Here is a 208,866-nt window from a genome sequence, read left to right as displayed (position 1 = left end):
ACAGGTGCAATCGTTGGTTACCAACCATTTGGTGGCTTCAACATGTCAGGTACAGATTCAAAAGCAGGTGGCCCAGACTACCTACAACTGCATATGCAAGCAAAAACAACTTCAGAAATGCTTTAATATTTACTTCAATAAAATGCCGTACATTGTTTCTTAGTAAGCAATGTACGGCATTATTTTTTGGGGTAACACAAATGACATATATAATAGAAGAAACTCATATAAATTTCGGTTCACTTTCCTTCCCCTATTCAAAACTAACTCTCACATCAAATTATAAAAGCATACTTATTGCCTATAAAACGCTGGTATATTTTATGGTATTTCTAACATTTGACCCTTATCTTGATTGTGTAACTTTGTTAAAATGATATCAGTTTAGGAGGGTAAAACTATGAAAAAACTATCAATTTTTATGTTGCTCATGATGCTTGTTAGTCTAGTCATTTGGCAGCCTCAATCTGTCTATGCAGACGAGCTATCAGGACATATGCATGAAAGTGGTCTACGCTATTTAATTCAGAAAGATGCATTACTGAAGGATGCAAATGGAAGCTATCGTCCAAATGCTACGGTTACACGCGGTGAATTCGCCACATACATAGCAAAAGCGTTAAATTTGGACACAAAGAGCAAGATAACGTTTACAGATGTGTCAGACACATATTTATTTGCAAATGAAATTAAGCTTGCCGCTACTGCTGGAATTATTACTGGTTATACGGATGGCTCATTTAAGCCAGATGACCGTATTTCAAGAGAGCATATGGCAGTGATGCTAATCAGAGCAGTTGATTATTTAAAAATACCAAAAGGTACTTCTTCTATTACCTTCAAAGACAATGCAACTATTTTTAAAGATTTCCGTCAGGATGTTGCAATCGGTGCACAATTAGGACTTATTAAAGGAAGCTCCAATGGCATGTTTTTACCAAGAGACAATGCCACAATTGGTGAGGCATCGACATTTATTCTACGATTAATTCTTCTTGCTGATCAGGTTGACGCTGGTAAAAATGAAAACAATGGTAACTCCGAAAATAACGGTAATACTACTAATAATGGGAACAACAATAATACTGGTAATAACGGTAATACTACCGCATATATCGTCAAAGAAGTTTCCAATGGTAACTTGGTAGACAAACAAACCTTTACTAGCTTTGAAGCAGCTGAAAAGGCGATGACGACTAGTTCATTAGTGATTACTCAAAATGATAAAATTATTAAAATGACTTCAGGCTATGTGGTAACGAATAATTATGTTGCTCTAAATTCTGAAACGATTAAGGATCAAATCGCAGTTGCTGGTAATACAGAAATGGAGTATCTAGGTAGTGATGCCACACAAGTAAAAGTACGCTTAGCTGGTCATACTGGCTATTTAAAGCAGGCTGACGTTACCTTAATTCCTTCTGCTCTAGTAAAAGGTCGTTCTTATTACACAAATGAGTACGGTGAAATAAAACATACCTTATATGATTATAAAACTAATAAATATTCTGCTAGTTACGTGTATGGCAAGGCCCCTGGCTTTATGAAGCAGGGTGAGAAATACTTTAGCTGGGATGGCATCAACTTTACCAATGCTGATGGTTCTTCAAAAGGAGAAGCCTATAACTACTATCAATTCTTACCAGCTCGTGCAACAACTCAATATACAGCAGATGAGCTAGATCAATATATTGTGGGAAAATTAGCAGAGGTTGAAAGCTCAGGTGCTTCGATTTATAAAAATGCCACAACTAAAAGTAAACTACTTGGTTTAGGCTCTGTATTAAAAGAAGTGGAAGCAAATTCTCATATCAATGCTATGCTTATTTTATCCCTAGCACAGCATGAGAGTGCCTATGGTATGAGTGATCACGCTCAAAATCTAAACAATCTATTTGGTTTATATGTCTATGATACAAATCCACTAAATAAGAAGTTTGAGAGTGTGGAAGCCAATATTAATGAGCTAGTTGAAAAATTCCTTCAGCCAAATTATATTACGCCAGGTGGACGTTATACGAATGGCGCAGTTGTCGGTTCTAAGGCTATCGGCTTCAACGTAAAATACGCTTCAGATCCATTCTGGGGCGCAAAAATTGCAGGACATTACTATCGTGCAGAAAAAGCTTTAGGCTTTAAAGATGCAAATAATCCTTATAAAATCGCTCTCACAACAACTGCTGGACTAAATGTTCGTGCAGATGCATCAACAAGTCAAAGTCCACTCTTCACATTTAGTAAAAGTAATATGCCTGTCATCGTTACAGATACAAGCTCAAATGGTTGGTATCAAATTGTTTCAGATAAACTATACACTGAACCTGGATATATAAGTAAGGATTATATTAAATTCATCAATACCGTGAAATAACGTAAATGGCTGTCTCTTATAGATGAGACAGCCATTTACTGTTATTGAAAAATATAAAGTCACTAGCAGAAAAATGCCTTTTCATAAGGCAGGAGGTTTTTTCCGTTCCGCCAGTGTCCTTTCCAGGGGACGTCCGATGAGCCGCTTCACTCTTTCGTTCGCTCCAGGGTCTCATCTGTGACGCTGGCTCCACTCCAATCATATTTGCAAAAGTGTCTTTTCCTTATCTTTCATACTAGCTAGCCGTAGCAATCAATTTAGCTATTATTTGTACGATTAGAGGAAATTTTATAGCCATTTCTATCAATTAGTTTGTCTTTTTCTTATATGGGTATATAGAGAATAAGAAAAACGATCCCAAAGGCTAGTACACCTTTGGAATCGTCTCTTAATCAATTATTGTTTTTTATAGTATTGCAAAATACCATTATAAATAGATTCTGCAAATAATTTAACGTATTGATCATTTGTCATTTTACTGTTATCCTCTGCATTCGTTAAGAAACCAAGTTCTACTAGAATAGATGGGATCACCATATTACGAATCACGTAGTATTGCTCTTGCTTAACACCACGATTTTTCATATTTAAATTGTTGACAATTTGATTATTAACATATGTCGCTAAATCTATGTCTTCCTGATACATATCTCCTGTAGATATTGCATAATATGTTTCAGTACCAGACGCTGACGTATTAGCAGCAGAGTTGACATGGACACTTACAAAAATTTCACCATAGTTTGCTTGAGTAAAGTCTACGCGATCTTGTAATGATGGATACGTATCACCAGTACGTGTCATATAAACTTTTGCACCAGCATTCTCTAGTAATTGTTTCACTTGTGTGCTGACTTTTAATGTAATGTTCTTTTCAGAAGCAGAGCCCTTTACTGTACCTGGATCTTTACCACCATGACCTGGGTCTAGGATGATAATACGATTTTGTAAAGGTTTAGCTGTTTGATTTAATAGCTTCAAATAAGACTTGTGGACATAGCCTGATTGGCCATTATATGTGATTTCTGCCCAGTAACCATTGATGTTATTAACTTGGACATACTCTCCTTTATTCAGCTTAAATAACACGGCTGATGTAGAGTTACTTTGACTGCGAACATTTAAATTAGCAACTGTGACTCTACCTAGCACATCACCAGAAACTGGTGGTGTTGGATCTGGATTTGGGTTTGGATTTGGCTTTTCTTCTTCCACAATATCCGTAGTGCTATTCGCTACAATATAACCTGGTAAACCATTTACTTGTGTTAAGTAGTAGCCACCAATTGTTTTGTAAACAGGAAGTTTTTCGTTCGCTTTAATCGATGAAATGACTTTTGCTGAAGATGTAGGCTTCACATATAAATTGACAGCATTTTTTGTCGTTACTTCTTTTTCGACTGTTCCTAACGCATTGCCATCTGCATCTACAAATTCTGCATATTGCTTATAGATATAGGCATATGAGCCTTTATAAGTAACCTTTAGCCAATTACTTTCAACAGCGTAGACTGATAATTTACCGCCTGTATTGACTTTGCCTACAATGTTCGTGCTTGAAGTAGAATCTTTTGTCTTACGGATGTTTAACCCATCTGTAGTGACCTTCACTAAGCCAATGACTTGTGATGTATCTGGAACTTGTACACCTTTTACTGGAAGCTCTAATCGATATTTTTCACTGTTTGCACGTGCAACGAATAATGAGAATTGAGAACGTGTTACAGTGCTATTAGGTAAATACGTATTACCTGTTCCGTTTGTTATGCCATTATAATAGATGGTATTGATGTATTTCACATATTCATGTGTGATTCCTACATCAGTAAAAGGAGAGTCGATTCCCTCATACTCACTAGTATCTAAATTAAAAGCCTTTGTTAATACATAACTCATTTCTCCACGAGTTAGAGGCTTATTTGGTAAGAATTGACCTTTTATATTTTTGTCGAAAAATCCTAGCTGTACAGCACGTTCTATATAACCTGACATTTCAGTGCCAACTGTAACATCTGAAAAGCTAGATTTATTTACAACTAATGGTTTATTACCAGAGGCAACAACAACCATTTTAGCTGCTTGTCCTCTTGTTACACTATTATTTGGGCCAAAGACTCTCTTACCATTCACAAAGTAACCTTGAATTACCCCCAAATTTACTAAATAATTGATTTCTTCATAGGCTGGGTGATTTTTAGTAACATCTTCAAATGTTATATTTGAATTGTTAGCTGCACTGACACTTGCACTATGTATCGTAAACATAGAAGCCGAAATGAATAAGACGCACAAGATAAGACTAATTTTTTTGATGTTCAATGTCTTATTTCCTCCCTTCTTGTTCTCTTAACGTGTCCATTTTAACAAAATTAGCTAAATAAAGCATCATACAATAGAACTGTTAAACTTTAATTTTCCAATTCACATCCTTTCCTACAAAATTATCATAAAAATAGAAGAGTCTGCTATTGCAAACCCTTCTTCCATTATACGCTATTCAAAAGATCATTTCTTGCAATCTATGACACCATTAAAGTGTTAACTTTATGAACTTATTGTTGGATTCTTTCAATAAAAACTTTTAATTGTTCGATTTTTAGTAATTCATCAGAACCGAAGCTACCGTCTCCGTCACCATTTGTAATGCCATTAGATGCTAGAGTAGAAACATATTCATTAGCCCAGCTCTTTTGAGGCACATCACTAAATGCTACACTTCTACCATTATTTTCAAGACCAAATGCTAGCACTAATACTTTAGCAATTTGTGCACGCGTAATTGGTGAAGACGGGTTGAATTTACCATTTGCATCGCCTTCAAAGATACCTAATTTTGCTACAGCTGCAATAGCACCTGCATGAGCATATGTAGGTTTTACATCTACGAAACTAGTAGTAGTATCAGATGTATCTAAGTTTAAAGCTTTTGCAATTTGTACTGCTACCTCTGCACGAGAAGCATATACGGAAAAGTCAATAGCTGCTTGCTTTACTTCAGCTTGTTGTTGAGCATCAAATGTTGCCACACGTTTAGCACCTACATAACGATCGCCCCAATAATATGGGTCATTAACATTTGAGTAGCTTACACCTTGACCAGTTTGAGAGTGGATCATTTTATCATCACCTATGTATATCCCCACATGTGAAATACCACTACCACTTGTATTGAAAAATACTAAATCGCCAACTTGAAGATCACTCTTGGCAACTGCAGTACCTTGTTGATATTGAGACCCTGACGTACGGTTTAATTGAATACCTAAGTCTGAAAATACTTTAGAAGTAAAGCCAGAGCAATCAAAACCGCTAGTTGTAGTACCGCCGTATTTATATGGAACACCTAAATATTTAGAAGCTGTATCAGTTAAATCTGCTTTAGACGCTGCTTCAGCAGTATTAATATTAGTAGTTGAAAATAACATAAATGATGCAAAAATCGGTAATAACCATTTCTTATTCATACTTTTGTTATACCCCTCTCAAAACTTTTTTGCCTATACATAGACTATCACAAAAGAGGCGAATGTTATTTTTCAATTGTGTAACGGTTTTAGACAGCAAAAAAACGCTGTAATACCAACGTTTGGTGGTATTTCCAGCGTTAAAAAGGGGATTTTTTTATCGTAATTTGGAACTTTCGTAACATTTCTGTAATATTAGCGATTCTTTGTTACACAACAACTTATTGACTAGAGAACATTTGGACCCAATAGTAATTTCCTTTGCTATCCTGTGCTATTCCAACACCTGTATTCGTATAGTGCTCTTTTAAAATATTATCTCGATGGCTAGGTGAAGCCATCCATGCCTTAACAGCAATTTCAGGTGTTTTAATATTTCTAGCAATATTCTCTCCAAAACTTGTATAGTTGTAATCAAATAATGTCGCTAAATCCCAAGGTGCCCCATAAAATGGGGAAACGTGTTCAAAATAATGGCGATTTACCATGTCCTGTGCTTTGATAATGGCAATTTGTGTCAGCTCCGAATCATAAGCAACAGGTTCTAGCTTATTCTTCTGTCTTTCAACATTTATTAATTCAATTACCTTTTTAGACCACTCAGAAGAAAGGTTAACAGTTGGGATATAATCCTTTGCTAAATAGTCATAGGCTACTTCCAATGCCTTAATTTTTTGCTGAAAAGCCATGCTTCGCTCAACAAATACAGCAAACTGTGCACGTGTTACCAATTGGTCAGGAGCAAAATGTTTAGCATCCACCCCACCAATAATGCCGATATCTGATAAGGATTCGATATAATCTTTTGCCCAATGCATACGTGTAATATCCGCAAATTGACTGTTATTTTTGCTATCTACCCTTATTTGATACGCAAGAGCTAGCATTTTTGCCACCTGCATACGCTTTAAAGGCTCTTCTGGATGAAAGGCATCACTCTTCTGAATGATTCCCAGTTTAACAAGCTGGCAAATTTCCTTATAATATGGATGTGTTGTAGGAACATCCTTGAATTTTAAAGGGTTCTCAATGTCCAGGTTTGTTTGAAGAGAACGAGCAATGGCAGCAGCAGCCTCTGCCCTTGTAATAGCTTGCTCTGGCTTAAAAGTGTTGTCGTTATATGTAGTCATAAATTGTTTTGTGAGCATATGTTGAATTGAGGCATTTGCCCAGTATGAATTTGTCACATCTACTGCCTTAGTAGATGCTGCTTCTGCTTGACTAAAACTAGTTAAACTTCCTACGGTTGCAGCTATTGAAAGTACCATTATACTCAATAATTTTTTCAACAGGGCGACCTCCTCACGTTGGCAAAATGAAAATGTATGAAATGGTACCTCCCAATCAAAGCGACCATTTATACTATAAGATACGAATTTCAGATGATATAGTTTCACTTTTTTGGAAATTAATATTAGGATTCATTTTTTCTTACTTATAAAAGGAGTTTTCCCGTTATATTGATTGGGAAAACTCCTTTTTTATCATACTATTGAATCATTTTAAGATAGTCTTCTAGAATGCGGTAATTATACACTAAGCCCTGTTGCTCAATTGACAAATTACTATAATCTTTTTGAGCAGCTAACACTTTTTTCTCGAATGAGGAGCTGTCTGGATCAATATTTCCAATCGCTTGAACAACTTTGAGAACGGCAGCCACATCTTTTTCAGCCTGCTTTAAGACATCCTCATTAATGACCTGTCCTTTAATTTTAGAGTCCAATGCCTTATAGGCAGCAACGGCATTCGCCACATCTTCAATATACGTTGAAGAGCTTGGAGACAGTCCCGCTATGATCTCCACAACCTTCTTCACATCAGCTAAACTTTTCTCTGCTTCGAGTAAAAGAGCATAATTGGAGATACGTTGTTTATCTGTCGTATTCAAACTATCATATTCTTTACGCGCCGCTTCCACCATACCAAAGTAATATTTATCCTTTGGATTCAATTTAGCAATATTATTATAAACCTTTATAACATTATCTAGTGAAAGCAATAGCTGGTCGTTATAAACATAGCGTCGTTGATCAGCATTGAGCTTATCATAGGCTTTTAAAATCTTTTGGTATTGGCTATTCATATCTTTTGCCGTTAGTAATCGGTCTATATCTTCTACAATACTCATTACAGGCTTTATTAGCTTTTCCTGATCTTGTAGCACTTTATAATTTTGAACAGCTCGTTGCTGATCCTTTGGTAAAGCATTGTAAGCAGCACGGATTTCTTGGATACGTTTCACATATTGCTTTGGATCAACGGATGGTAAGTCATTAATCATTTGCATGACATTACCAGCACCTAAAATACTAGACTCCGCTGCTTGCAATAAGTAGTAGTTTGTCACATATTGCTTCATATCGCCAGGTAGTGCATCGTAAAGTGAGCGTGCTCGCGATGTATCTTGAAGGAATGTGTTACTTGAAGATTTTAGTTTACTAATCAATTCCATCACACTTGAGACAGGCTCAAATTTTAAGAGAATATTAATATTATCGATGTATTTTTTTTGATCCTTCGATAGTTTATCATACGCTTTACGAGCTGAGTTTACCTTACTAACAAAGCTTGTTGATTCTGGATCTAGTTCATTTATTTGAACCATCACACTTAAAATTGGTTTCACTGCTTTTTCACGTGTTGTTAAATCTTTAATATTCGTCACTAATTTCTTCTGGTCAGATGACAGCTTATCGTATGCTACACGCGCATTCATCAGCTTCGTTAAATAGTCAGCATCTTGCACTTCTGTTAATTTAATTAGCTCGACGACACTCTGTGCTAATCCCTGTTCATTTTCTGCTGCTACCAGTGCATCATAGTTTACGATCGCTTGCTGCTTCTCTGCTGGCAAGGCATCATAAAGCTCACGCGCTGTTTTCATATCTTGATAGAAAGTTTTACTTGTTGGCTTCAACGACGCAATGAGACCAATTAAGGAAGCAACATCCTCTACAGCAGTGAGATTAGCATAGTTTGTCACTCGCTTTTGGGAAACTTGATCAAGTGCATTATAGGCTTTACGTGCATCAAGAACCTTTTTTGTATAATCCTTATTTGTTGGATTTAAGGCATCAATCATTTGGATAACCTTGATTACTGCTTTGTTATCCTTTTCATAGGAGCTTAACATTTTGGCTTGCTCCACTAGCTTCTGCGCGTTCTTATCCATTGCTTTATATTCTAATGTAAGCTCGGCTACCTTTTTGACAAATGTGTCAGGGCCTTCATTTGCTAATGCTATAATACGGTCATCAAATGCTTTGGCCGTATTGATATAGCCTTGTGCTTTTGTTAGATCCTCGCTGTTTACTACCTTTGCCTTAAGAGATTCACCCAATTTATTAAACGCCTCATCTGCTTTTACCACATCATCTTTATACGTTTTTTTAGAAGGGCTTAATGCACTAATTTGCACCATTACGTCAATTGCAGGAATTACATCTTTTAAATCTTTATAATTTTGGACAAATATTTTATTTTTATCATCTAGCTTCGCATAAGCCGTATAAGCTGATTTTGCTTTAGAAATATAGCTTTTAGAGGAAGGATCCAATTTTTCAAATTGAGAGATAACATTAACAACCGATTTATAGGATTTCTCTAAATCTGTTAACACTTTAATATTTGTCACACGCTTTTTAGCTGTTGATGATAACGCATTATAGTGAGCTCGTGCATCCAATATTTTTTCAATAGCTATATTGCTATTTAACATATCAATTTCCGTTGTAACAGCCTGTACCGCTTCTTCCTCTTTAACTAAAGCATCTATTTTGTTTTGCAGCTGTGTTTTCAAATTAGTAAGAGCTGTTTCATGCCCTTGCAAAGTCGTATCTAATTTCTCCACTGTCTCTTTCAACTTGGTAAGCTGTGTACCGTAGTCAGTTGTCGGCTTTAATGTATTAATCGTTTTCGATGCTTCTGCGTATGTTTGAAACAGTATTAACTTTGTTGCTCCCTGCACTAACTTTTTATCATTTTCACTTAGCTTGTTAAAGGCAGTCCAAGCTGAAAGCGTCTTACTTTCAAAGGTTTTTGCAGTTGGATCAAGGCTATCAATTAGCTTATCTACCTTTAAGGCAGCACCTAAATTTTTCTCCCACGCTGTGAGCTCTGCTAGATTATTGACGATTTTCTTAACATTGGACGCATTGATATTTGTGCCTGAAGGATTATTATAGGCTTCGCGTGCAGCTTTAATAGCAGCTACTTTATTAGCTTCTTCTACAACATTAATGGCTTTAATCTTTCCTTCAATATCCTCTGCATATGCAATATTTGCTAACGCCAGATCTAGGTCTCCTATGTTTTTAACAAAACCTTTACCTTCCGTTAAGAGATCGTATTCCGCTTTTATGTCTTTGACTGTTGTACGATATACATCTTCTTTGGATACACGCAACCCTGAAATGCTTTTCGAAATATTTGCTGCTTTAAGATATTGTGCAATACTTTCATATTCCGTTTTTAATAATTGTTTGGAGGCTGCATCCAGACTATTGTAGGCTTTCTCAACAGCCGTCACAGCACTAATAAAGCTTGAGGCTGAAGTGAAATCTGCAGGCTGCTTACCTTTTAACTGTACAATGCTGGAAGTCACTTTATCTAAAGCAGATAAACCTGACAAGGCATCCTTATACTTCTTAAAAGGTGTGATTTTATCATCATTTGGATTATAAGCTTCGACCACTTTCTTTTGCTCTGCTGTCAGCGCATTATAATTCGTGGTAAAACTATTCATTCCAGGAGAAATAGCTGAATAATCCGTAGATTTCTCCAATAACTCAACTAACTGATCTAATTCTGTAATGACCGGTTCTACTTTTGCTACGTCCACTTTCAGCTTACTTAACTTGTCAACATCCATTCCCTTGCCTTTAAAATAGACATTGCGTGCTGCTTCATCATAGCCATATTGCAACACTGTGCCACGAACTGTTGAGGCAATATCCTTCGCCCCATTATTAAGTGCAGCAAGAACAACTTGGTTGAATTGGTCTTGCACATATTGATAAGATGTCGCTGTTGATTCATCTCCTAAAAATGTTTCATATTGGCTTTGTACATTTTTCACATCGTGTATAAATGTTTTGCTGGTATATGAAATAGTACCCATCTTATCGCTAATTTCCTTAAGCTTCTTTAACAGTAGTCGTTGCTTAACTACATAGTCATATTTCGCTTGTATAAAAGCTTTTTCATCGGCATTAAAATCAGCTGAATTTTGTACAATCGTTATATCACCATCTGCAATAACCATTTCATTATCTGATGAATTCTCTGATAGCTTGCCAAATTGTGCAATAAGTTGTTCCCTTGCTATAGTTGCTGCAACCTCATTTGCATAAGCTACCTTTTCTGATTGTATTGAGATGTGCGACTGTCCTTCGTTGTCCTGTGCGTGTGCGTTCGCTATAGCCGTAGGTACCAATAAGAGACCCGTTATGACCCCTGCTGTCAATTTTCGATTCAATCGAACCACCCTTTCATCGTTTATGTATAGGAAAATGATTGTATTCATTTTCATTTAGAATTTATGACTTTAGTATCGGTGTAAATTGCTTGATTTCAAGCCATTCTAATATATTTACAAAATGAGACATATCAAAAGTAATTTTTCTAAATTACTAGCTAGAAAAACAGGAAGTTATTTCAATTATACTATACAATGGTGTTATATAAGGTTTTCACCAATTGACATATAATAAGAGATTATGTTTTTTCAATGAATTTATTGGAAAAAAACAGCTATTTTCATATGTCATAATATCTTTACAAGGTGTATACTACAACTTTGATATCCTATTTTGGAAGAAAGGACGCTGTTTTATGTTTTACCATTATAAGTTCTGGCATAGCTTAAAAAATCCTACCTACTTTACTAGCATCGTAGAGGAAGGCGAGGTCATCGGATATAAAAAAAGAGTATTAACGGTGTTCATTCTTTTCATCCTGTTGTTTGCTGCTCGCGAATATTGGGGAATGGGGACAGAAAATTTAACGTCCTTATTCGCAAAGGATTTACAAAATGAATACTATGTAGCACGTATACTTTCGATGCTTGGTGCCGTTTTATGGGCAATCGTCTATTTTGGCTTCCACTATTATGGTGTTACCTATCTTTTACATCTATTAACGGACATTCCTTATACTTGGATAAAAAGAGTACAGCTTTATGTTGTAGCCTTTCTATTAATTGAAAAAGCAATCCTCTTTGCTGTTTTCTATGCAGTAGGCTATACAACCATGTTTTCTTTCTTCTCCTTAGCTCCTGCTGCCTTACAGGTGATTGAAACAGATTTCGTGTTATTTACCCTCAATCAATTGACGGTAACAACTGTTTTAATCATTATTGTACAGTATCTCTTCCTATCAAAATGGGAGGAAGAGGCTAGTAGAAAAATGTTAGTAGTCAAATTGATTGGTGTACAGCTATTTATGGCCCTTTTTGTTGGCTTGATCAGTGTACTACCAATTAAAGAATGGATTGCTAGGGGGTTAGGATGATGGCATTTATCAAAACAAGACCATGGACAACTACGACCATCGTGTTAGCATTGCTAGTAATCGGCATAAATGCTTATTTTGTCTTTAAAGATAATAGCAACGTGACACGATCCTACTTTATCGATGAATTTCAAAAAGCTTATATCGGCACGAATACAGAGCGTGTTCATAAAGAAACCATTGTAGCACCTGCTGAGACATACACGATTACTGCTGATGCAACTAACTTATCAGCTGTGAATGTAAAGCGTGGCCAAGAAGTGATGATGAATGATGTACTTGCTACCTATAAAACGGATGAGGTGGATGAGGAGTTAACAAAGCTTGAATCTGAACGCACAGCCTATGAAACAGAATTACAAGATTTACAGGATGCACTTGATCAAATTGAGGATGAATATGGAGACGATTCTAATCCAAAAAGCTCCATTAATACGGATCAAATCAATGACAAGCTATCTGTAACGCTAAAATTAGAGCTTGCTCAACAAAATTCGGCATCTACAGCAGTTGCCCTGTTAAATCGACATATTGCTGAAACAAATCGCCAAATTGCGTTACTTGAAGCCCAAATTACACAAATTCAATCTCGTCAGGGAATTATCAGCCCTATTGATGGTGTGGTGGCAGCGATTAAGGAAGAAGCTGGTGCGCTAACTTTTGAAATCTATTCGAATGAAAAAGCAATGTATGCCTATTTATCAGAAAAGGAATGGCGAAAGGTGGAGGAAGGACAAACTGTAGATTTCAAGGTGAAACATGTCAAGGATGATCTATCTGGCATCGTATTAGAAAAACAAACGATTGCTACTGACGATCAGACAGTTTGGGCAAATGAGCTAGCCAAAACGGCTGCCTTGCCACAACCAACTAATTATGAAGTAACCTTACAGCAGGATGCCCCACTCGAGGACATCCCATTTTCGACAACTGGTAAGGCCTCTATTATTGTCAACGAAGCATTCGATTCTTATAAAGTTGATAAATCGTGGCTAACCACAGCTAAAAAAGGGAACAAAAAGCTGTATATCATCAATCAGGACGGTAAAATACAGCTAATTGATGTCAATGTACAATTTAAAACGGCTAAGTCAGCTATTTTTATGGATGATCTTGATGAAGGTACGCCAATGCTCTCGAATGAGAAACGTAATCTCGAAGCCTATACCTTCAGAACATTACCTGTTGAGAAAATCCAATGGAGCCATTTTAAAGAGCTAACTTGGAAGCAATATGTGAAATATATCGTTTTCTAATCTAAATCCGCCTCGTCTTTTTATGGACAAGGCGGATTTTTTGTTAGAAAAGAAGATAACACTAAAAAATCATTTAGCAAAGCGAGCGATGGGTTGATTTCCGTTCCGCCAGCGTCCTTTCCATGGGGCGTCCGATGAGCCGCTTCACTCACTTACGTTCACTCCAAGGTCTCATCTGTGACGCTAAATCCCCTAGGAGTGACGCTGACTCCACTCCAATCAACCTCTCTGAAAAGGTGTCTTTTCCTTTTCTTTCATACTAACAGTAGTGAAAAATGTGGAGAAATGTTGAGTGACAGCACTCCTCAATAAAATGATTAGTGAAAACCTTTATAAAAAGTTGTGGGTTGTTGTGCTTATCGCTAGCCCACAGGTAAGCAAGCAACGAATATCCACTTCACCTTCCACAAAAATTCTGTTAATTGTTTTGTTTTGCAAGACAACATAAAGAATCCTCTGTAGCTGTTACAGAGGATTTGTCTTCTTTATTTTAATGATAAACATCTATTTAAGAAGCTTGCAAATTGGGCACGTGTAATTTGTGCATCGGGTCTAAATGTGTTATCTGGGAAGCCGCCAGTTAAATCATTTGCGACAAGTGCTTGGATATGGCTGTATGCCCAATGTGTTGATTTAACATCTGAGAAGCTTACTTTGCTTGTACCTGTTAATTTATAGGCTCTTGTTAAAATGGCAGACATTTCTGCACGTGAAAGCTGTCCGTTTGGATTAAACTTCCCTGCCTCTTGCCCTTTAATAATGCCCGCCTGCTCAACTGCGGCAATGGCACTGTATGCATAATGGCTCTTACTCACATCTTTAAAGCTAGAATCCTTCGTTGTAGTTAGATTTAAAGCTCTAGCTATGATCGTAGCTGCCTCGGCACGTGTAATGGATGCCTCAGGTTTGAACGTTCCATTTGAGTATCCTTTAATAAGAGATTGATCGTATAAGCTTTGGATTTCGGAAAATGCCCAATGCCCTTTTGTTACATCTGTATAAACTAATTCCACATGATTGTCTTTATATACTGCTTGTAATTGATCGAAATACAGCTGTCCTTTCTTTTGAAGAGAAGCTGTTGGCTGAGCAACATACAGACGTTCGAATTTTAGTGGCTGTGGTAGATCACTTGGAATATCTGCCGTCACGTATTTCCAACCACTCCAGTCTAAACCGCCCTGACTTGTGAAATCAATTGTATGCTTCGCTCCAGCACCATCAATCACAACGCCTCTTAGCCAATGCTTACCAGCATCGCCAAATACCCAAAGACCGATATTTTTAGGCTGCCCTGAAATAGCAATTGGTGTTTTCGCAACCATATAGGCAGCTTTTGTGCCTGTGCCACTAGTTGTGAAATCATAGTTTAATTGTAAGCTAGCAGTCCCCTGTCTAGCATACTCTTTAGAGCTTGCTAATGAAGCATTGGCTTTCGCTGTTTCTGTTGTCCAAGAAGAAGTATTATCAAAGCTATCTAGTACAATTGGTTTCTCTGCTAGATCTACTACTTTCACAGCTGTAGACGTACGAATTCCTTCATACTCGCCAATAATTTTTCCTTCACCCTTTTGTGTTGCTGTGAAGGTTGCACCGTCCATTTTGCCGATATTTCCTTCAACTGTCCAGTTCATATTTGCTGGGTTGATGGTCATTGGATTCAAGTATTGATCATAGGCACTTGCAACTTGCATATCTACAGAAGATCCTTTCATTACCTGACCAACACTACTTAACGTAATTGATTTTACTTTCCCTGGTGGCGCTGTATTCACTACCTGTAAAATGGCAGATACACGACGTTCACTTCCCTCTGACGGTCTATTCACTAGATTAGCGAAATAACCTCCTGGATTACGCGCCACCATTGCTGTAGAGCCGCCTCCATCTAGGTTAATAGCCGAAGAAGCACCCACTGAAATTAAATGAGCAGCTAAATCTGATAAATTAACACCATTACTATGACCACTTATGCGTCCATCAATCGTTACAAGAGATACCTTTGTACCTGTAGCATCTATAGCTACTGCTGTACGTGGACTACGTGTAGAAGCAAACCCTGAATTCGTTGGCATAGAAATATCCACTTTGCCGTTACGCACAAGCATTGGTCCAGCAGCTAAGATGAACTGTGCATCCATCCATTTTTGATCGATCGATAAGCTGACATCCACGCTTGTACCTGCTGTAATGCTACTTAATTCAGCGGCTAACTCTTTATTTTGGACAGAGATAACAAAGCCATCTGCTGGTACAGAAGAGTTACCTTCTGCTCCATATGCTGTTACATGAGATACTGTACCAGAGAACTGGTCACCAAAATGCAAGGTGCTTGTATCTTGACTAGCGCCCGACACAACGAGTTCTACACCCCATGTATTTGTCCCTGTTGATCTTTTTTCCGGTGTATATAAAACGTTTTTATTTGTTCCTCGTTCACTATTAATAAGATCGATAGGATAGCTTTTGCCATTCACTTGGAAAGTTAGATTCGTAGAATAATAGTCTGCAATCGCTTTCCCTGATTTCGATAAACCAAATGCAACTGGCTTTTGTGTTGGGCTATCATATGTATCTCCCAAAATACCATAGTTCACAATTTCATTATTTTCTGCTAACAAGTTCGCAGGCATACCATTTCCTAAAAAGTAAGAGGCATTGACAGCCCCAACAACACGATGCCCATCATATGTGTTTTGCTTGGCCATCGCTGATGTTGTTTTTAATGAATTAATAGGATTGGGCATACCAATTTCTAGTTTTGTATATGTATTATTTAAATTGACATCTAAAACATTTACAAACTGACGTATCGAACCTGACGTATAGTTTTGCTGTGAATGTATTACCTGTGGTGAAACCTCTGTTTTAACTTCACTGACTTTATTGCCTAAACCAGCAGCTTGTCCATTGATAGGGCTAACTGTTAGTGTAAGCATGAAAAGGACTACAATAATCGTTATTAGTTTTCTTGCCATTTTTCACTCCGAATTAATTCAAAGTATGGCACGTACCATGTCACATGACCCGTGCCAGTGACTTTTTTATTTTGTTTCTACGTAAATCGCTACTGGAAGGTTGACACCACCAGCATGTATTAGTTCTAATTCAATCGTTTCTTTTGAACCCTTCATCTTGAAATCTGGTAATTCAACATACTCTGCCCCAACTCTTAAAGAAGGCACTAAATACACTTTGCCATTCACCTTAATCGCTCCGCTGTATAATCCTCCTCGACCAGCCAACTTCAGCTTAATCGTTTTTGTAGAGCCTGTTGGATTGACAACAGGAATGGATACTTTATAGTTCATACCGAAGTGACCTGGGTTTCCTACAGCACCATTGATTTGAGAAAATGAATTTTCAGCCGTTTGTAAATGGTCTGTACGGCCATTAGAAATGTTATAGCCTACCTCAGGAGTATCTACTGTATAGGCTGGTAGCTCTGCTAGAATTGTCGCACTAGGCCACGCACCCCTTGGATGCTTCGCATACTCATCAACCGCAACCTGTTCCGATTGGATAGTTGTTAAATCTGTATTATCTTTCGAAAGCACTGTACGAATCGTATACTCTGGCTTTCCACCATTGACTGCTTGAATATCTAAATCATGTAAAAAACCGATAATATAATCATAGTGTAAATCGTATGTTTCAATGACCTTTGTTTCCCCTGGTGCAATGACAATACCACTACTTTCTGATTTTTGAAGCTTGTTATTTAAAGTAGCGTCCGCAATTGTCAAGCCAAGGTCATGACCTACCCAGCTATTACCCGTTTTTTGGCTAATGCCCTTCGAGTCAGTTACTTTAATGCTCTCTGTCGTTGACTTGTTTTGAACGGTAATCCCAAGATTGACATCCGTACCTAATGTGTTGTAATGCCAGCCAAAGATGCGATGCTTATTCGTTGCCGCAGTTGGTTTCACATCATATTGTGCGAGCGTAGCATTATTCATTGGTACAAGCTTACGTGTTAACGTTTCAGGATTATCACTAATAAATAAATCACGATCCCCCTCTAAACGAGCAGAAGGAACAGCCTCGGGTGATGACGTCGTGCCATATGATTTATCAAGGAAGGGGCTTGTGAACATATAACGGTAAACATAAATATACATTTCTTTTTTCTCTGTGATATAACGTAAATTTCCGCCTAGTGCATCCACAAGAAACTTAGCAGGAATGTACATTTTGCCCTTTTGTATAAATGGCTTTTCGATCATTGTCACTGCTTCGTTATTAACCAAAGCCTGATTGCTATTATCATTGAAAATAAAGCTCATCCCACCAATTAACAATTCAAAAGAACCATCAGGTTGCCAAGTACCAGATGAATCATCTAAATAATCATAAATATAGCTAGCAGGTAAATAGGTTCTTCCATCCTTTGAAACAATCGGATCTTTCATGACAATACGCTTGTTATTGATATGTAAGATATATGGGTCTTCCTGCGGTGGTGCTGTTGTTTCATCTGATAATGTAATATCTACTGATTGGGTAGCCTCATCCCAATTTACAACACCATCAAAGTTTTCGCTGACGAAACGTAATGGCATGTAGGTACGATCTTTATACATAAATGGCGCAACATCCATTGCAACCTCTTCTCCGTCTATTAAAGCAGTCATCGAATCGATCGTTAAATCAACCATCTTACCATTGCGAATTGCCGATGCCGTCAACGTTTCCTTATCCCAATCCACACTTGCACCAACCGCTTCATACAATGCACGCATTGGTAATAATAAGAAATCCGATTTATTTAAAATAGGATCGTTGACTTGAATCGTCTCTCCATTAATCGTAATCGAAACATTGTTTTTTATCTGAATTCCATTATTACTAGTAGCTGATGCAGACCCTTGTCCTGGCAAAATCGTAGCCAACGCAACTGCTGATACAATACATGTAGTCCTTAGTTTCTTAAACATCTTAATCTCCTTTTTCCTCTTACAATAGTCTTTATCATCTTAACACGAAAAACCCCTAAAATGTGGGATTTATATCGAAAAGAGTAGAATTCGGTACTAGAGTGCTAGCCTTTCTCCTTCGAAAGCTTCATATAAAGAAAGGGGTTTTTCCAATTTGCACGAACAATTTCTATAAAACTCTTTTGGTTCTAGGCATGAATTGTTTATTTTTTATAAGTACCCCAAACTTTTCTTTAAAGTAGACTTATTATCGAATAAAAAAGTTACAAAACTGTTAAACACTTTTTGAAAAAGTTAATTTCTTAGATGACATAATGTGACAGGCTTTTCTTCATCATTTATACTGAATCTTAAGATTGGAGGACTTACAGTATGGATAATATTACTTTACATATTTTAGAAGGAATATATAATCATGAAGAACCTAAATTTTACGATTTTGATATAGATAAAGATACGTTCGGAGAGATAGTGGAAGAAATGCAACATGAAGGTCTTATTTCTGGAGCAAAAATTTCTCGTGTGGGGTTAGAGAATAGAGTAGCAGTAGTTGCTCTTCAAGATGTTAAGATTGAATTAAAGGGGCAAAATTACATGAACAATAGTAAGAAAATCTCATCTTTATAATGCTTTAAATTGATATTTATAGAAGATCTATACATCCCATGGGTTACTTTTTGCTCCTATAGTTTTTAAATATAAATAACAAATAGCGTCTCTAAGTATAAAAGAGACGCTATTTATAGTAAAAGAGTTTTAAATAGCAGTTAAAATAACATCAATAACTTTTTGCTGCTCTTCAATAGTCATTTTAGTATCTGATGGTAAACAAATTCCATTAGCAAATAATTCTTCACTTACAATTTGATCTTCACTATGAGGGTAGAAATCACATTCAGCAAATAACGGTTGCATATGGAGCGGTTTCCATACAGGGCGCGCTTCAATATTTGCTTTAGCAAGTAAATCAATTAATTCATAGGGTGTTATTTTGACTTTCTCAGTATTCAATGTCATTGTTGATAGCCAGCGATTAGAAAAGGTACCTTCTAGTTCTGGCATCATCATAATCCCATCAACACTAGAGAAAGCTTTTTCATAGCGGTTAAATATTTCACGTTTTTGCGTAATACGTTGATCTAACACTTCAAGCTGTCCACGACCTATCCCTGCGACAACATTACTCATTCGGTAGTTATAGCCAACAACACTGTGTTGATAATGTTTGGCTGCATCACGTGCTTGGGTTGCTAAAAAGCGTGAATGCGTTATCAACTGTTCATCTTCTGAGACAAGCATACCACCACCAGAAGTAGTAATGATTTTATTTCCATTAAAAGAATATATACCTAATTTACCAAATGTACCACTATACTTTCCTTTATATAAAGAACCTAATGATTCTGCCGCATCTTCTATAATTGGAACATCATATTCGTTACATATTGCCATTAACTCGTCCATACGTGCACATTGGCCATATAAATTTACGATAATCACAGCTTTAGGCAATGTATCATTTTCTTTTGCTTTATTTAATGCTCGTCCAAGTGCCTGTGGCGACATATTCCATGTAGATTCCTCTGAATCGATAAAGACTGGTGTCGCACCTAAATAAAGAATTGGATTGGCACTAGCGATAAACGTAAGTGTTGAACAAAATACTGTATCACCAGCTTGAACACCCAATATATCTAACGCAAGGTGAATTGCTCCTGTGCCTGAGCTTGTTGCGGAAGCTGCTTTTGCATTTACATATGTAGCTAATTCTTGCTCAAAACCATCGACATTTGCTCCAAGTGGTGCGATCCAATTGGTATCAAATGCCTCTTGAATATACTTTTGCTCAGTTCCACCCATATGTGGAGAAGAAAGTAGTATACGATTATTCACCAAAAGTCCTTCTTTCTTTTATTATCTTAGCAGGCACTCCAACTGCTGTTACATAATCAGGGATATCGTTAATAACAGCACTTCCTGCACCAATTGTAGTCCATTTACCAATTTGTATTGATGGATTAACAGAAGAACGTGCTCCTATTTGTGTACCCTCATCTACCGAAACCCCACCCGTTAATACTGCACTTGGAGATATATGTGCAAAATCATGTACAATACAATCATGTTCAATAATGCAACTTGTATTTAAAATAACGTGATTTCCGACTATACAATCTGCATTAATTACTACATTTGGCATAACTACTGTACCATTAGCAATGGTAGAAGATGAGCTAACAATAGCCCTTGGATGAACTACAGTACCGTAACATGCTGATGTTAACTGTAATCGTTCTACAATTTTTTTTCTAATCTGATTATGGCCAATGGAAATAACGACTTTTGTTTCTTCATCAAGTATATTTTCAACTGCAGAAATTGGTCCTTTTGTATAGATATCTTCTTGAAAGATCGATTGATATTTATCATCTAATTTTGCTATAACTTGATGACCATTTGCACGAATGCAGTCCTCTATAACTTTCCCATGACCACTATCTCCTATTAAAATATACTTCACTTTTTACATGCCTCCCATTTATTTAGAACCAGTAAATTTCTCCATTGTCGCTTGACCTTCTTGCGAAATACCTTCGCTAACAAACACCTTTTTCGCGGTCAAAAATAAGATTTTCATATCTAACCAGAAAGATTGATTTTCTACATACCATACATCATACTCGAACTTCTGCTCCCATGAGATTGCATTGCGACCATTTACTTGAGCCCATCCTGTAATTCCTGGACGAATTTTGTGTCTTTGAGCTTGCCTTTCATTGTATAATGGTAAATATTCCACTAAAAGTGGACGTGGACCAACAAAGCTCATATCTCCTTTTAGTACATTCAATAATTGAGGTAGTTCATCTAAGCTTAATTTCCTCAATAATTTACCAAATGGTGTCAAACGTTCAGAATCTGGTAGTAATTCACCATTTTCACTTCGCTCATCAGTCATAGTACGGAATTTATAAACATAAAACACCTCACCGTTTAAACCAGGGCGAGGTTGTTTAAAGATTGCTGGGGAGCCCAAGTTCAATCGGACTAGAAGCCATGTAACAAGTATCACAAAACTTAAAACAAAAATCATACAAAAACTCGCCATAAAATCGAAAATTCTTTTCATTTTACACTAAGTGCCCCTCTTGTTTGATACCATCTCCACGAATCTTTACACATATCCTCTAGATGATACTTGGCTTTCCATCCTAGAGCAGTTTCAGCCTTCTGTACATCTGCTATGCTGACAACAATATCTCCTTCTCGACGATCGACTATTTCATAAGGAACCTTTTCACCTGTTACTTTTTCAAAAGTATGAATTAGATTTAAAACTGAATAACCCCTACCTGTACCAAGATTAAATGCCTCACAACCCAAGTTTTTCTCAATATACTCCAATGCTTTCACATGTCCATCCGCTAAATCCATTATATGAATAAAATCTCGAATACAACTACCATCTTTAGTATCATAATCTCCACCAAATATTTTTAAACTATTCTTCTCTCCACTAGCCACTTTTAATATATGAGGCATTAAATTATTAGGTACACCAAATGGTAATTCTCCTAGTTTGCCGCTTTTATGAGCACCGATTGGATTAAAGTACCGCATTAATGCAACACTCCAACCAAAATTGGCTGCAACAAAATCACATAATATTTCTTCAAGCATAAGCTTCGTACGGCCATAAGGATTCGGTGCAGAGAGTGGTAAGTCCTCTTTTAAAGGTGGCCAATTTTCGTCACCATATACAGTTGCTGAAGAGCTAAAAACAAGTTTTTTCACCTTGAATTCTTGCATTATATCTAATAGATTTAGTGTGCTAATAATATTGTTTTGGTAATACAAGAGCGGTCTCTCTATTGACTCACCAACTGATTTATATCCTGCGAAATGAATAACTGACGAAATATTATATACCATAAAGACATCTCTTAAAGCCTCTTTATCTAACATCTCTACTTGTAGAAAAGGTACTTTTTTTTGTACAACCGTTTCTATTCTTTGAACTACTTCTACAGACGATTTGGATAAATTGTCGATAATTAAGCAGTCATTTCCTTGCTCTATTAGTTCAACTATTGTATGGCTCCCTATAAACCCTAATCCACCAGTTACCAAAATTGTCATCTCTTCACCTGCTTTACTAATTGACTGTAAATAGTTGTATACTCTTCAATGACATTATCTAATAAAAACGGCTCTATAAGCTGCTTCGAACGTAACCCCATCTTCTTTCTTAATGATTTGTGACTAAGTTCATTAAAGGCTTTGACTAATTCTGTATCATCGCTATGATTTACAACAAAGCCGCTGTCATTTGATTTAACTAAATCTCTTAAACCACGCGTATTTGTTACGATGCATGGAATTGATTCAACCATTGCCTCCATTATACTTTTAGGCAACCCTTCACGATAAGAAAGTAATGCTACTACATCTGATACTTTTAATAAGGCTGGTACATCTCTTCGGTAGCCTAAAAAATGAATGCCTTCAAGCTGTTCATTAACTACAAAATCCTTTAATTGACGCTCCTTGTCACCTGTCCCAATAATTAAGAGTTCAAACTGTGGAGTATTAGCTTTAATTTTTCGCCAGTTTCTAAGTAAAAATTGATGATTTTTATTTTCATTTAACTCAGCTATGTAGGCAATAGTTATAGCATTATTATCTAAGTCTAATGTGGCTCTTAATTTCTGCTTTTCTTCATCCGTTAGACAATGCTGTACAGTTTCTACACCTACACCATGGACAAGAGAGATTTTTTCTTTCGGCAATAATTTTTGAGCATTTTTAAAATCTTCTTCATTAATCGTAATTAAATGATCTGTCCACTTCGCAGCTAATTTTTCTACTGGATAATAAATGAGCCAGTTTAACATTGGTGCACCTGAAAAAAAATGAAATCCATGTGCAGTATAAACCATTTTCCCATGTTTGTTTTTACGAAAAGCTGCTCTTGTTAATAATGCTGCAACAGGTGTATGCACATGTACTAAATCAAACTTCTCATTTAAGAACAACTGCTGAAGTTGTTTATAGGCCGCAATATTTTGAAAGTTTAATGGGCTTCTTGAAAATGGAATATCAATACAAGTTACATTAATTTTTTCTAAGTTCTTTTTATCTTCGTCTCCAGTACCTGCTGCATACACTGAATAGCCCTTCTTTTGAAAATATTGTATATAAGGAATATGAAATGCTGTAATGTGACGGTATACAGAAGCAACAAAAAGTATGTTCATCTTCTTCATTCCTTTAATCTTTCTTTATATATATTTATATATTTTTGAACTGTGGTTTGAATTGCGTAGTTTGAAACGTTATAGTCACCTTTTTCGTTATTTATAGCTTCTATAATTTTCTTAGCTAACTCCTCTTCATTAAATGGTTCGAAAACTTGCCCACCGATCGTATTCACTACCTCTCTTAAACCCTCTACATCAGAAGCAACAACAGGTAAACCAGTAGCTGCAGCTTCAACAGCCACTAACCCAAAACCTTCCCATTTGGAGGAAAGTACAAAAACATCAGAGGCTTTCATAATAGCTGGTACATCAGTCCGTCTACCTAAAAATAGAATGGTATTACTTCCGTATTTTAAAGCGTATTGCTTAACTTGCTCCATACGTTCTCCATCACCAACAAAAATCACTCGATAGCTAGATGGTAAAAGTTTACTTGCTCTTATCAAGGTTTCATGGTCTTTTTGGTCTCGCATGGCAGCAACCATTAGTATTAATTTTTCATTGTCAGCTATTTTAGGTGATAACTGATGTTTATCAATAGCAGTAGATTTAGAATACTGTAATACATCTATACCATTTTCTATTACTACTGTTTTATTTACTGTATTTGATAGATAATCATTCAGATTTTTTTTAGTATCTTTTGTAATAGCTATTATTTTGTCATACTGAAGATAAAGCCAATAATCTAACCAATACAAAACTTTTTTTTCTCTTCTTTTATTATGCGTGCTGTGTTCAGTTGTTATTAACTGTACTTGTTTGTTTGTTAGTTTTAAAGCAATAGGCATAAATAACTGGGATGCAAATAAGTGTGTATGAATACAATTATAATTTTGTTTAGTAATTAAATTTTTTAACCAAAAAATATTTTTAATGGAGTATACTTTAGATGTAGGACCATAATAAACAGGGATATTAAGTTTTTCAAATTGTTTTCCGAAGAAATTTTGTGTCTTTGTTAATACTGCTACCTCACAAGAAATACCTTGTATCTTCATTTCGTTTACAATGTCCACTAACATTTTCTCAGCGCCACCACTATTTAATGTAGTTATAACATGTAGTACTTTCATAAGAAATATCCCTACTTTAATTTCTATATTTACGCAACATTCTAGCAATATACTTTTTAGGTAATACAAAAAGAGGAAAGAAAGCAAACTGCTTCTTAGAATATTTTAAAGATTTTACCATGTATTCCATTGCTGATTTTCTATTTCCTTCTAGTAGGGAATATACAATTGCCCCTCTATATTTTGTAAGTAAATGATTTATATTTCCTACTTGCAGAATATCTTTCTCAAACTCACATATTATATCTCTTTGATACTGTGCAAATAAATCTACTTTTGTAATCTCTTTATTAGCATTTGTAAGCCTATTACTAGCGTCTTCCAGTACTTTAACGATTACTTTATTAACTACTGAATAACCATGTTCAATTATTATCTTGTACCACAGCATTAATTCCGCACCAATTTTAGAGTCTGGAAAAGCATAATTATATTTTTCACAAAATACTTTTTTATTAATTACATGTACAGTGTCTCCAGTAATTATTCCATCTAAGTATTCTTTAAAATTATACTTCCGATATTCTATGTGATCGTTTAGTTTTGTAGTGGTACATAAGAAATGATATACTGGTTCATCTAAATCTTTATGCTCATAAAAAAAAGTATTTATCTTCTCAAAAGCATCCTCAACAAATACATCATCATCATCCATGATAATTACATGGTTAAATCTTGCTTCTTGTATGCCTTTATTTCTCGCTATACCCGGACCTGTATTCTTTTCTTGGTAAATATATTTGATATCCTTATACTTACTTAAAATGTTGTCTTTATAGTTCAGACTAGAATGATCATCTACAATAATAATCTCATAATTTGCATATTCTTGTTTAATTATAGAGTTAATACATCTACATAATTCATCTTCACGATTATAGGTTGTAATCACAATACTTAAAGGCATTGTCATTTTAAATTCTCACCTCTACTTTGAAAATATCCTCTATAATAGTAGTAACAATATGTTAAAGGTAACATAAATGTAATCCATTCAGATAATTCGGTACTATAAGGATGGAATAAACCGTTTCCTATAAAGTATAGCAACATCAATACAGAACTACTTACTAATATATTTTCTTTTTCATTTTTATTTATTTGAATTTTCATCATAATCTTTGGTAAAAATGCAACCCATCCGAGATAAATAAAGCACATTCCTAACAAACCTAATATTCCAAAGTCCCCCCATAGTTGTAAATAAGTATTATGAACAACCATACTACTCCCATCTTCATAATACCCAACTGTTGTGAATGCTCCTGTACCAATAAAAGGATTATCATATATCTTTTGAATAGCAGTTTTGAACATCATAAATCTAGCCGAGTCTACTAATTCTAACCCGCTTGAAATAGTTGGTGAGTTTAATAAATTTAAAAAACTAACGCCAATCCTAGATTTTAAAATAGAAGGTATTGCTATTACAATTCCAACTGTAAGTATAAAAAACACAATTAAAGGGAATATAATTGCCTTTAGTTTATTTCTATAATTAAATAAAACATAAAATACCACTATAAAAACCGATGTTAAAGCAATAAGTAACATACCTGTTCTTGATCCATCCATATAAATTACAAATAAGCTTAATAATATAAATAAACAATGTTTTAATTTTTGTTTTTTAGGCAACAACAACAAAGCCATTACATTAAAATAAAATCCATAAGTACCTATTTTAACTAACGAACCTGGGAAAGCTAATACAGTTCCCCATCTTCCATCACTAGTCATTAGACTAGCAAAACTTTGAGCTCCCAATAATCCTAAAACTAATAATATAACGTTTACAACTATAGCCGAATTAAGAGCAATATTAATTTCATTCCATCCGAGTTTAGAATAATATATAAAATAATATATAGTTATTAGAATTAAAAATAATTTTATACTTTGGATAAAATTTTCAATCCCTGCGCCTTGAAAAAAACTACCAAAAACCCCTAGCATTACTAGAAGAAAAGCAATGCCAAACATAGGACTAATAATTAACTTTTCTTTTAAAAAACCTCTTATCATAAAAGGAAAAATAAAAAGGAGCCAAGTAATCCAATGAATATATGGAAATAGAGTTATTTTTAAATCCGCACTAAGGGCTAAAAAAATAAATATTACTATAGCTAGTTTTTTCATTTATTCTTCCCTCCCTAAAATGCTAAAAATATGAATATAATAAAAATAGAAATAAATAAATTTACAATTAGAGTAGTCAAAAGTTTTAACAGCTTGAGTTCTTTTAATACTAAATAATCCATAATAAAACTATTGATAAATTGACTCCCCCCCCAAGCTATTCCTATTGAATAGAAATTAAAAGAAGGTAGACCTAAATAGAAAACGGTAATCATACAAACAATAGTTGAACAACTTGTTACAATTACTTCCTTTAATCTTGAAGCAGCCTGTAAAAGTTCATAACTAAGGTTTGTATGAGCATTTAAGCATACCCCATATAACAGCAGTAAAAATAGCTTTAAATCCTTAATCATCAAGAAATTAGATAAAATTGGTGATAAATAATATGCAATTATAAACATTAAATTATAAGCTATCCAACTTACATTAAGATAAGGGGGAATTTTATTTAGTAATTCAAATTTTGTCTCTTTATTTTTTAGCAGAGCTGAAAATCTTGGGAAAACTACCATTCCTAAACTATTCGAAAAAAACCAAACTTTTGTAGCTAAATCAAACATAGATTTATATATTCCTACTTCTTTTAAAGAGAAATTTTTATTCATTAGAAAAGTTCCTAATGCTAAAATAGTGATTTGTGTTAATTGTGCTGCAGATAATAAGGTTGATTGCTGTAAAATTCTCTTGAATTCGCCTTTTTCATATTTGGGTTTCCAACTTCCCGTAGGTAAGGGCTCTAATAATTTTTTAGCATATATAATATCAAAAATCCTTCTAAGTAAAATTATACATATTAAAATAAGAACTGATTGTGTTAATACAACTGTAGAAATTAGAAATAAATGTTTAGAAAGACCCGAGAACAGATTATATTTTGATACTTTTTCAAACTTTTCTTTCCCTATATTAAATGTTATAAGAATTGTTGTAGGTATAGAAAGCAAATAATCTAAGGATACTAGAATAACAATAACACTAATAAAAAAATTACTATTAGTAGGAAAAATAAATGTTGGTACTACAAAAGATAGAATTGGTGTTATAATTAATAGTAAAATAGCTATCCGTATATAAATCCCAATAGCAACCTGCATATTATCACGTTGTTCTTCGATATCTACAGTCTGAGCTATTGTTCTTGTAAAATATTTTGCTACTCCCATTTCTATAAAATATATATAGGAAGAAAGGATAACAAATATTGAATATATGCCATATCCTTCAGCACCTAAAGATTTAACTGCCAAAGGAATAAAGGCTATACCTGCAATGCCATTAATTAAATTTACACCATATACATAGAATAGATTTCTCTTCATATATGATATTCCTTTATAAATTTATTATTGGCAATTTCTATTAACTTTTTCTTTGTACATTCATCCATAGATAATGCTATTTCTTCTAAAAAATTATTTAAATAATAACTAGATAACGGTAATGCAAGACCTATGTGAATGCCTGGAAAAACATGTTCCTTTTGAATCTCTTCTTTATTCAATAATTCCTCATACATTTTCTCACCAGGTCGTAAACCACTAAACTCAATTTTAATCTCATCTTCGTTAAAGCCAGATAGTTGAATTAAATTTCGAGCTAAGTCTACAATTTTAACTGGTTCACCCATATCGAGTACAAAAATTTCTCCATTACCGCCTAATGTTCCAGCTTGTAAAACTAAACGAGAGGCTTCGGGTATAGTCATAAAGTATCTTGTCATATCAGGATGTGTAACGGTTACCGGTCCTCCAGCAACAATTTGCTTTTTAAATAAAGGGATGACGGATCCACGTGAGCCTAGTACATTTCCAAATCTTACAGCTGCAAACTTTGTCTTACTTTTTTTCGCTAAATTTTGCACAACCATTTCTGCTATTCGTTTAGTAGCCCCCATAACATTTGGTGGGTTTACTGCCTTATCTGTAGAAATCATAACAAAATTGTTAACATCAAATTCATGAGCAGCCTCTGCAACATTTTTTGTCCCAAATATATTATTCTTTACAGCCTCATGAGGATTATACTCCATCAATGGGACATGCTTATGAGCTGCTGCATGGTAAATAACATCTGGTTGATATTGTTCTACTACTTCAAAAATTCTCTCTCTATCCTGAATATCTGCAATAATTGGAATCAATTCTGTACCAGTACTTCTTTGTAGTAGTTCCATATGAATTGTATAAATGGAGTTTTCGCCATGTCCTAATAGTATCAGTTTTTTAGGTCGAAAACTCATCACCTGTCGGCAAATTTCAGAACCAATTGATCCTCCCGCACCTGTCACTAGTATCACTTTGTCCGTTAGTTTTTTAGAAATGGCGATCATATCTAGTTTTACTTCATCACGTCCAAGCAAATCCTCAATCTGAACCTCTTTCATTTCATTAACAGCTACTTTCCCCGTCATTACATCTTCAATGCTCGGCATGACTTTTACAGGTAGATCTGTTTTTGCACAATCTTTATAAATGCTTTGTATACCAATACGCCCGAGAGAAGGTATAGCAATAATAATTTCATCTATTCCATAGTTAGCAACAAGTTTAGGAATATTCTTTGTTGTGCCAGCTACTGTTAGATTCATCACTTTAAGCTGTTGTTTACTTTGGTCATCATCTACAAAAACAATTGGTAACCGATCTGGATTAGGTGCATGAAGCAAATTCTTAGCAAGCATTATACCGCCTTGTCCTGCACCAACGATTAACACACGCTTTAAATTAGCCGTATTTCGAAAAGATTCTCGATCATTTAAAACTCGTAATAGAAAGCGTGAACCACCAATCATAATAATGTGAAGCATCCAAGTAATTGCCATCACTCGAAAATAAACATCATTTTTAATGATATATTGAATACAACTAGCTGTAACAATAGAAATTGTAACAGCATATGTAATTGTTAATAGCTCTCGAACTGATGCAACACTCCATATTCGATCGTATAGATGAAAAAAGTATGCAGCTATATGATGACTAACCAATAACGTTACAGCACTTATTAAAATAACTTTATCTGAATAGCCATTAATTGTTGGATGTAATAGCCAGTAACTCATATATATCGCTGATAGTACGATACAAGAGTCAATGATAAAAAATAGCATGTAACGCATTCGATAATTCATATAATGCTTCCCTCACTTATTTCTATTTCACAACTGTACTGTTTCTCCAATAATGTCTAAAAAAAACTGCACACAACCCAAGCATAACTCCAATTACTAAGCCAATAACTAAATTCAACAATTTATTTGGAGAAGATGCATCCTCAGGTAAAGTAGGCTCTGCAATCACTCGAATGAATGGATCTGGTTTGAAGCTATCTAATCCTGTTTTAACTGATTGGTAATTAGCAAGTGTTTTACGATATTCTTCTGATTTTGTTTGAACTTGTGATTGTAGCTGTAGCAGTTTATTTTGTAAATTACCATTAACACTTGATAAAGATGCTGCTTGTTCCTCTGAAATATTTATAACCATTTCTGTATTTAGGATTGTTTGCAATATCAACAGCTTAGGTAGATTGTTGTCACGTATTATTTTATTATATTGCTCGATAATTACCTCAATTTCTTTTGTTAAAGCTTCAGCTTCCATTTTATAAGTAGATTCTAAATTTTGTAATGTACTTTGAACAGACTCATTCATTTTTTGCTTTGTTGCTTCCATTAAAATTTGCAATTGTTGCTGTGCTTTTTTTGGTGAACTAGATGTAAACTTTAATTCAACTAAATTTTTAGTAGGATCAGCATTAACTGTTGCAACTAAATTCTTTTCATTATATTTAGCTTCAACACCTTCATCTTTTAATGCTTGTTGCATAATCGGTTTGTTCTTAATACGTTGTGCATAAATTGCAGGTGTAAATTCAGTCGCTACATAGTTAGACATAATACCTGTATCTTGGACAGCGCTTGCAACTTGTACAATAGCCTTCGATTCATATTTTTCTTCTAATACGTACCAGCTTACAATTCCTGCTAAAAGCATACATACAATTGTCGCTATTGCGATAAAGGCTTTTCCTTTCCAAACAATCTCTAATAATTTTCTTAATTCAATCGTTTCTTCCATTTAGCTGCTCCTTACTTTTAAAAGTCAACGCTAACAAAATCCCGGCAATTACCCACATTACCGCTGAAGTTCCTGGTAAGCTATCATTAAATAAAGATTGTATTAAATAAGCTCCCCAAGCTATCCCTAATATCCAAGAAAATGATTGATTTTGATTAATTGCCCCTTTCAATGAATTTACTAAAGTCATAAATACGATGACAAGTGAGCACAGAAGACCTATTACCCCTGTACCATATAACCAACCAATATACATATTATGTGGTTTATCTATAATCATAGTTTCATCATACATTCCAGCGCGTGCATCAATGCTAAAGTGCGGAAAATTATACATAAATGTATCTAGTCCATAACCGAATAGTGGACGCTGCTCTACCAAATCTATACTTTTACTCCAAATGTATAAACGTCCTGACCCTGCTGATGTATCCCTCTCCGGCAATACAGGCAATTCAAATTTTTCAGCAGCATAAGCCTTTGTAATTACTAGAACTTCTTCTTTATTAAACTTATAAGAAGTAGTTCCAGGTTCAACATAGACATCGTATGGATTATATTTAAATACCAGACCAATAGTTTCATACCATACTTTCGGCACTTGTAAAGCAAGAGTATGAAAAATTGGAACGGTCAATATTAAAAATGTTAAAAAAAGTAGAATACTTTTTTTTGTTGCTTCAGTTTTAAATAAATAAAAAATTAACAGTGGTAATAACACAACTATAGTAATAAATCCACTCGAAGATAAAGACATAAAGACAATCGAGAGTGATGATAAAGCTATTATTATATGCACTATGCTTCTTACTAAACTTTTTTCAAAAAGTGCAGCTGCTATAAACAACACCGTCATTATAGCAAACATTCCACTCATATAGTTCCATTGGTTCAACGTACCAACCAGAGTGGAACCTTCACCAATGTTTGCACCTGCAGGCAAGAATAACATTATTAATTTTTTCACTACTGCATTTTGTAATAGATCATTACCATAAAAATTCATAGTAATAATGAATAGATTAATAATTACAAAAGGATACAATGCATATAAAATGTAGTTTAATACCTTTTTAGGATATTCAATATTCAACGCAATAAAGAACAAGGCTAAATAACATAACCAACTAATAGCGCCATCTGCTCGGTTATATTGGCCATGTAAAGCTATAGAAATATTTGGTGAAAAAATTGTCGATAACACAATTGCTACAGCAAATGCTCCTATTGCATAGTTTAATTTTGTTTTCCGTATCTCACCGTTCATAAATAAAATTTTTGCTACAAACACTACGACAGCTAATATAGTAATAATTAAAATAGTTAAAGCTTTATAGTGCGTAAAAAGGTCACCCTTTGTCCCACCTGTTAGTGCACTTACATTAGTAATCAGCGGTGATTGTACTTCTGTTACACTTGCCATTACGATTAATGGAACAAAACCTATTATTATAAGAAGTAACCCAAAAATCCATTTGTCTGCGGATTTTTGGGATTGTATATCTTCTTCAACATCACGATAGGTAACTTTCTCGTAAAACTTACTCATTGTTCGTACCTTCCTTTAGTTGTAAATTTTCTATTTGAGCTAATAGTGTATTAATATGCTCTTGATAATTTGGAAAATCTTCTAATGTCCATTGTGATTCTTGACAACGCAATAATACTATTTTTGCCTCTTCAAATTTTTCAGCACCAACAAAAATTTCACCCAATTGAATCATGAACCTTGGATCTTCCACTTTATTTGGGTTAATGTCTAATACCTTTTGCATATATATTGCAGCTTTTTTCAGATTACCATTTTGAGCAGTTATTAGACCTGCTACATAATTGGCTACTTCTGAATGAGGATGCTTCTTTAAAACTTCTGAAATCATTAACTCTGCACTATCTAAATCACCATTACCTTGGAACTCTAAAGCTTGATTATATAAAGACTCAGACATCATAAACTCTTCATCTTGTTTACCTGCTAAAACATTTGCCACAATCAGTCCAACAACTATCAATGCGACAATACCTGACAAAATATATTTTTTTCCGGATTCTACTAATGTCATTGTAAGTCTACCCTCCTCGAATTATGTATTTTTGCACATAAGGTCATTATACTATAAAATGACAACCACATGTAGGATGCATTACCAATTATCAATTAAAAACCCCATATATTATTTATAAATACATCAAAATTATAAATAATCTTTCTCTTAGAGTCTTATATCCTATCAGAAAAATTTATTAAACCACTCTATCTAAGTTCTTAGTTTTGATACCTTTTATATATTGCCCATTTATTATTCATTCTTCAAAAGGTTTATTTTATATTAAACTCAATAAAAATATATTGTAGTGTATTTAAAAAAGACTTTATGGATAAATCCACAAAGTCTTTTAAATGTTATATTTAATTATTATTGTGTAAAAGTTGATGGTACAATAGCTAAATTTATCACCCATTTTAATAGAAACCTGAAATGAAATGACATCTAGTAGTAAGTTTAACAACTACATATGTCTTATCAGATTCTACAGAAACTACAGTAACTGACTGTTGTTGAACCTTTTACTGTAACTTTATTGTCAGTAACTTTTTTGAATCTTTCACCACAAAAAAATAATCACACAATTTTAAATGTTATTTTACTTTCTGAGTTATGAACTTAGCATTTTTAAATAAAATAGCTTTTTTTACCATCAAACGCTATAGATTTTTGCATAAACAATCTTACAAATGTGATGCTTCATTGGATTCAATAAATGCTGCTGTTTCTTTTTAGCAGTAAATCCATATCTTTTTTAAAATTTTTTAATAACAAATAGAAGTAGGAAGTATACATATAGATCTAATAGTTCCAGAACATAATACTGTATGGAAATATTAATTTCTCATTACTTAAACATTACATATAAAAAAGACTTTGCGGAAAATTCCACAAAGTCTTTTTTAATAAAATTATTAACGAGTTAAAGTCACAGAACCTACTGTTACTGTATTGCCTTTGTTATCAGTACCAGAAGCACCATTAGTAACTGTGAATGAAGTAACTGTAGTACCAGTTAATCCAAGAGCTGAGAATTTCACAACTACAGTTTTCTTAGCGTTAGATACAGAAGCTACAGTACCTTGTAGACCATTAACTGTTACTTTATCTCCTGTAGCAATGTTTAATGCATCAGAGAAAGTAAATGTTACTTGTTGATCTTGACCAACAACACCTACAGTACTTGTAAGTTGAGTACCACCGTTTACAGCATAATTGAATGTACCATCTTTATCTTCAGATAAGTTAAGAGTTGTACCTGTTGCAGAAGCTTTAACTTTTACTGTTGAGTTTAGATTAATTTTGTACACTAAATCTGCTAAACCTGTGAATAAGTTTGCATCACTTGGTCTTGCATCAGCATGATACGTAAATGTAACACCGTTAACTGTAATTGTATTACCGTATGCAGCAGTGATTAGGGCTGAGTCAACTGTAGCAACTGCAGGAGTTGTAGCAGAACCTGCTACAGTTACAGCAGCAGTAGTTAATGTAGAATTAAATGCATCAACAGTAACTGCACCACCAGTAGTAGCTGCACGTACAATTTTAAATGTTACAACACCATCTGCATCTTTGCTGTAGTGTACTTCAGCACTATTAGCATACTTTTTCAATTCTGCAATAAATGCGTCTGCATCAGCAAGTGGAGCATTGTTTTCAGCTACAAATTTAGCATCTTTATAAGAAATTGGTTTCTTACCATCGAATGTTAAAGTTTTATCTGTAGTATTTACTGAACCAATTCGACCAACATGATTATTTGCTACTTCACTTGATGAAGTAAATGTTGCTGTTGCTTCTTTAGCAGTAAATGCATAATCTTTACTGTCAGCAGGATTAATAGCAATACCAGTAGCAATTACGCGTACAGATGAAGGTTTACCATCAATAGCTTTTACTTGTAAATCAGATGATGATAACTCACCTGGGTACGATAATGTAATACTACGATTTGGTGAAACTACTTTACCTGCTACATCAATATCATTTGAACCTGTGTTCCATACTGTATAAGACACTGATTTAATAGTTGCAGAGATAACTTTATCACTTTGGTTAACTAATTGTGCTTTAAATGTTGCTACTGCACCATCTTCGAACTTAGTTTCTTTCTTACCTGCTGTATTATAAGACTTGATAGATGCACCATCAAGGTAAGCTTTTTGGAAGTAAGAAATTGGAGCAACTGCTTTTGGTTCACCCTCATCAAGAGTAGCTTCTTTTGCATTAGAAGTGTTGATGTCAATCCAAGCAACTGGAGTTGCATAGTCGTTTACTTTATCAGAACCAATAACAAATGTAGCTTCACCTTTTTCATCTGTTTTCACAGTGATTTGCTTAGCTTTTGTTCCAGTGTAATAAACTTCATTATCAGCATCGATAAATTTCGCATCAGTAACTGTAGAAATAACGCGATCTAAATCTTCGTTAAATGCTACGTTTACCACTTCGTTTTTAGCTAATTTGCCATCTTTATCTTTTACAACAACTTTATATTCGCGACCGTTATCTTGGCCAGTTGCTGCAACTTCTCCACCTGTACGAGTTAACTCAAGTGTGTAATCTGCTTGTACTGCAGCAAATTTCACTTTAGATGCAGTTACTTGTAAAGCAGATGTTTTGTAAGCTTTAGCATTTTCACCAGCAGTAGTGTTTACTGCATAAACAACAGGAGTTACCTCTGCATTTGTACCAGAAACTGTGAATGTTGCTTCACCTTTAGAATCAGTTGTAACTTGAGCAGCATCTAAAGCTGTGTTGTTACTTAATTGTAACGCTTTAACACCATTAACTGTAGCGTTTGCTACTTTGTCAGATGTTACATTCATGTTTTCTACAAAACCAACGTTGAATGTTTTATTAGCTTCTGGTTTACCAGTTTTAGGGTTTTTGTACGTAACTTTGTATGTTTTGTTAGCGCCGTTGTTAATTGTAGCACCTGTAGTTACTTCTTGGATTGATAGAATTGTATCTACGCCCCAGAATACATAACCAAGTGAGAATTTAGAACGGTCACCAGTTGCATAAGCAGTTACTTCATCAGTAGTATCTTTATAACGAGTATAAGAATATGTTGCAATACCCTCTTCGTTAGTTACAGCTTCTCCTACTAAAGTTGGCTTAACTGCATCATTGTCCCCTGGTACATTGAATGTAACAGGAATACCAGCTTTAGATTGACCTTCAGCTACAGTTACTTTAGCTTGAACTTTAACTTCTTGACCAAGTTTACCTTGAACTGCAGAAGATACTAATTCAACTTTAGTTGGAATTACAGCTGCAATACCTTTAAATGAACCAAGTTTTTCGTCATCCAAAGTTACAGCGTATTCTTTACCAGCTTCTTGAGCTGCAGTAGTTAAAACTACAACTTTTTTGTTAGATTGCTTTACAGAAGCATTTTTAATTTCTAATCCATCAATTTTGAAGTTTAGAGCTTGAACATTCTCAACTTCTTCGTCGAATGTTACTTCAACAGTTGTGTTGTTGATTGCTTTGATAGCTGCATCAACTGGAGTTTCAGTATCAACTAAATCAAGCGTACGAGCGAATACTACTGCGAAATCTTGACGAGTGATAGCTGCGTTTGGTTTTAAGTTTAATTTACCGTTTTCTTCAGAACCAGTGAAGATTCCGTTTGCTACAGCAGTTTCTAGAGCAGTTTTAGCCCAAGGTTTAACTTGAGAAGCGTCAGCGAATTGGCCTAGGCTTTCGCTACCTTCTAAACCGAAAGCATCTACAAGAACTTTAGCAGCTTCAGAACGAGTTAAAGATTTGTTTGGTGCAAATTCAGTTGCACTAACACCTTCAAAAATGCCGTTAGCTACAACAGCAGCGATTGAGTTGTAGTACCAAGCGCCTGCTTTCACATCTTTGAAGTTTACTTCGCCGTCAGCTTCTAATTCTAGAGCTTTCGTGAAGATTTCTGCAGCTTGTGCACGAGTTACTGTGTTAAGTGGGTTGAAGTTCCCGTTAGTATCACCTTGGATTACACCAGCGTCAACTAAAGATTGAACTGCTTCTTTAGCGTATCCAGAGATTTTGTTATAGTCGTTTACTTGCGCAGCAGATGCTACAGGAACGATTGCTGATGCAACTAATGCAGCTGTTGCTGATGCCGCGAAAAACTTACGGCCTTTGTTTTGCTTTGCCATTAATGTATTCCTCCCTAAAATTCCTTAAATTGATATTAATCCAACGAAAACTATAGTACCGCCTAGTTACCTAAATGTATGTATTATAGCTTTCTTGAATAATACAAAACTAAAGCAAATTTGTTAGTAAATTTACTAGAAAAAGCGTAGTAGAATACCATTCTAGTAAGTTTATTCACTTTCTACAATAATATAACACTATCTTTTCCGAAATTCAAGCATTGGGACATAAATTTAGTTATAGAAGATTTTTTTACCATACCTAATATGGTATTTAATAGAAACCATTAAAATTACAACTAATTATATCCTCATTTGGATTGGTAACATATAGTTCCGTTACCTATTATACCTTACTCTCAATAATAACCAAGCATTTTCTGGAATGGTTACTAAATTGTCAAAAATTAAAGACTCCCGTAATATTTTAGTTATAATTGTAAAGAAACAGAAATATAGAAGGCGTTTCATAGCGAATTCTGCCTCTTCCTCACCAACTTTATGAGTTTCTTCTTTATTAAGTAAAAAGCTAAATCTATCTGTCCCCATGTTGTAATAATAGATTGCCACTTTTTATGCTACACTTTTGATAGTTTGATAGAACATATCAGCTATTGAAGGGAGCTTAAAAAATGAAACGTAAATTTCCTCTTTACGGGGCCGTGCTGGCAGGCATGTTATATCTTGCGCCAACTTCCGCTTCAGCAGAAGATATTTCGAAGCACTGGGCCTACCATGAAATGAACTATCTTATTACCAACGATTTAATGAAGGGCGATGAATTCGGCCATTATCGTCCGAATGATGCTGTCACTCGTGCTGAATTTGCAGCCTTTCTTGTTAGAACACTGAACTTGCCAGCAGCTTCTAGTCAGACAACCTTTACAGATGTAAAAAAAGGTGACTGGTATTATGGGGTAGTCGAGCAAGCAAGCTATCATGGGCTAATTAAAGGTGACGAGCAAGGCAAATTCCATCCGAATAATCACATTAATCGTCAGGAAATGGCCGCTATGTTAAAAAGAGCTCTTACTTATCAAAACATCAATACATCTTCCTCCCCTATTGCTTTTAGTGATAATGCGCGCATTGCCAAATGGGCCTATGCAGATGTACAAGCTGTCGTCACAACAGGACTACTTGTTGGGAAGCCAAATAATCAATTTGCCCCTCTTGCTCAAACAACTCGTGCTGAGGCAGCTACCGTGCTCTATCGTTTAATCCATCTAGAGGCTCCTGGGACGGGTGGTAAGCAATACATGACGACGAATTACTCACATGATTACTCCTCTGTAGTGAGTAAACAAACAATGAATAATCCAAAGGTCGATGGTGCTGGCATTTTCACGGCTAGCGAGGCACTAGTGTCATACTATGTACACCCAAAAAGCTTTATGCAGGATAGCCCATCTTATTATCAATTCCTAAAATTATCTACTGTCGTCAATAATCTGAGTGCAAAAGAGCTAAATGATAAAGTACTTACCAATAAAGGAAGCTTAGCAGGTACAGCGGATGCCTTTATTCAAGCTGGTGTAGACAATAAGATCAATGCTATTTATTTAGTCTCCCATGCCTTGCATGAAACAGCCAATGGTGGTTCTGCACTTATTAAAGGGATCGAGGTTGGCTTAGATACAAATGGCAAGCCGATGGTAGCAACACCAGAAAATCGTGATAAATTAACTGCTATTAAGACAACCTACAATGCTTACGGTATTGGCGCTATTGATGCTGATGCTAATAAGTATGGTGCGGAGCGCGCTTATACAAATGGTTGGTTTACTGTTCAGGATGCCATTATCGGAGGTGCCCAATTTGTAAAGGATCAGTATATTAGCAGGGGGCAGGATACGCTCTATAAAATGCGTTGGAATCCTGATAATCCGACAGTCCACCAGTATGCAACACATGTGATGTGGGCTGTCATTCAAGCGAAAAAGATCTATGATATTTATGAATTAATTGGTGCTCATACGACAACAAACCTAGTGTTTGATGTGCCTGCCTATCAAAGTCAATCTTCCGCTCCTTCATTACCGAGTCCATCGAAGCAATACGCATTGGATTTAGGGTTAGCTGGTGCAACAGGGAAAACGACGATTAATCTCAATATGAGAACGTATCCGAATACAGCAGATAATGCTTCGATTATGACGAATTTGCCAAAGGATACCTCCTTTAAAATTCTTGGTGAAAATGGTGGTTGGTTGAAAGTAAGTGTCAATGGACAAGAGGGCTGGGTGATTGATGATTATGTGAGTCTTGAAAATGGCTTACAAATTGTTAATATGAACATTACACTTAATGTTCGAAGCGAACCATCTACTACAAGTGCTATTTTAGGTACTGTTAAACCGAATGGCTTTATTATCGGTGTTGTAGACGATAAAGGTGAGTTTATAAAAAATGGTGCCTGGTATCAGGTGCTTTACAACGGAAAAACAGGCTGGGTACATGGCGATTATATTGTAAAAAAATGATTTTAATAGGAGGCGCAAAAGAAGAGTGCGATGATGATTCGCACTCTTTTTGTTAGTCATTTATTATCACCGAGATGAAAGCGCTATATAATAGAAGAAACTCGAAATTTTAGGATATAATTTTCATACTATCCCCCTAAAATTTAGTAAATTCTATGTCAAAATAGGGTCCTAAAAAAGCTTAATAGGACGATTGCTATTCCATGTAAAAATCGTTACTGAACAGAGCTATACTTTAGGTAATCATCGTTAAACCCATTATCGAAAATTTCCTGTCAATATTGCTTTTGTGGTATGATAGATTGCAGTGAAAATGGAATTACAGAAAGGTTTGAACACTATATGAGGCATGTAACGATTATGGGCGTACCCTTTTTACATATTGGTCAGCAAGGGTTTGTTGATTTACTCGTTAATCGTATTGAACAGCAAGAAAAAACTTTCGTTGTGACAGCCAATCCTGAAGTTGTCATGCAGGCAAATGAAAATCCAACTGTCATGAATTACTTAAAGCAGGCAACTTACATTTGTGCGGATGGCATTGGCGTCGTTAAGGCTGCACAAATTCTTGGTGATTCACTTCCAGAGCGTGTAACTGGCTATGATACGATGGTACGTCTGTTGGAAGTTGGTCAGCAAAAGCATTTTAAAATTTATTTACTAGGTGCTCAAAAGGAAACCATCGAAAAGACGGTTGCCAATATTCATGAAAACTATCCAAATGTTGATGTCGTTGGCTATCATGATGGCTACTTCGACTGGAATAATAATGATTTTGCAAATGAAATTGCAACTTTACAGCCTGATCTAGTATTTGTGGCATTAGGTGTACCAAGACAGGAAAAATGGATAACGGAAAACCTTGAAAAATTTTCAAAGGGTGTATTTATCGGCGTAGGTGGCTCCTTCGATGTCATCGCTGGTACTGTAAAACGTGCTCCAGTAATTTGGCAAAAATTAAATCTTGAATGGCTCTATCGACTGTTACGCCAGCCAAGTCGATTTGGAAGAATGCTTGTACTCCCTCGCTTTGCTTTAAAAGTATTTGCATTAAAGCTTAAAGGTCAGGGCAAAACAAAATGAGTCAGTCAACATTTGTTAAAAGCACACTCATCCTAACGATTGCCACCTTACTTTCAAAAGTAATCGGTAGTATCTTCCGTATACCACTTCAAAATATTGCTGGTGATGAAGTACTCGGTATTTTTAGTCTTGTCTATCCTGTTTATATGGTAGCACTTTATTTATCCGTTGCGGGTATCCCTATTGCTATTTCTAAGCTAATAGCCGAAGCTAGGACGAGTCAGGATACTGCCAAAATTAAGAAAATTTATGTGACTGCAAGAATCCTTGCATTATCCTTTGGCGTCATTAGTTTTACAATCATTTACGGCTTTTCAGAGCAGATAGCGAATGCACTTGGTGGGCCCTCAACAGAGATTGCCTTAATTATTGTTGCCCTTACTTTACTGGTAGCTCCTTATATGGCTGTCTATCGTGGATTTTTCCAAGGTTTTGGAGATATGCGCCCTACTGCCATCTCTCAAGTGATTGAGCAGTTAGTACGTGTTGCGTTAATTTTAATTGTTGCGTATTTCCTAGTAGCAATGGATTATTCAAATGATATCGTAGCTGGTGGAATTATGGCAGGCTCTGTGTTAGGAGCCCTCGGGTCACTTTTCTATTTACTCTTTAAATATTTCCGTTCTTCGGTAAAAGTGACGAGTAAGGAGAAATATTCTGGTAAGGATTTCTCTAAATACAGTAAAACCATTTTAAAAATTTCGATTCCCATTGCGATCGGTTCTGTGACAATGGCACTCTTTAACTTTGTTGATTCCTTTACGGTTACATATGGCTTAAGAAGTGCTGGTGCAGATGCGAGTGAAATTAGCTACCTTTATGGTATTTATGGTCGAGGACTAACATTAGTTCAAATTACGACTGTTTTTGCTTCTTCAATTATCTTGCCCCTTGTGCCGTTGATTACAACGAAGCTAGCTGAGCGTAAATTGGATGAAACACGCACTATTATTGAGCAAACTCATCGTATGACACACCTTATTTCATGGCCAGCTGCGATTGGGTTACTAGCCCTAACCTTACCTTTAAATCTAGCTCTTTTTAAAGACTTAGAGGGAAGCTTAATGTTAGCTATCATCAATCTAAGCTCTGTCTTTACATCACTAACTTTGCTTGGAACAGGAATTCTACAGGGTATGAATGCTGCCAAAAAAGGAGCTCTCATTATTTTGAGTGGTGTTGTCCTTAAGGTGTTTTCTAACATCTTCCTTATTCAAGCATTTGGTTTAGATGGTGCTGCCTATGCAACTTTGCTAGTGTATTTTGTGTTATTTATTGTGAATTCTGTCTTTATTTATCGTATGATTCGCTTTACTGTCCTTGGAAAAGATACGGTGAAAATGATTGTGTCTTCCATTGTAATGGGAGCAGCAGTTGGATTACCAACACTTTGGCTTGACTTTACACATTGGTCAAGAATGTCGGCAATGGGCTATCTAACTGTCGCAATCGTAGTTGGTGGGGCTCTTTACTTCCTTCTACTATGGCTGATGAAAGCTATTCATAAACAAGATTTAAAGAAAATCCCTGTTATTGGAAAAAGATTTTCATAAATAAGAGAGGTAGGACACTTATGTCAAAACAGAAATGGCTTTGGGGGATCATTGTTCTTTTACTCGTCGTTTCCTCTACAGGTATCATGAAGAGGTGGAATGCGGAGCAATCGAATGATGCTTATGAGATTGTTATTCCCTATGATGAAATACAAACCGCAGAAAAAAATAGCGACCTAACAATGGATGAAATTCTTTCCTCCTTAAAGGATGCTGGGCTGAATACTGTGAGTCTAGAGCCCTTAACATTAAAGGAAATGGAAAAGCAAAACTTAATTACCGTTTATAAAGAAAGTGAGTTAGCAGCACAATTATTGTTTACACCTTATAAAGATGCTGTTGATATCTCTAATAGCGGCTATTATATTCGAGTGCCTGAAAATGAAAGCTACCAAAAGCTGATCATGGAGAGCGTTGAACCAGAGGAAGTACAAATAGGAGAAGAGCCTTTTTATTTCCTTCCTACTTCTAACCACAATTTTGATTTAAAAACACCAATTGGCTATGATCAACCTGCTATTGACATGATTAGTAAGCATGGACTAGCCCACATCTTTAAGGTGGAAAATGCAGATAATGAAGTAGCTAATGGAAAGTTGGTGAATCAATTAGTCGCTTTAAAAGAAGCTTCAGCAGGCCGCTTACTTGGTCAAGGTGATGAAGCTATTGGTTTTGGACAAGAAGACGGCAATCAATTAGTTGAAAAATTAAATGATGCTGGCTATTACTTCTACACAATTGAAAGTAACCCACTCAAAGGCGAAAGTAAAATCGCTCAAATGACGGATTACAATATGATTCGTTTGCATAGTATCAATGTCAACAGAGAGACTAAATTAAAGCTAAATGCAAGTATTGATCGTACAACACGAGCTGTCAAAGAGCGTAATATTCGCTCCATCTTCTATCATATTAAAACAACAGGTAATGCCAAAGAAAATGTAGAAGAAACGATTGATTATTTAAATGGTGTGCATGACACAATGCCAGATCATTTCAAAGCAGGTGAACCAAAGCTATTTGATAAAGTAGTCGTGCCAGCTTGGGTCACAGCAGCCGTATTAGTAGCAGGTATTTTATTTACCTTTATCATTTCAGAATTAGTAAAATGGATGCCTCTTCGTATCGCGGCAGCTGGCTTTATGGCTGTACTAGCAATTGCGTACTTTATTCTGAAAAGTACTCTATTTTTACAAGCATTTGCACTCATTATTGCAGTCCTTGCCCCAACCTATGCAGTCATCAAATCAGCGCAAGGTTCTACGAAGGTGTCTAACATATTGCTCCAATACTTAAAGGCAGTAGCAATTAGCGTTATTGGCATTGTAATTGTTATTGGCTTATTGAATGGTAATGCCTTTATGACAGGGTTTGCTGTATTTAAAGGGGTTAAGCTTGTTTATCTTATTCCAATTATGGGTGTTTTACTATTTACAGTGATTGAGATTAACCGACTAGCTGATCAAAACATTAAGAACTCTTTATCGAATACGGTAACATTGTTAAATAAAGAGTTGAAATATTGGCATGTGCTACTACTCGTTGTGTTGGCAGGTGTCGGATTATTTTACATTAGCCGAACAGGGAACTCTGGCTCTGTAAGTGATATGGAATTAGCCTTTAGACAATGGCTAGAAAATACATTGTATGTTCGACCAAGAACAAAGGAATTTTTAATTGGTTTCCCATTCTTCATTTTAGCGTTATATGTAATGGGTATTAATCGCAAATGGGGAAGTATTCTCCTAGTACCAGGTGTTATCGGTTTCTTATCCATCATGAATACATTTACTCATCTACACATCCCAGTAGCTGTTTCTGTATTACGTACACTATACAGTGTATCTCTAGGTCTTGTAGTAGGATTGGTGTTTATCCTAATCTTCAAAATCGGTTATCGTTGGGTTTCTAAGGCAATCGCGAGGTGGTCATAATGCACGTTGTTTTATCTGGCTATTATGGATTTGATAATGTCGGAGATGATGCCATTCTACTGTCCATTATCCAATCTCTCAAAAAGTGGCAAAGTGATATAGAGATCACGGTATTATCTAATAATCCAGCAGCTACTGAGCAAACATATGGTGTCAAAGCCATTAACCGATGGAAAATGAAAGAAATTCGCCAATTACTTAAAACAGCGGATGGACTTATTAGTGGTGGTGGTAGTCTCATGCAGGATCAAACAGGCATGAAAACGATTCCTTACTATGCGGGCGTTATTCAAATCGCAAAATGGTTGAAAAAACCAGTATTTGTTTACGCCCAAGGCATGGGTCCGATTAATCATCCGCTTAGTAAATTTATTGTTCGTACAGTTTTTAATAAGGTCGAGCAAATAACAGTCAGAGATAGAGCCTCTTTAGCTCTTTTAACAGAGATCGGTGTACGAAAAGAAACAAAAATCGTGCCAGATCCTGTTATGGGATTGAACGGTAATGACTTTCATTGTGATTGGCTAGAAAATGTCTCTTTGTCAGCCGATAGCTATATTTCTGTAAGCGTTCGAGATTGGCCTTCCGCTGTTGCCTACAAAGAAAAAATTGCACACAGCCTAGATGAATTAGTACGTCAGGGTGAGCAAATCGTCTTCCTCCCTATGCATGGTGAGCATGATTTTACTACTTCACAGGAAGTAGCAGCACTTATGAAGGAAAAGAGCTTGATTGCTCCTGCTGATTTATCTATTGAGGAAAAAATCGCAGTGATTGGTCAATCTCAACTATTGATAGGTATGCGACTACACTCCTTAATTTTCTCGGCAATCTATGCAACACCGTTTATTGCCATTTCGTATGATCCGAAAATTGATGCTTTTGCTGATATCGTTGATCAGCCTGTCATCGGTCATGTCGAGGTTGATGATTGGAATGGTGTAACATTGTTTGAACAAGCTGTAGCAATTCTTGAATCCTATACAACAGTTCAAGAAAAAATGCGCCAGGCCGTCATCCCATTGCAAGAGGAAGCAACTGCAACTGCTAAATTAGCAATTGATGCTTTGTCAAAATAAACATTAAAAAATGATGAATTTCAATTAACATTGAAATTCATCATTTTTTTCCTACTTCTAATAATTTTAAAATGGATTGTGCCTGTTGCATATGCATCGCTAAAACATATTGACCTGCTTGCATTAAAATCTGCGCCTTCACCATAGTCATCATCTCTTTTGCGATATCCGCATCTCGAATACGAGACTCTGCTGCTTGTAAATTCTCAGCCGTGTTCACATTGGCATTATAGGCATGTTCCAAGCGGTTCTGATAGGCACCAAGACGTGAGCGCTCATTGGAAACTTGTTTTAAGGCTTCATCCATCGAAGACATGGCTTTTTCCGCTTCCTCACGAGTAGCAATAGAAGCATCCTTCAACCCAAGTTTCTCAGACCCCATCCCATTGATAAATAATTCGATACTCTGTCCTGCATTGGCGCCTGCTTGAATCTTGATGCCATTTGTTTCATAATCCCCGTTAAGTAATGTCTTCGTATTAAATTCTGTATCGGTTGATGTGCGCTGGATTTCCTTTTTTAATTCCTGAAATTCCAAATCTAATTTTTTACGATCATCATCTGTTAATGTATCATTGGCTGCCTCCACTGCTAACTCACGCATACGCTGAATCATGGCATGTGTCTCATTCAGTGCCCCCTCTGCCGTCTGCACAAGCGAAATACCATCCTGTATATTCTTAGCTGCCATATTCAAGCCACGAATTTGAGCACGCATTTTTTCAGAAATCGCCAGTCCAGCTGGATCGTCCGCTGCACTATTAATTCGATATCCGGAAGAAATTCGTAGCATGGCTTTACTCATCGCCCCATAATGACGATTCATATTATTGAGGATTGCCATCCCTGTTGCAGACCACTTACCAAGCATGATTTCACCACCTTCTTGTTTTTATATCGGTCCAACATCTCATCTATTGACCTTAATATTGGAAATGGTTTCTAATTTTTTATGTGTTTTTAACATTTTATAGTTGATTACCTACATAATAAAAGCACCTGCTTGTCATTTATGATAAGTAGGTGCTTACTGGACATTCCATCTATTCAATTTTGAAACCCCCAAGTTGATGGCTCTTTTGCTGTAGCAATTCGAAAAAGAGTTCTTTATCATTCTCTAGTAATGCCTGATCAATCAAATGATCCAAATTTTTCTCCTCTAGCTCTGCAATAAGCTGATCGATTTCGCCAACCGTCACAGTAGAAACCATTGGAATTTGTTGCTTTGGTGTAGCGCTTTCAAGTATTGGTGCTAAATGCTCATGAACATTGGTAATAAGCAATAGTTGATAAAGTGGTAACCGAATAAAGCGATTTCCTTTTTGGAAAACAAAAACCTCAGATAAATTTTCAATCTGCTGTGTCTTCATATTGATGATCATCTCTTTACCTTCTATGGGAATGAAATGGAAAATCTCATTCTCTTTTAAAATAGAGAAATATTGATAAGCAAATACGAGACGTAATTTATCTCCAGTAACTTTTGTGTAAAACGGCTTCATGTATTGAACTTGCATCATCCTTCATCCCTCCCTAGTTATCTGATTATTCAGATTTTAACACAAATCAAAAGCCTTGTTAACTATCTTTAACTCATTTTTTTCTTTCTGATCATTCAGCTTATCATTACTGCATTTTAATCGTATAATGGAAGGACAGTCTTTTTTTCCTTTTTACAATTAACAATGTTAACTATAGCCATACAAGATGAAAGGAGTGAGGTTATGGCATTGTCTATATCGCAATTAGCTAAGGAACATCAAGCATTTGTGCTGACTAAATTAAAAGAAGCTGAACAAGAGTTACATCCTTCCTCTACCGAAGATGAGGAACTAGTGCGCCGTGCTGTCTTTTCAGTAAGGAATAAATCCATTGTTTTTGAACGATTTAATGGAGCAAGTTCTATATTATATGCAAGTGTTCAAGATGTCAGACCCGCTTCTGTTGAAATTGATTTTTCAAAGGAAGAGCTACATTGTAGCTGTCCTCAAGCAAAATGGTGTCGACATCAAGTAGGTGCTTTACTCGCTCTCTACCAATATTTTGATTCGGTTCAAAATTGGTCGAGTGCTTGGCGTGCACAAAAATCAGTTCAATTAAAATCTTTAGCAGATGAACGCAGCCCGCAAAGCTGGTCGATGATGGTGGATGAGGTGATGAAACGATTATTACCACCTGGGCGCATACTCGAAGGCTATGGGCTTTCCGCTGTAAGAACCGATGCTTTGGAGCGTCTTCGTCGACATATGCCCTTTGAGCGTGAATGGCAACCCCTTTATAAGCTTTATATGGAGTTAGCCATTTTTAATTCAATATGGCGGCATTTAAATGAAACACCTGGACATTCGTTAGATTCACCTTATATGAAATATTTTATCGAGCAAAGCACGCAATCTTTTGAGAGCATTCTTACAGAGCTTTCTAATCGATCACGACTATTTGCGACAGATCCATTTTATGATGCCATCCAAGAGCTAGTAAGAGAATTTTTATTAGAAAGACAAGGGCTTTTCGCCAATCGCCTTCGTCTATACATGCTACTATGGGCAGTGCTTTTTTATGAGAAGCCTCGTCGTGAACAGGAATTGGCATTTATAGATAATCTTGATAAACCTTCAACAGAAATTTCTCTACAATCGTTAAAATTATTATTTTATGTGCTATTACAGAAAGAGGATTTATTGCTTGAAAATTTGGCACAGATTGATTTACCACAAATGCAGGATTTGTTTGAACTAGCTACTTTTGCTCAACGTGCTGGAGAGTCCTATTCATTAGCAATCATTTTACGAGCAATTTTACCTTTGACAGAAGTATTTCTACAGGAGGTCGTTCCAGTCGTTCAGCGTGCCCAATACGTAAGGCAATTTCAACTTTTATTTGACGAGATTCAGCTTACGGAGGAAGAGGAAGCAATGCTTTATAGTGCCTTTGGTGTATATGGACTACAGCCGTTCTCAAGTTTTTTAATTAAAAAAGGTCACTATCGGGAATGGGCAGCTCTACATCAACTAAACCCATCATCCCTCTCCTACTTAGAAATGTGTGGATTAAAGGATGTATTACAGGTTGAACCTGCAACTGTTTTACCTTTATATCATGTCTATGCAATAGCTGAAATTGCGCAAAAATCACGCTTAAATTATAAACAGGCTGTGCGCATTTGGAAAAGTATGCGTAGCGCTGCAAAGCGAGCTGGCAAAACAGCTTATTTTGAAACATATATGCAAACCATTCGTGCAGAATATAAACGACTACGTGCGTTACAAGAAGAAATTGAGAAAGGAAATTTAGTATGATGACAATAAATGCTCCTTCCCCTTTTTCCAAAACACAACAGCTCCGTATCGAAGTAGCTCGGGAAGGATATTTTACGTTGCAGGGTTTTACTGCAAATGGTACAACAATCGATGTAGATACATTAATTTCTTCGCTATTCTTTACTTATGAGGCAAATGTTTATGGATTAGTAACAAATCGGGCTGATTTTACGATTGAAGTTTCTTCAGCTGAGTTACTAGATATTTTTTCAACAAGCTTCCAGCACCCCTTCATCAATTGGATTGGTGCAAATGAAGAAAGTATAAAATGGTTAAATAAAGTTTATGCATTACAAGCATACTGGCAAGAGCCATCACTTTGGTCACATGCTGTGATTGCAGATGATTTTTCATCATTAACTTTCCCTATTGATCATATAGATTCAGCATTATTGGAAACGGCTGTACAGCAGAAGCTTTCACAGGTTGGGCTAATACTAGCTGATTTACCAAAGTTACTACCCTTTTTCCTACGTGGCGGCTGGCCTTTGGATCAAGCTCGTCAAGCTGGAGCTGTTTCCGTCTCTTTACGATTAAGTGAGCCAGAAGAAGATGCCGATGTATGGTTATTAGAAACGGTCCTAAGCACTGCTACAACCAAAAACTATTGGACACCTGCTATACGTAAACAATCCTTACCTATTGAAGAAGCACTACCTACAAAGTGGCGAATGTTCGCGACTGAAATTACGCAGCAACAACAGCAAATTGTAGAACTTCTATCCATCGATACAATTAATAGTGATATCTTTATTCGTGTGACACTGGAAGATTTAGAAGTTCGCTCTTTTTTACGTGAGGATCTTGCTAGATTGCAGGCACTTGGTTTTGATGTTGTATTGCCAGCATGGCTAAAGGATTTAAAACAATCTAAAATTCGAGTACGCGTTACAACCAGTAATGTTTCCACAAGGAAGGTAGCAGGTTTAGATGATATTTTAACGTTTAAATGGCAGTTTTCTATGAACGGACAAACGATTTCAGCTGAGCAATTTAAAAAACTTGTGGATGAGAAACGTGAATTTATTCGTATTGGTACTGAATGGTTCCGAGTAGATGCCAATTGGATGCAAGAAATGCGTGAATTGATGCAACAAGCAGAAGATGAAAGTTGGACTGTTCGAGAATTATTATTTAGAGAGTTACCAGAAGACTTGTCTGCCCCTCTTGAGGAAGAAGATGCAGATGATGCACTGAGAGATGATCCAATCTTTGCATTGGAAATACAACAATCATTAAAAGCATACATGGAGCAACTTTTGGAGAAGAAAGGCTTGCCTGCCGTCCCGATTCCCTTGTCTCTACAAACCGAATTACGCCCTTATCAATTAGAGGGCTTTGAATGGTTAGTCTTTATGCGCCAACAAGGTTTCGGTGCATGTCTGGCGGATGATATGGGACTTGGAAAAACGGTTCAGTTGATTACCTATTTGCTTCATATTTATGAGTCATCAACTGATTACACAAAGCCATCTATCATTATTTGTCCCACTTCAGTGCTTGGGAACTGGCAAAAAGAACTTGCTCGATTTGCTCCTTCCCTGATTGTGCATACGCATTATCAAGCAAATCGAGCAAAGGATGAAGAGTTTAAACAGCTAGTGACAGAAGAAAGACCACATGTCATTTTATCAACCTATGGTACTGTGTCACAGGATACTGAATTTTTACAGAATATTGATTGGGCAACGGTGGTACTCGATGAAGCCCAAAATATAAAAAATATGCAAACATTACAATCAAAAGCCATTCGTAAATTGCTAGGTGACCATCACATTGCTCTCACTGGGACACCTGTAGAAAATCGTTTATCTGAGTTATGGGCTATTTTTGATTTCATTCATAAGGGCTTTCTAGGTAGCTTCGGTCGCTTCAATGAAGAATTTATTTTGCCTATTGAACGGGACGAATCAGAGTCGCATAAGCAGAAGCTTCGAGCTAAAATTCAGCCATTCTTATTGCGTCGTACAAAGCGTGATCCACATTTACAGCTTAACTTACCAGATAAGCTAGAATCGAATGAATATTGTCCATTAACAACAGAGCAAGCTTCACTTTATGAGGGCTATATTTTAGAGACGCTTGATCAGCTGGAGCAGTTAACAGGCTTTCAAAAAAAGGGTCGCGTCTTAAAGATGCTCAGTAAATTAAAGCAACTATGTAATCATCCTGCCTTATATTTAAAGGAACCTTTCGAGGATGCCGAAACAATGCTTGCACGTTCGACTAAGCTAGAGCGCATTGTACAAATGGCAGCTGAGATTGTGGACAATGGCGAGCAATGTCTCATTTTTACACAATATATTGGAATGGGACAATTGCTACAACATTGCTTTAGTGAAATATATAATGTAGATGCACCATTTTTAACTGGTGCCATGCCTAAGCAGCAGCGAGACCGCTTAGTAGAGGCTTTCCAGGCAGGAGATTTCCCTATATTTATCCTTTCTTTGAAAGCTGGTGGAACAGGACTTAATTTAACAGCAGCTAATCATGTTTTACATGCAGATCGCTGGTGGAATCCTGCTGTTGAAAACCAAGCGACCGATCGAGCATATCGAATCGGACAGACACAATTTGTGCAGGTCCATAAGTTTGTGACAATTGGCACGATCGAGGAAAAAATTGATAAGATGCTGGTGCAGAAATCTGCATTATCTGAAGAGCTTATTCAATCAAGCCAGTGGTTGACCGAGTTAGAAGATCAAGAACTCCGCGATTTAATAACATTAGATATATAATAATGAGATGCGCCAAGAGCAAATAGTTCTTGGCGCTCTTTTAGTGGAACTTGCTACTTCTTTTCCCTACTTACTTCATCATTTGTATTTAGTTGTGTTGAAAATTCCATTGCTGTGCGGTCTTCAGCAATGTTTTTTATTTGTGTTCCACATCATTCCTTTCTGTTTGTTACGGTGCAAGAAATATAAGGAGAATGGCGGATCAGACAATGAATGTTCTCTTGCCCCGTATGTAAGCTATTCTTGCTAAGGTAAAACAAAATCCTTTAAGTGTTCCTGTTCATTCGGTGGCTGTGGCGGTACAGTAACTGCTTCGTCACTATCTCTTTGTTTCAGTTGATAAAATCTAACATCCTCAACCACTATCTCTGTCATAAAAATCTTAGTGCTTTCCTCATTTACAAATGACCTTGTTTGAATACGGCCAGTGGCACCGATTAATGAACCTTTACCGCAATATTTAACGATATTCTCTGCAAGCCTTCCCCAAGCTGTACAGAAAACAAAATCTGTATCTACTTCCCCTTGATTGTTTTTAAAATTACGATTAATGGCTAGTGAGAAATGAGTTTGCACACGATTTCCAGATAAGTAACGTAACACCGGGTCTTTTGTAAACCTTCCAACCAATCCGACTTGATTCATTCATTCACCTCCTTTGCTTTTGATTGCTCTCATCTTACAAAATGATTCGGGTATTCGCAAAAATCAATATTGTTAATTTCCTTCAGTTTTTGTGCATAAATTGGGTAAATCGGCATTTTTATTTTTCTATTTTTTATTAATTTTCTAGCTGAATGCGTTAGGCTGTAATGGCAAATGCTATTCCATGAAATCTGCAATTTCGCAGTTTTTGAAAAACCGTCACAGGTGCGCATCACAAACAACAGCTGTCTCATGTGTTATACTAAAAGAATGACAGACTTAGGAGGAATATACATATTGAAAACCTTTAAAATGCTTTCCTTTGACCTTGTCACGAAAGATGGCGTGCAACCATTCCCTTTAATCGATGGCATCATTATTAATCAGGAAAATAGCCATCAATCTTGGGTACTTGAATTGTTTATGGAAAAACAATATCGCTCAACCTTTGATGAGCTCTTAGCGAATCCTACAGTTTTCAATGTACGTGCAGTTATTTCATTCCCAGATAATGAACCCGCTCCTTTTCAGGTGATCGTACATACTGTTGAAGATATCGGTGATCATGTTTCAGTACTATTAAAAGGTACGCTTAAAATTAAACGATCAAAATATGCAGAACAATTACTTTCCGAGCTACTTGCTGAGGGTGTTTCTTTAGAGGATTTACTGGATCGCTTTACACAAGATATGAAAAAGCGACCAAAATTAAAAAATGACTAGCGATGCTAATTTTTGCATCGCTTTTTTTGTTGGACAAGCAGTAATTTTTTTGTACAATACAATTTAAAAAAGGAGGGTTACATTTGGTGGTTGCAATAAGGAAGAAGCCTTTAAAATTAATATGGCTTGAGGCTTTGATGAGGCGCCTTTTAAAGGATGATGTAGAATTTCATTATTATCAAGAGCAGTATCGTCGACTAGATGCAGGGTTTGCTGGCGAACAAAAAGTTGATCGCGTATGGCATGAATTAATATACCCAAATACCTTTTTTGTCTTACATAATTTATGTCTTATGAACTCGGCTCAACATCTGCATCAGATTGATACGCTTTTTATTTGTCCTCATTTTATGTTGGTTGTAGAAATCAAAAACATACATGGTCGTCTTGAATTTGATCAACACACACATCAATGCATACGCACAAAGGTTGATGGTACTGTTGAAGGATTTCCAAATGCTCTTACTCAAACTGAGCGTCATAGGGGATTTCTTAAAAATCTTATTGCAAGTTATTCCCTTCCTGTTGAAGGGGCTGTTGTTATAGCAAATCCTTCCACAATCATCGTCAATTCAACTAGTACTCTCCCCATTTTTCATGCGTCCGGTCTTCATAAGTATCTCCAGTCGCTTTTTAAAAAGCACCCTAAAAAATTAATGACGGATAATCATTTAACCCAATTAGTGAACGCGCTACTTTCTAAACAGATGATTCCTCAAATTCATACATCGATTTCCCCATCACGATTTCGACACGGTGTTCTTTGTCCAAAATGTACCTATCAAAATAATATGTACTTTCATCGTGGCATTTGGAAATGTTCATTTTGTCATTATAGAAGTATAGAAATTTTCGCAGAGGCTATGCTTGATTATCGGTTATTGATTAGTCATTCTATTACCAATAAACAGTTACGAGCGTTTTTTAGAATTAATTCTAGCGATGCAGCTACTCGATTGCTACGGAAGTTTCAGTTTCCATATACCGGTACCTATAAGAATCGTGTTTACCATTTACCTGAAAACTTACTGGAGCATATGAAGAATTTTTTTTGATGGGGGTTTTGCTTAGCTTGCAGGTATTCACTTTGCTTTCGCGGGTATTCACTTCGCTTTCGCGGGTATTCACTCTGCTTTCGCGGGTATTCACTTCGCTTTCGCGGGTATTCACTCTGCTTTCGCGGGTATTCACTTCGCTTTCCTCTAAATTGAAAAAAGAGTGTTTTCCAAAGAGGAAACACTCTTTTTATGTTATCGGTTGTTCATACCATCACGGTATTTTTCAGTGTTGTTTACTTTATCGTCGACAACATCATTATTATTGTTACCGTTCATGTTGTCATTACGTTCAACACCATTTACACCGTTTGCATTTGGTGTGTTGTCATAGCCGTTTGTGCCGTTCATATCGGCATTTGAACCAGGTGTTGTTGCTTCAGGTAATGTTGTATTATCGTTAACAGTACCTCGATCTACACCATTCCCATTTACATTATTGCGATCGTATGCATCGTCACGATTATTCGGATCTAATGCATCCTCGACATTGTCGACTCCTCGACGTACGTCATTCTCGACTTCTCGAACAGGGTGATCTTCTACTGCATTATTTCCCCAGTTACAACCTCCAAGGAATGCAGTTGCAAGAATAATGGTTAAAAATGACATTTTCCACATAGTAAAAAACCTCCTTTCTTGGGTACTATGTCATCAAATACATCTACTGTATTTGTGATCCTACATAGATTGCCCGAGAAAGGAGGGAACTATCCGATTTTTGTACAAACTATTTTTGTTTTTCTTTTAATAACTGTTCAATATATGCTGCCTCTGCTTTACAGTCGTAGCTATAGTTTGTGCCTAGCTCTTTTTGCAATGCCTCGATTGTTTCGACTTGCTGTGCTGTTGGTTCTTCATTTAAAATTTTGGCAATAACCTCATCGATTTTTTGTGCCATTTCTTCATGAAACTGTGCGCTCATCAATGTATCAGAAGGGATTTTTTCGATCCACGCGGCATTCTCCTGAAAATAAGTCTGCCAGTTTGCAATGAAGTCTTCCATGGAAAAGCGCTCTTCATCCCAACCAATACTTGCTAAGTATGTTTCAAAAGATGTTGAAATCGAACGAGTAATGCTAATTTTAATACCTGAAGACAATTCCTTATACATCTTAATAATCCTCCTACGTTTGTAAAACCTAAAAATTACATCTATTTCAATTCACAATCGCTTATTTACCATCGCAATTTAAGAACCTACTAATCAATTTTTGACTTGACTTTATCTATTTTATATCTTTTGGTCTACAAATGCAAATTAAGCTTGTTTAGGCTGTTCAGGCCCAATGGCAAATAGAATATCGGCTTCACATACAAGTTCTCCATCTACCGTTGCTACACCATGACCTTTACCCATTGCGCCACGAAGTTTTACAAATTCTACTTCCAATTTAAGTTGGTCGCCAGGTACGACTTGACGCTTGAAACGACAATTATCAACACCCGTTAAAAATGCTAAACGACCCTTAAATTCTTCAGCATTTAATAAAGCCACTCCACCTACTTGAGCTAAAGCTTCCACAATTAACACACCCGGCATAACTGGATAACCTGGGAAGTGCCCATTAAAAAAATCTTCGTTGATTGAAACGTTTTTTAATCCTACTGCACGCTTCCCTTCTTCTAATTCAATGATGCGATCTACGAATAAAAAAGGATAGCGGTGTGGTAAAATTGCTTGAATTTGTTCTGCAGATAACATGTCATTTCCCCCTCAAAAATTAAGTATGTATACACAAAGTAAGGTAAAGAATAATGTTATTCTTTACCATTCATAATATCAAATATATGCTGCCATGTTTCTCGTTTAAAAATATCCATAGCATTGCCTTCTCCAATAACGCTAAAGCCAAACATTGCGCCTAATGCTGCGGCAACAACGACTAAAATGAGAACAATTACAATGCGTAACCAAATCGGAATCAGTCGGATTTGCACCCATCGAACCTCGCGTTGCTCTCCAGTCGAGCGGCGTTCTTTCTTTTCTGGTTGCGGTTGCGTATCGGTTTCTTGTGTCGGCACAGAACGTCGACGTGAATCGTTTGTCATAGATTGTACTCCTCTTCATTCCTTACTATGCGTTTTTGGATAACTTGCTATCGAATGCCATTAATTAGTCCAAGCATTTGATCTGCTAATGTCACCGCTCTTGCGTTGAATTGATAAGAACGTTGTGTTTGAATGAGTTCTGTCATTTCTTTCGAGAGGTTAACATTGGACATTTCTAGTGTACCACTTTGCATGCCAATTTGCTGACGGTTGGCTCCCACAAGCTCTGTCAAAACTTCCGCCTGCGTATAGCCAAGTTCAGCTAAATTATTAGGTAATCCCATATAAGAACCGGCAACATGCTCCATTAATTGCGGCTTTTGGAATTCTGTTACAGCTAAATTAGTACGAATTATATCTCCATTTGGATAAGCTGCTTCTAATACGCCACCATCTCGAACAGCAAACTTTTGAACCGTGTCGGGTAATGTAATAGCTTGTCCTGCAGCATTAGCTACTGGATAACCCTCTGCTGTTACAAGCATAACTGTTCCATTATTCAATGGAGATAAATAAAAGTCACCTTGTCGAGTATACACTGTTTCAGTTCCATTTTCACCATCTGGCATCAAAATATTGAAATATTGTTTCGCTTTTGTGAAAGCTAAGTCTAAATCACGATTAGTTGTTTGTAATGAACCTTGCTTTTCATTGGATTTAATTTGGCCGACCATTGCACCAGATCCATAGCGAATACCAACAGGTGTTTGTCGTTCTGCGCGATCCTGCTTATCATTATTAAATTGCTGATAAAGTAATTCATTAAAGGATGCTTCCTTTGTTTTATAGCCCGTTGTATTACTGTTAGCAATGTTATTACTAATTGTATCCAGTTTGTTTTGTAATTGCCCCATTGTGTTTGTAGCTGTAATCATTGTACGTAGCATTGATAAAAGCCTCCTGTTCGCCCATTAAATTTTTCCGATTTCATTCACAGCCTTCTCCATGCTACGATCATAAGCTTGTAATACTTTTTGGTTTGCTTCAAATGCACGGTAGGCAGTCATTAAATCTGTCATTGTGCGACTAGAATCTACGTTTGACCCTTCTAAAAAGTTTTGACGTAGTGTAAAGGAAACACCATTCGCTCCATAAGCTGTTGGCAAGTTCTCACCATTTTCTGTACGAATAAGGCCATTATCTTGTTTTTGTAGCATGTTCGGGTTAGCAGCAAATGATACACCAACACGAGCTACTTGTTGATTATTTACAAAGATAGCGCCACTTTCATCTAATCGGAAATCATCATTTGGTAGCTGGATACGTTGCCCAGCATCATTTAGTACATATAATCCTTGACCGTTAACTAAATAGCCTTGCCCATCTAATGTGAAATTACCATTACGTGTGTAAGCCTCACCACCAGCAGGATGTTCTAGTCGGAAGAAAATTGAACCCGTAACACCATCTTCATTTTGTGGTAAGTTTCCATTAATCAATGCCATATCTGTTGTAAAATCAGTGTTATAGATTTGGCCTTGTATGTAATTTGGTAATGTTTCTTGTAAATATGTCCCTGTATTTAAAGCTCCTACTTGACTCATATATTCAGCGCCGGCTTGTTGGTGAGCAGGAGCATTTGTTTTTCCAATGCTAGACATTAGCATATCTGGAAATGAGCGAATCGTAGATTGATCTGCCTTAAATCCTGGTGTATTCGCATTTGATAAATTATTGGTAAGTAATTCTGTTCTTCTTTGTTGCGTGATCATACCTGTTGCAACTGTATAAAATCCTTTAAACAAAGAAATCACCTCATTTTATTTTTATAAGGATGCTGGCACACGATCAATATTTTCAAGCATGATACCTGTACCAATGGCTACACAATCCATAGGTCTCTCTGCAATGAAAACAGGTACCTTTAGCTCTTCTATTAATAGCTGGTCCATTCCATGTAATAATGCACCACCACCAGTTATAATCACTCCACGATCAATGATATCGGCTGATAGTTCAGGTGGTGTTTTTTCTAAGACATTTTTAGCTGACTGGACAATCATGGCTACTGATTCATGTAGTGCACGTTCAATTTCTTCAGACTCAATTGTAATTGTACGTGGTAAACCCGTTACCATATCACGGCCACGAATATCCATTGTATCATTGCGACTACCTTTGAAAACTGTACCAATTGTCATTTTGATTGCCTCTGCAGTACGTTCCCCAATTAGCAATTTATATTCTTTTTTAATATATTGCAAAATATCGTTATCAAACACATCGCCTGCTACTTTAATGGATTCACTTGTTACGATATCACCCATTGATAGAACTGCGATATCTGTTGTTCCGCCCCCGATATCGACTACCATATTTCCACTTGGTTGGAAGATATCCATTCCAGCACCTATTGCTGCTACTTTTGGCTCTTCCTCTAAATATACTTTTTTACCACCGGATTTTTCAGCAGCTTCACGAATTGCCTTTTGTTCAACACTTGTAATATTCGTTGGACAACAAATTAATATGCGTGGTTTCGCCAAAAATCCTTTTACGTTTAATTTATTGATGAAATGTCTTAACATCGCCTCTGTCACATCAAAATCTGCAATGACTCCGTCTCTTAGTGGACGAATAGCTGTGATATTACCTGGCGTTCTCCCTACCATTTGGCGGGCTTCTTCCCCTACCGCTAATACTTTATTTGTCTTTTTATCGATCGCCACAACAGATGGTTCATTGAGGACAATCCCTTTCCCTTTAACGTGGATTAATACGTTCGCAGTCCCTAAGTCAATGCCAATATCTTTCGAAAACATTTTATAATTTCTCCTTCCCGCCAGTTCCAACTACATAACGTTCATTTTATCTCTTTATCTAGAATATTTTATCATATTCTATTGGTAATTTCACCTAAATTTAGTGAATAAGACTGTTTTCTTTTTACGCAGTGAACGGCTATAATATAGAATTACTATTCCTTAGAAAATCATCACTTATGCTTGTCCAACACAACAAAAAAGAACGAATCATTCTTGACTCGCTCTTTCTTTCCACTTGTTTTTCGTTGCTTCTCCTCCGCGAATATGACGTACGGCCTTATGGTAGGCGAGTATTTCTTTCACTTGGTCAGCTAATCCTTCATGAATTGTTGGTAATCGCTCTGTTAAATCCTTGTGCACCGTACTTTTTGAATAACCAGTCATTTTCGCGAGGACACGCACAGTCTCACGCGTCTCAATCAGTAATTCACCGAGGCGTATGCAGCGCTTCCGAATGTGCTCATGCACGTTCTTCGTCCTTTCCACACAATTTCACAAAATGCTTTGGCAATCAGATGCACATTTGCGCATTTCTTCACCTTATGTGAGGACAAAGCTATTCAGAACACGTTTTGCATTTTCTTGATAAAATGCTGACTTTTTATGCGTTACTAGCTTTTCTCATTAAAAAGCTAGTAATTTTTTCGGATTGATATATTTTCCGTTTTCAAGAATTTCGAAATGCATGTGGACGCCAGCCGCTTGATTCCACTCGTTGTCAGTCGCTTTTCCTAATGCTTGACCTTGTGTAACCTCATCGCCTTCTTTAACAGCGATATCCTTCACAGAACTATAATGTGTCTGCATACCATTTGGATGCTCGATCACGATCTTATTCCCTGTAAATGCGTCTAGTTTTACCTCTAGTACTTTACCACTCATTGCAGCTAGTACTTCAAATTCTTCTCCATTCATAGCAATAGAGATTCCAGAAGATGTAGTAAATGTTTGATTAAATACCATTAGTGCATTTTCGCGAGACTCTTCATTTGCTTCTAACTCGTAAAATTCTTGTAAGACTTGTACTTTACTAAAATTCTCTTCTTTGAATGGATACATCATGTTTTCTGTACGTGCATTCGTTTCCACTACAGGACCTGGATCAACTTCAGCTAAATCTGGTAAAGGAGCCTCTTCTACTTTTGATACGAGACTATTGTAACCAAATAACAATCCTGCTAGAACAAGTGCACCACCTGTGTAAACTACTGGCCAAAACCACGGTTTCTTTTGTAATTGGCCATTTTCCTTTTGATTTGGATCTTGGTTTTGAGAAGCTTTATTATTTTTATCCTCTCTCATTTTCATCACCTCTAGTTGCAGTGTGAACAACTAGAAGTTATTTTAAACATGCATCTATTTTTTTTATTTCAATATCTTGATAATAATAGTGTAAAATTTCGACAGCTGTTTTCCCTTCATTTGCCATTGCCTCAGCTCCATATTGACTCATGCCCACTCCATGTCCATAACCTTGAGTTTTCACTTGAACCTTTCTTTTATTGGCATTAAAGATGATTGTGAAATCAGTTGATGGAATACCAAGGAGCGTTCTTACCTCTCTCCCTGTCCAGACGTTATTCCCTAGCTGTAAACGTTCTACTCGCCCAGAATCATTATAAAATAACTGAATACGATTAAAATCACTAGGTTGCCATTGTATAGGCCAGAGCTTATTCCATTGAGCTAAAGTCCATTCTTGTTCAGCCTCAAACTTAGGAGATGCTTGATCAGATATACTTGCAACACTTTGCAAATATGGTATATCATTTCCACCATATCCATAAGCGCTTTCTGTTTTACCATTGCTTGTTGAATGAAACATAGCTGTAATCAATTCATTATTATAAAGAATAACTTGTCCTTCTGTTTCATTGATAGCTTCGACAATTTTCTTTTCATTTCCCAGGAAATTGCTAGCCCAATTCGCCTTTCTTTGTTCTTCATCATAGAAGACTTGCTTTGCCACAGTTGGGGCGATCGCAATTTTACCGTAATTTGTCGTTTTCAACGCATATGTGCGTGCTGCAATAGCTTGTGCCTTCAGTGCCTCTTTTTTAAAAGAAACGGGCATTTCTGCAGCAACTACCCCTGTAATATACGTTTCCAAAGGGATTTTTTCTTCTTGCCCCTCCACTTCTATAAATATTTCACAAGCATTCTTATCACTAGCTTGAGGTATGATAGCCTCTTGTCTTTCACTAAACCCTACTAAAGGAAGCATATATAATGCCCCAATCAAGCAAATGACACCTATACTAATCATCCATTTTTTCATAAGGAATAATATGCTAAATTTCTTGTAGTTATGAGAAAACAAAAACCCTCTGCATAAAAAGCAAAGGGTTTTAAAATCTATTTAGTTTGTAGGCAATTCAACTGTTACATCTTCAATTGTCACTACTTCTTCTGTAATACGTTCAATATTAGCACCAAGAGATGCTAACTTTCCATGGAAATCAACATAACCACGATCTAAATGATGAAGTTTTGTGACACGTGTCATTCCTTCAGATACAAGACCCGCTAAAATTAATGCAGCCGCAGCTCGTAAATCCGTTGCCATTACCTCAGCTCCCTGAAGATTCACAGGCCCCTCGATAAACACAGAACGTCCCTCTATTTTAGCACCAGCATTCATGCGACGGAACTCCTCAACATGCATAAAACGGTTTTCGAATACCGTTTCTGTAATAATACTCGTACCTTCAGCAGTAAGCATTAACGCCATCATTTGTGATTGCATATCTGTTGGGAAACCAGGATGTGGCATTGTTTTGATATCAACTGCTTTTAGTGTTTGAGGAACTCGTACACGGATACCTTCATCCAACTCAGTAATTTCTACGCCCATCTCACGCATTTTAGCTATTAAAGCAGTCATATGCTCAGGAACTGCGTTTTCAATCACCACATCTCCTCTAGTAATAGCTGCTGCTACCATAAATGTACCAGCTTCAATACGGTCAGGAATAATATGATGCTCTACTCCATATAATGTATCGACTCCTTCGATACGAATCGTATTTGTCCCCGCACCGATTACACGGCCACCCATACTATTAATAAAGTTTGCAAGATCCACGATTTCAGGCTCTTTCGCTGCATTCTCAATTACAGTTGTCCCTTCAGCTAAAGATGCAGCTGTCATAATATTTTCAGTCGCCCCAACACTTGGGAAATCCAAATACACATTAGCCCCTTTTAAGCGACCCTCTGTCTTCGCCTCAACATAGCCATGGCCAAATGAAATTTTTGCACCCATTGCTTCAAAGCCTTTTAAGTGTAATTCAATCGGACGTGATCCAATTGCACAGCCTCCAGGAAGTGCTACACGTGCATAGCCATTACGAGCAAGTAGAGATCCCATTACTAAAATAGATGCACGCATTTTACTAACAAATTCAAATTGTGCTTCACTTGAAAGTTCTTTTGTTGCATCTATATATACGGCATTATCTTCAGGTATATATGTAACTGCTGCGTTTAAACTTTTAAGTACTTCATTTATTGTAAAGACGTCTGCTAAATTAGGGACTTCTTTAATTACATTTTCTCCTTTTGAAGCAAGTAAAGCTGCTGCAAGGATTGGTAACACTGCATTTTTTGCGCCCTCTACACGTACTTTTCCCTGTAGTTTTTGGCCGCCAGTCACTATTATTTTATCCACCCTATGTCCCTCCGAATTCAATCTATTAACCTACCAAATTTTTATTTTAATAAAGAAGTATAATGTCATAATCAGTAAACAAACAACTCTATAGTACAACTTTTCTAACGCTCGTTCAAGCGTCCAAATCACTATTTTAAGCTATTATTAGATTTTTTGCTATTTATTTATTGTACGCTGCTAATTTTTTTTTGTGAATGACCAATAACCCGTTCGCTTCTAATACATACCCAAAGATATATGAATAAAAAACAACTTTTCATTTTTTTCTATAAAAAATAAAGTGGTGGGCACCTATTATCGTACATTTATCAATGGGTATCTTGGTAGCTAATAGCGTGAAATTCATAAGAATTTAATGTATTAGCGTCTTTTTACATAGTTCAAAGGGCCACACAAATGGTATTATAAAGTCCTTTGAAGCATGTAGACCTATAAATTTATGAAAGAAAGAAAAAAATTCTTTAAAATAAATAAGGGAGTTTGCCTGACCAGCTAGATATTTGAAGAAAGAAATTTGATACTGCTGAGCCTATCGCAATACTAAGTAAAATATAAATGAGCTGAATTTGAAAAACTCGATTCTTTTTAAATAGTTTTTCGATCATAAAAGCTTGTAAGGCGTAAAAAGTAATAGCAATAAAAAACAGGTGAGATAAAATACCCAATAAAGCTTCTTGGCCAATCGCTTCATATATTTCCATGTAGCATCCTCCATTTCTCTATATTTATTCACCTTAAAAAACGGGCAGATGCGATATCTGCCCGTTAAAAATGAATTAGATATTACCCTCATGAACGTTGATACGATTCAACGCACGTTTTAATGCTAGGTCAGCACGTTTGAAATCAATGTTGTCTTGTTTACTTTGAAGACGTCCTTCAGCACGTTTAACGGCTTCTTTAGCACGTTGAACATCGATGCTTTCAGCAATTTCAGCAGACGGCGCTAAAATTGAGATTTTTTCTGGACGAACTTCAATGAAACCACCGCTTACAGCAACAATATCAGTCGAACCGTTTTCTTTTTTAAGCTTCACTGCACCAATTGCAAGTGGAGCAACCATTGGAATATGGCCTGCAAGAACACCGATTTCTCCTGAAGTTGTTTTAGCGATTACCATTGATACTTCAGAATCGTATACTGGGCCGTCGGGAGTGACAATATTGACTAGAACTGTCTTCATATTTTTTCCTCCTCGTCCCTAGTATTAAACCTCTACGCCCATGCTTTTCGCTTTTTCAACTACTTCATCAATTGAACCAACTAGACGGAAAGCATCTTCTGGTAGGTGATCCCATTTGCCATCAAGGATTTCCTTGAATGAACGAACAGTTTCTTTTACAGGTACATAAGAACCTTTTTGACCAGTGAATTGTTCCGCAACGTGGAAGTTTTGTGATAAGAAGAATTGAATACGACGAGCACGTTCTACTGTTTGTTTATCTTCATCAGATAACTCATCCATACCTAAGATTGCAATGATATCTTGTAATTCACGGTAACGTTGGATTGTACGTTGTACACCAGTAGCAATTGCGTAGTGCTCAGCGCCTACGATTTCAGGTGATAATGCACGAGAAGTCGAAGCTAATGGGTCAACCGCAGGGTAGATACCCATTTCAGATAATTTACGCTCAAGGTTAGTTGTTGCATCTAAGTGGGCGAAAGTTGTAGCCGGAGCCGGGTCAGTATAGTCATCGGCTGGTACATAAATCGCTTGAATAGAAGTTACAGATCCTTTGTTCGTAGATGTGATACGCTCTTGTAGTTTACCCATTTCAGTTGCAAGTGTTGGTTGGTAACCTACCGCAGAAGGCATACGACCTAATAGGGCAGAAACCTCAGAACCTGCTTGTGTGAAACGGAAGATATTGTCGATGAATAAAAGTACGTCTTGACCTTGCTCATCACGGAAGTATTCCGCCATTGTAAGACCAGTTAAAGCAACACGCATACGTGCACCAGGTGGCTCGTTCATTTGACCGAATACCATCGCTGTTTGCTTGATAACGCCTGAATCGCTCATTTCGAAGAATAAGTCGTTCCCTTCACGAGTACGCTCACCTACACCAGCGAATACAGAGATACCAGAGTGCTCTTGTGCGATATTGTTGATTAATTCTTGGATTAATACAGTTTTACCTACACCGGCACCACCGAATAGACCGATTTTACCACCTTTGATATATGGTGCAAGTAAGTCTACTACTTTGATACCTGTTTCAAGAATTTCAACTGTAGTTGAAAGATTCTCGAAAGTTGGTGCTTCACGGTGAATTGAATCACGACGTGCGTCTGCTGGAATCTCTTCACCTAAGTCAATTACTTCTCCAAGTACGTTGAATACACGACCTAGTGTAACTTCACCAACTGGTACTGAGATAGCTTTTCCTAAGTCTGTTACTTCTGCTCCACGTTGTAAGCCATCAGTAGATGACATCGCAATTGTACGAACAGAATCATCACCTAAATGAAGCGCAACTTCTAATGCAAGAATTGTTGGTTCTTCATTAGGACGTTCAATCTTAACTGTTAAAGCGTTATAGATTGCTGGTAATTGGCCATTGTCGAATTTAACGTCAACAACTGGACCCATTACTTGAATAACATGTCCTTTATTCATTACTGTGTACCCTCCTATCGTATTCTTATACGACATTGGGAAGCTGCTTGCCTATTCTAAGGCTGCAGCTCCACCAACGATTTCTGTAATTTCTTGTGTAATCGCCGCTTGACGTGCACGGTTATATTGCAAAGAAAGGTCTGAAATAAGATCAGTTGCGTTATCTGTTGCATTTTTCATAGCCGTCATACGAGAAGCATGTTCACTTGCTTTTCCATCTAATAATGCGCCATAAACTAAGCTTTCCGCATATTGTGGAAGTAACACTTCTAGAATTGCTTCGCCAGATGGCTCGAATTCATAAGAAGCAGTACCGCTTGCAGGGGCAATATCTGTTAATGGAAGAAGTTTTTTCTCTGTCACTTCGCTAGCAATAGCGCTGACAAAGTGATTATAGTACATATAAAGTTCGTCATACGTACCATCAATGAACATACCAACAGCATTACGAGCGATTTCTTTAATATCAGCAAATGTTGGTTGGTCAGGTAGACCGACAACATTACTGATGACATTATGATCACGTTTCACAAAGTAGTCACGAACAACACGACCTACTGCTAAAATAACGTATTCGTCTTTTGATTTATGACGCTCGTTAATCGTACGTTGTACTTGACGTAGGATACTTGAATTGTAAGCACCTGCAAGACCACGGTCAGAACCAATGACTAAGTAAGCCGTTTTCTTAACAGGACGAGCAGTTAACATTGGATGTCCGCTGTCTTTTGTCCCTGAAGCGATCGCGCCTACTACGTCCTGAATTTTTTCCATGTAAGGAACGTAAGCTTTAGCATTTTGCTCTGCACGACGTAACTTAGAAGAAGAAACCATCTGCATTGCTTTTGTAATTTGCTTCGTACTCTTTGTTGAAGTAATACGACCTTTAATTTCGCGTAAGTTTACCACTGGTATTTCACCACCTTCTGTTTTTTAATCAAGTGACTAGCTAAGACTTATTCTGATTTAGCGAAAGTTTTTTTGAATGCATTGATTGCTGCTTCATAATCCGCATCAGGAGCAAGCTCTTTAGTAGTACGAACATGATCTAAAACGTTTGTGTGGTTTGAATCTAACCAGCTTAAGAATTCTGATTCGAAGCGAACGATATCTTGTACTGGAATATCATCTAAATGACCTTTAGTTAATGCGTAAAGGATTGCAACTTGTTTTTCAACTTTTAGTGGTTTGTTAAGGTCTTGTTTAAGAACTTCAACCGTACGTTTACCACGCTCAAGTTTAGCAAGTGTTACTTTATCTAAATCTGAACCAAATTGAGCAAATGATTCAAGCTCACGGAATGCAGCTAAGTCAAGACGTAGTGTACCCGCAACTTTTTTCATTGCTTTAATTTGAGCAGATCCACCTACACGTGATACAGAAAGACCGGCGTTAATCGCTGGACGTACACCTGAGTTGAATAAGTCAGATTGTAAGAAGATTTGTCCATCAGTGATTGAGATTACGTTAGTTGGGATGTATGCAGAGATATCCCCAGCTTGTGTCTCAACGAATGGAAGAGCTGTAATTGAACCATTTTGATATGTTTCATTTAACTTCGCAGCACGTTCAAGTAAGCGGCTGTGTAAGTAGAAAACGTCACCAGGATATGCTTCACGACCTGGAGGACGGCGAAGAAGAAGTGAAAGTTCACGGTAAGCTGATGCTTGTTTAGAAAGATCATCATACACGATTAAAACGTGTTTACCTTGTAACATGAATTCTTCAGCCATAGATACACCAGCAAATGGTGCTAAGAATAATAATGGAGCTGGTTGAGAAGCAGAAGCTGTCACAACGATTGTGTAATCTAAAGCGCCATGTTTACGAAGAGTTTCTACAACACCACGTACAGTAGATTCTTTTTGACCGATTGCTACGTAGATACAAATCATGTTTTGGTCATTTTGGTTAAGAATTGTATCGATAGCTACAGATGTTTTACCAGTTTGACGGTCACCGATGATTAACTCACGTTGACCACGACCGATTGGTACTAATGCGTCAATCGCTTTAATACCAGTTTGTAGTGGTTCGTGTACTGATTTACGAGCCATTACACCGAAAGCTGGACTTTCGATTGGACGAGATTTTGTAGTGTTGATAGGACCTTGTCCATCCACTGGTTGTCCAAGTGGGTTTACAACACGACCAATTAGTTCTTCACCAACTGGTACTTCCATGATACGACCTGTACGACGAACTTCATCGCCTTCTTTGATGTCAGTGTATGGACCTAAGATTACGATACCAACGTTACCTTCTTCTAGGTTTTGAGCCATACCCATAACACCATTAGAGAACTCTAGTAGTTCTCCAGCCATGGCGTTGTCGAGGCCATGAGCAAGAGCAATACCGTCACCAATACGGATAACTGTACCAACTTCGCTTACTTTAAGTTCAGATTCATAATTCTCAATCTGTTGTTTAATCAGACTGCTGATTTCTTCAGCCTTGATGCCCATGTATGTCACCTCTCACATTTCTAAATTATTAACCGATTAATTCACGTTTTAGACGCTCTAGTTTGTTTGCTACTGAGCTATCATAAATATGGTTACCGATTTGAACACGAATACCACCAAGTAAAGATGGATCAACTTCGTTTGTAATATTTAAAGATTGTTTTCCAACAAGTTTCGCGAACGCTGCTGAAATATTAGCGCTTTCTTCTGCAGAAAGTGCACGTGTTGAAAATACTGTTGCATCTGCAGTGCCTTGTGCTTGCGCAGCAAGTTCAGCATATGCCTTAGCAATTTGTGTCATCTCGTTTACACGTTTTTTCTCAACTAGAAGTTGAACAGTGTGTAAAACTTCTGGTGTTGCACCATTAAAGATATCAGCTACCATTTGTTTTTTTCGTTCGACGGAGAACTTAGGTGCATTTAAAAGCGTTAAAAAATCAGGAGATTCTTTTACTACTTTTGTTAGTTCACTTAAGTCTGCTCCAACTTCAGTAAGAATATTTTTTTGTTGCGCCAATTCAAAAAGCGCTTGAGCGTAACGTTTTGCTACAGTTGAATTACTCATCGAGCTTCCCCTGCCTTCGCAATCGTCTCTTCAATTAGAGCACGGTTGTCTGCCTCAGAAATCTCTTTGCTAAGGACTTTAGATGCTGCAAGTACAGATAATGAAACGACTTCATCACGTACAGCTGCAATAGCTTTTTCTTTTTCAGACTCAATTTCACGTAAAGCCGATTCTTTTAAGCGGTTTGCTTCATTACGAGCTACAGTAAGAATTTCTTCTTTTTGTAATTCGCCTTGCTTTTTAGCGCCCTCAACAATCGATTGTGCTTCTGTACGAGCTTCCTTAAGAAGGCTCTTTTGTTCTTCTAAAAATTGGTGCGATTCTTTGCGCGCTTTTTCAGCTGCTTCGATTTCACTCGCTACTAATTCTTCACGTTGTTGCATGATGCCCATAAGTGGACCCCAAGCGAATTTCCTAAGTAGTAACATTAATCCGATGAAAATAACTAATGTTGCGATGATATCTCCACTATTAAATCCAGCGCCTGCACCTAGTACAAGATTATCTAAAAACACGATTGTTTCACTCCCTTCAAGAGCTTTAACTTCAACATAATTTAGTTACTTAAAAAACTACCTATTTTAAAAAGCTATATTTGCACATAGCTTTTATCTGTTCCAAAATGAAGGGCGAAGTTTCATCTGGAGAATCCTGCTTCGCCACTAGTAAAATTCAGTGTTCAACTGAATTATTTGTTCATAACGATGAATGCTACTACTACTGCGATGATCGGTAGGGCCTCAACTAATGCAACCCCGATGAACATTGTAGTTTGAAGAACGCCACGAGCTTCTGGTTGACGAGCGATACCTTCTACTGTTTTTGATACGATAAGACCGTTACCAATACCTGCACCAAGTGCACCTAAACCGATTGCGATTGCTGCTGCTAATAAACCTAATGAACCTGTCATTTGAAAATTTCCTCCTTGGAATTGTTTGTTTTTGTAGTTCAAGCATAGTATATATGCTTTATATTAATGGTCATCGCTCACTTTATGAGCCATGTAAACCATTGTTAACATTGTGAAGATAAAGGCTTGGATAAAGCCGATGAAAATTGAGAAACCTTGCCATGCCATCATAGGAACGATTGCTCCGATGAATCCCATGGCACCTGATGATGCTAAACCTGCAAGTAAGGCTAGTAAAATCTCACCTGCGTAAATGTTACCGTAAAGACGTAGACCTAATGTTAATGTGTTTGCAAATTCTTCTACTATTTTAAGTGGGAACATGAATGACATTGGTTTAAAGAATGTACCAACATAATGACCTGAACCCTTCATTTTTACACCATAGAAGTGCGTTAAGACTAATATCATTGCTGCTAACGTCATTGTTACTGTAGGGTCAGCTGTTGGTGATTTCCACCATAGCGTGTGGTCATAGATGATAGAAAAAGGAAGACCCAATAAGTTAGATACTGCGATAAACATAATTAACGTAATACCTAAAACATGGAATCGTCCACCAGTTTTCCAATCCATGTTGCTTTTGATGATATTCTTTACGAAATCCATAATCCATTCCATAAAGTTTTGCATACCAGTTGGTTTTAGTTTTAGACTTCTAGTTGAAATAAAGGCAATTAAAAATACGATAATTGCTGCAACTAGTAACATCATAACTGTTGATAAGTTAAATGTTAAAAAACCGACTTCTAGTAACGGAGCTTTGTGATCCATTGTTATTTTTTCACCTCTCTTTCTAATTTAAAGCACATTAGCGGTTCCTTACATGTGACACAATTCTCTCGACAAAGAGAAAAACGTACGGAATCATTAGCCCTATAACCGTGCTAATTAAGTGAAAATAGTTTGGCAACGAAATGGCTATTGCGACTGCCGCAACACCTGATCCAAAGCGAAGCGCTGTACCAAGTGAGCCTATTTTCTTCCCTTCACTAATGGATCTGTCAAACTTCTCCATACGCCGAACTAAAATCCAAAAATTATACGTACCAAAGAATGCACCGACTGCGATGCCCGCAAAAACAGTTTGATAGGGGGTAAATCCCCAGCCTAATGCGCAGAGTGCAAGCAAAAAAAATAACGCCCTCTTCTGCACAGCAAAAATGTGATGCAAATCTAGCATTGGTTGTAATCTCCTGAATCATTTTTTCGAGTAATGAAAACGTTTGCTGACCACTATGTGAAATCAGAAAAGAGCAGTGAAAAGCACTACTCACAGCGGAATAGTAATGGGAGAGTCATTTCAATTACAGGTGTAAATGCCCAAAAAAATAACTTACACCCCTTACCGACTCGGTAAAAACCGAAACGCACAAAACGTTGCAAATCGACAGTTTTATTTTGAACTGTCAATTTAGTAGAAAGTTGATATAACAAGTGTTTCAACGTCCTATTTATGAACAGAAACCCTTATCATTCTTACCCTTTGTAAGCATACAATAGGTGATATTTGAAGTCAATTGGTAAAGGAGAAAAACTTCACAGCCTCTATACTCTTGTCAAATTGTTGACAAATTTGTGTATGAAATTTCATAGTTTCAAAATTTCTCAACCTTCTCACGCATAAAAAAAGCTAATTTACGACAAGATTATGCTCGTAAATTAGCTTACCCATTTCAACAGGTACATTAGACTTATTTTTAATATAAAATATAGTATATTAATTAGTTTTTTGTAAAAATCCTAGCAATGCTTCAACAATACGCTTAGATGCATGTCCATCCCCATATGGATTTGATGCTTTAGCCATTGCTTCATAGGCATTATTATCTGTTAGTAATTCCTTTGCTAAGGCGTAAATTGTTTCTTCTTCTGTTCCTGCTAGCTTTAATGTTCCTGCTGCAATCCCCTCTGGGCGTTCTGTCGTATCTCTAAGAACAAGCACTGGCTTCCCTAATGAAGGTGCCTCTTCTTGTACACCGCCCGAATCTGTTAAGATCATATATGAATTTGCTGCAAAGTTATGGAAATCAAATACTTCAAGAGGCTCAATTAAATGCACTCGTTTATTATTCCCTAAAATTTCATTAGCAATTTCTCTTACAGCCGGATTCATATGAACAGGATAAACAACTTGAACATCCTCATGTTCTGCGAGTATTCTGGTAATCGCTTTAAACATATGGCGCATTGGTTCACCAAGATTTTCGCGACGATGTGCCGTTAATAAAATCATGCGATCCTCGCCAATTTTATCTAGTACAGGATGCGTGTAGTGTTCACTGACTGTTGTTGCTAATGCATCTATTGCTGTATTACCTGTAACAAAAATCGTCGCTGGATTTTTATTCTCATCTAAAAGATTCTTTTTAGATACTTCAGTTGGCGCAAAATGCAAATCAGCCATCACGCCTGTTAGTTGGCGATTCATTTCCTCTGGATATGGTGAATATTTGTTCCATGTTCGCAGTCCCGCTTCTACATGTCCTATAGCAATTTGGTTATAGAACGCAGCGAGACTTGCAATGAAAGTAGTTGCTGTATCACCATGTACCAAAACGATATCTGGTTGTGCTTCCTTCATTACTTTATCTAAACCCTGTAATGCATTTGTCGTTACATCTATTAATGTTTGGCGATCCTTCATTATATTTAAATCATAGTTTGGTGTAATACTAAACGTCTCTAATACTTGATCGAGCATTTGGCGATGCTGTGCTGTTACAGTTACAATAGATTCTATTTGCTTAGGATACTTTTGTAACTCCAAAACAAGAGGAGCCATTTTAATTGCTTCTGGTCTTGTACCAAAAATCGTCATTACTTTCCATTTTTTTGTCAAAACGATCTGCACCGTCCTTTTTGTTATTGTATGGTAAGGTAAATCTCCCATCGACGAGAGATTACTTACCTACACATACTATGAAACGCCCTTCAATTTGAAGGACGCTTTCACAAGTTATTAGTTTCCTAAATGAGGAAATTTCATGTATGGATGTTTATTTTGTACCGAATAGACGGTCTCCGGCATCACCTAAGCCTGGTACAATATAACCATGGTCATTTAATTTTTCATCAAGTGCAGCAATGTAAATATCTACATCCGAATGTTCTTCTTGAATAGCTTTTACACCCTCTGGTGCAGCGATTAAGCACATGAATTTAATGTTTTTAGCTCCACGTTTTTTCAGTGAATGAATTGCCTCCACTGCAGAACCACCAGTTGCAAGCATTGGATCTACAATGATGAAATCACGTTCTTCAACATCAGCAGGAAGTTTTGCGTAATATTCAACTGGTTTTAATGTTTCTGGATCACGATAAAGACCAATATGACCAACTTTTGCAGCAGGGATAAGCTTTAATACACCATCTACCATACCGATACCTGCACGTAGAATCGGTACGATTGCAAGTTTTTTACCAGAAAGTACTTTTGTTTTTGCAATTGTTACAGGTGTTTCAATTTCAATTTCCTCTACTGGCATATCACGTGTAATTTCAAATGCCATTAGTGTTGCCACTTCGTCTACTAACTCACGAAATTCTTTTGTTCCTGTATTCTTGTCGCGAATATAAGTTAATTTGTGTTGGATTAGTGGATGATCAAATACATAGACTTTGCTCAAAGGGATTCTCTCCTCACCGTTCGGATTCATTTTTATCTCAACTAGTATAACAGAAAAAAGGAGTCGCCTCAAAAATAAATTTAAGCGAACTCCATTTGTCATCTATTCTTTTGTCAAAACTATGTTACTGATCAAGGATTATATCTAATTGTTCAATTGGCATTGGCTTGAAATAGAAGTATCCTTGTCCTACTGTGCATCCTAGCGCACGTAGAATCTCAACCTGTTCCTCTGTCTCTATGCCCTCTGCCACTGAAATCATTCCTAAATTTAATGCTAACTGAATGATAGAGCGAACAATAGCCAGTGTTGCTGGATCTTCTATAGCATTGATGAAGCTACGATCAATCTTTAGTTCAGCAAACGGTAGTTGTTGCAAATAGCTTAACGAAGAAAAGCCTGTGCCAAAATCATCTACGGATGTTTTAAAGCCATAGCTCTTTAGCTCTTGAATGATCTTATAGGCTGATTGAAAATCTACTAAACCAATATTTTCTGTCACCTCTAAGATAATATAGCTAGGGTCAATATTATACTTCCGCACAAGTTTCAGTGTATCCTGAACAAAGTGCGTGTAGTAAAAATGATCGGGTGAAATATTGACTGCTATTTTCACTAATTTCTTTCCTAGGCGTTGTCGTTCTGAAAGCCATGAGAGTACCGTCTCTAAAATAAGTACATCAATTTCTCGAACCTTACCAGCACTCTCTGCTACTGGAATAAAGACTGCTGGTGAAACAAAACCCAATTTTGGGGAAATCCACCTTGCAAGTGCTTCAATACTTTGAATATCCCCATTGCGTAAATCTACTTTAGGCTGTAAGTGTACTGTTATTTCTTTATTTTTAATGGCTTCTGACAAATGATTTAAGACTGTCATCTTCTGTACAAGCACATCATTTTTCTCTGTTGTAAATATTTCAGTATGTGTACCTGGCCTATCGATTGCAAAGGATAACGCATTATCTGCAAAACGAATCGCATCATTAATATTAATGTCATCACTATAGGAAGCAATTCCTGTTTTTAATGTAATATAGATTTGCTTTCCTCCTATAATAAATGGTTGGCGAATCGTTTCTTTTATTCTCATCTCATAATCATGTAAATCTTCATGAAGTGACATTGTAGTCATAATCAAACTAGAGCTTGTAAATCTAGCAACATACTCATTACTTTCTGACTTGTCTTGCTCAAGACGTTTCGCAAGTTGTCTTAAAAGTTCATCACCAATTTCACGGCCATACAATTCAACTACTTGATGAAATTCACTCGGTTTTAATATTTTAATAAAGCCGCTTTGACCCTGCTGAACTTCTCTTTCAATCGTATTAACAAAGCTGTGACGATTAGGTAGACCTGTTGTAATGTCTGTATAGGCTAAATCCCAAATTTTTTTCTGCGTCCTTGCATATGAATAAGCCAATGCAACAAGAGCACCCATTTTTCGAAACAAATTTTTAAGCATTTGGTCACTTTGAGTTTTTTGGCTAAATATCGAGAAAACACCTATTACTTGCCGCTGTTGATTACGTATAGGGATAAACCATCCATGCGGCTTTTTAGCTAGCGAAGCATATTGCTTATGTTCTTCAGGAATATTCACTTCATCTAAATTCTCTATGAAAGTAGAGGTTTCTGATTGCATGACCTTATTAAAGAAATCATTGTTTGCACAACATCTTGGTACGCTCTTTGTTTGATTATCTCCTATGAAAACTTGTAATTGGTTTACTTCTGTTTTTATAAGCACCATACTTGCAATATTTGGCATGAAAAATTCATCAAGGCCTTGACAAATAAGCTTCATCTTTTGCTCGAAAGTAAACTCCTTCTCAATTGCCCTGTACATATCATTTTCTAAACGCATTAAGAAGTCTTCCGTATGATAATATGTAACATCCTTCACAAATACTAAAACAAATTGCGTTATATTTGCCTCATTGCAAAATGGTAATGCTTGTATTTCTGCCCAAAAGGGAGGTTTATCGATGCCATTATGATATAGCTTCGCCTGCACCATTATGCCGTTATGTATTTTTTCTTTAATCATTTCAATGGTTGTCTTTTTTTCATCCATTGATAGCCATGAAAAATAATCAGTATTGAGAATTTGTGAACGTGCAGCATTAGTAAGCATACAAAAAGAATCATTACACTCTACTATGCAATGATGCTTCGTCGCATCAAAAATAACGTAGCTTTCTTTCGAATTATTCCCTAATTTGCGAATGCTGTTTAATAATACATCATAATCTGTGTTTAACGATTTAGTGACCATCTAACCCCTCCTTTTCTATCCCTTCATCTCATTTCCATTGTACATAAAATTTAATTAAATTTTCACTTTTATTAAAAAAAACTTCTTTTCTAGGACACTATCTGTCCTCTGCCTACTATAATATATCCCTTTATACCGTTTTTATGTAAATTTATTCAAAAATAAGGGGATTATTCTACTTTGTTAGAAAAAAGATGTTTTTTACAGTTTAATCCTCTATTTCCAAAATAAAAAGCTGTATTTAAAGTAAATTTTGTACTTTAAACACAGCTAATATTCTATTGATTATACATATAATGGATGCTTATCAGTTAATGCCTTCACACGATCTTTTGCATCTGCTTTAACTGTTTCATCTTCAGGGTTTTTAAGAACAGCTGCTATAATTGCTCCTACTTCTTTCATATCTTCCTCTTTAAAGCCACGAGAAGTGACCGCTGGAGTACCAATACGAATTCCAGAAGTGACAAATGGAGATTCAGTATCGTAAGGGATTGTATTTTTATTTGTAGTAATACCCACTTCATCTAGTGCGTGCTCTGCTACTTTACCTGTTAAACCAAGAGATTTAACATTTAGCAGTAATAAATGGTTATCTGTACCACCAGAAACAATTTCAACACCCTCAGCAATTAATACTTCTGCTAAAGCCTTTGCATTGGCTTTAATTTGTTTTGCATAGTCTTTAAATTCTGGTTGTAAAGCTTCTCCAAATGCTACAGCTTTTGCAGCGATAACATGCATTAATGGGCCACCTTGAATTCCTGGGAATACAGATTTATTTAGCTTTTGCTCCCACTCTTTTGAAGCAAGAATTAATCCACCACGTGGTCCACGTAATGTTTTATGTGTAGTTGATGTAACAAAATCAGCATATGGCACTGGTGATTGATGTTCGCCAGCAGCTACAAGTCCAGCAATGTGTGCCATATCCACCATGAAATAGGCTCCGACTTCGTCTGCAATTTCACGGAATTTAGAGAAGTCAATTTCACGTGGATAAGCAGATGCACCTGCAACAATCAGTTTCGGTTTATGCTCTAAAGCCTTTTGTCGTACATCTTCATAATCAATCACTTGAGTATCTTGTGTTACACCATATTCTACAAAATTATATAGAATACCAGAGAAGTTTACTGGAGAACCATGTGTTAAGTGACCACCATGTGAAAGGTTCATACCAAGAACTGTGTCACCTGGTTCTAGGATAGTATGGTAAACAGCCATGTTTGCTTGTGCACCTGAGTGTGGTTGTACATTTGCATATTCTGCTCCGAAGAGTTCTTTTACACGATCACGTGCAATATCTTCTACTACGTCTACATGCTCACAGCCACCATAATAGCGTTTACCAGGATAACCTTCAGCGTATTTATTTGTCAGTACTGATCCTTGCGCTTCCATCACTGCCTCGGATACAAAGTTTTCGGATGCAATCAATTCAATATTTGCTTGCTGACGTGTTTTTTCTGCAAGAATTCCATCTAATACTGCTTTGTCTTGTACTGCTAATTTTTCATATGCCATGTTTGAAAAAGCCTCCTAAAGTATCGTTATTCATCTCTACCACTAGGGTGGTAATTATTTATATACTGCACGTTCTCCGCCAATTAGCTTAGGACGTGTTGTTGCAATCGTCACAACAGCTTCTCCTACCATTTTTACCGATGTTCGAACAGGTACAGCTACTGCTTTCAAATGCATACCGATTAATGTTTGTCCAATATCAATACCTGCATGTGCCTGTATTGTTTCAACAATCACTGGATTATCAAATTGCGTATAGGCATATGCTGACATTGAGCCGCCTGCCGTACGTACTGGGACAACTGCTACTGGATCATAGCCAAATTTTTCAGCTGTTGATGCTTCCATAGTAATGGCACGATTTATATGCTCACAACCTTGGAATGCTAAAAGCAATTGATGCTTTGCTGCAAATTCTTGTAGCGGCTCTAAAATGGCTTCTGCTATCTCCAATGCTCCCGCTGTGCCAATTTTCTGACCAATCACTTCAGATGTAGAGCACCCTACTACAAAAATTGTATGGGGTCGTAATATTACCTGCTCTTCAAATTCACTGAGTAACTGAGTCAAATGTGTTCGTATTTGTTTTACAACCATTAAGCTCAGCTCCTTCATCTATATCCATTAAAATCATGCCATATATGACATCCTATACGAATGCCATATATGGAATAACAAAACTACTATTGCTCTAGTTCAGTAATTTTTTCAATACGGCGTACATGCCGGCCACCTTCAAAATCGGTTTCTAGCCATGCTTGTACGATTTCACGTGCAAGGCCAGGGCCAATTACACGTTCGCCCATTGCTAAAATATTTGAATCATTATGGCAACGCGTTGCCTTGGCACTAAATACATCATGTACTAATGCACAACGTATGCCCTTGACCTTATTAGCGGCAATGGACATACCAATTCCTGTGCCACAAATTAAAATGCCTTTATCAAATTCTCCGTTAGCAACACCCTCAGATACAGGTTTTGCATAGTCTGGATAGTCTACTGAATCCGCAGATTGTGGACCAAAATCTTCGTAGCTAATTTGAAGTTCATCTAATAGCTGCATAATCTCACGACGTAAGTTATTGCCTCCGTGATCAGAAGAAATTGCTATTCTCACTGGGTTCCCTCTTTTCGAATTATAGTCAACCTTAGTGTACCACTTCTTTCTGAAGAATAACACGATTTTTCTTGTATTTTTACGCTGATTTTTCCCGAAAGACGAACATTAATTGTATGTTAACATAAAATCATTCACTTTTAAACTTATTTTTTTGTGGATAATGTGAATATCATGTTAATAAGTTCGGATAATGGTCTTTTGTTGTAATATTCCATCTTCTGAAGTTTTTTTAGCTTTTTACTTACAGTGGACATAAATTGTCCTTTAATAAAAAAGGTTATACATAAATCCGATTTTTCACGGGATTTATGTATAACCTTCAGGACTACGCTTGTCTATCAAATTGTTGAATCATTTTATGCAATGCTTCTGATTGCTTTTTCAAACTTTGAGCCAGATGCTCGACTTGTTCAATTGCATAGGCTTGCTCTTCAGCTGCACTACGAACTTCCTGTGCACCTGCTGACGTTTGTTCCGCAATGGCAGCAACTTCCTGTGATTGTCGAGCTGTCGTTTCAATATTATGCATTTGCTGTTCGATTAAAGAAGAAATCTCAACAATTGATGTTGCCATTTCATGTACATTAGAAGCCATATTTTCTACTGCTGTCGTTGTTTCAGAAACTCGATCGGCTTCCTTTGTTGCAAAGGCAACTTGTTCGTTCATTTGTTTCACAACTACTTCTACGTTTTGCTGCATGGTTTGAATTAAAGCTGTAATTCCTTGCACTGCTTTTGCACTTTCATCAGCCAAACCACGGACTTCTTCAGCTACTACTGCAAAGCCCTTTCCATGTTCTCCTGCCCGAGCAGCTTCTATAGAAGCGTTTAGTGCCAACAGATTGGTTTGTGCTGCAATGTCACCAACTAAGCTAATTATTCGTTCTACCTGTCCAGCATTCTCTTCTAGCGCATGAATGCTTTTTAATGCCTCATTATTGCCTGTCGCAATTTGTTGAATACTATTCACTAATGTTTCAATGGCTTTTGTTGTTGTCGATAAATTATGTAGAATCTCTTTAGTTTGTGATGCTGATGCCTCTGCCCTACTATTTACCTCTGTTGCAAGCGTTCTTACATCTTCAATCGCTTCAGCAGTATCTTGTACAGCTGTCGCAGATGCTTCTGCTCCTGTAGAAATATGCTTTACGGTAGACGCAATGCCTTCTGCCTTTCTTGTTGCCACTCCTGCTTCATCTGAAAGCTGGATAATCGATTGATTCGTTTGTTGGAAGTTATGATCAATACTTTCCACCATTTGACGTAAGTTTAACACCATTTGTTGGAATGCCTCTGCAACAGATCGAATCTCATCATTTGTATTAGGCATTTGTACATCCTGTCCTATTTTTCCTTCCGCCACAAGTGTTGCTGAATGCTCAAGCTGCTGTAAAGGCTTGATGAGGATTACACTTAAAAAGGCAGCTAATATCCCTGACCAAGTTATGCCTAACGCATACGTAATCACTTCAAAAACTTTTCGATTTGTGTCAGGGAAGAAGGTAGGTTGTAAAAACTCAATGAATATAAAGCTGACACTGTAGGTGATTAGTGCAAGAACACTAACAAATAACACCAATTTTAGTCGTAAACCAAATTGTTTTTTCATAGGACCCCTCAATTCTTTTCTAGTTTTTGTATTAATTGATCGATCAGTTCTTTTAATTCTACAAATGTTGCTTCGTAAATTGCGCTATTACCACCATAAGGGTCCACTACATTTTCTAAACTGCCCTCATTTGTATACTCTTTCAATGTAAATACTTTATGCTCAGCTTCTGGATAATTGGAAATGACGGTATCTTTGTGAGCAGTCGTCATTGTTAAAACTAAGTCTGCCCATGCCATTTCAGCTTGTGATAATTGCGTCGCAAAATGTTGATGGGACATTTGGGCTTCATTTAACACTTGTTGTGCATGTGCTGACATTTGTGCATTAGGCATCGCATAAATCCCCGCTGAGCGCACTTCTACATTGTTTATTTGTTTATGTTTTAAAATAGCTTCTGCCATCGGACTGCGACAAGTATTGCCTGTACAAACAAATAATATTTTCACACTTATCACTCTCCAATTTTATCTATTGTTGAATAGCTAGAATACTCATGATTATAAATATAATGCCAGCAACTACTTGAATTTTATTGCCAAAAAAGACTTGGCTTCTACGTGCTATAACTAATGACCCATAAGCACACATTAATGCACTTAAGCCTGCACTCATAATAAAAATCGTTTTTTCTAAGTTAAGCATACCAAAAGAAACACTAACTGAAAAGGTGTCTAGGCTTGCAGTCACAGCTAAAAGTACAGGTGAAATCGTTACTTTTTCATCTCTGTGAGAAAATAATAATAAATGCATACCGATACAAAATAATAAAATACTTGAAATCCATTGTCCCCATTCTAATAGAAATCGGACTAAATAATTTCCTAATTCAAACCCTAATAAAGGAAAAAGCATATGTAATGCAGCCGTCCATAATGATAAAAATAATCGATATCTAACATTTGGCAGCAAAACATATAGACCAATCACATCAACAGACGTTAATATACCTGCAAGAATTCCCTGCAAGAATGCACTCCTTCGCTCCCTAATATTTTATCATTTTATGCTCGAAAATACATTATTATCATAACTGTTTACTATTGTTTTTCATTTTTAACATATAATAATTGGACAAAAAAAGACAAAAAACATGTGTTTCTTCAATGTCTTTTGCCTATAATTGTTCGATTATTATTTACAATGAATACCATTTACCTCCAGAGGCTTTTTCAAGTCTATTCATAATAGCTGCACCTACTCCTTCTATTGAAGTAGTTGTTGCTAATATTACGGTAGCGGTAGTTTTATCACATGCTCTAAGTGCATTATATAAGGCCGCACCCATTTCTTCTTTACTTCCTGCTTCACCAATAGAGAAGTAAAAATCCACTTTAATTTCTTCAAAGTTCTCAGGTGCAAGTAGTGCTACACGATGTCCCTGTCTCTGTAAATGTAGAACAGCTTCGTTGACTTTCTCAACATCACAGTCTATTAAATACACGGGGGCATTTGGTGCATAATGCGTATATTTCATTCCCGGTGCCTTAGGCGTTGCGTCTAGCTTCTGTTCTATTTTAGTTGGTTGAATCACTGGGCCAATCTTAGCCTCAAGCATTTCCTTCGTAATGCCACCTGGACGTAAAATTACTGGAGGTTCATGTGTCACATCTAATACAGTAGACTCAAGCCCTATGCCTGTAGAACCTCCATCTAAAATATAAGGTATGTACCCTTCTAAATCATCTAAAACATGAACGGCTTCTGTAGGACTTGGCTTTCCACTACGATTAGCGCTTGGTGCAGCAAGTGGTTTTTGGAGCTGTTGTAGTAAGGCGAGCGCTACTGGATGATCAGGCATTCGAATGCCTACTGTTGATAACCCAGCTGTGACACTTTTAGCTAATACATCTGGCTTCGCTGGCATCACCAGTGTTAATGGACCTGGCCAAAATAAATCCATGCATTGTTTAGCTATGTCAGAAATATGGTCGATATAGATCGCTACTTCCTCTTTTGTACCAACGTGGACAATTAAAGGATTATCTGAAGGTCGACCTTTTGCTTCAAATATCTTTTTAACTGCCAGATCATTTGTGGCAATCGCTCCTAAGCCATAAACCGTCTCTGTTGGAAATGCGACTACCTCTCCTGCATTTAAGATATCCACAGCTTGTGTATAATTAATCTGACTATTCACATTACTGTCCACAACCTTACAAACAGTTTTCATGATTAATACCTACCTTCAATTATTCGTTTTCACTGAATTATCCACAAATTGTTTATAACTTATTAAAAAATGTGTATAAGTTGTCTGAATTTGTGCACAATTCATTCAAAAAGTCCTTTAATCCATTCCCATATAAAGAATGTAACTTGTTCTTTTTCTTCTTCTACTTCTACTTCTTCTTTTACCTCTTCTTTATCAGGCTCACATATCGATGGGAAGATACTGCACCACCAGTTATCTCCACGTGCATCACCAATCTTTACAACAATTGATTGATAGACATTTTGTGGATAAAGTACAGCACCTTGTCTTTTTGGTGGGAACAAATTATCCCCAACAACAACCTGTGTATCCAATTGTGGATAATTTTCGCTCAGTTCAGCTTCAATTTGTTGTTTTAACGAAAGTATTTGCTCATTCCCAGCAAATCCAGCAGTACCTACTTGTAGAAAGTATGGCTTTAAATCTTGAACAAGCTGCTGTTTCTCTAGCTGATCTTGTGCAGTATTACTGTTTGCAATAACACGTATACGAAAATCTTTTTCTTGCACATCAACGGAAGATTCCTTCGCCAAACCTACTAATGTTGGAATATATAAAACACATAACTGTAAAACAATCGCAATTAATACTAGTCTAGCAAAAGCTAGAAAGATATTTTGTTTAGGTAATCTAATAATCTTGTATTCGTTCAACATAAAAATCCCTCCTTGCTCAACATTGTTGGCAAGATTAAGAAACTTTATACATGTAACTCACAAAAAATCATTCGAGGTTTACCATTAATATCTTTTTCTACTGAAACTGTCGCCTGTGGAAAACTATCTTGAAAGAATTTGGCTACTTTCTCCCCCTGTGTATAACCGATTTCTAATCCAATCAACGCTGGCCTATTCATATAAGCTGGTAATTGTTCAGCTAATTTTCTATATAAAATAAGACCATCTTCCTCTGCAAAGAGGGCGCTATGCGGCTCATGCTCTAGCACAACGCTTGACATTGCTTGTGCCTCATTAAATGCAATATACGGTGGGTTCGATAAAACAATATCAAATTTTTCTCCTGCAAGTGGAGCAGCTAAATCTCCCAATCTAAAATCAATATCTGCCTCTAATCGCTGTGCATTTTTTTGAGCAGTTGCTAGTGCAGCTTCTGATAAATCGGTAGCTATGACCGTTAATGCTGGACAATCCAGCTTCATTGAAATAGCAATGGCTCCACTACCTGTACCGATATCAGCCAGCTTCAATTTTTGCTTTGTAAATAATTTAGGTAGTCGATTAATTGTTCCAAGTACCAATTCCTCTGTTTCAGGTCGGGGTATTAAGACAGATTCATCGACTAAGAATGAACGACCATAAAACTCCTCATACCCAACACAGTATTGGACAGGGCGTCCATTGGCATGTTCTTCTATGAGCTCATTAAATCTCATTTGCTGTGCTGCTGTTAATTCATCCTGCAAATGCAACATAACTTCTCCATAACTAGTACCAAGCACATGTTGCATAACAATCCGCGCTGCTGTTTGTTCACAACCATTATCCACTAAAAAAGAAGAAGCCCACTCAAGGGCCTCCATCACATTTTTATAAGTCATCATTTAAACGCTCTAACTTCGATGCTTGTTCTTCTAAAATAAGAGCATCGATAATCTCGTCTAGTCTGCCTTCAACGATTTGATCTAGCTTTTGAATCGTTAAGCCGATACGGTGGTCGGTTACGCGGTTTTGTGGATAATTGTATGTGCGAATTCGCTCAGAGCGATCACCAGATCCAACAGCTGATTTACGTGTAGCATCAATCTCTTTTTGCGCTTCCTGCATATACATATCTGCAACACGAGCACGAAGAATTTTCATTGCTTTTTCACGGTTTTTAATTTGTGAACGTTCATCCTGCATCGAAACAACAACACCTGTTGGTAAATGGGTCATACGAACAGCAGACATCGTTGTATTTACAGATTGACCACCCGCACCAGAAGATGCGAATGTATCTACACGGATATCTTTTTCATGGATTTCAACATCCACTTCCTCAACCTCAGGTAAGCAAGCAACTGTTGCTGTTGATGTATGAATTCGGCCTTGTGATTCTGTAGCAGGGACACGTTGTACACGATGTGCGCCATTTTCAAATTTGAATTTTGAATAGGCTCCTTGTCCATTAATCATAAAGATTACCTCTTTATAGCCGCCCATTGGGTTTGGTGTAGCTTCCATAATATCAATTTTCCAGCCTTGCGTTTCTGCATAGCGAGAATACATACGGAACAAGTCACCTGCAAAAATATTAGCCTCATCACCACCAGCTGCCCCACGGATTTCCATAATTACGTTTTTATTATCATTCGGATCTTTTGGAATTAATAAAATACGTAATCGCTCTTCTAGCTCTTCCTGCTGTGCTTTTAAAAGGTTAAATTCTTCCTTTACCATTTCGTGCATATCAGGATCTTTTTCGCTATCTAACATTTCTCGTGTATCGACTAGCTGTTCTTTCACACTTTTATATTCACGATAAGTATCTACTGTCTCTTGGATATCTGATTGTTCCTTAGAATATTCGCGTAATTTCTTACTATCATTAACAATATCCGGATCGCTCAAAAGCTCAGTAAGCCTTTCATAACGATCTTCCACTGCCTGTAATCGATCAAACATGGATTTCACCTCTATTTAGTTTTTTAAGTTGCTCCTTTTTTATAGAGAAGCCGCTTTCATCAAAATTACGCTAAGGCGTAATGGTTTTTTCATTTCTTATTTCCACTACTTAGTATAAGGAAATTTTCACATGTATGCTACTTTTTCTTAGTGCTATAACAAGCTACTTAGCTTTAAAGCGGTGGATTTGCATGACATTTTCGGCAAACAGGGTAATACGAATCATTGCCACCGATTTGAATTTGATCTCCTGTGTAAACTGGCTTTCCACTTTCATCTACTCGCAAATTCATTGTTGCTTTTTTATGACAGAACCAGCAAATTGTTTTCATTTCCTCAATTTTATCTGCATATGTAAGCATGTACTGGCTACCTTCAAATAGCTCATTTTGAAAATCATTTTTTAAACCAAAGCCCATTACGGGAATGTCCAATTTATCTACAATGTTAGCTAGCTGTAAAACATGTGCTTTTTTTAGAAATTGAACTTCATCCACAAGCACACAATAAGGTTTGACAGCATTAGTTTTCACTATTTCAAAAATATTTGTATCTTCATAAACAGGAATGGCTTGTTGTCGTAAACCTACTCGACTGGAAACAAAGCCCACCTCATCACGAGTATCTAGACCTGAAGTAAACATCATTACAGGTTTTTGTTGTTCTTCATAATTATGGGCAACTTTTAGAATTTCTATTGACTTCCCACTATTCATTGCACCATGTTTAAAATATAGCTGTGCCATTTTGTCTTCTCCCTTTCTTTGTGTCAATCTGGATTTTGAAAAGACTTGCATCAACGTGTATTATTTACTGAAAAAAATACCTGCCAAGCGCATGCTTGGCAGGTATTAAACTAACATTAGTTTTTAAGACCGTATTTTTTGTTGAAACGATCCACGCGACCATCAGCAGACGCGAATTTTTGACGGCCAGTGTAGAATGGGTGACATTCGTTGCAGAACTCGACAACGATGTTTTCTTTTACTGAACCAGTTTTGAAAGTGTTCCCACAAGAGCAAGTTACTGTTGCTTCTTTGTAGTCTGGATGAATTCCTTGTTTCATATTCGTTTTCTCCTCTCGCCCTGAACCATCTGGAACAGAGTATTATCGAACTGTACCTTACATAGCCCGAATATGTCGACTACAAAATTTGTGTCGAAGTGGAACGTCAGCTACATATGTACACGTTGCATACTTTTGAAGTATAGCATAGGCATTTTATTTTTTTCAAGTAAAAAATATTAAAAACAAACTATCCCTAATACCTAACCTCGAACTTCACGATAATCATTGTCTACTAACCCAATTTTCTCATTTCGCTCTTTAAAGCGAATATTATGTGAAGATACATAGGCTACTTTCGGTGCATCTGGCTCCAAGTATAGTTTTGCACTATTTAATGCTAGTATTCCATCGGTAAATGCACCAGCTATTAATCTAACTTTACTAGGGTGATCAATAAAATCGCCAGCTCCATAGATACCTGCTACGTTCGTTTCCCGATTCTCATTAACAATCGCTACGCCATCCTGGATGTTTAATCCCCATTCTTCAAGCGCACCGTAATCACATTTTAAGCCATGATTGACAATGACAGCATCTACCTTCACTCGTTCCATTTCATCGGTATCTTTATTGACAATGGATACATATTGAATTAAATCACCGTCCCCATGCAATTGAACGACTTCATAGGGCGTTTTTACATGGACTGAGGATTCTTTCATACGTAAGACATTTTTTTCATGTCCACCAAAATCATCTCGACGATGAACAATTGTGACGCTTGCGGCAATTGACTCTAGCTCGTTTGCCCAATCAACCGCTGAATTACCACCACCTGAAATCAACACATGCTTGTCTCGGAAGATTTCTAATTCCTGAATTGTATAATGTAAATTCGTTACTTCGTAGCGATCCGCTCCTTCAATTTCAAGCTTTTGCATAGAAAGGACGCCATAGCCTACTGCTAAAATAACCGTTTTGGAATAATGCTTTTCTCCTGTAGAGGATGTTAAAATAAATGTTCCATCCTGTTGCTTATCTAATTTTTCCACTTTTTGATTTAAGACAACCGTTGGATCAAAGGTTTCAGCTTGCTCCACAAGTTGTTTGATAAGCTGATCACCTAAAATAGGTGTTACTCCACCTACATCCCAAATCATTTTTTCAGGATATATTAGCATACGACCACCTAGTTGTGAGCTATACTCGATAATTTTCGTTTTTAAATCTCGCATTCCACTATAAAAGGCAGTATAAAGCCCTGCTGGACCACCACCAACAATCGTTACATCATATAGTTCCTCTGACATCTCCTCTTCTCCATCCCCTTCTAATCTATTCAAACGTAAATTGTTTGACAAGAATTAATCTAATAACCGTCTATTCTTTCCCCTCATGGAGAAAGGGAAAAGTGCTATTTACTCTTTTAATCGTGCTAGTAAATACAAGAAATAGGGTGCTCCTAAAACTGCTACCACAATCCCTGCTGGAATTTCTGAAGGTTCTAAAATGGAACGACCAATTGTATCAGCCATTAACACTAAAAACCCTCCTAATAATGCTGCAGTTGGCAATAAAAACTGGTGTTTGGCCCCAACAAGCTGTCGAGCTAAGTGTGGCGCAACAAGTCCTACGAAACCAATACCACCACTTACAGAAACACTAGCTCCAGCCAAACCAACAGCAGCAGCCAACAACCAGCGTCGCTCTTTTTCAATCGAGGCACCTAGTCCTACTGCTGTTAATTCACCTAAATTCAATATGTTTAATACACGTGATTTTGAATAGACGAATGGCAATAAGATAACTAACCATGGTAATAACGACAGAACAAATCTCCAATTTGAGCCCCAAATGCTACCTGCTAACCATGTTGCTACAAATTGATAATTCTCTGGTGATAGACGTAGTGTTAGCACAATCATAGCCGAGCTAATCCCTGCTGCCACAGCTACCCCAGTTAAAATTAAACGCATTGGTGTAATCCCCTCATGACGTCGATAAGAAAGTGAATAAATCAGTACAGCTGTCAAACCTGCTCCTACAAAAGCCAGTATCGGCAGTAAATAAACAGGTGCTGCTTTCGTAGTGGGGAAAAATGACACATAGAGCATAACGGCTAGACCTGCTCCCGCATTAATACCTAGGATTCCTGGGTCTGCTAAGGCATTTTTAGAAATGCCCTGTAAAATAGCGCCTGATATAGCTAAACCCATACCTACTAATACAGCAATCACAATTCTAGGAAGTCTGAATTCATATAAGATAAGCTGCTGTTGTGCGTCACCTTGACCAAAAAGAGTCCAAAGAACCTCCATTGGTGTCAGTTTAATGACACCTGTATTCATACTTATGACAAAGGTAATAACGATTAACACAATGAGCGTAGCAAGGATGGAAAAATTTTTCCTTTTCGCCTTCAGCTGACTTGGTGTTAAATAGCTGTTACTCATAGTTCTTTCCCTCCTTTTCGAGCTAAATAAAGGAAGAATGGTACTCCAATAAAGGCTATAAGCGCACCAATGGGTGTTTCATAAGGTGGATTAATAACACGTGCTACTAAATCAGCTAACACAACAAGCAATGCTCCATATACCAAGGAACAAATGATGATCCAGCGATAATCATGACCAACTATGTATCTGGTTAAATGAGGGATAATTAATCCTACAAAACCAACCGCACCGACAACAGAAACTGCTGCACCCGCTAAAACTAAAACAATGATCATTCCCCATACTTTAACCACAGCAGTACGTTGCCCTAGCCCGACTGCAATTTCTTCACCTAAGCTCAGTACGGTGATGGAACGCGATAGGATAAGAGCTCCTATCATCGCAACAAGTATCCATGGAGATAAGATTTGTAGATGGCTCCATTTTGTACCCGAAACACCACCCGCATACCAAAATGCGAGGTCTTGTCCGATACGAAAATAAAGAGCAATCCCTTCTCCGAGCGCTCCAAGTAATGCACTAACAGCAGCTCCTGCTAAAACTAGTCGCATAGGTGTTAAGCCACCTTTAGAAAGCGAGCCAATACCATAAACGATGGCCACACCAAGACCTGCACCTACAAAGGACCATAAAATTAAATACATATAGGGTAGCCCAGGGAAAAAGGCAAAACATACGGCTAACATAAAGGCAGCTCCTGAGTTCAAGCCTAATAACCCTGAGTCAGCTAAAGGGTTCCGTGTCATCCCCTGCATAATCGCACCCGCTACCGCGAAGCTTGCACCGACTAACGCTGCTCCAAGTACCCGTGGTAAGCGAATATCATGGATAATTTGATGTGTTGTTAATTCTGGTGAAAAATGGGTAACTGCTGTCCAAACAGTACCCAATGAAATATCTGCTGCACCAAAAGAAATTGATAAGCCAATGGCAAATAATAATCCAATTACTCCTATGATTAAAGCCACTACTCCACGGATCGGATGAGATCGCTTCTGTAGCTCTTCTAAATCGTGGAGCTCTCCTACTCCTGTCGACGTAGTCATTTTATTTCCTCCTCATAACTTCCAACTAGCTTTTATTTTTTCATATCGTACAGCTGATAAGATAGGCAGATTGGATTTTCACTATAGGGACATACTGCCATTTCTGCATCGATATTAAATACCCTTTGTAAATTTTCTTTTGTCATCACTTCTTTTGGACTGCCATTCACCATTAAATTGCCGTCTCTCATGGCCATCATAAAATGAGAGAAGCGTGATGCATGATTTAAATCATGTAAAACCATGATAATTGTTCGCCCTTCTTCTTTATTTAGCTTTTGTAGCAACAATAAAATATCGAGCTGATGTGCTAAATCTAAATAAGTTGTTGGTTCATCCAGTACTAAAATATCTGTGCCTTGCGCCAATGCCATAGCAATCCACACTCTCTGACGCTGACCACCTGATAATGCTTCGATTGGTCGATCACTAAATTCTCTTAGCCCCGTAACATCAATAGCCCAATGGATATATTCATAGTCTTCCTTTTGCAATGTACCAAACCCTACTTGATGAGGAAAACGACCATAGGATACCAGTTCAAAAACCGTTAATCCTCCTGGTGCAGTTGCTGTTTGAGGTAAAATAGCCATTCTTTTGGCCACTTCTTTTGTTTTTAATTGATGTATAGCTTTGCCATCTAAATAGACAGCTCCATTTTGTGTGCGTAATACACGTGCAACAGCCTTTAATAAAGTAGATTTGCCACAACCATTTGGACCAATAATCGTGGAGATCTGGCCTTTCGGAATCTCCACACTTAAATCATTGACGATGAGCGCTGAGGAATAACCAATCGCAACATGATCTATTTCTAGTACTGACATTTTTAACTTCCTTTCACTTTTGAGAATGCTATTACTTTTACATTTGTAAACCAAATTGGGCTGTATACAAGCCATAGTAAGCATTTTGGCGTTCCATTAATTGCTCATGTGTGCCTTCTTCAATAATGCCCTTTTTCGATACCACAACAATTCTGTCTGCATCCTTAATCGTTGCTAAACGGTGGGCAATCACTAATGTAGTACGACCGATAGAAAGCTCGTTTAAGGCTTGTTGGATAGCTTGTTCTGTTTCTGTATCCAATGCAGATGTTGCTTCATCTAGTATTAAGATTTTTGGATTTTTCAAGAAAATACGTGCAATTGATAATCTTTGTTTTTGTCCGCCTGATAATTTGACACCACGTTCACCAATGAGTGTATCCATGCCCTCTGGTAAAGCATTGATTACATCCGTCAGTTGTGCTCGTTGTGCGGCATACCAAATATCTTCTTCGCTGGCATTTAAATCCCCATAGGCTATGTTTTCACGAATGGTACCATCGAATAAAAAGACATCTTGCTGGACAATCCCGATATGCGAACGTAAAGATTGCAATTTAAAATCTCGTATATCAACACCATCAATCTTAATGGAGCCTTCATTCACCTCATAAAAACGTGGCAATAGGCTACAGATCGTAGATTTCCCTGCACCAGAAGGTCCTACTAAGGCAACCGTTTCACCAGGACGTACCTTTAAATTAATTTGATGTAAGGCACGATTATTGGCAGCGTAGCCAAACGATACATTAGAAAAAGTAATTTCACCATCAATTTCATCGATTGTTTTCGCTTCTGGACGGTCTGCAATTTCGGGCTCCGTTTCGAGGAATTCAATATAGCGCCTAAATCCTGCCATGCCCTTTGGATAGCTTTCTATAAACATATTGATTTTGTTAATTGGTCCTAAGAGAATACCTGAAAGTAAAATAAATGCGATAAAATCACCATTTGTTAAATGCCCATTTAATACAAAATAAGCCCCAACAAATAAAGTAAAGAGTGATAATACCTTCGTGAGTATGCCTGAAATTGCTTCATTCCAAGCCATTACTTTATAGGAAAAAAGCTTTGTCATACGGAATCTTTCATTATTTACTTTAAAGCGTTTAATTTCATGATCTTCATTTGTAAAAGCTTGTACAACACGAATACCACTTACATTGTTTTCAACACGTGCATTGAAATCTGCGATATCTCCAAACATTTGACGGAATGCCTTGGACATTAATTTTCCGAAAATAATAGTTAAGATTAAGATAATCGGTACAAGTAAGAAAATAAGAATCGTAAAGGTTGGATCAATATAGTACATGACACCAAATGTTCCAATGATCGTCATAGCTGCAATAAAGATATCCTCTGGACCATGGTGAGCAAGTTCACCAATATCCATCAAATCATTTGTTAAACGAGAAACAAGATGCCCTGTTTTGTTGTTATCAAAATATCTAAAGGATAACTTTTGCACATGACTAAAGGATTCTTTTCTCATATCTGTTTCAATATTAATGCCCAGCATATGTCCCCAATACGAAACGATAAAATGTAGAATGGAGTTAAAAATATATAATGCAAACAGCAATAAGCTTGCCATAATAATCCACTTTAATTCCCCATCTGGCAGAATATCATCAATTACTTTATTTAAAACAATCGGAAACGCAAGCTCTATTAATGCCACTAATATGGCACAGCTAAAATCTAAAATAAATAAACCTTTATAGGGCTTATAATATGAAAAAAAACGCCGTAATAACATGGTGTAGCCTCCTATTATGATCTCGTTTTACGTATCTATAAATGAGCTATCAACAATAGCTCTCCTGTTATCTCAGTTATTGTTGATGAGCCTTTGTAAATTCAACGATTTTGTCAGCTAGTTCTTCAGCTTGGTGTAAGCCAGAGAGTGGGTCAGAGGCAAAATAATATTCAGATGGAAGCTCTAATACTTGATTATTTTTAACGACATCTAAGTTTGTCCATGTTACTGGTAACTGGCCATCTTTGTTAAAGAAATTAATCATGAAGTTATAGTCACCTACATAGTCCTCTACTACCTCATAGGAAATCTCATAGCGTCCATTATTTCCTTCCTTTGTATCAAACAGCTCCTGCACCTTTTCTTGAGGCAACATGTCTAAAATTTGATAGAGTGCTCTACCGCCCGAAACACTAGATTTCCCTATAATCGTTGCATTTTTTTCAAACATTTCATAAATAGTAAATGTAGATCCTTTTGGAATCACATCCATGATTTTTTCTTTAGCTTTGGCGATCCGATCTTCAAATTCTTTTGTAAAAGCCTCAGCCTCTGCTTGTCTTCCTAAGTAATTTCCCATTGCCTTAATCTCCTCAGTCGCTGATCGATGGGCATCTTCAGCGAAAACAATTGTGGGAGCAATTTTTTCATACTTTGCTACATCTTCCACATTCCAAGTAATAATCAAATCTGGCTTTAACTCTAAAACTTTTTCTAATGACACCTTACCATCTGTACCAATATTCGTAATTTCTCCATCCTTATAGTGTCGCTTTAAGAAAGCAGCATAATCAAGGTTAGCCGTTACGCCTCCGACTGGTACAACATCTAACGCTAAAATTTGTCCCAGATACCAATCAGTTACGACTCTCTCTGCCTTCATTGGAATTTCTACTTCACGTCCACTATCATCTGTTACGGTTCTAGTCTCTGCCTTCTCGGGCGAAGTTGGTTCATCAACCTTAGATTGGCTTGTCTCTTCATTACACGCTGCTAGTAAAACGAACAGGCTTAATAAAAAAGGAAGCTTTATATGGTGAATCATCTTCTTCATCATGATTTCATTTTCTCCATTCTCAAATCGTTTTGCTTGCGCGAGCTGATTATTATTGTATTGAAAATGATTCTCATTTGTAATGGCAATTTCGGACATATTAGATGCATATTTCAGCCTAAAGCTACTTGGAGCCAGATTTGTTGCTTTTTTAAAAGCACGACTAAAATAATATTCATCTTCAAATCCAAGAGATATGGCAATTTCTTTTATGCCATATTGATTGGTTAATAAATACTGCTTAGCCTGCTCTATTCTCAATTGTTGTAAATATATTTGTGGGCCTATTTCATAGCGTGCTTTAAAGATGCGTAATAAATGCCGTGTACTAATCTGAAGCATATCTGCTAATGTCTGGATAGATAATGGTTGATGAATGTGTTGCTTTATAAATAATCGTGCGGCTTCCGCCTTATCAATTTCATGTGGTTTCCCTTGTCCTTCTACTAATTCTCGAAAGACATGATAGATAATTTCATAGAAGGACGCCCTTACAGATAAATGCTCCTGTATAGAGCCAGATTGCCATTTGCTATACATATCTTGAAGGATGCCGTGAATGACTATCGGATTTGCGGGTACACAAGAGAAATGTGTTTGAAATGGTTGATAGTGCATGTGCAAATGCTGTATAAAGGCATCTTTGTACATGACATCTCCCTTATAGCTAATGAGAAAATAGCTAACACTTTGCTGTACCCTAATGTGAAGATATTGAGATTTTCCTATATGAAAAATACTGAAGCGCTGCACATGATAAGATTGATCATCAATGACAATCTGTGCATCGCCTGCTGTGACAATAAGAAACGAGCTATATGTTAAAACCTTTGACACATGAATGTCTGATTTATTTATGTAATCGATTTGCTTCAACTGGATAAATGCATTTTGCCAAAGAAGCATATAGGTATCATAATTCATCTTCGTCTCCTTCAGAACATATTTACTTACCATTATATTGATAATGATTATCAATTTCAATATACATATATAAAATAAACATATACAAAAAAAATCACCATTGACAATTTGTTTGTCAATGGTGATGCCATTTATAAAAGTCCCTTACCCTTTGTTGCTTTTTTCATATCTTCATTTAGCTTTTCAAAAAATTCTTCATTTGATTTTGTTGTACGTATTTTTTTCAGGAAGCGCTCTGCAAAATCTGGTGCATCAGAAAATGTTTTACGAATCGCCCATAGCTTTTCAAGTTGTTCTGGCTCCAGAAGAAGCTCTTCTTTACGTGTACCCGAACGACGAATGTCAAGTGCAGGGAATATACGGCGTTCTGCTAACTGACGATCAAGATGAAGCTCTAAGTTCCCTGTTCCCTTAAATTCTTCATAGATAACTTCATCCATACGAGATCCTGTATCTACTAAAGCCGTCGCTAAAATTGTTAAACTACCGCCTTCTTCAATATTACGAGCTGAACCAAAGAAACGTTTTGGTCTATGGAACGCAGCAGGATCAATACCACCAGAAAGTGTACGTCCACTCGGTGGAATCACTAAGTTATAAGCACGAGCTAAACGTGTAATGGAGTCCATTAAAATGATTACATCACGCTTATGTTCCACTAAACGTCGCGCACGTTCTAATACTATTTCAGCCACTTTGACGTGGTTCTCAGGTACTTCATCAAATGTTGAGCTGACAACATCTGCATTGACAGAACGTTCAATATCCGTCACTTCCTCAGGTCGTTCATCAATCAGTAGGACAATTAACTCTGCTTGTGGATGATTGGTTGTAATAGCGTTTGCAATCTCTTTTAGTAAAGACGTTTTCCCTGCCTTTGGTGGAGCAACAATTAATCCACGTTGTCCAAAGCCTACAGGTGCCACTAAATCCATTATACGTGTGGATAAATTGCGTTGTGTTGTTTCTAGTTTAATTTGTCGATTTGGATATAAAGGTGTTAGTGCTGGGAAATGAACTCGTTCTTTCGCTACTTCAGGATCTTCGCCATTGACAGCATCTACTTGTAATAGGCCATAATAGCGCTCATTTTCCTTCGGTGGACGCACCTTTCCTGAAACCTTGTCCCCATTACGCAAATCAAAGCGACGGATTTGGGATGCAGAAATATAAATATCTTCTTTACTCGGTGAGTAGTTGATTGGTCGAAGGAAGCCGAAGCCCTCTTGCGAAACAATTTCTAGTACGCCTTCCATAAAGAAATAGCCCTCTTGCTCTGAACGCGTTTTCAAAATAGCAAATATCAATTCTTTTTTCGTTAGCTTGCTATAATAAGAAATTTTATATTGGCGTGCAAGGGCGTAAAGCTCTTTTAACGTCATGTTTTCTAATTGAGCGATTGTCAATGCAGACATATGCACAACTCCAGTCTTTTTCAAAATATAATTCAATTTAATGGGGTTATCATTGAAGTTTACGCTTGGCTCTGCTAACGCTTATATGGTTGCCTTTAATAATATCTTTTGGAATACTTTCCACCATATAACTAAACATTGCCTTAAAAATATGGGATGGTTATTTAAAGAAGAAGGTACCTAGCACAAGAGATGTACTAGGTATATTTTAGAAGAAAATAACATTAATATCTAGGTTTTTTCTCAAGAGCGTGACGGCCTTCAACAAAGCGAACTGTACCAGATTTAGCACGCATAACTACTGAATGAGTTAAGGCATAAGCACCTTTATATTGAACACCCTTTAAAAGCTCGCAATCTGTTACAGCTGTCGCTGCAAAAATAGCATCGTCACCTTTTACTAGGTCATCTAAATAAAGTACTTTTTCAACATCCACACCCATTTTTGTGCAGCGTTCTAATTGCTCTTCATCTTCTGGTACTAGTTTTGCTTGGAAGTCGCCACCAAGACATTTTAAAGCTACTGCCGCAATAACACCCTCAGGTGCACCGCCTGTTCCAAACATAATATCAATGCCTGTTTCATCAAAGGCCGTATTGATTGCAGCACCAACATCGCCATCTTGGATAAATTTAATACGTGCACCAGCCTCACGAATTTCATCAACAATCGCTTGGTGACGTGGTCGATCTAAAAGAGTAGCTACAACATCCGAAATATCTTTATTTTTAGCTTTTGCTACTTGTAATAAGTTATAAGTGACCGAAGCATTGATATCCACTTTGCCCGCTGCTTCTGGTCCTACAGCAATTTTCTCCATGTACATATCTGGTGCATTTAACAGATTCCCTTTATCTGCAATAGCAAGAACTGTCATAGCACCATTTGTACCTTTTGCTACAATATTTGTACCTTCTAAAGGATCCACTGCAATATCTACTTTAGGACCACCATTTCGTAAACCAAGTTCTTCACCAATATAAAGCATTGGTGCTTCATCCATTTCGCCTTCACCAATTACTACTGTAGCATGCATTGGAATTGTATCGAACATTTTGCGCATCGCTGTTGTTGCTGCATCATCTGCCTCAATTTTCAAACCGCGCCCCATCCATTTCCCGGATGCGATTGCTGCTGCTTCTGTTACTCGTACTACTTCCATCGATAAACTACGTTCCATTGTTGCTTTGCCTCCCGTTATGGGCACCTTTTCGTGCCAAAACATTCAAATTACCTCTATTGTAACATAATTGGTTGAAAACTTTTAGCTCTCATTATTCCTTTGTCTCAGCTACACGTGCCACAATTGTTTCACGTCGAATATCCGCGCCTAAATCACGTAATTTCTCAATAAGTGAGCTATAACCACGTTCGATATGATAGATATCCTGAATCTCAGTTTCTCCTTCTGCTAAGAGTCCAGCTAACACTAAAGCTGCTCCAGCACGAAGATCTGTAGCTGTTACAGTTGAGCCATGTAATCTACTTGGCCCTTTAATAATTGCTGTGTTTCCTTCTACACGAGCATCTGCATTCATACGACGAAGCTCATCAATATGCTTGAAACGAGCTGTGTAAATAGTATCTGTTACTTTTGAGGAACCAAATGCTTGTGACATTAACACGGCAAGCGGTTGTTGAATATCCGTTGGGAATCCAGGGTATACCAATGTTTTAACATCCACTGCCTGTAATGTTGAGAGGTCTGTTTTTGGCACATAAATACTTTCTTCACCAATCTCAATTTTCACACCCATTTCACGAAGCTTGGCAATAATTGCTTCTAAATGCAGTGGAATAACGTTATCGATCGTTATACCATCACCAACTGCTGCAGCCATAATTAAAAATGTGGAGGCCTCAATGCGATCAGGTATAATCGTATGTTCAGTACCATGTAGCTCTTCTACGCCTTCGATACGAATGACACTTGTACCTGCACCTTTAATATTGGCACCCATATTTGTTAGAAGTGTCGCAACATCAATTATCTCAGGTTCTTTTGCAGCATTTTCAATGACAGTACGTCCCTTAGCAAGGACTGCAGCAAGCATGATATTAATCGTAGCCCCAACACTTGCTACATCTAAATAAATTTTTGCCCCAATTAACTCATCTGCACGTAAATAAATGGCTCCATGTTCATTCGTAATTTTAGCTCCTAAAGCCTCAAAGCCCTTTATATGTTGATCAATAGGTCGAGGTCCTAAAAAACAACCTCCAGGTAAACCAATAACTGCTTTTTTGAAACGTCCAAGCATAGCACCCATTAAATAATAAGAAGCACGTAACTTTTTAACGTTGCCGTTTGGTAAGGGCAATGCAATCATCTCTGTTGGATCGATTGTCATTTTCCCATTCTCAAATGAAACTTCCCCACCAATTTCCTCTAATAGAGCCTTTAACGTCCAAGCATCTGAAATTTCGGGTATCCCTCCAATAGTCACTGGAGAGTTCGCCAAAATTGATGCAGGAATTAAGGCGACTGCACTATTTTTTGCACCACTAACTTTAATTGTACCTTGTAGACGATTTTCGCCAGTAATTTTATAAACATCCATTTTGCGTTCTCCCTCATGATTGGAAAGTAGTATTTTTGCAATTTGCACACTTTATAATCTTATTATTCGCCTTTTCTCTTATTCCAATCCGCTAAAAATCCTTCAATTCCTTTTTCAGTTAATGGATGGTGGAAAAGCTGTTTTAATACTTTAAACGGGGTAGTTGAAATATGTGCACCTGCTAAAGCTGCTGCTGTAACGTGTTGAGGGTGACGGACAGAGGCAGCGATAATTTGTGTATCGATATTATGGATTGTAAAAATATCTGCAATTGTTTCAATTAACTCAACACCATTTTGACCAATGTCATCTAAACGACCGATAAATGGTGATACGTATGTAGCACCTGCACGCGCAGCCATTAATGCTTGGTTAGCACTAAAAATTAATGTTACGTTAGTTTTAATACCTTTGTTTGCAAAGAAACGACATGCCTCTAATCCAGCTGGTGTCATAGGTAGCTTTACTGTGATGTTTGGCGCAATAGCAGCTAACTCCAAACCTTCTTTAATCATTCCTTCTGCATCAAGTGCAATAACTTCCCCACTTACAGAGCCATCAACAAGCTCAGCGATTTCGCGAAGACGATCATGGAAAGAAACATTCTCTTCTTTAGCCACTAACGATGGGTTTGTTGTCACTCCTGATAAAATACCCCATGCATGTGCCTCTTTAATCTCTTCAAAGTTTGCTGTATCAATGAAAAATTTCATATTATTATTTCCTCCTGATCATTTTTCTTATATTATTAAATATTTTCCAAAATTTCTTTATTTCAAAAACAAGAGAAGGTCGATTGAAAGCATCAACACTTCTCTTATTATGTGTATTTATCTATGCTTTTGTAACATATTAAATGCAAAAATTATGCTTTTTGTGCACTTCCAAATTCACGAATTTTACCAATAACCGTAGCTTTGATGGCTTCACGTGCTGGACCAAGGAATTTACGAGGGTCGTAAACAACTTTGTCGTTGTCAAGAATTTCACGAATTACTTTTGTTGCTTCAATTTGATTTTCAGTATTGACGTTGATTTTAGCCGTACCTAATGAAATAGAACGTTGGATATCTTTTGTTGGGATACCTGTACCACCATGTAAAACAAGTGGAAGGTCTGCCAATTTAGAGATTTCCTCCATTTCTTTAAAGCCTAAGTTTGGCTCTCCTTTGTAAGGACCGTGTACAGAGCCAAGTGCTGGCGCTAAGCAGTCAATGTCAGTTAGTTCAACCATTTTGCGACATTCTTCTGGATCAGCGTAAATAATACCACCGATTACGCCATCTTCATCTCCACCAACAGTTCCTAATTCTGCTTCCACAGAAACGCCTTTAGCATGTGCGTATTCTACTACTTCTGAAGTAATTTTCACATTTTCCTCAAATGGGTGATGTGATGCATCAATCATCACGGAAGTAAAGCCTGCATCAATTGCTTCTTTACATTTTGCAAAGCTAGAACCATGGTCAAGGTGAATTGCTACAGGAACTGTAGTACCGTAAGATTCCATTAAACCTTTTACCATATGAACAACAGAAATAAATCCGCCCATATATTTACCTGCACCTTCAGAAACACCAAGAATCACTGGAGATTTTTCTTCTTCAGCTGCTTGTAAAATTGCTTGAGTCCATTCAAGGTTATTAATGTTGAATTGACCAACAGCATAACCTTCTGCTTTTGCTTTAATTAACATCTCTTTCATAGATACTAATGCCATACTAAAAATCCTCCTCATAGGACTATTCTTTCTACATAAACATGCTCCTCAATCATAGCAAAAATAATAGCCCCTGAAAAGCAGGGGCTATTATTTTCTACCCGAAAGCGGAGTGTAACGGAGCGGCAGGGTGACGAAGTGAAGAGTAAAGCAACGAAGTCCTACTCCCCTGAAAAGCACGGGCTATTATTTTCTACCCGAAAGCGGAGTGTAACGGAGCGGCAGGGTGACGAAGTGAAGAGTAAAGCAACGAAGTCCTACTCCCCTGAAAAGCACGGGCTATTATTTTCTACCCGAAAGCGGAGGGTAACGTAGCGGCAGGGTTGACGAAGTGAAGGGTAACGCAACGAAGTCCTAGCCCCTGAAAAGCAGGGGCTATTATTTTCTACCCGAAAGCGGAGGGTAACGTAGCGGCAGGGTTGACGAAGTGAAGGGTAACGCAACGAAGTCCTAGCCCCTGAAAAGCAGGGGCTATTATTTTCTACCCGAAAGCGGAGCGTAACGGAGCGGCTGAAGGGTAACGCAACGAAGTCCTCTCACCTGAAATGCAGAGGCTATTAATCAACATAAAAAAACAGGCCGTGTGTCCACTGCCTGCTTTTTAAACTTGTAAAGCTTTATTTACTTCATCACGCACTTCGAAAATATCAAACGGTTTTGTAAAGTAACGAATGGCTCCTAATTCTAACGCTTCTTGCACAACATCCAATTCTCCGTATGCTGTCATCATAAAAACAGGCAGCTTCGGAAATTTCTTTTTTAAACGTCTCAAAATTTCAATACCATCCATTCCTGGAATTTTCATGTCCAGTAAAACACAATCCATCTCTTGTTCGTCTGCATACTTTAATGCCTCTGAACCATTCGCTGCTAAATATGTAATATATCCTTCCTTTTTCAGCACTTCATTTAAAAGTAAACGAATTCCCTGCTGATCATCGACAATTAGTAATCGTTTCACATCGCATTCCGCCCTTTTTAGTTTTATTCTTACACAAAAACTTTCTTTATTATGTATAATTCTCCTTTTTCAGCTTAATACCTTCTAGTATTATAAATTATCTGCTTTTGCTTTCTACCTTTTACCCTCTATAATATGAATAGAGGTGGGAACATGTCAAAAATTCTAACAACACAATTAAGTGGATTATTACAAAGAATTACACAAAATGAAGAAGTTGCTATCGAGGAGACAGCAAGGTTATTAGCACAAGCCGCAATCGGCGAAGGAAACGTCTATTTTGCTTGCTTTGGAGAAATGCAGGTTGTGGAATTAAATGCACTTCAAGCAGTCGAAACCTTTAGCAAGTTAGCACCTTGGACTACAGACACAAGCTTAACAGAAGCTGATCGGGTTTGCATTTTTACTCGTAGTGCATATGATGAAGAAGCACTCGTCTTAGCCCAAAAATTAAATACACAATTTATTCCCTTTGCTGCTATAGCTAGTGAAGCAGCTAGTGGAGATAACCCTCTTGCAGATTTAGCCTATACGTATGTTTCTACGCGCATTAAAGGCGGTTTAATACCAAATGATCTAGGTCAACGTATTGTTGTACCACATGCACTTGCAGGACTCTTTGTATATGAAGCTGTCAAAATTGCTTATGATGAAATGCTTGGGTTGGATGAAGAAGAATTGTAGTGATCAACTTAAAAAGAGTTGTCTCGTGTATAACGAGACAACTCTTTTTGATTATTTAAATGTTGAGCCGATAAAGTCGCGGAACAATGGTTGTGGACGATTAGGACGTGACACTAGCTCTGGGTGGAATTGACAGGCTACAAAGAAATTGTTTTCTGGTAGCTCAATAATTTCAACTAATTTGCCATCAGGGCTTGTACCTGAGAAGACAAGGCCAGCTGCTTCCATTGCCTCACGATATTCATTGTTAAATTCATAGCGGTGACGATGACGCTCATAAACAAGCTCTTTACCATAAGCTTTGCTTGCTTTTGAACCATCCTTTAATTTACATGGATATAAACCTAAACGTAAAGTACCACCGATATCTACAGTATCATTTTGATCTGGTAAGAAGTCGATAATTGGATACTCTGTATTTGCATCAAGTTCTGTAGAATGAGCACCTTTTAGGCCAAGAACATTACGTGCAAATTCTACTGTTGCTAATTGCATACCTAAACAAATGCCAAGGAAAGGAACATTATTTTCACGTGCATATTGTGTTGCTAAAATTTTACCTTCAACACCACGATCACCAAAGCCACCTGGTACTAAAATAGCGTCAGCACCTTTTAATAGCGCGGCAACATTGTCAGCATCAACGTGTTCTGCATTAATCCAGTCAATTTCAATATCAGAATTATATGCATATCCAGCATGCTTTAATGCCTCAACTACAGAAATGTAAGCATCTTGTAGTTCTACGTATTTCCCGACTAATGCTACCTTTCTTTTATTTGGTAAGTTCTTCACTTTTTCTACAAGCTCACGCCATTCTTCCATATCTGCTTCTGGAGCTTCCATACCAAAATGATCCAAAACGATATCATCTATATCTTGCGCATGTAGGTTTAATGGTACTTCGTATAAATGCTCAGCATCACGAGATTCAATAATTTCATGTGGTTGAACATCACAGAATAACGCTAATTTCTCTTTCATTTCTTGTGGTACTTCTTGTTCAGTACGAACTACGATAATATTTGGCTGAATACCTAAAGAGCGTAATTCTTTAACAGAATGCTGTGTAGGTTTTGTTTTAAGTTCACCAGCTGCTTTAATATAGGGAATAAGTGTACAGTGAATATACATTACATTGTTATGCCCTAAATTTGTTTTCATTTGGCGAATGGCTTCTAGGAATGGCAATGATTCAATATCACCTACTGTTCCACCAACCTCTGTGATCACAACGTCTGCGTTTGTTTCACGACCAGCACGTTGAATACGATCTTTGATTTCGTTTGTAATATGAGGAATTACTTGGACAGTTCCACCGTTATAATCTCCACGACGTTCTTTCTGTAATACAGATTGGTAAACACGACCAGAAGTTACTGTAGAATGTTTCCCTAGGTTAATATCAATAAAACGTTCATAGTGTCCTAAGTCTAAATCTGCTTCAGCACCATCATCTGTTACAAAAACCTCACCATGTTGATAAGGACTCATCGTACCTGGGTCAATATTGATATACGGGTCAAATTTTTGAATCGTCACTTCTAACCCACGATTTTTTAATAAACGGCCTAAAGATGCTGCAACAATCCCTTTTCCAAGTGATGATACAACCCCACCTGTTACAAAAATATACTTCGTCATGAATAAATTCCTCCTTATGATGTTCTAAAATATTAGTGCGTTTAGGGGGGATCAGAACCATTTACATTCTAATACCCTAAAAAAAGAAAAGCCGAGAATGTCTACAAAATGTAGTCGATTCGAAGCTGTAATCGGTTCTATCTCTTTTCCACTTTCCTTTAAACCATAAAACTCTAATAGCTATTCAGTCACCGTTTACTATACATCATGAATAATTAAAAACATTTATATTCATATCGATATTAAAAGTATGGGAGAACTAAAATGATTAAAGTTAAAAACAAAAAAACGCTCCTCCTGCATAGGTTTGCAGGGGGAGCGTATTATATACACGGTCTTTCTCCTTCTTTTAAGGAGCCCAAGTAAAAGATTAAACGTAACCGTGATAGAAGTCAAGATTTTTTGCTTCTAGCTTAAAAGAAAGAAAATTCTAAGAGTACTGTATTAGATCTCTTCCTCTTCTTCTTCAAATTCTTCTTCCTCTTCATCGATAAACTCTTCATCAATTTCTTCATCAATTTCTTCTAGCTCTTCATCATCAAAGTCGATGTCTTCTTTATCGTCATCTTCTTCTTCAAGATCTTCTTCATCAATGAACTCTTCAAAATCTTCATCAAAGTCGATATCTTCTTCATCTAAGTCTACATCTTCATCAAGATCCTCTTCATCAAAGGCAGCTTTAGATTTTTTCTTTTGAGTCTTAACAGAAGGCGCTGTTTCTTCTTCGATTTGCTCTACTTTAAACCATTCACGTAAGCCCCAGCCTGCTTCTTGATTATATAAGAAGCGACCATCAATATTGATGTCTGTATAAAATTGTAACAGACGGGATTTCATTTCTGCATCACTATAGCCCACAAGCTCTTGAATTAATTTTAATAAATCATTAAAAGACACTGAGGCACGTTTTTCATTTAAAATTGCATAAGCTAAGTTAATTAACGATTCTTCTGTTAATTGTTCCTTTGTCATTTCACGAAAATTCAATTCGTGCACTTCCTTTCCCTCATCACAATGGACGTTTTAAAATTACATGGTGCTTTATTCTCCAAGCGCAGCAAAAAAGGCCACGCAAAAGGTACTTTCCATACAATAAGCATAATACCCATTATATACAAAGTTTTAGCCCCTTTGCTAGCTTCAATTACTGTTTTTTATATTACGCATTTTTTTTATTCCAAGATAAAACAAATAGACAGATAATAGTAGTAAAGGAATAGCGCCAATTTGCTTATTATACAGGAAAAAGGCTCCCAATACTAAAGCTAATATAATTATGTAGTGAATAGCTGATTTCATCCTCTACTGCGCCTCCCCTTTTTTTACATTTCTATTATAACGAAAATAAAAAGAAGTGCCTAATCTTAAGACTAGACACTAGAAATTAGAGAAGCATGATACTTGAAATAGAAAACAAGAAGTTTTGAACAACCTTGCTTACATATTACGACGATATTGTCCGCCAACTTCATATAAAGCTTTTGTAATTTGTCCTAAACTTGCTACTTTTACTGACTCCATCAGCTCCGCAAAAATATTGCCATTATTGACGGCCACTTCTTGTAGACGTGCAATCGCAGCTTCACTTTCCTCTTCATTTGCTTTCCAAAAAGCTTGTAAATTACGAATTTGCGTCTCTTTTTCTTCTGTCGATGCACGCGCAATTTCCATATTATCTATATCAGCATCTGAAGGTGGATTTGGGTTCAAGTAAGTATTAACACCAATGATTGGTAACTCCCCTGAATGTTTTAACATTTCGTAGTACATAGATTCTTCTTGAATTTTACCACGTTGGTATTGTGTTTCCATAGCACCTAACACACCGCCACGATCATTAATACGATCAAACTCTTCAAGAACTGCTTCTTCCACAAGATCTGTTAATTCTTCAACAATAAATGCGCCTTGTAGTGGGTTTTCATTTTTTGCTAGACCATGCTCTTTTGTAATAATCATTTGAATTGCCATAGCACGTCTTACAGATTCCTCCGTAGGTGTAGTAATGGCCTCATCGTAGGCGTTTGTATGCAATGAGTTACAGTTATCTTGTAATGCCATTAAAGCCTGTAATGTTGTACGAATATCATTAAAATCAATCTCTTGTGCGTGTAAACTGCGCCCTGACGTTTGAATATGATACTTTAGCTTTTGAGCGCGCTCATTAGCACCATATTTATCACGCATTACAATAGCCCAAATACGTCGTGCCACACGGCCGATTACTGTATACTCTGGATCTAGTCCATTTGAGAAGAAGAATGATAAATTTGGTGCAAAGTCATTGATATTCATGCCACGACTTAAATAATACTCTACATACGTAAAGCCATTAGCTAAGGTGAAGGCTAATTGGGAAATAGGGTTTGCTCCAGCTTCCGCAATATGATAACCCGAAATGGAAACAGAATAATAGTTACGTACTTTATGGTCTATAAAGTATTGCTGAATATCACCCATCATACGTAAGGCAAACTCTGTTGAGAAAATGCATGTATTCTGTCCTTGATCTTCCTTTAAAATATCAGCTTGTACTGTTCCACGTACAACTTGCAATGTTTTTTCGCGTGTCTCGGTAAACTCTTCAACTGTCAAAGTTCGTCCTAGCTCTTGCTCACGTAATTGAACTTGTTGATCGATTGCTGTATTCATAAACATCGCTAAAATAATAGGTGCTGGTCCATTAATAGTCATTGATACAGATGTAGACGGTGCACATAAATCAAAGCCTGCGTAAAGCTTTTTCATATCTTCTAGTGTACAGATCGATACACCTGATTCTCCAACCTTACCGTAAATATCTGGACGGTAATCTGGGTCTTCCCCATACAATGTTACAGAGTCAAATGCTGTAGATAAACGTTTTGCATCATCATCCTTTGATAAATAGTGGAAGCGTTTATTTGTCCGTTCTGGTGTTCCCTCGCCAGCAAATTGACGCTTCGGATCTTCACCCTCACGTTTGAATTGGAAAACCCCCGCCGTATATGGGAATTCGCCAGGAACATTTTCTTTATAAACCCAACGCAAAATTTCCCCATAGTCTTCAAACTTCGGTAAGGCTACTTTTGGAATTTTCGTGCCAGAAAGACTAGTTGTTTTTAAGATGGTACGAATTTCTTTATCACGAACTTTAGTCACAAACTCATCACCAGCATAAGCTTCTTTTAATGCCTGCCAATTATCCAATATACGCTTAGATTCTGCTGTTAATTCATCTCTAACACCTTCTGCTAAAGAAGTAAGCGATGCCACAAGCACATCATCTGGCGCTTTTTCTTGAACGGCTGCAATAGCACCTTCTAATTGGAACAGTCGACGAGCAAATGCCACCTGCTGCTCTGTTTTTTTATGATAGCCACGGACAGTGTCCGTAATCTCACGTAAATAATAACGGCGATCGTTTGGAATAATAACATCTTGCTTTTGCGTTTTCGCAAATTGCTCATAGCTTGTTTCCCAATTAAAACCTGTTTTTTCGTTAATTATTTTAACAAGGGCAGCGAATAATGCATTTGTTCCTTTGTCATTAAATTGGCTAGCTATTGTACCATAGACTGGCATGTTATCAAGTGATTCATCCCAAAGCTCGCGTGAACGTTGATATTGTTTTTGTACTTGTCGTAGGGCGTCCTCTGAGCCTTTTCGCTCAAATTTATTGATCGCAATAACATCTGCAAAGTCAATCATATCAATTTTCTCAAGTTGTGTAGGTGCACCGAATTCGCTTGTCATGACATACATGGATAGATCCGTGTATTTAGTAATTTCGGCATCACCTTGACCAATTCCACTTGTTTCTACGATGATTAAGTCATAACCCGCTACACGTACTACATCTAGCACATCACCAATTGATGCAGATAATTCAGTACGTGAGCCACGTGTTGCTAAACTACGCATATAAACACGATTATTAAAAATAGCGTTCATGCGAATACGATCCCCAAGCAAAGCTCCACCCGTTTTTTGCTTTGTTGGATCGACTGATAGAATGGCTACACGTTTATCTGGGAATTCTTTTAGGAAGCGGCGAATTAGTTCATCCGTTAAGGATGATTTCCCTGCACCACCTGTTCCCGTAATCCCCATTACAGGCGTACCTTTTGAAAGCTTTCTTGCCTCTGCTAGCATTTCTTTCGTAGCTTCATCGTCATTTGACTCAGCTGCTGTTATTAGATTGGCTAAAATTTCAGGCGTCTCTGTCGTTAAAGCCTTTAATTTCTCTAAATAATTACCTGTTGCAGTAGGAAAATCTGTTCCTTTAATTTGTTCATTAATCATTCCCTGTAGCCCTAAAACACGGCCATCCTCTGGTGAGAATATACCTGCAATGCCATACGTATGAAGCTCTTTAATTTCACGAGGTAAAATAACTCCTCCACCACCGCCATAAATTTTAATATGTGGTGCTCCTTTTTCACGCAGTAAATCATACATATATTTAAAGTATTCCATATGTCCGCCTTGATAAGAAGAAACAGCAATCCCTTGTGCATCTTCTTGTATCGCAGCATTCACGACTTCTTCAACAGAACGGTTATGACCTAAATGGATTACCTCTACACCGCTCGATTGTAAAATGCGTCGCATAATATTGACTGAAGCATCATGTCCATCAAAAAGACTCGATGCTGTCACAAAACGTACGTGATTTTTTGGACGATATACTTCTACCTTTGTCATATGAAATCCCCACTCTCTCCCATATTGAATAAAAAAAGCCGGCAATTGCAATATCGCTATATGCAATTGCCGACAAACCCCTTACAAAATATTAAAACCCCTTTATGCCTGAAATGAACAAGGTGATTTGCATGTCAATGAATTCGTCAATAGAATGCTGACGATGTAAAGCCCATTTGCGAAACGCCCAGCTTTGTCCTGAAACAACTAAGTTATTGGCTGCTAAATGGATTTGCTTATCTGTCATTGTTAGTTCGCCAGACTGCACACATCGCTGTAACAAGCGTTCAAATGTGGCAACCATTTCAAACTCTTTACTAAAAACATAGCGTTGTGCTTCTTTCGACAATGATTTTGTTTCTTGATACATGATTGTTAGCTCATCAACCATACTATCGATTTGCAGAAAGTATTCCCGAATCATTTCTTTTAACTCATCAATTGTTCCTGCTTTAATCTCATAACTTGAAAGACGCTCCATCGCATGGTGATAGATACTGTCACAAACAAGGTATAGAACGTCTTCTTTCGTTCGGATGTATTCATACAAAGTACCGATACTAAAGCCTGCAGCTTTTGCAATCTCTCTCGTCGTGGCACGGTGAAAGCCTTTTTCTTTAAATAGCTTAATAGCTCCTTGAATCATTTGTTCACGACGAATGGCGATTAGATTTTCATCTTTTACGGTTGACTGTACTTGGGGCCTTTTATCTTTATCAGTCATCAATTATTTCGTTAGCATACGCGAGATAACAAGACGTTGAATCTCCTGCGTACCTTCGTAAATTTGTGTAATTTTAGCATCACGCATAAAGCGCTCTACAGGGTAATCTTTTGTATAACCATAACCACCAAATACTTGAACCGCCTCTGTCGTTACACTCATCGCTGTATCGCCAGCCATTAATTTCGCCATTGCAGATGCCTTACCATATGGTAGGTTATTAGATTCTAACCATGCCGCTTGGTATGTAAGAAGTCGAGAAGCCTCTATTTGCGTTGCCATATCAGCTAATTTAAAGGAAATGCCTTGATTTGCAGTGAGCGGTTTACCAAATTGCACACGTTCTTTGGCATAGTCAACTGCTGCATCGAGTGCTCCTTGTGCAATTCCTACTGCTTGAGCTGCAATACCATTACGTCCACCATCTAGTGTCGTCATGGCAATCTTAAAGCCTTCCCCTTCAGCCCCTAATAGATTTTCCTTTGGAACACGACAGTTATCAAAAATAATCTCTGTTGTTGGAGATGAACGAATTCCTAATTTCTTTTCTTTCTTCCCTACAGAGAAACCTTCAAATCCAGCTTCCACGATAAATGCGGATGTGCCATGTTTTGCTTCTGGATCTGTTACTGCAAATACAATATATGTATCTGCTACTCCACCGTTCGTAATAAAGATTTTTGAGCCGTTTAAAATATAATCATCGCCATCACGTTTTGCATAAGTTTTCATGCCACCCGCATCAGAGCCAGAGCCAGGTTCTGTTAAACCATACGCACCAATATGTTTGCCTTCAGCCATGGGACGAAGGTATTTTTGTTTTTGTTCTTCTGTACCGAACTTGTAAAGTGGCCAACCTGCCAGTGAAGTATGTGCAGATAAAGTTACACCAGTCGAAGCACAAACACGTGAAAGTTCCTCAACAGCTATGACATATGCAAGGTAATCAAATCCTGCACCACCATATTCCTCAGGCCATGGAATACCAGTAAGCCCAAGCTCCGCCATTTTGTCGAAAATCGCACGGTCAAATTCTTCATTTTCGTCACGTTCAGCAGCTGTTGGCGCCACTTCATTTATAGCAAAATCACGAATCATTTCACGTAATTGTTCATGCTCTTCTGTTAACTGAAAGTTCATTGTCCATTTCCCCTTTTTAGTTAGACTCTGTTTTGTATTACCTGATTATGGTTAGTTTAGATTAGGAGCGTTTTTCCCTTACTCTGGAACGGTACACATCACTTTGTACCATTCGCAATATCAGGCTTTATTTCAGTAAATGTTTACTAATGACTAGTCGTTGAATCTCACTTGTACCTTCATAGATTTCTGTCACCTTTGCATCGCGGAAATAGCGCTCTACTGGATAATCTTCCGTATAGCCATAGCCGCCAAATATTTGAACAGCCTCTATTGCCGTTTGTACCGCTGTTCGTGATGAGAAAAGTTTAGCCATTGAAGCTTCTGCTCCACATGATAAACCTTTTGCTCGTAAATCGGCTGCACGATAGACTAACAGTTTTGCAGATTCAACTGCCGTTGCCATATCCGCAATCTTAAATCCAACACCTTGTTGCGTGGCAATCGGCTTGCCAAATTGAATGCGTTCTTTAGCATAGGCAGTAGACGCTTCTAGTGCCGCCTCAGCAATTCCTAACGCTTGTGCTGCAATGCCGATTCGTCCAACATCTAAATTGGCCATCGCAATTTTAAAGCCTTCTCCCTCTTCCCCAAGTAGGTTGTCAGCTGGAATGCGACAATTATCGAATGTCAGCTGAACTGTACGTGAGCCGTGTAAGCCCATCTTATGCTCATCTTTTCCGATGATTAAACCAGGCGTTCCCTTTTCAACAATAAATGCTGAGATACCCTTTGTTTTTTCAGCTGGGTTAGTTGAGGCGAATACAATATACACATCAGCTTCTCCACCATTTGTAATAAATACTTTGGAGCCGTTAATCACATAATCATCGCCATCACGCACTGCCTTAGACTGTAAAGAGCCAGCGTCTGAGCCTGCACTTGGTTCTGTTAAACAAAATGCGCCTAAATATTCGCCTGTTGCAAGCTTTGGTACATAACGTTTCTTTTGTTCGTCATTCCCAAAGTAAATAATTGGATTCGTTCCAACTGAAGTATGGACGGATAAAATAACACCCATTACAGCGCTTACTTTTGATAGTTCATTAATCGCAATAATATAAGATGTAAAATCCATGCCAGAGCCACCTAAGTCTTCTGGCGTCGTAATCCCCATTAAGCCAAGTTCACCCATTTGCTGTAGAAGTTCACGTGGAAATTCTCCCGCTTCCATTCGCGCCACCCATGGTTGAATTTTTTCCTGAGCAAATTGACGAACCATATCGCGCATCATAATTTGCTCATCTGTAAATTGCAAATGCATCTATAATGTCACCCCTCTAAGTTGTCCCGAAACATCTAAATAACCCCATCCCCATAGGATTACTCGTAAACGTAAAAACCTCTTCCTGATTTCTTACCTAGCCAGCCAGCTGCAACGTATTTACGTAGCAGTGGGCAAGGGCGATATTTACTGTCTCCAAGACCCTCATGTAAAATTTCCATGATGTAAAGACAAGTATCTAATCCAATGAAATCTGCCAATGTTAATGGCCCCATTGGATGATTCATACCAAGCTTCATCACATCATCAATTGCTTCTTTTGTCGCCACACCTTCGTAAAGTGCATAAATTGCTTCATTAATCATCGGTAGTAGGATTCGGTTTGAAATAAATCCTGGGAAATCATTCACTTCTACTGGTGTTTTCGATAATTTAACCGTCATCTCTTCAACAGCTTTGTACACTTCATCTGTTGTTGCTAAACCTCGAATGATTTCAACAAGTTTCATAACTGGTACAGGATTCATAAAGTGCATACCAATTACTTGCTCTGGACGTTTTGTTACTGCTGCAATTTCTGTAATAGGCAGTGAAGATGTATTCGTAGCTAAAATAGCATGGGCTGGCGCAATGCCATCAAGTTGCTTAAAAATGGATTGCTTAATTTCCATATTTTCCACAGCTGCTTCAATGATAATATCTACATCACTAGCATCCTGTAAATCTAGTGACATACTAATTCGACTTAGAACAGCAGCCTTCTCATCTTCTGTTTTACGCCCTTTTTCTACATCACGTGATAAATTTTTGGTAATAACCCCTAAACCACGCTCAAAAAATTCTTGTTTGATATCGTTCAATTTCACATCAAAGCCTGCTTGTGCACAAACTTGGGCAATACCAGAGCCCATTTGCCCTGCACCAATGACCATTACCTTTTGAATTCCCATTAGTTCAGTCCCCCTGTTTTTGGTACTTCAATCATAATTGCATCACCTTGGCCGCCGCCTGAACAAATTGCGGCAATGCCAATGCCACCGCCACGACGCTTCAATTCCTGTGCAAGTGTTAATATGATACGTGCTCCAGATGCCCCAATAGGATGACCTAAAGCAACTGCACCGCCATTAACATTCACTTTTTCTGCATCTAAATCTGCCAACTGCTTGCTGACTAAAGCTACCGCTGCAAAGGCTTCATTGATTTCAATTAAATCAATATCTGCTAATGATTTATTAGTCTTTTTCAGTAATTTATTAATAACAAGACCTGGTGTTTGTGGGAAGTTTTCTGGCTCAAGCGCAAGTTCTTCGTGACCAACGATTACTGCCAATGGTTCTCTACCTTCACGTTTTGCACGTTCCTCACTCATGACAACAAGTGCACATGCACCGTCGTTAACCCCAGGTGCATTACCTGCTGTAATCGTGCCATCTTTGTCAAAGGCTGGTTTTAGCTTCGCCAGTACCTCCAAAGATGTTCCTGCTCTTGGTGCCTCATCTGTATCAACAATAAGTGGATCACCTTTCCGTTGAGGAATCTCTACTGGTACGATTTCTTCAGCAAAGTAACCTTTTTCAATTGCGGCTAGCGCACGTTCATGACTGCGTACTGACCAAGTGTCCTGTTCTTCTCGACTTAGCGAGAACTCTTTAGCTGTTGCATTACCATAGCTACCCATATGCGGTCTTTCTTTATCGAAAGCACATGTTAAGCCGTCATATAGCATGCCATCTACCATTGTAGAATCTCCCATACGCAAACCATTTCGACCATTCAGAAGATAATATGGTGCATTGGACATAGATTCCATGCCACCCGCAATAATCACTTCTTCGTCCCCTAAACGAATCAATTGATCTGCTAATGTCACGGCACGCATCCCTGAAGCACAAACTTTATTGATTGTTTCTGTTTTTACTGCTGTTGGTAAATTTGCCTTCAGAGCAGCCTGTCGAGAAGGAATTTGCCCCTGTCCCCCTTGTAAAACAGAACCTAAAATTACCTCATCCACTTGCCCAGGTGCAAGATTTGCTTTCTCTAATGCCCCTTTAATTGCAATCGCACCTAAATCACTTGCATGTAATGCTGATAATGAACCTCCAAATTTACCAAATGCAGTTCTTGCCCCTGCTAAAATTACAGCTCTATTCAAGTAAAACACCCCTTTTGTTTTACGTTCTCGATGAAGCTGCAAAGCATTATTGACTGAACGCTCGCTCGACTTCTATCGAGGAAAAATGGGAGTTTATTATCTCAACTCCCATTCCCATTTAATCTTATTCTACAAAACAATTTTTTATTGTGCAATTTATATTTTTCAGATAACTAAAATATTTCTGCAATAGCAATCATTTTTCTGCGTTCGCTTCCGTATTCTCGTCTTGTCGAGCATTTTCTATAGACGCTACCACTTCTTCGTATGTTTCTTCTGTTTCTTCGGAAGAAGGATTAACTGCCTTTACTTTTTCACCAAACACTGAACGTTCTAGTAATTCTGCAACATCAAATGTTCCAATAGAGTCTTCAACCTCTTTTGCCTTTGTACCATCTTCTAGCATTGTTAGGCAGTAAGGACAGCCCGATGAAATAACTGATGCATTTGTTGCAAGAGCCTGTTCTGTTCGAGCTACGTTAATGCGATTTCCTACATGCTCTTCCATCCACATTAATCCACCACCAGCTCCACAGCACATCGCTGTTTCGCGGTTACGTTCCATTTCAACAAGCTTCACGCCAGGGATTCCTCGAAGGATCTCACGTGGGGCATCATATACATCATTGTAGCGGCCTAAATAACAAGAATCATGGAAAACAATCGTTTCATGAACCTCATAGTTTAGCGCTAGACGATTTTCCTCAATCAACTGATTTAATAACTCAGTGTGATGATACACTTCACCTTTCCAACCAAAGTCTTGATATTCATTTTTAAAGATATTGTAGGCGTGAGGATCGATTGTTACAATTTTCTTCACGTCATTTTTCTCAAACTCATCAATATTTGCTGTAGCTAGCTCTTGGAATAAGAATTCATTCCCTAAACGACGAGGTGTATCCCCAGAGTTTTTCTCTTTATTACCTAAGATTGCAAACTTCACACCAGCTTCGTTTAATAGACGGCAGAATGCTAAAGCGATTTTTTGAGAGCGATTGTCGAAAGCTCCCATCGAACCAACCCAGAATAAATACTCCATTTCCTCGCCAGATTTTTTCAGCTCTTTTACAGTTGGAATTTGGATTGTTGGATCTAGATCACGCCAATTTTCTTTTTCCTTGCGGTTCAAGCCCCAAGGATTACCTTGTCGTTCGATATTCGTCATTGCACGTTGAGCATCAGGATTTACTTTCCCTTCAGTCATTGTTAGATAACGACGTAGATCAATAATTTTATCAACATGCTCATTCATTACAGGGCATTGATCCTCACAGTTACGACATGTCGTACAAGCCCAAATTTCCTCTTCTGTAATGACATCGCCAATTAAAGATGGACTGTAGATATCCTCAATTACAGCACCTTCAGCACCAGCTGCCATTGCAAGCTGATTACCCTTTGTATTGGCAAAGAATTGATAAGGAACCCATGGTTTTTGCTTTGTTACGACTGCTCCCGTAAATGTTAAATGGTCACGCAATTTTACGATTAAATCCATAGGAGACAGCATTTTTCCTGTTCCTGTTGCTGGACACATGTTTGTACAACGTCCGCATTCTACACAAGAATATAGATCGAGCATTTGCTTTTGTGTGAAGTCCTGTATGCGTCCTACCCCAATAGAAGGCATATCCTCTTCGCTTTCAGCATTTTCTAAGGCCTCAAAATCAATTGGTGTTAATGTCCCCGTACGATCTAAGCGATTCATGTAAACATTAAGCGGACTGACAATTAAATGGAAATGTTTAGACTGCGGTACATATACAAGGAATGTTAATAAAATTACAAGGTGTGCCCACCACATTACATAAAACACACCTGCGGCAACTGATGTAGGTAAGAAGCCAAAAATAGCAGCAATACTTGAAGCAACTGGCTCCGTATAAGTTAATCCCTCACCATGCCAAATTAATCCCATACCATTAGCGATTAATGTAGAAACCATTAACCCCCCAATGAAAATTAATACAAGGCCGTTTTTCCATCCTCGTTTTAGACGCACTAGCTTTTCAACATAGCGGCGGTAAAATGCCCACACTACCGCGATTAAAATCATTAAAACTACTAGTTCCTGGAAGAATGTAAAGACACCATAGAAAATGCCTAGTGGCAGATGTGACTCTGGTGCTAGTCCTTTCCAAATTAAATCAATGGCCCCTAACTGTACCATCAAAAATCCATAGAAAAACATAACATGTATTAAACCACTCTTTGGATCCTTTAATAGCTTATTTTGACCAAATACATTGACCATAATATAACGAAGTCGTTCTTTAACACTTTCATCAAACTCAACCTTTTTCCCCAATTGCACATACTTATAGCGTGTTTTCAACAGGTAGAAGAACAATCCTACTGCATAAAGCACAACCACGACTGTTAAGACAATGTTAGCAATTAATAATGGACTCATGGTTGGTCCCCCCTTTAGTTTGTCGTAATTTTCTCTCTTTGTGACGAATTTGCTAGTTCATACAGAAATGTACTTCACTTTATCATTATATTCCTATTCTAATAAATGAGTGAGCATTCAGTCAACATAAAACGGAAATATTTCTGATAATTTTATATTCTTACATTTTACAAGAAAAAAAGCCACCCTGAATTTTTTCAAAGTAGCAATTTTTACTTTCCTTACCTTTTGTACTTAGTTGGATGTCGCATATTCAGTAGACATTTGAACATCTGCTAAAAATGCATACAAATCTATACCGCCCCGTAGCTTAATACCTGGCAATTCATTTTTTGTACAAAAACATTTACTAAATCAAACTTTATTTTTTAAAAACATTCCCACTGCGGATATATTCAACATCTGCAACGTTTAAGCGAGCATTTACAACACGTGCAGCTGCAAATAAATAATCCGATAAGCGATTTAAATATTTTTGTACAACCTTTGGTACATCTTCAACTTCTTTCATGAGGGTCACCATCTCACGCTCTGCTCGACGTGCAACCGTGCGTGCAATGTGTAAAGTTGCCGCTGCTGGTGCACCTCCTGGTAAAATAAAACGTTGTAAAGGTGGTGCTTCGTCTGATAAAGCATCTATACGAGCTTCAAGTACTTCAATCGGTTGCTCTGTTAATTTATAATGACGTTCTTTCATCACATTAGCAAGGTCTCCACCAGCATCGAACAGCTCATGCTGAATTGTCTCTAAGTCTGTTAAAATATCCTTAAAAAGCGCTTGATCTAATTCACTTACAGCCTTCCCAATAAAGGAATTTAATTCATCAATTGCCCCATATGTTTCCACACGTAAACTATCTTTATCAACCCGTCCTCCAATAAGACTTGTTTTCCCCGTATCGCCTGTTTTCGTGTAAAGCTTCATTTCTCTCATCTCCTAAAATTGATTTTTGTAATTCCTAATCGCCTGAACTGTTGTTTCATAGACACCCTTTGCAATCATTTTACCAACTTCTGTAATTGGGCCACCATACAGCATTTCTTCCCCTTTTTGAGTTGCAGCAATTAACAGACTATCTGTAGCAGTACCTGTTGCAATAGTTCCACTCCGTTCATCACGAATATTTTCTGATTGCAACGCCTTTGTTTTTGCCTCAGTTGCTGTCATCAATGCCTGAAAAAATGCCTCTTCCGATAAACAGCCATTAATGATAACCCATGTATTAATAGTACCAATATATGGATCATCTTGTCTTTCATGGACTCGAGATACATCAACTGCATTGCCTACGCCAGCAGTTACAGCTACGATTATACTGCCAAAAGGTGCTGAAAATTCATTGATGGCCACTAGAGCTGTTGGTACTGCGGTTAGCATAACAACAGTATTGGTAGGTGAAAAATTTTCCTTTTTTAAAAATTCTTTAACTTCTCGTTTCACATCGCTGATGACATAATCCCCAGGAACTGAGCGATTTAATAAGCAATTATGCCAGCCTATACCCGGGTTATGAACTGCCGAAGATACGGTCTTCAAAGGAAGCTCTGATTGAAGTTGGATATATTGTTCAGTTATCATAAAATGCTCTTTTTTGATGATAGCTCGCTGTTGGTAGTCTGTAGCTGCGGGCATCATTGTAATTTGAGGTTTTGGTATTTCAGGATGAGCATATGTAGTCACCCGTGCTTGATAAACTTCTTCAATTTGGGAGGCAATTAATACTTCATGTGGTGCACCAAGTGCTCTCATTCGTCCGCTTTCCATCAGCAATAATTCATCACAATAAAGAGAGGCTAAATTCATATCGTGTAGTACCATAACAACCGTTAAACCACACTCCATCGCTTCCTTCCGAACCATATCTAAAATTTGACGTTGGTGGGCAATATCTAAATGATTAGTTGGTTCATCCAGTAATAGTATTTCTGCAGTTTGAGCTAAGGCTTGTGCTACAAATACTCTTTGTTGTTCACCACCAGATAAAAATTCCATTGGTGTATGCTCATATCGCTTTACACCTGTTTGTAGCATAGCATGTTGTACAGCCTGTTCGTCCTGTTCAGACCAACTCGAGAAAAAGCCTGTTTGATGCGGATAGCGCCCCAGTGAAACTGCCTCTCTCACACTGTTTGAGAAAGCATTTGCATGAAGCTGTGGTAATACAGCCATTTTTTTTGCCAAAGCACGAGCATTATAAGAAAGAATATTTTGTCCATCAATCGAAATGGTTCCAGCAGTAGCTGGTAAAATACCACTCATTACTTTTAATAATGTAGATTTCCCGCTACCATTCGGCCCTAGAATACCAAGAATTTTTCCTTTTTCAACAGTAAAACTAATGTCCTTGACGATTGGTACATCTTCATAGCCACCTGATAGCTGTTCAACAATAATCATGCCCGTACCCCCTTACTTCTTCGCTGCTTATAAAAAATATAGGAGAAAACAGGAGCTCCAATAAATGCCGTAATAACACCAATTGGTAGCTCTCTTGGCACAATGATTGTTCGTGCTACTAGGTCGCAAATAATGAGTAATGTTGCACCATTGAAAAAAGATAATGGTAATAAATGGCGATGATCAGAACCCCAAATCATCCTTGTCATATGCGGCACCACTAATCCTACAAAGCCAATTGTGCCAGAAACCGCTACAGCCGCTCCAGTGAGCATGGAGCCACCTGCTAATATCAAATATTTACTGCGCTTCACATTAACACCTAAATGTTTTGCCCGTTCTTCACCATACAACAAAACATTTAGTTCTCTTCTTTGTGTCCATAGCATAATTGAACCTACAATCACAAATGGAATGATCATTTGGACATATGGCCAACCACGCATCGAAACAGAACCAAGTAGCCAGCCTATTACCTGACGTAATTCTTCACCAGATAAGGCAATCATTAATGAAATAAGGGAACCTAAAAATGAACTAAAAATAACACCTGTTAATATCAACGTTTCCATTTTCAATGAGCGGTCTACGAGTCTAGCAAAGCTCATAACAACTACCATCGTGATGATAGCACCAATCATACTGAAGGTTGGCAGCGCATACAAACCGACAACAGGTATAGAAATACTAAAAAAGATCGTTAAAACAGCACCAACAGATGCCCCTGATGAAACCCCTAGTGTATATGGATCTGCTAATGGATTTTTTAATAAACCTTGGAATGCTGCTCCAGCAATAGCTAGAGATGCGCCTACTAGTCCCGCTAATAACACGCGAGGCAAACGAATTTTCCAAAAAATATTGGCGGCTGTTTCATCAACCGCCTTATTCCATAATACTTCTAATGGAATATGAACTGAGCCTATCGCTACGCCACACCAGATGCTAATAAGAAGAAGCGTACATGTTAGTGTATAGGCTAGTGCTATTTTTTTCACTTAAATACCTCAGGATAGATTGCTTTTGCTAATTCTTCTAGACCTTCTGCTAAACGTGGCCCTTGACGACTTGTTGTACTTTCATCTACCTGCACAATCGCATTATTTTTTACGGCATTAATCGTATCAAAGCCCGCCCGTTTTGGTATTTTCGTTAAAATATCTGGTACATAATGATATGTCACCACGATGACATCTGGATTTTTTGCGATAATTTGTTCTGCATCAATTTTATACCAATTATCGCCATCTACAGCTACATTCTCTGCATTGATCATTTCAAGCATCGCGTTCATAAACGTACCATTGCCAGCTGTATAAATATCTGGCTCATCTGATGCTTCAACTAACACTTTTTTGGGTTCAACATCCTTGACTTTAGACAAAACTTCTTCTACTTTCGCCTTCATATTAGCAACAATTTTTTCTGCCTCTGGTAATTTCCCTGTAGCACGTCCAAGTTGCTCAATTGTTGTATATGTTTCATTAAAGTCTTGTGCATTTCTTACTACAAAAACTTTCAAACCTGCTGATTCAAGCTGTGCAATAGCCTCTTCTGAAAGAGACATGCTAGATTCGTGTGAAAAAACGATATCTGGTTTTAAGGCAATAATTTTTTCAATATCGTACTCCATACCGCCAACCTTATCCTTCTCAGCTGCCTCTGGCGGATAATCGTCGTTGTCAGTAACACCAACTATTTCATCATTTAAACCTAGTCCAAAAAGGATTTCAGTATTACTCGGAATAAGTGAAACAATTTTCTCAGGAGGTGCTTCAAGTGTAATGTCCTTACCAAGGGCATCTGTTATCGTCATTGGGAATGTTGCTTCATCCACCTGTGCTGTTTCTTGCTGTGTTTGCTGCTCGTTAGATGACTTGTTATCTTTTGCTTCCTGCCCACAAGCAGCTAGCAAGCCTACTGCTAAAAATGCTGATAATCCTATTTTCCAAAATTTCTTCATGTGAATCCTCCTTCGTTGGTCCATGCGACATTTCGCTTTATTTTGCATCAAAATAAAACCCCTCATCTTTGAACGATGAGGGGGCAAAATCGCACCAAAAAACTGATACAAAATCCACCACCCTATCCTCGTAGGTTGTCATGTCGTTATAAAGGCAGGTCTCCTGGCTAGTGCTACTTGCGATTTTTCAAGCCTTCCCGAAATCTTCAGTGGCATCATTTGAAAAAACTCACACTTACAGTGGCGGGACCGCATCGGAATTACACCGATTTCCCTTTTCACTTTACTTAAGTAAAGAACCTTTATAATATTCAGTTGATTTCATTATACATGAAAATGAAAGAAGTCGCCTCCATTCAAGACGACTCCCCGGCCATTATACAATTTCAGAAAAGTATTGGACTGTTTTCATTTGAGCACCCATTTCTCTTAATGACCATGTCTGTTCTAAATAAACGTCCGCTAGTTTTTCATATTTTCCACCAAATTTATGTGCCCACTCAACCGCTATGACACTTTCATAAAGGTGAGCCATTTTTTCAGCCATACCTTTTGCTTCAAAAGTTTTCGTTGCCTCGTCTAAAGCGCTAAAAATTTGCAGTTTTATAGAAATATTCGCCAATTGTTCTTTAACGATTTGTACTAGTGAGCTTTCAGCTAATTTCTCTAATCGTTCCTCCATCTCACAGACAAACAGTTCATGTGCATGAAACTTATTCACTAAACGAATGAGTTCTAAGGCCAAAATATTAGCCGTCCCCTCCCACACCGTCAACACTTGCGCGTCTCTTAATAAGCGGGGCGTTACAAAGTCTTCTATATAGCCATTACCCCCGTGTAATTCAATTGCCTCACTAGCATAGTGAACAGCTTGCTCTGCCGTTTCCTTTTTCATAATGGCAATATATAAACGATTCATAATAAGGTCTTGCTGTGTTCCCTGTCCACTTGTCACTTTATCGTATAATTGAATAAGATCAAAAACTGTCGCTACTTCCACGTGCAACTTAGCTGCAAATTTCCCTAAAGTATCCTGAATCATAGGGTATTGTGTTAAGGGCTTGCCAAATGCATGTCGATTGCTTACATAATGTTTTGCCTCTAAGAAGCCACGACGCATAATACCAATAGAAGCGACTGCATTACAAATTCTTGAGAGATTTAGTGCTTCTAGCATATAATAAATCCCTTTATTTTGCTCCCCTACAACATAGGCAAGTGCACCATCAAATTCTACCTCACCAGAGGGAACTGCCCGAACGCCTAATTTATCTTTCAATCGACGAATACGTAGATGATTTGTTGTACCATCTTCTTTACGCCAAGGAACTGCAAACAACGTTAAGCCTTTGGAACCTGCTGGCGCCCCTTCTATTCGTGCCAATACCATCGCTACACCACACATGCCCGCATTGGATGCAAAGTATTTTTCACCATATAGACGATACGCAGTGCCATCCTTTCTCGCCTCCACCACATTTGCACCGACGTCAGAGCCTCCTTGACGTTCTGTTAAAAAGGTCGCACCTTCATATAAATCTGTGTCACCTGTTGCACAAACATGTGGTAAAAAACGTTGCTTTACCTCTTCATCTGCATAATGATCTAATAGATAGGCAGTAGCCATCGTCAATGTTACAGGACAATAAAATCCTGGCTCTGCATGTGATAGCAAATAACCTTGTGCAAAGCTATAAACATAATTCCCCTTGTGACCTAGCTGCGGAATATGCTTGTGTACATAACCTACAATCCCAGTATTATATGTCTCTTCAATCGTTTTTTTATAGCCATCATTAACCCAAACCTCTGATATCTCTTCACCATAGGCATCATATCTTTGAAGGCGAGGTTCACTCTGTCGATCTGTATGCTTTGCCCTCGTATCAATATCACCTGCACATAGCTCACCAAAATCTGTTAACTCTCGTTGGGCATATGATAGAAACTCTTTATCTAACATCATTCCTACTATTTTTTGAAGCGTGTCATCTTCCGTAAAAAAGTTCGTAGTACGCATTGCTTCTTTTTGTAATACTTTCATGCTATCTCACCTCTTGTCCCTTCAAATTTTGTTTTAATATTTTGCCTGATGCATTGCGTGGTAGCGCTTCCACTTTTTCAAAAATACGTGGTATTTTAAATTTTGCAAGATGTTCCTCTAAATAAGCTTTCAAAGCTTCCTCATCGATGTCTTGTTTAGCAGAATACACCGCCTTTACCGTTTCGCCCCATTGCGGATGTGGCACACCAATTACCGCAACCTCGAATATTCCTTCAAAGCTCAATAAACAATCTTCAATTTCTTTCGGATAAATGTTGACACCACCCGAAATAATGACATCCTTTTTACGATCTACAATCCAAATAAAACCATCTTCGTCCTTACGAGCTAGATCTCCTGTTTTTAACCAACCGTCAATAAAGGCTTCATTAGTTGCTACTTCATCCTTATAGTAGCCAAGCATGTTACCCTCACCCAACAAGACAATTTCCCCCACTTCGCCTACATTTACATCTTCTCCACTGTTATTCACAATACGCAATTCTGTACCAAGTGGCGCCCGCTGACCAATACTTCCTGCCTTTGCTTCATGCTCCTTGCCAAATAATAATGAACCACTTGGACCTGCCTCTGTTAATCCATATACACAAGTTAAGTTATTTGTGCGGAATGCCTGCTGAATGAATCGAACCTCACTTTGAGATAACGGTGCCCCACCATAGACCCACCATTTCATAGAAGACAAATCTGCCGAATGTAGCCTTGGCATCTGTGCCGTTAATAAATAAGCAACAGGTGCACCAAAGAAATGTGTTGTTTTCTCCTTTTCAATGGAATCAATGAATAAATCGGGTGTAAAAGTTGGTGTTAATACATTTGTTGAGCCTACCAATACACCCGCCATTAAAAATAAATGTAATGGTGCAGAGTGTGTTAATGGCATCATGAGCAAAATACGGCTCTCGGGCTTTACCTCCATTTCAACAGCTATCATTTGCGCCACTGTTAAAATATTACGGTAGCTAAATAACACACCCTTTGGTTTTCCTGTCGTACCAGATGTATATAAAATCGTGGAAGGGTCATCCTCTTGTAACTGACAATCAATTGTTTGTGTACTAGCATTTTGAAGCATTATTTCATATTGATGCCATCCCACTTTTTCTTGACCTGTTTTAATTTTTAACGGAATTCCAGCTAGCTGTTCAACTGCTGCAAAAATAGTCTCATCTACGACAATTGCCTTCGCTTCGGCATGCTGCGCCACGTACTCTACTTCTTGCAATGTAAATTTCGCATTGACTGGCACAACGATCGCTCCGATACGCTGAATAGCAAAGTAACTGACTACAAACTCTAAAACGTTTGGCATAAAAATTAAAACCTTATCCCTCTGCTTTACTCCCTGCTCTAGTAAAGCATGACTAAAACGTGTCACCTGCTTATCTAAATCTTGGTAGGTTACTCTTCTGCCATGACAAATAACGGCTTCATTTTTCGGATACTTACGGGCATTACGTGCTAACAAATTGGAACTATTCATCTTGCATCTCTCCCTTTAAAGTCGCTAATTTTTCACTAAACATGCCATGCATTTGCTGTAACTCATGCTTCATCTGCGTCAGCTCAGCTATTTTACTCTCAATCTCTTGAATTTTTTGATCACCGTATTCAACCGTTCGCTCTAATTGCTGAATTCCTGAGCGATCAAAATCAAATAGTAAAACCATCTCTTTGATTTCCTCCAACGAAAAACCGTAACGCTTGCCTCTGAAAATAAGCTTGAGCTTCGCCAATTCTTTTTTTGAAAAGGTTCGTTGGTTGGTAAATGAACGATGGGGGCAAAGAAGCCCAAGTTCCTCATAATAACGAATTGTCCGCGTAGACACATTAAACTCCTTTGCTACCTCCTGAATCGTCTTCAAAACCATCTCCCCTTTCCTAATTGGCAACAGTATACCATTGACGTTAACGTAAACTACAACAGAATTTTCGTAATTAACAGAAAAACAAAGTTTGAAACAGCTAATTTCCCACGGTTTATCCGTTTCTTTTGTCTTTCTATCCGTCACATTTGGAACTTTATCTCTCATATTCAGCCTTCTATCCATTAAAAAAGCCCCTAACCCTTTTCAGGTTAGGAGCTTAAAGTTTAATTACATTTTTTCAGGTGCAGATACGCCGATTAAGCGTAGTGCATTTGCAATTGTTGTGCGGACAGCCGTAATTAATGCTAAACGAGCCTCTGTTAACTCTTTGTTTGAAGCATCTAATACTTTTTCTGCATTATAGAAGCTGTGGAATGCAGCTGCTGTTTCTTGAATATAGTTTGCGATACGGTGCGGTGTGCGGTGTTTCGCTGCTTCCGCTACCACTTTCGGGAAATCACCAATCTTTTTCAGTAAATCGATTTCCTTTTCTGCTGTTAACAAATTGAGATGTTCTGTTGTAGCAGCAAAGCCTTGTTCATTTGCTGAACGTAAAATAGATGAAATACGTGCATGCGCATATTGTGCATAGTACACAGGGTTTTCATTAGATTGTGATACTGCAAGGTCAAGATCAAAGTCCATATGAGAATCGCCAGCTGTTTTTACAAAGAAGTAACGAACTGCGTCAAGGCCAACCTCTTCTACAAGCTCACGCATTGTTACTGCATTTCCTGTACGCTTAGACATCTTGAATTTTTCACCGTTTTTATAAAGCTGAACCATTTGAATAACTTCCACTTCTAACGTATCACGATCATAACCAAGCGCTTGAATCGCTGCTTTCATACGTGGAATATATCCGTGATGATCAGCTCCCCAAATATTGATTAATTTATCGAAGCCACGGACAATTTTGTCTTCGTGGTAAGCAATATCTGGTGTTAAATATGTGAATGACCCATCATTTTTAATTAGCACACGATCTTTATCATCACCAAATGTTGTAGAGCGGAACCAAGTAGCACCATCCTCTTCAAACACATGTCCATTGGCTTTTAATTTATCTAAAGCTACTTCGATTTTTCCGTTTTCATATAGAGACGTTTCAGAATACCAGACATCAAAATTTACACGGAAGTTTGCTAGGTCTGTTTTTAATTTATCTAATTCTAAAGCTAAACCGTGCTGACGGAAGAAGGCAAAACGCTCATCATCTGATTTTGCTAAAATTGCATCACCATGCTCTTTTGCTAATTTACCTGCAATATCAATAATATCTTGCCCATGATAGCCGTCTTCTGGCATTTCAGCTTCCATTCCTAATGCTTGTTTATAACGCGCTTCTAATGAATAAGCTAAGTTATTAATTTGATTACCTGCATCATTAATATAATATTCACGAGAAACACTGTAACCAGCCATATCCAACACATTACATAAGGAATCACCAACAGAAGCGCCACGAGCATGTCCTAGGTGAAGATCTCCCGTAGGATTTGCTGAAACGAACTCCACTTGAACCTTTTCCCCAGCGCCAGCATTTGAGCGGCCATAGTCCGTACCTTGCTCAAGCACCTGTGTCACTACCTCTGTTAGGAAATCTTTACGCACTGTGATATTCAGGAAGCCTGGGCCTGCAATATCGATCTTTTCAATATCTGTGCCTGTTGTATCAAGATTTTCTAAAATAGCTTCGGCGATAACACGAGGTGGCTTTTTAGCTAACTTTGTTAATTGCATCGCAATGTTTGTTGCATAGTCACCATTTGCTTTATCCTTTGGTGTTTCTAGGTGAATCGATAATTCTGTGCCAGCCTCAACTAGACCAGCTTTTTCAACAGCCTGCACGATCGCTGCTTTAATAGCCTGTTGTACTTGTTCTACTGCGTTCATCATTGTACCTCCGTAAATGTAATATCTAATGTATAGTTGCCAACGGATTGCCCACCCATTAGTAAATCGTACTGTACATGGAAATCTCCGCTTGTTGCCAGTTTTGTAAACGTCATATTTTTCGTATCAATCACGAGTGGCATAGCACCGAACTCACTTTCATAATGCCCTTTTTGTTGTTCAATTATGTTCAGCGGTAATCGCATATTAACCGCTCCAGCACGCATAATTAGTGCCTTCTCATGACCTAACTTCATCGTTGTGCGGATGGTTTTATCCTCCTGCACCTCATCATATTTCAAATACAAGCTTCCTGCTTTTTCAAGTAGCTGCCCTTTGAGCCACATTTCATAACTTTCGGACTCCCCATCACTTGGACGAATGGTAGAAATGAGCTTTATGTTCACTTGCGATCTTACATCGTTCGCCATAACGGATGCCCCTTTTTAGTCTTTTACTATAACCTTTTTATTATAGGATGAATACTTATGGTTTTTCAAGATAGAAGTGAAGTAAAGCTCCTCAACAAGTTTATTCGAGAAAATATAAACCCTCTCCTTCCATTAACGGAAAGAGAGGGTTTCATTTTATCTATACCATTTTTTTATAATCAACTGTTGAACTATTAACAATAAAGCACTAACAGCCCAATAGATCGGGATAATCGCTGGATTGAACAGACTAAAAATGAGGATCATGATTGGATTAATAAATACCATTATCTTCATATTTAATGGTTGACTTTTCTCTAGGGCTATACAACTTTGAATGAAATAAATCAAACAAGCAATCATCGAAACCCCAATATCAATCGTTCCTAAATTCATCCAAAGGAAATTTTCACTGGCAATCACTAAATCTAGTTTAATAGCGTAGTACAGTGAAAATAATATCGGTAGTTGAATAAGGATTGGTAAACAACCTAGTAAAGAGCTTTTCAATGAAGCTGAAGTTAGCTCTTGGATTTGTTGCTGTACCATTCTTTTTTCAGATTCGCTTTGACTATTCTTATATTTGTCTGTAAGCGCATCTAACTCAGGCTTAATGGTAGTCATTAATTCTTTTGAGCGCTTTTGGTGTTTTGCCGATCGAATAAATAACGGCATAAGAATTAATCTGACTGCAATCGTAATAGCAATGACACTAAGTGCGTAGCTACCTGTAAAAGAATGGATGAAATGAATGAGGTTAATAATAGGTTGTGCTAAAAATGTTAACAATGGTTGTCCTCCTAGTTTTAAAGTTTAAATCAAACTAGGAGATACACTTTCTTCCTCATTGTCTTCGGACATTCTAATACACAGAACAAACCACGTTAGCATAGGTGGAGTCCAAGTATTCGTGATAGTATAGTCAACTTCAAACTCCTCGTCCTTCACATCTTGAACGGTTATTTTATTGACGAGATACAGATGCAAATGAACACTTAGTACAGTTAAAACCAAAGATGCTAATAGCCAAAAGTATTCCATTGTACTGACAAAAATGAATAAATCATTAATGAGAAGTGACCAAATCATAATACTCCTCCTTCCTTTATTAAAATTGAAGAAACATACATTTTACTAACCAAAAGATGACATTGTTTTCATCAATCTTTCTCTCTTTGTAATATAAACTATTACCTAACTTATCTACGCTATAAAGTAAAATAAGTTTCAATTTTATGCTAAGGCTCATTCTTCATTTCAGAAATATAAAATGGGGCTAGCTCATAGCTCACCCCATTCAACCAATCTTATTTATTTTACCCAGCCTAAGATCATTTCTCGTAATAATTTTGAGGCTGTGTTTGCTGTCATCTCTGAAGAATCGTAGATCGGTGCTACTTCAACTAAGTCGAAACCTACTACATTTACACCACTTGCTGCAATAGCATGGATGGAAGCGAGTAATTCTTTCGAAGTAATACCACCACAGTCTACTGTACCAGTGCCTGGTGCGTGTGCTGGATCTAAAACATCAATATCAATTGTTACATACACATTGCGTCCAGCTAGTGTTGGTAGGACCTCTTTTAACGGTTCAAGCACTTCAAATTTTGATATGTGCATGCCGTTCTCCTTTGCCCATTCAAATTCCTCTTTCATACCTGAACGAATACCAAATGAATAGACATTTTTTGGTCCTATATGTTCCGCAATTTTACGAATTGGTGTAGAGTGCGAAAGTGGCTCTCCCTCATATTCTACTCGTAAATCTGTGTGAGCATCAAAGTGAATGATAGCTAGGTCATCATATTTAGCAGATACTGCTTTCATGACAGGCCAAGACACTAAATGTTCTCCCCCCATACCAACAGGGATTTTGCCATCAGCTAGTAATTTTTCAATAAATTTTTCAATTTCATCTAATGAACGTTGTGCATTCCCAAATGGTAGTGGAATATCACCTGCATCAAAGTACTTTACTTCCTCAAGCTCACGATCTAGATATGGACTGTACTCTTCAAGACCAATGGATACCTCGCGGATACGCTGTGGACCGAAACGTGATCCTGGACGATAACTCACTGTCCAATCCATTGGCATGCCATAAATTACTGCCTGTGCATCGTCATATGTAGGATGACTTTTTATAAAAACATTTCCTGAATAAGCTTCATCAAATCTCATTGCTAGCCCTCCATATAATTAATCATCATTTTTCGTCTTCTTCTATTATGGCTTACAGGATTGTAATGAAACCTGTATCCTTTTATCCTCGTATACATTATTGGAACGTCTAGCAAATTTCGATTAAAATCTACAAGGTGCGATTTTTTTGTCGAATGCCAGCATTTCAAGTAGTACAAAAAAAGTATAGATGTTTTTGAATAAAGTGCAATAGTTTTTAGTTAGAATTTAGATTAAAGATGAATGTTCGAACACATACTAAAGCTAAGTTCGAAGTTGTGAGAAAACGAGGTGAAGTCGGATGAAACGAAAAAGCTATCATCGAAAGCAGCAACGTGTAAAGCGCACACGCAAAAGCCTTACGTTATTTGTGGCCTTTACATCTGCAATTGTCGTAGCGTTTGTCGCACTCCGCATCTATGTTCAAGTGGCTGGTGCACCGCCTTTAACCGTACCAAAGGCTTCTATTTTCTTAGATGAAAATGAGAACCAAATTGGGGATCACTTTACAAATCAACGACGATATTGGGTCGGCCTCGATGAGATGTCACCTTATTTAAAGGAAGCAGTTGTTGCTGTTGAAGATAAAGATTTTTATCAACATGGCGGTTTCGACTATTCACGTATTGCTGGTGCCATTTTAGTGGACATTAAAGCTGGCGGTAAGGTTCAAGGAGCTAGTACTATTACGCAACAATATGCTCGTAATCTTTATCTTTCCCACGAAAAGTCTTGGACACGTAAATTAAACGAAGCCCTGTATGCTTATAGATTAGAAGTTTTTTATGACAAGGACGAAATACTAGAGGGCTATTTGAATACGGTATATTACGGTCATGGCATGTATGGAGTAGAAGCTGCCAGTCGTTTTTATTTCGGAAAATCTGCCAGTGATTTAACACTTGCTGAAGCAGCAATGCTAACAGGCGTACCAAAAGGACCTAGTATCTACTCACCAATTGCCAATTTAGATAAGGCTACCAATCGTCAACACGTTATTTTAAAACTTATGGCAGACCAAGGTGCCATTACACAAGAGGAAAAAACGCGTGCGGAAAATGAACAGCTCGTCTTAAAAAATGATAGCTGGGTTGCAACCAAATCTGTTGCCCCTTATTTCCTGGATGTGGCTTGGCAAGAAGCCAGTGAAATCTTAAAATCAAAAAACCTTGATATTAGTGAAGGTGGCTGGACGATTCAAACAACGCTGAATCTGGAACATCAAAAAGCGGCTGAAGAAGCAGTAGCCAAAAATATGCCTGCCAATGATTTGCAATCTGCGTTTGTAAGTATGGAATCTAAAACAGGAGCTGTCACTGCACTAGTTGGTGGTCGTGATTATTCAGTAAGCTCATTTAACCGAGTTACACAAGCCAAACGTCAACCAGGCTCTACTATCAAGCCGATCTTATATGCAGCGGCACTAGAAAATGGTTACACGCCACTAACTTTTTTAGATGTTGGGGAAACAACTTTTACGTATGATAATGGGCGTGGCACCTATGCACCTAAAAACGTCAACGGTCAATTTGCAGATCATGATATGACGATGGCACAAGCAATTGCTATCTCAGACAATATTTACGCAGTAAAAACCTTAGAGGACATTGGCTTCAAAGAGTTTCATGATATGGCAAACCGTTTTAATGTAGGAATTGGCGCGAAGGATAATTTATCAATTGCACTGGGAACGATTGAAACGACATTATACGAAATGACAAATGCATATAATATTTTGGCATCGCAAGGACAGCAAACAACACCAACAACCATTGTATCCATTAAAAATGCACATGGAGATGTTATTTATGAAAACAAAGATGTAGCAAGCAAAGCTGAAACAGCCATTTCTAAAGAAAATGCATACATCTTAACAGAAATGATGACAGGTATTTTTGATCCGGTTTTCAGTGACTATTCACCCGCTACAGGAATCAGTATTCGTTCACGTATGACACACACATATGCTGCTAAATCAGGTTCTACGAATAGTGATCAATGGTTAATTGGTTTTACACCAAGACTAACTGCTGGTGTATGGAATGGCTATGATCAGGGTAAAAACCTTACCACGAAGGAAGATACTGCTGCAACAAAGCAAATCTGGATTGACTTTATGGAAACGGTCAACAAAGGTACAAAAAATGAGGATTTCAAAAAACCTAAAGGTGTAGAGGGCGTTGTCATTGATATTGAAACAGGTAAATTAGCGACTGACGCTTGTCCTAAACAACGTCTAGTCTATGTAGAGTCGAAGGATGTACCAACTGAAAAATGTACAAACTTCGATATTCTCGACAGTAATACATGGGGAGAATTTTGGAATATGCTACCATTCTCTATATTTAAGGACTAAAACGAGGTAATTTCGGAAACCTTTTTAATCCTAATACGTTTTAAGCTACGAAGGCTCTCGACAAAGTAACTGATATACGAAAAATAAGAAAAGCTTTCTCTTCCCCGGAGACGTGTCCGTGGGAACAGAAAGCTTTTCTTTTTTATGGTCCGCGAAGTATGAGCATCATGGGGCATTTGGCTTGGGTTTGGGTTGTTCAAATGCCGCATAGCGCTCATCACATTCGCGATACCAAGTGTCCTAGCTTACTAAAATGTAAGCTCTGCCTCAAGTGTACTTTGTTTCAAACACACTTTCAACCTAATATCGAAAGCGATTGCAAAATGTCACAGATTGTTCAATCATTACGAGTCTATTCGACAAATAAGTCTTGACGCAATTGCTCCTCACTACGTTCCCACAATTCTGGATTAAGTTGCTTAAGGAAAGAAGCTAACACTTTTTTAGACGGTGCATCCATATGCTCTACAATAATATGACGTTTCATGGACTTATCCATTTTATTTACATGATCAGCTAGAATTTTATAGCCACGTCGTTTTTCACGATTTACAACCATCTCACAGGCTGTAACCCCTGCATAATATGGCCCATTTTCTTTATGGTCTATCGTCACCCACACGAGCCAATACGGTTTCCCGCCCTCTGAATCAGCACGGTCCATTGTAAATTTAATTCCACGCTCTACGTCACTTCTTGCATGCATGGCACCAATTTCAACCGAAGCCGTCCCCTCTTCTACATCAACTATTACGGGCGATACATTCTCTAATGAAAGTGAACCGATACCAAACCCTTTATGTCCATCTGTTGGATCATTTTTTATAATGGTAAAACCCATTTTTTGTTTTGGTTTTTCTTCATTTGTCATACTTAAATATCCTCCATTCTGCTATTATAAAGGAAAGCATATCAACGCATGTTTTATCGAAACAATCACTATTTTCGCCATTGCGTATATGCCTCAAATGCAAGTAAGAAGTTTATACTTTCTTATAAACTAACTATACAACATTATTCTATAAAGGAGGCAATATTATGCCATATGTAACAGTGAAAATGCTTGAAGGTCGTACAGAGGAACAAAAACGTGCTCTTGTAAAAGAAGTAACAGAAGCAGTATCTCGCACAGTTAATGCACCTGCAGAAAATGTAACAGTTTTTATTGAAGAAATGTCTAAAAACCATTACGGCGTTGCAGGCGTTCGTTTTAGCGACAAATAATAGTAAGTTGGATAGAGCAAGCATCTTAACGCTCTATCCATTTTTTTGAAATGGTCATAAGTTAACCATCTTTTGCTGGAATAAAACCTTCTATTTCAAAAACAAGGATGTGATCTACGACATGAATAAACTGAAGATAATATTGCTCATCACTATGCTCGTCCTTGGCCTAATACTTGTATTTATCAGCCCCATTCAAAATGCGATCATTGCCCATTTAAGCCATCAATTAAATACTACTGAAATCACTGTAGAAGAGATTGAAAAGAATAATCAGGTTAATGCAGATTATGTATTTGAGGATGTACAATCGCTGTCCATAGCGGAGGTCTTAAAGGCTCAAACAAAGGCGAATAAAATGCCCATAATTGGTAGTATCGCCATACCAAGTGTTGACATGCAACTTCCGATTGTCAAAGGTGTTGGAAATGCTGCACTGGCCGTAGGGGCAGGTACCATGAAGCCAAATCAAAGCCTCGGGCAGGGAAACTATGCCTTAGCAGGACATTATTTTGAAGAAAAGGATATCTTATTTAGTCCTCTATATAAAGCAAGTATAGGAGATACAGTCTATATAACGGATTTAACGAATATTTATGAATATCAATTAGCTTCTAAGAAAGTCATTGCGGCAACAGATATTTATGTAATCGATGATATTCCAAATAAAACTGTTTTAACACTCATTACTTGTGCTGATAATGGATCAAAGCGTCTTGCCATACAAGCTGATTTTGTTCAACAATATCCATTTGATGAAGCACCTGAAGAGCTATCAGAAGCATTTTAAAAATAGGTGCAGCCCCTAAGATTTAAGAGTCTTAGGGGCTTCTTTTAAATAATTATTTAACTTCAGCGTTGCGGCGACGTAAGAAGAATAATGCACCAAGAATAAGTGCTACTCCAATCAGAGTTAGTGCTGTTTGATCGGCACCATCTGTCTGAGGTAATTTACCTTGTGCTTTTAATTGAGCTTCTAACCGTTTTGCATCCGATTTAATTTTGTTAATATCAAGTGATTCTGCAACAGCTTCCTGTTCCTCTTTAGTTAATTGACTATACTTATTCAAGAAATCCTTATAAGCATCTAGTGTATCTTTTGTAGCTTTAGTTGGATTATAAGGCGGTAAGTTTTTCCCTTGATCAATGACACCTTGAACAGAAGGTTTAGATCCCTCAGTTTTTCCAGGATTGGCCGAATTGTTTGAATCTGGATTTGGTTTGTTTGGTTCTACTGGATTCTCAGGATCTGGGTTGTTCGGATCCTCCGGTTTCTCTGGATCTGGATTTGGGTTGTTCGGATCCACCGGTTTCTCTGGATCTGAATTTGGTTTATTCGGATCCACTGGTTTCTCTGGATCTGGATTTGGTTTGTTCGGATCCACCGGTTTCTCTGGATCTGGATTTGGTTTGTTCGGATCTACCGGTTTCTCTGGATCTGGATTTGGTTTGTTCGGATCTACTGGTTTTTCTGGGTCTGGATTTGGTTTGTTCGGATCTACTGGTTTTTCTGGGTCTGGATCTGGATTTCCAGGATTAGGTGTAGGAGGTGTTACTGGTAGATTTGGCTGAATTTTAGCCTCGCATGTATTACCCACGATAACTGTACCAATAATTGTCTTACCATTCTCTCTTACAATATACTTACCTGGTTTGATAATTGAATTACTGATTGTAATTTGACCCTTACTATCTGTTATAAACTCTGTTGAACCATTATCTTCAACCTCTATACCATCTTCACCTGTAATTGTTACTTTTACGCCTACACGTGGTTGACCAAACATATTGTTAATTGTCAATGTAAAGGCTGGACAAACTGGTGCAATTGATAATGTAATTTCACAAGGAACACTCGCATAAGAAACTTCAATCTCACCTAAGTAAAGATTTTTATCATATACTTCATATTTACCCGCAGGTGTTGTTTTAGATACAAATGTTAAATTTCCATCTTTATCTTTATTCGTTGTGATTACTTTTCCAGATTTATCTTTAATAATGACATCGTTACCTGGCTTGATGATACCATTATTATCTTTGATCATTACTGTGAAGTTTTCACATTTTGGTGTTGGTTGAACGCTCTCTTTACAATCGATATTGCTTTCAAACTCATCAATTTCTTCACCATCAACTACAACTGTGTAAACCCCTGGCTCTAAATCGCTTAATTCAATTACACCGTCTTTTGTAGTTTTTGTCGCTATAATGTTACCTGTATCTTTATTTTTAACCGTTACTGAAGTACCATCAGCAACTAAATTACCATCAACATCATAGACAGTTAATTCAAACGTTTCACATTTTGGTGCTAACTGTACTTCACTCTGACAATTATCATTGTGATACGTAACATTTACTTCCCCTAAATATTGGATACCCTCATATAGCTTATATTTTCCTGCTGGAGTTGTTTGATCAATGATGAATTGACCATCACTATTTGTTGTGCCAGTAGCTATAACAGTATTACTTAGATCTTTAAGTGTAACTGTTACATTTGGACGTGGATTTCCATTCTCATTTTTCACGGTAATTGTAAAGTTAGGACAAGAATTTGTAGGTTGGATAGTATCTTGACATTCTCCCGTACCATACTTCACGGTAACAGTACCTAATGGGATATCATTTTCATCCACTACTGTATACACGCCTGCTTGGACTTCTTTACCACCTGTACCAGGTCGCTTAATATCTGATACTTGCCCCGCAGCATTTGTTGTACCCGTGTATTTTGCATTGCCGTTGCTATCAATTAATTTAATATTTTTATTAGCAATAGCTTTACCATCAATATCTTTCACAGTTAATGTGAATGCTGGACAGGCATTTGTTAAATTAACATCCTCAATGTTATCAATAACATATGCTTTACCATCCACACCTGGAGTAATATCTATATTTGCTCCCATTGTAATCGTGATTGGTGCAATCGCAATATAGCCCGCTGGTGATTCCTCTCTTAACGTATACTTTCCGTAACGCACTTGTTCAAATGTCAATGTACCATCTGCATCTGTTGTTCCTTCATCAAGTTTGATTGTGTTATTTTTATTCCATAATTCAAACTTAACACCAGCAAACTCTTCACGTTTACCTGTTAAAGGATTTACTTTATATTTTTTTAATTGCAATGTTCCCTTAACACCTGATGCACTTGTATCAGATGAGCTATACTTAAATGTTTTGCTATCGCCCCCGTGGTCACTTGTACCTGCAGCTGTTGCTCCAGCGTAACCAATAGAGGCACTATTAGAAATTGTTTCACCCGCGTTACCATCCCCCATAAAGAATGTGGAATACGTAACAACATAACCTTTGCCATTTAATTCTCCCAAATTAAGACTAAAACTACCATCTTGATTGAAGACGATTTCGCTAGCATCCACAGTAATAGGGGATCCTATATTTTGAGAAGTCCCATTTGTATTTAGTTTAATCTCTTGTTTCTTGAACGTGTTTGTTAATATTTTTTGGTTACTTGATGGTTTGTCTGTTAATGTAATATTTCCTAATTTTGAATTAGAAGCATTCACTGTAACTGTCCAATTAATAATATCGCTGGCTGGAACAGGTGTCGCTGATTTTTTAATTAACTCATTTGCAAGATTACTAATTTTTGCTGTTGCATTATAATTATAGCTTCCATTGTGTGGTGTATCTAAAGTCGCTGTATTTGTGTAATCTCTTGAAGCAGTAGTTGAGTTTTGACCATAAATATCGTCAGCATCTTTTGTTTTGTATTCAATTAAATACGCTTCGTTGTTATCAGTAATTGGATCTAGGTTAATAAACGTAATTTCAAAACCTGTAACCTTGTTATCTGTTAGTGTTTCTGTAACAGTCCATTTAGCAGGATCTAATGTACCATTTTTTGTTCCCTCTTCTGTTGTTAAGTTTAGCTTAGAAATGGTAATTTGATCTTTTAATGTTTGACCATCTGGAACAGGAATATAATGACCCGCACCTAATGTATCTGTTAAGGTAGCACTGTTTATATCTTGTTTATTGATATTAACCCCAATACGCCAAGAAAACTCTTGTGTCTGGTTATCTACGACAACTTTTTTGTAACCATTATTGTTTGTTGGAGAAGTAGAATCTGGCGTATAATTAGCAGTTCTATCTAATGCTTGGTTATGAGAATCTATTGCGCCATCCCATGTTGCATCAGCCGTATTAATATACGCTGTTGCTACACCTCCGTTTGGCTTAATATCGTACTTTGTTTTGTATCGAATAGTTACTGTGCGGTCTTTTGGAATGTCACTTGAAAATTCCATTTTAAAACCTTCGTTGCCTATAGTTGGGGCACTCCCCCCCTTATCTGTAATCGTGTACGTTAAAGCATTTGCACCAGTAACCTCATAGAAGTCAGTACCGTTCCATGGTGTTAAAGTGTGTTTTAACGTTTCCCCAGCTTTATTTGTGGTTGTAAAGTCATCTTCTATTACAAAGTTTTTCAAATCTTTCTCAGCATTAATGGTTAAAGTCCATGTAATTGTTTTGTTTACATAGTCAATTGCCCCGCGTGCTTTATTAAAGATGTTTGAAGCCAGGTCTAGAGTTGCTGTGTCTGAACCACTATCTCCTCTTGTTACAGTATTTGTAATCGTGCCCGTATTTGCATCTGTAACAAATTCATCTTCCAACTCTGTATCATAAACGATTTTAAAGGCAGATGTTACTTCACCATTTGGACCTGAGGTGTTAGTTGATTTATCAAAGTCAATCTCAAAATCATAGTCATGTTCAGTTAAAGCATAGTCTGTGTCTTTAGTTAAAAGAGTTGAAGATTGTTCACTTTGACCATCACTTGATAATATTACACGATATACTTTAAAACTACTGTAATCAATTTTATGCTTACCAGTTGTTGGCGACGAGCCTGTTAGTGTATCTGTTAGTTTCGCTTTATCAGCAGGTATTTTTTGACCTAGCCAGTTATACTTGATTGTCCATGTCGAATTATATTTATCGCCACTTCTTGTTTTATCTAAGCTTGGTCCATACTGTACAGTTTGTGTTCCATTGGCTGTTGTGTTAGCAGGGATATTTGTCCCTGTCAAAGTAGCTACGTTTGTATATGGCATACTTGATGCAGTTGGATCTGCTGTTACAACAGTGTTATATGTTACTTTGTATGCATAGTATCCATCTGTCAATGAGATAGGGAATGAGGTTTCATTGCTTGTATCGTCTACAGCACCTGGGCTGTTTGGATTAAACCCATTCAATCCTATTTTGTATCGCTCAACTGTAATATTTCCTGCCAGCTCATGCTTTATATCTGGTACATCATTCAAACTTGCACTTTCAAGTTTTTGCCCACCAGTATTCACCCAAACTGTCCATGGAATCGTTACTTCACCACTTGCGTCACGTGTAATAGAACCAGCATTTTTAGTTAGTAATTGCCCATTACCTGTAGGTGCAAATTCAAAGTCTAGTTGAACATCCGCTCCTCCAAGCACAGGGATTATTAATGATTGTTCAAGTTCACTTTCATCAGCAAAATTACCAAATTTCGCCATAAACTCAAAGTTCATACTACCTGATTGCCCTTGTTCTAATTCACTATCTATTGTGACTGTTACTGTTTTTGTAGCACTGTTATAGCTTGCCGAATAGGCTAACCAATCACCAGTCTCCGTTAATGTTCTTGATTGATTAAAAGAACCTGCTGTGTATTCTTCAATCATATTGGCAGGTAATTGGAATGTGAATGTAGAACCTATTCCATAATCAATTGTTGGATCCAAAGAGAATGTGTAGTTTAAATATACTTCATCACCCTTTTTGGGTTTTGGCCCTGAATAATTTGCTAAATCTGTAGCATTTGTAATTAATGTTCCACCTTGTGAAAAGAGCTTTAAGCCACTAAATGACATCGTCACATCTGCTTGCATATTTTCAACAGGGTAACCTACTGGCGCACCTAATGGCATTATTAGCTGTGGCTGATTTTCTGGTTTTGTTTCCTCTCCTGGAATCGTCACTTCAGCAGTATCTTCACTTGTTATATTTTGGTTTCCTTCTTCTCCATCAGAATCAATCACAGCATTTTCGCTAGGTTCATTTTGAGGAGTCACAGGAGGTTGACTCTCGTCGGCAAACACTGAAATTGGTGAAAGTACTGTTTGAAATACAAGTAGCAATATAATAATCGCTATATTTAATTTTTTCATGTTTCTCTCCTTTTTTAGTTAGAGAGCTAACTGATACTGTTTGCTACAAAGATTGATCCTTTCGTGTTTAGGAAAGGAATGAACAAACAATAGGTCACTCTCTCTTTCCTTTAATTTTTATGGAAACATCGCAAATAAAATTCAATCATTAACTTAATATAGGTCATTAGAATTATTTACAAATGTCCCCACACATCTTCACAGCACTTTTGTATGACAACAATCAATAGGAACCACCTCCATTTCAAAATTATTGATTAATTATATCTAATTCAACTTAACAGTTTCTAAACAATTATCTAAAAATAATAAAGCAGTAAACAACCTCCTACTGGAATGTGTTTACTGCTTTATTATTTTTAAAATTTATATTTTATTTATTGTCTTTCCTTAATAGCATTAATATTTGTTTTTTTACAGTTGAGTTTGTTGAATCGTCCTCTAAGAAATCTAATGGGAAATAGATTTTATGATCTCGTTTCATACGCCCTGAGATGGCATCCACAATAATGGACTCACGTGAAAGCTCCCGTAGCTCACCATTTTTCATTTCTAAAAAAATTGGTACACGCACTTCTTCCTCTCCTGGTCTGTAAAAATCATATGGTAGATCTGCCGTTGTATCATGTACAAGATAATATTCGGGGTCTAATCCAGCCTTTTTGAAAAGCTCTTGAAGTTTTTGATATTTATTGAGCTCTACTCCAGGGTCTAAATCAATGTATTGAAATAGCTTACGATTCACAAAGCGGCGGCTTAAATCACTTAGAATTGCATCCTCCTCTTGCATCCATAACTGAAAATATGTAAAAAGTATACTCTCGTCTAACGCAAGATAATCCTCTAATGTAATAACATTTCGGAAAAATGCTAGGAAATGAGTAGGCTCATGCTTAAATGTATAGCCCTCTAAGCTTAATTGTTTTACTCTTTTTAATATATTATTTAAAATTACCTCTGCACTTCGTGAAACAGGATGGAAATAAATTTGTAAGTACATTTGATAGCGACTCATTATATAGTCTTCAACCGCATGCATGCCTGTTGCTTTGATTACTACTTGGTTTTTTCTTGGACGCATTACTCTTAAAATCCGCTCCATATCAAAATGACCGTAGCTTACACCTGTAAAATAAGCATCACGTTGTAAGTAATCCATACGATCTGCATCAATTTGGCTCGAAATTAAACTAATTACTTGCTTATTTGGATATGTCTTTTCAATTACTTGGGATACCTTTTCAGGAAAATCAGCTGCCACTTTTTTTAAGATCGCATTTACTTCCGTATCTCCCAATAAAATTTGCCTTGTAAAATATTCATGATCAAGCTCAAATACATTTTCAAAGGCATGGGAAAATGGGCCATGACCCAAATCATGTAAAAGGGCTGCACATAACACTAATAATCTTTCACTTTCATCCCAATCTGGACGCCCTACAAAGATATCATCTACTATGCGGCGTACAATTTCGTAAACCCCCAGAGAATGACTAAAGCGACTATGTTCTGCTCCATGAAATACTAAAAATGTGGTACCTAGTTGACGAATTCTACGTAAACGCTGAAATTCCCTTGTACCCACTAAATCCCATATTACTTGATCTCGAACATGTACATAACGGTGTACTGGATCTTTAAATACCTTTTCTTCTTCTAATTTAGCGTTTGCATATGTCATTTGGATAGCACCCCCATTTTGTTATAGCTCTATTATATGCGATAAATCTAGGACTAGCATACTTATTGCCATTTTTCTATAGATATTAACAACCTATTTCAATTACCTTTAACATTATTTTTATATTTATATTGGTCTAATTTCTCAACATATAAAAAAGCAAAACAAAAACTATCCCCCAAGTAGAGATAGCTTTTAGTTTTACTTTTTTAATTTTGCTAAAACCTTTTCCATTAGTTCATCTTCTGTTAATGCAGCAACAGGTCGGCTATTTACAAAGGTAAATGTCTTTTTGCGTCCTGGACCACAGTAAGAATGACAGCCAATTTCGATGGTTGCATCAGGATCGATTTCCTTTAATTTTGGAATTAACGTCTTTAAGTTAACGGCCTGACATTCATCGCAAACTTTAAATTCGTTTGCCATTTTGTCAACAACCCTTTCTATATAGTATTTTTCAAACATAATTTCGCTCTATTGCACACATGACCTTCACATATTTAAGTATGCAGCATGTGCACAAACCTACATCGGGTATTGTATCGTACTTTTCCCCTTCTATTCAAGCATAATTCCTTCTACATAGATGAATAAAAGGTTAAAAGATTGGTCATGCTAGTCTTAAATAACAAGTTCCAGATAAAGGTGGGAGGATTTTAATATGAGTAAAGTAAGACAAGATGCTTGGTTAAAAGAAAACGATGAATTACTAGCAGAGGCTGTAATCCGTCATGTAACAGAAGGAAGCACACAGCTTAATGCCTTTGAAGAAGCGGGTGATGCATTAAATCGTACTGCGGCAGCCTGTGGTTTTCGTTGGAATGCCGTTGTTCGTAAAGAATACGAGGAACAATTAGCAGAAGCTAAAAAGGAAAGAAAAGAGAGAATGCGAGTGTTGGGAGCGCCAGCAAGACGCCGTGCTTCTAGTATGTTTACCGTAAATAATAGTGCTGCAGAAGGAAAATCAATTCCGCTATCTGCCCTTTCTCTTGATATTGTCATAGCTTATTTACTACGTTTACAGCATTCTGGTGAAGTAGGAAATGAATCTTCAAAATGGCGACAACTTGTACATGTAACATCTGAGAAAAATAAAAAACTAGAGAAAACCATTACAAAACTAGAAGAGGAAAATCGAGCGATTCGCAAAGATTACGAGCAATTTGTTCAAATTATGAATCGTGCTAGACGTCTTGTTACGCTTGATGAAGAGGAAGAGCGAATTGCACCTGTTTTTAAAATGGAGAAGAACGGAAATCTTGTAACTAGCAGTTCTATTTATCAACCAGAAAATGGCGATGCGCTAAATTAGCCGCATCGCTTTTTCTGTTTCATATAATCAACTTACTTACGTTCAAGCATTTTGGTGTTGCGCTCAAAAACACGCTGTAAATAAAAACCATACAATGTTAATTCTTCGTCGTAAAAGGACTGTGGACGTACTTCCTCGGCCAACTGATTAAGTAGTTGCTGTAGACGAATAACGACCGCTTCTACCGTTAAATTGGGGTCTACAAGCTCCGCTAGCGAAGCCATGACTTCAGGCACGATTTGAGGGTAAGCGAATTTTGTTTCCTCTTGTTGCAAGCTTTCTTCATAAAAGTCACGGATAAGTGCCGCGCGTTGCGAGCCACTCCCCTCAATACATAAATAAATTTGCACTGCCACCCCTTGACGCAGGCGTCTTTGTGAAATACCAGCAAATTTTTTCCCATCAATACTTAAATCATAAGAACCTGGGCAATAAGAGCCCACTATTTCATAAGCCTCAATTTTTTCAGCTATTTCTGGGAACAACCCCTTCACAAGTTCCACCATTACATCATAGCCATCATTTATACTGAGCGACTCTTTTTGTTCAGACAATACAATGGATATATTAAGAACCCCTTCATCTAGCACAACCGCTAGTCCGCCAGAATTACGAACAATAGGATGATAGCCTCTAGATTCTAGTAATTCCATACCTTGCTGAACATAAGGTAAACGATGGTCTTGAATACCTAGCACAACAGATGCCTCATGAACCCATGTACGAATTGTTGGCGGAGACATCAATTGGCCAACTAATTGGCACAATGTATCGTCTGTCGCAAAAGATTCAAGCGGTGATCTTTGCTTCGCACTAATGGATTGATCATAATAACGCCAAATTGGCTGTTGTAAAATATGTTTCATATTGGTACTCCTCTTATTACATCTCTACTCTTTAGAATACCTTATCTTTAGATGGTGTCAAATTCGTGAATTACTATCATGAACTTAGGGATTTTGTGCAAACTATGATAAACTAATTTTTGAATGGTATTCACTTATAAAGGAGTGTTTTCAATAATGAATGAAGCAGCAATTACGTTAGATGGTTGGTACGCTTTACATGATTTCCGCTCAATTGATTGGGCATCTTGGAAGCTTGTTTCTGCTGAGGAACGTCAAGCAGCAGTAGAGGAATTTATTGCTTATTTAGAAAAACTAAACGAAGCAGACGTAGCTAAAACAGGTGCTCATGCTTTCTATGCAATCGTTGGTCAAAAAGCTGACTTTATGATTATGACATTGCGTGAAACAATGGATGAGTTACAAGAGCTTGAAGCAGAATTCAATAAATTAGCTATTGCAGATTTTACAATTCCTACATATTCTTATGTATCTGTTGTAGAGCTTTCAAACTATTTAGCTGGCGAGTCAAATGAAGACCCTTACCAAAATCCACATGTACGTGCACGTCTATATCCTGAACTTCCACGTGCTAAATATGTATGCTTCTATCCAATGGACAAACGCCGTCAAGGGAATGACAACTGGTACATGCTATCAATGGACGAGCGTAAATCATTAATGCGTTCACATGGAATGATTGGTCGCGGCTATGCTGGTAAAGTAAAACAAATTATCACTGGCTCTGTAGGCTTCGATGATCACGAATGGGGCGTAACTTTATTTGCTGATGACGTACTGCAATTCAAAAAATTAGTATATGAAATGCGCTTTGACGAAGTGTCAGCACGCTATGGCGAATTCGGGGAATTTTTCGTCGGAAACCTTCTTGATCAAGATAAATTGGTTAAATTCTTAACTGTTTAATATCTAATTAAAAATGCGAGTCCGTCAATATGGACTCGCATTTTTAAATTTCGTTTTCTTCTGCATTCTCGGATTCGAATATTAAAATTATAATATGGATAAAAATCCCGGTTAGAATCATAAGAAAAACTAAATACCAATTATATGGTTGATGATAATATTCTGCTATTCCAACTGCCAGAAAAGCGCTGATGATAATCGCTACAAACATACTAAAAACACGCATGGAAACGCTCCTTCATAAAAGCAAAAATAAAGTCATTTTTAGTATGTCACGCTATATTTTTAATATACTTACTAGGCAACATTAATTATGTCTTATTGAAATAGCAGCTAAAACAAGTATTCATCGCCTATTAAGGTAAAGGCATTTTTCCTGATGCTCTGCTTTCCACACTAGCAAATTTAGAGTCACAATATAAAAAAGTGCCATCTTTTAGCGATGACACTTTCTTAACCCCAACACGTTTCTTCTACATCCTTCATTAAGAGCTCTCGTTCTTTACTTTTAAAATTAAGATAACCGTTTGAATAAAAAAACCAATCACTATAATGACAATAAAGAGATACCAATGGAGCGGCTGTCCATAAAACTCCCCTAATAGAAAAGCCAGTACTGCACTTAATAAGATCCCAAACCAAACGCCAATTTCCATAAGCCATCACCTCACATGTATTAGATACACATGCAATTCATTGATCTCACGTTCCCCTAAATCTATTTTTTTCTATTTACCCTTTTTGCTATAAAAACTATCGGGCCATGCAGGATTCGATGTATTTTCTACGTACTTGTCGTTATTACTACTATATGCATAGTAACTTTAATATGTGATTGTCTTTCTTAACAAAATTGAACATGACTACTATACCTTCATGCATATACTGTCTGCGAGGAGGTATGAAAATCGCTGTTATTAAGACGAATGATGCGCAGACAGCCCTACTCGCAAGACTAATGCGTGCCGAAGCAGAAGGCGAAGGAGAGTTAGGCATGCTGATGGTTGGGAATGTTGGCGTTAATCGTGTAAGAGGTGATTGTTTAGATTTTGGTGATATTCGAACGATTGAACAAATGGTTTATCAGCGTCCGGGAGGCTTTGAGGCAACACAAAAGGGTTATTTTTATCAACGAGCACGTGATCAAGATATTCGGTTAGCTAAAAGGGTGATTCAGGGTGAAAGATTTCATCCAGCTACCCGCTCTTTGTGGTTTTTCATGCCAGCAGGTGATTGTCCTGCACAATGGTATGGTCAATGGAATACTGGCAGGTTCAAATCCCATTGTTTTTTCTCGCCAACTGAACAAGATTGTCCTCAAATTTAAAAAGAAAGTAGGTTGATAATTGATGATGCCTTATTATTGGACACCAACAACGCAACAACAAATGACTCCTCCTCCAGTCACACTTCCGAGCGGACGACCACCTGGCCGTGAGGAGTCCTATATAGAAAATATTTTACGTTTGAACCGTGGAAAACCAGCTACCTTCCATTTTTCTTTTGAGCACGCAGTAGAGCAGGGAAAAAACACAAAAACTGTTCGTGGTGTGGTAGAAGCAGCTGGTCGAGATCATGTCATTATTCGTGAACTCAAGTCTAATCATCGTTTCCTTTTCCCTATGATTTATTTCGATTTTGCAGAGTATGATGAGGAAATGGCTTACTTTAATCAAAATCCATAATTCTATCTCTAAGTAAAAATCCGCAATACACTCACTGACCAAAAGTCGTTGGGCGTATGCGGATTTTTATCATTCTCTATGTTCAATTTTCTTTTAAATACGTTAAGGTTGCTTTACCTAAGGTTTTTGCTGCAATTAGCATGGCACGTTCATCAAAATCAAAGCGTGCATGATGATGCGGATAGGCCGTTTCCCATTCTGGCTTTTTAGCTCCTGTGAAGAAAAATGTGCCTGGTACTTTTTCTAAATAATACGCAAAATCTTCCCCAATCATAAATGGCGGACATGTTATTACTTGATCTACCCCTGGTACAGTCGGCGCCAATTGTGCCAAAAACTCAGTTTCTCTCTGATGGTTATACACAGGTGGATAACCCCTTGTGTAACGATATTCGTAACTTGCCCCAAATGCCAGACAAGTCGCATTTAATATTGCTTCTAGCTCTTGTTCCATTTGTATGCGTACTTCTTCTTCAAATGTACGAATTGTCCCCGCTAAAACTACCCGATCAGCTATAACGTTAAACGGATTAATTGCCTCAAAATGACCGATTGTTAAAACAGCTGATTTCAATGGGTCAATCCTTCTTGAAACAAGCTGTTGAGCATTGACGACAAATTGAGAGGCTAGGGTAACAGCATCAATAGAATGATGAGGCTCTGCGCCATGACCACCCTTTCCTTGAACCGTTATTTCTACTTTATCCGCGGCAGCCATGATGGCTCCATCTTTCACTAATATTTCTCCTAATGGTGTAGGTGCCCATAAATGTGTACCAAAAATAACATCTACACCTTCTAAACAACCATCCTCAATCATCGGCTTAGCTCCACCTGGCGCCACTTCCTCTGCATGCTGATGAATGAATACGACATTCCCCTCAATTTGGTCCCTCATTGCATTCAATGCCTTAGCTAGCCCAAGCAATGTAGCTGTATGTCCATCATGTCCACATGCATGCATTTTTCCAGCTATTTTAGATTTGTAAGGTACATCATTTTCTTCTTGTATCGCTAATGCATCAAAGTCAGCTCGTAATGCCACCGTTTTGCCCGGCTTACCGCCACGTAGTATCGCTACGACGCCACGTCCTCCCACTCCTTCTCGAACCACATGCCCCAATTCTCTATGAAAAGTAGCTATATAGGATGGCGTTTCGACTTCTTCAAAGGATAATTCAGGGTATTCATGTAAATAGCGACGAATCCCTACCATCTCATTATAGTTAGCATCCAGTAATGTAAATAGTTTTTCCATACTATGTAACCTCACTTTTGGTATTTTCGAAATATTGCAAGTAATATTAGTAGTGTACTATAAATTCTTACAAAATGGATAGGGATTTAAATCCCTATCTTTGAAAGATGACTGATAACAAAGAAAAACCCTCCTACAAATAATGTAAGAGAGTCAACTTAAAATTAACGAGCATGCTTGAGAGCAGTTAAAATAATAAGTAGCCATCCAGCTAAAAATAGTACGCCACCAATTGGTGTAATAGCCCCTAATACTTTAATACCACTTATTGCAAGAACATATAAGCTCCCAGAAAAGAAAACAATACCAAGGTTAAAGAAAATACCTGCTAGATTTAATTGTTTCACTTCACCTAATAGTTTAGAGCTCATTAACAGACCAATGAATAGTAATCCTGTAGCGTGGAACATTTGATATTGAACAGCCGTTTCCCAAATACCTCGACTGTATTCATCTAAAATTTCCTTTAAAGCATGTGCACCAAATGCACCCAATGCTACTGCTAATAGGCCATGAAGAGCACCAGTCACGATAAATCTTTTCATTTTCATTACCCTACCTTTAAAATGGATTAAAAATCAAAAATGGAATCTCCATTTGCCCCATCTTCTTCAATCTTTGCTGTATATAAAGTGGATGGTTTTGACTCTGACACAAGCATTTGCGGTACATGCTTATGAGGAGTGATTGATGGTGCATCACTTGAAGAATCTAAAACCACATCACATAATGCTCGAATGGCTGTAAGCGTCTCACGAATTTGCTGATCATTCCCCGCATTTTTTGCGTTAGATAATTGTTTTTCAAGTTGCTGTATAACGGCTTGATAAGAAATCATTACATTCTCCCACTTTCTACTTTTGGTACGAATTTTAAACAATCCACACCCGAGGATTGCTTCACAACAACGGATGGTATTTGCTTTGTTTTAAAGCCATAAGCTGCACATGCTCGTGGGTTTTGAGGGTCCCAGGTTACTTTAAAAAATTGACACTTAAAACAATTCACCTTCATCAATGTCCCTCACTTTCTTCTATATTAAATGTAACATGATTGCTAAAGCGTATAAAGCAAACGATTTGTGCCAATCTATTCTAAACACCAATCAATCGGCTGCTTGCCCCACTCCACTAATTGTTGATTAATCTTTGAATAAGGTTTACTGCCAAAGAATCCTCGATAAGCACTTAAGGGACTTGGGTGTGGCGCTTCCAGTATGACATGAGGTGTTTTATATTTTCGGATTAATTGCTTTTTGCGTTGCGCTGGTTTACCCCACAATACAAAAATTAGTGGTTCTTCCCTTGCAGCTAATAGATCGATAACAGCATCGGTAAATTGCTCCCATCCTTGTTCTTTATGGGAGTTCGCTTGTCCTGCTCGAACCGTAAGCACCGTATTTAATAGCATAACACCCTGTTCAGCCCACTTTGTTAGCGTTCCATTTTGAGGAATTGGACAGCCTAAATCATCCTGTAGCTCTTGAAACATATTCCGTAAGCTAGGAGGATGTGGAATACCTGGTTTAACAGAAAAGCTTAGCCCATGCGCTTGATTAGGCCCATGATAAGGGTCTTGTCCCAAAATAACAACCTTCACATCATGATATGCTGTTGTATAGAATGCGTTCATCACATCATTCATTGGTGGATAAATAGTTTGTGTCGAATATTCATTTGCGACAAATTGACGTAGGTGTTGATAATATGGTTTTTCTAATTCTTCTTTGAGTACTGCTTGCCAATCATTCGGGAATACTTGTTTCATCGTTCTTTAAGCCCCTTTCTCTTCTTACAACGGTACAAAAAATTAAAGATGAATTCAAGCTTCAGTTGAAACTGACCATATAAAAATATAGTATTCTGGCTATTTTTATAGAATCAGAATCGGACTATACTAGATGTTAATTTTATAACTCTTAACGATAAAGGAGATCCTTTACATGACTCTAAAAAAAACATTAACAATTGCTGGTTCAGATACATCAGGCGGTGCAGGAATGCAAGCTGACCTTAAAACATTCCAAGAGCACGGTACATATGGTATGGTGGCATTAACAGTTGTCGTAACAATGGACCCTAATGGCTGGACACATAACGTCACGCCTTTGCCAACTGATTTACTACAAAAACAAATTGACACAGCACTTTCCACAGGAATTGATGCCATTAAGACAGGAATGCTCTCAACAGAAGAAATTATTCGTATTGCTGGAAAGGCTATAGCAAATTCAGGGACTTCAAATGTTGTCATCGACCCTGTTATGGTATGTAAAGGGGACGATGAAGTACTGAATCCCGGTAACACAGATGCCATGATTCAGCATCTTTTACCACTAGCAGCGGTAACAACACCAAACCTTTTTGAAGCTGGACAATTAGCTGGCACAGGTACACCAAAAAACATTGACGACATGAAGATTGCCGCTCGTAAAATCCATGAACTAGGAGCTAAAGCTGTTGTCATTAAAGGTGGAAAAGCACTGGCTACTGAAAAAGCAACAGACTTATTCTTTGATGGTGAAACATTCTACTTATTAGAATCTGAAAAAGTCGCATCTACAAATAACCACGGTGCAGGCTGTACATTTGCTGCTTCTGTGACAGCCAATCTTGCAAATGGTCTTACTATTAAAGATTCTGTCATTGAAGCAAAAGAGTTTGTATCCGCAGCTATTGCACATGGCTGGGCGTTAAATGAATATGTAGGTCCTGTCATGCATGGAGCGAAATCTCGCTTTGGTGCTCCACACGTAACAGTAACAGAGATATAAGGATGAAAGGGATGTCTCAAAGTCATTTGAGACATCCCTCTTTTTTTACATATAATTCTCCATCATTTCTAGCCGATAATCCCATGGATCATTCATAGATATAAATTGTGCTAATGCTTTACTTTCCTTTTTACGTTCAGCACGCGCCTTCGCTCGTTCTGAAGCTGTTTCATGCAATTTTGTCTCTTCTACTGTTTCAGGAATTACTCGTGGGACCAGTGCTGGTTTGTTATTTTCATCCAATGCCACGAAAGTTAATAATGCAGTCGCTGCCACCTTCCTCTCCCCAGTTTTCAAGTTTTCAGAAATAACTTTGACAAAAACCTCCATAGAGGATCTTCCCGTCCAAGTTACATAGGATTCGAAATAAACCGAATCTGTTGGGCGAATGGGATGTAGGAAATCGACTGAATCAGTTGAGGCTGTAACACAATCTCTTCTGCTATGCTTTGCAGCTGAAATGGAAGCAACTTGATCAATATCGCTCATCAACCGTCCGCCAAATAATGTATTATGATTATTCACATCGTTTGGAAATACACGACTTGTACGCATCACTCTTGATTCCTTACAATATTTAAAGTCCTTATTCACACCTATTCCCCCTCTAAACGTCTTGTTTATTCCTACTATAATGCTATATTTAAATGGAAAAATCAATATAATTATTAGAAAATTACAAACATTAAACAATTCGTTAATGATGAGTATTTATCCAATAAAGATTAAAATAGGACAAGATACCTTAATGCCTCATACCCCATATATTAGCTGTATGGGAGGGGAAAAAATGAAAAAAAACAAGGTAGAAGACTTAACGGAAGAATCAGGTTTACTAGCTGGAGAAATCACCTCTTCAAAAGTTGAAGTAATTGCCTCCATCATATTAACACTTGGTTATTCATTATCCACCCTTGCCACAATATTAGCTCTGCAGGAGGAGGAAGAATTGGCACAAGCCAAAACCACTGAAACCCAAGATCAAAACCTTTATTTGAAGCAAATGTTTAAACAATTACAAAATGTTAATAATCGTTTAGATACAATTGAACGAAAACTTAATCGATACTAACAAATACATAGCCTACACGAATGTACAAAAAAACCGCGACTCCCTGTCATAAAAGAGAGTCGCGGTTTTTATTATACTATGATAATGAGCTTCATTTTTCTTCCCTTTTTCACAGCTACCTTGCATAACCTGTTCAAGGAACGTCATCTATTGTACCAAGATAGAATTCATTATTTCTGAAATAATACTACCTTTAACAGGTGGAGCTGTCTAACACACACGAAATTAGGAAGAAGTCATGGTTGCAATATCTTTTCAGATGTGAAAACGGATACAATGTGAAACGACACAGTTTGTACATATTTATTTTCACACTCCCTATATTGATACATTACAATAATTTTTTCAAGAATATTGCTTAAGAACTTGTCATAGATTTAGAGGTGGTGATTTATTTCCTTGGATGCTAGGATTCATTTTCACACTCTCAAATAAATTTGGACCAAAATGCGGTAAGGTTTATAAATATAAATCATCACTTTTTTTATCAAAGCAATCAATTTCCCTTTGCGAATTTTTTTTACTATACTTAAAGGAGAAATGATCGAGAGGAGTGTTAAGATGCAAGAAGTACAAGTAGAGACGTTGCAAAAATTGCTGAATTCTTTCGCCAACAAAGACGTTTATATTCATCTTGAGACGACAAACGGATCTTATGCAGCACACTATGATGAACAGTTTTTTAATGCAGGTGCTTTTATTCGCAATGCTAAAATTAACTATGAGCTTGCTAAGGTTGTAGATAATGCACCTCATCGTGTGGGTTTAAAATTACCTCATGGCTGGGTTTATGCTCAAGGCATTACACATTTTGAATTAGATGATTTAGGCCGTTTATTAATGGCTGGACTAGACTACTCTGGAAAATTGGCGATTGCGCTTGAAATTAGTGAAACGCCATTTACTTACTAAGGGGGACGACTATTTGAATTTACAACCACAACGTCATATTTTAATTGTGTACCCTCACCCAGATGACGAGGCTTTCTCAGTTGCGGGGACCATTGCCTACTATACGAAGAAAATGAATACACCTGTTACATATGCCTGTTTAACATTAGGCGAAATGGGACGTAATTTAGGTAATCCACCCTTTGCTACACGCGAGTCTTTACCTGAAATCCGTCGTAAGGAATTGGTTGCAGCAGCAGAGGCAATGGGTATTCAAGATTTACGTATGCTTGGTCTACGGGATAAAACAATTGAATTTGAAGATGATGAGAAAATGGTAAAACTAGTGGAAGGGCTAATTGAAGAACTAATGCCTTCTTTAATTTTCACATTCTTACCTGGCTTTGCTGTCCACCCAGACCATGAAGCAACAGCACGTGCTGTTGTTGAAGCTGTACGTCGTATGCCAAAGGCTGCTCGTCCACAAATATTCGGTTGTGCCTTCGCCAATGATACGATTGAAAAAAATGGTGAACCACATGTGGTCCATGATATTCATGAAATGCGAATGGACAAATTAAAAGCATTACAAGCCCATGCATCTCAGACTGGTTGGATGATGCAGGAGACTGAAAAACGTATTGATGACGGGGAACCAATGAGCGAGAGTTGGCTTAATGTTGAAAAATTCTATATTGTTGATCCAGATAAATATGTAAAATAAATAAAAGTACTGTTCTCATTTTTGGAGAACAGTACTTTTTAATTAAGCAGCTCTTACTCTCTTCATCATATGCACAATAATTGTAATAGAAAAAGCAATCACTAAGAAAAGGAAGAATAAATAATGAGGGATGTGGATATTGAAAACACTCACTAACATTTTTAAGCCGATGACGCCTATAATAATGAAGGCTGTTGCTTCAAGCTCTGGTATTTTTTCAATGATGATTAAAAAAACACCTGCAATCGTCCTCATCATTAATATTCCTAACATCCCTCCGATTAAAAGCACCCAGACTTGATCTGATATCGCAAAGGCGGCAAAGATTGAGTCAATTGAAAAAGCAATATCCATTAGCTCAACAGAAATGACAGTTGCCCAAAACGTGCCGAAAAGACGCACCATCCATCCTGACCTTTTTACCTCTTTTACACTATCCTCATTCCCTATGTGAAGGAAATGAGCAACACAAAGCCAACCTAAATACAAAGCACCTAATACTTTAATAAACCAAAATTCTACTAGATAAACACCTATGCCAATAAATAAAAATCTAAAAAAATAGGCACCTAGCATACCATACATTAATGCCCGCTTGCGCTGTTTATCTGGTAAATGTTTCACTAGTACTGCTAATACCAATGCATTATCTGCCGACAGCAAACCTTCTATAATAATTAATGAGGATATTAGTCCCCAGGAGACAGGGTCCATTAGTACTTCTTGCCACATCGCCAAATCAAAAAACTTCCAATATGTTGATAAAATCCCTTGAATGATTTCCACTACATACCCTCCTACTTGTCCTAAGCTAATCTAGTATATGCTTGACCATTTTTGTTATGAGAGTAGTATTTTTTAGATTTGAGACAACAGATTTTCTCCACTTAAATTGAGGTAATTCTAGGTCTGACACATTGCTTTTTTATAAAAGAATTAGCTATATCAAGATAAAACGCTTACATCTCAAAATAGACACGGAAAATTTAGAATTTACTAAAAATTAATCACAAAAAGCAAATAAAGTGTGCTATCATAGATAAATGTTTTAAACGTATAACGGAGGATGAATACTATGGAAGTTGCTGATACTAGAACCGTGCAAGTGGAGAATGTCCTGATTGCACATCATTTTTTAAAAGATGTAGTTGTGCACACACCACTACAAAAAAACGACTATTTATCCGAGAAATACGGAGCTAATATTTATATTAAACGCGAAGATTTACAGCATGTACGCTCATTCAAGCTTCGTGGTGCCTATTATAAAATTAAAAAAATCGAGGATGAAGCGCGCAATGCTGGGGTTGTCTGTGCAAGTGCAGGCAATCATGCCCAAGGTGTAGCATATGCCTGTGCCCAATTAAAAATTCAAGCAAGCATTTTTATGCCACAAACAACGCCGAAGCAAAAAATAGACCAAGTACGTATGTTTGGACGTGAATATGTGGAAATTATTTTAGCAGGAGATACATTCGATGACTCTGCTGAAAGCGCGTTGAGCTATTGTGAAGAGCATGATAAAATCTTCATTCATCCATTTGATGATTTCGATGTCATTGCTGGCCAAGGTACAGTAGCGGTAGAAATTATGAATGATATGGAGGAACCAATCGACTACGTATTCGGTAGTATTGGTGGTGGTGGCTTAATGTCAGGCGTGTCTGCCTACATTAAAAATCTCTCTCCTACTAGCAAAATTATTGGTGTGGAGCCAGCAGGTGCAGGTAGTATGAAGGCTGCCTTTGCTGAAGGTGGCGCAGTTGCCCTTGATTGGATTGATAAATTCGTTGATGGTGCTGCAGTAAAATGCGTTGGTCACCACACTTATGATGTTTGTCGTCGCTATTTAGACGATATTGTTCTGGTACCTGAAGGCAAGGTATGTACGACCATTCTAGATCTATATAATAAACATGCGATTATTGCTGAGCCTGCTGGAGCATTATCAGTAGCAGCCCTTGATTTTTATAAAGAAGAAATTAAAGGTAAGTCAGTCGTTGTCATCATCAGTGGTGGGAATAATGACATTGGAAGGATGCAGGAGATTAAAGAAAAGTCACTTATTCATGAAGGCTTACTTTACTATTTCATCGTCAGCTTCCCTCAGCGTGCCGGAGCATTACGTCAATTCCTCACGAGTGTACTTGGACCAAACGATGATATTACTACCTTTGAATATACTAAGAAAAACAATAAAGAAAGTGGCCCTGCACTAGTCGGCATTGAGCTAGGTGATCGTGCTGAATATGAAGGACTACTTGCCCGAATGGATGAATTCGGCTTCAAATACAAAGAAGTAAACAACGATATTCAACTATTTGGCTTACTCGTTTAAAATGAAGAGTCTCACTTCTCTGAAAGTGAGGCTTTTTTTATGTAATAAAGTTTATCGATCCTTTAATATCCCCAAATAAAAATTATTCAAACTAGTGCATAAGCGTTTTATATGAAGTTGAAAAAATAATATCGTCTGCGGAAAGAAACATTCTGGCAAGACGAGGGTTGACCTCCGTTCCGCCAGCGTTCAGGGGGCGTCTGATGAGCCGCTAAATCCCCTAGGAGTGAGGCTGGCTCCTCTTCAATCAACCATTTTGAAAATATGTCTTTTCATTTTCTTTCATACTAGCAGTAGAGAACAATGTGGAAAAACGATGTGTGACAACGCCTCTCCCATAGGATAGATCGGCACCCCCTACACATGGATTTAGGGAACCTGCAACAGACATTCATTTTCACCATTCATAAAAAACACTATTGAAGAAATTTTTTAACACTATAAAAAACGCCCATACAAGTGTATGAGCGTTTCGATATTAACCTAATAGAGCACGGTCTGAATTCATTTTTTCCCCACGAATACGTTCAAACTCAGACATTAAATCAGGGATTGTTAATTCATGTTTTCGATCTTCACCAACTTCTAAAATGATTTGGCCTTTATCCATCATAATCAGACGATTCCCTAAATCTAATGCTTGCTGCATATTGTGCGTTACCATTAATGTGGTTAAATTATCTTTTTCCACTAAGTACTTCGTAATACGAGTAATTAACTCTGCACGTGATGGATCTAGTGCAGCTGTATGCTCATCCAGCAATAAAATAGATGGCTTTGTGAAGGTAGCCATTAAGAGCGACAAAGCTTGACGTTCCCCACCTGAAAGTAAACCTACCTTAGCAGAAAGACGATTCTCAAGATTTAAACCAAGCATCTCTAGCGATTCTTTAAAAAATTCACGACGCTTTTTGTCCACACCATTGCGTAGCCCTCTATGCTTATTTCGAGAGTATGCTAATGCTAGATTTTCTTCAATTGTCATCGTAGGTGCCGTTCCTGCCATTGGGTCCTGGAAGACACGACCAATGTATTGAGAGCGTTTATATTCAGGCAAACTTGTCACATCATTACCATCAATCAATACTGTACCGAAATCGGGTGTTAAAGCACCTGAAATCATATTCATCATCGTTGATTTACCTGCACCATTACTACCTATAATTGTCACAAAATCACCTGGCTTTAAATGTAGGTTTATCTCCGCAAGTGCAATCTTCTCATCAGGTGTTCCTTCATTAAATACCTTATTAATACCATGTAATTTAAGCAAGGCCATTTCCTCCCTGCTCTACTTTTTTTACTTGTGAAAGTTCTGCAGCTCGTTTAGCTTTACGTTTACGTTCTTTACTCTTATTGATAAATTGAGGTAAGATCAGTGCCAAAATAACGATGATCGCCGTAATTAATTTCATGTCCCCTGAATCAAGGAAATCTACACGTAATGCTAAAGCTAATATAATTCGATAAATGATGGCTCCTGCAATGACTGCAAACGTTGTACGGATAATGGTTTTAGTCCCAAAAATAGCTTCACCAATAATAACGGATGCGAGACCGATCACAATCATACCAATCCCCATACTAACATCAGAGAACTTCGAGTATTGTGCGATTAAAGCTCCAGAAAATGCGACAAGCGCATTGGAAAGTCCTAGCCCCAAAATGATAAGTGTATCTGTATTTGCAGAGAAGCTGCGAATCATTCGTTTATTATCACCAGTTGCTCGGATAGCTAGCCCAACCTCTGTCTTTAAGAACCAGTCTGCTATTAACTTAATTAAAATCGTGATGATTAATACAACAATCAGCACACTCCATGTACCTGGTACATGCTGAAAGCCTATGCTTTTTAATAGGTTATTGATAGCATCATCGATCCCTAAATTACTCCAGAAAGATTGAAACTTTGAAAAGATTGTTTCAGAGTTTAGTAGTGGAATATTCGGGCGACCTATCGTATTTTCTGCAGTTAACCCCATGATACGTAGATTAATCGAGTATAAAGCAATCATCATTAAAATTCCTGATAAAAGCGGATTAATCTTTCCTTTCGTGTGAAGAATTCCTGTCATACATCCAGCAATAAATCCAGCAACAATTGCCACTAAAGTCGCTAAGATTGGGTGGTAGCCAAGCAAAACCATTGTTGCTGCAGTTGCCGCCCCTGTTACAAAGCTTCCATCAACCGTTAAATCCGGAAAATCTAACACCCGAAATGTTAAATATACACCAAGTGCCATAATTGCATAGATGATTCCTTGCTCCACTGCGCCAAATAATGCTAAAAACATCGTTGAATCATCTCCTAAATCTCTTTATTATTTATATCGCTTGTAAAATGAAGATAAAGCGGGGATAGTTCACCCCGCTTCGTTTTACTGTTCTAGAATTTCGGCACCCCAAGAATCTTTAATTTCGATTCCTAAATCATCTGCAACTTTTTTATTGATTAATAATTTCAGATTTTGTGGGTATTGTGCAGGTGTATCGGCAGGTGTCGCTTCACCTTTTAAAATTTTCACAGCCATTTGACCTGCTTCATAACCGATATCGAAATATTCAAACCCATAAGCAGCTAAACCGCCACGTGCTACAGAATCTAGTTCTCCTACGATTAATGGTAATTTATTCGTATTGGCAACATCAATTACCGACTCTAATGCAGAAACTACTGTGTTATCAGTAATAATATAGAAAGCGTCTACTTTACCAATTAGAGATTCTGTCGCTTGTTTTACATCTGCTGAAGTAGATGCTGATGCTTCTACCACCGCTAAACCTTGTTCGTCCATAACCTTTTTCACTTCTGAAACTTGTGCAACTGAGTTTTGCTCACCGGCATTGTAGACCATCCCTACTTTTTTCGCGCCAAGTTCTTTTAGGAATGCTACAGTTTTAGAAATCGTTTCAGGATGTAAATCGATTGTGCCTGTAATATTTTTCCCTGGCTTCTCCATTGAGTCAATTAACTGTGCACCAACAGCATCTGTAACAGATGTAAAAATAATTGGAATATCACTTGTTGCTGTTGCAGCGGCTTGAGCAGAAGGTGTAGAGTTTGCAAAAATCAAATCTACGTTTGCACTTACTAGATTGTTAGCAATTGTTGTGTTAAGGCTATTATCTCCCTGTGCAATTTGTGAATCGTATTCAACTTTTAAGTCAGCATCTTCAATTGCTTTTTTAAAGCCTTCCGTTGCTGCGTTTAACGATGGATGCTCAACAATTTGAGTAATCCCGATTTTATATGTTTTATCGTCTGCATTTCCGCTCTCACTAGCATTGTTTGTTTCATTTCCTTTTGAATCTGTTGTACCAGAGCCACCGCTACCACAAGCAGCAAGAAGCAACACTAATCCAAAAAGAAGGAATGACAACTTCTTTACATTGCTTTTCACAAATAATCCCCCCGATTATATTCTCGAATATCTATCGCACTTTATCCAAACAAAGTGTGAATGTATCGCTATATTATCGTTATTATCGAGCTCCGTCAACAACATTATGAATGTTCTGACTTTTAAAATTGACAAAATATTTTAGTTTTTCATTTAATTTGGCGCTTTAAACCGCTAAACTACGCTGTTTTAGTTATTCTAGTTCCTTTTTCAACATAGTAAAAAATATTTATGACAATTTTGCGGCGATAGGACATTATAGACAAAGTCTGACATTTGACTTCTACTAGATATCTATAATAGAATATTTACTTGTGTGAAAGCACCGTGGTTCGTAACCATCCCACGAAAAAAAACTAAGGAGAAATGAATATGAAGATAAAATTTTTAGCAGCAAGTGGTATCATTGCGGCTCTCTATATAGCTGTAACCATGCTTGTTGCACCATTTGGTTTTACAGAGGTTCAGTTCCGAGTATCTGAGATGTTTAACCATTTAGTGGCCTTTAATCCACGCTTTGCCGTAGGGATTATTATTGGAGTATTGATCTCTAATCTCTTTTCACCACTTGGCATTTACGATTTAGTGTTTGGTGTAGGTCATTCAATGATTACACTCGGCCTGTTTATTTTAATCTGTAAATTTGTCAAAAATATTTGGGCACGTTTAATTATTAATACATTGCTCTTTACATGTACTATGTTTATCATTGCCTTTGAGCTGAACTTGGCTTTAGAGTTGCCATTTTTCTGGACTTGGCTAACAGTCGCGGCGGGTGAATTTGTTGTATTAGCTGTAGGTGCACCGATTATGTATGTATTAAACAAACGCCTTCACTTTAAAAATTTGATTTAACTGACGGATCTTTTTAGATTCGTCTTTTTTCTTGACACTATTTTGAAAATACTCTACAATTCTTTCTAATAAATGCAAGGAAGAAGAGTAGTAGCAAGCATTGTTACTTTAAGAGAGCTGGTGGTTGGTGCAAACCAGTAGTACAGACTTGTGAATGGACTTCAGAGCAGCCTTATCAAATGTAAGGCCGATTCGCTCCCCGTTACCGGAGCAGGAAAGCGCGCAAAAATTGCGAATGAAGGTGGCACCACGGTTACTCGTCCTTTTTATGAGGGATTGGAGTGGCTTTTTTTTTGGAAAAATTAGCATAGAGGAGTCGAGTTAAGATGAGTACAGTAGTAGAAAAAAAGGGATATTTCGGTGAATTTGGTGGAAGCTTTGTTCCAAAGGAGCTTCAAAATGTTTTAAATAGACTAGATGAGAATTTTCAAAAGTATAAAGAGGATGATGATTTTAAGCAAGAATTAGATTACTATTTCCGTGAATATGTCGGGCGTAAATCCCCTCTTTATTTTGCAGAAAATTTAACACAGCAATTAGGTGGCGCAAAAATCTATTTAAAACGTGAAGACCTTAACCATACAGGCTCACATAAAATCAATAATGTATTAGGACAAATTTTACTAGCTAAACGTATGGGAGCAAATCGCGTAATTGCCGAAACAGGTGCAGGACAACATGGAGTAGCAACAGCTACAGCGTGTGCCATGTTTGGAATGGATTGCACGATTTATATGGGCTTGGAAGATACAAAACGTCAGGCATTGAACGTATTTCGCATGGAACTTCTCGGAGCGAAAGTTGTTGCTGTCGATAAAGGGCAAGGCCGCTTAAAGGATGCTGTAGATGAAGCATTCGCTGACTTAGTAGAAAACTATGAAACAACCTTCTATTTATTAGGCTCAGCAGTTGGACCACACCCCTTCCCATCAATGGTTAAACATTTTCAATCAGTGATTAGCCGTGAAAGTCGTGAACAGATTTTAAAAAAGGAAGGAAAGCTGCCAACAGCTGTTCTTGCCTGCGTAGGAGGCGGTAGTAATGCTATTGGGGCATTTGCTGACTATATTGCAGACGAGGATGTTCGTCTTATTGGAATAGAGCCAGACAAAGCTGCTACCTTAAACGAAGGAACACCAGGAGAGCTACACGGCTTCAAATGTTTAGTACTTCAGGACGCAGAAGGTAACCCACTCCCTACCTATTCAATAGCAGCTGGTTTAGATTATCCAGGTGCAGGGCCTGAGCATAGCCATTTGAAAACAATCGGTCGTGCTGAGTATGTGACCGTGACAAATGAAGAAGTTTTAGATGCCTTCCAAGTACTTTCTAAGGTCGAAGGTATTATTCCTGCTCTTGAAAGCTCACATGCAGTCGCACATGCTCTAAAATTAGCACCAACTTTATCACCTGAGGAAAGCATTATTATTAATATATCAGGTCGTGGCGATAAAGACGTTGAACAAGTCTTCCACATGTTAACTAAATAACTCAAAAAAGAGCGACTTCCGTTTATAGAAGTCGCTCTTTTACCTATACCAATGATTTAGGATAAATTTCTGCTACATTATCTCGCAGCTTCGCTTTCAGGAATTTTCCGACAGATGTCTTTGGAATTTCTTCTAGAAAGACGACTGCATCTGGTACCCACCACTTGGCAAATTGATTTTCTAAAAAAGCAAGAAGCTCTGGTTCAGTTACTGATTGTCCCTCTTTCAATACAACACAAGCTAATGGACGCTCCTGCCATTTTGCATGGGGCATGGCAATGACAGCCGCTTCTAAAACGGCATCATGCGTCATCAGTGCATTTTCCAAATCAACAGAGGAAATCCACTCCCCACCTGATTTAATAAGATCCTTCGTACGGTCTGTTATTTTAATAAAGCCATCTGCTGTTCGTACAGCAATATCACCAGTATATAACCAACCATCTCGATAGGCATCTGCTGTTCGCTCATCACGATAGTATTCGTTGGAAATCCATGGGCCTTTTAAACGTAATTCCCCCATTGTTTCGCCATCCCAAGGTACCTCACCCGCCTCATTAATAATACTAGATTCGATACCTGCCATTGTCATCCCTTGCATCGCTCGAGCTTCAATACGTTTTTCAATCGGCCAATCTTCCATCCATGACATATAGTTGGACAATGCCACGATTGGTGTAGTTTCCGTCATGCCGTAGACAACAATATAAGGAATACCATACTTTTCTTCAAATGTCCGAATGAGTCGAGTTGGTGAAGCCGATCCACCACAGCATATCGCTCTTAAAGAGCTAATATCTCGCTCTTTCTTTTCCTGCTCCTGTAAGGCGCCTATCCAAATGGTTGGTACACCAGCAGTTAATGTAACTTTTTCTTGCTCGATTAAATCCATTATTAATGCTGAAGTAAATTGCGGACCTGGTAGAACTTGTGTAGCACCCACATTGACACTAGCAAAAGGTAAGCCCCATGCATTTGCATGAAACATGGGTACAATCGGCATCACCACATCCCTTTCCGCAATACCCATAGAGTCAGACATACTCAGCATGATACTGTGTAAAACTAAACCCCGATGGGAATAGACAACCCCCTTTGGATTCCCTGTCGTAGCACTTGTATAGCACATACCAGCAGGTGCTTCTTCGTCAATATCCTCTGGAAATTGAAAATTTTCATCAGCCGAAGCTAATATGTCCTCATAGGATAAAACATTTTGTAGTGTAGTCTTCGGCAAAGCTGGTTCATCCGTCATAATGATATAGTGTTTCACTGTCTTAAGTTTTGGCGCAATATTTTCAATGATCGGCAATAAATCTACATCGACCATTAAAATCTCATCTTCTGCATGATTAATAATATAGATTAAGTGTTCTTCTGATAACCGAATATTTACCATGTGCAAGATTGCCCCTGAGCAAGGCACAGCAAAATAAGCTTCTAAATGCCGATGCTGATTCCACGCAAAGGAGCCGACTTTTGTTCCTCTTGTCATCCCTAGCTTTGTAAGGGCATCTGCTAAACGACGCGTTCTTTTTGCCCACTCCCCATATGTTAAACGATGTATTTTGTGTGGGCTTGTCCGTGAAATAATTGATTTTCTTGCAAAATAGCTCTCTGCTCGCTTGAAAAAACTAGTTAAAACTAATGGTGCTTGCATCATAAAACCCATCATCCCTTCATTTGTGAATTTCCCCTTGTGAAATTGTTATAGCATTAATTAAACTGAATACTATTAATATTCCGAATATTATTATATTTTAATTTCATAATTTAATCTATATATTCCAATAATTTTCTTTTATATATAAAAAAAACGGATGAAGTTTAGATCTTCACCCGTTGCCCATCTTTTATGAAATGGCTTTTTTATGCAGTTTGATTTTCAATTTTTCTAACATATCTACTGTCATTTTAGCTAAATCATATTCTGCTTTGAAGCCCCACTCTTTTTGAGCCGCTTCAATATTTAAAGAGTTTGGCCAGCTATCTGCAATGGCCTGACGAACTGGATCTACCTGATAGCTCATTGTGAAATTTGGTAAGTGTTTCTTGATTTCAGCCGCGATTTGCGAAGGTTCGAAGCTCATGGCTGTAATATTAAAAGCATTGCGATGAACAAGCTTACTACCGTCTGCTTCCATTAAATCCACAATAGCTTGTAAGGCATCTGGCATGTACATCATATCCATAAATGTACCTTCCTGAATATACGATGTATATTTGCCTTGTTCGATGGCTTCATAGAAAATTTCTACTGCATAATCTGTTGTACCACCACCTGGAGGTGTTACATAAGAAATTAGTCCTGGGAAGCGTACGCCACGTGTATCAACACCAAAACGATTGAAGTAATAATCGCATAATAACTCACCCGCTACCTTATTTACCCCATACATAGTTGTTGGTCTTTGCAAAGTATCCTGTGGTGTATCTTCCTTAGGTGTAGACGGACCAAACGCACCAATTGAGCTTGGCGTGAAAAATTGCATATTTAACTCACGTGAAACCTCCAACGCATTCATTAATCCACCCATATTTAAATTCCAAGCTAACAATGGATTTCTTTCTGCTGTAGCTGATAATAATGCTGCTAAATGCATCATTGTATCTGCACCGAAGTCCTTTGCTAAATCATGCATTCTTTGTCCATCTGTCACGTCCAATATTTCAAATGGGCCCTTAGTATGTTCAAGCTTTCTAATGTCTGTAGCAAGTATATTGTCCTCTCCATAAATACCACGAAGTTTTTCTACAAGCTCAGAACCAATTTGACCAAGTGCTCCAGTAACAATAATCTTTTTCATTTCCCAAAACCTCCACATGTGAACAATTGTACTTTCCGAAAGTACAAAAATACATTAATAAACATTGATTTAATAACACTTTCAATGGAATTCATTATAATGTGTTCGTTTTGAAAATACAACAATTATATTAATAATATTCCTTACAAAGAACATACAATCCCTTATTAACAGTATATGAGAACATGAAAAATATTGTGCTACAAAAATATATAAAACACATTTGTACATCTCAAAAACACAAAAAATTTATACTTTCATAAGCTAGTTTTGTAACCATGCAAAAAAAGAATCTTCTTTGCTATTTTTTGCAAAGAAGACCCTTTTCGAATATTATTCTTTAATATTAAATTATATCGAAAAACGTTTGACAGCTATTTGCAAAACTTTTGATACTTTGCGCAATTCCTTTATATAATTATGGAACTGTTGCTGAGCTGTGAATTGATCAGCTGTTAACGTAGCAACATGCTTAGTAGACACGGCATTCGTATCGGATAAGGCTGTCAGCATACCTGCATCCTCACTTACCTTCTTCGTGTGATTGGCAATCTCTTGAACCGTAGCAGATACTTCCATCATATAAGGCTTAATAGTATGTACTTTTTCTAAAATTTGATCAAAACTTGATGCAGTTTGTCCTGTAACAGCTACACCTTTTTCAGTCGCCACTAAAACGCCTTCCATCATTTGTACCGCATAACTCGAATCTAAATGGATGTTCTGTACAATGGATGTAATCGTTTGTGTCGATTGAACAGTTTGCTCTGCAAGCTTACGAACCTCATTAGCCACTACTGCAAAACCTTTACCATGCTCTCCTGCTCTTGCGGCTTCAATTGACGCATTTAAAGCCAGTAAATTAGTTTGTGCTGTTATTCTTTCTATTACTTCAATCATTTGATCGATCGATGCAGCCCGCTCTACTAAATTAAAGATAGCTGTATTAGATTTTTCAACCGCCTGCTTAATAGCTTGCATTTGCGTTAAATTAGCCTGCACAATTTCAGTTCCACTTTCTGCATCTCTGGCCGTTTTTTGCGCAAAACTTTCTACAACCTGAACCTTTTCTAAAATAACCTGTACATCATTTAAAACCTCCTCTAAGGAAGCCGTATTCGAAGCTAATTTACTAGAAGAAGCAGACGTTGACTCTGAGATAGATTGTACATCCTTCGCTATTTTTAATGTCGTTGTTGATGATTGCTCAGAGGAGCTCTGCAATTTCCCTGTCATTTCTTCTACTTCATAGGCACTGTCTGTCACAGTATGGAGTAGTCGTTTCACCTCTGTTACCATTTGATTGTATGACAGTACTACTTCACCAAGCTCATCATGAGCTACATAACTTGCATTGGCAGTGAAATCACCTTGTTCTGCACGTTTTAATAATGACTTTAGTTGACGGGTTGGTATATTGACTGCCTTCGTTGCGATAAAGCCGATAAGGATAACAAGCAAGACAACCGCTAAGCATACACCACCTAGTAACCAGTAGCCGAATTGTACATCTTTCAGATAAGCATGCTGTTGGTCTTTTGCTCGTTGAACCAAATAATTTTGCGTGTCTTCTAATAATGCATGACTCTCCTGACTAATTGGTAAAAATGTTTGCACATAAAACTGATCTAGCTCACCATGGTTCAATTGCTTAAAGTTCTCGATGGCTTCTTCCTGCTTCTTAAGCAATGACTTATACTTCTTAATTTGATGACTCATCTTTTTATCAATTTCTTGGCTATCTAGATGCTCTAAAGGCTGTGCCATATTTTGTAAAATGGCTGTCATTTCTTTATCGTTGCCTTTCGAATCTACTATTAAATCTAATCGACGCTGTGATTCTTCTAGCTCATTTAGCCATCCAATTGGGACAAGTCCCTGTGTATAACTCTCACTTGCATGCCACGACATTTTCCTTAAGTAATCTACACTGAATATACCTAGCAATACATTCGATAATACACAAACAATCATGAGTACAAGTAACTTGTCCTTCACCTTAATGAAACGGAAAAAATGCATGATCCCTGGCTCCTCCTCCAACTCTTACCAATAATGATAGTATAGAGATATAAAGCCAGTGTTATATTTTTGTAAATTTTAATCGAAACATTAAGAATTTATACCCATCATTTAGTTTTATCTAGGTAATTTAACTCGCTAAATTAGCCGGATGATTGCTTCTTATTCATACTATTTTCAGAAAAACATCCGCAACCTTCCATACATTGTCAGCGTTCATAATAGAGAATGGAGGTGTTACATTTGACGCAATTCAAGAAGTTAGATTGGAGTTTAGTAATAAGTCTTCTTTTACTCGGCGCTATTAGTTGCCTTTTTGTCCATTCTAGTAGTGTAAATTTTGAACAGTATTCAAGCTCCTTTATTATCAAACAGTTTTTATTTTATATCATCGGATTAACCATCATGTTTGGAATATCTTTGCTTGATATTGAACAGTTGAAGAAGATTGGATGGCCATTTTACTTCCTAATAGTTGCTTTAACGGCTGGTCTTATTGTTGCACCTGAAAGCATTGCTCGAACGATCAATCAGGCAAAATCATGGTATCAAATCCCGTTTTTAGGCTCCCTCCAACCATCGGAATTTTTAAAATTCGCTTTTTTAATAGTTGTGAGTAAGGTCATTATTGCTCATCAAGAGAAAAATGCCCGCCCCTCTTATCTAGCAGATTTTTGGTTACTTATAAAAATCGGGCTAATTGTCATTCCTCCTACGCTACTTGTTTATAGACAACCCGATACAGGTATGGTCATGTTGTATATGGCAATGATTTTACCGATGATTTTCTTTTCAGGTATTCATAGAAAGCTTCTTGTTGTATTTACGGCCGTTCCTCTAGTTATCGTCAGTACGATGGTAGTGCTCTATGTCAGATTTAATGAATTTTTTACAGAGAAGGTTTTGGGCGCTCTATCAGGACATCAGATTTCTAGAATTTATGGATGGCTTCAGCCTTATGAATATACAGATTCTTCTTTTCAAGTACGCCAGGGCTTTATGGCTATCGGATCAGGAGAATTTGTGGGCAAGGGCTATCTACATAATAATGTCTATGTACCAGAAAAACATACCGACTTTATATTCTCTGCTATTGCAGAAGAGTTAGGTTTTATTGGAGGAGCATTTGTAATAGCGCTACTATTTTTTGTTATCTATCGTATTGTCGTTATCACGGTAGTAGCGCGAGACCCCTTTATGACTTTAATGGGGGCAGGTATTTCAAGCTTACTAGCCTTTCAAATTACTCAAAATATCGGTATGACCATTGGGCTTTTACCTGTCACAGGTGTCACCCTACCCTTTTTAAGCTATGGCGGAAGTTCATTATTATCCAATTTTATGCTTATCGGAATCGTCATGATTATTCATAATTCATATAAGGGGTATATGTTTAAAGTAGGAGACTAACAAAATACAAGTAGAGATATAGTACATACTATTCTCTACTTGCTAAGTTAAGGGGGGATTAATTCGTTAAAAACTTCTTCATACTTGCATCATATTGATCGATAAATAACTTTGCTTCATCATATGGTAAATTTAAAGCAGCTAAAGCGGCACCACCTACTGGTAAGCTATAAGCACCCACGAAGTCATACTGATTACTATTCTTTTTATCAATAGCGATTAATTTTTTAGTAAATAGCTCCAATTCATTAAAAACTCCACCAGCCAGCACTACTTTGACTTGCTTATCTGCAAACGGGTTTTTTTTGTAACAAGCATCTATACTTTGATAAAAAACATGGCACACTTGATCAATAATTGTATTGGCTTCTCCATCACCACGTTTAGCGCATTCAATTGCAACCTTACTTAAAGGAGATATGGTATCCCGCGGATGTCCTTCACCATATACCACTTCAATTATCTCTGGAACGGAATGTAATCGAAAATATTCTAATACCGCTGTTGTTAGAAGCGTTTCAGGACCTCTTTTATCGAATGCTTTAAATACCGCTTTTAATGTGCGTATGCCAATATCATAGCCACTGCCCTCATCATCAAAAATATAACCCCATCCTGCTGTGCGCTCAATTCTTCCAGATGCATCTATACTGAGTGTAATCGCACCCGTACCAGAAATTTGTACAATGCCTGGCTGCCCCAAGGTCCCCGCATACAGCGCGTTCATTCCATCATTCGATAGTGATAGTTGACAGTCTTTCGGTAAAAGCGAGGTTAATAATGCATAGGTAATTTTCTCATTATTATTTTCTGTTACACCAGACAGGCCCGCATGGCACTTTGTAATGTGTTGAAATTCCTGAGGCTGTTGTCTTTTTAAATCATTTATTAATTCTGTTATCGTCTCTGTAAAATGCTCAAAGCTCATGGACGTGGGATTACTTTTGCCTGTTTCTGCTAGCGCCATAATTTGCCCATGACATGTTGAGATTGTTGCAATCGTTTTCGTTCCACCACCGTCTATTGCCAAAACATGCAAGTGCCTTCACCTCTAGACAATTTTAATTGTAGATACAATTTCTCCTACCTCTACCCCTGCATCATTACGCACAAATGTAGGAGACAATGCTTTAATACGCTCAATTGTTTCTTGATTTTTATACTGAATTTGTTCCAATACAGAAGCAATTACATTCGGCCATGGACTTTCTGAGCCATTCATTATTTTCAAGGCAAAACTTACTCCTTCATCTCTAAGAGCAAAACAGTATACACCCTGTGCTCCGCCCTTTGCCACAATATTAGGGTCCTTTAATAATGCCGTACAAATAAAGTTTTGTGCTGCAATGATATGATTCTCATGATTCATCACTGACGTAAGCTTGATTACTGCTTCACGAATTAGTTGATCATCAATTAATTCTGGTCGTGCTAACTTTAAATAGGCAATGGCCATGTTTTTTAACGGAATCGCAAAGACGGGCGCACCACAGCCATCAATCCCTGTACGAATTCTCTCTATCTCATATTCACTTAAATAAGCAATATATTTTTTTATCATCTGTTGCAGTGGATGTTCGGGATGACAATATTGCTTGACATCATAGCCATTTGCTAGACATGCAGTTAAAAATCCTAAATGCTTACCAGCGCAATTATGAAAGAGTTTCCTCTTTTCAAATCCCTGTTGAATATACTGTGTTTTAGGTTCCTCATTTAATGGATAGGATGCTGCACAAATTAATTCATTTTCATGAATTGGGAGTTTTTCCAGCAGAGAAACTAATGCCTCTTGATGGTAAACTTCGCCTCTTTGTGAAGCCAGAAATAGTGCGCTTTCTTTTGAAGTAATTTCGTACTTTTCTATAAAATCAGTCAGAAAAATAGGAATGGCTTGAAATGGTTTTGCTGCAGAACGAAAATATACAGGCTTATAATCTTGACCTACTGAGACGAATTCTTCCTTCGCTAGATTCACAGCACTCATTTGACCATAATGCACATTTTCCATTAATCCTGAACGATACTCCTTTAAAAATTCTGAGTAAGCCACGAATCAACCAACCTTTCTTTAAACAGACAGCAACTGCTTTTGTGCTTGTAATGCCGCTCCTTTAACAACCCCTTCTTTTAATTGATTGGAAAACTGCAAATCAAAGTAGGGTTGTAATTCCTTCCATATATACTGTTTACACTTATCACTAAGCAGTTTTTGAAATGTCACATTGTGCTCAATAATTTCTCCACTGACAATGACAGCCTCTGGCTCGTATAAGCAAACTAGATTATTGATGGCAATAGCTAGAAAAGTAGCTACATCGTGCTGAATATCGATCGCCCATTGCTCGCCTTGATCAACACAATGCAAAATCTCTTCTATTAATTGAATATTAAGATTTTTCGGTGTTCTTTTTAACAGCGTAACTTCAGAAACATACATGGATAGGCACCCTCTTTTACCACAGTGACACATCTCACCAAATGGATTAATTGTTATATGGCTTATCTCTCCAGCTTTATTTTGAATGCCACGATACACTTCTCCATTTAATAATATAGATGCTCCTATTCCTGTTCCAATTCCGACTAAAATACAATTTGAATACAGTGGTGTGTAGATATCTCCAATTTCAGCAATGATTTGCATTTTTAATTCATTATCTACGATGACTTCACAACCAAAAATACCATTTAAATCTTCTCTTATATGGCAGTTTTCCCACTTCAATTGCTCAGAGGAAACGATTATCCCTTCCTCGTTATTGATTACTCCTGGAACGCCTATCCCAATGCCTAGTAATTTATCCGAAGCAATCTGATATTCTGTCATGATATTATCTATAGACTGTTTCAGTAGGTGTAGAGCTTCCTCATATTGGTGTCTAATGCTACATTTGACTTCCTGAAAGGCAATAAGCTTCCCTAAGAAATCTAATATACCTATTCGAATAGTAAAACAGTCAATTTCTATCCCAATCGTATATAAAGCATCTTCTCGCATATGAATTAACGTAGGACGTCTACCAATGGCTGTTTCTTCCGATACCCCTTCAAGAATAAAGCCTTCCGCTTCTAGCTCCTGCACAATACGAGTAATGGTCGTAGGGCTCATTTTTGTATATTTTGATAATTGAATTCTTGAAATTGGCGCCATCTGCCTTATTGCGTCAAGCACAATATATTTATTTTGTCTTCGCATTTGTACTTGATCTTGCTTTTTCAAATTAGATTCAACCCCTATTTAAACTTTTCTATGAATTGTACAGCTTCTTTGATGTCTTTTTCGGGATTTGATCTCACTTCTCGTTCAATAGTTAAATAGCCATTGTATCCGATTTCTTGTAAAGCTGAAAAATAAAGCTCGAAATTGACATCTCCATGACCTAATGGAAGTTCTCTGAAAAACTCTCCATTTTCCACCATTTCTTCTATTTTATCATGAGACGTTCCAGAATCGTATCCTAAGTACCCGTACACATCTTTAGGATTCGTTGACTGTAGTTGAATACCATCCTTTACATGTGTATGTACAATATACTTCTTTAATAGTTTGACTCCAGCTACAGGATCATCTTTTGTTACCATCACCATATTGGCAGGATCAAAATTAACCGATACACCATTCGTTGATAGCTTATCTAAAAACCCTTTTAATGTTTTACTCGTTTCTGGTCCTGTTTCAATCGCAAAGTAAGCGTCTAATGATGTAGCATATTGTCCTAATTCTTCACAAGCTTCCAGCATTGTTTGATAGATTGGGTCATTTTCATCTTCAGGAATAATGCCAATATGGGTTGTAACAATGGATGTTCCTAGGTCCTTGGCTAATTGCAGTATGTCTTTCGATTTCTTTATTTTCCAGGCATTTTCTGCTTTATCTTGGAAGCCATGTCCTCCTAAATCTCCACATAATGCAGAGATTTCTAGACCTAACCCTAAGATATACGCCTTCAATTCTGCTCTCTGTTCAGCACTTAGGTTATCGGGGTCCAATTCTCCTGAAACGGCATACATTTGTACCCCCTGTGCACCAACTTCTTTCGCCTTTAACAAACCTTCAACAATAGGTAAACGAAAGCTGTCTACTATCACACCGATTTTATTATCCAATTTCACCATTTTAATAAACAACCTCCTTTCCTTCAGTTGCAGAAATATAAATACCTTCTAAGATTTTCATAATTTCTACCCCATCTTCCACAGGTGCAACTGATTCATAATGATGAAGGCAACAATCAACAAATGAATTGATTTCATTTTGAAAGGCAGTCGCAAAATCAAATGTTAGATCGTTAATTTGAGGATGAATATTTAAAATCGTATTATGCTCTTCACTTACAATTTTTAATTCAGGCTCTAGCTCTGCTCCACCGTTCGTGCCATATAGCTTAATACTTATTTCTTCTTTTATAGCATGTAGTGTATAGGAAACGTCTACCATTAGCGAAGCCCCATTCTCAAATGTAATGAGGGCATTTGCTAAGTCTTCTACTGTGTTTTTAGTAGCATCATAGTCTGCAGCCTTGTAAAAGGATAAATTTTCAATATGATTTCGATTTCCTAATTGATTGTAAGTATGACCTGTTATACGCTTCACCTTTGGTCTACCCATTAAATACCAACATATATCAATTACATGTACCCCTAGATCAATTAAAGGTCCGCCACCAGACTTATCAATTTCTGCAAACCAGCCTCCTGGATTCCCTAATCTTCTTAGGCAGGAAGCTTTGGCATAATAAATATCGCCCAATTTGTTATCGTCAATGAAGCTTTTCAGTACTTTGGTATTTGTTGCAAACCGTCTTACATAGCCCACTTGAAATACTTTCTGATGCTTTTCTGCAACCTTTTGGATATTTAGAGCCTCTGCATAAGTCATAGATAGCGGCTTTTCTATTAGAACATGTAAGTCATTTTCCAAAGCAAGAATCGCCAATTCTGCATGCGTATTATTCCATGTACAAATACTGACAGCATCCACATTTTTATCTGCGAATAGCTCTTCTTTCGTAGAAAAAACATGCGTTGCTCCAAATTGGGCTGCTTTCGCTTTGCCTCGTTCAATAGAAGCATCATACACGCCATATAATTCAACGAATGGATTATTCGTATAGGAACCTAAGTGAAAATCTGAAATAGAACCTGTGCCAATGACACAAACTTTTAATTTGTTCATGTACTTTCCCCCTTTAGAGCTTGCATTCGTCCCATAAACGACGTACATTATCCATTCCTATTTTTGAACCAACTTGACAATCTTCCATTCCTTCAAACTCAATAGTAAGATAACCATCATATCCACTGCCTTTTACGAGCTTAATAATTTCTCGAATATTTATATCGCCATGTCCGACAATAGCACCTCTGATGTAGTTGTTATGAACGGTACGGAACCACTCGCCCTCACCTGGATTTTCATAATAAGGACGAATATAAAAATCTTTAAAATGTACCGTAGCAGCATAAGGAATGTTTTTCATAACACCAATGAGAGGTTCTTCATCAATACATAAAAAATTACCGATATCTAAAGTTGTTTTAAAGTTGTCTCTGTTTACCGCATGAATTAATTGTTGTACACGATCACTTGTTTGAACATTAAAGCCATGATTTTCAATCGTTGTCGTAATATTAAATTGTTTCGCGTAATCTGCAATTAGCTGACAGCCTCTAACCATTTCTTCAAAGTGCTCGTTGTAATAATGAATGGATGTTTGCTCCTTTGGTAAGGTAAAAAGAGTAACGTCATGGCGCATAATCTGAATACCCATATGATGTACTACATCAATATGTTTCTTTAAACGTTCAACTTCTTCTAAAAAAGCTTCTTCTGTATCCTGAATAAAGTTAGCTGGTAAAGAATAGGCGGATAACTCTAATCCTAGCTCTGCTGCTTTATCTTTAATTTCAGTTGCAAGTTCATAGTTATCTACAACCGTAAATTCGTAGGGCACTAATTCTACATGCTGACCACCGTTGTCTGCTACCCATTGTAAAACATCCAGAACATCCATCTCTCCCTGTCTCATTTTTTTAACCATGCTGTATGTGCTTAACCCTATTTTCATTTATAAACATCCTCTCCATTAGTTAACAAAGTGACATGCAACACTTTGCTCTTCGTTAATTTTCTTCATTTCTGGTATAGCTTGCTTACATATATCTGATGCAAAGGGGCACCTTGTGTGGAAGGTACAACCACTTGGCGGATTTTTAGGATTTGGAATATCACCAGTTAAAACGATCTTCTTTTTTCGTAATGTTGGGTCTGCAATTGGTACGGAAGCAATAAGCGCTTGTGTATATGGATGCTTTGGTTCATTAAATATGGTTTCTTTACGCCCAATTTCTACAATGGATCCTAAATACATAACCCCAATATAATGGCTAATATGCTCTACAACACTTAAATCGTGAGAAATAAAGAGATACGATATTTTATATTCTTGCTGTAATTGCTTTAATAGATTCAATATTTGCGATTGTATAGATACATCCAACGCAGACACAGGCTCATCAGCAATAATTAATTTTGGCTTTGTTATTAAAGCACGTGCAATACCTAAACGCTGTCTTTGTCCACCACTGAACTCATGTGCATAGCGATCGGCATGTTCAGCATTTAATCCAACGACTTCCAGCATTTCAAGCACTAGTTTTTCACGCTCTGCTTTCGAAAGTTTTGTATGAATTTCTAAAGGTTCCCCAACAAGCTCCTTGACCTTCATTCTTGGATTCAATGAGGCATAGGGGTCCTGAAAAATCATTTGAACAGTTTGCCTTAAGTGCCTTAATTCAGATGGCTTTGCAGTAGTTACTTCTTTCCCATCCACAACGATACTTCCATTCGTTGGTGCTATTAATCTAGTAATTAATCTGCCTGTAGTAGATTTCCCACAACCACTTTCTCCTACTAGACTGAATGTCGTACCTTCCTCTATTTCAAAGGAAACATCTATAACCGCGTTAACATATTGCTTTTTTTGAAATAACCCTCCGGCTATTTGAAAGCTCTTTTTTAAATTCTCCACTTTTAATATACTGTTAGGCATTTACTTCCACATCCTTTTTCACATATAGCCAGCAGCTACATTGGCGTGTAGCTGAAATTTTTACTGTCGGTGGACTCTCCTGATGGCATATAGACATCGCTTGATTACAACGTGGAGCAAATTTACAACCATTCGGCATATTTTGTGGGGATGGTACTTGACCATTGATAGAATCTAATACTTCTTTGTTATCACCAATTTTCGGTACAGATGCAATTAAACCTTTTGTATAGGGATGCTTGGGGCTAGCAAATAATTCAAAAACATCTGCTTCCTCTACAACCTGCCCTGCATACATTACCACTACCCTATCGCACATTTCCGCAACAACACCTAAATCATGTGTAATTAATAAAATAGCTGTCTCATTTTCTTCTTTTAGCTTTTTCATTAATTCTAAAATTTGAGCTTGTATCGTGACATCAAGCGCAGTGGTTGGTTCGTCAGCAATAAGTAAATTAGGGTGGCAGGCCATAGCCATTGCAATCATTACACGCTGGCGCATTCCTCCTGAGAGCTGATGTGGATATTCATAAATGATTTCCTCGGCCCTTCCTATGCCCACGCTTTTTAACATTTGGATTGCATGATGCTTACTTTCGTTCTTCGGCAGTTTCAAATGCATCTCAATTGCTTCCATTAACTGCTTGCCTATTTTTAAGACAGGATTTAAAGAAGTCATGGGCTCTTGAAAAATCATGGCCATTTGCTTGCCACGAATCTTCCGAATTTCTGATTCGGACATTTTCGTCAAGTCATGCCCATTAAAATGTATAGAGCCATTGACGATTTTGCCTGTAGTACCGTGAAATAATTGCATGATGGATAACGATGTTAAGCTTTTTCCACTGCCCGATTCTCCCACTAAGCCTAATATCTCTCCTTTACCGATGGAAAAATTGACACCTCTTAAAATCTTGATTTCCTTATTATCACGCGTAAAGGACGTTTCTAAGTCACTTACTCGCAATACATGTTCTGGCATAGGCATTCTCCTTAATTATTCTTTATTTTTGGATCTAACACATCTCGTAATCCATCACCTATTAAGTTAAATGCTAGTACGGTTAAAAATATGGCAATGCCTGGCATGATGACTACGTGCGAAGATGTTCCTAAATAGTCACGCCCACTACTTAGCATTACTCCCCACTCAGGCATTTCAGGGCTTGCACCTAAGCCTAAAAAGCTTAAACCAGAAGCTGCTAAAATGGCTGTCCCTATACGCATTGTGACAAAAATGATTAACTCACTAATCGTTTCAGGGAAAATATGTTTCCACAGCACTCTAACATGCGAAGCCCCCATTGATTGTGCTGCCTCTACGTAGACATTCTCCTTCGCATTCAATGTAGCACCTCTGACTAAACGGGCAAAAGATGGCACACTAAAGATCATCACAGCAATGATGACATTATTAATACCAGGGCCCAATAAGGCTACAATGGCAATCGCTAATAATAAATCAGGGAATGAAAACAACACATCACAGCTGCGCATGATGATTTTGTCAATCCACCCACCAAAGTAACCGCTAATTAAACCTAAAATAGTTCCTAGTATTAAGCCTAAAAATACGGCACTAAAACTCACCATTAAGGATATTTTTGCGCCTACTATTAAACGACTAAATATATCTCGACCATACTCGTCCGTTCCTGCCAAATGACTTGCACTTGGTCCCTCTAATAAAGCATCATAATTCGGTTCAAAAGGATCGTAAGGTGCGATATAAGTACCAATAATGGCGACTACAATTAACAATCCTATAAAGATACTTGCTACCAAAGCAGCCTTTTGTTTTTTAAAAGACTTCCAAAATTCTTTAAGAGGAGAGTATTTTCTTTGTGTATTTTGCACTTGGCTATTTTGCATAGTAGTTGGTGAAGTCATTTTGTTCCCTCCCTTAAGAATTTAATTGGATTTTTGGATTTAACACGGTATAAAGCACATCAACAATTAAATTGACTAAAATAAATTCAAATGCAAATAACAGCAAGGCAGACTGAATGACGGGATAATCTCGAAAGGCAATCGAATCAATTAAAAGTCGTCCCATTCCTGGAAAACTAAAGACTGTCTCCACTACCACCGATCCTCCTAAGAGAAATCCGAATTGCAGACCTGCTACTGTTACCACAGAAATCAAGGAATTTCTTAAAGCATGGGTCACAATAACGGAGTGTTCTTTCAATCCTTTTGCTCTCCCTGTTCTTATAAAATCTGCTTGTAACGTTTCTAGCATGGAAGAACGAGTAAATCGAGCAATCATTGACATAATGCCAGCCCCTAAGGTCAAGGAGGGCAAAATATAACTAGTAAAGCCATCTAATCCACCTGTCGGAAATAGCCCTAGCTGCACTGAAAATAATTGAATCAATAATAAGCCCAACCAAAATCCTGGAATTGAGATGCCAGAAACAGCCGTTACCATACCAAAATAATCAGGCCATTTGTTTTTATTGATGGCAGAAAGAACACCAATCACCAAACCCATTAATGTAGCCCAAAACATGGAAAGGAAAGTAAGATGAAGAGAAGGCATAAACCTTGTTTTAAACATATCTATGACAGGTAGTCCGGTTGTTAAGGATGTTCCAAGCTCACCCGTCACAAGATTTTTCATATAATCCATGTATTGTTTAAGAATGGGTTTATCTAAACCTAACTCATGGCGTACATTTTCAACATCTTCTAGCGTGGCATCCTTACCAGCTACTAATCGTGCAGGGTCACCTGGTATGAAATGAATAAATAAGAATGTTAATATGGAAATGACAATTAATATCGGTATCATTTCAACAGTTCTTCTTGCTATATACTTCCACATGTTGCCTTCCTCCTTTCTATTTTTGTAGAAAAGGAATTGACGAGTATCAATTCCTTTTACTGTTCATTACTCCACTTTGGCATTCTTCACATCAAGTCCACCTGTAGGGTTTACTAGCACACCGCTTACATTTGAACGTACACCATATACAACCTCATCTACCCCTAAGAAAATCCAAGGTGTATCTTGATAAACGATTTCCTGTAATTTTTCATATAGTTCAGCTTGGCGATCTACATCTGAAATGGAATTAGCTTCATCCATTAATTGATCTGCCTCCGTATTATGATAATAAGCTGTATTTGCACCATTCGGTGGGAATGATACGCTATGGAAAAGAGGCTTTGTTGCATTCGTTATATCCGAAGCATACGCTGACCAACTCACATACCACATTTGTAATTTCGCATCATCTGGTGTTTGTGCACCATAGATTTCGTCTGATAAAGTTCCTTCTTCCATTGATTTAATTTCTACTTTTACACCGATTTGACCTAACTGTTGTTGAATAAACTGCATACCCTTCATCGTATCTGAGTTTGTGTTCCCCCAGATTTCAATATCGAAGCCATCTGGATAGCCTGCCTCAGCCAATAATTCTTTTGCCTTTTCAATATTGTGTTCATACATTTTTTGCTGCTTATAATAAACGGTTTTAGAAGGAATAATGGAGTCTAATGGTAAACCCAGCCCTGCATTCACCACTTTTAAATAAGCATCCTTGTCCACCGCATAGTTAAAGGCTTGTCGAACTTTAATATCATCCAAAGGCTTTTTATAGGTATTTAATGAAACATAATGTGCAATTGTAGAAGGAACCTTATTCACCTCTACATCTTTACTATTAGAAAGCTCATCAATATTTTGTGCTGGCACTGGATAGATAACCTGAGCATCACCTGCTTTTAGCATCGCTACGCGCGACCCATTTTCTGGCACTGGTTTATAGGTGATTTTAGCAACACGTTCTCCACCATCCCAATAGCCATCAAAGTTTTCAATTGTTAAATGGTCTCCTTGTACCCATTCAACAAATTTATATGGTCCTGTACCAACAGGTTTTTTAGGTATATCTGCTGAATTTTCTTTAATCATTTTTGGACTAATCATTTTGGCAACGCCGAATCGCGTAATCATTGGTCCATAAGGTTCTTTTAAAGTAACTTTAATTTCATAGTCACCTAGAATTTCAACATTGCTGATTAAGCTAAAACCACGAGAATATAAACGTAAGCTTTCATCATTCATGATCCGTTCAATGTTGACCTTTACAGCTTCAGCATTAAACTGTTCCCCGTCATGGAAAGTAACCCCTTCTTTAAGTTTGAACGTATAGACTAGAGCGTCTTCACTAATTGAATAGTCATCTGCTAGAACCTTAATAATTTGACCATCTGCATTAAAGCCTAACAATCCTTCTAGCATTGTCTCCTGAACAGAACTCGAATTCGTATCCCCTGTGTTATGCGGATCCATTGAAATAAAGTTTTCATTTACAGCGATAACAAGTTCATTTTTTGAACTAGCTGTACTTGAATCTGTAGTAGACTTGTCCCCAATATTTGATGCGTTAGAATTGTCTTTCTCTGCGCATGCCGCTAAAAGCAACGTACATAGAATTACAAAAACCAATTTTTTAACATAATTCATCTCATCTACTCCCTTTGTAAAAATATATAAAAATATTTCTTATAACTTAAATTAAGAAATATAATTACCAAAAAGCATTTATTTTCTCCACTGATGAAAATAATTAAGCAAAAAATAAACTATATTTTCTTACGATTAGACAATTCAATTCAGGAAAAATTTATCCCTCAACTATCACAATTGCTTTTAATCAGAAAGTATAGTTCAACATACAAGATGTATTTATTCCACTGCTGAAAATAAGTGATTAAAAAAATATTCCCTCTTAGGACATTTTTATTATCAGAAAATTAATTATTTTTTAACAACTATAAACTATGAAATCTAATATTTCCACTATTTTTTTGATAAATTTCAGAATTTTATAATTATTTTTATTGAACTATAATAATTATCCCTAGAATTTTTGTTGCCCCAAAGGCCAATAATAAAAGTTCTAAAAGCCCTTATTACGCGGCTTTTAGAACCTACATGAATAGTTGCTATAGCGTATTTATACTATTCACAACCACATTTAGTATGCGGTCAAGATCTTCTTGTGCAATATTAAGTGGTGGTGATAACGTTAAGACGTTATTAAACCCTGCTACAGTGGCTCCATTTTTCCCAATGATGACCCCTTGCCCTTTACATGCTGCAATGACAGCATTCACTTTCTCCACAGGTAAAGGTTCTTTCGAAACTTTATCTACCACTAATTCAATTCCAATCAATAAGCCTTTGCCTCGTACATCTCCTACATTTGGGTGATGCTGTAATTCTTGTTGCAGTGTTTTTAGTGTTGCTGCACCAATTTCCTTGGAACGGTCAAATAATGCCTCTTGTTCAAGAATCTCAATATTTTTTAATGCGACTGCACATGCCACTGGCGAGCCACCGAATGTATTAACATGGCGGAAATAGCCGTATGCATCTGATCCAGTAAACGCCTCATATATTTCACGCTTTACCGCTGTAGCTGATAATGGTAAATAGGCACTTGTAATTCCTTTAGCCATTGTAATAATATCAGGCTTTACACCATAATTCATAAATCCAAATGGCTTCCCTGTACGACCAAAGCCACAAATAACCTCATCTACAATCATTAAAGCGCCGTGTTTTTTACATACTTCTTCAATACCTTTTAAATAGTTTTCTGGAGGCATAATGACACCTCCACCTGTAATAATAGGCTCTAAGATCATCGCTGCAATGGTGTCGCTCAGCTCCCATGTCATCGTTTTGTCTACAGCCTTTACACTCGCTAAATCTAATGACGCAATTGTATCACTTTCATGCTCGCGATATTGATCAGGTGGTGCAACATGGATAAAGCCAGGTGATAGAGGCTCATATTTATATTTACGCTCCGCCTGCCCTGTTGCCGCTAATGCACCGAATGAATTCCCATGATAAGCACGGTAGCGAGAGACAATTTTATAGCGCGAGCTTTGTCCTTTTTGCTGGTGGTATTGTCGCGCTATTTTAAAAGCTGTTTCATTCGCCTCTGAACCACTGTTAGAGAAGAAAATAACATAATCTCCACCAAGCATTTCATTAAGTTTTTCGGCTAGTTCGACTGCTGGCAAATGTCCCTGAGATAAAGGTGCATAAGCATTTTTCATCATTTGTTCATGTGCTGCATCCGCTAATTCTTTACGACCATAGCCAACATTGACACACCATAGCCCAGCCATCGCATCAATATATTCCGCACCATCTGTATCAGTAATTCTTGCGCCATCAGATTTCTCTACTACATACGTGGCTTGTGGATTATAGGGTTTCATCGAATGCCATACATATTGCTCATCCTTTGCTAATACATCACTTTTAAGATTGATCTGCGTCATCGCCAAACACCCCTCATTATTATTTTAGTTTTTCGCATCGTTATTACTTGGAAACGCAAAGGAGCTTGCTGTATCCTCTGTCTCATCGGGCCAACGTTCAGAAATCGTTTTTGCCTTTGTAAAGAACCTCGCCTGATCTGGGCCAAACATATGCCCTTCACCAAACTTAGAGCGTTTCCACCCACCAAAGTTATGATAGCCAACTGGGATTGGGATGGGCACATTTACCCCTACCATGCCCACCTCTATTTCTTCTTGGAATTTACGCGCCGCCGCGCCACTGCTTGTAAACATTGTGACACCATTGCCAAGCTCATGACCATTTATTAAATCAATAGCCTCTTGTAGTGAATCAACCCCTACTACAATACGTGCTGGACCAAAGACCTCCTCTTTGAAGATCGTCATTTCTGGTGTGACATGATTAAGTAAAGTGGGACCAAGATAAAAACCATTTGACGTTTCACATACTTTTGGATTTCTTCCGTCGATGACAATATTGGCTCCTTCACTTATGGCCCCATCGATATAACGTATAATCGTTTCCTTTGATTGTTTAGTGATGACAGGACCAAAATCGACGCCTTGCTCTGTATAAGGCCCTACTTTTAGTTGGGAAATTTTATTTTTCAATATTTCTGTAAATCGTTGCTCTGTATCCTTCCCTACAACGAGTGCACCAGAAATAGCCATGCAACGCTGAGATGCTGCGCCATATGCTGCTCCTAAAAAGGCATTTGCTGTCTGTTCTAAATTGGCATCTGGCATAACAATCATGAAATTCTTCCCACCACCAAATGCAGCGACACGTTTATTGTGCTTTGTCCCAGTTTGATAGATATATTCAGCAACAGGCGTTGAGCCAACAAATGAAATTGCTTGAATCTCTTTGTTTTCTAATAGTTCATCGACTGCCTCTTTATCTCCATTCACCACTGTCCAAATACCGTCTGGTAGTCCTGCCTCTTTCCATAATTGGCTCAAATATAATGCTGAAATAGGTACACGTTCAGATGGCTTTAGAATAACAGTATTTCCTACCGCAACAGCCATACTTGTAATAGCCAGTGGTACCATAACAGGAAAATTAAATGGTGCAATGGTTGCTACTACACCAAGTGGCGATTTGGCAGAAAAAGCATTAATATTTCCACCTACATTGACGGAATACTCTCCTTTTAGCATTTGTGGGGCACTGATCGCCATATCCACAGATTCAATCCCACGAACAATTTCACCTTTTGCATCTTCCTTAGTTTTTCCACTTTCTTGGCAAATCAAATTGATAAGTTCTTCCTGTCTTTCTACTAACAGCTGACGGAAACGATGTAGCACTTCTACCCGCTTCCCAATTGATGTTTTTTTCCATGCTGGAAAGGCTTCCTTAGCAAGCTGAATAGCATGCTTTACCTCGGCTCTTGAAGCAAGGGGCACTCTTGCAATAACCTCACCTGTTGATGGATTATATACTTCAGAGAATCTGTTACTTGTACCTGCTACCTCTTCTCCTTTGATAAAATGTGTTAGCGTTTTCATTTCTTGTTGAACTGTCATACTGGACCACTCCTTTTTCGTCTTATTGTTCAAAATCAAACTCGTCTTTTGTGAAAAGGGAACTTGATTCATCGGCTTGTTTGATCACCTTTTTCTTTTGAGTCAGCATATAGAAAATCATCACAATGGCCACAATAACGCATGTAAATAATATTTGTGAGCGCATAGACTCTATAAAGAACATCGCAATGAGTAATGCTGTTGTTGCTACTATTGTTAAATATGTTAAATATGGAAATAGCCACATTTTCACCTTTAATAGCTCTGGATTTTCTTGCTCAATCTTCCGGCGCATTCTTAACTGTGAAAAGGCAATGATTAAATAAAGGATCAACGTAATAGCACTACAAGAACTTAATAAAAACATAAATACTTTATCTGGGGACACATAGTTCATAATGACCGCAATATATGAGAAAAATGTTGCGGCAAGTATGGCATTGACAGGTGCACCATTTTTGTTTAATTTTAAAAATGCCCTTGGTGCTTCTCCTTTTTCTGCTAAAGAAAATACCATTCTTGATGTAGCATATAGTGCTGAATTTAGGCATGATAATACAGCAGTTAAAACAACAAAATTCATAATTTGTGCGGCTGCAGGAATACCAATATAATCAAGTACAGCTACATAAGGACTTGTTAAAATATCTGAGGAATGCCAAGGCAATAGCGTCACTACAACTGCAATAGAGCCTACATAGAAAATTAAAATACGCCAAGTAATAGAATTGGTAGCTTTTGTGACAGCGGCTAACGGTTCATCCGATTCACCAGCAGCAATCGCAACGATTTCTGTCCCCATAAATGAAAAAATAACTATAACGACACCCATTAGAACAGCGCCAAAACCATTTGGTAAAAAACCACCCTGCTCAACTAAGTTGGTCATACCAACAGCATTAAAGTTTGGAGCAATACCAAAGATAATAAAGGCACCAAGACCTAGAAAAACGACTATACTTGCAACCTTAATAAGAGAGAACCAATACTCAAACTCACCAAAAGCTTTGACAGAAAGAACATTTGTTAATGTAAGTGCTACAGTTAATAACAGACTTAATAGCCATAAAGGAATCCCATCATACCAATATTGAATAATGGCAGCTGCTGCTGTTGCCTCTAAAGCAATGGCAATCACCCAGAAAAACCAGTACAACCATCCAATCATAAAACCTGCCCACGGACCAATGGCTTCATGTGCATAGTGAGCAAACGATCCACTCGTTGGATTGACTGCCGCCATCTCACCTAGCATACGCATAACTAATACAACGATAATTCCTGCAAATATATACGATAAAATTGCCCCTGGACCAGCTAGGTTAATGACCGAGCCACTCCCCATAAATAGTCCAGCACCGATTACACCGGCAATCGCAATCATCGTCATATGCCGCTTCTTTAATCCTCTTTGTAAATGCGTTTGTTGCCCCATATCTGTCACCTCTTTTAGTAGATTGCTTGATCGCTTACAAAAATCTTACATCTTTCATAACGTTGAAGTAATAGACAAACTGTAAAATTCTATACTTTTGTTTTATACATAATGTAAAATAGACTAAATATTCTTAAAATAATTTTTAAACGATTTTATTAGTAAATTTATAGCACTAAGCAGAAATTATTGAATATCAATCACAGAGATGCATGTCAAAAGGAGGGGCAAAAATGAGCTCATTTCAACTAAAAGTACTAGACGTTTTACAGAATAAATATTTTCAAAATGCAGAGGTAGTTGCAGGTCATGAGGGACTAACAAGGAGCGTTAAATGGGTACATGTACTAGAAATCATACATGTTGATAATTTTTTAGTTGGTGAAGAGTTAGTATTAACTACAGGGCTTAGTCTTCAACATAGTATTGAGGACTTTGTATCCTTTATAGAAGCCATCATTCAAAAAAATTGTGCTGCACTTTGTATTGAATATGGCACCTCTATTCAAGCAGTACCTGAGGCGATTTTAACACTTGCCAACCGCCACCAGTTTCCTATTATTGTTTTCCATAAAGCAGTTCCTTTTGTTCGTATTACACAGGATTTACATAGCCAAATTATTAATCAGCAATATCTATTGATTTCTTCACTAGAAGCTTACTCACAAACATTGAACAAAAATGCAGTATTGGGACAAAACGCGGACGATATTTTACAAAATATGTATAATGAATTAAAAATACAAATTATGTTTTCCATTAAGGGAAGAGAGCCTGTCTTTTTCCCCAATATGGCTCATAAAAAGCGGCAGCAATTCCTAACATTGAATACATCGACTCAGCAATTTAAACATGAGCCTATTTTTCTATTTGATCAACATTATGCTGATTTATCAATTTATCGAGAAGATGGGCTTTTCTCCGAATTTGAATTATTAATATTAGATCGCACGGCAACAGCGTTGGCACAGCTTTTAATGCGAGAGTTTTATATTGAGGAAAAAAAGAATATTGAGGATGCTTCGATTTTAGCTGATTGGATTGATCAAAAACTGTCTAAGGAGGAAATCTATAAATTTATCGTTACACATTATGCTAACTATACACAATCTAGTGGCACTGTCTTTATTTTGGCTTCTCCTAATACGTTGACAAAGGCACAGGAGGATGTAGTCTATAGTAAGCTTTATTATCGTAATCTCTTTGAGCAACATGGCTTTATTCCATTTTTATTTGAAAGAAAAAGCTATGTTATTTTTATTTTACTGCATACAAAAGATAGTAAAGCCATTCGTGATATGTTGAACAACATGTTTTCCTCCTTGGCCAAAACTGAATTTTATAAAAAGCAGCAAGCACAAGGTTATCAGATAGCTATTGGGAAGGTTGTTTGTGATGTAGATGAAATTCCTAAAAGCTATCAAACTGCACAAGAAACCTTATATATTTGTCGAAAAGTACAAACGTCCTCGTTCTTTTACGATGATCTGCATTTATATCATTTAATCTATAAATTACAAATGCAAGTGGATTTACAGGAAGTGATTTACGACTATTTACAGCCAGTTATTGAATACGATAAAAAATATAATAGTAAGCTTCTCGAAACATTGCAGGTGTATTTACAAACAAATGGCTCTAAACAGCAAACAGCGAATCAATTGTTTATTGTTCGTCAAACACTCTATCACCGCTTAAAAAAGCTTGAAAGTTTACTAGGTAAAAATTTTATGAATGGGCATAACCGCATTACACTTGAATTTATGCTACTAGCCAATTCATTGATCGAGGATAAGAGCTAGAAAAAAGTTGGCACGCTCAAAAGGCTATCTACCTTCCTAAGCGTGCCCCTTAATTACCCTTTCACAACTACATCCTGATACAGTTCAGGTCTGCGATCATCGTAAACAGGGATTCTTCCACGTACTTCATCGACAATAGAAAAGTCTACATCGATCACCGCTATTTCCTCGTCCTCAGCACCAACCCAAAGTACTTCTCCCCAAGGCTGAATAATCATGGATTGCCCATTAAAATTTTCTACCTTTTTTGAAATACGATTAACGGCTATGACAAAGCATTGATTTTCAATTGCCCGAGCCTGTAGCAATGTTTTCCAATGGTCAATCCTTGGAGTTGGCCACTGCGCTGGTACAAATAATACCTTTGCTCCTTGTAATGCATGGGCTCGTAACCATTCTGGGAAGCGAATATCATAGCAAATAACACCAGCAGCTTCAATGTCACCTAGAGCAAAACGATTCATTTCATTCCCTGCCTCTAAGTAAAGATGCTCGTCCATTAAACGGAAAAGATGTGCCTTGCTGTATTCCCCAACAAGTTCTCCATTACGATCAAAGGTATACATTGTATTATAAAATTTGTCGCCTTTCTTTGTTGAAACAGAGCCCCCTACAATATGTACATCAAGTTCCTTAGCAAGTTTAGCCAAAAAGGCCTTTGTCCGCTCACCATTGATATCTGCTAGCTCAGACAGTTTTTCCAAAGCATAGCCTGTGTTCCACATTTCAGGTAACACAATAATTTCTGCCCCTTGTTTTGCAGCTTCACGAATCTTCTCCTCAGCACGCGCAAAATTTTCTTCAGCTTTGCCAAAGCCAACATTTAATTGAATACATCCGATTTTCATATCCATTCCTCCTCTAGACAATTAACAGAAAAAGTAATACTATTTGCTTCATATTCTTCAATAATAATTATTATATTCTGAAAAAGGTGATCATGCATGGAATTCTCTAAAAAACTACAGCAACTACCCACTCAATTTTTTGCAGCACTCGTACAAAAAGTAAACTTGGCTCTAGAAGAAGGGCGTGATGTCATTAACCTTGGGCAAGGAAATCCCGATCAGCCAACGCCTACTCACATCATTCAAGCATTACAGGAAGCGGCTGAAAATCCTCAAAACCACAAATATTCACCATTTAGAGGTCTCGCTGAATTACGCCAAGCTGCTGCCGACTTTTATCAACGTGAATATCAGGTAGAACTAAATCCAGATACAGAGGTAGCGATTCTCGGTGGAACAAAAATTGGTCTAGTTGAGCTACCTTTAGCAGTGTTAAACCCTGGTGACACGATGCTCTTACCAGACCCTGGCTATCCAGATTACCTATCAGGTGTCGTACTAGGAGATGTCAATTTTGAAGTGATGCCACTTTTTGCCGAAAACGATTTCTTACCTGATTATGATGCATTACCTGATGAAGTGAAAGAAAAGGCAAAGCTTCTTTACTTAAATTACCCGAACAACCCTACAGGAGGTACAGCATCACTTGCGTTTTTTGAAGAGACTGTTCGCTTTGCGAAGGAACACAATATTATCGTATCACATGATTTTGCTTATGGGGCAATAGGATTTGACGGTAATAAACCAGTTAGCTTCCTTCAAGCAAAGGGTGCAAAAGAAGTAGGAGTTGAAATGTATACATTATCGAAAACCTATAATATGGCTGGCTGGCGTATAGGCTTCGCTGTAGGGAATGCCGAGATTATCGCTGCTATTAATCTTATTCAGGATCATCTGTTTTGTAGTCAATTCCCTGCCATTCAACAAGCCGCAGCAGTAGCACTGACAGCTTCCCAACAATGTGCGGATGAACTACGAGCTACTTATGAGCGTCGCCGCAATGTACTCATTGAAGAAGCTCGACGAATTGGCTGGCATGTTACGGCTCCAAAAGGCTCCTTCTTCGCATGGCTTCCTGTACCACTAGGCTATACAAGTGAACAGTTTGCTGATCTTTTGCTCGAAAAAGCTGATATCGCTGTAGCAGCAGGTAATGGCTTCGGTCAATATGGTGAAGGCTATGTACGCGTAGGGTTGCTAGTTAGTGAGGAGCGCTTACGTGAAGCAATCCATAGAATCGAGCAATTACAATTGTTTAATAGATAATGATGAAGGCGTATCCTGTAGCTATCCCTAGCTACAGGATCATTAATATTTTTCAATTTTCCTTGGTTGCCCTAAATCATTTTCTAATGGATAAAATTGAGCATGACCTGTTTCATCATCCCATTTTCGAATATGTTGAATGCCTTGTACCTCTGCCAACACGATGTCAACAGTAATAACAGGGTTTCCCCCTTTTATTAAATGCCCACCCGATACAACACCCCATTGATCGCTCATAGAGCCATGGAAATGTGTCTCATATCCCCCATCTCGTTTACACACCACACCTGAACCTTGAATAAATTCTAATGGTCCCTCTTTTTCCATCACATCACTAAAACGAACTTGAATTTGAGCTGTTGCATCTGGCACTAAATAAACAAAGCTACTTTTTTGAAAGCTGCCAATACAGCTTACAATTGTGGCTGACTCTATATTATTCTCTTCGCAAAGCGCTTCAATCCCTTCAATGATATCTGTTCCCGTTAGAAAACGAGCACTAATAACCTTACCAAATGAACCTATACCATAATTAACTCTTACAGACATTGTTATCCCTCTTTTGCGTCGAAATATTATAATTATATAAAAAATTTAAAAATTATTTATTGACTTACTATACCCTATAAATTATATTAGTTCTATCGGAATTACAAAAAAATATTATAAATCTCTTATCAAGAGTAGCTGAGGGACTGGCCCTATGAAGCTCGGCAACCTCCTTTTTTAAAGGAAGGTGCTAAATCCTGCAAACGAACTTCGTTTGATAGATAAGAGAGGACATCTTTTCATGAGCCTCTCTTAATTTGTAAGAGAGTTTTTTTATTTTCAAAAAACCGATAAAAACAATCTTGGAGGTATTTTCATGAAAAAGAAAAATAAATTTTTAGTAGGTTTAGCAAGTCTAACATTAGTAGCAGCTTTAGCAGGCTGTGGCTCTAAAGAAGATAGTAAAAGCCAAGCTGAAGGAATTGATGAAAAGAAAATCGTTGTAGGCGTCACTTCTGGTCCACACGAACAAATTGCAGAAGTAGCCGCTAAAGTAGCAAAAGAAAACGGGCTAGAAGTAGAGCTAAAATCATTTTCTGACTATGTTTTACCTAATACATCCTTAGCTGAAGGTGATCTTGATGCGAACAGCTATCAACACGAGCCTTTCCTGGATACATTTAATAAAGATCATGATACAGATTTAGTACCAGTGGGCAAAACGATTTTAAATCCAATGGGTATCTACTCTGAAAAATATAAATCCTTTGATGACATTCCTGACGGTGCAACGTTTGGCTTACCAAATGACCCAACGAATGGAGCGCGTGCCCTCTTTGTTTTACAGGAAGCTGGCTATATTCAGTTAAAAGATGGCGCAGACTTAACAGCCTCGATTCGTGATGTAGAAGAAAACAAAAAGAATTTAAAATTCATTGAATTAGAGGCAGCTCAAATTCCTAAACAACTTAGTGAAGTAGACGTAGCAGCTATTAATACAAACTTTGCATTAGAAGCTGGTATTAACCCTAAAGATGACTCTATTTTATTGGAATCTACTGATTCTCCATACGTGAACTATATTGTTGTACGTGCTGAAAATGAAAATGATCCAACAATTAAAAAATTCGTTGAGGCTTACCAATCTGATGAAGTACGTCAATTCATCGAAGAAGAATTCAAAGGTTCAGTAATCCCTAGTTGGTAATACATTCAGGAAGCTTCTATAAAGCCGAAGAATCTGTCGAAATTCCTCTATAGGAAAACGAGCAGATTCTTGCTTTTTAGAAGGTGGAGAAAGGAGCAAACAGTCGCATGATTCAATTACAAAATATCTCAAAAGAATTCAAGTCGAAAAAAGGCATCATAAAAGCTGTGGATGGCATCAATCTTCACGTAAAAAAGGGACAAATTCATGGTGTAATCGGCTATAGTGGTGCTGGTAAAAGTACACTCATTCGTTGCGTTAATCTACTCGAACGTCCTACAGCAGGAAAAGTAGTGATAGACAATGTAGACATTACGACCCTTTCTCTTCAAGAATTACGTCAAACACGCCAAAAAATCGGGATGATCTTCCAGCACTTTAATCTATTAAAAACAGCAACAGTTTACAATAATATTGCAGTTCCCTTAAAGCTTCTAGGCTATAAAGAGGCAGAAGTAAAAAAACGAGTAGCTAAGTATGCTGAAATTGTCGGTTTAACAGATAAACTAGATAGTTACCCAAATCAACTTTCAGGTGGTCAAAAACAGCGTGTGGCTATTGCACGTGCCTTAGCACAGGAACCAGAGATTTTACTTAGTGACGAAGCAACAAGTGCACTTGATCCTGAGACAACGGAAGCCATTCTTGAATTGTTGTTAAAAATTAATCGTGAATTAGGCATTACGATTCTGCTCATCACACATGAAATGAATGTAATTCAAAAAATTTGTGATGAGGTTTCTGTTCTAGAATCAGGGAAAGTTGTGGAATTTGGCACAGCGATTGAACTTTTTGCGAAACCGAAGCACCCTACAACGCGAAAGTTTTTAAATACAATTTCACAACGTAATTTATCCCCCTCTCTTATTGAGCAATTAAATGTTTCAGGAAGTGTAATCCGTTTAACATTCCTTGGTGAAAGTACTGGTAAGCCATTATTAGCAGAAGTCACTAAGGTATACGATGTGCAACCAAATATTTTAACAGCTAATATTATTGAATTAAAAAACGGTATTGTCGGCAATATTGTGGTGCATTTACATGGCGAAACGCAGATTGTCCAAAAGGCGTTAACGTATTTTTCAGAAAATGGCGTGGCAGTGGAAGAATTAGGAGGTGCGTTCAATGAGTAGTATCCAAAGTTTCTTTACAGATTGGTCAGATGTAATTGGCAAAGCAATTATCGAAACATTTCAAATGGTCGGAATTTCATTGTTGTTCTCCATTCTGATTGGTATTCCATTAGGGCTATTAATCGTTTTAACACGACCAGGACAATCCTTTGAAAATAAATTTTTCTATCAGTTTTTTAATCTATTTATCAATATTGTTCGCTCTGTTCCATTTATCATTTTATTATTCTTCATCTTACCTTTTACCAAGTTAATTGTAGGTACAACAATTGGTGTTAAAGGTGTAATCGTTCCGCTAGTTGTTTACACAGCTCCTTATATTGCACGACTGATGGAATCTGCGCTATTAGAAGTGGATTCAGGAGTAGTAGAAGCCTACACAGCCATGGGTATTAAACGTCGCCATATCATTTGGCATGTCCTATTACGTGAAGCTCGACCATCTATTATATTAGGCTTAACGATTGCCACAATAGGATTAATTGGTGCAACAGCAATGGCAGGAATGGTTGGTGCTGGCGGTTTAGGTGACCTTGCCTATCGTTATGGTCATTTACGCTATGAGGTTGATGTGATGTATGCAACTGTCTTTATCTTAATCATCCTTGTGCAGAGCATTCAATCCATCGGTAACCGCTTCGCCGCGAAGTTGAAAAAAGACTAATAGGAGAATGAAGATGACAAACGAAATTTATGTAGAGAAGTATGGCTATATTGCAACGTTAGTATTAAATCGCCCGGAAAAACGGAATTCTTTATCAAGGGCAATGTTTCAAGCCATAGTAGACCAACTAGAGCTGCTCAGTGTAGATTCTTCCATCAAACTTTTAATTGTTCGCGGTGTCAATGAAGTAGCCTTTTCTTCCGGTGCAGATATTACCGAGTTTTTAGATGTTCGTTATGCTACAGACAATGCCAAAGCCTATAATGAATTGGCTCTAAAGGCGATCGATGCTCTCTATAAATTTCCACACCCGACAATTGCTATGATTCAGGGCTTAGCAATTGGTGGTGGCTTAGAGTTAGCAAACGCTTGTGACTTTAGAATAGCAACACCTAAGAGTAAGCTAGGCATCACCGCTGCAAACATAGGTATTGTCTATAATTTAGAAAGTACAAAACGTCTCATCAATATTGTTGGTGTCGCTAAGGCAAAGGAAATTTTGTACACAGCTACTATTTTTACAGCTGAAGAAGGAAAAAATATTGGTTTAATCACGGCCCTCCACGAACCAGAGGATATTGATGAGGCGACATTGCAATTCGCTGAACATTTATTAAGTAAATCATCCATTGCAAACACAGGCATCAAAAAAATTATCCAGGCAATTGTTGATGGTGAAAATGAAGAAAATGATGCGTTGGCACAGTTAGTTTTGGATTCATTTAGTTCAGACGATTATAACGAAGGTATTCAAGCCTTTTTAAATAAAAGAAAGCCTTTTCAATAAATAAGTGAGGTTGTAACGATGACAAACATAACTGATGGCGATCTACTCTTAAAAAATATAACTGCACAAGCCCCCTTCCCCATTTGCTTTGCAGATTTAGAAAAGGCCGTAGCGGAAAAAATCGAAGCTGGACCTTATGGCTATATCCGTTCAGGTGCTGGCGGTGAACAAACACTGCGCAATAATCGAGCAGCTTTTGAGAAGTATTCCATTGTTCCCCGTTTTTTAAATGATGTGTCAAACGTTGATACATCCGTTCATTTGTTTGGTAAAACATATCCAACTCCTTTGCTTTTTGCTCCTGTGGGCATGAACGGAATGGTTCACGATGAAGGAGAACTTGCCGTTGCACGTGCTGCCCAGTTTTTAAATATCCCTTATATACAAAGCACTGTTTCCACTTTTGCTCTTGAAGAAGTTGCTCAAGCTGCGCCTTCTGCAACAAAATGGTTTCAATTATATTGGTCTACTAATGAAGAAATTGCTTTTAGTATGGCTGCACGTGCGGAGGAAGCTGGATTTGAAGCGATCGTTTTAACTGTCGACACCGTAATGCTTGGCTGGCGTGAAGAAGATGTACGCAATCAGTTTTCACCATTGAAGTTAGGCTATGCAAGAGGAAATTATATGAATGATCCCGTTTTTACAGCCTCTTTACCTGATGATTCATTCGAGTCCTATGTACAAGGTGTCTTGCAAAATGTCTTCCACCCAAAACTTAATTGGGAGCATGTTCGAGAGTTAAAAAAACGTACAAATCTTCCTATATTATTGAAGGGAATTTTACATCCTGAAGATGCAAAGCTAGCTATTGACAATGGTATTAATGGCATTATTGTATCAAACCATGGTGGCCGTCAATTAGATGGCGTGATTGGTTCACTGGAGGCCCTTCCCGCTATTGCGAAAGTTGTGAATGGACAAATTCCTATTATATTAGATAGTGGTGTATATCGTGGCATGGATGCCTTAAAAGCACTTTCTTTAGGAGCGGATGCCGTTGCAATAGGACGTCCTTTCGTCTATGGACTAGCCCTTGAAGGACAACAAGGCGTCGAAAAGGTGATGACCAATCTTTATGATGAATTAAAGGTTTCTATCGCATTAGCCGGTGCCACCTCTGTCAAAGGATTACGCAACATCACATTAGTCAAACAGGATGGGACTGAGGGTAAATGAAACAAGCATTACAAGGATTAAAGGTTGTCGATTTATCACAAGTCTTAGCTGGTCCCTATTGCACCATGGTATTAGCAGATATGGGTGCAGAAGTTATCAAAATTGAAAAATACCCAAATGGAGACGATACCCGTACAATGGGTCCATTCGTTAATGAAGAAAGTCATATGTATATGATGGTTAATCGTAATAAAAAAGGTGTCTGCATCAATTTAAAAACTACTGAGGGACTGGCTTTATTTAAAGAATTGATTCAATCTGTTGATGTACTTGTGGAAAATTATCGACCAGGTGTCACGAAAAAGCTTGGTATCGATTATGATACATTAAAAGCCATCAATCCAGGCCTAATTTACTGCTCTATTTCTGGTTATGGTCAAACAGGTCCATATAGTCAAAAGGGTGGCTATGATATTATGGCTCAGGGTCTGAGTGGCTTAATGCATATGACAGGTGAAGCAGATGGCCGACCTGTAAAAGTTGGCTTTGCGGTGAATGATATTGCTGCTGCACAAACAGCCTTACAATCCATTTTAATGGCCTATATTTATAAGCTTCGTAGTGGCGAAGGTCAATATATTGATGTGTCCTTAGTGGAGTCAGGTCTTGCGTGGACTGTTTGGGAGGCCGCTGCTTACTTCGGAAAGGGTGAGTTACCTGAGCGAACTGGAACCGCCCATCGTGTGTCAGCGCCCTATCAAGGTTTCAAAACACAGGATGACTATATTCTAGTAGGTGCTGGCAATCAAAAGCTATGGGAGATTTTTGCCGTAAAAGTTGTCAATCGACCTGATTGGTTAGACAATCCTCTCTTTGCTACCAACTATTCACGTGCCCAACATGTGAGGGAGCTGGAAGCAGAAATTGAAAGCGAGCTAATCAAGCATAAGGCTTTCTACTGGCTCGAACTATTGGATAAGCACGGTGTACCATCTAGTCCAATCTATTCCTATGACCAAACATTAAATGACCCTCATATACTAGAGCGTGACATGGTACTGTCCTATGAGCACCCGATTGCTGGACCAATGAGAACATTGGGCTTCCCAGCTAAGTTTTCACAAACGCCTGGACAGCTAACAAGTGCAGCACCTACATTAGGTCAACATAATGAAGAAATTTTACAGGCATTAAATATTTCTGATCAAGCTATTCAACAGCTCAAGGCAGGAAAAATAATTGGGTCAAAATAAAGAAATTGTCTATTTTTAGATAAGATCGCTATCAGTTAGATTTAAGCTTCTATCGGTCACTTTTTTGGTTCTATCCTTCACTTTTTCTTTTCTATCATGCAAAAAAGGCTTCCCCATCCATGAGGAAGCCTTTTTCTTATTGAATAACGCCTAATTCACGACCAACCTTCTCGTAAGTCGCAATTGCATCATCAAGCATTTCTTTTGTATGTGCCGCTGTTGGCATATTCCGAACGCGACCTGTACCTTTTGGAACTGTTGGGAAGACAATCGATTTTGCATAAACGCCTTCTTCAAATAAACGTTTTGAAAATTCCTGTGTTAACTTTTCATCCCCAATGATGCATGGTGTAATTGGTGTTTCAGACGCACCAATATTAAAGCCAAGCTTCTCAAGCCCCGCTTTTAAATAATTACCATTATCCCACAGCTTATCGTGTAGCTCTGTTGAATCAATCAGCATTTGCACGGCTGCTGTAATAGCGGCTACATCACCTGGTGGTAATGCTGTTGAAAATAGGAATGGGCGTGAGCGAACTTTTAGCCAATCAATTAAATTTTTCTTACCTGCTACATAGCCACCTACTACACCAATAGCTTTTGATAATGTACCAATTTGGAAATCAATTTCTTTTTCTAATCCAAAATGCTTCACAGTTCCTTTTCCTTTACCTGTTACACCCGAACCATGTGCATCATCCACATACGTAATTAAATCAAACTCTTTAGCTATTTCCACAATTTCAGGTAATTTAGCAATATCACCATCCATTGAAAAGACACCATCTGTGATAACCATGATTTTATTGTATAAACCTGATTCCTTTGCCGCTTTTGTCTTTGCACGTAAATCCTCCATATCAGAGTGATTAAACGCGATGATTTTTGCCTTCGATAAGCGACATCCATCAATAATAGAGGCATGGTTTAATTGATCAGATAGAATGGCATCATTTTTATCCATTACAGCAGAAATAGCTGCCATATTACAATTAAATCCAGATTGATAAGAAATAGCCGCTTCTGTTCCTTTAAATTCAGCAAGCTTTTCTTCTAATTTTACGTGCAAGTCAAGTGTCCCGTTGATTGTACGAACAGCACCTGCTCCAACACCGTATTTATCAATTGTCTCTTTGGCAATACGCTTTAATTCTTCATTTGTTGCTAAACCAAGATAGTTGTTAGAGGATAAGTTAACAAGATTTTTGCCACGGACCTGAATAATTGGACCATTTGCTCCCTCTACTGGATCGATTTCATTGTATAAGCCTTGTTCATGTAGGGCTTGTAGGTTTTCATCTAAAAATGCATTCAATACTTTTGACAAGCGTATCATCCTTTCCTAGGAAAACTGTTCTCGCTCCTAGTTTAGCACATGCAAGCCATTAGCTACATTACTTTGTTAATCTTTCGAATAGTGGCGCTGTTTTTTCGCGCCATAAAGAAGCCGACAGACCATTATCTAATAAACGACGAACAGTATATTCAGCTTCTGCATATCGTTTAGAATGGCCCATTGCATCCTGTATAGCCTCTTTGTATTGTGCTCGCACTGCCTCGATTGCAGTTTCTGCTTCCTCTGAAAGCGTACAATGTTGACCAATATCAAATATCTTATCCCCTAACCTACCATCCTCTGGATTAAAGATATGAGGCTCTGTGCTATCAAAAATACAGAAATTGAGCTCTGGGATAATGACCATATCCACAGATCCTGCATCTAAGCCACACCAAACAATTTGTGCATCAAGCCCTCTTGCATTTGCTTCATCTGCTAAGCTTTTCATTAGTGAAGATTTGCCTGTACCTGGCTTACCTTTAATCATAAAGCGAGTCGTGATACTTTTGGTGATACTATCCACTGTATTTTCCGCACCTCTAGGAGTTAACGTTCCCAGTAAACGATGTGTCCGCATACCTGTTTTATTTAGAACAATGGATTGGAACACATCCGACTTTAAATTTTCCACCTGTTCATTTAATGCCTGCCAGTCCATACAGCTTTGTGTAACAACCTCCCAGTCATCATGTAGCTTAATTGCTTGATTCAGTTTCGCTATGCATTTTTCACGCCATGTTACACGCTCTTGCATGGCCTCTGCAAGCTGTTCTCCAATCTTTTTAAGCTGTAGGTCCTCTAAACAATCGTAGAAAGACATGACACGATGCTTTGTACCGAGTAAAGTTGGCTCAATATTCCACTCAGATGCCCATACAAAAAGTCTGTTACAGCCTTTTATATAAACGGCCTCAACAACCTCCTCTAATAAAGCATGCTTAAACCACTCGACAGCAAAACCCTGTTTTACATAGAAGTATCCAAGTTCTTTTAACAGTTCTGAACCTTTAAATGTGGCAGGCCCTTGCAAAAAATAAACGAGAGACGCCTCTTCCATCATTTCTTTATATAAATGCTTCACACCTTGGCCAGTCAATGCGTGTCCAAAATAATACGTTACATTTCCGTTCAAATGTTGTTCCTCCTTTAGCTTGTGCCCTGCATTATATGAAAGAACGCTAAAAAAAATGAAAAGCTACTTCTATCCTTTACAGATCTAAGTAGCTTCTTGGTTTAATAGAATGGCTTTATGCCCTCCATATTTCCAATACATTTCATCAATATTTTACGACAATACGGTAATGAATATTGCACAATATAGCCTGAAGTTAAGGCAATCAATACTGTCCCTACTCCAACTGGTCCTCCTAGAAGCCAGCCCACAATGGTTACAAGTACTTCAATTCCCATTCTTGCTGTTTTAATAGATCCACCAAACTTTTCGACAAGTATCATCATTAAGGTATCCCTTGGTCCTGCGCCCATATTCGGTGCAATATACATCCCACAGCCAAAGCTCAAAACAAATAAGCCAATAATAAAATATGTAATTTGTAAGCCATATACATCCGTCGAGGGTAACATCCAGTTAAATACATCAATGAACGAGCCAATTAACAGCATATTGAGCCAAGTACCTATCTTTGGCCATTGACGCAATACAATGGATGTTGAAGCAACTATAAAGAGTCCTGTTACAATAGACCATGTGCCAATACTTAACCCAAAATTTTGAAATAGACCTACATGTAAAACATCCCATGGGCTTGTTCCAACAATTTTCCCCTTTATCGACATCGTGATGCCAAGTGACATCACCATTAAGCCACCAATAAAAAAGGTCCAACGCCACCCCATTATTCTACGCATTCCTTATCCTTCTCTCTATGAATAATATTGCTATTACTGTATCATACTTTCAACCAAAATTAAGATATAGTGCTTGAACTAAACCGTTTATCTTACCACATAAAAAACTACCCATTCTCTCACTCATGGGTAGTTGTAATTGAGGCAAGTTGTGCCTTTGTTATATTCTTCAGATCTTCTATTTGTACATGAATTTGCATACCAATTTTCCCGGCACTAACGATTATACTACCTTGTTCTTGAGCAGATACATCGATGACCGTTGGATATAACTTCTTCATCCCTACTGGTGAACATCCACCGCGAACATAACCAGTATGGCTAAGTAGATCTTTTACCGCTAACATTTCAATTTTCTTTTCCCCAACTACCTTCGCGGCTGCTTTTAAGTCTAGCTCTCCAGCTACTGGAATTACAAATACAAATAACCTTTGGGCACTTGCTTTTGCTACTAATGTTTTAAATACCCGAGCAACAGGCTGCCCTATTTTCTCAGCTACAGAAACACCATCTACTTGACCATCCCCTGTTTCATATTCCATCACATCAAAATGAATTTTTTGTTGTTCTAATAAACGAATCGCATTCGTTTTCGCATACTTTGCCTTTGCCATGTCAACAATCTCCTATCTACAGCATCAGGCTATCAAAGAGAACATAGAATCCTTGTCTGGACGATAGCCATTTTTCGTCATTTGAACGTGAGCCGCATATCTTTCCGATGCCTGTTTAAATACTCTTAACTTGAATGCAGTCTCATAGTTCTTACCGAAAATTGTATCTGCAAATGGGTCCAATTTCAATTCCTTCGAGTAACGTTTAGGAACCTTCACTTCAATGATGTCACGTACAAAAGATGGTTCGCTTTCATTTGTGGCAACCTCATCAAAATTTGAATTATTTAACATATGCTGTATTTGAGCATCAACACTTTGCGCCACACGTAAATCTAGAGGAGAGGGCTCTGCTGATGACAATGCTGCATTACGTACCTGCTCTAAAATGTGCAGTGTGTCACCTTGTTCTGAATCGGATATATTCGAGGAATCAGCGTTATCATTCATTCCTACTTTATAAGTTTGCTCATGGGCCCGTACATTCTTTTCTGTTTGCTGTAAATCTTCCATAATGGCTTTCTGCTGAGGAGTTACTTCTTTTGACTCTTCTTGCTGTTGATCATACAAATCTTGGTCAGTACGTCCTAATAATAAATTTTCAAGTTCAATCAATAATGGATTTTTCTTTGGCTGAAAATACATCGCATTTTTTCTATAGGCATCTCCTGCCTCTTTACGCTGAAGTATTTTTTTACGATTATGCTGGGATGAAATTCTTTCTTGCTCCATTAAATTTGATAATTTCATTGTTTTCACCTCGTCCTTCTATCTTCATATGCTAATAAGTTAATAGATATGAACATTCTTCCTCACACTCTATCTATACCATTTTAATAGTTTCTGTACACTCATTATCGGAATTTTCACTATTAAATTCAAGCACTAATTACTACTAAGCTCCTAAAGAGATACTAATTATTTTCAGAAATAGGCAGAAAGAACCTCATTCAGCTAATATTTTCATATTCATTTATTAGCTCCATACACTTTTCAATAAAATTTATTACCATATACACTAAACAAATGGTGTTAATCAATATAAAATAAAAAAACAGCCCCTTCATACTGGACTGCTTTTCTCATTTTTTGGGTCTAATCAATATACCTTTATAGGCTAAGTAACCAAGCCATGCACCAATTGTATTTAAAATTAAATCATCAATATCTGCAGAACCAACGGTAAAAATAAATTGAACGGTTTCAACAGCAAGACTAGAAATAAAGCCTAAACAAATAATAACCCACGCTTTTCGGAATTTCTTCGATAGTAATGGCAGTAAAAAGCCCATTGGAGTAAAAATTAATAAGTTGCCAAGTAAGTTAACGATTATAATTTCCCAATTAAAATACTGAGAGTAGTTTATATAACGGAGAATCGTTTCGAAGGGCATAAAATTAGTAGTTAATCGCCAGCTACTATAATCAAACAATCCTAAGTCACCTATAGAGTAATCTCCCTTTAATAAAACGACGACTACATCTACTAAGCGATCAATAACCAATTTATAAAAAGCCATAAATGAATAGATACTAAATAAAATCCAACCTGCAACCTTTAGCGGCAAATAATATGTATCAATGACATCCCGATATGGTAATGGGAGCTTGGCATTATTTTGAACATCCGCTATGTTGTTTTTAGACAAGCTTAACACCCACTTCCCTTTTATTCCTTCCCATATTTTAATATGCTCAACTATAGCTTGCAAGTAGCTGAAAAAATTATCACCCAAAAAGGCTGTCTCCTACCAGCAGAGACAGCCTTATAATAAGTATGTTTAAACTGGGTTTACCCCATGCTTACGTTGTGAGAATAATAAGTATTTTGACATATAAAGTTCTAAGCGATTTTCTAGTACCTTACGCAGCTCATTAGGCTCAATCACATCATCAATGATAAGCTCTGAAGCTAAGCGATACACATCAATTTCCTCTTGATATTCTTTACGTTTCTCGGCAATGAAGCTTGCTTGCTCTTCTTTTGGAAGTTCTGCAATTTTATTGGCATAGACTGCATTGACAGCAGCTTCTGGTCCCATTACGGCAATTTGTGCATTTGATAAGGCAATACAGCAGTCTGGTTCAAACGCAGGGCCAGCCATTGCATATAATCCTGCACCATACGCTTTACGCACAATGACTGTTAGCTTAGGAACAGTTGCCTCACTCATGGCAAAAATCATTTTAGCACCATGACGGATGATTCCTGCTTTTTCTACCTGAGTACCAATCATAAAGCCTGGAACGTCTGCTAGGAATAACAGTGGGATATTGAATGCATCACAAAGTGAAATAAATTTCGCCGCTTTATCAGCAGAATCATGGAATAGCACGCCTCCCTTAACGCGTGGTTGGTTAGCGATAATGCCGACTGATTGACCATTAATTCGGGCAAGGCCTGTAATTAATTCTGGTGCAAATAATTTCTTAACCTCACAAAACGAATCTTCATCGATAATACGATCAATTAGCTTATACATATCAAATGGAACATTTTGATTTTGAGGAATTAATTCTTCAATAGATTTATCAAATGAAGCCGGTGGTTTAGGAGCCTCTACCTTGCTACGCTCTGCATAGTTATTAGGGAAGTATCCTAAATATTTGCGCGCATAAGTAATAGCCTCCTGTTCGGATTTAACAAGCACATCTCCACAACCCGAAACGGAACAGTGCATTTTTGCGCCACCCATTGTTTCTAAATCTACTTTCTCACCGATAACCATTTCGGCCATACGAGGAGATCCTAAATACATAGAAGCATTTCCTTCTACCATCACCACGATATCGCAAAATGCAGGAATATAGGCACCACCCGCTGCGGAAGGACCAAATAATAAGCAAATTTGCGGAACTTTTCCTGACAGCTTGACTTGATTGTAGAAAATGCGTCCTGCACCTCTGCGTCCTGGGAACATTTCAAGTTGATCTGTAATACGGGCACCCGCTGAATCCACTAAATAGAGTAATGGACAATTCAACTTTTCAGCAGTTTCTTGAATGCGAATCATTTTTTCAACTGTGCGTTTTCCCCAAGAACCAGCTTTAATTGTTGAATCGTTAGCTAGCACACAAACCGTACGACCATGAATTTTACCAATACCAGTGATAACGCCATCTGCTGGTAAATCCCCTGCTAAACAGTTTGCATAGAGCCCATCCTCCGATTGAAGACCATCATCAAGTAAAAGTTCAAGACGCTCACGTACAAATAGCTTGCCTTGTTGTGCATTTTTATCATGATATTTTGGTAATCCACCTGCTAAAATTTTATCTTTCATTGTAGGTGGTGTATTTTCTGTCGAGATATTGCTCATGTTTATTTCCTCCCTTTGCCCAATCGATTACACCAAAATGATTTCTTGGCGTTTTATTTCCCTGAATATTGTGGCGCTCGCTTCTCTTGGAAGGCAAGTAAGCCCTCTAATCGGTCTTCTGTTGGGATCAGTGCACTATATGCAAGTGATTCAATTTTTAACCCGGTAGCTAAATCTACCTCAACACCTTGATTGATCGCAACTTTGGCTTGCACTAAAGAGAGTGGTGCATTTTTTGCCATTTCCAGTGCAAGCTGTTGTGCCTTATCTAATACCTCATGTCCTTCATAAACATATTCGATAATGCCATAATTTTCAGCTTCTTCGGCATTGAGCCTACGTGCTGTATAAATTAATTCCTTTGCTTTACCAAGACCAATTAAACGTGGAAGTCGCTGTGTCCCCCCAGCACCTGGAATAATACCGAGCGAAGTTTCTGTTAAGCCAAGCTTTACATGTGTAGCAGCAATTCGTAAATCACAAGCTAGTGCCAACTCCAAGCCTCCACCAAAGGCTACACCATTTAGGACAGCAATGACAGGCTGTGCAAGTGTTTCAACTTTTGCCACAGTGGCACCAATCAGCTGCACGATCTTCTTCACTTGTTGATCAGACATTCCTTTACGTTCCTTTAAATCAGCACCTGCACAAAATGCCTTTTCGCCCGCACCTGTTAGAAGGACTACACGCACTGCTGGATCTCCATTGATTTGATCAAGCGTGTCAGACAGCTCATGCAGTAATTGAACCGACATAGCGTTAGCAGCTTCTGGTCTTGAAAGTGTAATAAGTCCAATACTATCCTCTAGTAATTCAAAACGAACGAGTTGTGTCATCCCTGATTTGCACTCCTTTCATTGCGGACAATAGCCATTTGCTTTGATGCAACAGCCTTGCCTAACTTCTCTTCAATAAAGAGTGCCGCCTCTAGCACCTTTTGTCGATCTACGCCTGTTTCAATGCCCATCTCATCAAATAAATACAATAAATCTTCTGTGGCTACATTACCTGAGGCACCCTTTGCATATGGGCAGCCCCCTAGCCCACCAAGCGCACTATCAAATTTGGTAATACCCATCTCTAAGGATTTCATAATATTGGCTAATGCGGTCCCACGTGTATCATGAAAGTGCATGGCAAATTTTTCAGCAGGATACCTTTTTAGCAATTCCTCTAAAAGAAACTCAATCTGCGTCGGTACACCAACACCAATTGTGTCACCAAGCGATATTTCAGTCACACCCATCTCCAATAATTTTTCCGTTACTCGTAATACCTTGTCAGGGTGTATATACCCCTCATAGGGACAACCAATAACCGTTGAGATATAACCTCGAACATGTTTCTTTGCAGCCTGAGCTCCTACTACAACTTCCTCTAATATGGGAAATGTATCTTCTATGGTTTTATTAATATTACTTTGGTTATGGCTTTCACTAGCAGACATAAAAATACTTACTTCATCTACTTCAGCCTGCAATGCGCGTTCTAAGCCCCGCATATTGGGTACAAGTGCCGCATAGGTAATATCCTTATGTCTTTTAATGGCTTGCAGAACCTCGACTGCATCTGCCAATTGAGGAATCCATTTGGGATGCACAAAAGATGTCACTTCAATATAATTTAATCCTGTTTGACCTAATAAATTTACTAATTGCACTTTATCAGCTGTTGAAATATGCGTTTTTTCATTTTGTAAGCCATCACGGGGACCAACTTCTTTGATTGTGACTTGCTTAGGTAGCTGCATAAACAAGCCTCCTCTTATTCAATTTCTAAAATATCATCATCAACGTTAATAAAGTCTCCCTCATTGGCAATGATTTTCGTCACTACGCCATCCTCTTCTGCTGCAATTGGAATTTCCATTTTCATCGATTCTAAAATGGCTACATCTTGACCTGCTGTCACTTTCTCGCCCTCTGTTACGACGATTTTCCATACTGTTCCTGCCATGCTTGCTTTTACTGTTGCCATAATCATTCACTCCTAATTTTTTTATCATGTATTCGTCCCTCTATGGAAGCACGAATACATGATCATTGTTATTTTGTTTCTGCTAATTGCGGTAAATAATATTGCTCTACAAATTTTGTTGTCGTATGCCCTTTTAAAAATTGCTCATGTGTGATGGTTTTTAAAAGCATCGGGATATTCGTTTGAATCCCCTCCACTTTATACGCCTTTAGCGCTTGTGCTAATCTTTCACAGGCAATTTCTCTTGTTTCCCCCCACACTACCAATTTACTAATCATCGGATCATAGAATGGTGTTACCACTGAACCAGACTCTACGCCACATTCATGTCGAATTCCTTCACCGGTCGGTAATTCAAGAGTCGTAATGGTACCTGGAGACGGGAAAAATGTCGAAGGATTTTCAGCGTATATGCGCACTTCAATCGCGTGCCCTTCTTTAGTAATATTTTCTCTAGTAAATGTAAGAGGTTGTTTTGCCGCAATTTTTAATTGCTCTTCTACTAAATCAAGCTTCGTAATTTCCTCCGTAACGGGATGCTCTACCTGTAGTCTTGTATTCATTTCTAAAAAATAAAAGTTTTGATCTTCATCAACCAAGTATTCGATTGTTCCAGCATTGACATAACCAATATGCATTGCCGCCTTAACTGACGCTTCTAGCATTTTTTCTCTTGTCTCTTGTGAGATGAACGGGGATGGTGCTTCTTCTACTACTTTTTGATTTCTTCGTTGAATAGAGCACTCACGTTCAAATAATGGAACAACATTGCCTTGATGATCTGCAATAATTTGCACCTCGACATGGTGAGGGTTAGCAATGAACCGCTCCATATACATCGTGCCATCACCAAAGAATGATTGTGCACGCTTTTGATTGCCCTCAAAAGCTTTGGCTAGTTCCTCGGCATTTTCAACTAGTTGCATACCGATACCGCCACCGCCTGCAGATGCCTTTAACATAATAGGATAGCCTAAACGCTCGGCTATGCTAGTGGCTTCTTCTACATCCTTCACAGGCGCTTCTACACCCTCTACAATCGGTACACCTGCAGCTTTCATTGTTTTACGTGCCTCTAATTTACTGCCCATTGAAGCAATCACATCAGCACTTGGCCCGATAAACACTAAACCCGCCTCTGCACAACGTTTCGCAAAATTTGCATTCTCTGATAGTAAACCATAGCCAGGATGAACAGCCTCTGCGCCACTTTCTAGTGCAATTTCAAGAATGCGGTCGATATTTAAATAGCTCTGTGCAACCGGTGGCTTCCCCACACAGAAAGCTTCATCTGCATCTTTCACATGTAAGCTTTCTGCATCTGCCTCTGAATAGATAGCAACCGTATGAATATTTAGGCGCTTGCATGTTCTGATCACACGTCTAGCAATCTCCCCACGATTTGCAATTAATACCTTGTTGAACATATTCACTGCCCCTCCTTACTTTACGGTCATAACGAAATCTTCTCGTAATTTATATTTTTGAACTTTTCCAGATGCAGTCATTGGATAGTTATCAATAAAGAAAATATGTCGCGGAATTTTATGTCTAGAAATTTTATCTCGACAATAATCTCGGATTTCATCCGCTGTAGCCTGCTCCCCTTCTTTTAAAACAATCCAAGCTGCCGCCTCCTCGCCATAAACAGGATCAGGGACACCTGCAACCTGAACATCTGAAATTTTCGGATGTGTATAAAGGAACTCCTCAATTTCACGAGGATATAAGTTTTCGCCACCACGGATAATCATATCCTTTAAACGACCTGTTACACGGACATAACCTGCTTCATCCATTGTTGCTAAATCACCTGTATGCAACCAACCATCCTCGTCAATAGCCAGATCTGTTTCCTCCTGGTTTTTATAATAGCCCTTCATCACATGATAGCCCCTTGTACACAGCTCTCCCTGTTCATTTGTCGGAGCTTCCTCGGTAGTTCCAGGAACAACAATCTTTACTTCTAGGTTAGGTAAAGCGCGGCCAACCGTCTCCACCTTTAACACTAGCGGGTCATCCGTTCTTGTCTGTGTAATAACAGGTGATGATTCTGTTTGACCGTAGCATATTGTTATATCTTTCATGCCCATCTTCTCAATGACCGCTTTCATAACCTCAATTGGACAGTTTGATCCTGCCATGACGCCTGTACGTAAAGTTGAAAGATCGAAAGATGCAAAATTTGATAAATTAAGTTCACTAATGAACATCGTTGGCACGCCATGTAAGGCAGTGCATTGCTCTTGTTGAACGGTTCTTAGTACCTCTTCAGGTGAGAACTCCTGTACTGGTACCATCGTTCCACCACTCGTTGTGATGGCTAATGTGCCTATGACACAACCAAAGCAATGGAAGAATGGAACTGGGATACATAGACGATCCTCTGCCGTTAAACGCATACATTCAGCAATATTGACAGCATTATTGACTAAGTTAAAATGCGTTAGCATTACTCCCTTAGGAAAGCCTGTTGTACCAGAAGTATATTGAATATTAATGACATCATCATAATGGAGAGATTGCTCTCTCTGATCTAACTGTTCCTCGGTTACTTGCTCGGCAGCTGTTAAAACATCTGACCAATTAAGTACGCCGGGGTATTTGGTTTCACCGATTAAAATAACATTTTTTAATAAAGGTAGTCGCTTTGATTGCAAATTACCTGGTTCACAATGTTCAAGCTCTGGACATAACTCTTGCAGTGTATTGATAAAAGAATGGTCTCGATAATTTTCAATTAAAAAAATCGTTTTAGCATCAGATTGCTTCAATAAATACTCCAACTCACTCGCACGGTAATTCGTATTTACAGTTACAATTGGAGCACCCATCTTCCCTGTACCAAATTGAAGCTGTACCCACTCAGGAACATTCGTCGTCCATACTGCGATATGATCTCCCTTTTCAATTCCAAGAGCCATTAAACCTCTCGCTACGTATCGCGCTTGACGATTTAGCTGTTCATAAGTCATGCGTAAATTTCTGTCAGCATAGACCAATGCTTCATTCTGCGGGTACTTTTTTGATTGTTCATCTAGCAATTGACCAATTGTTTGATACACAAGTTCTGCCATGAAGATCCCCCTTATTTATGCTATTTAACTTAACTAATGATGATTAACAGCCAATTAGACGAGAAATAACAAGACGTTGAATTTCAGATGTCCCTTCACCGATTTCCATTAATTTAATATCACGTAAATGACGTTCTACATCGTATTCTTTCATATATCCAGAACCACCATGAATTTGGATTGCTTGATTACATGTACGGAAGCCCATTTCAGAAGCAAATAGTTTAGCCATCGCAGCTTCTTTGCCAAATGGCTTCTTTTGATCTTTTAACCATGCCGCTTTATGTACTAACGTACGAGCTAGCTCTATTTCCATCGCCATGTCAGCTAATTTAAATTGGATCGCCTGTAACTTCGAAATAGGTGCACCAAATTGCTCACGTTCCTTCGCGAATTTTAGTGCCTTTTCATAAGCAGCCTGGGCAATTCCAACAGAAAGAGCAGCGATGGAAATACGACCACCGTCCAATGTATTTAAAAACTGGCTAAAGCCACGTTTTTCATCCCCTAATAGATTTGTTCTTGGGACACGAACATTTTCTAACACAATCTCACATGTATTGGAGCCACGTACACCCATTTTGTCATAATTACAGTTGATTGTTACACCTGGTGTGTTTGTTGGCACAATAATAGAAGAAATAATCTTTTTACCATCCTCACGTTTACCTGTTACCGCCGTTACAATAATTTGTCGAGCATATCCTGCATTGGTGATCCAGCATTTCTCTCCGTTAATGATGTAGTCATCACCATCAATAATAGCTGTAGTACGTGTGCCCCCTGCATCTGAACCAGCATTTGGCTCTGTTAAACCGAATGATCCTAATGTCTCACCCTTAGCTAATGGAACTAGCCACTCTTGCTTTTGTTCCTCTGTGCCGAAGTTGTAAATTGGTGAGGCTCCTAAGCTAACAGCAGCTGCATAGCTTAACCCTGTGCCCCCACATGCTCGACCAATCTCCTCTACAGCTAAAGCATAGGACACCGTATCACCACCTGATCCACCATATTCCTCAGGAAACGGGATACCCAATAAGCCTAGTTCTGCCATCTTCTTAAAGCTCTCTATTCTCATTGTTGATGTCTCATCAACCTCACGAGCATACGGTTTAATCTCCTTCTCAGCAAAATCACGCACCATGTCTCGAATCATTTCTTGCTCTTTTGTTAATTCAAAATTCATCCCTAGTCCCCCTAATGTCGAATTTGCCATAGTAAATGTAGCTTAAGAATAATTGCTTACAGTTAATACCGACTAGTCGGTTTGTAAAAACAAATAATAAAACCAGTGTTTCCTACTGGCTACCCCTTTATTATAAATTGCTTCGCTTCTTCCATGGCTTGTTCTGTCACAATTGCCCGTAATACCATATCGGTAAAAACATCTGTGATTTGCTCCATCGTTAATGGTCCTGATTGCTTAAACCATTTGTATGTCCAGTTAATCATCCCGACAATTGCCATTGTCACAATTGTACAAGGTAATTCGGTACGAAAAACCTTTGCTTCCTGACCCTCTGCTATCACTCTTTGTAAAATATCACGATAGTGATCTCGCTTTTTATGGATGATGTCACTATATTCATCTGAGAGTGAACGACTTTCTTCATAAAAAATCGTAATATGTGCTTGATACATATCAAATACTTGTGTCAGTGTTTGCAGCATGGCACACAAACGTGTGATAGGTGTATCGAATTTGTCATATGCAGCTTGCGATTGTTGAATGACATATGAAATAAAGACATCATGAATTTCATACAACAGTTCATCTTTTGATTTAAAATTATGATAAAATCCACCCTTTGATGCCCCAATGTATTCCACAATACGATCCACTGTTACATTGTGATAACCATCTTGTTGAAACAATTCAACGGAAGCGTCTACAATTCTTTGTTTTAAAGTTTTCTTTACCATAGGCACCTATCATCCTTCATCTAGCTCTATACTTCATCACTCCTTATAATCAGGAAAAATCATTCAAACCCATAAAGTATTCTATTTTTTCCTAATTATAAAAATACTATGACAACATAAATATAGCATTCTCAAAATTTGGTGTCTAGCAACAAAATAGATTTTTCGCAAAATTACGAGCATAATTTTTACATAGAACAGAAATTAAAAGGCTAAAATCACATATACACCATATGAAGTTTCTTTGCTCTTCATGACAATTTTTCTTCCCTTTCTTTTCTTTGCCTATTAAATGCATTTTACATTGCAGTTAAACTGCGAACCCACTCAACCTATGCTATATTTAAAACCATGGAACTATGAAAGGGTGTTAACAATGGCAAAGAGCGTAGTAATTGCTGAAAAACCTTCTGTAGCACGTGATATTGCACGTGTACTGAAATGTAATAAAAAAGGAAATGGCTTCCTTGAGGGAGATAAATACATTGTGACTTGGGCGCTTGGACATCTTGTAACACTAGCTGACCCAGAAAGCTATGATGTGAAATATAAAACATGGAATCTTGAAGATCTACCCATGTTACCTGAACGCTTAAAACTAACGGTTATAAAGCAAACTGGAAAGCAATTTAATGCGGTCAAAAGTCAGCTTACACGTAATGATGTTAATGAAATCATCATTGCTACAGATGCTGGACGTGAAGGTGAATTAGTAGCACGCTGGATACTCGATAAAGTGAAAATTAAAAAGCCTTTGAAACGCCTATGGATTTCCTCTGTTACAGATAAGGCAATTAAAGATGGGTTTGCCAATCTCAAGCCAGGTAATGCATATGATAATCTATATGCCTCTGCTGTAGCTCGCTCAGAGGCAGATTGGTATATTGGGCTGAATGCTACTCGTGCTTTAACTACCCGCTTTAACGCACAGTTGAATTGCGGACGTGTACAAACACCAACAGTAGCGATAATTGCTGCACGTGAAGATGAGATTAAAAACTTTAAGGCACAAACTTATTATGGTATTGAAGCGCAAACAGCTGACAACTTAAAGCTCACATGGCAAGACCAAAATGGTAATAGTCGTAGCTTTGATAAAGATAAAATCGATACACTGGTGAAAAAAATAGGAAATAGCAATGCCATCGTTGCGGACATTGAAAAGAAACCTAAAAAATCATTTGCACCTGGCCTTTATGATTTAACTGAATTGCAGCGTGATGCCAATAAAATCTTCGGCTACTCAGCGAAGGAAACATTGAATATCATGCAAAAACTTTATGAGCAACATAAAGTGTTAACTTATCCACGTACGGATTCTCGCTTTATTTCACAGGATATCGTTGCTACACTACCAGAACGCTTAAAGGCCTGTGGTATTGGTGAATATCGCTCCATCGCCAATAAACTGCTCACTAAACCAATCAAGCCAACAAAGGCCTTTGTCGACGATAGTAAAGTATCCGATCATCATGCGATAATTCCAACAGAGGGCTATGTAAATTATTCAGCTTTCACAGATAAAGAACGTAAAATTTATGATCTTGTTGTAAAGCGTTTCCTAGCTGTTCTACTTCCTGCTTTTGAATATGAACAATTAACATTACGTGCAAAAATTGGCGATGAAAGCTTTATTGCTCGTGGAAAAACGATTTTATCATCTGGCTGGAAAGAAGTTTATGAACATCGCTTTGATGATGAGGACACAGCAGATGACGTAAAGGAACAAATATTACCACGCATTGATAAGGGCGATATGTTAAAAGTAAAGCTTCTTGCCCAAACTTCTGGTCAAACAAAGCCACCTGCTAGATTTAACGAAGCTACTCTTTTATCAGCCATGGAAAACCCAACAAAATATATGGCAACGAATGATAAAAAATTAGCCGACACATTAAAATCTACGGGTGGTCTTGGCACAGTCGCAACACGTGCAGATATTATTGAAAAGCTTTTCAATTCCTTTTTAATAGAAAAACGTGGTGGCAAAGATATTTATATTACCTCTAAAGGTCGTCAACTACTCGACCTAGTGCCAGAGGAATTAAAATCCCCTGCCCTGACAGCAGATTGGGAGCAAAAGCTTGAGCTTATTGCAAAGGGTAAGCTAAAAAAAGATGTATTTATTAGCGAGATGAAAAATTACACAAAGGAAATTGTTACAGAGATTAAGGGTAGTGACAAAAAGTATAAGCATGATAATATCTCTACCAAATCATGTCCTGATTGCGGTAAACCGATGCTTGAAGTGAATGGCAAGAAAGGAAAAATGCTTGTCTGTCAAGATCGCGAATGTGGTCATCGTAAAAATGTCTCACGTACCACAAATGCACGTTGTCCACAATGTCATAAAAAATTGGAGCTTCGCGGAGAAGGCGATGGTCAAATTTTTGTTTGTAAATGTGGCTATCGTGAAAAATTATCTGCCTTTGAAGCAAGACGCAAAAAAGAAGGCGGAGGCAAGGTCGACAAGCGCTCAGTACAAAAGTACTTAAAGCAACAAAACAAAGAGGAACCTGTGAACAATGCACTTGCTGAAGCGTTGAAGGGGTTAAAGTTCGATTAAAAATAAAATATAAAAGAAGAGCATGTTTTGAAAGAAATCGTCAAAACATGCTCTTCTTTATATTAATAGAACTAGTTATCTAAAATTAAATTAATTATCGTACATAATTTTAAACGTTATAGCCAGCAAACCTATTTACTGTGCTTTCTTAAAAGTAAGTGATTTTCCTTTTGTTTCCTTCACCAGCATGATACATGAAATAGAAATGATACTTGATATAACCAAGTAAATTGAAATTGGGATGGAGCTATTAAATTTATTTAAAAGACTTAATGAAATTAATGGAGCCAATGAGCCTGCTAAAATTGGTGCTACTTGATAACATAAGGACAATGCTGTATATCTGATATGAGTTGGGAATAACTCTGTCATTAATGCTGAGTATGGAGAATACGTCATCGATTGAATGAATAAACCAAGAGTAATAGCAGACATAATGATCCAATCATTTCCTGTATCCATCATCGGAAACCCAACAAATCCCCAAAACGCTGTTAAAATGGCTCCTGTAATATAGATAGACTTTCTCCCCCAAATATCACTTAAGTGACCCATTAATGGTATGAAGAAAAAGTGAATAGCATGAGCACCAAACATTAATAATAAGATTTGGGTAGTGTCTTTATTGACGACAAGTTTTAAATAACTAATGGAGAAAGTAACCACCATATAGTATAAGATATTTTCTGCAAAACGAGCTCCAATACCTGCAATTATCGCTTTTTTGTGGTATTTAACCACTTCAATAATACCTAATTGTTGTTTTTCTAATTGCGCTTGTTTTTCTTGTG

The 208,866-nt window shown here is 37.6% G+C and carries 180 protein-coding genes, 3 riboswitches and 1 other annotated feature (1 of these 184 cut by a window edge); of the genes, 38 read left to right on the top strand and 142 right to left on the bottom strand.

Translation table 11 applies throughout. From position 1 onward, the window contains the following. Positions 1-400 precede the first annotated feature (400 nt). On the top strand, positions 401-2,371 hold the full coding sequence (locus tag RCJ95_RS06795) for an S-layer homology domain-containing protein (protein WP_446722062.1): 1,971 nt from the start codon (positions 401-403) through the stop codon (positions 2,369-2,371). 396 nt (positions 2,372-2,767) lie between these two features. On the opposite strand, the gene RCJ95_RS06790 is transcribed toward RCJ95_RS06795, so the two are convergent. The 4 genes from RCJ95_RS06790 to RCJ95_RS06775 form a co-directional block, all read right to left on the bottom strand. Beyond that, entirely contained in the window at positions 2,768-4,690 is a 1,923-nt protein-coding gene (locus tag RCJ95_RS06790; RefSeq protein ID WP_446722061.1) for an N-acetylmuramoyl-L-alanine amidase, read from the bottom strand. A 233-nt stretch (positions 4,691-4,923) separates the two neighbouring features. After that, positions 4,924-5,835, bottom strand: a complete 912-nt coding sequence (locus RCJ95_RS06785; protein ID WP_446722060.1) for a C40 family peptidase — start codon at positions 5,833-5,835, stop codon at positions 4,924-4,926. 221 nt (positions 5,836-6,056) lie between these two features. Continuing rightward, on the bottom strand, positions 6,057-7,124 hold the full coding sequence (locus RCJ95_RS06780) for a CAP and S-layer homology domain-containing protein (protein ID WP_446722059.1): 1,068 nt from the start codon (positions 7,122-7,124) through the stop codon (positions 6,057-6,059). Between the two features lie 200 nt (positions 7,125-7,324). Then, positions 7,325-11,314 carry a cell wall-binding protein gene (locus RCJ95_RS06775; protein WP_446722058.1) on the bottom strand — a complete coding sequence of 1,330 codons (3,990 nt, stop codon included), beginning with the start codon at positions 11,312-11,314 and terminating at the stop codon, positions 7,325-7,327. 356 nt (positions 11,315-11,670) lie between these two features. Between RCJ95_RS06775 and RCJ95_RS06770 the strand changes: the two genes are divergently transcribed. Then, positions 11,671-12,348 (top strand): hypothetical protein, encoded by a 678-nt coding sequence (locus tag RCJ95_RS06770; RefSeq protein ID WP_274771581.1) that lies wholly within the window; start codon positions 11,671-11,673, stop codon positions 12,346-12,348. Then, positions 12,348-13,604 (top strand): HlyD family secretion protein, encoded by a 1,257-nt coding sequence (locus RCJ95_RS06765; RefSeq protein ID WP_446722057.1) that lies wholly within the window; start codon positions 12,348-12,350, stop codon positions 13,602-13,604. The genes RCJ95_RS06770 and RCJ95_RS06765 overlap by 1 nt, the downstream gene beginning before the upstream one ends. A 485-nt stretch (positions 13,605-14,089) precedes the next feature. Here RCJ95_RS06765 and RCJ95_RS06760 read toward each other — a convergent pair whose 3' ends face one another. Continuing rightward, entirely contained in the window at positions 14,090-16,582 is a 2,493-nt protein-coding gene (locus tag RCJ95_RS06760; RefSeq protein ID WP_446722056.1) for an S-layer homology domain-containing protein, read from the bottom strand. A gap of 66 nt (positions 16,583-16,648) precedes the next feature. Beyond that, positions 16,649-18,541 (bottom strand): stalk domain-containing protein, encoded by a 1,893-nt coding sequence (locus tag RCJ95_RS06755; RefSeq protein ID WP_446722055.1) that lies wholly within the window; start codon positions 18,539-18,541, stop codon positions 16,649-16,651. A gap of 372 nt (positions 18,542-18,913) precedes the next feature. On the opposite strand from RCJ95_RS06755, the gene RCJ95_RS06750 reads away from it, so the two are divergent. Next, positions 18,914-19,168 (top strand): YjcQ family protein, encoded by a 255-nt coding sequence (locus RCJ95_RS06750; RefSeq protein ID WP_446722054.1) that lies wholly within the window; start codon positions 18,914-18,916, stop codon positions 19,166-19,168. Positions 19,169-19,297: 129 nt separating this feature from the next. On the opposite strand, the gene RCJ95_RS06745 is transcribed toward RCJ95_RS06750, so the two are convergent. The 14 genes from RCJ95_RS06745 to RCJ95_RS06680 form a co-directional block, all read right to left on the bottom strand. Continuing rightward, positions 19,298-20,401, bottom strand: coding sequence for an aminotransferase class I/II-fold pyridoxal phosphate-dependent enzyme (locus tag RCJ95_RS06745; protein WP_446722065.1), 1,104 nt, complete (start codon positions 20,399-20,401; stop codon positions 19,298-19,300). 25 nt (positions 20,402-20,426) lie between these two features. Then, a complete protein-coding gene (locus RCJ95_RS06740) occupies positions 20,427-21,062 on the bottom strand; it encodes an acetyltransferase (protein WP_446722053.1) in 636 nt (211 codons plus the stop codon). 18 nt (positions 21,063-21,080) lie between these two features. After that, on the bottom strand, positions 21,081-21,671 hold the full coding sequence (locus RCJ95_RS06735) for a sugar transferase (protein WP_446722052.1): 591 nt from the start codon (positions 21,669-21,671) through the stop codon (positions 21,081-21,083). Next, positions 21,668-22,681 (bottom strand): UDP-glucose 4-epimerase GalE, encoded by a 1,014-nt coding sequence (gene galE, locus RCJ95_RS06730; RefSeq protein ID WP_446722051.1) that lies wholly within the window; start codon positions 22,679-22,681, stop codon positions 21,668-21,670. The genes RCJ95_RS06735 and galE overlap by 4 nt, the downstream gene beginning before the upstream one ends. Then, a complete protein-coding gene (locus tag RCJ95_RS06725) occupies positions 22,678-23,799 on the bottom strand; it encodes a glycosyltransferase family 4 protein (protein ID WP_446722050.1) in 1,122 nt (373 codons plus the stop codon). Before RCJ95_RS06725 ends, galE begins: the two co-directional genes overlap by 4 nt. 5 nt (positions 23,800-23,804) lie before the next feature. Beyond that, positions 23,805-24,878: a glycosyltransferase gene (locus RCJ95_RS06720; RefSeq protein WP_446722049.1), complete on the bottom strand. Its 1,074-nt coding sequence runs from the start codon at positions 24,876-24,878 to the stop codon at positions 23,805-23,807. Positions 24,879-24,894: 16 nt separating this feature from the next. Beyond that, on the bottom strand, positions 24,895-25,791 hold the full coding sequence (locus RCJ95_RS06715) for a glycosyltransferase family 2 protein (protein ID WP_446722048.1): 897 nt from the start codon (positions 25,789-25,791) through the stop codon (positions 24,895-24,897). Continuing rightward, entirely contained in the window at positions 25,788-27,017 is a 1,230-nt protein-coding gene (locus RCJ95_RS06710) for an O-antigen ligase family protein (protein WP_446722047.1), read from the bottom strand. Before RCJ95_RS06710 ends, RCJ95_RS06715 begins: the two co-directional genes overlap by 4 nt. A 14-nt stretch (positions 27,018-27,031) precedes the next feature. Further along, positions 27,032-28,339 carry a lipopolysaccharide biosynthesis protein gene (locus tag RCJ95_RS06705; protein ID WP_446722046.1) on the bottom strand — a complete coding sequence of 436 codons (1,308 nt, stop codon included), beginning with the start codon at positions 28,337-28,339 and terminating at the stop codon, positions 27,032-27,034. Next, positions 28,336-30,150 carry a polysaccharide biosynthesis protein gene (locus RCJ95_RS06700; RefSeq protein WP_446722045.1) on the bottom strand — a complete coding sequence of 605 codons (1,815 nt, stop codon included), beginning with the start codon at positions 30,148-30,150 and terminating at the stop codon, positions 28,336-28,338. The genes RCJ95_RS06705 and RCJ95_RS06700 overlap by 4 nt, the downstream gene beginning before the upstream one ends. Positions 30,151-30,172: 22 nt before the next feature. Beyond that, positions 30,173-31,099: a Wzz/FepE/Etk N-terminal domain-containing protein gene (locus RCJ95_RS06695; protein WP_446722044.1), complete on the bottom strand. Its 927-nt coding sequence runs from the start codon at positions 31,097-31,099 to the stop codon at positions 30,173-30,175. Beyond that, positions 31,083-32,648 (bottom strand): O-antigen ligase family protein, encoded by a 1,566-nt coding sequence (locus RCJ95_RS06690; protein WP_446722043.1) that lies wholly within the window; start codon positions 32,646-32,648, stop codon positions 31,083-31,085. Before RCJ95_RS06690 ends, RCJ95_RS06695 begins: the two co-directional genes overlap by 17 nt. Further along, entirely contained in the window at positions 32,641-33,162 is a 522-nt protein-coding gene (locus tag RCJ95_RS06685; RefSeq protein ID WP_446722042.1) for a tetratricopeptide repeat protein, read from the bottom strand. The genes RCJ95_RS06690 and RCJ95_RS06685 overlap by 8 nt, the downstream gene beginning before the upstream one ends. 899 nt (positions 33,163-34,061) lie before the next feature. Beyond that, positions 34,062-37,304, bottom strand: a complete 3,243-nt coding sequence (locus tag RCJ95_RS06680) for an S-layer homology domain-containing protein (protein WP_446722041.1) — start codon at positions 37,302-37,304, stop codon at positions 34,062-34,064. Positions 37,305-37,936: 632 nt separating this feature from the next. On the opposite strand from RCJ95_RS06680, the gene RCJ95_RS06675 reads away from it, so the two are divergent. The 5 genes from RCJ95_RS06675 (at position 37,937) to csaB (ending at position 45,436) form a co-directional block, all read left to right on the top strand. Further along, a complete protein-coding gene (locus RCJ95_RS06675; protein ID WP_446722040.1) occupies positions 37,937-39,787 on the top strand; it encodes an S-layer homology domain-containing protein in 1,851 nt (616 codons plus the stop codon). Positions 39,788-40,129: 342 nt separating this feature from the next. After that, on the top strand, positions 40,130-40,870 hold the full coding sequence (locus RCJ95_RS06670; RefSeq protein ID WP_009371907.1) for a WecB/TagA/CpsF family glycosyltransferase: 741 nt from the start codon (positions 40,130-40,132) through the stop codon (positions 40,868-40,870). Continuing rightward, the gene (locus tag RCJ95_RS06665) at positions 40,867-42,423 is read left to right on the top strand and encodes a putative polysaccharide biosynthesis protein (RefSeq protein WP_446722039.1); all 1,557 of its coding nucleotides are present in this window, start codon (positions 40,867-40,869) and stop codon (positions 42,421-42,423) included. The genes RCJ95_RS06670 and RCJ95_RS06665 overlap by 4 nt, the downstream gene beginning before the upstream one ends. A gap of 20 nt (positions 42,424-42,443) precedes the next feature. Then, entirely contained in the window at positions 42,444-44,357 is a 1,914-nt protein-coding gene (locus tag RCJ95_RS06660; protein WP_446722038.1) for a DUF5693 family protein, read from the top strand. Continuing rightward, the gene (gene csaB / locus RCJ95_RS06655) at positions 44,357-45,436 is read left to right on the top strand and encodes a polysaccharide pyruvyl transferase CsaB (protein WP_328025401.1); all 1,080 of its coding nucleotides are present in this window, start codon (positions 44,357-44,359) and stop codon (positions 45,434-45,436) included. The genes RCJ95_RS06660 and csaB overlap by 1 nt, the downstream gene beginning before the upstream one ends. Positions 45,437-45,476: 40 nt before the next feature. Here the strand turns inward: csaB and RCJ95_RS06650 are convergent, their stop codons facing one another. Both RCJ95_RS06650 and RCJ95_RS06645 read right to left on the bottom strand, forming a co-directional pair. Beyond that, a complete protein-coding gene (locus RCJ95_RS06650) occupies positions 45,477-46,307 on the bottom strand; it encodes a flagellin N-terminal helical domain-containing protein (RefSeq protein WP_446722037.1) in 831 nt (276 codons plus the stop codon). A 172-nt stretch (positions 46,308-46,479) separates the two neighbouring features. Next, positions 46,480-46,956: an IDEAL domain-containing protein gene (locus RCJ95_RS06645; protein WP_004269498.1), complete on the bottom strand. Its 477-nt coding sequence runs from the start codon at positions 46,954-46,956 to the stop codon at positions 46,480-46,482. A 204-nt stretch (positions 46,957-47,160) separates the two neighbouring features. On the opposite strand from RCJ95_RS06645, the gene RCJ95_RS06640 reads away from it, so the two are divergent. Both RCJ95_RS06640 and RCJ95_RS06635 read left to right on the top strand, forming a co-directional pair. After that, positions 47,161-48,735: a hypothetical protein gene (locus RCJ95_RS06640; RefSeq protein WP_446722036.1), complete on the top strand. Its 1,575-nt coding sequence runs from the start codon at positions 47,161-47,163 to the stop codon at positions 48,733-48,735. Next, positions 48,732-51,497 (top strand): DEAD/DEAH box helicase, encoded by a 2,766-nt coding sequence (locus RCJ95_RS06635; protein WP_446722035.1) that lies wholly within the window; start codon positions 48,732-48,734, stop codon positions 51,495-51,497. Before RCJ95_RS06640 ends, RCJ95_RS06635 begins: the two co-directional genes overlap by 4 nt. A gap of 246 nt (positions 51,498-51,743) precedes the next feature. Here the strand turns inward: RCJ95_RS06635 and RCJ95_RS06630 are convergent, their stop codons facing one another. Continuing rightward, positions 51,744-52,142, bottom strand: a complete 399-nt coding sequence (locus RCJ95_RS06630) for a single-stranded DNA-binding protein (protein ID WP_257521125.1) — start codon at positions 52,140-52,142, stop codon at positions 51,744-51,746. A 297-nt stretch (positions 52,143-52,439) separates the two neighbouring features. Here RCJ95_RS06630 and RCJ95_RS06625 point away from each other — a divergent pair, with 297 nt between their 5' ends. Further along, positions 52,440-52,865, top strand: a complete 426-nt coding sequence (locus RCJ95_RS06625; protein ID WP_446722034.1) for a YwpF family protein — start codon at positions 52,440-52,442, stop codon at positions 52,863-52,865. 86 nt (positions 52,866-52,951) lie between these two features. Further along, positions 52,952-53,920 (top strand): nuclease-related domain-containing protein, encoded by a 969-nt coding sequence (locus RCJ95_RS06620; protein ID WP_446722064.1) that lies wholly within the window; start codon positions 52,952-52,954, stop codon positions 53,918-53,920. A 195-nt stretch (positions 53,921-54,115) separates the two neighbouring features. Here the strand turns inward: RCJ95_RS06620 and RCJ95_RS06615 are convergent, their stop codons facing one another. The 48 genes from RCJ95_RS06615 to RCJ95_RS06380 form a co-directional block, all read right to left on the bottom strand. Next, entirely contained in the window at positions 54,116-54,541 is a 426-nt protein-coding gene (locus RCJ95_RS06615; protein ID WP_257521124.1) for a hypothetical protein, read from the bottom strand. A gap of 109 nt (positions 54,542-54,650) precedes the next feature. After that, a complete protein-coding gene (locus RCJ95_RS06610; RefSeq protein ID WP_221679381.1) occupies positions 54,651-55,034 on the bottom strand; it encodes a hypothetical protein in 384 nt (127 codons plus the stop codon). A gap of 147 nt (positions 55,035-55,181) precedes the next feature. Beyond that, complete coding sequence (fabZ, locus tag RCJ95_RS06605) at positions 55,182-55,625, bottom strand: 3-hydroxyacyl-ACP dehydratase FabZ (RefSeq protein ID WP_009371926.1); 444 nt, start codon at positions 55,623-55,625, stop codon at positions 55,182-55,184. 56 nt (positions 55,626-55,681) lie between these two features. Further along, positions 55,682-55,972 (bottom strand): DNA-directed RNA polymerase subunit beta, encoded by a 291-nt coding sequence (locus tag RCJ95_RS06600; protein WP_004269489.1) that lies wholly within the window; start codon positions 55,970-55,972, stop codon positions 55,682-55,684. 47 nt (positions 55,973-56,019) lie between these two features. Further along, entirely contained in the window at positions 56,020-56,859 is an 840-nt protein-coding gene (locus tag RCJ95_RS06595; RefSeq protein WP_221679377.1) for a flagellar hook-basal body protein, read from the bottom strand. Positions 56,860-56,883: 24 nt separating this feature from the next. Continuing rightward, entirely contained in the window at positions 56,884-57,717 is an 834-nt protein-coding gene (locus RCJ95_RS06590; protein WP_221679375.1) for a flagellar hook-basal body protein, read from the bottom strand. 21 nt (positions 57,718-57,738) lie between these two features. Further along, a complete protein-coding gene (gene mreB / locus RCJ95_RS06585) occupies positions 57,739-58,734 on the bottom strand; it encodes a rod shape-determining protein (RefSeq protein ID WP_004269486.1) in 996 nt (331 codons plus the stop codon). Positions 58,735-58,944: 210 nt separating this feature from the next. Next, positions 58,945-59,205 (bottom strand): sporulation transcriptional regulator SpoIIID, encoded by a 261-nt coding sequence (locus RCJ95_RS06580; protein WP_004269485.1) that lies wholly within the window; start codon positions 59,203-59,205, stop codon positions 58,945-58,947. A 156-nt stretch (positions 59,206-59,361) separates the two neighbouring features. Further along, positions 59,362-60,039, bottom strand: a complete 678-nt coding sequence (locus tag RCJ95_RS06575) for a M23 family metallopeptidase (protein ID WP_004269484.1) — start codon at positions 60,037-60,039, stop codon at positions 59,362-59,364. Between the two features lie 37 nt (positions 60,040-60,076). After that, complete coding sequence (gene spoIID, locus RCJ95_RS06570; RefSeq protein ID WP_313150455.1) at positions 60,077-61,015, bottom strand: stage II sporulation protein D; 939 nt, start codon at positions 61,013-61,015, stop codon at positions 60,077-60,079. Between the two features lie 81 nt (positions 61,016-61,096). Continuing rightward, positions 61,097-62,407 carry a UDP-N-acetylglucosamine 1-carboxyvinyltransferase gene (murA, locus tag RCJ95_RS06565; protein WP_004269482.1) on the bottom strand — a complete coding sequence of 437 codons (1,311 nt, stop codon included), beginning with the start codon at positions 62,405-62,407 and terminating at the stop codon, positions 61,097-61,099. Positions 62,408-62,871: 464 nt separating this feature from the next. Then, positions 62,872-63,111 carry a DUF1146 family protein gene (locus RCJ95_RS06560; protein ID WP_004269481.1) on the bottom strand — a complete coding sequence of 80 codons (240 nt, stop codon included), beginning with the start codon at positions 63,109-63,111 and terminating at the stop codon, positions 62,872-62,874. A gap of 75 nt (positions 63,112-63,186) precedes the next feature. Beyond that, positions 63,187-63,594 carry a F0F1 ATP synthase subunit epsilon gene (locus RCJ95_RS06555; RefSeq protein WP_004269480.1) on the bottom strand — a complete coding sequence of 136 codons (408 nt, stop codon included), beginning with the start codon at positions 63,592-63,594 and terminating at the stop codon, positions 63,187-63,189. A gap of 24 nt (positions 63,595-63,618) precedes the next feature. Next, the gene (gene atpD / locus RCJ95_RS06550; protein ID WP_004269479.1) at positions 63,619-65,034 is read right to left on the bottom strand and encodes a F0F1 ATP synthase subunit beta; all 1,416 of its coding nucleotides are present in this window, start codon (positions 65,032-65,034) and stop codon (positions 63,619-63,621) included. Between the two features lie 51 nt (positions 65,035-65,085). Beyond that, entirely contained in the window at positions 65,086-65,943 is an 858-nt protein-coding gene (atpG, locus tag RCJ95_RS06545; protein ID WP_004269478.1) for an ATP synthase F1 subunit gamma, read from the bottom strand. A gap of 47 nt (positions 65,944-65,990) precedes the next feature. Then, on the bottom strand, positions 65,991-67,499 hold the full coding sequence (gene atpA / locus RCJ95_RS06540) for a F0F1 ATP synthase subunit alpha (protein WP_004269477.1): 1,509 nt from the start codon (positions 67,497-67,499) through the stop codon (positions 65,991-65,993). Between the two features lie 28 nt (positions 67,500-67,527). Next, positions 67,528-68,064 (bottom strand): F0F1 ATP synthase subunit delta, encoded by a 537-nt coding sequence (locus RCJ95_RS06535; RefSeq protein WP_036076089.1) that lies wholly within the window; start codon positions 68,062-68,064, stop codon positions 67,528-67,530. After that, positions 68,061-68,579 (bottom strand): F0F1 ATP synthase subunit B, encoded by a 519-nt coding sequence (atpF, locus tag RCJ95_RS06530; protein ID WP_004269475.1) that lies wholly within the window; start codon positions 68,577-68,579, stop codon positions 68,061-68,063. The genes RCJ95_RS06535 and atpF overlap by 4 nt, the downstream gene beginning before the upstream one ends. Before the next feature lie 173 nt (positions 68,580-68,752). Next, positions 68,753-68,977 carry a F0F1 ATP synthase subunit C gene (gene atpE / locus RCJ95_RS06525; protein ID WP_004269474.1) on the bottom strand — a complete coding sequence of 75 codons (225 nt, stop codon included), beginning with the start codon at positions 68,975-68,977 and terminating at the stop codon, positions 68,753-68,755. A 63-nt stretch (positions 68,978-69,040) separates the two neighbouring features. Further along, a complete protein-coding gene (gene atpB / locus RCJ95_RS06520) occupies positions 69,041-69,751 on the bottom strand; it encodes a F0F1 ATP synthase subunit A (protein WP_221679373.1) in 711 nt (236 codons plus the stop codon). A gap of 37 nt (positions 69,752-69,788) precedes the next feature. Next, positions 69,789-70,160 carry an ATP synthase subunit I gene (locus tag RCJ95_RS06515; RefSeq protein WP_004269472.1) on the bottom strand — a complete coding sequence of 124 codons (372 nt, stop codon included), beginning with the start codon at positions 70,158-70,160 and terminating at the stop codon, positions 69,789-69,791. Positions 70,161-70,697: 537 nt separating this feature from the next. After that, positions 70,698-71,819, bottom strand: coding sequence for a non-hydrolyzing UDP-N-acetylglucosamine 2-epimerase (gene wecB / locus RCJ95_RS06510; protein WP_004269471.1), 1,122 nt, complete (start codon positions 71,817-71,819; stop codon positions 70,698-70,700). A 157-nt stretch (positions 71,820-71,976) separates the two neighbouring features. Continuing rightward, positions 71,977-72,606: a uracil phosphoribosyltransferase gene (gene upp, locus RCJ95_RS06505; protein WP_004269470.1), complete on the bottom strand. Its 630-nt coding sequence runs from the start codon at positions 72,604-72,606 to the stop codon at positions 71,977-71,979. A gap of 124 nt (positions 72,607-72,730) precedes the next feature. Continuing rightward, positions 72,731-74,887, bottom strand: a complete 2,157-nt coding sequence (locus RCJ95_RS06500; protein ID WP_257521123.1) for an EAL domain-containing protein — start codon at positions 74,885-74,887, stop codon at positions 72,731-72,733. Positions 74,888-75,172: 285 nt separating this feature from the next. Beyond that, positions 75,173-76,414 (bottom strand): serine hydroxymethyltransferase, encoded by a 1,242-nt coding sequence (gene glyA / locus RCJ95_RS06495; RefSeq protein ID WP_237899257.1) that lies wholly within the window; start codon positions 76,412-76,414, stop codon positions 75,173-75,175. Positions 76,415-76,468: 54 nt separating this feature from the next. After that, on the bottom strand, positions 76,469-77,011 hold the full coding sequence (locus RCJ95_RS06490) for a TIGR01440 family protein (RefSeq protein ID WP_446722033.1): 543 nt from the start codon (positions 77,009-77,011) through the stop codon (positions 76,469-76,471). An 86-nt stretch (positions 77,012-77,097) separates the two neighbouring features. After that, on the bottom strand, positions 77,098-77,535 hold the full coding sequence (rpiB, locus tag RCJ95_RS06485) for a ribose 5-phosphate isomerase B (RefSeq protein WP_004269466.1): 438 nt from the start codon (positions 77,533-77,535) through the stop codon (positions 77,098-77,100). Between the two features lie 328 nt (positions 77,536-77,863). Beyond that, a complete protein-coding gene (locus RCJ95_RS06480; RefSeq protein WP_004269465.1) occupies positions 77,864-79,147 on the bottom strand; it encodes a methyl-accepting chemotaxis protein in 1,284 nt (427 codons plus the stop codon). 8 nt (positions 79,148-79,155) lie between these two features. Then, a complete protein-coding gene (locus RCJ95_RS06475) occupies positions 79,156-79,596 on the bottom strand; it encodes a low molecular weight protein arginine phosphatase (protein WP_312129570.1) in 441 nt (146 codons plus the stop codon). Between the two features lie 22 nt (positions 79,597-79,618). After that, entirely contained in the window at positions 79,619-80,116 is a 498-nt protein-coding gene (locus tag RCJ95_RS06470; RefSeq protein ID WP_221679367.1) for a manganese efflux pump MntP, read from the bottom strand. A 169-nt stretch (positions 80,117-80,285) separates the two neighbouring features. Then, positions 80,286-81,320 (bottom strand): L-threonylcarbamoyladenylate synthase, encoded by a 1,035-nt coding sequence (locus RCJ95_RS06465; RefSeq protein ID WP_221679365.1) that lies wholly within the window; start codon positions 81,318-81,320, stop codon positions 80,286-80,288. A gap of 101 nt (positions 81,321-81,421) precedes the next feature. Next, on the bottom strand, positions 81,422-82,018 hold the full coding sequence (locus RCJ95_RS06460; protein WP_312129571.1) for a stage II sporulation protein R: 597 nt from the start codon (positions 82,016-82,018) through the stop codon (positions 81,422-81,424). A gap of 44 nt (positions 82,019-82,062) precedes the next feature. Next, the gene (gene prmC, locus RCJ95_RS06455) at positions 82,063-82,923 is read right to left on the bottom strand and encodes a peptide chain release factor N(5)-glutamine methyltransferase (RefSeq protein ID WP_446722032.1); all 861 of its coding nucleotides are present in this window, start codon (positions 82,921-82,923) and stop codon (positions 82,063-82,065) included. After that, positions 82,910-83,986, bottom strand: a complete 1,077-nt coding sequence (gene prfA / locus RCJ95_RS06450) for a peptide chain release factor 1 (protein WP_004269459.1) — start codon at positions 83,984-83,986, stop codon at positions 82,910-82,912. Before prfA ends, prmC begins: the two co-directional genes overlap by 14 nt. Positions 83,987-84,159: 173 nt before the next feature. Continuing rightward, positions 84,160-84,732 (bottom strand): thymidine kinase, encoded by a 573-nt coding sequence (locus RCJ95_RS06445; protein ID WP_048395608.1) that lies wholly within the window; start codon positions 84,730-84,732, stop codon positions 84,160-84,162. A gap of 116 nt (positions 84,733-84,848) precedes the next feature. Further along, positions 84,849-85,052, bottom strand: a complete 204-nt coding sequence (rpmE, locus tag RCJ95_RS06440; RefSeq protein WP_004269457.1) for a 50S ribosomal protein L31 — start codon at positions 85,050-85,052, stop codon at positions 84,849-84,851. Positions 85,053-85,255: 203 nt separating this feature from the next. Further along, on the bottom strand, positions 85,256-86,305 hold the full coding sequence (locus tag RCJ95_RS06435; RefSeq protein ID WP_446722031.1) for an NAD(P)/FAD-dependent oxidoreductase: 1,050 nt from the start codon (positions 86,303-86,305) through the stop codon (positions 85,256-85,258). A gap of 108 nt (positions 86,306-86,413) precedes the next feature. Continuing rightward, positions 86,414-87,448 (bottom strand): FecCD family ABC transporter permease, encoded by a 1,035-nt coding sequence (locus RCJ95_RS06430; protein WP_221679359.1) that lies wholly within the window; start codon positions 87,446-87,448, stop codon positions 86,414-86,416. Continuing rightward, on the bottom strand, positions 87,445-88,497 hold the full coding sequence (locus RCJ95_RS06425) for a FecCD family ABC transporter permease (RefSeq protein ID WP_221679357.1): 1,053 nt from the start codon (positions 88,495-88,497) through the stop codon (positions 87,445-87,447). The genes RCJ95_RS06430 and RCJ95_RS06425 overlap by 4 nt, the downstream gene beginning before the upstream one ends. Positions 88,498-88,529: 32 nt before the next feature. After that, positions 88,530-89,324, bottom strand: coding sequence for an ABC transporter ATP-binding protein (locus RCJ95_RS06420; RefSeq protein WP_066036941.1), 795 nt, complete (start codon positions 89,322-89,324; stop codon positions 88,530-88,532). A gap of 37 nt (positions 89,325-89,361) precedes the next feature. Beyond that, positions 89,362-91,086, bottom strand: coding sequence for an ABC transporter ATP-binding protein (locus RCJ95_RS06415; protein ID WP_274771500.1), 1,725 nt, complete (start codon positions 91,084-91,086; stop codon positions 89,362-89,364). A 76-nt stretch (positions 91,087-91,162) separates the two neighbouring features. After that, positions 91,163-93,064, bottom strand: coding sequence for a helix-turn-helix domain-containing protein (locus RCJ95_RS06410; protein WP_446722030.1), 1,902 nt, complete (start codon positions 93,062-93,064; stop codon positions 91,163-91,165). A gap of 131 nt (positions 93,065-93,195) precedes the next feature. Then, the gene (gene rho / locus RCJ95_RS06405; protein WP_016992739.1) at positions 93,196-94,479 is read right to left on the bottom strand and encodes a transcription termination factor Rho; all 1,284 of its coding nucleotides are present in this window, start codon (positions 94,477-94,479) and stop codon (positions 93,196-93,198) included. Between the two features lie 224 nt (positions 94,480-94,703). After that, positions 94,704-95,660: a class II fructose-bisphosphatase gene (gene glpX, locus RCJ95_RS06400; protein WP_004269449.1), complete on the bottom strand. Its 957-nt coding sequence runs from the start codon at positions 95,658-95,660 to the stop codon at positions 94,704-94,706. Positions 95,661-95,754: 94 nt separating this feature from the next. Then, entirely contained in the window at positions 95,755-97,041 is a 1,287-nt protein-coding gene (locus RCJ95_RS06395) for a UDP-N-acetylglucosamine 1-carboxyvinyltransferase (protein WP_048395599.1), read from the bottom strand. Between the two features lie 62 nt (positions 97,042-97,103). Continuing rightward, positions 97,104-97,754: a fructose-6-phosphate aldolase gene (gene fsa / locus RCJ95_RS06390; protein WP_004269447.1), complete on the bottom strand. Its 651-nt coding sequence runs from the start codon at positions 97,752-97,754 to the stop codon at positions 97,104-97,106. Positions 97,755-97,906: 152 nt separating this feature from the next. Next, positions 97,907-98,761, bottom strand: coding sequence for a class II fructose-bisphosphate aldolase (locus RCJ95_RS06385; RefSeq protein WP_004269446.1), 855 nt, complete (start codon positions 98,759-98,761; stop codon positions 97,907-97,909). 601 nt (positions 98,762-99,362) lie between these two features. Continuing rightward, entirely contained in the window at positions 99,363-99,722 is a 360-nt protein-coding gene (locus RCJ95_RS06380; RefSeq protein WP_004269444.1) for a response regulator, read from the bottom strand. Between the two features lie 153 nt (positions 99,723-99,875). Between RCJ95_RS06380 and RCJ95_RS06375 the strand changes: the two genes are divergently transcribed. After that, positions 99,876-100,406 (top strand): DUF2529 family protein, encoded by a 531-nt coding sequence (locus tag RCJ95_RS06375; RefSeq protein ID WP_369354317.1) that lies wholly within the window; start codon positions 99,876-99,878, stop codon positions 100,404-100,406. Positions 100,407-100,457: 51 nt separating this feature from the next. On the opposite strand, the gene RCJ95_RS06370 is transcribed toward RCJ95_RS06375, so the two are convergent. From RCJ95_RS06370 to speB, 21 genes are all read right to left on the bottom strand, one after another. After that, positions 100,458-102,050, bottom strand: a complete 1,593-nt coding sequence (locus tag RCJ95_RS06370) for a CTP synthase (protein ID WP_221679350.1) — start codon at positions 102,048-102,050, stop codon at positions 100,458-100,460. A gap of 444 nt (positions 102,051-102,494) precedes the next feature. After that, positions 102,495-103,037: a DNA-directed RNA polymerase subunit delta gene (gene rpoE, locus RCJ95_RS06365; protein ID WP_004269441.1), complete on the bottom strand. Its 543-nt coding sequence runs from the start codon at positions 103,035-103,037 to the stop codon at positions 102,495-102,497. 450 nt (positions 103,038-103,487) lie between these two features. After that, positions 103,488-106,736 carry a fused isobutyryl-CoA mutase/GTPase IcmF gene (icmF, locus tag RCJ95_RS06360; RefSeq protein ID WP_446722029.1) on the bottom strand — a complete coding sequence of 1,083 codons (3,249 nt, stop codon included), beginning with the start codon at positions 106,734-106,736 and terminating at the stop codon, positions 103,488-103,490. 91 nt (positions 106,737-106,827) lie between these two features. Then, positions 106,828-107,460, bottom strand: coding sequence for a TetR/AcrR family transcriptional regulator (locus tag RCJ95_RS06355; RefSeq protein ID WP_004269438.1), 633 nt, complete (start codon positions 107,458-107,460; stop codon positions 106,828-106,830). 3 nt (positions 107,461-107,463) lie between these two features. Further along, positions 107,464-108,600, bottom strand: coding sequence for an acyl-CoA dehydrogenase (locus tag RCJ95_RS06350; RefSeq protein WP_004269437.1), 1,137 nt, complete (start codon positions 108,598-108,600; stop codon positions 107,464-107,466). A 127-nt stretch (positions 108,601-108,727) separates the two neighbouring features. Next, positions 108,728-109,864, bottom strand: a complete 1,137-nt coding sequence (locus tag RCJ95_RS06345; RefSeq protein ID WP_257521117.1) for an acyl-CoA dehydrogenase — start codon at positions 109,862-109,864, stop codon at positions 108,728-108,730. 59 nt (positions 109,865-109,923) lie between these two features. Next, positions 109,924-110,775, bottom strand: coding sequence for a 3-hydroxybutyryl-CoA dehydrogenase (locus tag RCJ95_RS06340; protein ID WP_004269435.1), 852 nt, complete (start codon positions 110,773-110,775; stop codon positions 109,924-109,926). After that, entirely contained in the window at positions 110,775-111,980 is a 1,206-nt protein-coding gene (locus tag RCJ95_RS06335) for an acetyl-CoA C-acetyltransferase (RefSeq protein ID WP_257521116.1), read from the bottom strand. Before RCJ95_RS06335 ends, RCJ95_RS06340 begins: the two co-directional genes overlap by 1 nt. 196 nt (positions 111,981-112,176) lie before the next feature. Continuing rightward, positions 112,177-114,396 carry a heterodisulfide reductase-related iron-sulfur binding cluster gene (locus RCJ95_RS06330; protein ID WP_446722028.1) on the bottom strand — a complete coding sequence of 740 codons (2,220 nt, stop codon included), beginning with the start codon at positions 114,394-114,396 and terminating at the stop codon, positions 112,177-112,179. 361 nt (positions 114,397-114,757) lie between these two features. Next, entirely contained in the window at positions 114,758-115,321 is a 564-nt protein-coding gene (locus tag RCJ95_RS06325; RefSeq protein WP_004231536.1) for a cob(I)yrinic acid a,c-diamide adenosyltransferase, read from the bottom strand. 12 nt (positions 115,322-115,333) lie between these two features. Further along, positions 115,334-116,794: an adenosylcobinamide amidohydrolase gene (locus RCJ95_RS06320; protein WP_446722027.1), complete on the bottom strand. Its 1,461-nt coding sequence runs from the start codon at positions 116,792-116,794 to the stop codon at positions 115,334-115,336. Beyond that, on the bottom strand, positions 116,791-117,792 hold the full coding sequence (locus RCJ95_RS06315; protein ID WP_004231533.1) for a FecCD family ABC transporter permease: 1,002 nt from the start codon (positions 117,790-117,792) through the stop codon (positions 116,791-116,793). The genes RCJ95_RS06320 and RCJ95_RS06315 overlap by 4 nt, the downstream gene beginning before the upstream one ends. Further along, on the bottom strand, positions 117,789-118,757 hold the full coding sequence (locus tag RCJ95_RS06310; protein WP_369578674.1) for an ABC transporter substrate-binding protein: 969 nt from the start codon (positions 118,755-118,757) through the stop codon (positions 117,789-117,791). The genes RCJ95_RS06315 and RCJ95_RS06310 overlap by 4 nt, the downstream gene beginning before the upstream one ends. Before the next feature lie 136 nt (positions 118,758-118,893). Then, positions 118,894-119,076: riboswitch (cobalamin riboswitch) on the bottom strand. A gap of 57 nt (positions 119,077-119,133) precedes the next feature. Then, positions 119,134-120,801, bottom strand: a complete 1,668-nt coding sequence (locus RCJ95_RS06305) for an acyl-CoA dehydrogenase family protein (protein ID WP_337976293.1) — start codon at positions 120,799-120,801, stop codon at positions 119,134-119,136. Between the two features lies 1 nt (position 120,802). Beyond that, a complete protein-coding gene (locus tag RCJ95_RS06300; protein ID WP_446722026.1) occupies positions 120,803-122,305 on the bottom strand; it encodes a class I adenylate-forming enzyme family protein in 1,503 nt (500 codons plus the stop codon). Beyond that, a complete protein-coding gene (locus RCJ95_RS06295) occupies positions 122,298-122,687 on the bottom strand; it encodes a MerR family transcriptional regulator (protein WP_446722063.1) in 390 nt (129 codons plus the stop codon). The genes RCJ95_RS06300 and RCJ95_RS06295 overlap by 8 nt, the downstream gene beginning before the upstream one ends. A 231-nt stretch (positions 122,688-122,918) precedes the next feature. Next, positions 122,919-124,586: an arginine--tRNA ligase gene (gene argS / locus RCJ95_RS06290; protein ID WP_446722025.1), complete on the bottom strand. Its 1,668-nt coding sequence runs from the start codon at positions 124,584-124,586 to the stop codon at positions 122,919-122,921. Next, complete coding sequence (locus RCJ95_RS06285; RefSeq protein WP_004231523.1) at positions 124,586-125,017, bottom strand: DUF1934 domain-containing protein; 432 nt, start codon at positions 125,015-125,017, stop codon at positions 124,586-124,588. The genes argS and RCJ95_RS06285 overlap by 1 nt, the downstream gene beginning before the upstream one ends. Positions 125,018-125,173: 156 nt before the next feature. Next, entirely contained in the window at positions 125,174-125,806 is a 633-nt protein-coding gene (yidC, locus tag RCJ95_RS06280) for a membrane protein insertase YidC (RefSeq protein ID WP_274771487.1), read from the bottom strand. A 24-nt stretch (positions 125,807-125,830) separates the two neighbouring features. Beyond that, complete coding sequence (locus RCJ95_RS06275; protein ID WP_221679334.1) at positions 125,831-126,106, bottom strand: hypothetical protein; 276 nt, start codon at positions 126,104-126,106, stop codon at positions 125,831-125,833. A 222-nt stretch (positions 126,107-126,328) separates the two neighbouring features. After that, the gene (gene speB / locus RCJ95_RS06270; RefSeq protein ID WP_004231519.1) at positions 126,329-127,201 is read right to left on the bottom strand and encodes an agmatinase; all 873 of its coding nucleotides are present in this window, start codon (positions 127,199-127,201) and stop codon (positions 126,329-126,331) included. Between the two features lie 301 nt (positions 127,202-127,502). Here speB and RCJ95_RS06265 point away from each other — a divergent pair, with 301 nt between their 5' ends. Then, the gene (locus tag RCJ95_RS06265) at positions 127,503-129,557 is read left to right on the top strand and encodes a transglycosylase domain-containing protein (RefSeq protein ID WP_257521105.1); all 2,055 of its coding nucleotides are present in this window, start codon (positions 127,503-127,505) and stop codon (positions 129,555-129,557) included. A gap of 352 nt (positions 129,558-129,909) precedes the next feature. On the opposite strand, the gene RCJ95_RS06260 is transcribed toward RCJ95_RS06265, so the two are convergent. Further along, positions 129,910-130,428, bottom strand: a complete 519-nt coding sequence (locus RCJ95_RS06260; protein ID WP_004231517.1) for a YwhD family protein — start codon at positions 130,426-130,428, stop codon at positions 129,910-129,912. A gap of 167 nt (positions 130,429-130,595) precedes the next feature. Here RCJ95_RS06260 and RCJ95_RS06255 point away from each other — a divergent pair, with 167 nt between their 5' ends. Beyond that, positions 130,596-130,781, top strand: a complete 186-nt coding sequence (locus RCJ95_RS06255; RefSeq protein ID WP_004231516.1) for a 2-hydroxymuconate tautomerase — start codon at positions 130,596-130,598, stop codon at positions 130,779-130,781. A 121-nt stretch (positions 130,782-130,902) separates the two neighbouring features. Next, positions 130,903-131,571, top strand: coding sequence for a class A sortase (locus RCJ95_RS06250; protein ID WP_257521104.1), 669 nt, complete (start codon positions 130,903-130,905; stop codon positions 131,569-131,571). Between the two features lie 52 nt (positions 131,572-131,623). Here RCJ95_RS06250 and RCJ95_RS06245 read toward each other — a convergent pair whose 3' ends face one another. The 3 genes from RCJ95_RS06245 to RCJ95_RS06235 form a co-directional block, all read right to left on the bottom strand. Continuing rightward, on the bottom strand, positions 131,624-136,972 hold the full coding sequence (locus RCJ95_RS06245; RefSeq protein ID WP_446722024.1) for a collagen binding domain-containing protein: 5,349 nt from the start codon (positions 136,970-136,972) through the stop codon (positions 131,624-131,626). A gap of 373 nt (positions 136,973-137,345) precedes the next feature. Beyond that, entirely contained in the window at positions 137,346-138,653 is a 1,308-nt protein-coding gene (locus tag RCJ95_RS06240) for an HD domain-containing protein (RefSeq protein ID WP_257521103.1), read from the bottom strand. 201 nt (positions 138,654-138,854) lie between these two features. Beyond that, positions 138,855-139,079, bottom strand: coding sequence for a DUF1450 domain-containing protein (locus RCJ95_RS06235; protein WP_004227652.1), 225 nt, complete (start codon positions 139,077-139,079; stop codon positions 138,855-138,857). A 235-nt stretch (positions 139,080-139,314) separates the two neighbouring features. Between RCJ95_RS06235 and RCJ95_RS06230 the strand changes: the two genes are divergently transcribed. Continuing rightward, positions 139,315-139,965, top strand: a complete 651-nt coding sequence (locus tag RCJ95_RS06230) for an RsfA family transcriptional regulator (RefSeq protein ID WP_004227650.1) — start codon at positions 139,315-139,317, stop codon at positions 139,963-139,965. A gap of 32 nt (positions 139,966-139,997) precedes the next feature. Here RCJ95_RS06230 and RCJ95_RS06225 read toward each other — a convergent pair whose 3' ends face one another. Further along, on the bottom strand, positions 139,998-140,831 hold the full coding sequence (locus RCJ95_RS06225) for a lipoate--protein ligase family protein (protein WP_221679325.1): 834 nt from the start codon (positions 140,829-140,831) through the stop codon (positions 139,998-140,000). A gap of 156 nt (positions 140,832-140,987) precedes the next feature. On the opposite strand from RCJ95_RS06225, the gene hemQ reads away from it, so the two are divergent. Continuing rightward, positions 140,988-141,737 (top strand): hydrogen peroxide-dependent heme synthase, encoded by a 750-nt coding sequence (hemQ, locus tag RCJ95_RS06220; protein ID WP_221679324.1) that lies wholly within the window; start codon positions 140,988-140,990, stop codon positions 141,735-141,737. A gap of 485 nt (positions 141,738-142,222) precedes the next feature. On the opposite strand, the gene RCJ95_RS06215 is transcribed toward hemQ, so the two are convergent. Beyond that, positions 142,223-142,393 carry a hypothetical protein gene (locus tag RCJ95_RS06215; RefSeq protein WP_004227634.1) on the bottom strand — a complete coding sequence of 57 codons (171 nt, stop codon included), beginning with the start codon at positions 142,391-142,393 and terminating at the stop codon, positions 142,223-142,225. Between the two features lie 245 nt (positions 142,394-142,638). Here RCJ95_RS06215 and RCJ95_RS06210 point away from each other — a divergent pair, with 245 nt between their 5' ends. Both RCJ95_RS06210 and gerQ read left to right on the top strand, forming a co-directional pair. Further along, complete coding sequence (locus RCJ95_RS06210) at positions 142,639-143,064, top strand: cell wall hydrolase (RefSeq protein WP_004227631.1); 426 nt, start codon at positions 142,639-142,641, stop codon at positions 143,062-143,064. A 22-nt stretch (positions 143,065-143,086) separates the two neighbouring features. Beyond that, positions 143,087-143,422 carry a spore coat protein GerQ gene (gerQ, locus tag RCJ95_RS06205; protein ID WP_004227629.1) on the top strand — a complete coding sequence of 112 codons (336 nt, stop codon included), beginning with the start codon at positions 143,087-143,089 and terminating at the stop codon, positions 143,420-143,422. 82 nt (positions 143,423-143,504) lie between these two features. Here the strand turns inward: gerQ and RCJ95_RS06200 are convergent, their stop codons facing one another. From RCJ95_RS06200 to RCJ95_RS06180, 5 genes are all read right to left on the bottom strand, one after another. Next, a complete protein-coding gene (locus RCJ95_RS06200; RefSeq protein ID WP_313150440.1) occupies positions 143,505-144,680 on the bottom strand; it encodes a M20 family metallopeptidase in 1,176 nt (391 codons plus the stop codon). A gap of 164 nt (positions 144,681-144,844) precedes the next feature. After that, positions 144,845-145,225, bottom strand: a complete 381-nt coding sequence (locus RCJ95_RS06195; RefSeq protein WP_004227623.1) for a DUF423 domain-containing protein — start codon at positions 145,223-145,225, stop codon at positions 144,845-144,847. 26 nt (positions 145,226-145,251) lie between these two features. After that, positions 145,252-145,518, bottom strand: coding sequence for a YwdI family protein (locus RCJ95_RS06190; protein WP_202342029.1), 267 nt, complete (start codon positions 145,516-145,518; stop codon positions 145,252-145,254). Next, a complete protein-coding gene (locus RCJ95_RS06185) occupies positions 145,518-145,694 on the bottom strand; it encodes a hypothetical protein (RefSeq protein WP_048393435.1) in 177 nt (58 codons plus the stop codon). The genes RCJ95_RS06190 and RCJ95_RS06185 overlap by 1 nt, the downstream gene beginning before the upstream one ends. A 75-nt stretch (positions 145,695-145,769) precedes the next feature. Then, positions 145,770-146,447 carry a uracil-DNA glycosylase gene (locus tag RCJ95_RS06180; RefSeq protein WP_004227613.1) on the bottom strand — a complete coding sequence of 226 codons (678 nt, stop codon included), beginning with the start codon at positions 146,445-146,447 and terminating at the stop codon, positions 145,770-145,772. 175 nt (positions 146,448-146,622) lie between these two features. Here RCJ95_RS06180 and thiD point away from each other — a divergent pair, with 175 nt between their 5' ends. Further along, positions 146,623-147,453, top strand: coding sequence for a bifunctional hydroxymethylpyrimidine kinase/phosphomethylpyrimidine kinase (gene thiD, locus RCJ95_RS06175; RefSeq protein WP_202342030.1), 831 nt, complete (start codon positions 146,623-146,625; stop codon positions 147,451-147,453). A gap of 45 nt (positions 147,454-147,498) precedes the next feature. On the opposite strand, the gene RCJ95_RS06170 is transcribed toward thiD, so the two are convergent. Then, the gene (locus RCJ95_RS06170; RefSeq protein ID WP_004227610.1) at positions 147,499-148,047 is read right to left on the bottom strand and encodes an acyl-CoA thioesterase; all 549 of its coding nucleotides are present in this window, start codon (positions 148,045-148,047) and stop codon (positions 147,499-147,501) included. Between the two features lie 196 nt (positions 148,048-148,243). On the opposite strand from RCJ95_RS06170, the gene RCJ95_RS06165 reads away from it, so the two are divergent. The 3 genes from RCJ95_RS06165 (at position 148,244) to bshB2 (ending at position 150,140) form a co-directional block, all read left to right on the top strand. After that, on the top strand, positions 148,244-148,525 hold the full coding sequence (locus RCJ95_RS06165; protein WP_221679317.1) for a hypothetical protein: 282 nt from the start codon (positions 148,244-148,246) through the stop codon (positions 148,523-148,525). A gap of 561 nt (positions 148,526-149,086) precedes the next feature. Continuing rightward, positions 149,087-149,437, top strand: a complete 351-nt coding sequence (locus RCJ95_RS06160; RefSeq protein WP_004225428.1) for a YojF family protein — start codon at positions 149,087-149,089, stop codon at positions 149,435-149,437. Between the two features lie 13 nt (positions 149,438-149,450). Then, positions 149,451-150,140, top strand: coding sequence for a bacillithiol biosynthesis deacetylase BshB2 (gene bshB2 / locus RCJ95_RS06155; RefSeq protein WP_221679315.1), 690 nt, complete (start codon positions 149,451-149,453; stop codon positions 150,138-150,140). A gap of 42 nt (positions 150,141-150,182) precedes the next feature. Here the strand turns inward: bshB2 and RCJ95_RS06150 are convergent, their stop codons facing one another. After that, positions 150,183-150,926 carry a TerC family protein gene (locus tag RCJ95_RS06150; RefSeq protein ID WP_004225430.1) on the bottom strand — a complete coding sequence of 248 codons (744 nt, stop codon included), beginning with the start codon at positions 150,924-150,926 and terminating at the stop codon, positions 150,183-150,185. A gap of 289 nt (positions 150,927-151,215) precedes the next feature. Between RCJ95_RS06150 and ilvA the strand changes: the two genes are divergently transcribed. Beyond that, positions 151,216-152,478 (top strand): threonine ammonia-lyase IlvA, encoded by a 1,263-nt coding sequence (gene ilvA, locus RCJ95_RS06145; protein WP_009371610.1) that lies wholly within the window; start codon positions 151,216-151,218, stop codon positions 152,476-152,478. A gap of 478 nt (positions 152,479-152,956) precedes the next feature. On the opposite strand, the gene RCJ95_RS06140 is transcribed toward ilvA, so the two are convergent. The 3 genes from RCJ95_RS06140 to RCJ95_RS06130 form a co-directional block, all read right to left on the bottom strand. Further along, positions 152,957-153,751 carry an ABC transporter ATP-binding protein gene (locus RCJ95_RS06140; RefSeq protein WP_004225432.1) on the bottom strand — a complete coding sequence of 265 codons (795 nt, stop codon included), beginning with the start codon at positions 153,749-153,751 and terminating at the stop codon, positions 152,957-152,959. Continuing rightward, a complete protein-coding gene (locus RCJ95_RS06135) occupies positions 153,744-154,772 on the bottom strand; it encodes an ABC transporter permease (protein WP_009371612.1) in 1,029 nt (342 codons plus the stop codon). The genes RCJ95_RS06140 and RCJ95_RS06135 overlap by 8 nt, the downstream gene beginning before the upstream one ends. A gap of 84 nt (positions 154,773-154,856) precedes the next feature. Then, positions 154,857-155,879: an ABC transporter substrate-binding protein gene (locus tag RCJ95_RS06130; protein WP_221679312.1), complete on the bottom strand. Its 1,023-nt coding sequence runs from the start codon at positions 155,877-155,879 to the stop codon at positions 154,857-154,859. Positions 155,880-156,200: 321 nt separating this feature from the next. Continuing rightward, positions 156,201-156,245, top strand: a riboswitch (PreQ1 riboswitch). Positions 156,246-156,251: 6 nt separating this feature from the next. Between RCJ95_RS06130 and RCJ95_RS06125 the strand changes: the two genes are divergently transcribed. Together RCJ95_RS06125 and trpB are read left to right on the top strand one after the other, a co-directional pair. Further along, positions 156,252-156,734 carry a QueT transporter family protein gene (locus RCJ95_RS06125; protein WP_048393417.1) on the top strand — a complete coding sequence of 161 codons (483 nt, stop codon included), beginning with the start codon at positions 156,252-156,254 and terminating at the stop codon, positions 156,732-156,734. Positions 156,735-156,802: 68 nt separating this feature from the next. Further along, positions 156,803-157,002 (top strand) — a binding site (T-box leader). Positions 157,003-157,060: 58 nt separating this feature from the next. After that, positions 157,061-158,224: a tryptophan synthase subunit beta gene (gene trpB / locus RCJ95_RS06120; RefSeq protein ID WP_221679245.1), complete on the top strand. Its 1,164-nt coding sequence runs from the start codon at positions 157,061-157,063 to the stop codon at positions 158,222-158,224. A gap of 43 nt (positions 158,225-158,267) precedes the next feature. On the opposite strand, the gene RCJ95_RS06115 is transcribed toward trpB, so the two are convergent. From RCJ95_RS06115 to RCJ95_RS06105, 3 genes are all read right to left on the bottom strand, one after another. Continuing rightward, positions 158,268-159,887, bottom strand: coding sequence for a long-chain fatty acid--CoA ligase (locus tag RCJ95_RS06115; protein WP_221679244.1), 1,620 nt, complete (start codon positions 159,885-159,887; stop codon positions 158,268-158,270). A gap of 190 nt (positions 159,888-160,077) precedes the next feature. Further along, positions 160,078-161,031 carry an L-threonine 3-dehydrogenase gene (locus tag RCJ95_RS06110; RefSeq protein WP_004225462.1) on the bottom strand — a complete coding sequence of 318 codons (954 nt, stop codon included), beginning with the start codon at positions 161,029-161,031 and terminating at the stop codon, positions 160,078-160,080. 351 nt (positions 161,032-161,382) lie between these two features. Beyond that, a complete protein-coding gene (locus RCJ95_RS06105; protein WP_446722023.1) occupies positions 161,383-163,053 on the bottom strand; it encodes a methyl-accepting chemotaxis protein in 1,671 nt (556 codons plus the stop codon). A gap of 243 nt (positions 163,054-163,296) precedes the next feature. Here RCJ95_RS06105 and RCJ95_RS06100 point away from each other — a divergent pair, with 243 nt between their 5' ends. After that, positions 163,297-164,463 carry an FtsW/RodA/SpoVE family cell cycle protein gene (locus RCJ95_RS06100; RefSeq protein WP_257521098.1) on the top strand — a complete coding sequence of 389 codons (1,167 nt, stop codon included), beginning with the start codon at positions 163,297-163,299 and terminating at the stop codon, positions 164,461-164,463. Between the two features lie 58 nt (positions 164,464-164,521). Here the strand turns inward: RCJ95_RS06100 and RCJ95_RS06095 are convergent, their stop codons facing one another. The 14 genes from RCJ95_RS06095 to RCJ95_RS06030 form a co-directional block, all read right to left on the bottom strand. Beyond that, complete coding sequence (locus RCJ95_RS06095; RefSeq protein WP_274771392.1) at positions 164,522-165,502, bottom strand: N-acetylglucosamine kinase; 981 nt, start codon at positions 165,500-165,502, stop codon at positions 164,522-164,524. A gap of 12 nt (positions 165,503-165,514) precedes the next feature. After that, complete coding sequence (locus RCJ95_RS06090) at positions 165,515-166,516, bottom strand: asparaginase (protein WP_221679236.1); 1,002 nt, start codon at positions 166,514-166,516, stop codon at positions 165,515-165,517. An 18-nt stretch (positions 166,517-166,534) separates the two neighbouring features. Next, the gene (locus tag RCJ95_RS06085; RefSeq protein WP_446722022.1) at positions 166,535-167,686 is read right to left on the bottom strand and encodes an ROK family protein; all 1,152 of its coding nucleotides are present in this window, start codon (positions 167,684-167,686) and stop codon (positions 166,535-166,537) included. 14 nt (positions 167,687-167,700) lie between these two features. Then, the gene (locus RCJ95_RS06080; RefSeq protein ID WP_221679232.1) at positions 167,701-168,582 is read right to left on the bottom strand and encodes a sugar phosphate isomerase/epimerase family protein; all 882 of its coding nucleotides are present in this window, start codon (positions 168,580-168,582) and stop codon (positions 167,701-167,703) included. A gap of 1 nt (position 168,583) precedes the next feature. After that, on the bottom strand, positions 168,584-169,642 hold the full coding sequence (locus tag RCJ95_RS06075) for a Gfo/Idh/MocA family protein (protein ID WP_004225482.1): 1,059 nt from the start codon (positions 169,640-169,642) through the stop codon (positions 168,584-168,586). Between the two features lie 13 nt (positions 169,643-169,655). Then, positions 169,656-170,534 (bottom strand): sugar phosphate isomerase/epimerase family protein, encoded by an 879-nt coding sequence (locus RCJ95_RS06070; RefSeq protein ID WP_221679230.1) that lies wholly within the window; start codon positions 170,532-170,534, stop codon positions 169,656-169,658. 18 nt (positions 170,535-170,552) lie between these two features. Next, positions 170,553-171,518 carry an ABC transporter ATP-binding protein gene (locus RCJ95_RS06065; protein WP_221679228.1) on the bottom strand — a complete coding sequence of 322 codons (966 nt, stop codon included), beginning with the start codon at positions 171,516-171,518 and terminating at the stop codon, positions 170,553-170,555. Then, entirely contained in the window at positions 171,511-172,503 is a 993-nt protein-coding gene (locus RCJ95_RS06060; RefSeq protein ID WP_221679226.1) for an ABC transporter ATP-binding protein, read from the bottom strand. The genes RCJ95_RS06065 and RCJ95_RS06060 overlap by 8 nt, the downstream gene beginning before the upstream one ends. Positions 172,504-172,514: 11 nt before the next feature. Further along, positions 172,515-173,411, bottom strand: coding sequence for an ABC transporter permease (locus RCJ95_RS06055; RefSeq protein WP_369578688.1), 897 nt, complete (start codon positions 173,409-173,411; stop codon positions 172,515-172,517). A 13-nt stretch (positions 173,412-173,424) separates the two neighbouring features. Next, the gene (gene nikB, locus RCJ95_RS06050) at positions 173,425-174,348 is read right to left on the bottom strand and encodes a nickel ABC transporter permease (RefSeq protein WP_221679222.1); all 924 of its coding nucleotides are present in this window, start codon (positions 174,346-174,348) and stop codon (positions 173,425-173,427) included. 66 nt (positions 174,349-174,414) lie between these two features. Further along, complete coding sequence (locus RCJ95_RS06045) at positions 174,415-175,998, bottom strand: glutathione ABC transporter substrate-binding protein (protein WP_221679220.1); 1,584 nt, start codon at positions 175,996-175,998, stop codon at positions 174,415-174,417. Positions 175,999-176,480: 482 nt separating this feature from the next. Continuing rightward, positions 176,481-177,833, bottom strand: coding sequence for an aspartate aminotransferase family protein (locus RCJ95_RS06040; RefSeq protein ID WP_369354283.1), 1,353 nt, complete (start codon positions 177,831-177,833; stop codon positions 176,481-176,483). Positions 177,834-177,857: 24 nt separating this feature from the next. Then, the gene (locus RCJ95_RS06035) at positions 177,858-179,387 is read right to left on the bottom strand and encodes a CoA-acylating methylmalonate-semialdehyde dehydrogenase (RefSeq protein ID WP_257521095.1); all 1,530 of its coding nucleotides are present in this window, start codon (positions 179,385-179,387) and stop codon (positions 177,858-177,860) included. Positions 179,388-179,409: 22 nt separating this feature from the next. Beyond that, positions 179,410-180,822: an amino acid permease gene (locus RCJ95_RS06030; RefSeq protein ID WP_221679214.1), complete on the bottom strand. Its 1,413-nt coding sequence runs from the start codon at positions 180,820-180,822 to the stop codon at positions 179,410-179,412. Positions 180,823-181,055: 233 nt separating this feature from the next. Here RCJ95_RS06030 and RCJ95_RS06025 point away from each other — a divergent pair, with 233 nt between their 5' ends. Next, the gene (locus RCJ95_RS06025) at positions 181,056-182,624 is read left to right on the top strand and encodes a PucR family transcriptional regulator (RefSeq protein ID WP_446722021.1); all 1,569 of its coding nucleotides are present in this window, start codon (positions 181,056-181,058) and stop codon (positions 182,622-182,624) included. A gap of 53 nt (positions 182,625-182,677) precedes the next feature. On the opposite strand, the gene RCJ95_RS06020 is transcribed toward RCJ95_RS06025, so the two are convergent. Beyond that, positions 182,678-183,472, bottom strand: a complete 795-nt coding sequence (locus RCJ95_RS06020; protein WP_221679210.1) for a carbon-nitrogen family hydrolase — start codon at positions 183,470-183,472, stop codon at positions 182,678-182,680. A gap of 96 nt (positions 183,473-183,568) precedes the next feature. Between RCJ95_RS06020 and RCJ95_RS06015 the strand changes: the two genes are divergently transcribed. Further along, positions 183,569-184,738 (top strand): pyridoxal phosphate-dependent aminotransferase, encoded by a 1,170-nt coding sequence (locus RCJ95_RS06015; protein ID WP_313150433.1) that lies wholly within the window; start codon positions 183,569-183,571, stop codon positions 184,736-184,738. Between the two features lie 42 nt (positions 184,739-184,780). Here the strand turns inward: RCJ95_RS06015 and RCJ95_RS06010 are convergent, their stop codons facing one another. Next, complete coding sequence (locus RCJ95_RS06010; protein ID WP_257521075.1) at positions 184,781-185,287, bottom strand: PPC domain-containing DNA-binding protein; 507 nt, start codon at positions 185,285-185,287, stop codon at positions 184,781-184,783. A gap of 122 nt (positions 185,288-185,409) precedes the next feature. Then, a riboswitch (SAM riboswitch) is annotated at positions 185,410-185,515 on the top strand. A gap of 88 nt (positions 185,516-185,603) precedes the next feature. On the opposite strand from RCJ95_RS06010, the gene RCJ95_RS06005 reads away from it, so the two are divergent. The 6 genes from RCJ95_RS06005 to RCJ95_RS05980 all read left to right on the top strand — a co-directional run bounded on the left by RCJ95_RS06005 (position 185,604) and on the right by RCJ95_RS05980 (position 191,390). Then, on the top strand, positions 185,604-186,434 hold the full coding sequence (locus tag RCJ95_RS06005) for a MetQ/NlpA family ABC transporter substrate-binding protein (protein ID WP_221679123.1): 831 nt from the start codon (positions 185,604-185,606) through the stop codon (positions 186,432-186,434). 107 nt (positions 186,435-186,541) lie between these two features. Then, complete coding sequence (locus tag RCJ95_RS06000) at positions 186,542-187,567, top strand: methionine ABC transporter ATP-binding protein (protein ID WP_221679122.1); 1,026 nt, start codon at positions 186,542-186,544, stop codon at positions 187,565-187,567. Further along, positions 187,560-188,231: a methionine ABC transporter permease gene (locus RCJ95_RS05995; RefSeq protein WP_004225517.1), complete on the top strand. Its 672-nt coding sequence runs from the start codon at positions 187,560-187,562 to the stop codon at positions 188,229-188,231. The genes RCJ95_RS06000 and RCJ95_RS05995 overlap by 8 nt, the downstream gene beginning before the upstream one ends. Positions 188,232-188,244: 13 nt before the next feature. Then, positions 188,245-189,018, top strand: coding sequence for an enoyl-CoA hydratase/isomerase family protein (locus tag RCJ95_RS05990; protein ID WP_446722020.1), 774 nt, complete (start codon positions 188,245-188,247; stop codon positions 189,016-189,018). 18 nt (positions 189,019-189,036) lie between these two features. Then, complete coding sequence (locus tag RCJ95_RS05985; RefSeq protein WP_221679119.1) at positions 189,037-190,197, top strand: alpha-hydroxy acid oxidase; 1,161 nt, start codon at positions 189,037-189,039, stop codon at positions 190,195-190,197. Then, a complete protein-coding gene (locus RCJ95_RS05980) occupies positions 190,194-191,390 on the top strand; it encodes a CaiB/BaiF CoA transferase family protein (protein WP_257521073.1) in 1,197 nt (398 codons plus the stop codon). Before RCJ95_RS05985 ends, RCJ95_RS05980 begins: the two co-directional genes overlap by 4 nt. Before the next feature lie 136 nt (positions 191,391-191,526). On the opposite strand, the gene RCJ95_RS05975 is transcribed toward RCJ95_RS05980, so the two are convergent. From RCJ95_RS05975 to RCJ95_RS05910, 14 genes are all read right to left on the bottom strand, one after another. Beyond that, positions 191,527-192,726 carry a glycine C-acetyltransferase gene (locus tag RCJ95_RS05975; protein ID WP_446722019.1) on the bottom strand — a complete coding sequence of 400 codons (1,200 nt, stop codon included), beginning with the start codon at positions 192,724-192,726 and terminating at the stop codon, positions 191,527-191,529. A 58-nt stretch (positions 192,727-192,784) separates the two neighbouring features. Then, a complete protein-coding gene (locus RCJ95_RS05970; protein ID WP_369578736.1) occupies positions 192,785-193,861 on the bottom strand; it encodes a nucleotide kinase in 1,077 nt (358 codons plus the stop codon). Positions 193,862-193,962: 101 nt separating this feature from the next. Then, positions 193,963-194,598: a YczE/YyaS/YitT family protein gene (locus tag RCJ95_RS05965; RefSeq protein ID WP_004225524.1), complete on the bottom strand. Its 636-nt coding sequence runs from the start codon at positions 194,596-194,598 to the stop codon at positions 193,963-193,965. 119 nt (positions 194,599-194,717) lie between these two features. Beyond that, positions 194,718-195,212, bottom strand: coding sequence for a Cys-tRNA(Pro) deacylase (gene ybaK, locus RCJ95_RS05960; RefSeq protein WP_369354276.1), 495 nt, complete (start codon positions 195,210-195,212; stop codon positions 194,718-194,720). A 24-nt stretch (positions 195,213-195,236) separates the two neighbouring features. Beyond that, positions 195,237-195,962, bottom strand: a complete 726-nt coding sequence (locus RCJ95_RS05955; RefSeq protein ID WP_369578737.1) for a hypothetical protein — start codon at positions 195,960-195,962, stop codon at positions 195,237-195,239. A gap of 332 nt (positions 195,963-196,294) precedes the next feature. Then, positions 196,295-196,948, bottom strand: coding sequence for a VanZ family protein (locus RCJ95_RS05950; RefSeq protein ID WP_221679114.1), 654 nt, complete (start codon positions 196,946-196,948; stop codon positions 196,295-196,297). A gap of 45 nt (positions 196,949-196,993) precedes the next feature. Continuing rightward, complete coding sequence (locus RCJ95_RS05945; RefSeq protein ID WP_004225528.1) at positions 196,994-198,532, bottom strand: acyl-CoA carboxylase subunit beta; 1,539 nt, start codon at positions 198,530-198,532, stop codon at positions 196,994-196,996. A gap of 53 nt (positions 198,533-198,585) precedes the next feature. Beyond that, positions 198,586-199,368: an enoyl-CoA hydratase gene (locus RCJ95_RS05940; RefSeq protein ID WP_257521068.1), complete on the bottom strand. Its 783-nt coding sequence runs from the start codon at positions 199,366-199,368 to the stop codon at positions 198,586-198,588. After that, on the bottom strand, positions 199,365-200,282 hold the full coding sequence (locus RCJ95_RS05935; protein WP_369354274.1) for a hydroxymethylglutaryl-CoA lyase: 918 nt from the start codon (positions 200,280-200,282) through the stop codon (positions 199,365-199,367). The genes RCJ95_RS05940 and RCJ95_RS05935 overlap by 4 nt, the downstream gene beginning before the upstream one ends. 14 nt (positions 200,283-200,296) lie before the next feature. Further along, entirely contained in the window at positions 200,297-200,509 is a 213-nt protein-coding gene (locus RCJ95_RS05930; RefSeq protein ID WP_004225532.1) for an acetyl-CoA carboxylase biotin carboxyl carrier protein subunit, read from the bottom strand. Positions 200,510-200,577: 68 nt separating this feature from the next. Then, positions 200,578-201,936 carry an acetyl-CoA carboxylase biotin carboxylase subunit gene (locus RCJ95_RS05925; RefSeq protein ID WP_369354273.1) on the bottom strand — a complete coding sequence of 453 codons (1,359 nt, stop codon included), beginning with the start codon at positions 201,934-201,936 and terminating at the stop codon, positions 200,578-200,580. A 15-nt stretch (positions 201,937-201,951) separates the two neighbouring features. Beyond that, a complete protein-coding gene (locus RCJ95_RS05920) occupies positions 201,952-203,586 on the bottom strand; it encodes an AMP-binding protein (RefSeq protein ID WP_221679110.1) in 1,635 nt (544 codons plus the stop codon). A gap of 43 nt (positions 203,587-203,629) precedes the next feature. Next, the gene (locus RCJ95_RS05915) at positions 203,630-204,772 is read right to left on the bottom strand and encodes an acyl-CoA dehydrogenase (protein WP_004225536.1); all 1,143 of its coding nucleotides are present in this window, start codon (positions 204,770-204,772) and stop codon (positions 203,630-203,632) included. Between the two features lie 119 nt (positions 204,773-204,891). Then, positions 204,892-205,509, bottom strand: a complete 618-nt coding sequence (locus RCJ95_RS05910; protein WP_131520718.1) for a TetR/AcrR family transcriptional regulator — start codon at positions 205,507-205,509, stop codon at positions 204,892-204,894. Between the two features lie 376 nt (positions 205,510-205,885). Between RCJ95_RS05910 and RCJ95_RS05905 the strand changes: the two genes are divergently transcribed. Beyond that, positions 205,886-208,075, top strand: a complete 2,190-nt coding sequence (locus tag RCJ95_RS05905) for a DNA topoisomerase III (protein WP_221679108.1) — start codon at positions 205,886-205,888, stop codon at positions 208,073-208,075. A gap of 135 nt (positions 208,076-208,210) precedes the next feature. Here RCJ95_RS05905 and abaF read toward each other — a convergent pair whose 3' ends face one another. After that, a protein-coding gene (abaF, locus tag RCJ95_RS05900) for a fosfomycin efflux MFS transporter AbaF (RefSeq protein ID WP_221679107.1) crosses the window boundary here: on the bottom strand, positions 208,211-208,866 show its 3' portion. Its footprint extends 652 nt past the window's final position; 656 of the gene's 1,308 nt are visible here — the last part of the coding sequence; its start codon lies off the right edge, out of view; the stop codon is at positions 208,211-208,213.

This window comes from Lysinibacillus sp. BSL11, assembly GCF_052928325.1.
Note: the sequence above shows the minus strand (reverse complement) of the source record. Positions and strands in the feature narration are given on the sequence as shown.

What these genes read in the sequence shown, in the direction of transcription:
- mreB (WP_004269486.1), bottom strand. Translation starts at nt 58,734, where the DNA reads ATGTTTTCGAAAGATATTGGCATTGACTTAGGGACTGCGAACGTATTA.
- speB (WP_004231519.1), bottom strand. Translation starts at nt 127,201, where the DNA reads ATGAGATTTGATGAAGCTTATTCAGGAAATGTTTTTATAAAAAGTCAT.
- RCJ95_RS06715 (WP_446722048.1), bottom strand. Translation starts at nt 25,791, where the DNA reads ATGACAATGCCTTTAAGTATTGTGATTACAACCTATAATCGTGAAGAT.
- RCJ95_RS05920 (WP_221679110.1), bottom strand. Translation starts at nt 203,586, where the DNA reads ATGGCAGAACTTGTGTATCAAACAATTGGTCAATTGCTAGATGAACAA.
- RCJ95_RS06110 (WP_004225462.1), bottom strand. Translation starts at nt 161,031, where the DNA reads ATGAAAAAGATTATTGTTACTGGAGCACTTGGTCAAATTGGTTCTGAG.
- RCJ95_RS05965 (WP_004225524.1), bottom strand. Translation starts at nt 194,598, where the DNA reads ATGCGTAGAATAATGGGGTGGCGTTGGACCTTTTTTATTGGTGGCTTA.
- RCJ95_RS06195 (WP_004227623.1), bottom strand. Translation starts at nt 145,225, where the DNA reads ATGAAAAGATTTATCGTGACTGGTGCTCTTCATGGCCTATTAGCAGTA.
- RCJ95_RS06370 (WP_221679350.1), bottom strand. Translation starts at nt 102,050, where the DNA reads ATGACGAAGTATATTTTTGTAACAGGTGGGGTTGTATCATCACTTGGA.
- gerQ (WP_004227629.1), top strand. Translation starts at nt 143,087, where the DNA reads ATGATGCCTTATTATTGGACACCAACAACGCAACAACAAATGACTCCT.
- RCJ95_RS06070 (WP_221679230.1), bottom strand. Translation starts at nt 170,534, where the DNA reads ATGAAAATAGGGTTAAGCACATACAGCATGGTTAAAAAAATGAGACAG.
- RCJ95_RS06065 (WP_221679228.1), bottom strand. Translation starts at nt 171,518, where the DNA reads ATGCCTAACAGTATATTAAAAGTGGAGAATTTAAAAAAGAGCTTTCAA.
- fabZ (WP_009371926.1), bottom strand. Translation starts at nt 55,625, where the DNA reads ATGTTATCTGCAGAACAAATTCAAGCAATTTTACCACACCGCTATCCT.
- RCJ95_RS06630 (WP_257521125.1), bottom strand. Translation starts at nt 52,142, where the DNA reads ATGAATCAAGTCGGATTGGTTGGAAGGTTTACAAAAGACCCGGTGTTA.
- RCJ95_RS06005 (WP_221679123.1), top strand. Translation starts at nt 185,604, where the DNA reads ATGAAAAAGAAAAATAAATTTTTAGTAGGTTTAGCAAGTCTAACATTA.
- RCJ95_RS06015 (WP_313150433.1), top strand. Translation starts at nt 183,569, where the DNA reads ATGGAATTCTCTAAAAAACTACAGCAACTACCCACTCAATTTTTTGCA.
- RCJ95_RS06695 (WP_446722044.1), bottom strand. Translation starts at nt 31,099, where the DNA reads ATGGAAGAAACGATTGAATTAAGAAAATTATTAGAGATTGTTTGGAAA.
- RCJ95_RS06000 (WP_221679122.1), top strand. Translation starts at nt 186,542, where the DNA reads ATGATTCAATTACAAAATATCTCAAAAGAATTCAAGTCGAAAAAAGGC.
- RCJ95_RS06330 (WP_446722028.1), bottom strand. Translation starts at nt 114,396, where the DNA reads ATGAGTCCATTATTAATTGCTAACATTGTCTTAACAGTCGTGGTTGTG.
- RCJ95_RS06025 (WP_446722021.1), top strand. Translation starts at nt 181,056, where the DNA reads ATGAGCTCATTTCAACTAAAAGTACTAGACGTTTTACAGAATAAATAT.
- csaB (WP_328025401.1), top strand. Translation starts at nt 44,357, where the DNA reads ATGCACGTTGTTTTATCTGGCTATTATGGATTTGATAATGTCGGAGAT.
- rpmE (WP_004269457.1), bottom strand. Translation starts at nt 85,052, where the DNA reads ATGAAACAAGGAATTCATCCAGACTACAAAGAAGCAACAGTAACTTGC.
- RCJ95_RS06060 (WP_221679226.1), bottom strand. Translation starts at nt 172,503, where the DNA reads ATGCCAGAACATGTATTGCGAGTAAGTGACTTAGAAACGTCCTTTACG.
- RCJ95_RS05915 (WP_004225536.1), bottom strand. Translation starts at nt 204,772, where the DNA reads ATGAATTTTGAATTAACAAAAGAGCAAGAAATGATTCGAGACATGGTG.
- RCJ95_RS06185 (WP_048393435.1), bottom strand. Translation starts at nt 145,694, where the DNA reads ATGAAGGTGAATTGTTTTAAGTGTCAATTTTTTAAAGTAACCTGGGAC.
- RCJ95_RS06755 (WP_446722055.1), bottom strand. Translation starts at nt 18,541, where the DNA reads ATGTTTAAGAAACTAAGGACTACATGTATTGTATCAGCAGTTGCGTTG.
- RCJ95_RS06635 (WP_446722035.1), top strand. Translation starts at nt 48,732, where the DNA reads ATGATGACAATAAATGCTCCTTCCCCTTTTTCCAAAACACAACAGCTC.
- RCJ95_RS06725 (WP_446722050.1), bottom strand. Translation starts at nt 23,799, where the DNA reads ATGAACATACTTTTTGTTGCTTCTGTATACCGTCACATTACAGCATTT.
- RCJ95_RS06445 (WP_048395608.1), bottom strand. Translation starts at nt 84,732, where the DNA reads ATGGCACAGCTATATTTTAAACATGGTGCAATGAATAGTGGGAAGTCA.
- RCJ95_RS05905 (WP_221679108.1), top strand. Translation starts at nt 205,886, where the DNA reads ATGGCAAAGAGCGTAGTAATTGCTGAAAAACCTTCTGTAGCACGTGAT.
- RCJ95_RS06040 (WP_369354283.1), bottom strand. Translation starts at nt 177,833, where the DNA reads ATGACGCAGATCAATCTTAAAAGTGATGTATTAGCAAAGGATGAGCAA.
- nikB (WP_221679222.1), bottom strand. Translation starts at nt 174,348, where the DNA reads ATGTGGAAGTATATAGCAAGAAGAACTGTTGAAATGATACCGATATTA.
- RCJ95_RS06410 (WP_446722030.1), bottom strand. Translation starts at nt 93,064, where the DNA reads ATGAATTATGATACCTATATGCTTCTTTGGCAAAATGCATTTATCCAG.
- RCJ95_RS06675 (WP_446722040.1), top strand. Translation starts at nt 37,937, where the DNA reads ATGAAACGTAAATTTCCTCTTTACGGGGCCGTGCTGGCAGGCATGTTA.
- rho (WP_016992739.1), bottom strand. Translation starts at nt 94,479, where the DNA reads ATGTCTGCATTGACAATCGCTCAATTAGAAAACATGACGTTAAAAGAG.
- RCJ95_RS06425 (WP_221679357.1), bottom strand. Translation starts at nt 88,497, where the DNA reads ATGACTACGTCGACAGGAGTAGGAGAGCTCCACGATTTAGAAGAGCTA.
- hemQ (WP_221679324.1), top strand. Translation starts at nt 140,988, where the DNA reads ATGAATGAAGCAGCAATTACGTTAGATGGTTGGTACGCTTTACATGAT.
- RCJ95_RS06275 (WP_221679334.1), bottom strand. Translation starts at nt 126,106, where the DNA reads ATGATTTGGTCACTTCTCATTAATGATTTATTCATTTTTGTCAGTACA.
- RCJ95_RS06285 (WP_004231523.1), bottom strand. Translation starts at nt 125,017, where the DNA reads ATGGCGAACGATGTAAGATCGCAAGTGAACATAAAGCTCATTTCTACC.
- RCJ95_RS06250 (WP_257521104.1), top strand. Translation starts at nt 130,903, where the DNA reads ATGAATAAACTGAAGATAATATTGCTCATCACTATGCTCGTCCTTGGC.
- thiD (WP_202342030.1), top strand. Translation starts at nt 146,623, where the DNA reads ATGACTCTAAAAAAAACATTAACAATTGCTGGTTCAGATACATCAGGC.
- RCJ95_RS06355 (WP_004269438.1), bottom strand. Translation starts at nt 107,460, where the DNA reads ATGACTGATAAAGATAAAAGGCCCCAAGTACAGTCAACCGTAAAAGAT.
- RCJ95_RS06650 (WP_446722037.1), bottom strand. Translation starts at nt 46,307, where the DNA reads ATGCTTGGTAAGTGGTCTGCAACAGGGATGGCAATCCTCAATAATATG.
- RCJ95_RS06770 (WP_274771581.1), top strand. Translation starts at nt 11,671, where the DNA reads ATGTTTTACCATTATAAGTTCTGGCATAGCTTAAAAAATCCTACCTAC.
- RCJ95_RS05990 (WP_446722020.1), top strand. Translation starts at nt 188,245, where the DNA reads ATGACAAACGAAATTTATGTAGAGAAGTATGGCTATATTGCAACGTTA.
- RCJ95_RS06310 (WP_369578674.1), bottom strand. Translation starts at nt 118,757, where the DNA reads ATGAAGAAATTTTGGAAAATAGGATTATCAGCATTTTTAGCAGTAGGC.
- RCJ95_RS06420 (WP_066036941.1), bottom strand. Translation starts at nt 89,324, where the DNA reads ATGTCAGTACTAGAAATAGATCATGTTGCGATTGGTTATTCCTCAGCG.
- RCJ95_RS05945 (WP_004225528.1), bottom strand. Translation starts at nt 198,532, where the DNA reads ATGAGCAATATCTCGACAGAAAATACACCACCTACAATGAAAGATAAA.
- RCJ95_RS06535 (WP_036076089.1), bottom strand. Translation starts at nt 68,064, where the DNA reads ATGAGTAATTCAACTGTAGCAAAACGTTACGCTCAAGCGCTTTTTGAA.
- RCJ95_RS06785 (WP_446722060.1), bottom strand. Translation starts at nt 5,835, where the DNA reads ATGAATAAGAAATGGTTATTACCGATTTTTGCATCATTTATGTTATTT.
- RCJ95_RS05910 (WP_131520718.1), bottom strand. Translation starts at nt 205,509, where the DNA reads ATGGTAAAGAAAACTTTAAAACAAAGAATTGTAGACGCTTCCGTTGAA.
- RCJ95_RS06685 (WP_446722042.1), bottom strand. Translation starts at nt 33,162, where the DNA reads ATGACATTAGTAGAATCCGGAAAAAAATATATTTTGTCAGGTATTGTC.
- RCJ95_RS06235 (WP_004227652.1), bottom strand. Translation starts at nt 139,079, where the DNA reads ATGGCAAACGAATTTAAAGTTTGCGATGAATGTCAGGCCGTTAACTTA.
- RCJ95_RS05980 (WP_257521073.1), top strand. Translation starts at nt 190,194, where the DNA reads ATGAAACAAGCATTACAAGGATTAAAGGTTGTCGATTTATCACAAGTC.
- prfA (WP_004269459.1), bottom strand. Translation starts at nt 83,986, where the DNA reads ATGTTTGATCGATTACAGGCAGTGGAAGATCGTTATGAAAGGCTTACT.
- RCJ95_RS06560 (WP_004269481.1), bottom strand. Translation starts at nt 63,111, where the DNA reads ATGGAAATATATGAAGCGATTGGCCAAGAAGCTTTATTGGGTATTTTA.
- RCJ95_RS06080 (WP_221679232.1), bottom strand. Translation starts at nt 168,582, where the DNA reads ATGGTGAAATTGGATAATAAAATCGGTGTGATAGTAGACAGCTTTCGT.
- RCJ95_RS06765 (WP_446722057.1), top strand. Translation starts at nt 12,348, where the DNA reads ATGGCATTTATCAAAACAAGACCATGGACAACTACGACCATCGTGTTA.
- RCJ95_RS06430 (WP_221679359.1), bottom strand. Translation starts at nt 87,448, where the DNA reads ATGAGTAACAGCTATTTAACACCAAGTCAGCTGAAGGCGAAAAGGAAA.
- RCJ95_RS05975 (WP_446722019.1), bottom strand. Translation starts at nt 192,726, where the DNA reads ATGATACGCTTGTCAAAAGTATTGAATGCATTTTTAGATGAAAACCTA.
- RCJ95_RS06215 (WP_004227634.1), bottom strand. Translation starts at nt 142,393, where the DNA reads ATGGAAATTGGCGTTTGGTTTGGGATCTTATTAAGTGCAGTACTGGCT.
- RCJ95_RS06180 (WP_004227613.1), bottom strand. Translation starts at nt 146,447, where the DNA reads ATGAAACAAGTATTCCCGAATGATTGGCAAGCAGTACTCAAAGAAGAA.
- RCJ95_RS06680 (WP_446722041.1), bottom strand. Translation starts at nt 37,304, where the DNA reads ATGGCAAAGCAAAACAAAGGCCGTAAGTTTTTCGCGGCATCAGCAACA.
- RCJ95_RS05925 (WP_369354273.1), bottom strand. Translation starts at nt 201,936, where the DNA reads ATGTTCAACAAGGTATTAATTGCAAATCGTGGGGAGATTGCTAGACGT.
- argS (WP_446722025.1), bottom strand. Translation starts at nt 124,586, where the DNA reads ATGAACGCAGTAGAACAAGTACAACAGGCTATTAAAGCAGCGATCGTG.
- RCJ95_RS06305 (WP_337976293.1), bottom strand. Translation starts at nt 120,801, where the DNA reads ATGAAAGTATTACAAAAAGAAGCAATGCGTACTACGAACTTTTTTACG.
- icmF (WP_446722029.1), bottom strand. Translation starts at nt 106,736, where the DNA reads ATGACAAAGGTAGAAGTATATCGTCCAAAAAATCACGTACGTTTTGTG.
- RCJ95_RS06055 (WP_369578688.1), bottom strand. Translation starts at nt 173,411, where the DNA reads ATGACTTCACCAACTACTATGCAAAATAGCCAAGTGCAAAATACACAA.
- RCJ95_RS06600 (WP_004269489.1), bottom strand. Translation starts at nt 55,972, where the DNA reads ATGACAAACGATTCACGTCGACGTTCTGTGCCGACACAAGAAACCGAT.
- trpB (WP_221679245.1), top strand. Translation starts at nt 157,061, where the DNA reads ATGAGTACAGTAGTAGAAAAAAAGGGATATTTCGGTGAATTTGGTGGA.
- RCJ95_RS06010 (WP_257521075.1), bottom strand. Translation starts at nt 185,287, where the DNA reads ATGTCTGTAAGAGTTAATTATGGTATAGGTTCATTTGGTAAGGTTATT.
- ilvA (WP_009371610.1), top strand. Translation starts at nt 151,216, where the DNA reads ATGGAAGTTGCTGATACTAGAACCGTGCAAGTGGAGAATGTCCTGATT.
- RCJ95_RS06575 (WP_004269484.1), bottom strand. Translation starts at nt 60,039, where the DNA reads ATGAGAGAGGATAAAAATAATAAAGCTTCTCAAAACCAAGATCCAAAT.
- RCJ95_RS06610 (WP_221679381.1), bottom strand. Translation starts at nt 55,034, where the DNA reads ATGTATAAGGAATTGTCTTCAGGTATTAAAATTAGCATTACTCGTTCG.
- RCJ95_RS05995 (WP_004225517.1), top strand. Translation starts at nt 187,560, where the DNA reads ATGAGTAGTATCCAAAGTTTCTTTACAGATTGGTCAGATGTAATTGGC.
- RCJ95_RS06045 (WP_221679220.1), bottom strand. Translation starts at nt 175,998, where the DNA reads ATGAATTATGTTAAAAAATTGGTTTTTGTAATTCTATGTACGTTGCTT.
- RCJ95_RS06115 (WP_221679244.1), bottom strand. Translation starts at nt 159,887, where the DNA reads ATGATGCAAGCACCATTAGTTTTAACTAGTTTTTTCAAGCGAGCAGAG.
- atpE (WP_004269474.1), bottom strand. Translation starts at nt 68,977, where the DNA reads ATGACAGGTTCATTAGGTTTATTAGCAGCAGCAATCGCAATCGGTTTA.
- ybaK (WP_369354276.1), bottom strand. Translation starts at nt 195,212, where the DNA reads ATGGCAAAGGCAAAGTATGCGAAAACGAATGCGATTCGTTTATTAGAA.
- RCJ95_RS06260 (WP_004231517.1), bottom strand. Translation starts at nt 130,428, where the DNA reads ATGACAAATGAAGAAAAACCAAAACAAAAAATGGGTTTTACCATTATA.
- RCJ95_RS06125 (WP_048393417.1), top strand. Translation starts at nt 156,252, where the DNA reads ATGAAGATAAAATTTTTAGCAGCAAGTGGTATCATTGCGGCTCTCTAT.
- RCJ95_RS06795 (WP_446722062.1), top strand. Translation starts at nt 401, where the DNA reads ATGAAAAAACTATCAATTTTTATGTTGCTCATGATGCTTGTTAGTCTA.
- RCJ95_RS05935 (WP_369354274.1), bottom strand. Translation starts at nt 200,282, where the DNA reads ATGCAGCTACCTAAGCAAGTCACAATCAAAGAAGTTGGTCCCCGTGAT.
- RCJ95_RS05985 (WP_221679119.1), top strand. Translation starts at nt 189,037, where the DNA reads ATGACAAACATAACTGATGGCGATCTACTCTTAAAAAATATAACTGCA.
- prmC (WP_446722032.1), bottom strand. Translation starts at nt 82,923, where the DNA reads ATGATGACTTATAAAAATGTGATGGAGGCCCTTGAGTGGGCTTCTTCT.
- RCJ95_RS06245 (WP_446722024.1), bottom strand. Translation starts at nt 136,972, where the DNA reads ATGAAAAAATTAAATATAGCGATTATTATATTGCTACTTGTATTTCAA.
- RCJ95_RS06735 (WP_446722052.1), bottom strand. Translation starts at nt 21,671, where the DNA reads ATGAAAAGAATTTTCGATTTTATGGCGAGTTTTTGTATGATTTTTGTT.
- RCJ95_RS06020 (WP_221679210.1), bottom strand. Translation starts at nt 183,472, where the DNA reads ATGAAAATCGGATGTATTCAATTAAATGTTGGCTTTGGCAAAGCTGAA.
- galE (WP_446722051.1), bottom strand. Translation starts at nt 22,681, where the DNA reads ATGACAATTTTGGTAACTGGTGGATTAGGGTTTATAGGGAGCCATACA.
- RCJ95_RS06035 (WP_257521095.1), bottom strand. Translation starts at nt 179,387, where the DNA reads ATGACAGTTCAACAAGAAATGAAAACGCTAACACATTTTATCAAAGGA.
- RCJ95_RS06225 (WP_221679325.1), bottom strand. Translation starts at nt 140,831, where the DNA reads ATGAAACATATTTTACAACAGCCAATTTGGCGTTATTATGATCAATCC.
- RCJ95_RS06710 (WP_446722047.1), bottom strand. Translation starts at nt 27,017, where the DNA reads ATGAAAAAACTAGCTATAGTAATATTTATTTTTTTAGCCCTTAGTGCG.
- atpA (WP_004269477.1), bottom strand. Translation starts at nt 67,499, where the DNA reads ATGGGCATCAAGGCTGAAGAAATCAGCAGTCTGATTAAACAACAGATT.
- RCJ95_RS06395 (WP_048395599.1), bottom strand. Translation starts at nt 97,041, where the DNA reads ATGGATGTTTATAAAATTACTGGCGAAAATCGTCTACAAGGTACAATT.
- RCJ95_RS06210 (WP_004227631.1), top strand. Translation starts at nt 142,639, where the DNA reads ATGAAAATCGCTGTTATTAAGACGAATGATGCGCAGACAGCCCTACTC.
- RCJ95_RS06670 (WP_009371907.1), top strand. Translation starts at nt 40,130, where the DNA reads ATGAGGCATGTAACGATTATGGGCGTACCCTTTTTACATATTGGTCAG.
- RCJ95_RS06745 (WP_446722065.1), bottom strand. Translation starts at nt 20,401, where the DNA reads ATGGGTGGAACTGAGCAAAAGTATATTCAAGAGGCATTTGATACCAAT.
- RCJ95_RS06300 (WP_446722026.1), bottom strand. Translation starts at nt 122,305, where the DNA reads ATGAATAGTTCCAATTTGTTAGCACGTAATGCCCGTAAGTATCCGAAA.
- RCJ95_RS06375 (WP_369354317.1), top strand. Translation starts at nt 99,876, where the DNA reads ATGTCAAAAATTCTAACAACACAATTAAGTGGATTATTACAAAGAATT.
- RCJ95_RS06165 (WP_221679317.1), top strand. Translation starts at nt 148,244, where the DNA reads ATGAAAAAAAACAAGGTAGAAGACTTAACGGAAGAATCAGGTTTACTA.
- RCJ95_RS06645 (WP_004269498.1), bottom strand. Translation starts at nt 46,956, where the DNA reads ATGATGCAAGTTCAATACATGAAGCCGTTTTACACAAAAGTTACTGGA.
- RCJ95_RS06690 (WP_446722043.1), bottom strand. Translation starts at nt 32,648, where the DNA reads ATGAGTAAGTTTTACGAGAAAGTTACCTATCGTGATGTTGAAGAAGAT.
- RCJ95_RS06760 (WP_446722056.1), bottom strand. Translation starts at nt 16,582, where the DNA reads ATGGCAAGAAAACTAATAACGATTATTGTAGTCCTTTTCATGCTTACA.
- RCJ95_RS06265 (WP_257521105.1), top strand. Translation starts at nt 127,503, where the DNA reads ATGAAACGAAAAAGCTATCATCGAAAGCAGCAACGTGTAAAGCGCACA.
- RCJ95_RS06190 (WP_202342029.1), bottom strand. Translation starts at nt 145,518, where the DNA reads ATGATTTCTTATCAAGCCGTTATACAGCAACTTGAAAAACAATTATCT.
- RCJ95_RS06665 (WP_446722039.1), top strand. Translation starts at nt 40,867, where the DNA reads ATGAGTCAGTCAACATTTGTTAAAAGCACACTCATCCTAACGATTGCC.
- RCJ95_RS06705 (WP_446722046.1), bottom strand. Translation starts at nt 28,339, where the DNA reads ATGAAGAGAAATCTATTCTATGTATATGGTGTAAATTTAATTAATGGC.
- RCJ95_RS06075 (WP_004225482.1), bottom strand. Translation starts at nt 169,642, where the DNA reads ATGAACAAATTAAAAGTTTGTGTCATTGGCACAGGTTCTATTTCAGAT.
- RCJ95_RS06255 (WP_004231516.1), top strand. Translation starts at nt 130,596, where the DNA reads ATGCCATATGTAACAGTGAAAATGCTTGAAGGTCGTACAGAGGAACAA.
- glyA (WP_237899257.1), bottom strand. Translation starts at nt 76,414, where the DNA reads ATGGCATATGAAAAATTAGCAGTACAAGACAAAGCAGTATTAGATGGA.
- RCJ95_RS06030 (WP_221679214.1), bottom strand. Translation starts at nt 180,822, where the DNA reads ATGGGGCAACAAACGCATTTACAAAGAGGATTAAAGAAGCGGCATATG.
- atpD (WP_004269479.1), bottom strand. Translation starts at nt 65,034, where the DNA reads ATGAATAAAGGACATGTTATTCAAGTAATGGGTCCAGTTGTTGACGTT.
- RCJ95_RS06555 (WP_004269480.1), bottom strand. Translation starts at nt 63,594, where the DNA reads ATGAAGACAGTTCTAGTCAATATTGTCACTCCCGACGGCCCAGTATAC.
- RCJ95_RS06230 (WP_004227650.1), top strand. Translation starts at nt 139,315, where the DNA reads ATGAGTAAAGTAAGACAAGATGCTTGGTTAAAAGAAAACGATGAATTA.
- RCJ95_RS06720 (WP_446722049.1), bottom strand. Translation starts at nt 24,878, where the DNA reads ATGAAAGTACTACATGTTATAACTACATTAAATAGTGGTGGCGCTGAG.
- RCJ95_RS06435 (WP_446722031.1), bottom strand. Translation starts at nt 86,305, where the DNA reads ATGTCAGAGGAACTATATGATGTAACGATTGTTGGTGGTGGTCCAGCA.
- RCJ95_RS05930 (WP_004225532.1), bottom strand. Translation starts at nt 200,509, where the DNA reads ATGGCAACAGTAAAAGCAAGCATGGCAGGAACAGTATGGAAAATCGTC.
- fsa (WP_004269447.1), bottom strand. Translation starts at nt 97,754, where the DNA reads ATGAAATTTTTCATTGATACAGCAAACTTTGAAGAGATTAAAGAGGCA.
- spoIID (WP_313150455.1), bottom strand. Translation starts at nt 61,015, where the DNA reads ATGAAAAAATGGATGATTAGTATAGGTGTCATTTGCTTGATTGGGGCA.
- RCJ95_RS06700 (WP_446722045.1), bottom strand. Translation starts at nt 30,150, where the DNA reads ATGAATTATCGAATGCGTTACATGCTATTTTTTATCATTGACTCTTGT.
- RCJ95_RS06135 (WP_009371612.1), bottom strand. Translation starts at nt 154,772, where the DNA reads ATGTTTTTAGCATTATTTGGCGCAGTGGAGCAAGGAATCATCTATGCA.
- RCJ95_RS05955 (WP_369578737.1), bottom strand. Translation starts at nt 195,962, where the DNA reads ATGAAATTATCAAATTTAATGGAGCAAGAAAGAATTTCATCCCAGCAT.
- atpB (WP_221679373.1), bottom strand. Translation starts at nt 69,751, where the DNA reads ATGGATCACAAAGCTCCGTTACTAGAAGTCGGTTTTTTAACATTTAAC.
- RCJ95_RS05940 (WP_257521068.1), bottom strand. Translation starts at nt 199,368, where the DNA reads ATGACACAACTCGTTCGTTTTGAATTACTAGAGGATAGTATTGGACTT.
- RCJ95_RS06500 (WP_257521123.1), bottom strand. Translation starts at nt 74,887, where the DNA reads ATGGTCACTAAATCGTTAAACACAGATTATGATGTATTATTAAACAGC.
- RCJ95_RS06640 (WP_446722036.1), top strand. Translation starts at nt 47,161, where the DNA reads ATGGCATTGTCTATATCGCAATTAGCTAAGGAACATCAAGCATTTGTG.
- RCJ95_RS06345 (WP_257521117.1), bottom strand. Translation starts at nt 109,864, where the DNA reads ATGCATTTGCAATTTACAGATGAGCAAATTATGATGCGCGATATGGTT.
- glpX (WP_004269449.1), bottom strand. Translation starts at nt 95,660, where the DNA reads ATGGAACGTAGTTTATCGATGGAAGTAGTACGAGTAACAGAAGCAGCA.
- RCJ95_RS06750 (WP_446722054.1), top strand. Translation starts at nt 18,914, where the DNA reads ATGGATAATATTACTTTACATATTTTAGAAGGAATATATAATCATGAA.
- RCJ95_RS06490 (WP_446722033.1), bottom strand. Translation starts at nt 77,011, where the DNA reads ATGGTTGTAAAACAAATACGAACACATTTGACTCAGTTACTCAGTGAA.
- RCJ95_RS06160 (WP_004225428.1), top strand. Translation starts at nt 149,087, where the DNA reads ATGCAAGAAGTACAAGTAGAGACGTTGCAAAAATTGCTGAATTCTTTC.
- RCJ95_RS06240 (WP_257521103.1), bottom strand. Translation starts at nt 138,653, where the DNA reads ATGACATATGCAAACGCTAAATTAGAAGAAGAAAAGGTATTTAAAGAT.
- RCJ95_RS06385 (WP_004269446.1), bottom strand. Translation starts at nt 98,761, where the DNA reads ATGGCATTAGTATCTATGAAAGAGATGTTAATTAAAGCAAAAGCAGAA.
- RCJ95_RS06465 (WP_221679365.1), bottom strand. Translation starts at nt 81,320, where the DNA reads ATGAAAACTGTTTGTAAGGTTGTGGACAGTAATGTGAATAGTCAGATT.
- RCJ95_RS06595 (WP_221679377.1), bottom strand. Translation starts at nt 56,859, where the DNA reads ATGCTACGTACAATGATTACAGCTACAAACACAATGGGGCAATTACAA.
- RCJ95_RS06340 (WP_004269435.1), bottom strand. Translation starts at nt 110,775, where the DNA reads ATGGGAATTCAAAAGGTAATGGTCATTGGTGCAGGGCAAATGGGCTCT.
- RCJ95_RS06325 (WP_004231536.1), bottom strand. Translation starts at nt 115,321, where the DNA reads ATGAAGCTTTACACGAAAACAGGCGATACGGGGAAAACAAGTCTTATT.
- RCJ95_RS06350 (WP_004269437.1), bottom strand. Translation starts at nt 108,600, where the DNA reads ATGAACTTTCAGTTAACAGAAGAGCATGAACAATTACGTGAAATGATT.
- RCJ95_RS06615 (WP_257521124.1), bottom strand. Translation starts at nt 54,541, where the DNA reads ATGTGGAAAATGTCATTTTTAACCATTATTCTTGCAACTGCATTCCTT.
- RCJ95_RS06320 (WP_446722027.1), bottom strand. Translation starts at nt 116,794, where the DNA reads ATGATTATTGTTGAACAGCTATCAGGTGGCTATGAAGATGTACCAATC.
- RCJ95_RS06515 (WP_004269472.1), bottom strand. Translation starts at nt 70,160, where the DNA reads ATGCTAGATTTGCATCACATTTTTGCTGTGCAGAAGAGGGCGTTATTT.
- RCJ95_RS06200 (WP_313150440.1), bottom strand. Translation starts at nt 144,680, where the DNA reads ATGGAAAAACTATTTACATTACTGGATGCTAACTATAATGAGATGGTA.
- RCJ95_RS06460 (WP_312129571.1), bottom strand. Translation starts at nt 82,018, where the DNA reads ATGTTGAACGAATACAAGATTATTAGATTACCTAAACAAAATATCTTT.
- RCJ95_RS06660 (WP_446722038.1), top strand. Translation starts at nt 42,444, where the DNA reads ATGTCAAAACAGAAATGGCTTTGGGGGATCATTGTTCTTTTACTCGTC.
- RCJ95_RS06480 (WP_004269465.1), bottom strand. Translation starts at nt 79,147, where the DNA reads ATGAAAAAACAATTTGGTTTACGACTAAAATTGGTGTTATTTGTTAGT.
- RCJ95_RS06415 (WP_274771500.1), bottom strand. Translation starts at nt 91,086, where the DNA reads ATGTTATTACGGCGTTTTTTTTCATATTATAAGCCCTATAAAGGTTTA.
- RCJ95_RS06105 (WP_446722023.1), bottom strand. Translation starts at nt 163,053, where the DNA reads ATGCATTTTTTCCGTTTCATTAAGGTGAAGGACAAGTTACTTGTACTC.